Raw genomic sequence first — 230686 nt, 5'->3', positions numbered from 1 at the left:
GCATCTCGCTGTCGGGAAAGGCTTTAAACACCTCCTGCAAATGGAGCTGATGCGTGAGGTTATCTTTGCCTGTCCCTGCACTGTTCAGCAGTCGGTCGTAGAGTTCGCGTCCTTTCTGCGTCAGCGCGACGCCGCGCTGCTCAATCTCACCAAAGCGCGCCGTGTGGGTGCCGTGATGCTCGCCGCTGAACAGCACCGGCTCATCAAGGGCTTTAAAACTGGTCTGGCGCAGCAGGATCGGCACTTCGCGGCGCGGCGGCCCTTCAATCAGGATTTTTGGCTCAATGCCATACTCCGGCATCAGCGCCTGCACCCGGTCAATATCCAGCGTGCGCGGGGTTAAGTGGTTGATATGGCAGCCGGGGAAACAGACCACATCGGCAATTAAGCGATGCTCGTCATGCAGCGCCTGATAGGTTTTTTCATCGACGGTAGCATGGCGGTGCCAGCGAAACGTCTCCAGCGCCTCTTTGACAAACAGCTCTGCCTGCTGAGCAGTAAAGCCGCCGTTCAGTTCATGCACTTCAATAAGTTGCCGACAGGCAGGCGTGAAGATGTCGCGCTTCGCCAGAATCGCTGCCGCCCGGTCGCGTAACGTCTGGTTTTCAATCAACTCCAGGCGTAACAGCGAGGTGAAGATGCGAAATGGATTGCGCGATAGCGCTCCATCGTCAATCGGACGAAAAGCAGTGGAGTGAACCGGCACACCGGCCTGGGAGAGGTCGTAATAGCTGACCGGGAACATCCCCATAATGGCAAACATGCGCCGCAGGGTGGAGAGCTCCTCCGCGCTACCAACGCGGATCGCGCCGTGGCGTTCAACGTTCAGCCTGGCAAGCTCATCGGCGTTCACCAGCTGTTCGTGAAGACGCGGATTGTGCTCCAGTACAGCGAGGTTCACATCAGCCACAAGCTCCAGCAAGGTGCCATATTGCGGGACTTCCTGCTGGTACATGGCCGACATCGCCTGCGAAAATTGTTCCCTGATCTCATCTGCCGTGATGCTGTACGTCATAGTCTTCTCTCTCCACGCTGTTATCTCTGGAGTGTAGAGAAGGCTGCCCGCGCCCGTGCGGGGAAATTTACAAAGTGTGATCGTGGCAAAAAACGCGCGTGTTCCGCTCGCATTCGAACATAACAAAAGATTATGAAACGCGGCGCGAACAAAACCCTGGAAACATGCTGGTTTCGTCACATTGCGGGCAGAATGTGTTTGTAACTCAAAAGGATTGGATGTTAATAATATTTTGCAAACTGGTTATCAAAATTAAATAAATCTGCGAGCCACCTTCGCCACTCGGTTTTAACATTATCTTATGGAAAAAAACGCTCTCTTTTCACAGCGCATCCGACTGCGCCACCTGCATACTTTCGTCGCGGTCGCGCAACAAGGAACATTGGGTCGCGCTGCTGAAACTCTTAACCTGAGCCAGCCTGCTCTCTCAAAGACCTTAAATGAACTTGAACAGCTTACCGGCAAGCGGCTGTTTGAACGCGGACGCATGGGCGCGCAGCTTACCCATGTTGGCGAGCAGTTTTTAAGCCATGCGGTGCGGGTGCTGGACGCGGTCAATATTGCCGGGCAGTCGTTAAGCGATCAGGAAGAGAAAAACTGTGAGTTGATTCGTGTCGGCGCGCTTCCCACCGCCGCGCTGGGTATTTTACCGGCGGTGATTGGCCAGCTGCACAAGCAGCAACCGGATATCACCATTCAGGTGGCGACCGCCAATAATCCAATGCTGCTGGCCGGGCTGAAAACCGGCGAGCTGGATGTCGGTATCGGGCGCATGTCCGATCCGGATCTGATGTGCGGCTTACACTACGAACTGCTGTTCCTGGAGTCGCTTAAACTGGTGGTGCGCCCGCGTCACCCGCTGTTGCAGAGCACCGTCACTCTGAGCCGGGTGCTGGAGTGGCCAGTGGTCGTGCTGCCGCAGGGCACGGTGCCGCGGCAGAACGCCGAAGAACTGCTCGCCAGCCAGAACTGCACCCTGCCGACCGGCTGTATTGAAACCCTTTCAGCCTCTCTTTCACGACAGCTGACCGTTGAATATGACTATGTCTGGTTTGTTCCATCCGGGGCGGTGAAAGACGATCTGCGCCTCGGCTCCCTGGTGGCGCTGCCTATTCCACCGCTGGGCATCGGCGATCCGATTGGCATTATCACCCGCGTCGACGCCCCGCTCTCTCCGGCTGTGCTTACCTTAATCAGCTATATCCGTAAAACGCTGCCCGATTAATGTTTCTCTGCTCTAAATCTGCTGTGAAAGAGGCTTGTTTACCTTTACCTGAAACCAATCTTAAACAAACATTTCAGCACGAGGACGCCAGCGAAAGGCGCTGATAGACTCAAAGGTACTCACGACAGCAAGAGGAAGATCATTGTTATGCAATATGATGAACAGCAGCTTATCAATGGGCTTTTTCAGCGCCTGAAACAGGCTGAACAACAAAACGGCCAGCGCGATGCGCAAGCCGAGCGGCAGATTGCTGAGCTGGTCAAACAGCAGCCAGCGGCACCCTACTATATGGCGCAATCGATGCTGATCCAGGAAGCGGCATTAAAACGTCTGCAGACGCGGGTGCAGGAGCTGGAAAATCAGCTGGCGCAGCAGCAGAGCCAGCAGCCATCCGGCGGCGGGAGCTTCCTCAGCGGTCTGTTTGGCGGCAATAAAAACCAGCCTGCTCAGCCCGCGCAAAACTGGGGCGCGCCACCGGTGCAGCAGCAGCCACCACAATATGCCTCCCCGGCACCCACCGCGTCGCGCGGCAGCGGATTTATGGCGGGCGCATTGCAAACCGCCGCGGGCGTGGCGGGCGGTGTGGTAATCGCCGATATGCTGACCAGTATGTTTCACCACTCACAGCCGCAAGAGATCGTGAATATCATCGAGGAACCCGCGGCTGCCGCAAGCGATGTCACGCAAAATGATGCCTTTAATTCCGATGCATTTAATAACGCTTCCGACACGCACTTTCTCGACAATAGCGATCCTTACCAGGCAGACAGCGTGAGCGATTATCAAAATGATGATTTCGGCAGTGACGATTTCAGTAACGATGACGACAGTTTTATTTAACCCTTAAATCACCTCCTGCGCCGGATAGCACTGTGTTATCCGGCTCTTAAATTTCTGGCGCTGCCCTCAAATAATCATCTTCTACAGCGATTTTTCGCTGCGCCACATCACGATCGTTGATAAGCGGCACGATGTAATAATCCCGAAAAAACCGCTTTTTTAGGGGATTCATGCATTGAATATAACGAGTTTATAATCGCTCCTGGCGGCCTCAAAAGATCTCTAAAACAAATTGTTTCGCGGCGCTGAGTTTGGTCACTCCGATTGGTTTGCGCTCTATTATGACGATATCGGAATTGATGACTGGATGTGGGTTAAAGGTGTTCAGCGTGGAAATTTTCGCCTGCATCCAGGCGTTATCTCAGAAGGTTGTATTACGTTGAAAAACAGCAGTGATTTTGCAACGCTCCGCAAAAGGTTGCTTGAGACTCCGTTGATGGACGTTCCCTGCATGAGATATCTTAAAGCCCGCGGCTCAATTGAGGTTAAAAGTAATGGTTATAACGAAGTTTGTCCGACGGGCCGCTAAAACGGTCTTTTTTATTGTGCTGTTTTGTGTTTTTGCGCGGTTGATTAATTCATCTGCATTTATCAGCCTCGATACCGCTAATGCTTTTGCTGCCTGGCTTCATGGAAGCGCGAGTCAGGAAAATTACGATGATTTATGGTTTTTTACCGATGTCGGTTTGTCATTAATATCAGCCATCATTGCTTATAACATCGTGATGAAAGTTGGTCGCAAGATCGCGGGTCGATCCTCGATTAAAACTGAATATTAATCACCGCGAGCGAACATCCCCTCTCCCTACCAGATCCGGTAGTCTGCGCGAAGTGCATCATATATTGATGCTACGCTACGCAGCACTCACACCAGGTGGGTTCAAAAAAACACCATCATATGCTGAATATGGAGAAGGGAATGTTCGCAAAAACAATTGCTCGATCGCTGGCAGTTGCCGCCTGCTTGTTTGCGCTGTCGGCGTGTGACGATAAAAAAGCAGATGAGCCTCAACAAGCCTCGCAAAGCTCAGCAGAACAAGCTGAGATCACAAAATATAACTCTTATATTGAGGCGGCTAATATGTCCTCCTCCTCATTTGGTGAGCAGCTGGAGCAGTATAAAAAATATATTGCTCCTGCCTTCTCCGGTGAAAAGTCGCGGAGCGATCTCTTCTTCCCCGGTTCTGACACCACCATCCCTCGCGTCAAGGATCTGTTAGATAAAGCCCACGCGATGGAGCCAGCGATGAAAGATCTCGATGACTCGGCCACTCGCTACAGCGAAGCGCTGGGGCAGGCTGAACCCGTTAACCGCGAACTCTATAACTATATCAACTCCAAAACCTATAAAAGCGACAACGGTGACAAAGGCCGCGAATTGCAGCCGAAGTTTATTAGCGCAATGGAGAAAGTGGTTGTTGCGCAGGCAGATTTCTTAAATGCCATTGATAAAAAAGACCGTGAGCGTATTAAAGCCGAATACGAGAAAACGCCGAAAGATACCGCGGCTTATTACCGCATCGGCTCAATCTACTACCTGAAAGAGAGCATGGATGCCGCCAGCGGCTTTATTAATGGCGAAGGGTTAGGCGATAAGAAAGACGCCTTTAAAAAATCCCTCGATCAGTTCAACGACGCACTGACTGCGTATGACGCCAAAATGCGTGAGAGCAACAAAAAAGGGTGTTCAAGCCTGATCTTCACCGCTAACTCCTATCTCTCTACCGGTCGTGATGTCATTAGTCACACCGAAGATGGCACCTACGAAAAAGAGGCGAATGAGCCGAAGCAGTTCCACATGATGCAATCTACGCAGGGAAATGATGTTCGCGATCTGATGCAGCATTACAACAACGTCATCAACGCGATCAATGTCGGCACCTGCTAAGTTACGGCGTGCCTTAACGACAAAATAAAAGAGGCCGGATTATCCGGCCTCTTTTTTTATCTTAACTTTTATCTCAACGTCAGAAGGTTTCCCAGTTATCGCCGCTCGCCAGTGCCGGGCGCTGCGGGGTAAAGGGTTTTGCCGTCGGCGTGGCGCTGCTCTGGCGCTGCGCCTCTGCGCCGTTCAGCCGGAATGCCCCAACCGCCTGCGTCAGACGTGCGGCCTGCTCTTCCAGCGAGGTGGCGGCGGCGGTAGCTTCTTCAACCAGCGAGGCGTTCTGCTGCGTCACATTATCCATTTCGGTGATTGCCTGGCTTACCTGCGTGATGCCTTTGCTCTGCTCATCCGATGCGGCGGCAATCTCCAGCATGATATCGGTCACGCGTTTAACGGCGGTCACGATCTCATCCATCGTTTCCCCGGCGGAAACCACTTCGCCGGAGCCCTGCTCAATCAGGCTGACGGACTCGCTGATCAATGCTTCAATCTCTTTCGCCGCCTGAGCACTGCGGCTTGCCAAAGTACGCACTTCGCTGGCAACGACGGCAAAGCCGCGACCCTGCTCACCAGCACGCGCAGCTTCCACTGCGGCGTTGAGCGCCAGAATATTGGTCTGGAAGGCGATGCTGTTAATCACGGCGGTAATTTCAGAGATTTTGCGTGAACTGGTGGTGATATTACCCATGGTCTGCACGACGCCGGAGACAATCTGACCGCCTTTCGTCGCTTTGCCCGACGCGTCGCGCGCCAGACCGCTGGCGTGATGGGCGTTATCCGCATTCTGTTTCACGGTTGCAGTGAGCTGCTCCATGCTGGCGGCGGTCTCTTCAATCGCTGCCGCTTGCTGCTCGGTACGCGAAGAGAGATCGGTATTACCGGCAGAGATTTCGCTGGTCCCGCGGTAGATCTCTTCAGCACCCTGGCGCACGGTGGCGACGGTGGTAACCAGAGAGTGCTGCATCGCCTGCAGATCGTGGCTCAGACGCCCAATCTCGCTGCGGCCTGTCGGTTCGTCCGGCAGCGTCAGATCGCCGGAGGCGATACGTGAAATACGCTGGGCAGCGCGCTGCAACGGATTAATAACCACACGACGCAGTACGGTAAAGGTGATGATGGTCAGCACCAGCGCAAAAGCAAACGCGGCGGCCATAAAGATCAGGCCAAGCTGCGTGCGGCTGTGGGCTTCCTCTTTCAGGTGCTGCGCGCGTTCGGTGCGGATCTCAATCGCTTTCAACAATACGGCGTTGTAGGCATCATCCAGCTGGCGCGCCTGCTCGCTTTCATGGTTGATAATCGCTTCAAACATGCCGTTTTTGGCATACTTCAGCATCGGCTGCAGCCCGGCAGTGTAGGCGTCGAAACGGGCGGTAAGATCGTTATCCAGCGTCAGGTCAGCCTCGGTTTTCACCGGGCGATCCATATATTGTTTAAAGTTTTCCTGCGACTGTTTAATGCGCTTTTCCGCTTCGGCGATGTTGGTTTTCACATCCTCCATTTCGGCGATACGGCTTGCAGCACCTGCGTGAATCAATTTAATTCGGGCGACGCGAAGGTTGTTGGAGCTGTTAGATAATCCCATGCGCACCTGGATCTCCTGCGTCACATCCTGCTGATCGCGGTCGGCTTGCATCAGGAAGTAGCCCGCTAAACCGGAACTTAAGGCAAATAGCACCAAAATGCCGGAAAGGATAAAGGAAAATAGGGGAACCAGGCGAATATTGTGCATAAAACCAATGCCTTGTGTTTGTTGCATTGCTGCTTTGTTATCCATGGCGTCGACTCTCGTATTAGTCTGCTAAGTACAAAGGAATGATATATAGGCATCGGCAATAATTGGATTTTTCTTATGGTGAAAAGCGCAACGGCGGTCACAGATTCGGAGTTTGGTTGCGCCAGCGGAGGGCCCGCTGGCGCGAAGGGAGATTACTTTTCGCCAAAATGGATCACGGTGCGGATCGATTTGCCTTCATGCATCAGATCGAAAGCTTCGTTAATTTTATCCAGCGGCAGGCGGTGAGTGATGAACGGGTCGAGACGGATTTTGCCCGCCATCGCATCTTCCACCATGCCCGGCAGCTGGCTGCGGCCTTTAACGCCACCAAATGCGGAACCGCGCCATACACGACCGGTGACCAGCTGGAACGGACGAGTGCTGATCTCCTGACCTGCGCCCGCCACACCGATAATGACGCTTTCGCCCCAGCCTTTATGACAGCACTCAAGCGCCGCGCGCATGACATTCACGTTGCCAATACATTCAAAGCTGTAATCAACGCCGCCATCGGTCATTTCCACAATCACTTCCTGAATCGGGCGATCGTGATCTTTCGGGTTGATAAAGTCGGTCGCGCCCATCTCTTTCGCCAGCGCGAATTTATCCGGGTTGGTATCAATTGCCAGGATGCGGCCCGCTTTTGCCTGTACCGCGCCCTGAATGGCTGCAAGCCCGATACCGCCGAGGCCAAAGATGGCAACCGTATCGCCCTCTTTTACTTTCGCCGTGTTATGTACCGCGCCAATGCCGGTGGTAACGCCGCAACCCAGCAGGCAGACCTTATCCAGCGGCGCTGCTTCGTTGACCTTCGCCAGAGAGATCTCTGCACAGACGGTATATTCGCTGAAGGTGCTGGTACCCATGTAGTGATAGATCGGCTCACCGTTATAGGAGAAACGGGTGGTGCCGTCCGGCATCAGCCCTTTACCCTGCGTGGCACGCACGGCCTGGCAGAGGTTGGTTTTGCCCGATTTACAGAATTTGCACTCGCCACACTCGGCGGTGTACAGCGGAATAACATGGTCGCCCGGCTTCAGGCTGGTAACGCCCTCGCCCACTTCCACAACGATACCGCCGCCTTCATGACCGAGCACCGCCGGGAAAACGCCTTCCGGATCGTCACCAGAGAGGGTAAAGGCATCGGTATGGCAAACACCGGTGTGCGTAATGCGTACCAGCACTTCCCCTTTTTTGGGTGGCGCAACGTCGATTTCGACAATCTTGAGGGGTTGGCCTGGCCCGAAGGCTACAGCTGCACGTGATTTCATCTCGCTTTCCTTTTTATGTATACGGTGTTGCTTATTTTAGATAAGAGCGTAGCAGATGGCCGACTTCTGCCATCCGCACTGCGCGTTGATCGGCGGTGGTCTCGCCGGCGACCAGCTCATCTTTCAGGTGAATTTCAACCATTTCGCCCATCAGGCCATTGGCTGCGCCGCGCACGGCGGCGATTTGTTGCAAAATTGCGATGCAGGGTTCGCCGTTTTCCAGCGCCCGCTCCAGCGCGTCAACCTGGCCGCGAATACGCCGCACCCGCGTCAGTACGCGTTTTTTATCTTCAGGTGAATGGGGCATAGAACCTCCTGGATACTATAGGGGGGTATGGTAACGTAGTGGCGATGGTCATGCAAACGACCGTTTAGGGGAGGAAAACGAGTATGGCTGTAAAAGCACCTGGGCGGTAAATGGTGTTAATTATCCTGCTCGTCGCTTGACGCCCTGCGGGATTAATTATGAATTGATAACTCGCTAGCATCACAAAAGATAATAGTTTAAAGGGAGTTTTCGCCTGCCAGCAAAATAACCATATATTAACTCAGGTTATTAATTTCACAGAACACTTTCCCCGTTAGCATGTTTCAGCGCACAACTTAGCGTAAAAATTTTTAAATATTATTCTCGTTTAGCATATTGAACTTAAATTAACGTTTCGCTTAGGTTCTTTCTATATTGTTTGCTAAGATTCTTCCTGGCGAATGAGTAGATATTATGTAAGGAAGATGTATGCGCTGGAATATTACGGATATGTTAGTTTCCCCTGCCACAGGCACGGCATTTGCTTTAGCCAGGACACAGCAGGACAAAGCGGTGATCGTCTGGTACCGGGGCCACTATTTCCTGCGCCCGGGGAATATATTAGTTACTGATTCAAAAGGAATTATCATAGATGGCAGAATGCATGAATTCAAAGTTATCCATACCATGCCCTATTTCCCAACCATCTGGAATACTTTAAAAAATAGTTGCTCATGTCCAGGGAATGATAATATTTCTTTACGCGAATGTGATAAACAAAACGAATGCTTATTTCCGCTGTGCCCCTATGGGATAAAACTTTCCACCTAAGCGCTTTCGCAGCGGATATATTATATTTCACACTGAGAATATATCGATCATTTTATAACCCGGCGAGATAATCCCCACCGGGCATTATTTTAACGTTTTAAAGGTTGTCCTGCCGTTTCACGGGCGCGCATCACCGTGATGAAGGTGATTAACGCAGCCCCCATGACATAGAAGGCGGGTGAAAACTTATCGCCTGTCGACGTGATAAGCCACGCGGAGAACCACGGCGTGATGCCGCCAAAGAAGGCGACGGCAAAGTTATAGGCAATCGACAGGCCGCCGTAGCGCACGTTGGTTGGAAAGAGCTCGGCCATCGCCGCCGTGCAGGCGCCATCAAAAGCCGCGATAAACGCGCCGAGCATAACCATCGCCAGCACCGCTGACAGCACATCGCCATTGGCCATGATCATCATCGCCGGGTAACTCAGCAGAATAAACCCCGCACAACCCGCCAGCATCAGCGGCTTACGGCCGTACTTGTCAGAGAGATAACCCATAAACGGCACCAGCACCGCAACGGAGAAGAGGCCAATGGTGGTGATGGCGTAAGCGTTTAATTTACTGAAATGAAGCTCCGTGGCGAGATAGCTCGGCATAAACGTTTGTAGCGTCCAGTGCCCCACCGCTTTGATCACCACAAACCCGACACAGAAGAGCAGCGCGCGCCAGGCGGTGGTTACCGCTTTGCGCAGCGGTGCGGTTTCAATTTGCCCGCTTTTCATCGCCTCAAGAAACTCCGGCGAATCTTCCAAATGCCTGCGCAGATAGAGCCCAACCCAGCCGAGCGGCCCGGCGATCAGGAAAGGGATGCGCCAGCCCCAGTCGTTCATTGTGCTTTCACCGAGCGCCGCGGTGAGCAGAAACACCAGCCCGGAGCCGACGACGAATGCCATAAAACCAAAGTTGTCGATCCAGCAGGTGAAATAGCCGCGTCTGGCGGTCGGGGCGTACTCTGCCAGATACGTTGTTGCGCCCGAGCTTTCACCGCCTGCGGCAAAGCCCTGCACCAGGCGGGTAATGACCAGCAGTACCGTGGCGGTGATCCCAATCTGGTGATAGGTCGGCAGCAATCCCATCACAAAAGTTGCCCCCGAGGTGAGCAAAATCACCGTCGCCAGCACCTTCTGCCGCCCTTTGCGATCGCCCAGCGAGCCGAAGAATAGCCCACCGAGCGGGCGCATGATAAATCCGGCACCAAACACCGCGAAAGATGAGAGCAGCGCAACGCTGGGGCTGGAGGATTGAAAAAATTGCAGACCGATAATTGCCGCCAGCGTGCCGTAGAGACCGAAATCGAACCACTCCACAAAATGCCCGATGCCGGTGGCAAGCAGAACTTTACGTAGTTTGCGCGATCCGCCGGCCTGCGCATCGGCAGCCACCCGGTCGAGTGATTCCTGTACTGGCTGTGTCATTTGCCTCTCCCGCTCTCGATAGTGTTTCTATAATAGATATACTATCTACACTGCTTGTTCGAATTTCGCCCACAGGCGATGATAGAAAATGTGATTTCTCCCCAGCTTTTTCTTACAAAAATCAGGCGGGATCACAGCATTCTGGGGCAAGTTACGCAAAAACGGGTAAGAAATTTCGCAGGATGTGCAGCCCGGTCACGGATGTCACCGGGCAGAAGACGTTATCGTTCGCGCTTTTTCGGCATCATACGCAGCAGCGTATTGTCCTTGAAGAAGTAATGGTGCAGCAGTGCGGCAGCGGCATGCAGGCCAACAATAAAGTAACCGAGCGTGGCGAGAAGCTCATGGTACTCCTTGAGCGTGTCGACCAGATCGAAATTAGCCTCGGCGGCGTGGGGCATCGGCAGGCCGAAGGCGATCCACGGGCCGCCGCGGTTGTACATCATTAGCAGGCCCAGCAGCGGCAAGGCGATAAACAGCAGATAAATCGCCAGATGCCCGAGGTGCGCCAGCCCGGTCATCATCGCGGAGGGTTTCGGCGTAATAGGCGGTGCCGGATATTTTAGCCGTACCAGTAACCGCGCAACCATCAGCACGAGAACAGAGATACCGCAGGAGACATGGACAATATTGAAATATGGCCGGTAACTGCGCGGCGCAAATCCGCGAAACTCCATGGCGCAGTATGCGCCGACGACCAGCAGCACCACCAACCAGTGGATGGCGATCTGCGGGCCGGAATAGTTGCTACGCATAAGAAACCCCTGAAAGAACGAACCGGCCTTCAACATAACGGGGTTTCCTTAAAAATTCATTAACTTTTCTGTATCACTTTTCAGCCACTTAGCGCGTACGCAGCGCGTGTGGTTTGCGCAGTAAAACCCGACAACGCAATACTGAATAAGTACAAAACATAAGGAGCCTGTGTGGATAATCTGACGCCGCAAACACTACTGAGTTTAATGGAGGACGCCGTCGCGCGCGCCATCACGTTTCCCGTCTGGCCGCAGGGCGAAGCGCCAGGAGCGAAGGTCAGCCCGGTACAATTTCAGCTGGAAACAGAACATACCGGCCCCTCGCCGTTCGATCGCTCGGTGACGGGCGTGCGGGCACCGGAAATCACCGTTTATGCGCCACAGCACCCTAACGGTGTTGGCATTCTGGTCACGCCCGGCGGCTCTTATCGCCGCGTGGTGCTGGATAAAGAGGGCAGCGCCCTCGCCCCTTTCTTTAATGAACGCGGTTATACCCTATTTGTGATGACCTACCGCTTCCCCGGTGATGGCCATGCGGAGGGGGCAGACGCGCCGCTGGCAGATGTGCAGCGGGCAATGCGCCTTATCCGCGCCCAGGCGGAGCGCTGGCAGCTTGATGCCGACAAACTTGGCGTGATGGGCTTTTCCGCTGGCGGCCATGCGGCGGCGAGTCTCGGCACACGTTACAACGATTCGGTCTATACGCCGCTGGATGCTATCGATGAGCAGAGCGCGCGCCCGGCGTTTATGGCGCTGGTCTACCCGGTGATCACTATGCATGCCGATATCGATCATCCGATGTCGCGCCAGCAACTGATTGGCGATACGCCCGATGAGACGCAGATCCGCCGCTACTCCGCCGAGGAGCAGGTCAACAGCCAGACGCCGCCGACCTTTTTACTGCATGCGGTCGACGACCCGGCGGTAAAAGTGGAAAACAGCGTGGTGATGTTCTCCGCACTGCGCCGCCTCGGCGTGCCGGTGGAGATGCATCTGTTTGAGCAGGGAAAACATGGGTTTGGTATTCGCGATGCGCTGGGCTTGCCGGTTGCCGTCTGGCCGGAGTTAATGATGGCGTGGATCGAAACTAAGGTGTGAAAACGCCCCCGCGACTGCGGGGGCAGGCTTATCACGATTGCAGGTAAACCACCTGGGTTTGCAGATATTCATTCAGGCCGTGGCGGCCATCCGCGCCGCCAATGCCGGATTTGCGCCAGCCCGCGTGGAAACCCTGCATCGCTTCAAAGTTCTCGCGGTTGATGTAGGTTTCGCCGAACTTCAGCCCGCGCACCGCTTTCATCGCCTGGTTGAGATCGCGGGTGTAGATCGAAGAAGTGAGGCCATAGTCGCTGTCATTGGCCATCGCCAGCGCTTCATCAAGCGTGTCGAATGCGACTACCGGCAGCACCGGGCCAAAGGTCTCCTCGTGCATAATCGCCATCTCTTGATGTACATCCAGCAGCAGCGTCGGCGGAAAGAAGTAGCCTTTTCCTTCAACTTTTTCGCCGCCAAGGGCAACCCGCGCCCCTTCCGCGACGGCGCGCGCCACCTTCTCCTCCACCCGCTGCAAAGCCGCAGCATTGATAAGCGGCCCCATGGCGATATCGCTGCGTTGCGCCGGATCGCCAAACTGCACCGCTTTCATCGCTTCGCCGAGGCGGTTGACGAAACGGTCATAAATCCCCTTCTGCACATAGACGCGCTCGGCACAGTTACACACCTGCCCGGTGTTGATCACTCTTGAATCAACAATCGCTTTCACCGCCAGCTCAAGGTCGGCATCGTCGAGCACAATCGCTGGTGCTTTACCGCCCAGCTCGAGGCACACTTTGGTGATATTTTTCGCCGCCGCCGCCATGATTTTCTCCCCCGCGCCGACGCTGCCGGTCATGCTGACCATCGCCACTTTCGGGTTACCCGCCAGCTCCTGTCCGACGGTTTCGCCGCGCCCGAGCACCAGGTTGAAGACCCCTTTCGGTAAGCCAACCTGCTCAACGATTTTGGCGAATGCAATAGCGTTACTCGGAGTAAATTCGCTGGGTTTGATGACAATGGTGTTGCCAGTGATAAGCGCAGGAGCCATTTTGCGGGCGATAAGGAAGAACGGGAAGTTCCACGGCAGAATGCCGGTGGTCACGCCCAGCGCGCGCTTGAAGACAAAGATATTCTCGTTCGGGCGGTCGCTTTGCAGGATCTCGCCTTCGTAACGGCGCGCCCACTCGGCCATATAGTCGATGTAATCGGCGGTGAAAGAGACTTCGACATCGGCGAGCTGCTGGATTTTGCCCCCTTCGGCGACAATCAGTGCGCTGATCTCGCTGGCTTTATCACGAATGCCGGCGGCGATTTTTCGCAGCCAGCCGGCACGCTCAATGGCGGGCAGCGATTCCCAGCCGGGCTGTGCCCGCTCGGCGGCCTCGATGGCTTTACGTGCATCTTCGGCGCGTCCGTCTGGAATACGCGCGAGAACCTCTTCCGTTGCCGGGTTGATCACATCAAGCCAGCCTTCGCCCTGCCAGCTGACAAATTGCCCATCAATAAACATCGGGTGTTGTACGGGTGCTGTCATGATCTGCTCCTGTAATGGCATTGTTTTTAAAAAGCTAACGCGTTGTTAAAAATCTATCGCCGCAGCGGGCGATGCCGAGGCTCAGGAGCAACTTTTGTGAGGGAACGCAAAAAAGCGGTGGGAAAAGCGAACAAAAAATTATGCGTTTAAAGGATGGCGCTGCCCGTTTGCGCCACAGCTGACGCAAACGGGCATTGCCCTTACAGCGCGCGCTGGGATAAGGCCTCGGTGAGCTGAGAATCCGCCTGCAGGGTTTGCCAGGCCTGCTCAATCTCCGGCGGGAACTCGATATGCGCCAGGTAATCGCGGCCGTTAGGGCCATACCCGTTCGCGTCATCCCGCAGGCGCGGCACTTCCCCCATCACCAGCGAAAGATAACGCTCAACGGGCCATAATCCGCGTACGCGAGGCTGGAAAGCCAGCCCATCCGGCGTATTGGTCAACCGTGGCGTAAAGCCCGGCCAGCTGAACCAGTGCGGTGCGTTAGTACACTGCTGGCTGGCGCGGGCAAAAGTCGCCATCGTACGCCGCTGCATGGTCGGGTCCTGAACGATCACCGCCGTTTTCGGCGCGATGTGCTGGCTTATCAACATATCGAGGCTGAAACGGGCATTCTCGCCGCTGTTGGTTGATCGGTCTTCAATCAGTAGCTGGCTCTCATCAATTTTCCAGAACTGTCGGGCGATGTCGGCGAGAATAGCCGCTTCGCCGCGCCCGGTGGTGCGAATCACGTTATAGCGTGGATGGCGGGCAATGGCTGAATAGAGGAATGTCGTTGAATGGCCCAAACCGCCGCTAATCAGCAGCGGTGTTTTTTGCGCCGCCGCCAGCCCGCAGGCCGCTTCAATGGTCGGAATAACGGCATTACCCGCCAGGATCACCACATCTGCCCGCACCGGCGACGGTTTGCCGGTGAAGTCATTTTGCGCCAGCCATTCACCGAGCGTATTAACGGCGGCAAGCGTCGGCTCAGGCAGAGCGGGAAATGTTGTTTTAAGCATGGAAACCTCCTTCACATTGCTGTCTCAAGCCTAACCGCACGCCGGAAGCTGAACAGAGGATCTCTCCTAATCGCGGTTTCACCCCCTGCGCACCGCACAAAAAGAATACTTTTCGTGACAACGTCACACATTAAATGACTATTTTTACTCGCTTCCCCTACTGCGATGCAGCGCGTAATCTATATTTTTCTTATGCACTTGCATTGCATTTATGGGCGCACGTAGAATCGTTAGCCCCCTAACTATTCAGTAAGATAATCTTTAGGTCTTCATGCATAACCACACTCGCTCTTTTTCTGTGCCGTCTATCGTTACCCATGAGGTCAAAAAGTAATGTCTGAACCCAAACGCGACCCCTACGCGCCGCGTGAATGGGCCGCTCATGAAAAGCCGATGCTGCTCGGCTCTCCCTCAACGCCCTGGCACAGCACGCCGCGGCGCATCGCCTATGGCATCGTTGGTTTGCTGGTCTCCATGACCGGCGCACTGGGTAATGCGATGGTGACGGCGAACCTGCAAAATTTGCAGGGCACCTTTGCCGCCTGGTCAACGGAGATCGCCTGGCTCCCGGCGGTGTACGTGATGACCAACGTCTCTATCAACCTGCTGCTAGTGAAGTTTCGCCAGCAGTATGGCCTGCGGGCATTTACCGAAGGGTTTCTGGTGCTCTATGTGCTGGTCACCTTTTTCCATCTCTTTATTAACGATCTCAGTTCCGCGCTGTTTGTGCGCGGGGCTCACGGCATGGTGGCCGCCGCGCTCAGCTCGCTTGGGATCTACTACCAAATTCAGGCCTGGCCGGCGAAGCACCGCCTGAAAGCGCTGACCATCGGTATTACCGGTTCGACGCTGGCGATCCCGATTGCCCGCCTCTTCTCTACCGAACTGCTGCAACTCGACGAGTGGCGCGGGCTCTATCTGTTTGAACTGGGGCTGGCGCTCATCTCGCTGGGCTGCGTGATTGCCCTCAAGCTGCCGCCGGGCGACCGTAAAAAGGTGTTTGAGAAGAAGGATTTCATCACCTTCTTTCTGCTGGCTCCCGGTATGGCGCTGCTCTGCGCGGTGCTCTCCCTCGGGCGTCTCGACTGGTGGTTTGAAACCCCATGGCTCGGCTGGGCGCTGGCCGGTGCGCTGGTGTTAATCGTCTCGGCGATTGTGTTTGAGCACAACCGGAAGAACCCGCTGCTCAACACCCGCTGGCTCTCCAGCGGCAGTATTGTGCGCCTCGGCCTGATTATGCTGCTGATCCGCATTGTGCTTGCCGAGCAGAACACCGGGGTTTTTGGCTGGTTGCAGTATGTTGGCCTGCAAAACGAACAGATGACCCGGCTGGCGTGGTCGATTCTGGCCGGGATTATCTGCGGGATTGTCGCCAGCTGCCTGACCATCAAACCGCAGCGCCTCGGCTGGCCTATTCTCACCGCGCTGGCGCTGATGATTGTCGCCTCGCTGATGGATAGCCAGTCAACCAGCCTGACGCGCCCGGATCAGTTGATGATAAGCCAGTTCCTCTTCGGCTTTGCCAGCGCCTTTTTTATCGCCCCTGCGATGCTGGCCGGGATTGGCGGCGTCATTGCCGAACCGCGCAATCTCGTCAGCTTCTCGGTGCTGTTTGGTATGAGCCAGAATATCGGCGGGCTGATGGGCTCGGCGATCCTCGGCACCTTTCAGACGTGGCGCGAAAAGTACCACTCGAGCATGCTGGCGGATCAGCTCACCACTCTTAACCCGCTGGTCAATGAGCGCCTGCAACTCTACAGCCAGATGTACCAGAGCATGATAGGCGATAGCAGCCTGCTCAGCGTGCAGGCGGTAACCCAGTTGCAGACCGCCTCGACGTTACAGGCGACGATACTGGCTTATAACGACACTTATATGCTGACGGCGAGCGTCGCTGCCGCCACGCTGTTATGGATTGCATGGCGTTTGCTGCGCCTGCGTATTACCGCTCGTCTGGCCCTGAAACGGGCCACGGGTAGCAAATAATAATGATGACATTACTGGAGTTCTTACTATGAGCCAGCAGGACGCAGCAGCTAAAGAGCAGGCAAGTACCCGCAGCAATGTGCGCGTGGTGTCCCTTTTTACCGCCGCGGCGATCGTGATCGTCGGCGTGCTGGTGATCCTTTACGCCTGGCAGTTGCCGCCGTTTACGCGCCATACGCAGTCGACGGATAACGCCTATGTGCGCGGGCAGACGACGTTTATCAGCCCGCAGGTCAATGGCTATATCACCGAAGTGCCGGTGCAGGATTTCGTCAATGTGAAAAAGGGCGACCTGATTATGCAGATTGACGACCGCATCTATCGTCAGCGCGTCGATCAGGCAAAGGCAACGCTGGCGATGAAGCGCGCCGCGCTGGAAAACAACCTGCAACAGCGCAAAAGCGCGCAGGCGGTGATCGCGCGTAATGAAGCGGCGCTCGCCAGCGCCAAAGCGCAGAACTTGCAGGCGCAGGCGGATTTAAAACGCGTCAAAGCGCTGACGGCGGACGGTTCCCTCTCTGTTCGCGAGCGCGATGCCGCGCTGGCAACTGCCGCACAGAACAGTGCTAATATCGCCCAGGCGCAGGCAACGCTGGAGATGTCGCGCCAGGATCTGCAAACCACCATCGTCAATCGCGCCTCGCTGCAGGCGGATGTGGAAAATGCCCAGGCGGCGCTGGAGCTGGCGCAAATCGATCTGCAAAACACGCGCATCGTCGCCCCGCGCGACGGCCAGCTTGGGCAGATCAGCGTGCGCCTCGGCGCATATGTCACTGCCGGGACGCATCTTACCTCGCTGGTTCCTGCCCAGCGCTGGGTGATTGCCAACCTCAAAGAGACGCAACTTGCTGATGTGGTTGTCGGCCAGCCGGTCACCTTCAGTGTCGATGCCCTTGATGGCCGCAGCTTTAACGGCCGTGTCGAGAGCATTTCACCGGCCACGGGCGTGGAGTTCAGCGCCATCAGCCCGGACAACGCCACCGGCAACTTTGTCAAAATCGCCCAGCGTATCCCGGTGCGTATTCAGGTGGAGGGCAAAGCCGATGAGATCGCCCGTCTGCGCCCCGGTATGTCCGTGCAGGTGCATATTGATACGCGGGGGGCGCAGCAATGAGGCGCTATCCGACGCTTATCGCGCTCAGCCTGCTGCTGGCGGGCTGCCAGTCGGTTGATGTGGAACGCGCGCAGCCGTCGTTACAGATCCCGGCGGCGTGGCGCAGCGAAAGCGGGCCGCTGAGTAAAGTCGACAGCGTCTGGTGGCGTAACTTTCACGACAACCAGCTCAACCGCTATGTCGATCAGGCCCTGCGTTATAACAGCGATGTGCTGGTCGCCCGCGAGCGGGTTAATGAGTACCAGGCGCGGGTCTATGCCGCCAACGGCGCGCTGTTCCCTGAAGTGGATATCGGTCTATCCGGCACCCGCGCCCGTTCACAATCTGCCGCCACCGGTCAGCCTGTGCACAGCACGCTCTATAAGGGCAATTTAACCGCCAGTTACGACGTCGATATCTGGGGGGCGAGCCGCAGCGCATCGCGGGCGGCAGAAGCCTCGCTGGAGGCGCAAAAAGCGGCGGCTGCGGCGGCCGATTTAACCGTTGCCACCAATGTCGCCTCCGGTTATCTCACCCTGTTATCACTCGACGAGCAGTTGCGCGTCACGCGCTCGACGTTAAAAGCGCGGGAAGATGCCTGGCGGCTCGCCCGGCGTCAGTATGAAACCGGCTATACCTCGCGGCTGGAGCTGATGCAGTCGGATTCGGAACTACGCGCAACGCGGGCGCAAATCCCGCAACTGGAGCACCAGATTAGCCAGCAGGAGAATGCGCTCAGCGTGCTGCTTGGCAGCAACCCGGGGGCAATCCAGCGCGGCGATTTCCAGGCACTGACGCCGCTGTCGCTGCCAGCGCAGTTACCGTCAACGCTGCTTAACCGGCGGCCGGATATCGTGCAGGCCCAGCGCCAGCTGGTTGCCGCCGATGCCGGGCTTGCGGTATCGCAGGCGAAACTGCTGCCCTCGCTCAACCTGACCGCCAGCGGCAGTATGCAGGACGACACCCTGCCCGGCCTGCTCGATAACCCGCTGCGGCTGTGGAACATCGGCGGCAGCATTCTGGCGCCGCTTCTGAACCGCCAGGCGCTGAATGCACAGGTGGATGTCTCCATGTCGCAGCGCAACCAGGCGCTCTATGGCTATGAAAGTACCGTGCGCAATGCGTTCAGAGAGGTGAATGACAGCCTGGATGCCATCACCCGCCTCGGCGAGCAGTTGACAGAACTGGAAGGTCAGCAGCAGGTGGCGGAAGAGACGCTGCGCATTGCACAAAATCGTTACCAGAACGGCTACTCCTCCTACCTGACGGTGCTTGATGCGCAGCGCACGCTCTTTAGCGCGCAGCTCAACGCCGTGCAGGTGAAAAATAATCTGTTACTGGCGCAGGTGGATCTCTATCGCGCGCTGGGTGGAGGCTGGTCCGGTATGCAGTAATTCTCAACAACACCAGGAGTTATGCTATGCAGCAGAAATGGTCCGCGGTAGATGAGTACTTAGCACAACAGCTTCTCCCTGAAGATGAGGTTCTGACGCAGATCCTCGCCAATAACCGGCGCGCCGGGTTACCTGAAATTGATGTTTCGCCAATGCAGGGTCAGTTGCTGGCGCTGCTGGTGCGGATGACGCGCGCTAAACGCATTCTTGAGATCGGCACGCTGGGCGCTTACAGCACGGTATGGATGGCGCGAGAGTTGCCCTCCGATGGTGAATTACTGACGCTGGAGTTCGATGCGTTACATGCCGCGATTGCCAGGGAGAACATCGAATTTGCCGGTTTAACCCGCCAGGTGAAAGTTAAAGAGGGCCCGGCGCTGGAAACGCTGGAATCTCTTGGCGAGCGCCCGCCGTTCGATCTGATCTTTATTGATGCCGATAAACCCAATAACCCGAACTACCTGAAGTGGGCGCTGCACTATTCGCGTCCCGGCACGCTGATTATTGGCGATAACGTGGTGCGCGACGGCGAAGTCACCAACCCCTCCTCCACCGATGACCGGGTGCAGGGGGTGCGCAAATTTATTGAGATGATTGGCGATAACCCGCACCTGACGGCGACGGCAATGCAGACCGTCGGCACCAAAGGATGGGATGGCTTTACGCTAGCATGGGTGAATTCGTAAAAACCGTAGGCCGGATAAGCGTAGCGCCATCCGGCAATCCTGCGCGGATGGCGAGCTATTCCATTTGGTAAGCCGTGGTTAACCGCCGGATGGCGGCTGGCGCCTTATCCGGCCTACAACACCATCGCATGCGGATGAATTCAATACCGTAGGCCGGATAAGCGTAGCGCCATCCGGCAATACTGCGCGGATGGCGAACTGTTCCGTTTACTAAGCCGTGGTGAACTGCCGGATGGCGGCTGGCGCCTTATCCGGCCTACAAACCCATCGCATGCGGATAAATTCGATACGTAGGCCGGATAAGCGTAGCGCCATCCGGCAATACTGCGCGGATGGTGAGCTATTCCGTTTGCTAAGCCGTGGTTAACCGCCGGATGGCGGCTGGCGCCTTATCCGGCCTACAAACCCATCGCGTGTCCGGCCTACAAAGACATTACGCGCTAATCTGCTCCATCGCCTGCAGGATGCGTTTGTCGGAGATGGGGTATGGCGTGCCGAGCTGTTGCGCGAAGAAGCTGACGCGCAACTCCTCGATCATCCAGCGAACCGCCTTCACCTCTTCATCATCACGACGCGCGGGCGGTAGCTTGTTAAGCCACTGCTGCCACGCCTGCTGCACCTGCTCCACTTTCAGCATCTGCGCGCGATCGCGGTGCGGATCGACCGCCAGCTTCTCCAGCCGCTTTTCAATCGCCTGCAGGTAACGCAGCGTATCGCCCAGGCGGCGGAAACCGTTGCCGGTGACGAAACCGCGATAGACCAGCCCGTTCATCTGCGCTTTGATATCCGACAACCCCAGCGCCATGGTCATATCAACCCGCCCTTTCAGACGCTTGTTGATATTGAACACCGCCGTCAGGATCTGCTCGACCTGTTTAGCGATCTCTACCACCGTGTCGTTGAGCTCGGCACGCACTTTCTCATGCAGCGCGGCAAAGCCCTCCTCCGTCCACACCAGGCCACCCGCTTCATCGATCAGTTTATCGATACCGCAGGCGATGCAGTCATCAATCAGCTCCAGCACTTTGCCGTACGGGTTGAAGTAGAGCCCCAGCTTGGCTTTGTTCGGCAGCTTCTCGTGCAGATACTTAATCGGCGACGGAATATTCAGCAGTAGCAGGCGACGAATACCGGCCCACATTGCATTCTGTTGCTCCTGCGGGTTATCGAACAGCTTAATTGCCACGCTGTCGCGCTCATCAACCAGCGCTGGCCAAGCCTTCACTTTGTAGCTGCCGCGCTTCTGCTCGTAGCTTTCCGGCAGCTGACCAAAGCTCCAGATATGCAGCCCGCTCTGTTCGATGCCGTCATCGGCCACCGCCGAGAGCGTCTCCTGCACTTTGCCCTTCAACTGCTCTTTCAGCTCGCTCAGGGAGCGCCCTTCGAGCAGCTTCTTATTCTTATCATCCACCACGCGGAAGGTGATTTTCAGGTGATCGGGCACCTGATCCCAGTGCCAGTCATCGCGGTCGACAGTCACGCCGGTCATGCGGCGCAGCTCGCGCTCCAGCGCGTCGAGCAGCGGCATCTCCAGCGGTGTTACGCGGCCTAAAAACGCTTCGGCATAGTTCGGCGCGGGGACAAAGTTGCGGCGCGTCGGTTTCGGCAACGATTTGATCAGCGCAATCACCAGCTCGCGGCGCAGGCCGGGGATCTGCCACTCAAAGCCGCTCTCCTCCACCTGGTTAAGCAGCGGCAGCGGAATGTGTACCGTCACGCCGTCGGCATCCGCGCCCGGCTCAAACTGATAGCTCAGGCGCAGCTTGAGGTTGCCCTGATGCCAGAAGTTCGGGTAATCAAGCTTGCTGACATTTTCCGCGCCCTCTTTGATCAGCATGCTCTTTTCGAAGTTGAGCAGATCCGGCGCTTCACGGCTCGCCTTCTTCCACCAGCTGTCGAAGTGGCGGGCCGAGATCACCTCATGACTGATGCGCTGATCGTAAAACTCAAACAGCGTCTCATCATCGACCAGAATGTCGCGGCGGCGGGATTTATGCTCCAGCTCTTCCACTTCGGCGCGCAGTTTCAGGTTGTCGCGGAAGAAGGCGTGGCGGGTTTGCCAGTCCCCTTCCACCAGCGCGTGGCGGATAAAGAGCTCGCGACACAGCGCCGGATCGATCTGGCTGTAGTTGACCTTACGCGCGGCAACAATCGGCAGACCGTAAAGCGTCACCTTCTCCATCGCCATCACGGCGCCCTGCGAGCGCTCCCAGTGCGGTTCGCTCCAGGAGCGTTTGATCAGATGCTGCGCAACCGGCTCGACCCACTCGGGATCGATGCGCGCGGCAATGCGCCCCCACAGGCGGCTGGTTTCTACCAGTTCGGCCACCATCGTCCACTTCGGCGGCTTCTTGAACAGACCGGAGCCAGGGAAGATGGAGAAACGGGCGTTACGCGCGCCGGTAAACTCCTGCTTATCGGCGTCTTTCATACCGATATGCGACAGCAGCCCGGTAAGCAACGCGATATGTATTTCGCGATACTCTGCCGGTTCGCTGTTGACCGGGATCCCCAGCTCTTTCACTACCTGGCGCAGCTGGGTGTAGATATCCTGCCATTCGCGCACGCGCAGATAGTTGAGGTAATCGACGCGGCACTGGCGGCGGAACTGGTTCGAGGAGAGCGCTTTCTGCTGCTCGCCGAGGTAGTTCCACAGGTTCACAAAGGCGAGGAAATCGGACTCTTTGTCGTGGAAGCGCTGATGTTTTTCATCCGAGGCCTGTTTCTTATCCATTGGCCGCTCGCGCGGATCCTGAATCGACAGCGCCGAGGTGATGATCATCGCTTCGCGCACGCAGCCATGTTTCTGCGCTTCCAGCACCATACGCGCCAGGCGCGGGTCGACAGGCAGTTGCGACAACTGGCGGCCGAGCGGCGTCAGTTTATAGGCGGTCTGCTGCTCGTCGGTGGCAATCGCGCCCAGCTCTTCCAGCAGGCGAACACCATCCTGAATATTGCGTTTATCCGGCGCTTCAACAAACGGGAAAGCGGCGATATCGCCCAGCCCCAGCGCGGTCATCTGCAAAATGACCGACGCAAGGTTGGTACGCAGGATCTCCGGGTCGGTAAACTCCGGGCGCGAGAGGAAATCATCTTCCGAATAGAGACGAATACAGATCCCTTCCGAGACACGGCCGCAGCGCCCTTTACGCTGGTTGGCAGAGGCCTGCGACACCGGCTCAATCGGCAGACGCTGCACTTTGGTACGGTAGCTGTAGCGGCTGATGCGCGCGGTACCGGGGTCGATCACATATTTAATGCCGGGCACGGTGAGCGAGGTTTCCGCCACGTTGGTTGCCAGCACAATGCGCCGCCCGCTGTGAGGCTGAAAGACGCGGTTCTGTTCGCTGTTAGAGAGGCGCGCATAGAGCGGCAAAACTTCTGTATGGCGCAGATCGCGTTTATTTAACGCCTCTGCCGTATCGCGGATTTCACGCTCGCCGCTCATAAAGATCAGAATGTCGCCGGCGCTTTCACGACCCAGCTCATCCACGGCGTCGAAAATCGCCTGGAGCTGGTCGCGCTCGGTATCATCTGCTTCTTCAACAATCGGGCGATAGCGCACTTCCACCGGATAGGTGCGCCCGGAGACTTCAATAATCGGCGCATTGTTAAAGTGGCGCGAGAAGCGCTCAGGATCGATGGTCGCCGAGGTGATGATGATTTTCAGATCCGGGCGGCGCGGCAGCAGCTCGCGCAGGTACCCGAGCAGAAAATCGATGTTGAGGCTGCGTTCGTGCGCCTCATCGATAATGATGGTGTCGTACTGCATCAGCAGCCGATCCTGCTGAATCTCTGCCAGCAGGATACCGTCGGTCATCAGCTTAACGAGGGTGTTGTCGCTGACATGATCGTTAAAGCGGACTTTATAGCCAACGCAGCCGCCCGGCTCGGTCTTCAGCTCTTCAGCAATACGGTTCGCCACGGAACGCGCAGCAAGACGGCGCGGCTGGGTATGGCCAATCAGCCCTTTGATTCCACGCCCCAGCTCCATACAGATTTTCGGCAGCTGCGTGGTTTTACCGGAGCCGGTTTCACCGGCGACAATCACCACCTGGTTATCGCGTACCGCTTCGAGGATCGCCTGTTTCTTCTGGCTGACCGGCAAGTTTTCCGGGTAGTCGATTACCGGTCGAGACGCTTCGCGCTGCGCCACTTTCGCCGCCGCCTGTGCTGCTTCTTCGGCGATCTGTCGTAACAAGGCCTGGTGAGATTCAGGATTTTTAACTTTCTTGCTGCCCTGCAGACGGCGGGCGAAGCGCTGTTTATCGCGCAACATCAGCGTGTCGAGCTGCGCGTAGAGATCGTTAATAGTCAATTTTTGTTGTTCAGTCATAGATTTATCGGGCAGAGCACTGCCGGGAAACTGGATCAGTTTGCAATGTGCGTAGAATAGCACATCGCAACATCCCTTTTCTTGTTCAAGAAATTCGAACATGGGCTTCGATATATTGCGCTATTCATGATTGTGGATTGTGAATAGAGTGTGACGAATTCACGGGGGCAACCCAGCGTAAATACAACAAAGGAAACAACCCAATGGGTAAAGTATTAGTTCTTAAATCCAGCATTCTGGCAGGGTATTCTCAATCTTCGCAGCTCTCTGATTACTTCGTTGAACAGTGGCGTGCAAAGCACGCTGATGACGAGATCACCGTGCGCGATCTGGCGGCAAACCCGATTCCGGTGCTGGACGGTGAATTAGTTGGCGCGCTGCGCCCGAGCGATGCGCCGCTGACGCCGCGTCAGCAGGAAGCGCTGTCACTCTCTGACGAGCTGATTGCTGAACTGCAGGCGCATGATGTGATTGTGATCAACGCGCCGATGTACAACTTCAACATCCCGACGCAGCTGAAAAACTACTTTGACCTGGTGGCGCGTGCGGGCGTGACGTTCCGTTACACCGAAAAAGGGCCGGAAGGTCTGGTTACCGGTAAACGTGCGGTAATCGTCTCCAGCCGTGGCGGTATTCATAAAGATACCCCGTCAGACGTCGTTGCCCCGTATGTGAAACTGTTCCTCGGCTTTATCGGCATCACCGACGTTAACTTTGTCTTCGCTGAAGGTATCGCCTACGGCCCGGAAGTGGCGGCAAAAGCGCAGGACGACGCGAAAGCGGCTATCGACAGCATCGTTGCCGCGTAAGCTTGCACCCTCTCACCTGCAGGTGAGAGGGTTAGTTTTCCTTTCGTAGCCACTTACCGTTAATGCCGCGCACATACTCACCCGGCTTTGCCCGCGCAACCAGCTTCTGCCCCGCCATATTGGCGACATCATCCACCGGAATATTGTTGCGATCTGCCAACTGCTGATAGCTCTCGGTACGCGCTTTATTGATGCGTTCAACCAGCGCCAGCGTCTCCTGATCCTGACGCAGCGGTGCGAGATAGCCGTTCAGCGTTTCGCCGACGCGGCCCTGGCTGCGCGCCTCATCCAGCGTGAGCGCCTGGGCGATGCCGCTTACCAGGCTTAGCGCGAGCAGTGCTCCTATGACTCGTTTTTTCATCATCGCCTCAGAAGAGATCGCTACGGGATTTCAGCAGGCTCTCCACATCTTTATCGACCTTGATATGGATCTCATGCTCAATTTTGACATTCATGTTGATGGTGATCGGCTCTTTCGGCGCCGCCACTTCAATCCGTGGCGTACAGCCAGCCAGCAGCGTTACTGCCAGCAGGCCTGGCACGATTTTCAGGGTTCTCATCTCTTTTCCTCGCACGACGTGCCCTTTTTGCAGCGCGTATCGGGCAGCGCCGCATGTTGCTCAAGCCATGACTGTAAGTTGTCAGCAAAACGCAGACTGCGCCATAGCGTGAACAGATTTTCCTGATGGGTGTAGTTGAGATTAACACGCCCGCTTTTCCCTTCGGCATAACTGGTGCCGGAGAGTTTCGCGCGCAGGGTTAACTGCCCCAGATTATCGACATCGATCTTCGTCCACGAGCGCGAAATTTCCATATAGCGCAGCCAGTTAATTGCCGCACCCGCTGCCATATGATCGTTGACGATAGCGTCCGCGGTGTTTTTATCGAGCCGCAGCGTCATCGGCCCCGGGTTATGCAGCCAGCCATCTTTGATGATCCAGCGTGGGTTATCGAGCCACAGCGGCAGCGCGCCGTCAACGGGGCCGGAGAGCGCGAACTGCTTCGGATTCACCGCGCTTATCACTTCACTCGCTTCAATATGCTTCAGGCGCAGCAGCGCCGCGTCGTGCTGCGGCAGGCGGAGCTGTTGCAGCGTCACTTTGCCACCCAGCACATCGACGCTGACATCGCTGAGGGTAAGCGGGTACTGCTCGCTGTAGGGCCACGTCCCCTGTAAATCGGCGGTGATATTTTTTGCCGTCACCTGATTGACCACTTCACCGATGCGCAGCGATACCGGGTGGCGCGTGCCCAGTTGCCAGCTGGCATCGCGGTAGCGGAACGGCAACACAAAGTCAACGCCGTGGATCTCGTTATCCGGCGTCCAGACGCTGCCATTTTTCAGCACGCCGTGACCGCCCGCTTCAAACCCCTGATCGGCTGCGGCGGAAAAGGCGACCTGCGCGTAGAGCGAGCCATCGAGCAGATTCATTTTCCACTCCGGCGGCACAAGCGGCTGGAACACGGTCAGGGATTGCTGTGGCCACCACGCCTGGCCGCGCAGGCGCTCGCCGTCCCAGCGACCATTCACCTGCACCGGGCCAATCGCTTCGGCGTTAAGCGCCCCTTTGAACTGGAAGCGTGTCGGCTCTGTGCCATCAACGCTGAAATGCAGGGTTGAGGGCGGTAAAACGCTGCCGCTGCTGAAGGTCGTTTTGCCCGCATCCAGCGTCAGAGCGCCGGTAAAGCGCGGTTTAGCCGCATTACGCAGCCAGCGCACCGGTTTATCCAGCACCAGCCTCGGCTTACTCATCTGCATGGCGCCATACTGCAGCTGATCAAAACCGGTAGAGAGTTCCGTTAAGGTGATGGCCTCGTCGCGCCACTCTCCCCGCCCGGCAACATCCCAGCGGGCGTGCATCGGCGTGAAATGACCATCGCCCCAGTAACGCCAGCGCCACAATCCATTATCCGGCAGGAAATCCTCCGCCCGGCCGTCGAGATGAAGGGTGAAGTCGCCGAGCGCATTCTCATGGGCGCGCAGAATGGCCTGCAACCGCCCGTCGATGCCGCGCTGCGTCAGGCTGACACCCGCCAGCGGCCAGCGCACCTCATCAATATTTAGCGAATCAATAATGCGCCCTCGTGAGCGCAGCAGCGCGCCGGGGCTGAAGGCCAGGTGCGGATCCTCAAGGCTACCGCTGAGGCGGCCGGGGAGCACGGCATAGAAGATCAAATCGCCCTGCTTCGCCTCACCGGTCAACTGCAACGGCATATCGCTGTTGCCAGGGCTGAGGCGTCCCGGCCCGAAGTTGAGCACGGCGTTACCTTTGCCGGCATCGCCTTGAGTTAAGGCATTTAATCGGCCGCTGATGCGCGCATTTTCAAGTCCGGCCTGCCAGTTGTCGATATTCACGCCGACACGTCCGCTTAACGGAAAGCCCTGATAGGGCCAGTTCCAGCGCCCGTCGCTGATGGCGAAGCGCTCTTCGCTCATCTGCCAGGGGAGATCCAGCAGTGGCTCCCCTTCGCCACGCGCCATCACAATCAGTTGCCCCTGGTTATCGCGCCAGTCGAGATCGACATCGAGGATGTGCGGCTGCTGCGGCAGCGTTAAAGTGCTCTCCATATGCCCGTTCACCGGGATGCCCGCAGGATCGTTGGGCAACGTAAATTCACCGCCAAGGGTGAATGGCGGCTGATCGCTAAACAGCTTTAGCGCCATGCGATTGACGTTCAGCTTCTGGCCCTGCAGGCGCGCATTCAGTTCGACGCGTTCACCCTGATAAGTGAGTGCCTGAACCTGCGGCGTCAGTGCTAGCGTGAGTTTGCCCTGCCACGTTTTCCACGGCGACACCGTCAGGCGATCGACGGTTACCCAGCTGTAAGGCAGCAGCGACTGCCACTGCGCCAGCGAACGCGGCGCGCTACTCTCTTCCTCGTTTTTGGCGAGTTTATTCAGGCATGCGGTGTTAATTACCAACGTATCGATATGCAACTGCCAGCGACTGGGATGGGTCAGCCGGGCATTGCGGAGCTCGGCGAGGGTACACTCACCGGCGATATAGCGTAAATCGGGGATATGCAGGGAGCGGAAGGTGATGCGCGGGCTGTCGCTCATGGCGATGCGCGTGTCGGCGGGCAACCAGATGCCGACCAGCGTCGGCACCCACTGCGCCAGCGTCAGTAGCAGCGTGAGCGGCAGCAGTATAAACAGTAGTGCCAGTGCGATGGCGGCCTTGTATTTACCCTTCATGGGCGGCTAATATCCTGATTTTGCATCTAATTGAGGCGAAACGGGCGTCTATTGTGCCACGTCGCGGCGCGATATTGAACGCACACGCCTCGTTAATCATAGACTGGCCGCTGCGTTTACCCCTAATGAGTGTTCAAGCGATGAGCCGCCGATCTCTCTTCGCGGGATAGACATATACTCAATCTGGAAGCATTCACCTCGCCTCTGTCTCTAAACAATATTTGAGCATTTACTTAATAATTTTAAAACGTGATAATAGAGGCAGAAAATCATTGAAGAAAAGTCTTATGAAACTCGCGATATACAGCACAAAACAATACGATAAAAAGTATTTGCAGCAGGTAAACGAGCGCTATGGCTACGATCTTGAATTTTTCGACTTTCTCCTGACGGAAAAGACCGCCAAAACCGCCAATGGCTGCGAAGGTGTCTGTATTTTCGTCAATGATGACGGCAGCCGCCCGGTGCTGGAAGAGCTAAAGAAGCTCGGCGTGAAGTTTATTGCTCTGCGTTGCGCAGGCTTTAACAACGTCGATCTGGACGCGGCAAAAGAGCTGGGGCTGAGCGTCGTGCGCGTACCGGCCTACTCGCCGGAAGCGGTGGCCGAGCATGCTATCGGCATGATGATGACCCTTAACCGTCGCATTCACCGCGCCTATCAACGCACCCGCGATGCCAACTTCTCCCTTGAGGGTCTGACCGGTTTCACGATGTATGGAAAAACGGCTGGCGTGATCGGCACCGGGAAAATTGGCGTTGCCGCGCTGCGTATTCTGAAAGGTTTCGGTATGCGCCTGCTGGCGTTTGATCCCTACCCGAGCGCAGCGGCGCTGGATATGGGCGTCGAGTATGTTGATCTGCAAACGCTCTTTTCGCAGTCAGACGTCATCTCCCTGCACTGCCCGCTGACGCCGGAGAACTTCCACCTGCTCAACCAGACCGCGTTTGAGCAGATGAAAAACGGCGTGATGATCATTAACACCAGCCGCGGCGGGCTGGTGGATTCCCAGGCCGCGATCGAAGCATTAAAGACGCAGAAGATTGGCGCGCTGGGAATGGACGTGTATGAGAACGAGCGCGATCTCTTTTTTGAAGATAAATCCAATGATGTGATTCAGGATGACGTGTTCCGCCGGTTATCCGCCTGCCACAACGTCCTGTTTACCGGTCATCAGGCCTTTTTGACCGCCGAAGCGTTGACCAGTATTTCGGAGACGACGCTGGAAAACTTGCGTCAGTTGCATGAGGGCGAAAGCTGCCCGAACGCGCTGACCTGAGACCCGCTCCCCATCGCCGGGGAGCGTTTTAAGAGTAACCCCGGTGACACGGCTGTTCGACCGGGTACAATTCCCACCGTTTTGATGGAACGAACCCAGAGGAAAAGATGAAAAAATTGATCGCTTTGGTCGCGTTGAGCGCAGTGCTTGCTGGCTGCGTCAGTTCCCGCGCCGTACAGCTGAAACCAGAACAACTGGAAAATCAGCGCTTTGTATTGACTACATTTAATGGCAAAAGTATTGCGCCAGATGAGCCGAAACCCGAGATCCGCTTTGATAAAGATCTGCGCGTATCCGGCAAAATGTGTAACGGTTTTACCGGTCAGGGCAAACTCTCTGAAGGTGCCTTAACCGTGAAACATCTGGCGATGACGATGATGATGTGCCCGGACGCGCAGCGTAACGAACTGGACCACACCATTAATGCGATGCTCGCCGAAGGCGCGCAGGTTGATCTGACGGGGAATCAGCTGACGCTGACCACTGCGACGCAGACCCTGATTTACACCCGCGCCGCGAACGCTCAGTAACTTCCGCAACTGCCGGTGGCAAGCGACTGCTCGCTGCAGCGTTTGCCATTTGGCAGTGCACACATCCCTGTCATTGACCCATCAAGCTGGCGTGCGACGGACATAGAGCCGCCGATCATCGCACAGTTGGCCTGCCCACTATTAGACATCGCCGCTTTTAACCCTGGCGCAACGTGCGCGGCGGTTGCCTGCTGTACAGGTTCACTGCTGCAGGCTGACAATAACAGTGCGGCACACCCGATCCATAATGCTGAACGCATCTCTTCCTCTCCCCCATCAAAAAAGCGAAACCCAAGCATCATAGGCAGCCTGCCGCAATACGTCGAGGGCTGAAACTCATCTTTGTGGCGCGGTGAAACACTTTTTTGCGATTTTTCCTGCTTGATGCGCAACGCAACCGCTCAATTCATTGATTCACGTTATGAGCCAGGACACAAAAGCGAAAATTGTTCAGCGGGGCGTTTGCTAAGATCAAAGCACAACTACAGGACTCGTCGCCGTAAAACGCGTCCCTTCTTTTGAGCAATGTAAGGGTGCCTTATGATCACAATTGACGGTAATGGCGCAGTCGCATCCGTTGCGTACCGCACCAGTGAAGTTATCGCCATCTACCCGATTACCCCCAGTTCAACGATGGCTGAACAGGCAGATGCCTGGGCAGGCAACGGCCTGAAAAATATCTGGGGCGACACGCCGCGCGTGGTAGAGATGCAGTCAGAAGCGGGGGCGATTGCCGCCGTGCACGGGGCATTGCAGACCGGGGCGCTCTCAACGTCGTTTACCTCATCACAGGGTTTACTGCTGATGATCCCGACCCTCTACAAGCTGGCCGGGCAGTTAACTCCCTTTGTGCTGCACGTTGCCGCGCGAACCGTCGCAACCCATGCGCTGTCGATTTTTGGCGACCACTCCGATGTGATGGCGGTGCGCCAGACCGGCTGCGCCCTGCTCTGCGCCAGCAGCGTGCAGGAAGCCCAGGATTTTGCCCTTATCTCCCATATCGCGACGCTGAAAAGCCGCGTGCCATTTATTCACTTCTTTGATGGTTTTCGCACCTCGCACGAGATTAACAAGATCGTGCCGCTCCCGGACGACACCCTGCGCGCGCTGATGCCCGAGCAGGAGATTGACCAGCATCGTGCGCGAGCGCTCAACCCGGAACACCCGGTGATCCGCGGTACCTCGGCGAACCCCGATACCTATTTCCAGTCCCGCGAAGCGACAAACCCGTGGTACAACGCCGTTTACGACCACGTTGAGCAGGCGATGGATGATTTTGCCGCCACCACCGGTCGCCACTACAAACCGTTTGAGTATTATGGCCACCCGCAGGCGGAGCGCGTAATCGTACTGATGGGCTCGGCGATTGGCACCTGCGAAGAGGTGATTGATGAGCTGCTGACGCGCGGCGATAAAGTCGGCGTGCTGAAAGTGCGGCTCTATCGTCCCTTCAGCGCCGCGCACCTGCTGGCGGTGCTGCCGCAAAGCGTGCGCAGCGTGGCGGTGCTGGATCGCACCAAAGAGCCGGGCGCGCAGGCGGAGCCGCTCTATCTTGATGTGATGACCGCGCTGGCGGAAGCCTTTAATTGCGGTGAGCGCGAAACGTTGCCGCGCGTGATTGGCGGCCGCTATGGGTTGTCGTCGAAAGAGTTCGGCCCGGAGTGTGTGTTAGCCGTGTTCAATGAGTTGCGCGCCGAGAAGCCGAAGCCGCGTTTCACCGTCGGCATTTATGATGATGTTACTCACCTCTCCCTGCCGCTGCCGGAGAACACCCTGCCGACGCACGCCAAACTGGAAGCGCTCTTTTATGGGCTTGGCAGCGATGGCAGCGTCTCGGCGACCAAGAACAATATCAAGATCATTGGTAACGCGACGCCGTGGTATGCGCAGGGTTATTTTGTCTATGACTCCAAAAAAGCGGGCGGGCTGACGGTTTCCCATCTCCGCGTCAGCGAAAGGCCGATCAACTCGGCCTATCTGGTGTCGCAGGCCGATTTTGTCGGCTGTCACCAGTTGCAGTTTATCGACAAATACCAGATGGCAGAGCGCCTGAAACCGGGCGGTATTTTCCTGCTTAACACGCCTTACAGCGCAGATGAGGTGTGGTCGCGTCTGCCGCAGGAAGTGCAGGCGGTGCTCAGGCAGAAAAACGCCCGTTTTTATGTCGTTAACGCGGCGAAAATTGCCCGCGAATGTGGTCTGGGCGCGCGTATCAACACCGTGATGCAGATGGCCTTTTTCCATCTCACCGCCATTCTGCCGGGCGACAGCGCATTAACGGCGCTGCAGGGCGCGATTGCCAAAAGCTACAGCAGCAAAGGCCAGGAGCTGGTTGAGCGCAACTGGCAGGCACTGGCGCTGGCGCGCGAATCACTGGCTGAAGTGCCTCTGCAGGAAGTGGACAGCCAAAGCGCGCATCGCCCGCCGGTGGTCTCAGACAGCGCGCCGGACTTTGTTAAAACGGTGACGGCGGCGATGCTGGCCGGGCTTGGCGACGCCCTGCCCGTCTCTGCGCTGCCGCCGGATGGCACCTGGCCGGTGGGCACCACGCGCTGGGAGAAGCGCAATATTGCCGAGGCGATCCCCATCTGGAAAGAGGAGCTGTGCACCCAGTGTAACCACTGCGTGGCCGCCTGCCCGCACTCGGCGATCCGCGCCAAAGTGGTACCGCCGCAGGCGATGGAGGATGCACCGGCAAGCCTGCATTCGCTGGATGTGAAAGCGCGCGATATGCGCGGCCAGAAATATGTTTTGCAAGTGGCACCGGAAGATTGCACCGGCTGTAACCTCTGCGTTGAGGTCTGCCCGGCGAAAGATCGCCAGAACCCGGAGATCAAGGCGATCAATATGATGTCGCGCCTTGAGCATGTCGAAGAGGAGAAAGCGAATTATGACTTCTTCCTCGACCTGCCGGAGATTGACCGCAGCCAGCTGGAGCGCATTGATATTCGTACCTCGCAGCTTATTTCGCCGCTGTTTGAGTACTCGGGTGCCTGCTCCGGCTGTGGCGAAACGCCCTATATCAAGCTACTGACCCAGCTCTATGGCGACCGCATGATGATTGCTAACGCCACCGGCTGCTCCTCGATTTATGGCGGCAACCTGCCCTCAACCCCCTACACCACCGATGCCAACGGGCGCGGGCCGGCGTGGGCCAACTCGCTGTTTGAAGATAACGCTGAGTTCGGGCTTGGCTTCCGCCTGAGCGTTGACCAGCATCGCCAGCGCGTTATGCGCCTGGTGGAGCAGTTTGCGGACGCGCTGCCCGCCGATCTGCTTGCCGACCTGCGTGCCGATGCCACGCCAGAGCTGCGCCGCGATCAGGTAGCGGCCCTGCGCAGTGCGCTGGGTGATGTGGAAGGCACGCAGCAGCTGCTGACCGATGCCGATGCGCTGGTCGAGAAGTCGATCTGGCTGATTGGCGGCGATGGCTGGGCCTACGATATCGGCTTTGGCGGCCTCGATCATGTGATGAGCCTGACCGAGAACGTCAATATTCTGGTGCTTGATACCCAGTGTTACTCCAACACCGGCGGACAGGCCTCGAAGGCGACGCCGCTCGGTGCAGTGACCAAGTTTGGCGAGCATGGTAAGCGCAAAGCGCGCAAAGATCTCGGCGTCAGCATGATGATGTATGGTCATGTCTACGTTGCGCAGATCTCCCTCGGTGCGCAGCTTAACCAGACGGTGAAAGCGATTCAGGAAGCGGAGGCTTACCCCGGCCCGTCGCTGATTATCGCCTACAGCCCCTGCGAAGAGCATGGCTACGATCTGGCGCTGAGCCACGATCAGATGCGCCAGCTGACCGCCACCGGCTTCTGGCCGCTCTATCGTTACGATCCGCGTCGCGAAGCAGAAGGCAAAATCCCACTGGCGCTCGACTCCCGTCCACCGTCGGATGCGCTGGCTGAAACGTTGCTTAATGAGCAGCGCTTCAAACGCCTGAATGCGCAGCAGCCGGAGGTGGCTGAGCAGTTGTGGAAAGATGCAGCGGCAGATCTGCAAAAACGCTACGACTTCCTCGCGCAACTCGCCGGGAAAGCGGAAAAAAGCGCGGCTGAATAACGCGCAAAGCAAATAAAAGCCGCCGGTTGTCGCCCGGCGGCTTTTTTATGTCACTGTTTTGCATGACAACGGGCGGCAAGCTGGCTAATAATCATCACTCAACCCGGCGGCAAGGACATCTTCATGCGTCATCACCCTGTTACATCATCACGAATTGCCTCTGTGGGGTATGACCCGCAAAGCCGCACGCTGGAGATCCGTTTTCACGATAAGCGCACCTATCAATATCACGAGGTGCCCGAGCGCATTTTTACCCTTTTTCTGACCGTCGTGTCGAAAGGCCGTTTTTATGATGGCGTGGTGAAAGGCAAATATAAGGAAAAGCGCATCGCCTGAGCCGCCCTTGCCAGGTGATAAATACCTGCCTTAGGCGTAAATCATTGGTACAATCCCGCCCTAATCGCGTATCTCTGCCTGTGGTCTGCGTACCGCTGGCGCAAAAAAACCGAATTGAGCCTTTTTCATGTCGCAAAATCAAGAAATTAGCAAAAAAGAACAGTACAACCTCAACAAGTTGCAGAAGCGTCTGCGCCGCAACGTCGGCGAGGCGATTGCCGACTTCAATATGATTGAAGAAGGTGACCGGATTATGGTTTGCCTCTCGGGCGGCAAAGATAGCTACACCATGCTGGAGATCTTGCGCAACCTGCAGCAGAGTGCGCCGGTCAACTTCTCGCTGATTGCGGTCAACCTCGATCAGAAGCAGCCCGGTTTCCCGGAGCATATTCTGCCTGAGTACCTTGAAGCGCAGGGCGTGGAGTACAAAATCGTCGAAGAGAACACCTACGGCATCGTGAAAGAGAAGATCCCGGAAGGCAAAACCACCTGCTCGCTCTGTTCACGCCTGCGCCGCGGCATTCTCTATCGCACCGCCACCGAACTGGGCGCGACGAAAATTGCTCTCGGCCACCACCGCGACGATATTCTGCAAACGCTGTTCCTCAATATGTTCTACGGCGGCAAGATGAAAGGCATGCCACCGAAGCTGATGAGCGATGATGGCAAGCACATTGTTATCCGCCCGCTGGCCTACTGCCGCGAGAAAGATATTGAGCGCTTCTCCGAAGCCAAAGGTTTCCCGATTATTCCGTGCAACCTCTGCGGTTCGCAGCCGAACCTGCAGCGCCAGGTGATTGCCGATATGCTGCGTGACTGGGATAAACGCTATCCGGGCCGTATCGAAACCATGTTCAGCGCGATGCAGAATGTGGTGCCGTCGCACCTGAGCGATATCAACCTGTTCGATTTCAAAGGGATCAAACACGGTTCAGAAATGGTCAACGGCGGCGACCTGGCATTCGATCGCGAAGAGATCCCGACGCAGCCAGTTGGCTGGCAGCCGGAAGAGGATGATGCCCAGCTCGATGCGCTACGGCTGAATGTGATTGAAGTGAAGTAAAAAAAAGCCTCTCAGGTCACTCACTGAGAGGCTTTTTTAATGGAACTGGCGTTATTTCAACAAGCGTACGCGGCAGGCTTTGCCTTTGATTTTGCCGTTTTGCAGCTGCTTCCACGCCTGGCGCGCCACGCTCTGTCGCACCGCGACATAGACATGCGCCGGATGGACGGTGATCTTGCCGATATCGGCCCCGTCCAGCCCCATCTCACCCGTTAACGCCCCCAACACATCGCCCGGACGCATTTTGGCTTTCTTACCGCCATCAATGCAGAGCGTCGTCATCTCTGCCGCCAGCGGCGCAATGGCGACATTGGCTGGCGCAGAAAGCCAGTTCAGCTTCAGGTGCAGCATTTCAGAGAGAATATTTGCTCGCTGCGCCTCTTCCGGGGCGCAGAGGCTAATCGCCAGCCCCTGATTCCCGGCGCGCGCGGTGCGACCGATACGGTGAACGTGCACTTCCGGATCCCATGCCAGCTCATAATTGACGACCAGCTCAAGGGATTTGATATCCAGACCACGCGCGGCGACATCGGTCGCTACCAGTACACGGGCGCTGCCGTTAGCAAAACGCACCAGCGTCTGGTCGCGGTCGCGCTGCTCCAGATCGCCATGCAGCGCCAGCGCGTCCTGGCCTGCGGCGTTCAGCGCATCGCACACTTCCTGGCAATCTTTTTTGGTGTTACAGAAGACCACACAGGAGGCCGGGCGGTGAACGCTCAGCAGTTTTTGCAACAGCGGGATTTTGCCGTGACGGGAGACTTCAAAAAATTGCTGCTCGATAGCGGGCAGATCGTCAACGGTATCGATCTCCACCGTTTCCGGGTTGCGCTGCACGCGCCCGCTGATAGCCGCGATGGCCTCCGGCCAGGTGGCGGAAAAGAGCAAGGTCTGGCGCTGTACCGGGGCGAAGCGAATCACCTCATCAATGGCGTCGCTAAAGCCCATATCGAGCATGCGATCGGCTTCATCCATCACCAGCGTTTGCAGGTTCTCCAGCGAGATCGTGCTTTTTTGCAGATGATCCAGCAGGCGGCCAGGCGTGGCGACAATGATATGCGGTGCATGCTGCAATGAATCGCGCTGTGCGCCAAACGGCTGGCCACCGCAGATCGTCAAAATTTTGGTATTCGGCATGGATCGAGCCAGACGGCGCAGTTCACTGGCAACCTGATCCGCCAGCTCGCGCGTCGGGCATAAGATCAGCGACTGGGTCTGAAAACGGCTGCTATCGATATGCTGCAATACGCCAAGACCAAACGCCGCTGTTTTACCGCTGCCGGTTTTTGCCTGCACGCGGACATCTTTTCCGGCCAGAATCAGGGGAAGCGCAGCAGCCTGCACGGGGGTCATGGTGAGGTAGCCCAGTTCGTTAAGGTTATCGATCTGGGCGGCGGGCAGCATATTCAGTGTTGAAAAAGCGGTCAAAATAGAGTCTCGCGATAAAAGGCTTCGGTTCAGCAGGCGCGTATCCTCTCAGATCTGCCCCTTTAACGCGACAATTTAATCGGCTCTTCATTCGGCGGCGGATCCGGCAACGGCTGCGGTTTTGGGATCGGGTCCGGGATTGGCACCGGGTCGTTCGGCACGGGGTCGGGCGGCAGTGAATAGAGCGCGTTACGTAACGTCAGAGTAGCCATGGTGATCTCCACTTCAGCATTGTCGTTACTTTAAAGGTAGAAGCTCATGGCGCAGAGGCAAAAAAAAAGCCGACTGATTAAGTCGGCATCGTACGAATCAATTGTGCTATGCAGTAATTCAAAAAAAGGAAGTAAGACAATATGGAGCGCAACGCCCATCGCTTGACGTTGCATTCACCTGCGACGTGAATATTGCCCTGAATAGGCGCGGCGTTTATTGACCTCGCTCAACTTAAGTGGCGTTTTAATGTTCAATTAATGTTAAAAAAGTTAAATTTTACAGCCATTTACTGCGATGCAGCCACCAGGTAACACCACCGATCAGCAGCGCTAACGCGGCGCAGAAGATGGCGAAACCTAAGTGCCAGCCGCCGCCGGGAATGCCGCCAAGGTTGACGCCAAACAGCCCGGTTAAAAAGGTGCTGGGGAGAAAAACCATCGCCATCAGCGACATGGTATAGGAGCGCCGCGCAAGTGACTCCTGCATCACCTGGGTGATCTCGTCGGTCATCACAGCGGTGCGCGCAATGCAGGCATCAATCTCATCCAGCCCGCGTCCGAGGCGATCGGCGATATCCTGCATGCGGCGGCGCTGATCGTCGCTCATCCACGGCAAACGTTCGCTGGCCAGCCGCGCAAAGACATCACGCTGCGGTGCCATATAGCGACGCATCACAATTAACTGCTTGCGCAGCAGTGCCAGAATGCCGCGCGGTGGCACTTGCTGGTCGAGCAGGTCATCCTCAAGATCGATAATCCGGTCGTGAAGTGATTCAATAAACTCGCTGGCGTGATCGGTGAGCGAATCGCAGACATCCACCAGCCAGCCGCCGCAATCCGTTGGCCCACTGCCCTCCTCCAGTTCGCTGACGACATCATCCAGCGCCAGCACTTTTCGCTGTCGCGTCGAGACGATCATCCGCTCGTCCATATAAACGCGTACAGCAACCAGCTGATCGGGGCGTTCGTCGGTGCTGCCATTAATGCAGCGCAGCGTAATCAGCGTCCCTTCGCCCATGCGGCTCACTCTCGGCCGTAAACTCTCGCCTGCCAGCGCGTTACGCACGCTGTTCGGTAAGACGGGCGTCGTTTCCAGCCACTGCGCGCTCTCCTGGTTGGTGTAATTCAGGTGCACCCAGCAGGGTGTCTGAGCGGTGATCTCATCATCCGCTGCCAGCGATTTGACGCCGCCTTTGCCATCCAGCTGCCACGCGTAAACCGCGTCCGGCACCTGCAGGTCGGCTCCTTTAATGGCTTCCACTCCGCCTCCACATTCAGTCTTTGTTGATGACAGTCTAGCCATGCGTCAACGTTAAGCAATCATGGCGCTGAATTTGCTAACAAATTACGACAGGTTGCCATAAAAAAAGCCCGCACTGCGGGCTTTTTATCCACTAAACGCCATCAAAACGAGTGCCAGTAGTTCTCCTGACCGCCACCGACCGCTGCTGAAAGCGGCGCCCGCTGTTTCTCTGGCTGCGCATCGCGCTGACGCGCAGGCGCTGGCTTTTCATCAGCCAGGCTAAATTTACTGGTGCGCTGCTGTAACTCTTCAACGCGATGTTTCAGTAGATCCGACGAGCCGGCAAGTTCATCAACCACCGATACGTTGCTTTGCGTTACCTGCTCCAGCTCCGCCAGCGCAAGGGTGATTTGCGCAATGCCCTTCTCTTGCTGCAGCGTGGAGACGGCAATCTCATCCATCAATTTGCTGACAATGCTGGCACCGGAGACAATCTCCTGCATGTTCTGCCCGGCTTCGCTCACCACTGTCGCGCCCTGAGTAACGTTATCGGTTGTGACGGCAATCAGCGATTTAATGTTCTTCGCCGCTTCGGCGCTGCGGTGCGCAAGGCTGCGCACTTCACCCGCCACCACCGAGAAACCTTTGCCATGATCGCCAGCGCGCGCCGCTTCCACCGCGGCGTTCAGCGCCAGAATATTGGTCTGGAAAGCGATGCCATCAATAATGGAGATAATTTCGCGCATCTGCTCCGCGCAATCGGTAATGGATTGCATATTCTTCGCCACCTGCCCCATCAACTGGCCGCCGCGTTCAGCGCAGGAAGAGGCATCATTAGCGCGGGTGCTGGCAAGCCGCGTATTATCGGCGTTGTTTTTGGTGCTGGAAGCCATCTCTTCCATGCTGGAGGCGGTCTGCACCAGTGCTGCGGATTGCTCTTCCGTTTTCACCGACAGATCGGCACTGCGTGAAGCGAGCTGGGCGGAAAGCCCGAGCGCATTGTCAGAGGAGAGGCGTATCTCTTTGACCAGCACGGCAATACTGGCGGATAAGCTATTGATACCGGGAATTAAACGGCCGGCACAGTTATTACCAAACTCCGGAATTACAATCGACAGATTACCTGCCGTCACCGCCTCAATACTTCTCTTAACCGTATTAATTGGCGTCACCAGATACTGCGTCAAATATATCCATATTAAGGCCAGCGAAATAATCGAGACGATACTTACCGCAGCAATTAATGGGATATTTTTTGAGAGCACGACCACTATCGCATCAACGATAACAAAAGAGACCAGAAGGTAAAAAAATATAAAGGTACGAACACTGAGATTTCTTAACATGATGAGACTCGCCAGAACACCGGAGAACGGTAGCCTCGTTATAACACTCACAATCCGCTTTGACACGGCTAATTTAGCGCAATGCCAGGTTTGCCTTAAAGCGCCTTAGATTTTACTTAAGTAATATAAAATAGCCTTTTTACAGCAATAACCCCAGCACAAAAAACCATAAACCGCGCAAAAACAGATTGCGGGCATAACAATATATCATATAAAAAGAGTTTAATTAGCGAGATAATTTTGGCGCACTACATATTTAATTTAGCCAGAATAAAGCTTATATAAATAATTAAAGATTTGGTTTTTTATGCCGATATTAATATGTTCAATTCAGACGGCGATTTATTTAATAGCGAAATTAAACAGGCGCTGCTGCTTGTAAACAAGCCAGCATAACGCCTCTTTCGTTTTAAACGTGGTGCGGCAATCAGTGGATGCCAAGCCGCCAGGCAAAGTCGATCTCCTCTTTCAGCTCACTATGGGAGAGCGTAAGCAGATCTTCAAACTCAAGTTTCAGCAGGTTCAGTCTCTTCAGGTATTCAGCCGGGGTGAGCGCGCTTTTGTCGCGACGCAGATATTCGATGGCCAGTTCGGTAGGGTTGAGTGGGTTCGACATAACATCCTCTTGGTTGGTTAAAACATCACCACTATAGCACAATTAGCTGCCTGTTTTTTGACCAAAGTCGGAAAAATCTGCCGTAAACGCCCGCTATACGCGGCCTGCGGGAAAAATGTAAAAAGGAGTTGCATGTTCAAATGATAAAGATTATCTTTCTCATTACTGAATAGTTGAGTAACCCACTCAACTATTCAGTACGACATTGCTCACATTGCTTCCAGTATTTTTTGCCCGCTCTCTGTAGCGGGCTTTTTTTTGCCCTTTGCGCATCTGCGGCTGCGTCTCCTTTTTTCCTCCATTGTGCCTCCACAATGCCTAACTAAAATTTTCGGCATACCTGCCCAGACAGGAAACATTCAGTAATCAACGACTTTCCCCCTTACCTCCCGTGATGTAAGGGGGATTTTTTTATCAGTGCTTAATGATGTAGAGCGTACGGCTGTAGGCCACATCTTCCGGGTTGGTGATCGGGTAGCCCTTCAGCCACGGCTTGATCAACCGCGCGTTGGTGTACTGGTAAATAGGCGCAATCGGCGCTTTGCTGGCGATGATCTGCTCCGCTTCGTTGTAATCCGCATTGCGGGCTTCCGGCGTATTTTCCTGTGTCGCCTGGTTAAACGCTTTGTCATAGGCTGCATCGCTAAAACGCGGAATATTGCTGCTGCTGTTGGAGGTTAACACCGAGAGAAAGGTCGATGGCTCGTTGTAATCCCCGACCCACGAGGCGCGGATAACATCGAAATTGCCGCTGTTACGGCTGTCGATATAGGTTTTCCACTCCTGGTTTTGCAGCTTCACCTCTGCGCCAAGGTTTTTCTTCCACATCGACGCCACCGCAATAGCAATCTTTTGATGGTTCTCAGAGGAGTTATAGAGCAGCGTCAGCTTCAACGGACGCTGCGGACCGTAACCCGCCGCCTGCAGCAGGGTTTTCGCCTGCGCGTTCAACTCCGGCTGGCTCATCTGTTCAAACGGTGACGGCTTCGGCGTAAACCCGGCGGTGACATCCGGAGTAAAGCGCCACGCTGGTTTCTCGCCGCTACCCAACACTTTCTCGGCAATCACGCGGCGATCGATGGTTAAGCTCAACGCCAGGCGCACGCGCGCATCTGCCGTCGGCCCCTTCTGAGTATTAAAAGCGTAGTAATAGGTGCCCAGCTGCGGCGGCGTATAGACCTGGCCCGGGATCTCTTTTTGCAGCTTCTGGTAGAGGTTTTTCGGGAAAGATTCGGTGATATCAACGCCATTCGCCAGGTAGCGTTTGGTGGCGGCAGACTCCTGATTGATCGGCACAAAGGTCACCTTATTGATCACCGTTTTGCCATCATCCCAGTACTGTTTATTGCGCGCCAGCTCCAGCTTTTCATTCACCACGCGGTCAGTCAGCACAAATGCGCCGTTACCGACCAGATTGCCGGGACGCGTCCACTCTGCGCCGCTCTCGACATTCTTTTGCTGCACCGGATAGAGGGCGAAACTGGCCGCAAGGTTCGGGAACCATGGCAGCGGTTTATCAAGCTGCACGCGCAGCGTTTTCGCATCCACCGCACTGACGCCCAGTTTATCGACCGCCATTTTGCCATCGGTGATCGCTTTCGCATTGCTAATGCCCGCTAACGCAGCGAAGCCAGCAAAAGGCGATGTGGTTTGCGGGTTAACCAGCCGCTGCCAGCTGTAGACAAAATCCTGCGCCGTGACCGGCGTGCCGTCGGACCAGCGGGCATCATCACGCAGCGTAAAGGTCCAGATGCGGTTATCGCTGCTCTGCCAGCTTTTCGCCACACCGGGAATGACTTCACCCTTCTCATTCTGATTGACCAGGCCTTCAAACAGATCGCGGATCACCTGAATTTCCGGCAGGCCAACCGCCTTTGCCGGATCGAGCGTTGCCGGCTCATCTTTGAGGTGGCGCACCACGTCTTGTTTTTCCGCAAGCGGGGTTCCCGGCGGCACATCCGCTGCAAACACGCTGACAGATAAGCCGCACAGCGCCAGCGCGCAGCAAAGTTTTGAAAATCGGTATGTCATGAAAGCCCCTTGTGATGTGCCACATCCCGCAAAAAAGATGCGGTAATTATTTGTTTTAGCTCTAAGGAATGCAAATTCATACATCAGGAAAATGATTTGCGTCGCACCGCTTTATATCCAACACTTGGTTTATTCAACGCAGAAACAGGTAAACCTATGCCAGCGACACGTCCGCGCTCTTTACGGGGAAACTTTGCCGACAGCCGTCAGCAGTATGGCGAGTCCCTGCTCGGTGCCCCGCTTTTCTGGTTTCCGGCACCGCTGGCAACGGCGAAAAGCGGGCTGATAATTGCCGGCACGCACGGGGATGAGAATGCCGCCATGGTTGCCCTCTCCTGCGCCATGCGCACGCTCAGGAGCGATTTGCGCCATCATCACGTGGTGCTGGCGGTGAACCCCGATGGCTGTCAGCTCGGTTTACGCGCCAACGCCAACGGCGTCGATCTCAACCGTAACTTTCCGGCGGCAAACTGGAAGGCGGGCGACACCGTCTATCGCTGGAACAGTGCGGCGCCCGAGCGGGATGTGGTGTTGCAGACGGGTGCGGCTCCGGGTTCCGAGCCGGAAACCCGTGCGCTCTGCCAGTTAATTCATCGCCTGCATCCGGCGTGGGTGGTCAGCTTTCACGATCCGCTGGCCTGCGTGGAAGATCCGCGCGAAAGCCCGCTTGGCGAGTGGCTGGCGCAGGCTTTTTCGCTGCCGTTAGTCAAAAGCGTCGGGTATGAGACGCCCGGCTCCTTCGGCAGCTGGTGTGCGGAGATCAACCTGCCCTGCATTACCATGGAGCTGCCGCCGGTCTCTGCCGATGCCGCCAGCGAAGATTATCTCGCGGCAATGACCTCGCTGCTTTGCTGGGATGCCGAAAGGTGAAGCTCACCGGTGGAGAAGCGCAGCGACGGCTCGACATCCACCGCCAGCCAGGTAGGACCATCAAGATCGGCGAAGCGCACACCACTAACCAGCGGTAGCGCCGCCGCAATGGCGCGTGAGGTGCAGATCATGCAGCCGAGCATCAATCCGAAGCCGCGCTCGGCGGCTTCATGGGCCAGCGCCAGCGCTTCGGTCAGCCCGCCGGTTTTATCCAGCTTAATGTTGACCATCTCATAGCGCCCTTGCAGCGCATCAAGGCTTTCACGCGTGTGGCAGCTCTCATCTGCGCAGATCGGTAGCGGGTGGATAAAGTTGATCAGCGCCGCGTCTTCGCCAGCAGGCAGTGGCTGCTCAAGCATCGCCACACCTAAATCAGCCAGCAGCTGGCAGCGCGCTGCGAGCCCTTCGCTGTGCCACGACTCGTTAGCATCGACAATCAGCGTTGCCTCTGGCGCGGCGGCGCGGATGGCGACCAGCCGCTCGCTAATAAGATGATCATCCAGTTTAATCTTCAGCAGCCGGGCGCCGGTTTCGCTCAGTGCCGCCGCGCTGGCTGCCATCTGTTCTGGTGTGCCAATCACCACCGTTTGCGCGGTAATGACGGTTTCCGGCAGGGTTACGCCAGTGTAGTGCGCCAGCGAACGCCCCGCTTTGCGCGCTGCCAGATCCCACAGCGCGCAATCGACGGCATTGCGCGCCGCACCGGGCGGCAGCAGGGTTTGCAGCGCTTCACGGCTGAGGCGGTTTTGCAGCTGCGGCACAATGGTCATGATTTGTGCCATCACTGAGGCCTCGCTCTCGCCGTAGCGCGCGTAAGGGGTACATTCACCAACCGCTTTGATCCCGTCCTCTTCCAGTTCGACCACCACCACTTTCGCTTCACTGCGCGCGCCGCGTGAAATCACAAACGGCGAATGCAGCGGCCAGGTTTCCTCATAAACGTTCACATTTCTCATACATGCTCCTTTGACGGAATGTAAACCAGTATAGATACGAAAATTGGTTTGCCGTGGTCTCGGACGATGGCATAAACTAGCGCCGACGTTAACTATATGTAAACAGGAAGCTATTATGTCGCAACTCGTTCATTTTCAGGGCAACCCGGTTCCCGTTGCTGGCGCTATTCCGCAGGTTGGCGCAAAAGCGCAGCCGTTCACGCTTGTCGCTAAAGATCTTTCCGATGTTGCGCTGAGCCAGTTCGCCGGTAAGCGCAAAGTGCTGAACATTTTCCCGAGCATCGATACCGGTGTTTGCGCCGCTTCCGTGCGCAAATTCAATCAGCTGGCGACAGAGGTGAACAACACCGTTGTACTGTGCATCTCTGCCGATCTGCCGTTTGCCCAGTCCCGCTTCTGCGGTGCGGAAGGCCTGAGCAACGTTATCACCCTCTCCACCCTGCGCGGTGCAGATTTCCTCGACAACTATGGCGTCGGTATCGCCGACGGCGCGCTGAAAGGCCTGGCTGCACGTGCGGTCGTAGTGCTTGATGAGAACGATACGGTCATCTTCAGCGAGCTGGTGAATGAGATCACCAACGAGCCGGATTACACCGCTGCACTGGACGTGCTGAAAGGCTAATCGCGTCTGGAATGAAACAGGCCGGATAAGCGCTTACCGCTATCCGGCCTTTTTTTATCGCTACAACGTTACTCGTCGCTCTTCTTCTGGCTTAAGCCATATTCCCGCAGCTTGTTAGCAATCGCCGTATGCGAAACGCCTAAGCGCTTCGCCAGCTTGCGCGTACTGGGGTAATTTCGATAGAGCTGGGTTAACACTGAACGCTCAAAGCGGCTGGTGATATCATCCAGCGATCCCTCCATCGCATCATCCCCGACCGGCACGGTGGCCGCATCGTAATCCGGCAGCTGGATATCCTGCGCGCGCAGTTCATACCCCTCCAGCTGGGTTAAGGCGCGATAGATAGCGTTTTTCAACTGGCGCACGTTACCCGGCCAGTTATAGCGGCTAAGCAGTTGCGTCAAATCGTGGGCGAGTTTCGGCCGGGGCAGACCCTGTTCATCGGCAAAGCGCGCAACAAACAGTTCGGTCAGCGGCACGATATCCTGCGGGCGATCGCGCAGCGGCGGCAGATTGAGGGTCAGCACGTTCAGGCGATAGTAGAGATCTTCGCGGAACAGCCCCTTCTGCACCAGCTCGACGAGGTTACGCTGCGTGGCGCAGATGACCCGCACATCCACATGCACTTCGTGATCTTCGCCAACGCGACGGAAAGTACCATCATTGAGGAAACGCAGCAGTTTCACCTGCATACGCGGCGACATTTCGCCAATCTCATCCAGCAGCACTGAACCGCCGTTCGCCTGCTCGAAAAAACCCTTTTTGCCTTCCGGCGCATGGCCAAACAGCTCGCTTTCGACAGACTCTTCAGGAATCGAGGCGCAGTTCAGCGCCAGATAGGGTTTTGCCGCGCGCGGGCTGGAAAGATGACAGGCATGCGCCAGCAGATCTTTCCCGGTGCCGGTATCGCCGGTAATCAGCAGCGGCGCGGTGAGGGTTGCCAGCTTGCGCGCCTGCTCAATAACGTGACGCATTTTCGGGCTGACAGCGACAATCTGGCTGAACGCGCTGACATCCTGCTGGGTGATATTTTGCAGCTGGCGGCCCATCCGCGCCGTCGAGCGCAGCATCACTACCGCGCCGGTCAGCACCGCCTCGCCGGTTTCCCCTTCCAGGTGCACCGGCGTGATCTCCATCAGGAAGTTTTGCCCGCCAATCACTACATGTTCGTTATGCGAATGCTGCGGATTGCCCTCCAGCCAGCGCTGGAAGTTGAAACCGGTGATTAATTGAGCCGCATTATGGTTGAGCAGCTTATCCGGCTGTTGCCCAAACAGCTGCGCGCTGGCGGCATTCGCCAGCTCGATTTTGCACTTCATGTCGAGCGACAGCACCGGTTCCGGCAGCGCTTCAAGCAGCGCGCTCATCGCGCGGTGTTCGCGCTCGGAGGGCATCCACAGCACGGTGCGGACGTCGGTGACGCCCTGAATACGGCGGATCTCCGCCATCAGGCTGCTGAAGCTGTTAAAGTCGAGCGCGGCGAAATTGAGGTAGATACGCCCGATGGGATCGATCTCAATGCCGCGCAGATCGATACCGCGCAGCACCAGCAGATCAAGTAATTCGCGTGTCAGACCAAGCCGGTCCTCACAAAAAACTTCAAGACGCATGGGAACCTTCACCCTTATTCATTCACGTAATGAAAGGATGATATGCCACTTAACGGTCGGCAGGAAGATGTCTGTCAACAAATATTGACAGCCTGCGGAAAAAAGCGGCGCGGCGGCGTAAAGATAAGCGCGCAGCGCCTGCTTTCTAACCGGCTGTGCCGGAAGATTTGCCTTTCTGTAGCGTCTCTTTGACCTGAGTGATCAGCTGACGGCGGAAATCGCCCAGCCGGGGTTTGTCACCATCGATCCACGGCAGCGGACGGCAAAGCTCCATCGCTTTAATACCGAGGCGCGCGGTAAGCAGACCGGCACCGATCCCCTGCGCTGCGCGCGCTGAGAGACGCGCGGCAAGATCCTGCGACATCCAGTCCATCCCCACTTCGCGCACCAGTTCGCTGGCTCCGGCAAAAGCCATGTTCAGCAGCACCAGGCGAAAAAGACGCAGGCGGCTGTAATAACCCAGCTCAATACCATTGAGCGCGGCAATGCGGTTAATTAAGCGCAGATTGCGCCAGGCGATAAAGGCCATATCGACCATCGCCAGCGGGCTGACGGCGATCATCAGCGTCGATTCCGCCGCCGAGCGGCTGATTTCACGCCGTGCTTGCGCATCCAGCACTGGCTGCACCAGGTGAGCGTAGAGCGTAACGATTTCGCGGTCGCTCTGGGTTTCATGGATCGCCGCGTACCAGCGCTGCAAGGCGGGATGAGACTTATCCAGCCCCGCCTGCTGCGCCAGCTTTTCGCAAAAGGCGCGCCCTTTGCCGGTGCCGTGGCTCTGCAACAGTTCGCGGGCTTCATCGCGCTCGTGCGCGCGCTGACGTAAACGCCACAGCCGCCGCCACTCGCTGGCAATCGATCCGACACCTGCGCCGACGATCAGCGTCCCCGCCGCGCAGCCGCCAAGGGCTACCCAGTCCTGGGTCTGCCAGGCATTCATCGCCCATTGCACGCCCTGACCAATCACGGTAATGCCTGCCAGCGCCAGCCCGGCGGTGACCATTTTGCGCCATAACGTGCGCTTCGGGCGCAGCGCGGCTTCAACCACCGCTTCCGCCGGCCCCTCTTCGGGCAGCTCCTCAACGGCGACCGGCGCAAACTTCTCGGCAGCGAGAGCGTCAAAGCGCTGCGCCTGTTTAAACTGCTCCTGCGCTGGCGTCTCCAGCGGCCCGGTGAAATCGATACGCGGTTTTAGCGGCTCGGTCATCGCAATTTATCTCCCAGTAAAAATTCCAGCGCGGCATCCAGCCGGATGTGCGGCAACGGCGAATCGACATCCATCATCTGCGGGCGAAACGCCTCGAAATTGAAGCCCTGCTTCTCCCAGAATGCCTGCCCCGGCAAGCGCGGCGGCACTTCGCCGGGATAGAAGGTGAGTGGCGAACCGTCGCTTAATCGGCGACCGCGTAACGCCGGGATCGTCTCGCCGTTAACCTCAATCAGGCCGCTCTGCGTCGCCTGAATGGAAGCCAGACCCATGCAATCCATGCTGATGCCTTCAAAGGCGGCATTTTGCCACGCGTCCTGAATCAGCTGTTGCAGGAGCGACACCATATTGGCGTGCTGATCGACGGTGATGTGGTCCGCCTTGGTGGCAGCAAAGAGCAGCTTATCGATCACCGGAGAAAAGAGGCGGCGAAACAGCGTCCGCTGGCCGTAGTGGAAACTCTGCATCAGTTGAGTAAGCGCGAGGCGCATATCGTTAAAGGCCTGCGGGCCGTTATTGAGCGGTTGCAGGCAGTCAACCAGCACGATCTGGCGGTCAAATTTCAGGAAGTGGTTTTTATAAAAGCCTTTTACTACGTGGTCGCAATAGTACTGATAGCGTTCGCGCAGCATCCCGGCGTTGGTGTGCCTGTCGGCCTGCGCCAGCTTCGCTTCGCCGGTGCCGTCAACATCCGGCCACGGGAAAAACTGTAATGCCGGTGCGCCTGCCATATCGCCCGGCAGCACAAATCGCCCCGGCTGGATAAAGTGCAGCCCTTCGCGCTTGCACTGATGAAGGTACTCAGTCCAGGCAGCGGCGATCTCCGCCAGCCGGTTCTCATCGGCGGGCGCGAGCGGATCGAGCCCGGCGCAGAGCGCGCGCCACTTCTCAGACCATGCCTGACGCTGCCCGGTAAGCAGGCCGGTCATCTGCCGCGACCAGCTCAGGTAATCCTGCGCCAGCATCGGCAGATCGAGCAGCCATTCGCCGGGGTAGTCGACAATTTCCAGATAGAGAGTGGAAGTCTCTTTAAAGTGACGTAACAGCGAATCGCGGGAGCGAAAGCGCAGCGCGAGGCGGATTTCACTCACGCCGCGCGTCGGGGTTGGCCATACCGGCGGCGAGCCGTAAAGCTGGGCCAGCCCTTCATCGTAGGTAAAACGGGGAATACCGAAATCACGCTGGGGAACGCGTTTAACGCCGAGTAAGCGCTCTTCGCGCACCGCGCTGAACAGCGGCAGGCGCGCGCCCGTGTGAATTGAGAGAAGTTGATTAACCAGCGCGGTAATAAACGCGGTTTTACCGCTGCGGCTAAGGCCGGTCACCGCGAGACGGAGATGCTTGTCCATGCCGCGGTTGACCAGCGAGTTGAGTTCGTTTCGTAATCGTTCCATCGCCATGCGTATGCGCCCTTAAATCCAGAAGAGTCCTGCTCACTATGAGATATGGGCGGCGACGCAGTTGTCAACGCTTACGCGTAACAGGCTTGTTATCAAAGCGGCGGGAGAGCTTGTTCGCCGCGCGCTTGAGAAGCGGCTCCAGTGCGAATGCCAGCACCATTTTCAACGGTCGACGGGCAACGGATTTTACCGCCCAGCCCGCCACGCCCGCAGGTCCAACGCGCAGAGCGGTCAGCAACATCAGTTTGCCGACCAGCTTGAGGCCGGGTTTGACATTGCGGTTTAGCTGTTGCCAGTGTCGATTCATATTCACCTCTTAAAGCTGACGAAAACGGCTACGCAGCGAGAACGTATCGGATGTGACATAACGCTCCATCTGGCGCAAACGGCTCTCGCCGGCGGCCAATTGCGCATCTACCGCATCCAGCAACTCGCTGTTGCTGGCGGGCACCTCACCTTCAGTGTAGTTATCCGGCAGCGGATCAAGCGCAAAATAGAGCGCGATATAGGCCACGACGACAAAGAAAAAGAGGCCAAACAGCATCGCCAGCACGGTGACGATACGCACCAGTCTGACCTGGATATCGAGATATTCCGCGATACCGGCGCAGACGCCGCCGAGCTTACCGCGCTGCGGAATACGCCATAATTTTTTATTCAGATTTAGGGTAGCCATCAGCGATCTCTCCAGTTTGGATGTTCTGCATCCAGAATATCTTCCAGCGCCTGAATGCGTTCGCGCATGCGCGTTGCTTCATCCGTCAGCTGCAGCAAACGTTGCTGCTCGTTCTGGTTAAGCGCACCGCGTGAAGCGCGGTTGTTGTAGTGCAGCCATAACCAGACCGGTAAAACAAACAGAATGAATAACGTCAGGGGTATAGCCAGAAAAAGCGTGCTCATGTGTACTCCTTACAGGGATGCCAGCGGCATCTTCTGATGCCGCCGCTCGTTATTATTGGTTGTCCTGTTTCATTCTGGCTTTCAGTTGCGCCAGTTGCTCGCTGATTTCATCATCTGCCTGCAGATCGGCAAACTGCTGATCCAGCGGTTTTTGCTTACCAAAACCGTGGCTTTCCGCTTCGGCTTCCATCTGGTCGATACGACGTTCGAAGGATTCGAAACGTGCCATCGCTTCATCCATTTTGCCGCTGTCGAGCTGACGGCGAACATCGCGCGAGGAGCTTGCCGCCTGGTGACGCAGGGTCAGCGCCTGCTGGCGGGCACGGGTTTCGCTCAGTTTGTTCTCCAGCTCGCCAACTTCTTTCTTCATACGCGCCAGGCTTTCGTCAACCAGCGTCACTTCCTGCTCCAGCGTCTCGATAAGCGTGGTCACTTTCTGTTTTTCGATCAGCGCCGCACGCGCCAGATCCTCTTTCTCTTTACGCAGTGCCAGTTCGGCTTTTTCCTGCCATTCAGCCTGCTGTGCGCTCGCCTGCTCAATACGGCGCGTTAACTGTTTCTTTTCAGCCAGCGCACGTGCAGAGGTGGAGCGCACTTCAACCAGCGTATCTTCCATCTCCTGAATCATCAGGCGGACCAGTTTTTGCGGATCTTCCGCTTTCTCCAGCAGCGAGTTGATGTTGGCGTTCACGATGTCGGCAAAACGAGAAAAAATACCCATAATCTAATCCTCTTGATTTCTGTTATCGGGCTGAGCCCTGCTGCCTGATTAATACAATCTCCGTGCCAACTTTTCATCTGCTTGATTATAAAGGGAATGAATGATTTTACCTTAACCATAACTTAGACTAGAGTGGTTAAAGAGACCAACTTGTGGCGAATTTCATCATGGCAGAACAGAAAGATAACCTTCTTGGCGAAGCCAACAGCTTTATTGAGGTGCTGGAACAGGTTTCCCGCCTTGCACCGATCGATAAACCGGTGCTGATTATCGGCGAGCGCGGCACCGGTAAAGAGCTGATTGCCAACCGCCTGCACTTCCTCTCCTCGCGCTGGCAGGGGCCGTTTATCTCCTTAAACTGCGCGGCGCTGAATGAAAACCTGCTCGACAGCGAACTGTTTGGTCATGAAGCGGGCGCCTTTACCGGCGCGCAGAAGCGCCACCCTGGCCGTTTTGAGCGCGCCGACGGCGGCACGCTGTTTCTGGATGAGCTGGCGACCGCACCAATGCTGGTGCAGGAGAAACTGCTGCGGGTGATTGAGTATGGCGAACTGGAGCGCGTCGGCGGCAGCCAGCCGTTACAGGTTAATGTGCGACTGGTGTGCGCCACCAACGCCGATCTGCCGCAGATGGTGCAGGAAGGAACCTTTCGCGCCGACCTGCTCGACCGGCTGGCGTTTGATGTGGTGCTGTTACCACCGCTGCGCCAACGCCAGAGTGACATCATGCTAATGGCTGACCATTTCGCCATCCAGATGTGCCGCGAACTGCATATGCCGCTCTTTCCCGGCTTTACGGAGCATGCCCGCGACGTGCTGATGAACTATGGCTGGCCGGGAAACATCCGCGAGCTGAAAAACGTGGTGGAACGATCCGTATACCGTCACGGCAGCAGCGACACGCCGCTGGACACCATTATCCTCGACCCTTTCCGCCGCGATGTGAGTGAGAAAGCGCCAGCGCCGAGGCAAGAAAATCGCGCAACTTCGCTGCCAGAGCTGCCGCTGGACCTGCGTCAGTTTCAGCTCGATCAGGAGAAAAGCCTGCTCGAGCAGAGCCTGCATCAGGCAGAATTTAATCAGAAACGGGCGGCAGAGCGGCTTGGTTTAACCTACCACCAGCTACGCGCCCTGCTGAAAAAGCATCAAATACGCTGAAATCGTCGACAATAACAGCAGTTGTCCGCAGACATTTGTACGTAGCCCAGGTAAGTGCGATACACTTTGCCCATTACTTTAAAACCGTTGAAAAAATCATGCGTCTGGTTTTCTCTTCCCTGCTTTTCACCGCACTGCTGGCGACCGGTACGGCTCAGGCTGCGCCCGCGGCCACGTCAGATATCCGCGAAAGCGGCTTTGTCTATTGCGTGAATGGCCAGGTTAATACCTTTAACCCGCAAAAAGCGAGCAGCGGGCTAATTGTCGACACCCTCGCCGCGCAGCTTTATAGCCGCCTGCTGGATGTGGATCCTTATACTTATCGTCTGGTGCCGGAGCTGGCGGAGAGCTGGGAGGTGCTGGATAACGGCGCGACCTACCGTTTTCGCCTGCGCAGCGGCGTCAATTTCCAGCATACCGCGTGGTTTACCCCCACCCGCACGCTGAATGCTGACGACGTGGTCTTTACCTTCCAGCGCATTTTCGATCGCCACCATCCGTGGCATAACGTCAATGGCGACAGCTTCCCCTATTTCGACAGCCTGCAATTCGCCGACTCGGTGGAGAGCGTGCGCAAGCTGGATAACCGTACCGTCGAGTTTCGCCTGAAAAAACCGGATGCCTCCTTCTTATGGCACCTTGCCACCCATTACGCTTCGGTGATGTCGGCAGAGTACGCCGCGCAGTTGCAAAAAATTGACCATCAGGAGCTGATTGACCGCCAGCCGGTCGGCACCGGGCCATTCCAGCTGGATGAGTATCGCGCCGGGCAGTACGTTCGGTTACAACGTCACGAAAAATTCTGGCTCGGCAAACCGCTGATGCAACAGGTGGTGGTCGATCTCGGCTCGGGCGGCACCGGACGTTTATCGAAACTGCTCACCGGCGAGTGCGATGTGCTGGCATGGCCTGCTGCCAGCCAGCTGACCATTTTGCGTGACGACCCGCGGCTGCGTTTAACCCTGCGCCCGGGGATGAACATCGCCTACCTGGCGTTCAATACCAACAAACCACCGCTCAATAACCCGGCGGTGCGCCACGCGTTAGCCCTGTCGATCAATAACCAGCGCCTGATGCAGTCGATTTACTACGGCACGGCGGAGACTGCGGCGTCGATCCTGCCCCGCGCGTCGTGGGCGTACGATAACGATGCCAAAATTACCGAATATGACCCGAAACAGGCCCGCGAGCGCCTGAAAGCGCTGGGGCTGGAGAACCTCACCCTGCAACTGTGGGTGCCAACCAGCTCGCAGCCCTGGAACCCCAGCCCGCTGAAAACCGCCGAGCTGATTCAGGCGGATATGGCGCAGGTCGGCGTGAAAGTGGTGATTGTGCCGGTTGAGGGGCGCTTCCAGGAGGCGCGCCTGATGGACATGAACCACGACTTGACGCTCACCGGCTGGGCGACGGACAGTAACGATCCGGACAGCTTCTTCCGCCCGCTGCTCAGCTGCGCGGCGATTGATTCGCAAACCAACTTTGCCCACTGGTGCCAGCGCGAGTTTGATGAGGTGCTGCAAAAAGCGCTCGCCTCGCAGCAACTGGCGTCGCGCATCGATGAGTATGATGAAGCCCAGCAGATCCTCGCCCGCGAACTGCCGGTGCTGCCGCTCGCCTCCTCCCTGCGCTTGCAGGCATACCGGTACGATATTAAAGGCCTGGTGCTGAGTCCCTTTGGCAGCGCCTCTTTCGCTGGCGTGTCGCGGGATAAAAAAGAGGTGTCGCCGTGATTATTTTTACTTTGCGTCGTTTGCTGCTGCTGCTGGTCACCCTCTTTTTACTGACCTTTGTTGGCTTCAGCCTGAGCTACTTTACCCCCCATGCCCCCTTGCAGGGCGCGACGCTGTGGAATGCGTGGATCTTCTGGTTTAACGGCCTGCTGCACTGGGATTTTGGCGTCTCAAGCATTAACGGACAGCTGATCTCCGAGCAGTTGCAGGAAGTTTTCCCGGCGACCATGGAGCTCTGTATTCTCGCCTTTGGCTCGGCATTGCTGGTCGGTATTCCGGTGGGAATGCTGGCAGGAGTCATGCGTGGTCGCTGGCAGGATAAAGCCATCAGCGCCGTGGCGCTGCTCGGCTTCTCCATTCCGGTCTTCTGGCTGGCGCTGCTGCTCACCCTCTTCTTCTCTCTCAATCTCGGCTGGCTGCCGGTCTCCGGGCGTTTTGACCTGCTGTATGAAGTGAAAACCGTCACTGGTTTTTCGCTGATTGATGCCTGGATTTCTGACTCGCCGTGGCGCGATGAGATGCTGATGAGCGCCCTGCGCCACGTCATCCTGCCGGTGGTGACGCTGGCGGTGGCACCGACCACCGAAGTGATCCGCCTGATGCGTATCAGCACCATTGAGGTCTTTGAGAAAAACTACATTAAAGCGGCGGCGACGCGCGGTTTGTCCCGCTTTACCATTCTGCGCCGCCATGTGCTGCACAACGCCCTGCCGCCGGTGATCCCGCGCCTGGGGCTGCAATTCTCCACCATGCTGACGCTGGCGATGATCACCGAAGTGGTCTTTAGCTGGCCGGGGCTGGGCCGCTGGCTGATCAACGCTATCCGCCAGCAGGATTATGCCGCGATCTCCGCCGGCGTGATGGTTATCGGTTCATTAGTGATTATCGTCAACGTGCTCTCCGATATTCTTGGCGCGCTGGCGAACCCGTTAAAACATAAGGAATGGTATGCCTTACGATAGCGTCTACAGCGAAAAACGTGCGCCCGGCGCGCTGCGTACCGCGTGGCGCCACTTTTATGGCGATCCCACCGCGATGATCGGCCTCTATGGCTGCGGCGCGCTGGCGCTGCTCTGCCTGTTCGGTCACTGGTTCGCCCCTTACGGCATCGACCAGCAGTTTCTTGGCTACCAGCTGCTGCCGCCGTCGTGGTCGCGCTATGGCGATGTGTCCTTTTTCCTCGGCACCGACGATCTCGGCCGCGATGTGTTAAGCCGCCTGCTGAGCGGCGCGGCGCCTACCGTTGGCGGCGCATTTCTCGTCACGCTCGCCGCCACGGTGTGCGGGCTGCTGCTCGGCGTGTTCGCCGGGGCAACGCACGGCCTGCGCTCGGCGGTGCTGAACCATATTCTCGATACCCTGCTTTCGCTGCCAACGCTGCTGCTGGCGATTATTGTCGTCGCCTTTGTCGGCCCGCATCTCTCCCATGCGATGTTTGCCGTCTGGCTGGCGCTTTTGCCGCGCATGGTGCGTTCGGTCTACAGCCTGGTGCATGACGAGCTGGAGAAAGAGTATGTTGTCGCCGCCCGTCTTGATGGCGCGTCGACGATGAATATTTTGTGGTACGCGATTCTGCCGAATATCACTGCCGGTATGGTGACGGAGATTACCCGCGCGCTGTCGATGGCGATCCTTGATATTGCCGCGCTGGGCTTTCTCGATCTCGGCGCGCAGCTCCCCTCCCCGGAGTGGGGCGCGATGCTGGGCGATGCGCTGGAGCTGATTTATGTTGCGCCGTGGACGGTGATGCTGCCGGGCGCGGCGATTATGGTGAGCGTGTTGCTGGTTAACGTGCTGGGTGACGGCATCCGTCGCGCCATCACTGCGGGGGTGGAGTAATGCCGCTTCTTGATATCCGTAACCTGACCATTGAAGTCAAAACCGGCTCTGAATGGGTGAAAGCGGTTGACCGCGTCAGCCTGACCCTTGCCGAGGGTGAGATTCGCGGGCTGGTGGGTGAATCCGGCTCCGGTAAAAGCCTGATTGCGAAAGCGATCTGTGGCGTTACCAAGGATAACTGGCGCGTCACGGCGGACCGTATGCGCTTTGATGATATCGACCTGATGCGCCTCTCGGCGCGCGAGCGGCGCAAGCTGCTGGGCCACAACGTGTCGATGATTTTCCAGGAGCCGCAATCCTGTCTCGATCCCTCCGAGCGCGTCGGCAAGCAGCTGATGCAAAACATCCCGCGCTGGACCTTTAAAGGCAAGTGGTGGCAGCGCATGGGCTGGCGCAAACGCCGGGCGATTGAGCTGCTGCACCGCGTCGGCATTAAAGATCATAAAGATGCGATGCGCAGTTTCCCTTACGAGCTCACGGAAGGCGAATGCCAGAAAGTGATGATCGCCATTGCGCTGGCCAACCAGCCGCGTCTGCTGATTGCCGATGAGCCGACCAACGCCATGGAGCCGACCACCCAGGCGCAGATTTTCCGCCTGCTCGACCGGCTGAACCAGAACAACAACACGACCATCATTTTGATCAGCCACGATTTGCAGATGCTGAGCAAATGGGCCGATCGTATCAATGTGATGTACTGCGGGCAGACGGTTGAGACCGCACCGAGCGAAGATCTGATCGCCACGCCGCATCACCCCTATACCCAGGCGCTGATCCGCGCGATTCCCGATTTTGGCAGCGCGATGCCGCACAAAAGCCGCCTGAATACGCTGCCAGGCGCGATTCCGCTGCTTGAGCAGCTGCCGATTGGCTGCCGCCTCGGGCCGCGCTGCCCCTATGCTCAGCGCAAATGTATTGAAACCCCGCGGCTTGCAGGACCGCGTAATCACCTGTTTGCCTGCCATTTCCCGCTGAATATGGAGAGTGAGTGAGATGGTTGAAACCTTGCTTGAAGTGCGCAACCTGAGCAAAACCTTCCGCTACCGCACCGGCTGGTTCCGCCGCCAGACCGTGGAAGCGGTCAAGCCGCTCAGCTTTACCCTGCGTGAACGGCAGACGCTGGCGATTATTGGCGAGAACGGCTCCGGAAAATCGACGCTGGCGAAAATGCTGGCGGGAATGATTGCCCCTACCGCCGGTGAACTGGTGATTGACGATAAGCCGCTGCATTATGGCGATTACACCTTCCGCAGCCAGCATATCCGCATGATTTTTCAGGATCCGACCACCTCGCTTAACCCGCGCCAGCGCTTGTCGCAGATCCTCGATTTTCCACTGCGCTTGAATACCGATCTCGAGCCGGAAGCGCGGCGTAAGCGCATCCTTGAAACCCTGCGCATGGTCGGCCTGCTGCCGGATCATGTCAGCTATTACCCGCACATGCTGGCACCGGGGCAGAAACAGCGCCTTGGGCTGGCGCGCGCGCTAATCTTGCGCCCGAAAGTGATTATTGCCGATGAAGCGCTGGCCTCGCTCGATATGTCGATGCGTTCGCAGTTAATCAACCTGATGCTGGAATTACAGGAGAAACAGGGTATCTCTTATATCTATGTCACCCAGCATATCGGCATGATGAAACATATCAGCGATCAGGTGCTGGTGATGCATCAGGGGGAAGTGGTGGAGCGCGGCAGCACCGCCGATGTGCTCGCCTCGCCGCTGCACGATCTCACGAAACGCTTAATTGCCGGCCACTTTGGCGAAGCATTAACCGCCGACGCCTGGCGAAAAGACCGCTGAGACAAACCTTTCAGTGGTCGGATTAACGGAGACGGCGACTCATGATAGAATCGCCGCGTTTTAACGACGCTCGCCCCAACAGAGCCGCGAGCGCCACAACAATGAATATAAGGATTAAAGCTATGGGTTTTCTTTCCGGTAAGCGCATTCTGGTGACTGGCGTAGCCAGCAAACTCTCCATCGCATACGGCATCGCGCAGGCTATGCATCGCGAAGGCGCAGAGCTGGCGTTCACCTACCAGAACGACAAGCTGAAAGGCCGTGTTGAAGAGTTTGCCGCCCAGCTGGGTTCCAGCATCGTGCTGGAGTGTGATGTGGCGCAAGATGAGAGCATCGACGCCCTGTTTACTGACCTGGCGAAAGTCTGGCCAAAATTTGACGGCTTCGTGCACTCCATCGGTTTCGCACCGGGCGATCAGCTGGACGGCGACTATGTTAACGCCGTAACCCGTGAAGGCTTCAAAATCGCTCACGACATCAGCTCCTACAGCTTTGTGGCGATGGCTAAAGCCTGCCGCGAAATGCTGAACCCGGGCTCCGCGCTGCTGACTCTCTCCTACCTGGGCGCAGAGCGCGCTATCCCGAACTACAACGTGATGGGTCTGGCGAAAGCCTCTCTGGAAGCGAACGTGCGCTATATGGCGAACGCGATGGGTCCGGAAGGCGTGCGCGTCAACGGCATCTCCGCGGGTCCGATCCGCACCCTGGCGGCTTCCGGTATCAAAGACTTCCGTAAAATGCTGGCACACTGTGAAGCGGTTACCCCGATCCGTCGCACCGTGACCATCGAAGACGTCGGCAACTCCGCGGCGTTCCTCTGCTCTGACCTCTCTGCCGGTATCTCCGGTGAAGTGGTTCACGTCGACGGCGGTTTCAACATCGCTGCGATGAACGAGCTGGAAATCAAATAATTCCCCAATGCCCCTTCTGCCGAAGGGGCGTTTTTTTATGCCTTTCTGATATTTGTTATCACCTAACAATCTTTTATCCCGCCTCCCCCTTACGCCAGGATTAAGCAGCACCACCGATCCGGCAAGCTAAGACCTGACGTCGTCCCCGGATCGCCACTTTGAGACCAAGGAACGACCATGGAACAACGCCGGATTGCAGGCAAAAGCCACTGGTATCATGAGACCCAGTCAAGCGCCAGCCGGGTACACGCGCTACCGTTGGTTCCCGAAGCCGCTACCGTTAATGACCCCTTTCTGCTCGACCTCACTGTGCCGGATGATCTGCATGGCGATGTCGAGGCCATTGCCGCGCCCGCACGCAAACTCTACGCCCTGCTCTTTCCGCAGCGTGTACAGACGACGCGACTGCGCACCTTCAGCGCCTACGATCGGCTCAGCACCGCGCTCACCGTGGCGCAGGTGTTTGGCGTCCAGCGTTTGTGCAACCACTACGCCGCACGGCTCGCTCCTCTGGCGGCACCCGACTCATCGCGCGAGAGCAACTGCCGGCTGGCGCAAATTACGCAATATGCGCGTCAGCTTGCCGCTTCGCCGTCGGTGATTGATACCCGGGCCCGCCAGCAGCTTGAAGAGGTGGGCCTGACGCTGTTCGATATTGTGCTCTTCAATCAGATAGTTGGATTTATCGCCTTCCAGGCGCGGGTGCTCGCCATTTTGCAGGCGCTGCTGGGACAACCGGTGCGCTATATTCCCGGCATGGAGACGCAGCCGCCCGCCGACGCGAGCCTGTTTGCCGATGAAAACGCGGGCTGGCAACCAGCGATTGAGGGGGTTGACCAACGAGTTTCAAACGCCGCGCAGATGGGCTCCCTTGCCCACTGGCAACCCCTGCCCGAGCTGCGCCAGCTTGCGCCGCTACTGGCGCATGAGCATCTGCTGCTTAACGAGCTGGGCGAGATTTGCCAGCAGGTGAACGCCATTACGCCGAATAAAACGCTGGGCTGGCTGGTCGGTGCCTCTACAGCGCGGATCAATGGCAGCACCGGCTGTTTTGCTGAACGGCTGCAGCGCGGCGTTCACGCTGCCGGGCTGCGGGAAGCGCTGCGCCAGGGCGAACCTGCCCTCAGCGCCTTTCTGGCGGATAACGATAAAGAGCGCGCGCTGGTGCAAGCGGTGCAGGTGCTGACCTGCGCGCCGGACAGATTCAGCCCCGCTCAGCTTGCAGCACTCTCAGATGCGGGTTTTAGCCCTCAGGCCGCATTCAGCCTGCTGCTGCGCTGTGCCCTGTGCGGCTGGATCAACCGGCTTAAGATCGCTCTCGGCGAGCCTGCGGCGTAAGGCTATAAACCGGGCGGCGCGCAGGAGATTTTGCTGAAACAGCGCTTGCTGCAACAGGCGGAATCGCGTAAAACTGTCAGCCGCTCTTTTAGCCACGAAAATAGATGATTATGCTCCAGGATAACCCGCTGCTCGCGCAGCTTAAACAGCAGCTCCACTCTCAGACACCGCGTGCAGAAGGTGTTGTTAAAGGCACCGAGAAAGGCTTCGGATTTCTGGAAGTCGATGCTCAAAAAAGCTATTTCATCCCGCCGCCGCAGATGAAAAAAGTGATGCACGGCGATCGGATTGTTGCCGTTATTCACACGGAAAAAGAGCGCGAAAGCGCGGAGCCGGAAACGCTGGTCGAGCCTTTTCTGACCCGTTTCGTGGGCAAAGTGCACAAAAAAGATGACCGCCTGTCGATTGTGCCGGATCATCCTTTACTCAAAGACTCCATCCCCTGTCGCGCCGCGCGCGGCGTGGAGCATGATTTTAAAGAGGGTGACTGGGCGGTCGCCGAGATGCGCCGTCACCCGCTGAAAGGCGATCGCGGCTTCTACGCGGAACTCACGCAATTTATCACCTTCTCTGACGACCACTTCGTGCCGTGGTGGGTAACGCTTGCCCGTCATAACCTCGAAAAAGAGGCGCCGAACGGCGTGGCAACAGAGATGCTGGATGATGGCCTGCAGCGTGTCGATTTGACCGCGCTTGATTTCGTCACCATCGACAGCGCCAGCACCGAAGATATGGATGATGCGCTTTACGCCGAAGAGCTGGCGGATGGCAAGCTGCAGCTGACCGTGGCAATTGCCGATCCTACCGCGTGGATTGCTGAAGGCAGCAAGCTTGATGATGCGGCGAAAATCCGCGCCTTCACCAACTACCTGCCGGGCTTCAACATCCCGATGCTGCCGCGCGAACTCTCTGACGATCTCTGCTCCCTGCGCGCTAACGAAGTGCGTCCGGCGCTGGTCTGCCGCATGACGCTGGACAGCGACGGCACCATTGAAGAGAACATTGAATTCTTCGCCGCCACCATCGAATCAAAAGCCAAACTGGCCTATGACGATGTCTCTGACTGGCTGGAAAACCGCGGCGAGTGGCAGCCTGTTAATGACGCCATCGCCTCGCAGATCCGTCTGCTGAAACGCGCCTGCGATTTGCGCGGCCAGTGGCGTCAGACCCATGCGCTGGTGTTTAAAGACCGTCCGGATTACCGCTTTGTGCTGGGCGAAAAAGGCGAAGTGCTGGATATCGTTGCCGAGCCGCGCCGCATTGCCAACCGCATCGTTGAAGAGTCGATGATTGCCGCCAACATCTGCGCCGCGCGCGTGCTGCGCGACAAGCTGGGCTTTGGTATCTACAACGTCCATTTAGGTTTTGACCCGGCGAACAGCGAGCAGCTGGTGGCGATGCTGAAAACCCACGGTGTTGAAGTGAAGGCTGAAGAAGTGCTGACGCTGGAAGGCTTCTGCAAACTGCGCCGTGAACTCGACGCGCAGCCTTCCGGCTTCCTCGACAGTCGCATTCGTCGCTTCCAGTCTTTCGCTGAAATCAGCATCAATCCAGGCCCGCACTTTGGCCTGGGGCTGGACGCTTACGCGACCTGGACCTCACCGATCCGTAAGTATGGCGATATGGTCAACCACCGCCTGCTGAAAGCGATCATCAAAGGTGAAACGCCGGTGCGTCCGCAGGATGAGACCACCGTGCAGATGGCGGAACGCCGTCGCCTGAACCGTATGGCCGAGCGCGATGTCGGCGACTGGCTCTATGCCCGTTTCCTGCAAAACAAAGCCGGCACCGACACCCGCTTCGCGGCAGAGATTATCGATGTCAGCCGCGGCGGCATGCGCGTTCGCCTGGTGGATAACGGCGCGGTCGCCTTTATCCCGGCTCCGTTCATTCATGCCGTGCGTGATGAGCTGGTGTGCAGCCAGGAGAGCGGCACCGTGCAGATCAAAGGCGAAGTGGTGTTCAAAGTGACGGATGTCATTGATGTCACCATCGCCGAAGTTCGGATGGAAACCCGCAGCGTGATCGCCCGTCCGGTGATGTAACGCTTCTACGCTCCTTCCCGTTCGGGAGGGAGCGCTTTTCTGGCAATATATCGCGCATTTTTAAGCACTTTCCCTCCCACAAATAGCGAAAACCGACCACACTTCTCATCATGCAGCGGTTTGTTTACCGCCCACATTTGCGTGCGGCAGCCGTCTCTGCTTTTCCACACCAGGTAACGCTTTACTCAACACTCCTATAAAAACAATACGTTAACGGAGAACCGTCCTGTCATTAATGGCGGTTGTCGGTCATCAACAGGTGCCCGTCCTGTGGCGGGTAGGTTGGGAGAACGCATGAGAGAGACGCAGGAACAGAGCGTGCTGTTTCGCTATCTGGGTTCACACAGTCCTTACTGGCGGCTTACGGCTGACAGCAATGCCCTGCATTTCGCCCCTGAAGAGCATGCCGATACGACGCAGGTGGTCGCGCTGACCGATGAGCAGGCGGCACAGATCCGCGCGATGACGGTGATCACCTCCAGCCTGACCATGCCCCTCACCCTGTTTGGCGAAGAGGTGACGGTTCACCTTGTCGGGCGCAAAATTACCCGAAACGCCTGGGCGGGTAGCGCATCGGCATGGGACGATACCCAGGCTGTCGCTCGCGATCTGGTGCAGGGTCTCTCCTTTGCAGAGCAGGTGGTGTCGGAAGCCAATTCAGTGATTGTGATCCTCGACCGGCTGGGCAACATACAGCGTTTTAACCGCCTGAGCGAAGAGTATACCGGCCTGAAAGAGCACGAGGTGATTGGGCAGAACGTCTTTAAGCTGTTTATGAGCCGCAGTGAAGCGGCGGCCTCAAAGCGCAATATCACCCAGTTTTTCCGCGATGGATCTTCTTATGAAGTGGAGCGCTGGGTAAAGACGCGCAAAGGCCAGCGGCTGTTTATCTTCCGCAATAAGTTTGTGCACAGCGGCAGCGGCAAAAATGAGGTTTACCTTATCTGCTCCGGTACCGACATTACCGAGGAGCGCCACGCCCAGGAGCGGCTGCGGGTGCTGGCGAATACCGATACCGTTACCGGTTTACCCAATCGCAACGCTATTCAGGATCGCATCAGCGATGCGATTGCCGCACGCGGCAATACTCAGGTCGGCGTGGTCTATCTCGATCTCGATAACTTTAAAAAAGTGAACGATGCCTACGGGCATATGTTTGGCGACCAGCTGCTGCAGGCCGTTGCGCTGGCCATATTAGGCTGTCTTGATGAGGGCCAGGTGCTGGCGCGTCTTGGCGGCGATGAGTTTATCGTGCTGGCGACGAATACCTCGCAAATGGCACTGGAAGCGATGGCCTCGCGAATCTTGTGTCGACTGCGCGCGCCGTTCCGCATCGGGCTGATTGAGATCTACTCCGGCTGCTCGATTGGTATCGCCCTCGCCCCTGAACATGGCAACGATCGCGAAAATCTGATCCGCAATGCCGATACTGCGATGTATACCGCCAAAGAGAACGGTCGGGGCAAGTTTTGCGTGTTTTGTGCCGAGATGAACCAGCGGGTATTTGAGTACCTTTGGCTCGATACCAACCTGCGCAAGGCACTGGATAAAGAGCAACTGGTGATTCACTACCAGCCGAAAGTGAACCGGAATGGCGAAGTGCGCAGCCTCGAAGCGCTGGTGCGCTGGCAGTCGCCCGAGCGCGGGCTGATCCCACCGCTCGATTTTATCTCCTACGCCGAAGAGTCCGGCCTGATTGTGCCGCTCGGCCGCTGGGTAATGCTGGATGTGGTACGGCAAGTGGCGCAATGGCGCGACCAGGGGATTAACCTGCGCGTGGCGGTGAATGTCTCTGCCCGACAGCTGGCCGATCAGACCATCTTTAGCGATCTGAAACGAGCGCTCAGCGAGCTTCATTTTGCTGACTGCCCGATTGATGTTGAATTGACCGAAAGCTGCATTATCGAAAACGAAGCGCTGGCGCTCTCGGTGATCCAGCAGTTCAGCGCGTTGGGATCGCAGGTGCATCTGGATGACTTTGGAACCGGCTACTCCTCCCTCTCGCAGCTGGCACGCTTTCCCCTTAACGCTATCAAACTCGACCAAAGCTTCGTGCGCGATATTCATCAACAACCGATTTCGCAATCGCTGGTGCGCGCGATTGTCGCGGTGGCGGCAGCGCTTAATCTACAGGTGATTGCTGAAGGGGTGGAGAGTGCGCAGGAGGATGCGTTTTTGACCGACAACGGCGTCCATGAGCGGCAGGGGTTTCTGTTCGCCAGACCGATGCCCGCTGCCGCGTTTGAACGTTGGTTTACACGCTACCAGCCACGCAAGGCGCGTTAACCGGCTTTACTGAGCGCAACCGCCGTATGGCGGTTTTGCAACAGCACCAGGCGCTCCATATAGGCGATATCTTTCGCTTGCAGGCAGAAGGCGGCATCTACCCAATCTTCCGTGATATCCATTAGCTCACTGCGTGGCAGTTGCAGCACGCGCTGGCGCGCCCTGAGCATGGCACGCACGCCATTCAGGCGCGGTTGCAGCGTATCGATAAAGGTACGCACGGCCATAAAGCCTTGCCCCTCTTCAAACGCGATATCGACCAGCCCTTTTGGCGCATACCACTCCGCCGAATGGGACTCCCCTTTGTAGATAAGCTCTTCAGCCAGTTTCATCCCCGCACGGCGGGCGACTAAAGAGTAGGCCCCCATGCCGGGAAAGAGGTTAAAGGCGATCTCCGGGAAACCGAGACGCGCATCGCGTTGCGCCAGCACAAAATGGTGCGCCAGCGCGGCTTCAAACCCACCGCCGAGCGCGCTGCCTTCGATCATCGCCAGCGAAATTGCGCCGGTGTCAAAACCGCGTGAAGCGGCATGCACACAGTCAACGCAGGCGCGGGCATAAGCGCGCAACGCTTCTCGCCGCCCGTTTTTGATGCACTCGACAAAAAAATGCAGATCGCCGCCGGTATTGAACATACCGGGAACCAGCGATCCGGTGACCCAGAAGTCGACGGCAAATCCGCTCTGCCTGACCAGCCAGGAGAGGTTCATGATCTCCTCAATCAGTTGGTGGTTGAAGCAGGGTCGCGGCCTGGCGCGCAGCATCATCCACACGGTGCGCCGCTCCTCTTCGTAAAAACCTGAGAGTTGCGTGAAACGTTGTTCATCGGTAAAGAGTTTGCAGGTCGGTTGATTACTTATCGTCATTGCGTATTCCTCCAGATAGTGCGCGTTGCGCGCCTGAAAAGACTACGTCACGCGCTGAACCGACCACGGGCGGAGGGATGAATATATACTTCATGCAGAGAAGCCGTTGAGATGTGGTTTTTTCCCTTCTCTTTTTAAACGCTTTTCTGCATCATTGAATTTATTCGTTTTTCGATATGAAGGTGAAGGTATGGCAGAGATCGATGTAAAACAGCTGGCCGCCCGGATCGATACCGTGCTTGATATTCTGGTGGCCGGAGATTATCAGTCCGCTATCCGTAATCTGGAAATTCTGAAGACGGAGCTGCGGGATCTCGATAACAGCGACCAGCCCCCACACTCAGGCACGCAGAAAACGCCCTGGGAAATTTAAGTAATCTCTTTTCGCCATGACGCGGCAGCCGGGAATGCCACCGCAGTCGTGGCGATTTACATTCGCGCGAAAGATAAAAAGTGTGGCTATGAATTCCCGACAACAACTTATTTTGCAAACGGTCATCGACAAAGGTCAGATGAGCGTCGCCGATCTTGCTCGTATGACCGGCGTTTCTGAAGTGACGATTCGCCAGGATCTGAATACGCTGGAAAAGCAGAGCTATTTACGTCGCACCCACGGGTTTGCCGTGCCGCTCGACAGCGAAGACGTCGAAACGCGCATGCTGACTAATTATGCCGTTAAGCGCGAGCTGGCTGACTTTGCCGCCTCGCTGGTCAGCGCCGGTGAAACGGTGTTTATTGAGAACGGCAGCAGCAACGCCCTACTCGCCCGCAAACTCGGCGAGCAGCGGGACATCACCATCATTACTGTCAGCAGCTATATTGCGCATCTGCTGAAATCGGCGCAGTGCGAAGTGATTCTGCTCGGCGGCATTTACCAGAAAAAGAGCGAAAGCATGGTGGGACCGCTGACGCGCCAGTACATTTCCCAGGTGCATTTCAGCAAAGCCTTTATCGGCATTGATGGCTGGCAGCCGGAAACGGGCTTTACCGGGCGCGACATGATGCGCACCGATGTGGTGAACGCGGTGCTGGAAAAAGGCAGCGAGGCGATTGTGCTGACGGACAGCTCAAAATTCGGCGTCGTACACCCCTACACGCTTGGCCCGGTTGACCGCTTTCAGCGGGTGATCACAGATGACGCCATTTCCGCCGAGGCACAGCGCCAGCTTCAAGCGGCGGGGTTAATTATCGATATTGTTCAAACTCCATCCAACGCCTGATCCCTTTGCCCGTGAAAACGGGCTATCCCTCTCTTTTCTGAGACGATTCTGAGTATTTTATTAAGAGTTTTTACCTGGTTTGTTGCGTGCCGCTGCGTAAAATTATTATCAGCGATATAACAGGGAGTAATTATCACTCAGGTGATTGCATTACCCCTGCGCAGCAAGGTTTCACGGAAGATCTTTGAGATTATTTCTAAGACTATACTTAGAGAGCCTCTGGTTCCGTGAATCGATTATTCAGGAGAAAGTATGATGATGTTAACAAGTAAAAAAATGGCCGCGGCAGTACTGGCAGTTACCCTGGCAATGTCTCTGAGTGCTTGTGGTCACTGGGATAAACGTTCTCGTAACACCGCGATTGGCGCGGGTGCGGGTGCGCTTGGTGGTGCTGTATTAACAGACGGCAGCACGCTCGGCACGCTGGGCGGCGCGGCAGTCGGCGGTATTATTGGCCATCAGGTCGGTAAATAATTAGTCGGTACTACGGCAAATAAATATCAAGAAATCTACTTTCTTTCAGGTCTGATTTAAAAAATAGGTAAATAAAAGGCCGCGTTATTCACGCGGCCTTTCTTTTTTTAGCCTCCGGCAAGTTTTACTTTCATGCCTTTTGCTTCCAGCAGTGTTTTAAGCAGATCGCGTTTATCACCCTGAATCTCAATAACACCCTCTTTCACCGCCCCGCCACAGCCGCATTTTTTCTTCAGCTCGGCCGCCAGTTTGCTGAGCGACTCGTCATCAAGATCGATGCCGGTGATTAAACAGACGCCTTTGCCTTTACGTCCGCTGGTCTGGCGCTGGATGCGCACAATGCCATCGCCTTTTGGGCGCTCTACGGCTGCTTTCTCTTCATCAATGCGCCCGGTTTCGGTGGAGTAGACCAGACGGCTGTTGTTATCGCTCATGCTCTCCCCTTGCCTAACGAGGCGTTGATTACTTTCAGGGTTTGCGCCGGATCGGCAGATTGCGTAACCGGGCGGCCAATCACCATGTAATCGACGCCTGCCTGCAACGCCTGCTCGGGTGTCATAATCCGGCGCTGATCGCCTGCGTCGCTGCCCTGCGGGCGAATTCCCGGCGTGACCAGTTTAAATGCCTGACCAAGCTCGCTTTTGAAACGCACCGCTTCCTGCGCCGAGCAGACGACGCCATCAAGCCCGCACTGCTGAGTGAGACGCGCCAGGCGTTCGGCATGCTCCGCAGGGGTGGCGGTAATGCCGATATCCTGCAAATCGCTCGCTTCCATGCTGGTTAACACGGTAACCGCAATCAGCAGCGGTGCATCTGCGCCAAATGGCAGCAGCGCCTCTTTGGCTGCGGTCATCATGCGCGCGCCGCCCGAGGCGTGGACGTTGACCATCCAGACGCCAAGATCGGCCGCCGCTTTTACCGCATGCGCGGTGGTATTAGGGATGTCGTGAAATTTCAGGTCGAGGAAGATATCGAAACCGCGCTGCTGCAACTCGCGCACGAATTGTGGCCCGAAGAGCGTGAACATCTCTTTGCCCACTTTCAGTCGGCAATCGCGCGGATCGATGCGGTCTACAAAAGCCAGGGCGCTGTCGCGGTTGGCGTAATCGAGGGCGACAACGACCGGAGAGTCGGTAACCGCGCGGGAAGTCGATAAAGCAGTGGACGTCATGATCAGACCTTCTGAAATGAGGGCACCCGCTCAGGCGCAAAATGGATAAACGGGCAGCATTCTACCTGCGCCGCGAGCGAAATGACAGTTCCCCTTACCTGCAAAGCGCTGACCGCACAGGAGTTGATGAAACCGTCTGAAAAAAACTCGAAAGTATGTTGTAACTAAAGAAGGTGTTTTTAAAAAAATTACTGTCCGTCGAGACCGCGAATTGGTTTAACCGTCGACCAGGCGCGGCAGGATGGGCAGTGCCAGTACATGGTATAGGCCGTAAAACCGCATTTATGGCAGCGATAGCGCGGCTTGCTGCGTACCTGCTCGCCGACCATCTCGCGCAGTACCATCAGACTCTCTTTCGCGCGCCCCTCTTCCGCTTCGTTGAGGTGGTAGTCCATCAGTTTATGGAAAACACGCATAGTCGGATGACGCTGTAGCTGGCGCGTGACGTATCCCTGCGCGGCATCTGCCCCCTCACGACGCTCAACGATCTCTGCCAGCATCAGCTCGGCAGCGGCACCGGTATTCTCTTCGACGCAACGCTGCAGGAAAGCGGCCCACTCGTCGGTTTTACCCAACTGCAGATAGCAGGTTTGCAGCATCTCCAGCGTTTCGCTGACCAGGTCTTTATCCTGATCGATCACCTTCAGCAGGCTATCTACCGCTTTCGCGTAATCGCCGCTGGCCATAAAGACGCGCCCCATCATAATGGATACACGCGCGCTGTCGCGATCGGCTGCTGCGCCCTTCTTCAGCAGCGCCATGGCGCGATCCATATCTTCATTACCCATCTGCTGCAGCGCGAGCTCGCAGTAGAAGTGGGCGATTTCACCGCGCTGCTTATCTTTACCGAGCTTCACAAGGCGTTCAGCGACGTCGATCGCTTTCTGCCATTCGCTGGTCGCCTGGTAGATCTGCAGCAGCTGTTGCAGCGCGCTGACGCGAAAATCGGTCTCATCCACCAGTTGGTTAAACATATCTTCGGCGCGATCGTACATCCCGGCCGCCATATAATCGCGGCCAAGCTGCTGCACCGCTAACAGGCGCTGATCGTAAGAGAGGGAGGCGCTCTCCATCAGGGTTTGATGGATGCGGATAGCGCGGTCAACTTCGCCGCGCGAACGGAACAGATTCCCGAGAGTAAGGTGCGCCTCAACCGTGCCGGTATCCTCTTTCAGCATATCGAGAAAGAGGTCTACCGCTTTATCCTGCTGATTGCTCAGTAAAAGGTTAACCCCGGCAACGTATTCACGCGACAGCCGGTTAGCCTCATCCTGTTTAGTTTGTTGAGCATTTCTGCGCCCCATGTACCAGCCATAGGCCGCTGCGACAGGCAACAACAGAAACAGCAACTCCAGCATAGAATATTATTCCTTCACCGCCGGCGTGCCGGGCGTAACCGGAACATCCGCGGCGGGAGTAAGCTGCTGTTCGAGGCGTTTGATTTTACGTTCGGCACGGGCGAGAGAAACACGCACGCGTAACCAGAAGAGACCGCAAATCAGCCAGCCGATAGCGAAGCCGGTAGCAAACAGCACGGCCAGCAGCGTAGAGATGCGATATTCACCCTGTGCAAGGAGATAATTAAACGTGACTTGCTGATCGTTTTGCGCACCAAGCGTAATCGACACGACAAAAATCGCTAACACCAGTAGAAAAATGAGTAAATATTTCACATTACATCCCGTTATGTGGTTCGTGCGATGAATTTATGTGCAACTGACTGCCACAAGCCTTATAAACTACCATTTTAGCGCCCGCCGCGAAATGGGGATGCATAATGTTAATTTCTGATTTGCGGCCAAAATGATGGAAATCAAGTCTCGCTGTCACGCTCGACGATCTCCGGCACCTCTTCCGCTGGCGGCGTGAGCGGCCCGCAGATGCGCTGCGCCAGCCATGTCGCCAGCGTCACCAGAATCCAGGATATAAGCGTCGCGACCGCTAAATCGCGCGGCCAGTGCATGCCGAGCAACAGACGGCTGCCCATCACACTCGTCGCCCAGGCGAGCAGAATCACGATAGTCCATGTCCTTCTGCGCGGCCACAGCAGCCCGACGCCAAGCAACGCCCAGCTTGCCGCGAACATGGTATGCCCGGACGGAAAGGCAAAGCCGGTCTCTTTTTGCCAGTGGTGGCGTAAAAAAGCGGGAATATCATGCTGGCTGGCGAGCTGCTCTTTTACCAGCGCGCCGCGCTCTTTGCGCTTCAGGCTGTAGAAGTGATCGGTTGGGACGGCGTGCTCTTTTTCCAGCCATAAGACGAAGGGACGTGGCTCCTGCACCTGCCCTTTGACGAAGGATTTCACCCCCTGCCCGGCCACAATCGCGCAGCCGAGGATGACAAAAAGCATCAATGCGGCTTTAAGGCGAAAACGTAAGCACCACAGGAACCAGGCACAAAGTACAACGTGGGTGATGATGCCCCAGGGCTGCGTCACCGTTTCGGTCATCCAGAAGAGCACACGCAGCCACCAGTGGTTTTGCCCGGGCTCCCAGTGCCAGCCGGAGATCCAGACCGCCAGCGGCATAATTAATAAAATCGCCGCACCGGCGGTTGTTCGCTTAGCAATAGACAGCATCTCATCTCCTTGTGCGTAAGTGACACAATCATAACCGAAAAATGACAGTTTCGCTGAAACGGCGCATTTGTGCGTTTATGCGGTATTCACCGCGCAGATGTAGGCGTCGTCAGGCAGCTTGTGGCAAAATGGCGCGACTCAGAAAACTTACAGGTTAACGGTGCGCGCGGCGCCCAAATAATCCGGAGATTCACATGCAACTTAAACGTGTGGCAGAAGCCAAACTGCCAACCCCATGGGGCGACTTCCTGATGGTGGGTTTTGAAGAACTGGCAACCGGACAGGATCATGTGGCCCTGGTCTATGGTGATATTTCCGGGCAGTTGCCCGTTCTCGCACGTGTGCACTCCGAGTGTTTGACCGGCGATGCGTTGTTCAGCCTGCGCTGCGACTGCGGCTTCCAGCTTGAAGCGGCGCTGAATCACATTGCCGAAGAGGGCCGCGGTGTCCTGCTCTATCATCGCCAGGAGGGCCGTAACATCGGCTTGCTGAATAAGATCCGCGCCTATGCGTTGCAGGATCAGGGCTATGACACCGTCGAAGCCAACCATCAGCTTGGCTTTGCCGCCGACGAGCGTGACTTCACCCTCTGCGCCGATATGTTCAAACTGCTGGCGGTAGATGAAGTGCGTCTGCTGACCAATAACCCGAAGAAAGTGGAGATCCTGACCGAAGCCGGGATCAATATCGTCGAGCGCGTGCCGCTAATTGTGGGGCGCAATCCGGAGAACGAGCACTATCTCGATACGAAAGCGGAAAAGATGGGACATCTGCTGAAGTAATAAAAAAAGGCCTGCAGAAGCAGGCCTTTTTGTTTAGTTGAGCATATTGCGGATCACATAGTGCAGGATGCCGTCGTTACGGTAGTAGGTAAGCTCTGTCGAGGTATCAATACGGCAACGACACGGAATCACCTCTTGCGTGCCATCGGCGTGCGTTAAAGTCACCGGCAGTTCGCCACCCGGTTTGATATTTTGCAGATCGGCAATATCGAGCCGCTCCTCCCCGGTCAGGCCCAGCGTCTTACGTGTGACGCCCTGCGGGAACTCCAGCGGCAGGATCCCCATGCCAATCAGGTTCGAGCGGTGAATACGTTCGAAGGATTCGGCAATCACCACACGAATGCCAAGCAGACGCGGACCTTTCGCAGCCCAGTCACGGCTTGAGCCGGAGCCATACTCTTTCCCGGCGATCACCGCCAGCGGCGTGCCCTCTTGCTGATAACGCATCGCCGCATCATAGATGGAGATCACTTCACTGCCCGGCAGATGGCGCGTCATTCCGCCCTCAACGCCCGGGACCATCTCATTGCGAATGCGGATATTGGCAAAGGTGCCGCGCATCATCACTTCATGGTTACCGCGACGTGAACCGTAGGAGTTAAAATCGCCCCGCTCCACGCCATGGCTTTGCAGATAGCGCCCCGCCGGGCTGTCCGCTTTAATACTCCCCGCCGGTGAGATATGGTCAGTAGTCACAGAATCGCCCAGCATCGCGAGGATGCGTGCACCGTGGATATCCTCAACCGGTTTCGGCTCGGCTAGCATCTCGTCAAAGAAGGGCGAGAGACGGATATAGGTGGAATCATCCTGCCAGCTGTAGGTGTCGGAGCGTTCAACCTCGATCGATTTCCACTCGTCGGTGCCTTCAAACACCTCTGCATACTCTTTGCGGAACATATCGGTTGATACCTGCGCAACCGCGCGCGCAATCTCGGCGCTCGATGGCCAGATATCTTTCAGGTAGACCGGATCGCCTTTGCGATCGACCCCAAGCGGATCGGTGGCAAGGTTGATATTCATATTCCCGGCCAGCGCATAGGCGACAACCAGCGGCGGCGAAGCCAGCCAGTTGGTTTTCACCAGCGGGTGAATACGGCCTTCAAAGTTACGGTTACCCGACAGCACCGCGCCAACGGTCAAATCGCCTTCGCGAATCGCCTGCTCGATAGGTTCCGGCAGCGGGCCGGAGTTACCGATACAGGTTGTGCAGCCGTAGCCGACAAGGTTAAAGCCCAATTCATCGAGGTATGGCGTCAAACGCGCCTGCGCGAGATAGTCGGAGACCACTTTCGATCCCGGTGCCAGCGAGGCTTTCACCCACGGCTGACGTTTCAGCCCGAGTGTGACCGCGTTCTTCGCCAGCAGGCCGGCAGCCATCAATACGCTGGGGTTAGAGGTGTTGGTACAGGAGGTGATCGCTGCAATAACTACCGCACCATCCGGCAGCTCATACTGATGGCCTTTGTGAACATAGCCGACCGGTTTGCGATCTTTCTGCGCGGTGTTGAGTTCCAGCTCGGTGCTGGCGGCGAAGGCTTTCGGCACTTCATTAAGGGTTACGCGATCCTGCGGACGCTTCGGTCCGGCGATGCTCGCCTCGACCTCGCCCATATCGAGCGCCAGCGTGCTGGTGAAAACCGGCTCATCGCCCGGATTACGCCACATTCCCTGCGCTTTCGCATAGGCTTCGACCAGTGCGACCTGCTCTTCGCTACGCCCGCTCAACTGCATGTAGCCGAGCGTGACGCTGTCAATCGGGAAGAAGCCGCAGGTTGCGCCATATTCTGGTGCCATATTGGCGATGGTTGCGCGGTCGGCCAGCGGCAGCGAGTCCAGCCCGTCGCCGTAAAATTCGACAAACTTCCCGACCACGCCATGTTTACGCAACATTTGCGTCACGGTCAGCACGAGATCCGTCGCGGTAATGCCCTCACCCAACTTGCCGGTGAGTTTAAAACCAACCACATCGGGAATCAGCATTGATACGGGTTGACCGAGCATAGCGGCTTCGGCCTCAATCCCGCCCACGCCCCAGCCCAGCACGCCGAGCCCATTGATCATGGTGGTGTGCGAGTCGGTACCTACCAGCGTGTCCGGATAGGCGATCCACTCTTTATCCTGCAACTCGCTCCAGACCGCTTTGCCCAGATACTCCAGGTTGACCTGGTGGCAAATACCGGTGCCCGGTGGCACAACGCTGAAGCGGCTAAAGGCTTGCTGGCCCCAGCGTAAGAAGGCATAACGCTCGTGGTTGCGCTCCATCTCCAGGCGGACGTTCTCTTCAAACGCGTCGTCATCACCGAAGTGGTCCACGGTGACGGAGTGGTCAATTACCAGATCGACCGGTGAGAGCGGGTTCACTTTGGCGGTATCGCCGCCGAGGCGTTTAACCGCTTCGCGCATGGCGGCGAGGTCAACAACGGCCGGGACGCCGGTAAAATCCTGCATCAACACCCTGGCCGGACGATAGGCGATCTCCCGGTCGGCATGGGCATTTTTAAGCCAGCCGGCCAGCGCCTGGATATCCTCTTCGGTGACGGATTCACCATCCTGCCAGCGCAGCAGGTTCTCAAGTAACACTTTCAGGGACTTGGGTAAGCGCGAAATATCCCCAAGTTGTTTCGCAGCCAGCGGCAAGCTGTAGTAGTGGTACGTTTTGTTCTCTGCCTGCAACGTGTCCTTACTGGCTTCGCGTAGGGTCGACGACATGTGCTCCTCCTTTATTACAGGGATAGCTTTACCCTGATGCTTATCAGGGTCTGTATTAAAGATAACACAAACATATCGTAACGTTTTGATAACACCCTAAATTGCTACAAAAGGGAAAATCTAACGGGCGGGGATAAGGTGCGGATAATAAAAAACCCCGCCGATGCGAGGTTTTTCAATTCGTTACTGCAGGGCCAGCCAGACCAGCTCACCCCAGATGAGGGCGGAAACCGAGAACGCTGTAAGCCATGACCAATATTTCATACCAAGGTTATTAATCATAAAAATTTACCTCGTGAATCTATTCATCGAAACTGAGTTTTTACTCAATTCATTTATGCTGCGTATTAATTAAAGAGTACAAAAGAGCACGTCAATGAATAGCGGGTTAATTCCCCACATTGATCTTGCTGGTATATTTATTGTTTTTTAATGTCGTCTTCAGCAAAGGCGTCAATAAACGCTTTCTGCTGCGGCGTCAGCTTCCAGGACGCCGGGAGAACGGTCACCGCTTTGTTTTTTGCTTTTGGTGGCGTGTCACGAAGCTGACACACTCGCTTAACGGGTTCGTATCGACCTGCTATCGCCATTTTACCCCCAAAATTTCCAGACCAGTAACGCAACCACTGCCCAGAACAAGGCAGAGCCAAGAAATACCGCTAGCCAGGCTTTACGCTTCAGCTCAGGGTCCCTTTGCGGCTCTTCACTTCCTGTTGGCATTGCTAACCTCGTACAATCGACATCGCTTATCATTCTGTGCACCAACAATCGGTATTAGTAATCATGGGATGAGACAAATCCTAAAAGAACTTTAGCGGAAAATCCAGTGAATTTACTCACCATTTCCAAAGAAATATTAAATCTTTTGACAACAAAGAAATAATTGAAGTAATGAATTTGCAGAGTTGCTATTTAGTTTCTATGTTTGTCGCAAAATAGAGACAGTGCGGATTTGAAATGTGACGTCAATCACTCTGCGGAGGGATTTTATCAGAGTTGATGATAATTCTAATTTAGGTTTAGGCGGCATTATGGGTATCTTTTCGGGTGATAAGATACCCGTCGGTATTATTTCTGCGGCAGCTTAATATCTTTAAACATCGCTTCGATATCGTCATTCGATCGCAACGCTACGGCGGCATCGACCACATCGCGCGTTAAATGCGGCGCAAAGCGTTGAATAAAATCATACATATAGCTTCGCAGGAAGGTGCTGCGACGGAAGCCTATCTTGGTTGTGCTGTGGCTAAAGACGCCATCGGCATCGAGTTTCACCAGATCCGGGTCCGAGACGGGATCAACCGCCATGCTGGCAATCACCCCTACCCCTAAACCGAGGCGGACATAGGTTTTAATCACGTCGGCATCTGTCGCGGTAAAGACGATACGCGGCGTTAACCCGGCGCGATTAAAGGCGGTATCGAGCTCTGAGCGGCCAGTGAAACCAAATGTATAGGTAACCAGCGGATACTGCGCCAGCTCTTCAATCGACACGGACTGCTTCGCCGCCAGCGGATGATCCGGCGTCACCACAATCGAGCGGTTCCAGTGGTAGCACGGCAGCATCACCAGGTCGTCATAGAGATGCAGCGCCTCGGTGGCGATGGCAAAGTCAGCATTGCCTTTGGAGACCGCCTCAGCGATTTGCGTGGGCGATCCCTGATGCATATGCAACGAGACGCGCGGATAGCGCTCAATAAAGCCTTTAATCACATTTGGCAGCGCATAGCGCGCCTGGGTATGGGTGGTCGCGACGTAGAGTGAGCCCTTATCAGGCCAGGTGTGTTCCCCAGCCACCGATTTAATGGCCTCAACTTTGGACAACACTTCCCGTGCGATGCGGATAATCTCCTGCCCGGCTGGCGTCACCTGCGTAAGATGCTTTCCGCTACGGGCGAAGATTTGAATACCGAGTTCATCCTCAAGCATCCGCACCTGTTTGCTGATGCCAGGCTGGGAGGTATAGAGGCCTTCGGCCGTAGAGGAGACGTTGAGGTTGTGGTTGACCACCTCAACAATATAGCGAAGCTGCTGTAGTTTCATGACAGACCATCCGAATGAGGCAAGCGATGAGCGCTTAAGACGATTTGATAATAAAAAAGAGAAAAACTATAACCACTATATCATTTATAGCTTCTGTGTATAGCGAGGAACTAAGAATAATAATAGATAATAAAAAGGGCCGGATTATCCGGCCCTTCTCGATAGGTGCTTGATAGCGATTACTTTTTCGCTTCAGTCCATTTGTTGTCGATATAGAAAGCGGACCAGCCGGTGGCTTTACCCTCTTTCTCAGAGGCGACGTACTGCTGCTTGGTTTTACGGCTAAAACGCACGATGGTTTTATTGCCGTTCGGATCTTCCTGCGGCGCATCGGCGAGATAGCGCAGCTTCTCCGGCAGGCGATCGCGGAAGCGATAGAGCTCTTCCACCAGCGGCGCACGGGTCTCGCGCGATTTCGGGAAGGTGTTGGCCGCGAGGAAGACACCTGCCGCACCGTCACGCAGCACGAAATAGGCGTCTGATTTCTCGCACTGCAGCTCAGGCAGCGGCACCGGATCTTCTTTCGGCGGCGCGACTTCACCATTGCGCAGGATCTTACGCGTATTTTTGCAATCGTCGTTGGTACAGGCCATGTATTTGCCGAAACGTCCCATCTTCAGGTGCATTTCAGAACCACACTTTTCACACTCAACGATCGGACCATCATAGCCCTTGATGCGGAACTCGCCCTCTTCAATCTCGTAGCCGTCGCAGGTCGGGTTATTACCGCAGACATGCAGCTTGCGCTTCGGATCGATCAGGTAGCTGTCCATCGCCGTGCCGCACTTCTGGCAGCGACGTTTGGCACGCAGCGCGTTGGTTTCGGCGTCGTCGCCTTCCAGCACGTTGAGCACTTCATTTTCCGGGATCAGGTTGATGGTGGTTTTACAGCGCTCTTTCGGCGGCAGTGCATAACCCGAACAGCCCAGGAAGACGCCGGTGCTGGCGGTACGAATACCCATCTTGCGCCCGCAGGTCGGGCAGTCGATGCTGGTCAGCACCATCTGGTTCGGGCGCATGCCGCCCTCTTCCGGATCCTGTTCAGCCTGCTCCAGCTGACGTGAGAAATCGCCAAAGAAGCTGTCCAGCACACTGCGCCATTCAGCTTCGTGATTGGCGACGCGGTCGAGGCTATCTTCCATCTGCGCGGTGAAGTCGTAGTTCATCAACTCGCGGAAGTTCTCTTCCAGACGATCGGTGACGATTTCACCCATTTTTTCCGCGTAGAAGCGGCGGTTTTCAACGCGTACATAGCCGCGATCCTGAATGGTCGAGATGATCGAGGCATAGGTAGACGGACGGCCGATACCGCGTTTTTCCAGCTCTTTCACCAGTGACGCTTCGCTGAAGCGCGCAGGTGGTTTAGTAAAGTGCTGGGCTGGTGTCAGTTCAACCAGCGTCAGCTCATCACCTTTATTGACCGCCGGCAGGGTGCGATCTTCATCGCCCTTACGCAGCGCAGGCATCACTTTCGTCCAGCCGTCGAAACGCAGGATACGTCCGCGCGCTTTCAGGCGGAAATCGCCCGCGCCGACGGTGAGCGTGGTGGAGTCATATTTCGCCGGTGTCATCTGACAGGCAACGAACTGGCGCCAGATCAGCTGATAGAGCTTCTGCGCGTCCGCTTCCATATCTTTTAACGATTCAGCCAGTACACTCACATCGGAAGGACGAATCGCTTCGTGCGCCTCCTGCGAGTTCTCTTTGCTGGCGTACTGGTTGGCGTTTTCTGGCAGGTATTTATTACCAAAATTATCGCCGATATAGCTGCGCACCATGCTGACCGCGTCCTGGCTCAGGTTGGTGGAGTCGGTACGCATATAGGTGATGTAACCCGCTTCATACAAGCGCTGGGCCATCATCATGGTTTTCTTCACGCCGTAGCCAAGACGCGTACTGGCGGCCTGTTGCAGCGTAGAGGTGATAAACGGCGCGCCAGGCTTGCTGCTGGTCGGCTTATCTTCGCGATCGATAACGGTATAGCGCGCTTTTTCCAGCAGGCTGACCGCCGCCATTGTCTGCTCACGGTTAACCGGACGGAAGGCTTTATCGCCTTCGTGGGTCACCTGCAGCGGCAGAGTATCGCCGCCTGGCGTGGTCGTTGCGGCGTCAATTTCCCAGAACTCTTCCGGGACAAACGCTTTGATTTCGCGTTCGCGCTCTACCACCAGGCGGACGGCGACGGACTGTACACGACCGGCGGACAAACCACGCGCGATCTTTTTCCACAGCAGCGGCGAGACCATATAACCCACTACGCGGTCCATAAAGCGGCGCGCCTGTTGGGCATTCACACGGTCGATATTCAGTTCGCCAGGCGTTTCGAAGGCCTGACGAATCGCATTCTTGGTAATTTCGTTAAACACGACACGGCTGTAGCGTGTCTCATCGCCACCGATCACTTCCCGCAGGTGCCATGCAATGGCTTCCCCTTCGCGGTCAAGGTCGGTTGCGAGATAGATGTGGTCAGCTTTTTCAGCGAGGGATTTCAGCTCGGAAACCACCTTCTCTTTACCGGGCAGCACTTCATAATGCGCGTCCCAGTTGTGCCACGGGTCAATGCCCATGCGGTTTACAAGCGCGCCCCGCTCATCCTTTTTAGGCTTTTTAGCCGGCTTGGTGGCGGTGGAGTCGGCGCTCTTTTTAGGTGCTGAGCCGCTGGTCGGCAAATCACGGATATGCCCTACGCTGGATTTCACCACGTAGTCATTGCCGAGATATTTATTGATCGTTTTGGCTTTTGCCGGGGACTCAACGATAACGAGAGCTTTACCCATATTCACCTTTACCTATTGTATTCTTCCGGAAATGCGTCGCATGTTGCGTCACATCCACTGATAAACAGTCACTATTGCGGCGGAGCCAGGGGATATCAACCCTTTGACGTTGCCGGTCACGCGAATAGAGGCATTCAGGTGACTGAGATTTCAGGCTTTTTCATATCAGCGTGGTATAGCAAGACGATAATCCGGTCGAATGTCAAGCAATTCTGTTGCCAGATTGACGAAAGGGTCACACTGTACCTGATAAAATTTGTTAAGCAACTTTATTAGCATGCAAAAACGCATCGCGCCAGGTTAACGAGACCGTAAGCCCCTCACAAAACAAGGGAAAATTTGCCCCTCATCGCGGCTAGCAGTAAACTCCGACAAAAAATGAGGAGAATGAAAATGAGCGAGACATCTCAGCCTATCGATCGTCAGTCCCTGCTTGAGCTGGCAAATCAGCTAATTCGCGATCATGACGACACGCTGGCGGGCATTGAAGCCACCGGTGTGACGCAGCGCAACGGCGTGCTGGTGTTCAGCGGAGAGTACTACCTGGATGAGCAAGGGTTGCCAACGGGGAAAAGTACGGCGGTATTCAATATGTTCAAATATTTAGCCCATGAACTTTCTGAAAAGTACCACCTGATCGATTAAAGAAGAACGCGAGGCCTGAGCCTCGCGTTTTTGTTTACATCATCGGTTTTTGCCCGCGCTGCCACCAGCGCATCAACAGATGATCTACGCTTTCTGTTGCGCTACCGGTAAAGCGCTCCAGCAACTTTTTGCGCTGCTGGTAACGCACGCCAATCGCTTCATGCTCCTGAATCAGCCCCAGTAACAGCTCATCGCTGGTGCCGACCTCATCCACCAGCCCTTTCTCCAGCGCCTGGCTACCGTACCAGTGCTCGCCGGTCGCCACCTGCTCGATATCAAGCTGCGGCCGCATCTGGCTGACAAACTCTTTGAAGAGATCGTGCGTCTCATTAAGGTTCTCACGAAACTTCTGCCGTCCCTCTTCCGTATTCTCACCCAGCAGCGTCAACGTGCGCTTATACTGCCCGGCGGTGTGCAGTTCGATATCAATATCTTTGCTTTTCAGGAAACGGTTGAAGTTGGGAACCTGCGCCACCACGCCAATGGAGCCAATGATGGAGAACGGCGCGGCGACAATTTTATCCGCCACGCAGGCCATCATATACCCGCCGCTAGCGGCGACTTTATCCACGGCAACGGTGAGTGGGATCTGCTTATCACGCAGGCGTTGCAGCTGGGAAGCCGCCAGACCGTATCCGTGAACCACGCCGCCCGGGCTTTCAAGACGCAGCAGCACCTGATCGTTCGGCGTTGCGACGCTCAGCACGGCAGTTACCTCTTCACGCAGGCCGTGCACTTCGCCGGCATCCATGCTGCCTTTAAAGTCGAGCACATAAACGCGCGGTTTAACCGGATCTTTTGACACGCCCGCCTTCGCCTGTGCTTTTGCCGCCTTCGCATCTGCCTTCAGCTTTTTCTTCTGCGCTTTATGCCACTGCTTCTGCTGGTGAGCATCCATCAGGCCAACGGACATCTCCTCCTGCATCTCTTTATAGTGCTCGTTAAAGCGGGTGATCTTCAGCTCGCCGCGCTGACGTTTGCGCTGGCGCAAATTGATGATAAGCGTCATAACGATCGCCACCGCAACCACCACGGTGGCGACTTTGGCTAAAAACAGACCATATTCAGAGAGTAATTCCATGCATACCACCTCGGTGACTTCACTCAATAATCGGCTCAGTGTACATGAGCGCTGCGGGCGCGTCTCGCGCCAGGCGTGCGCCCGCGTCGCCATGTTGCTGAATTTTTTAGCACTCCTTAAGGTAAAGGGTGTGTAACTCTCCCCTTCACCGATTGAAATAGCCGGACGTTTAAGGCATAAAGCCAACACGTGAAGGTGATTACAGGCTGCGGCCTGAGGAGACAGAGTGCACTATCAGCCCAAACGTGACCTGCTAAACGGTCGCATCATTCTTGTCACCGGTGCCAGCGACGGTATTGGAAAAGAGGCGGCGTTAACCTACGCCCGCCACGGCGCCAGGCTGATTCTGCTGGGTCGTAATGAAGAGAAACTGCGCCACGTCGCGCAGCAGGTGAAAGACGAGGGCCAGGCCGCACAGTGGTTTATCCTCGATATGGCAACCTGCACCCCCGAAGCGTGCCAACAGCTCGCCAGCGATATCGCCACCTCCACACCCCATCTGGATGGCGTGCTGCATAACGCTGGCCTGCTCGGCGATATCTGCCCGATGAGCGAGCAGGATCCGGGTGTCTGGAACGAAGTGATGCAGGTTAACGTAAATGCGACGTTCTACCTTACCCAGGCACTGCTTCCTTTATTACTCAAATCAGATTGCGGCTCGCTGGTCTTTACCTCCTCCAGCGTCGGTCGCCAGGGACGTGCCAACTGGGGCGCCTATGCGACCTCGAAATTTGCCACCGAAGGGATGATGCAGGTGCTGGCGGAAGAGTACCAGAACCGGCTGCGCGTCAACTGCATCAACCCCGGAGGAACACGCACCAGTATGCGCGCCAGCGCTTTCCCGACGGAAGATCCGCAGAAGCTTAAAACCCCTGCCGACATCATGCCGCTCTACTTGTGGCTGATGGGCGATGACAGCCGCCGCAAAACCGGCATGACGTTTGATGCGCAACCCGGGCGCAAACCGGGGATCGCCCAATGAGTGATGAACGTTATCAGCAGCGTCAGCAGAAGGTAAAAGAGCGCGTTGACGCACGGGTTGCCGCCGCCCAGGATGAGCGTGGAATTGTGATTGTCTTCACCGGCAACGGCAAAGGCAAAACCACGGCGGCCTTCGGCACCGCCACGCGCGCCGTCGGGCATGGCAAAAAGGTGGGCGTAATTCAGTTTATCAAGGGCACCTGGCCAAACGGTGAGCGTAACCTGCTCGAACCGCTGGGCGTCGAATTTCAGGTGATGGCCACCGGCTTTACCTGGGACACACAAAACCGCGAAAGCGATACCGCCGCCTGCCTTGAAGCATGGCAGCACGCCGAGCGAATGCTGGCCGACCCGGCGCTGGATATGGTGCTGCTGGATGAGTTGACCTACATGGCGGCGTACGACTATTTGCCGCTGGAAAAGGTGTTAACCGCCCTGCAAAACCGGCCGCCGATGCAGACGGTGATTATTACCGGACGCGGCTGCCATCGCGATATTCTCGAGGCGGCGGATACGGTGAGTGAGTTAAGACCGGTGAAGCATGCGTTTGAGGCGGGAATAAAAGCGCAGATCGGCATCGATTATTAGCGATAAAAAAAGGGGCTTGCGCCCCTTTTTCATTAATCGTTTTTAGTGCGTCCGCCACCCGGGCGGCGATTACCACCGGCAGGCTTACCGCCAGTCGGCTGAGCGTGGCGCTTCACGGCGCGACGGATCTGATTCGCTTTCATGCGACGGCGATCTTTCTCCACCGCGACTTTTGATTGCGTCTCAGCATCCAGCCCGACCAGCTCGCGCAGGTAGTTGGTCTGCGCCAGATCCAGCTCGGTCCAGCCGCCGCGCGGCAGCCCTTTCGGCAACGGAATATCGCCGTAGCGTACGCGGATAAGACGGCTTACCTGCACACCGACCGCTTCCCACAGGCGACGCACTTCGCGGTTGCGCCCTTCGGTCAGCGTAACGTTGTACCACTGGTTAATACCTTCACCGCCGCTGAACTTGATGGTCTTAAACGCTGCCGGACCATCCTCCAGCTGCACACCGCGCGACAAATCGCGCAGCTTCGCGTCATCCACTTCGCCAAACACGCGCACGGCGTATTCGCGCTCGACTTCGCGGCTCGGGTGCATCAGGCGGTTCGCCAGCTCACCGTCGGTGGTGAAAAGCAGCAGACCGCAGGTGTTGACGTCCAGACGACCGACGGCAATCCAGCGCGCACCGCGCAGTTTCGGCAGACGATCAAACACCGTCGGGCGCCCTTCCGGATCGTTACGGGTGCAGAGCTCGCCTTCCGGTTTGTAATAAGCCAGCACGCGGCAGATCTGTTCGACGGACTCTTTCACCGAAATGAGGTGACCATCGATACGGATTTTCAGCCCCGGCGTGACCTCGACGCGGTCGCCCAGCGTGGCGATTTTGCCATCAACGCTGACGCGGCCTGCCTGGATAATAGTTTCGATTTCACGGCGGGAGCCGTGGCCGGCCCGCGCCAGCACTTTCTGTAGTTTCTCGCTCATCGAGCATCCTTTATGTCGCCTTCACAGGCGTCGAATAGGGTCATCAGCCCGGCTTAAGCCGCGTCTGAAATGGCCGCGTAGTATAGCGACTTGCGCCGCTATAAGAAAGGCCTAACGTCACCGACGCCTTCACGGATCACCACCGGCGCAGCGTCGGTCAGATCGACCACCGTCGTCGGCTGCTGGCCGAGATAGCCGCCGTGAATTACCAGATCCACCAGCTTCTCCAGGCGATCTTTAATTTCATCGGGATCCGACTCGGTAAACTCGCTACCCGGCAGCATCAGTGACGTCGAGAGCATCGGCTCATTGAGCGTCTCCAGCAGCGCCAGCGCAATCGGGTTCGACGGCACGCGCAGGCCGATGGTTTTACGCTTCTCCTGCAACAGACGACGTGGCACCTCTTTCGTCCCTTTCAGGATGAAGGTGTAGTTGCCCGGGGTGTTGTTTTTGATCAGGCGAAACGCCACGTTATCGACGAACGCGTAGGTGGAGAGTTCGGAAAGATCGCGGCACATCAGCGTAAAGTTGTGGCCGTCTGGCAGGTGACGGATGCGGCAAATACGCTCCATCGCCCCTTTATCTTCAAGCTTGCAGCCCAGCGCGTAGCCGGAATCGGTGGGATAGACGATAACGCCGCCTTTGCGCACGATATCGACGGCCTGGTTGATTAAACGCGGCTGCGGATTTTCTGGATGAATATAAAAAAACTGACTCATACAACCCTCTCTGTGTTGTTCTGCGGCTGCTCCCATGCCGACCAGACGCCATCGACGCCCGCCGGAAGCCAAAGTTTGCGTCCCAGTTCGATCCAGGGACAGGGCTGATGGAAATCAGACCCCTGCGACCCTAACAGACCGAACTGACGGGCATACTCCGCCAGCTGGGTTCGCTCATTGGGAGCCTGCTGGCATTGGGCAACTTCCATCGCCTCACCGCCGCATTGAGCAAAATGCGCCAGCAGTCTTTTAAGCCATTTGGCAGAAAGATTATAACGCCCCGGATGGGCCATTACCGCCGTTCCACCAGAATGATGAATCACATCAATGGCTTGTTCTATTGTACACCACTGAGGCGGAACGTAACCCGTTTTGCCACGGGCGAGATACTTTTTGAAAACATCGGCCATATTGCCCGCTTTGCCCTGCTCGACCAGGAAGCGCGCGAAATGGCCGCGCGTCACATTCGCCCCCTGCGCCAGGCGCATCGCCCCTTCCAGCGCGCCGGGAATATGCGCTTTCTCCAGTCGCTCAGCGATAAGCTTTGCGCGCTCAGTGCGGCGCTGTGATTGCTGCTCAAGAAAATCACGCATTGCCGGGTGGTCAATATCAATATTCAGCCCAACAATGTGGATCTCGTGGTTTTCCCAAAGCGTTGAGATCTCCACCCCGCTAATTAAATTGAGATCCAGCCCGGCGCGGGCGATCTCAGCGCGGGCGGCAGGAATGGCGTCCGTGGTGTCGTGATCGGTGATCGCCAGCGTACCGATGCGCATTTCAACCGCGCGGTGCACCAGCGCCTCGGGAGAAAGCAGGCCATCAGAGGCGAGCGTGTGGCTGTGAAGATCGTAAATAATGGCGTAATTCGTGTCGCTCAAAGCGGCTCCGCTAATTCATCAAACTGCAATTTGTGACCTATCATAACGGGTAGCACACATTTTCTGAATTCATGGTTGACTTTCTTTTCATGAACCAGTTAACTAGTACGCAAGTTCACTCGACAACGGTATCGCAAAAATGAATGCACATCTCTTTAACAATCGCTGGTGGCGCACTCCCTGTTAAGGGCTTTGTGATCACGTGCGCATTCAGCATACCGATACCAGGCCCGCTTTTTTCAGCGGGCTTTTTTTTGAACAAATTAATGAGAGCGATGCAGATGCAAAAACTAGCACTCGACCTTCTGACCACCCAGGCGCGTTACCATAACAACCCGACGGCGCTGTTCCACCAGCTGTGCGACGCCCGTCCTGCAACACTGCTGCTTGAATCTGCCGATATCGACAGCAAAGACGATCTCAAAAGCCTGCTGCTGGTCGACAGCGCGCTGCGCATTACCGCCTTAGGTGACACCGTCACCTTAACCGCACTGACCGCTAACGGTGCCGCCCTGCTGACACTGCTCGATAATGTGCTGCCTTCAGGTGTCGAAAACCACGTGCTGGAAAACGGTCGCGAACTGCGCTTCCCGGCGGTCAGCCAGTTGCTGGATGAAGATGCCCGTCTCTGCTCGCTCTCGGTGTTTGATGCGTTTCGTCTGCTACAAGGGCTGGTTGAACTGCCGGCTGATGAGCGGGAAGCGATGTTTTTCGGTGGCCTGTTTGCCTATGACCTGGTCGCGGGTTTTGAAGATCTGCCGGAGCTGAAGCACGACCGCAACTGCCCGGACTACTGCTTCTATCTCGCTGAAACCTTACTGGTGATCGACCACCAGAAAAAAGAGACGCGCATTCAGGCGAGCCTCTTCACCCCGTCTGCGAATGAAAAAGATCGCCTGCTGCAACGCGTTGAGACGCTGCGCCAGCAACTGGATGCGCCGGTCACGCCGCTGCCGGTGGAAAACGTTGAACATATGCAGTGCGACTGCAACCAGAGCGATGACGCGTACGGTGATGTGGTGCGCAAAATGCAAAAAGCGATTCGCGCCGGTGAAATTTTCCAGGTCGTACCGTCGCGCCGCTTCACCTTGCCCTGCCCGTCGCCGCTCGCCGCGTATGAAGTGCTGAAAAAGAGCAACCCCAGCCCCTACATGTTCTTTATGCAGGATGCGGATTTCACGCTGTTCGGCGCCTCGCCGGAGAGCTCGCTGAAGTATGACGCCAGCAACCGCCAGATTGAGATCTACCCGATTGCCGGGACGCGCCCGCGCGGGCGTCGTGCCGATGGTTCACTGGATCGCGATCTCGACAGCCGCATTGAGCTTGAAATGCGTACCGACCACAAAGAGCTCTCTGAACACTTGATGCTGGTTGACCTGGCGCGTAACGACCTGGCACGTATCTGTACGCCAGGCAGCCGTTACGTGGCGGATCTGACGAAAGTCGATCGTTACTCCTATGTGATGCACCTGGTCTCCCGCGTGGTGGGCGAACTGCGTCACGATCTCGATGTGCTGCACGCCTATCGCGCCTGCATGAATATGGGCACCCTCAGCGGCGCGCCGAAAGTACGCGCTATGCAGCTGATTGCCGAAGCCGAAGGCACGCGCCGCGGCAGCTACGGCGGTGCGGTGGGTTACTTCACCGCCCACGGCGATCTTGATACCTGCATCGTCATCCGCTCCGCGTGGGTTGAGGATGGTATTGCCACCGTTCAGGCCGGCGCAGGCGTAGTGCTGGATTCCGTTCCGCAGTCTGAAGCCGATGAAACCCGTAACAAAGCCCGCGCGGTTCTGCGCGCTATTGCCACCGCCCACCACGCACAGGAGATTTTCTGATGGCTGACATTCTGCTGCTCGATAATATCGACTCCTTTACTTACAACCTGGCGGATCAGCTGCGCGCAAGCGGACACAACGTGGTGATTTACCGTAACCATGTTCCGGCCCAAACCTTAATTGACCGCCTGGCGACTATGCAAAACCCGGTGCTGATGCTCTCACCTGGCCCGGGCGCCCCTTCTGAAGCGGGCTGCATGCCGGAACTGCTGACGCGTATGCGCGGCAAGCTGCCGATTATCGGCATCTGCCTCGGTCACCAGGCGATTGTCGAAGCTTATGGCGGTTATGTCGGCCAGGCCGGTGAGATCCTGCATGGTAAAGCCTCCAGCATTGAACATGACAGCCAGGCGATGTTCGCAGGCCTCAGCAACCCGCTGCCAGTTGCCCGCTACCACTCGCTGGTTGGCAGTAATATTCCGGCCGGGCTCACCATCAATGCCCATTTCGGTGGCATGGTGATGGCGGTGCGTCATGACGCCGATCGCGTTTGCGGCTTCCAGTTCCACCCTGAATCGATTCTCACTACCCAGGGCGCGCGCCTGCTGGAGCAGACGCTGGCATGGGCGTTGCAGAAGCTGGAGCAGGCAAACACGCTGCAACCGATCCTTGAAAAGCTCTATCAGGCTGAGACGCTGAGCCAGCAGGAGAGCCACCAGCTCTTCTCCGCAGTAGTACGCGGTGAGCTGAAGCCGGAGCAACTGGCGGCGGCGCTGGTCAGTATGAAGATCCGTGGCGAGCAGCCGCAGGAGATTGCCGGTGCGGCGACTGCTCTGTTGGAAAACGCCGCGCCCTTCCCGCGCCCGGAATATGCCTTTGCCGATATCGTTGGCACCGGCGGCGATGGCAGCAACAGTATCAATATTTCCACTGCCAGCGCCTTTGTCGCTGCCGCCTGCGGCCTGAAGGTGGCCAAGCACGGCAACCGCAGTGTCTCAAGCCGCTCAGGCTCGTCGGATCTTCTGGCGGCGTTTGGCATCAATCTGGATATGAATGCGGATAAATCCCGCACGGCGCTTGATGAGCTTGGCGTCTGCTTCCTTTTCGCACCGAAGTACCACACCGGGTTTCGCCACGCGATGCCGGTTCGCCAGCAGCTAAAAACCCGCACGCTGTTTAACGTGCTCGGGCCGCTGATTAACCCGGCGCACCCGCCGCTGGCGTTGATCGGCGTCTACAGCGCCGAGCTGGTGCTGCCGATTGCTGAAACCCTGCGCGTGCTCGGTTATCAGCGTGCGGCGGTGGTACACAGCGGCGGAATGGATGAGGTGTCGCTGCATGCGCCGACGGTGGTTGCCGAACTGCACGACGGGGAGATCAGGAGCTATCAGCTAACGGCGGCTGATTTTGGCCTGACCGCCTACCATCAGCAGGCGCTGGCGGGCGGCACGCCGGAAGAAAACCGTGACATTCTGACCCGCTTATTACAAGGTAAAGGCGAGCCTGCTCACGAGGCTGCCGTCGCCGCCAACGTCGCCATGTTGATGCGGCTGCACGGTAAAGAAGATCTGAAGGCTAACGCGCAACAGGTACTGGACGTCCTGCACAGCGGGGCCGCTTACGACAAAGTCACCGCACTTGCGGCAAGAGGGTAAACAATGCAGACCGTTTTAGCGAAAATCGTCGCCGACAAAGCTGTATGGGTTGCGGCGCGCAAGGAGCAACAACCGCTGGCCTCTTTTCAGAACGAGGTGCAGCCGAGCACACGCCACTTCTATGATGCACTGCGTGGAACACATACCGTGTTTATCCTCGAGTGCAAAAAAGCGTCGCCCTCGAAAGGGGTGATCCGCGCAGATTTCGACCCGGCGCGCATTGCGGATATCTATCAGCATCACGCCTCGGCAATCTCGGTGCTGACCGATGAGAAATATTTCCAGGGTAGCTTCGACTTCCTGCGTATCGTCAGCGAAATCGCGCCGCAGCCGGTGCTGTGCAAAGACTTTATTATTGATGCCTATCAGATTTACCTGGCGCGCTACTACCATGCCGACGCCTGCCTGTTAATGCTCTCGGTACTGGATGATGAGCAGTACCGCACGCTTTCCGCCGTGGCGCACAGCCTCAATATGGGCGTGCTGACAGAAGTGAGTAATGAAGAGGAGCTGGAGCGCGCCATCGCGCTGGGCGCCAAAGTTGTCGGCATTAATAACCGCGACCTGCGCGACCTCTCAATCGATCTCAACCGCACCCGCGAGCTGGCCCCGCGTCTTGGCGCTGGCGTAACAGTAATCAGCGAGTCCGGCATCAACACCTATGCGCAGGTGCGTGAACTGAGCCACTTTGCCAACGGTTTCCTGATTGGCTCCGCGCTGATGTCTCACGACGATCTGGATGCGGCGGTAAAACGCGTCCTGCTGGGTGAAAACAAAGTGTGCGGCTTAACCCGCGCCGAAGATGCACAGGCGGCGTATGACGCCGGAGCGCTTTATGGCGGGCTGATTTTTGTTGCCGCCTCGCCGCGCGCGGTAAACGTTGAGCAGGCAGAAAAAGTGATGCAGGGCGCGCCCCTGAGTTATGTTGGCGTGTTCCGTAATGCTCCAGCCGACGACGTTGTGGCGACCGCAGCTAAACTTAAGCTGAGTGCTGTTCAGCTGCACGGCGATGAAGATCAGGCCTACATCTCCGCCCTGCGCGCGCAGCTTGGCGAGCAGACGCAAATCTGGAAAGCCCTTAGCGTTACCACCACACTGCCGCCGCGCAACCTTGAGCACGTCGATAAATATGTGCTGGATAATGGCCAGGGCGGCACGGGCAAAAGTTTTGACTGGTCACTGCTGACCGGCGAAACGCTCGACAATGTGCTGCTGGCGGGCGGCCTGGGCGCAGATAACTGCGTACAGGCGGCGAAAGCTGGCTGTGCCGGATTAGATTTCAATTCTGGCGTAGAGTCGGAACCGGGTATTAAAGACGCCAGCAAACTGGCCTCGGTATTCCGTACGCTGCGTGCATATTAAGGAAGCAAGATGACGACACTACTGAACCCCTATTTTGGTGAATTTGGCGGCATGTACGTTCCGCAAATTCTGATGCCCGCGCTGCGCCAGCTGGAAGAGGCGTTTGTCAGCGCGCAGAGCGATGCTGCGTTCCAGCAGCAGTTTAATGACCTGCTGAAAAACTACGCCGGTCGCCCGACGGCGCTGACAAAATGTCAGAACCTGACCGCCGGCACCCGCACCACCCTTTATCTTAAGCGTGAAGATCTGCTCCACGGCGGCGCGCATAAAACCAACCAGGTGCTCGGCCAGGCGCTGCTCGCGAAACGGATGGGCAAAACCGAAATCATCGCCGAAACCGGCGCGGGACAGCATGGCGTGGCGTCTGCGCTTGCCAGCGCCCTGCTCGGTCTGAAGTGCCGCATCTATATGGGCGCAAAAGATGTGGAGCGCCAGTCGCCGAACGTCTTCCGTATGCGACTGATGGGCGCGGAAGTGATCCCGGTGCACAGCGGTTCAGCCACCCTGAAGGATGCCTGTAACGAAGCGCTGCGCGACTGGTCCGGCAGCTACGAAACCGCGCACTATATGCTCGGCACCGCAGCCGGCCCGCACCCCTTCCCGACCATTGTGCGCGAGTTCCAGCGCATGATCGGCGAAGAGACCAAAGCGCAGATCCTTGAAAGAGAGGGACGCCTGCCGGATGCGGTGATCGCCTGCGTTGGCGGCGGCTCTAACGCCATCGGTATGTTTGCCGACTTTATCGAAGAGAGCGCCGTCGGCCTGATTGGCGTGGAACCGGCGGGTCACGGCATTGAGTCTGGCGAACATGGCGCACCGCTGAAACATGGCCGCGTCGGCATCTACTTCGGCATGAAATCGCCGATGATGCAGACGGAAGATGGGCAGATTGAGGAGTCCTACTCCATCTCCGCCGGGCTCGATTTCCCGTCAGTGGGGCCACAGCACGCCCATCTCAACAGCACCGGTCGCGCTGAGTATGTCTCGATTACCGATGATGAAGCGCTGGAGGCGTTTAAAACCCTCTGTCGCCATGAAGGCATTATCCCGGCACTGGAGTCCTCCCATGCGCTGGCCCATGCGCTGAAGATGATGCGCGAGAACCCTGAGAAGGAGCAGCTGCTGGTGGTTAACCTCTCCGGGCGCGGCGACAAAGATATCTTCACCGTCCATGACATTCTGAAAGCGCGAGGCGAAATCTGATGGAACGCTATGACAACCTCTTCAAGCAGCTCAACGCGCGCCGGGAAGGTGCCTTTGTCCCGTTTGTCACCCTTGGCGATCCGGAGCCGGGCCTGTCGCTGCAAATTATCGATGCGCTGATCGAAGGCGGCGCGGATGCGCTGGAGCTGGGCATCCCCTTCTCCGATCCGCTGGCCGATGGCCCGACCATTCAGAGCGCCACGCTGCGCGCCTTCGCCGCGGGCGTTACGGTTGGTCACTGTTTTGAAATGCTGGCGGCGATCCGCCAGAAGCATCCGACCATTCCGATTGGCCTGTTGATGTATGCCAACCTGGTCTTTAGCCGCGGCGTTGATGAGTTTTACGCCCAGTGTGCCAGTGTTGGTGTCGATTCGGTGCTGGTCGCCGACGTGCCGATTGAGGAGTCCGCCCCGTTCCGCCAGGCGGCGATGCGCCATAATATCGCGCCTATCTTTATCTGCCCGCCGAATGCCGATGACGATCTGCTGCGCCAGATTGCCTCTTACGGTCGCGGGTACACCTATCTGCTGTCGCGCGCCGGCGTGACCGGTGCGGAGAACCGCGCGGCGCTGCCGCTGCATCATCTGGTAGAGAAACTGACGGAGTATCATGCGGCGCCTGCGCTACAGGGCTTTGGCATCTCGGCACCGGATCAGGTGGCTTCCGCAATTGAAGCCGGTGCCGCAGGGGCAATTTCCGGATCGGCAATTGTGAAGATTATCGAGAGCAATCTGGATAACCCGACCACGATGCTGGCCGAGCTGAAAGGGTTTGTGCAGCGCCTGAAAGCCGCCACGCTGGCGAACTAAGGGCGTAAAAAACGGAAACGGGTCTGCAAAGGCCTGTTTCCGTTATTACCATCAGAAGCGGTAACCAGCAGAGAACATAAACACCCACGGATCGAGACGGGTATGGACGTTCTGCTGTACGCCGTTGTGTTTGAAGCGCACATCGGTATCGATATCCATCCACCACACCGACATGTTGATCAGCCAGTCGCGGTTAATCAGATAATCCACGCCCGCCTGTCCCGCTACGCCCCACGAATCCTTCAGACTCAAATCAGAGAGCCCTGCCTCTTTGCCGGTGGAGTTAAATTTCTCATCGAAAAAGGTGGTGTAGTTGATACCGGCGCCAAGGTACGGGCGCACTTTGCTCTGGGCATCAAAGAAGTACCACTGTGCCATCAGTGAAGGCGGCAGATGACTTACCGTAGCCAGATCGCCGGTCGGCGCGGTACCAACGTGGTGACGAAACGGCGTTGCGGCCAGCAGTTCAATACCGACGTTGTCGGTCGCCATCCATGTCATGGTCAGGCCAAGCTGCGTATTGTTATCGACGTTGAAACTGCCCAGCGCGCCCAAAACGTTATCTGAACCTTCCGTTGGACGGACGGTGGCCGAACCGGCCCGGATGAAAAACTCGCCTGCGTCGTGCGCGTATGCTACCCCGGAAAGGGTGCTCAGGATCAGTGCTGCCACGGCTAACTTCTTCATATCCACTCCATGTTTGAGGTTTTATCGCCGCGCACTATACCTGGTATTAGGTAGGATGTGATCCAATGCAGATCACACTTAACCCTGTAATTTAACATTCATTGATCTGGGTTAATTTTTGCGTTTCGTTACACTCCTTAACTTTTGTTGTTGCATCAATTTTTGCCTTATGAAGGCAAAAAAATATTCTTTTCGCCCCCTCTTGTGCGCCCGATTGGGCAGCGATAATTTATCTGCCTGACTTTTCCTGTTGATGCGTCGTTAAGTGCAGGTGCGCTATGAGTGATCTCAACCCGTGCATGTCGTGCGGAGCCTGTTGTGCGTATTTTCGTGTCTCTTTCTACTGGGCTGAAGCGGATGATGCTGGCGGCCCGGTTCCGGTTCAGTTAACTGAACCCCTCACCCCATTTTTGCGCTGTATGAGCGGGACCAACCAAAAACAGAGCCGCTGTACGGCACTGGTCGGCACGCCGGGCGAAAACGCCACTTGCAGTATTTATGCGCAACGCCCCTCGCCGTGCCGTGAATTTCAGATGTCAGGTGAAGCGGGCCAGGTAAATGAAGCCTGCGATCGGGCGCGGGCGCGCTACGGTTTAGCGCCCCTTTACAAAGATATGCTTTTCCATACAAGCCGTGATGCTGCCACTGAGGGCCTATTCGGGGTACAATCGCCCGTCAATTAATATCGCCATACTCAAGGAGAGTGCATGTCTATCACGGCGAAATCCGTTTACCGTGACACGGGGGATTTTCTTCGTTACCAGTTCATTACAATCTTACTGATTGTGCTGTCGTGTACCGTTATCACCGCAGTCATCGGGCACGTCCTTTCACCCAGTGAAGAGCAGTTCTCCAGCGTAATGGATGCTGACAACCTGGCGGAAACAAATAACCCATTCGAGCTGGTGCAGAGTATGACGCTGGAACAGCAAAAGATGCTGTTACACACCTCGGCTGCGGCAACGGTTGCCGGATTGACGGGGTATGCACTGCTGATAGGCGCGCTGGTTGTGCTGATGCAGAGGGTGACAGCCCGGCAGCCTGTCAGCGCGTTAAGTGCAATGGGTGCCAGCGTGCCGACGGCACCGAAGCTCTTTTTACTGCTTCTGCTGACCATTTTTATCGTGCAACTCGGCATGCTGTTCCTTTACGTCCCGGGCATATTTCTGGCTATTTTCCTCGCCCTTGCGCCGATTCTGCTGGTGCATGAGAAAATGGGCGTCTTTGCCTCGATGCGTAGCAGTATGCGCTTTAGCCGGGCAAATATGCGTTTCGTCGCTCCGCCGGTAGTAGCCTGGCTTCTGACGAAATTTCTGATGCTGAGATATGGTCACCATCTCATCGCGTTTTCGCCCGAAGGCGGCGCGATAATTGCCAATGCGCTGAGTAATCTCTTCTCGGCAGTGCTACTGATTTATCTTTTCCGCCTCTATATGCTGATGCGCAAATAATTACCCCGGCCACCCGTCCGGGTGGCCCTTTTGATGGAATCGTAGAATGAAGCAGTTTCTTGATTTTCTTCCGCTGGCGCTCTTTTTTGTGGTCTACAAGATGTACGACATTTTCACCGCCACAAAGGTGCTGATTGTCGCCTCGGCCATCGTGCTGATTTACTGCTGGATCCGCTATCGCAAGGTAGAAAAAGTTGCGCTGATTACCTTTGTGCTGGTCGCCGTGTTTGGCGGGCTGACAATTAAATTCCATGACGTGGAATTTATTAAGTGGAAAGTGACGGTGATCTACGGTCTGTTTGCCACAGCGCTGCTCTTCAGCCAGTGGGTGATGAAGAAGACGCTGATCCAGCGCATGCTGGGCAAAGAGCTGACGCTGCCGGACGCCGTCTGGTCGAAGCTCAATATCGCCTGGGCACTCTTCTTTATCGTCTGCGGGCTGGCGAATATCTATATCGCGTTCTGGCTGCCGTTCGACGTGTGGGTCAATTTCAAGGTCTTTGGCCTGACGATCCTCACCCTGCTGTTCACCGTGCTGAGCGGCGTCTATATCTACCGGCACATGCCGGCGCAGGATGAGAAATCCTGATGCTGAAAGCCAGGCGCAATGCCTGGCTTTTTTCTTTCCGAACCTCCCATATTCGTAGTAGCATCCCGCCGGAAATCCCTCATCACAGAAGAGATAATAATGGCAACGCCTTCAACTGCGCCTCAGGGCGAACTTGTACTACGCACACTCGCCATGCCCGCCGATACCAACGCTAACGGCGATATTTTTGGCGGCTGGTTGATGTCGCAAATGGATATGGGCGGCGCCATTCAGGCAAAAGAGATCGCCCACGGGCGCGTGGTGACCGTGCGGGTAGACGGCATGACCTTCCTGCGCCCGGTCGCGGTTGGCGATGTGGTCTGCTGCTACGCCCGCTGCGTCAAACGTGGCAACACGTCAATTACGATTAACGTCGAAGTGTGGGTGAAAAAAGTGATGTCTGAACCGATTGGTCAGCGCTATAAAGCCACCGAAGCGCTGTTTATCTATGTCGCGGTGGACAATGAGGGCAAACCGCGCCCGCTGCCCGCACAGCCATAAAAAAAGCCTCCGCAAGGAGGCTTTTCTCTTATTCCATCGAGGTGCTGCCGTCGAGGCGGAAGACCACGTTGACGATCAGCCCCGAGCCGGGCTTACCGGCTTCATAGCGCCATTTGCGCATTGCGGCTTTCACTTCGCGCTCAAACATATTCGCTGGCTGCGCCGAGAGGATCTGCACGTTCTCTACGCGGCCATCCGCCGTCACGTCAAATTTCACTCTTACACGCCCTTCAATGCGCAGCGCCTGCGCACGCGGTGGATATTGCGGCTGGTTGCGGCTTAATGCGCGCGGGCCTGCCGGAACCGACGGTGCCGGTTTTGTCGCGGTGGAAGTCGTGGTGCTTGCCGCCGGACGTGACGGAGCGCTGTTCTCAAACGGATTTGCCTGCTGCGGCTCAACCGGCTTGCTTTCACGCTTAGGCTGCTCCACTTTTTTCACCGGCTTCGGTTTAGGCTTCGGCTTGGGTTTAGGCTTTGGCTTCTCAATCACCACCGGCGCCTCTTTAGGCGGCTCGGGGATCGGCTCTGGCTCGACGACCGGTTCGGGTTCCGGCTCAACAACCGGCTGCGGCGGTGCCGGGGCGGGAGCAGGCTCCAGCTCCGCAGGCGAGACCATAGTGACAGAGATAGGCTGCGCGGGTGCGGGCAGTTCAACAACCTGATGTACCGAGGTATAAAGCAGACCCGCCACAACAGCACCGTGAATGGCGACGGAGAGCAGCGTCGGCCAGGGAAAGCGGCGAGGTAAATCCAGGGTCATTGAAGTCATAATCATGTCAGTTAAAAAACCAGGGCTCGATTTTAAATGCAAATAGCAATCATATTCAACAAGCCAGCCTGGTGCAGATCAAATTTATCGCTGCTACGGGTAAAAAAGCCCCTTTAATTGGCAGGGTTGCCTGCCCGTTGCAATCTTTGCATTGCAGTCACTGCACCTTTCACTTACGTTATGCCTTTCTGAAAAGACAGGAGCTTGCTCTGTGCTATACGTTATTTTTGCTGAAGATATTGCCGATTCTCTGGAAAAACGCCTCTCCGTACGTCCGGCCCACCTCGCACGCCTACAACTGCTGCGCGATGAAGGCCGTCTGTTAACCGCAGGCCCACTGCCGGCAGTCGACAGTAACGATCCTGGTGTTGCGGGGTTTAGCGGCTCAACGGTGATTGCTGAGTTTGAATCGCTGGAAGCGGCGAAATCCTGGGCGGAAGCCGATCCCTACGTGGCGGCGGGCGTCTATCAGACTGTGACGGTTAAACCGTACAAGAAAGTTTTTTAAGTCAGTACGGGGCAATGCAGGTCATTGCCCCGCATGGCTTCAGCGCTTGCTTAGCGCTAAGCGGGTAGCAAAAAGCAGGAATACGATACCCGTGCAGCGATCCATCCAGCGGATCACACGCGGCTTGCGCAGGATGTTTGCCAGTGGCCGGGTCGCCGAAATCAGTGCCGTTGACCAGCATGTGCCAATCAGCACATGAATCATCACCAGGCCAAATGTCCAGGCAATAAGCGGTTGCCCGTGAGGGATAAACTGCGGCAGAAACGAAACGTAAAAAATCCCTATCTTCGGATTAAGTACATTGCCGAACATCCCTTTGATAAACCAGTTCTGCGAAGGGTTCTCAACGCTATTGATACCGGTCAATGCCCCGCGCGGACGCAGCAGCATCGTTAACCCCAACCAGCATAAGTACGCGGCACCGCAATATTTGAGCACGTTGTACGCCAGTTCCGAAACGGCAATTAGCGCCCCAAGTCCGAATGCCACCATTGCGCCCCAGATCAGGCAGCCGGCATTAATTCCCATCTGCGCCTGAAAAGCCTGTTTCCGCCCTTCTACCGTGGCTGTGCGCAAGATCAACGCGGTATCAAGACCCGGCGTGAGCGTTAAGAGCGTCGCGGCAAAGGTAAACGCCATAAGGCTGTCGGTCACTGACATCATCTCTCTCCTGAAACTAAGGGGCTAAAAACGACCGCGGGCACCTTTTCGGTGCCCGGGATTCAGATATCGTAGATGGCAAACAGCAGCACATTACGATGGCGATTAACGCCGCATTTCCTGATGCTGTGGATTCGCATATTACGGCGGGACTGCGCTTCCAGCCAGCGCGCTTTCCGGCGGCCAACCTGACGCAGCATACGCCAGCGCCCCACTTCCGTTCGACTACGCTTCATTGTTACAACTCTATACAAAATAGAAGCCGCCATTATAGTCTGTCGCCTCTTTCAGGCCAGCGCTTTTCGGCGTTTTTATTTGCCAGATGAATTCGTATGCGTAAACTCAACCAATACAGATTGTAAAAGGATTTTTGTCGATGTCCGCGTTTTACACCGTGATGAGTTGGCTCATTGTTGTTGGTTACTGGTTGCTTATTGCTGGTGTTACGCTGCGTATTCTGATGAAGCGCCGGGCGGTCACGTCGGCCATGGCATGGCTGCTTGTCATCTATATCCTGCCGCTGGTGGGCATTATCGCTTACCTTTCGCTTGGCGAGCTACATCTTGGTAAACGGCGCGCGGAGCGTGCGCGCGCCATGTGGCCCTCAACCGCCAAATGGCTCAGCGATCTTAAACACTTCAACCATATCTTCGCCACTGAGAACAGCAGCGTTGCCTCCTCGCTGTTTAAGCTGTGCGAGCGCCGCCAGGGTATCGCCGGGGTCAAAGGTAATCAGTTGCAGCTGCTGACTACCTCGGATGATGTGATGCAGGCGCTGATCCGCGATATCCAGCTCGCCCGCCACAATATCGAGATGGTTTTCTATATCTGGCAGCCCGGCGGTATGGCCGACCAGGTAGCAGAGTCGCTGATGGCGGCAGCGCGCCGCGGCGTGCACTGCCGTCTGCTGCTGGACTCGGCAGGCAGCGTCACCTTCTTCCGCAGCCCGTGGGCGGGAATGATGCGCAATGCGGGCATTGATGTCGTTGAAGCGCTGAAGGTCAATCTGATGCGTGTCTTCCTGCGCCGCATGGACTTGCGCCAGCACCGGAAAATCGTACTGATCGATAACTATATTGCCTATACCGGCAGCATGAATATGGTCGATCCGCGCTACTTTAAACAGGACTCCGGCGTCGGTCAGTGGGTCGACCTGATGGCGCGCATGGAGGGCCCTATCGCCACGGCGATGGGCATCGTCTACTCCTGCGACTGGGAGATTGAGACCGGCAAGCGCATTCTGCCGCCGCCGCCCGATGCCAATATCATGCCGTTTGAAGAGGCCAGCGGGCACACTATTCACACCATTGCATCGGGGCCTGGCTTCCCTGAGGATTTGATCCACCAGGCGCTGCTGACGGCGGTATATGCGTCACGTGAATATTTAATCATGACCACCCCCTACTTTGTCCCGAGTGACGATCTGCTGCATGCGATTTGTACCGCCGCGCAGCGCGGGGTGGATGTGAGCATTATTCTGCCGCGCAAAAATGATTCCGTGCTGGTCGGCTGGGCCAGCCGCGCATTCTTTACCGAGCTGCTGGCTGCCGGGGTGAAGATCTACCAGTTTGAAGGCGGATTGCTGCATACCAAGAGTGTGCTGGTCGACGGCGAGCTGAGCCTGGTCGGCACGGTGAACCTCGATATGCGCAGCCTGTGGCTCAACTTTGAGATCACGCTGGTGATTGACGACGCGGGATTTGGCGGCGATCTGGCGGCGGTGCAGGATGATTACATCTCCCGCTCGCGCTTGCTGGATGCGCGCTTGTGGGTAAAACGGCCCTTCTGGCACCGCATTGCTGAACGACTGTTTTACTTCTTTAGTCCGTTGCTGTAAAACGTGCCCAACAGACGTGATGAGGTAACTTATGGAAATGGACCTGAATAACCGCCTGACGGAAGATGAAACGCTTGAGCAAGCGTATGACATCTTCCTGGAACTGGCGGCGGACAACCTGGATCCGGCGGACATCATTCTTTTCAACCTGCAGTTTGAAGAGCGTGGCGGTGCAGAACTGTTCGATCCCGGCGAGGACTGGCAGGAGCATGTGGATTACGATTTAAACCCGGATTTCTTTGCTGAGGTGGTCATTGGCCTGGCGGAGACGGACGGCGGTGAGCTGAATGATGTCTTTGCGCGCGTGCTGCTGTGCCGCGAGAAAGACCATAAGCTGTGCCATATTCTCTGGCGCGAATAAGCGCTGAAAAGAAAAAGGGCTGACAAGTTGTCAGCCCTTTTTTTATGCCTCGCTTAAAGCGGGTCGACCTTCAGGCAGGAGACCGCGTGGCGGAAGCTGCCCTCCAGCACCGGACGGGTTTTCGCACACTCCGGCCCGGCAATCGGGCAACGGGTGCGGAAGACGCAGCCCGATGGCGGGTTGATCGGCGATGGCAGATCCCCCTCCAGCAGCTGAATGGTTTTGTTCTTCTCGACATCCGGATCGGGCACCGGCACCGCTGACATCAGCGCTTTGGTGTAGGGGTGCAGCGGATTCTGGTACACCTCATCATAGGTGCCCAGCTCTACCGCATGGCCCAGGTACATCACCAGCACGCGGTCGGAGATGTGCTTAACCACCGCCAGATCGTGGGCAATAAAGATCAGCGACAGCCCCATTTCACGCTGTAACTGCTGCAGCAGGTTGACCACCTGAGCCTGAATCGACACGTCGAGCGCGGAGACCGGCTCATCGCAGATAATCAGTTTCGGTTCAAGGATCAGCGCGCGTGCGATGCCGATACGCTGGCATTGACCGCCGGAAAACTCATGGGGATAGCGGTTGATCAGGTTAGGCAGCAGGCCGACCTTCATCATCATCGCTTTGACGCGGTCTTTCACTTCCTGACGCGGCATCTTCGGATGGTAGGTGCGCAGCGGCTCGGCGATGATTTCACCGATAGTCATACGCGGGTTCAGCGAGGCCAGCGGATCCTGGAAAATCATCTGGATATCGCTGCGCACGGCGCGCCACTCATCCGGCTTCATGCCGAGCAGATCGCGTCCGAGCCAGGCCACTTTTCCGTCGGTCGCTTTCACCAGGCCAATAATCGCGCGCGCGAAGGTTGATTTGCCGCAGCCGGATTCACCGACCACACCAAGGGTTTCGCCTTCATAGAGGCGCAGCGTGACGCCATCGACCGCTTTCAGGGTTTTCGGCGGCTGCCAGAACCACTGTCTGCCATCTTTAATATCGAAATGCACCTTCAGATCGGCGATTTCGAGCAGCACTTTTCTCTCTTCGGTTACGGCGTTCATACTAACTCCTCCACCGGCTTAAAGCAGGCGCGCAGACGGCCCGGCGCGAACTCATCCAGCGGCGGCGCGTTATTACAGATCTCCATCGCGTGCGGACAGCGCGGCTGGAACGGGCAGCCTTTCGGCAGACGCAGCAGGTTTGGCGGGTTGCCCGGAATGGTCAACATCGCTTCGCCATCGGCATCCAGACGCGGCACCGCATGCAGCAGGCCGATAGAGTACGGGTGCGACGGCTGATAGAAGACATCGCGCGCTTTGCCATACTCCATGGTTCGACCGGCATACATCACCAGCACTTTATCGCAGATGCCTGCCACCACGCCGAGGTCATGGGTGATCATGATAATCGCGGTATTGAATTCGCGCTTCAGCTCATTGAGCAGCGTCATAATCTGCGCCTGCACGGTAACGTCGAGCGCGGTTGTGGGTTCGTCGGCAATCAGCAGCTTTGGCCTGCACATCAGCGCCATGGCGATCATCACGCGCTGGCGCATCCCGCCGGAGAACTCGTGCGGGTACATGCGCATGCGCTTACGCGCTTCCGGCATTTTGACCGCGTCGAGCATTTTTACTGACTCTTCAAAGGCTTCGGCTTTGTTCATGCCTTTGTGCAGCATCAACACTTCCATCAACTGTTCGCCGACGCGCATGTAAGGGTTCAGCGAGGTCATCGGGTCCTGGAAAATCATCGAGATCTGCTCGGCGCGCAGCTTGTTCAGCGCATGTTCCGGCAGGTTCAGGATCTCTTTGCCGTTGAACAGCGCCGAGCCACCAATACGCCCGTTGGAAGCCAGCAGCCCCATCAGCGCAAATGCGGTCTGGGATTTACCGGAGCCCGATTCGCCCACGATGCCCAGCGTCTCGCCGGCGCGCAGGGAGAAGTTCAGGTCGTTGACCGCGGTGACATCGCCATCCGGCGTGCCAAAGGTCACACGGAGATCTTTCACATCCAGCAGGAGGTCCGTTTGCTGCCGCGTCGTTGACGCTACTACGGTTTCAGTCATGCTCATAACGGCACTCCTTAACGATCTTTCGGGTCGAGGGCATCACGCAGGCCATCGCCGATAAAGTTGAAACAGAACAGGGTGATCACAAGGAAACCCGCCGGGAAGAGCAGCAACCATGGAGAAACCTCCATTGAGTTTGCGCCATCGCTTAACAGCGCGCCCCAGCTGCTGAGCGGCTCCTGCGTACCGAGGCCGAGGAAGCTCAGGAAGGATTCGAACAGGATCATGCTCGGCACCAGCAGCGAGGCATACACCACCACCACGCCGAGCACGTTCGGCACGATATGGCGCATCACGATATTGGCGGTAGAGACCCCGCCCACCTGCGCCGCTTCGATAAACTCTTTACGCTTCAGGCTCAGGGTCTGGCCGCGCACAATACGCGCCATATCCAGCCAGGAGACCATGCCGATAGCCACAAAGATCAGCAGGATGTTCTGCCCGAAAAAGGTGACCAGCAGGATAACGAAGAACATAAACGGGAAGGAGTTGAGGATCTCCAGCAGACGCATCATCACAGAGTCGGTTTTGCCGCCCAGGTAGCCAGAGAGCGAACCGTAGAGCGTACCGAGAACTACCGCCACCAGCGCCGCGGCGATGCCGACCATCAGCGAGATACGCCCGCCGATAGCCACACGCACCAGCAGATCGCGCCCGGAGGAGTCGGTGCCGAAATAGTGCCCTGACTCCATATCCGGCGCGTTAGACATCATCGCCCAGTCGGTATCAAAGTAGCTGAACTGCGACAGCATCGGCGCCAGCGTCACGAACAGCGCAATCAGCACCAGTACAAACAGGCTAGCGACCGCTGCGCGGTTGTGCATAAAGCGACGACGCGCATCCTGCCAAAGGCTACGCCCTTCGACTTCGAGTTTCTCACTGAAGTTTTCCAGCGCCTCGCTGTTTTTCTTACTTAACATCATGGCGAACTCCAGTATCAATAACGAATTTTCGGATCGATGATGGCGTAGAGCACATCAACAATCGCGTTGAAGGTGATGGTCAGCGCGCCGACCAGAATCGTCAGGCTCAGCACCAGCGAGTAGTCGCGGTTAAGCGCGCCGTTTACGAACAGCTGGCCGATGCCCGGCAAGCCATAAATCGTTTCGATAACCATGGAGCCAGTAATGATGCCGACAAAAGCCGGGCCCATATAGGAGAGCACGGGCAGCAGCGCCGGTTTCAGCGCGTGACGGAAGATGATCCGGCGCATCGGCAGCCCTTTCGCGCGCGCGGTGCGGATGAAGTTGGAGTGCAGCACTTCAATCATCGAACCACGGGTGATACGCGCGATGCTGGCGATATAGGCGAGCGAGAGCGCGACCATCGGCAGGATCATAAATTTAGGTGCCCCGCCATTCCAGCCGCCGGCCGGTAGCCACTGGAGCACAATGGCAAATATCATCACTAACAGAGGAGCGACAACGAAGCTGGGTATCACTACCCCGGTCATGGCTAATCCCATTACCGTGTAGTCCCATTTGGTGTTCTGGTTTAACGCGGCGATAACGCCTGCCGTCACGCCGAACACAATCGCGAGGATAAACGCCGCGGCGCCCAATTTGGCGGAAACCGGGAAGCTCGCCGCCACCAGGTCATTCACGGTGTAATCTTTGTATTTAAACGACGGACCAAAATCCAGATGCGCCAGCTGTTTCAGGTAGCTGAAATACTGGGTGGTGATGGGATCGTTTAAATGGTATTTCGCCTCGATATTGGCCATTACTTCCGGCGCAAGCGCACGTTCACCGGTAAAAGGACTTCCCGGCGCAAGACGCATCATAAAGAACGAAATCGTAATCAGAATAAAGAGTGTTGGAATCGCTTCAAGAAAGCGACGCAGGATAAATTTCAACATTGCCCGTACCTTCTGGCCTGTGCCTTTTACACATTCTCTTTCAGACGACCCAGGTGCCGTCTGCGACCGATGTGTGTTCTGGTGCGATAAAAATAAGACACTGTGAGGCAGGTTCCCCTGCCCCACTCATTGCCATTAATGCTTGATAATATACAAGTTTTTCACGTAGATATTATCTAACGGGTCTTTACCGGTGTAGCCACCCACCCACGGTTTCACCAGACGGGCGTTCACGTAGTAGTAAACCGGAACGATGGCGGAGTCTTTATCAAGCTGCTGTTCAGCTTTCGAGTAAAGCTCAGCGCGCTGCGCTTCGTCGGTCACTTTCAGCGTGTCGCCAATCAGCTTGTCAAACGCCGGGCTCTTATAGTGCGCGGTGTTATTCGAGCTATCTGAAAGCATGGTGTTCAGGAAGGAGGTCGGCTCGTTGTAATCCGCGCACCAGCCGGCACGTGCTACATCAAAGGTGCCCTGATGACGCGTATCGAGGAAGGTTTTCCACTCCTGGTTCTCCAGCTTGACGTTAGCACCGAGGTTTTTCTTCCAGATCGAGGCAACGGCAATCGCCAGTTTTTTATGCAGATCGGAGGTGTTATATAGCAGGCTGAAGGTCAGCGGTTTGTCGGCTGTGTAACCCGCTTCGGCAAGCAGTTTTTTCGCTTCGGCGTTACGCTGCTCCTGGGTCATTTTGAACCAGGCCGGTTCGGTCAGTTTTGCACCGTCGGTATATGGCGGGGTGTAGCTGTAAGCAGGCAGGTCGCCCTGGTTTTTCACTTTATTAACGATGATATCGCGGTCCAGCGCCAGTTTAAGGGCGGTACGCACGCGAACGTCAGTGAATGGCGCTTTCTGGTTGTTGATCTCGTAGTAATAAGTACAGAGGTACGGATCGACGTGAACTTCTTTCGGGATCTCTTTTTTCAGTTTCTGGAACAGTTCAATCGGCATGTTGTTATAGGTCATGTCGATTTCGCCGCTGCGGTAGCGGTTAACGTCCGTCACTTCTGCAGAGATTGGCAGGTAGGTTACCTGGGTAATAACGGTTTTGTCGTTGTCCCAGTAATTGGTGTTGCGCTCAAGAACGATACGTTCGTTGACCACCCAATCTTTCAGCTTATAAGCGCCGTTGGTGACAATATTTGCAGGCTGGGTCCACTTATCGCCAAATTTTTCAATCGCGGCTTTTGGCACAGCGGAAACGGACGGGTGAACCAGCAGTTTATAGAAATAGGGAACCGGCTCGCTCAGCGTGACTTCGAAGGTATTATCATCGATCGCTTTTACGCCCAGTTCGCTGGTCGGTTTTTTGCCGGCGATAACATCATCGATATTGGCGATGTGGCCATATTGCAGATAGCTGGCGTACGGAGAAGCCGTTTTCGGATCTGCCAGGCGCTGCCAGCTATAGACGAAGTCATGGGCGGTAACCGGGGTGCCGTCTGACCATTTGGCGTTTTTACGCAGATGGAATGTCCAGACTTTAAAATCTTTGTTTTCCCACTTTTCAGCAACACCGGCAGTCGGGTGGCCTTCAACATCGGAAATAAGCAGACCTTCAAACAGGTCACGGCTAACGTTTGATTCCGGAACACCCTCGATTTTATGCGGATCGAGAGATTGCACTTCAGCACCGTTATTGCGCACCAGCGTCTGTTTTTCCGCTAGTTGAACGCCGGCCGGTACGTCGGCCGCGAAGGCGGCGTTACCGGAAATTAGCGCTGCTAAAATACCCGCTGCAACTACGCTTTTCTTTGTGATGATGGACATTGTGTTGTGACTCCAATCATTATAATTACCGACATTTATGCCAGCTGTATCATCCCCTGTTCGGGGGCCTGAATAGCGCAGGAGCTTTTGGCGCTTTCAGACATCTTTTTTTTTACTTCTGCTATCACCGACTTTTTTATTACGGATCGCTCGAACGGCAATCTCGCGTCGATTCATTAACGCGCCTCCCCTGTCGAGACGCGTTGTATTCATGCTATTTATTTTCTAATTGAAAACGATTCTCAACAAATCGCTTTACGCTGTAAATTATGAGGCTGATAAAGACATTCGCCGGAAAATAACAAATGCCCGAGACCGCCGCCAATACATTTTGCAAATTTGTTAACCATTTCTCTTTTACGGCGTAGCGACAGCCGCAGCGAGATGACGACTGCGTCTCCCTGTTGGTTTTTTCTTATTAATTATCAATCAGATAAAGAAGTATCACCGCCTTGTGATACTTGTTGGCTGCCTTCGCAGAGATTTGCACAAAAAATCAACAATTGACTACTTTTTAGCACATTACTCTGCGAGGAGATTGAAAGTACTAATATCATTTCGATAATGACTCGGCAAGCCCAATAGTATGATGTGAGAGAAATAACAGAGTTAATTGCTCAAAATGCAGACATCAATGATTCATGGAACTTATAATTCTATGATAGAAAACAGCTTTTCTGATTATTGTAATTTGTTATGCCTGCCGCCCTTCTGCTGATTCTTCATATCTTTTGCTAATTATGCGAGCAGGCTTACATTCGAAAGCGCGATGTTATCGCGCCCCGAAAAAATAAAACCTATATAAATGAAAGAATGAATCAATTCAGCAGACCGGGGAAAAGCGACTTCGCGCCGGCGACAATAAACTCAATGCCTAACGCCATCAGCAGGAGCCCCATAATACGCGTAATGACGTTAATGCCGGTTTGCCTGAGCAGGCGAACCAGCTAGGGCGCAATGCGGAACAGTCCCCATGAGCAGAGCGCAAACAGTGCAATCGCCAGTGAGAAGCCAATCAGGTGTGCAAGCGTGTGATAACGCGTCCCCCAAACGATCGTGGAGCTGATTGCGCCCGGCCCTGCCATTAAGGGCAATGCCAGAGGCACTACGCCCACGCTTTCACGGATAGCGGTTTCTGATTTCTCCTGCTTATTCTGCTTATCCTCCCCCAGCTTGCCGCTGATCATCGACATTGCGATGGTAACCACCAGAATCCCGCCGGCAATGCGGAAAGAGTCAATTGAGATACCAAACAGCTGCAGGATGGTGTCGCCCAGGAAGAGTGACGTCCAGAGAATGATAGCGACCGAGACGTTCGCCGTAAGATTGGTTTTGTTACGGGCATCGGCCATTTGATAACTGGTCATACTGATAAAAACCGGGATGATGCCAACCGGGTTCACCAGCGCAAAAAGACCGACGAAAAATTTAAAATAGAGAGGAATATCAAACCCAAAGTGATCCACAGCAAGCTCCGCGTTATCGCCAGTACCTTAGAAACAATAGCGTGACAGGATAATCCATGCAGAAGATACGCGATTTTTTTGTGGAGTCCACCAGTTCATTCGCTAATAACCCTGATAAAACAGTGTGTTATTGAGTTAAGGCAAATGTGAAAAATCCGAGCCTTGTTTTGCGAATAAACGTTAACAATTGATACAACTCGCCAATAATGGCCAAGCTGAAAGGTGTCAGCTTAGTGAAAACTTGATATGGATCACGCATTAATTACTCAGAAGTGGGTAATCTTGATGCCACGAATAGAGAGCAGAAATGTCAATAATTGCTCCCGGTTCGTTAAGGCTCTTTTAGTAAACCAGCGGTATTTATGCTGTGTAACTTATTGACTTACATAGCTTTACACAACCTGTTTCGACGCTGTCTATACTGACAGTTTGCGCAGATGGTTTACTAAAAGAGTTTAAACATTATCAGGAGAGCATTATGGCTGTTACTAATGTCGCTGAACTGAACGCACTCGTTGAACGTGTGAAGAAAGCCCAGCGTGAATATGCCAACTTTACTCAAGAGCAAGTAGATAAAATCTTCCGCGCCGCCGCCCTGGCTGCCGCAGATGCTCGAATCCCCCTCGCGAAAATGGCCGTAGCTGAATCCGGCATGGGTATCGTCGAAGATAAAGTGATTAAAAACCACTTTGCTTCTGAGTATATCTATAACGCGTACAAAGATGAGAAAACCTGCGGCGTATTATCGGAAGATGATACCTTCGGCACGATCACTATCGCTGAGCCTATCGGCATTATCTGCGGTATCGTACCGACCACTAACCCCACCTCTACTGCAATCTTTAAATCACTGATTAGCCTGAAAACCCGTAACGCAATCATCTTCTCTCCGCACCCACGTGCAAAAGATGCCACCAACAAAGCAGCGGACATCGTGCTGCAGGCGGCCATCGCGGCAGGTGCGCCGAAAGACCTTATCGGCTGGATTGATCAGCCTTCCGTCGAACTCTCCAATGCGTTAATGCATCACCCGGATATCAACCTGATCCTCGCGACCGGCGGTCCGGGCATGGTGAAAGCCGCTTATAGCTCCGGTAAACCGGCTATCGGCGTGGGTGCAGGTAACACCCCGGTTGTTATTGACGAAACCGCCGATATCAAACGTGCCGTCGCGTCAGTGCTGATGTCAAAAACCTTCGACAACGGCGTAATCTGTGCTTCTGAACAGTCTGTTGTGGTTGTTGACTCCGTGTATGACGCCGTGCGTGAGCGTTTCGCCAGCCACGGTGGCTATATGCTGCAGGGCCAGGAGCTGAAAGCGGTTCAGGACATCATTCTGAAAAACGGCGCGCTCAACGCGGCTATCGTTGGCCAACCGGCGCACAAAATTGCTGAACTGGCGGGCTTTAGCGTACCGGCAAGCACCAAAATCCTCATCGGTGAAGTCACCGTGGTGGATGAGAGCGAGCCGTTTGCACATGAAAAACTCTCTCCGACCCTGGCAATGTATCGCGCGAAAGATTTCGACGATGCGGTGGTGAAAGCGGAGAAACTGGTCGCCATGGGCGGTATCGGGCACACCTCCTGCCTCTACACCGACCAGGACAACCAGCCTGAGCGTGTGGCGCACTTCGGCCAGATGATGAAAACCGCGCGTATCCTTATCAACACCCCGGCTTCCCAGGGTGGTATCGGTGATCTCTACAACTTCAAACTTGCGCCTTCCCTGACCCTGGGTTGTGGTTCATGGGGTGGTAACTCCATCTCAGAAAACGTTGGTCCTAAGCACCTGATCAACAAGAAAACCGTTGCTAAGCGAGCTGAGAACATGTTGTGGCATAAACTTCCGAAATCAATCTACTTCCGCCGTGGCTCTCTGCCAATCGCGCTGGATGAAGTGATTACTGATGGTCACAAACGCGCGATGATCGTGACCGACCGTTTCCTCTTCAACAACGGCTATGCTGACCAGATCACCTCCGTGCTGAAAGCTGCGGGTGTGGAAACCGAAGTGTTCTTCGAGGTGGAAGCGGATCCGACGCTGACCGTGGTGCGTAAAGGCGCTGAGCTGGCGAACTCCTTTAAACCGGACGTGATTATCGCCCTCGGCGGCGGCTCCCCGATGGATGCGGCGAAAATCATGTGGGTGATGTACGAACATCCGGAAACCCACTTCGAAGAGCTGGCGCTGCGCTTTATGGATATCCGTAAACGTATCTACAAGTTCCCGAAAATGGGCGTCAAAGCGAAGATGATCGCCGTGACCACCACCTCCGGTACCGGTTCTGAAGTGACGCCGTTTGCGGTGGTTACCGATGATGCTACCGGCCAGAAATATCCGCTGGCGGATTACGCCCTCACCCCGGATATGGCGGTTGTCGATGCCAACCTGGTGATGGATATGCCGAAATCCCTCTGCGCCTTTGGTGGTCTGGATGCGGTAACCCACGCGCTGGAAGCGTACGTCTCGGTTCTGGCTTCTGAGTTCTCCGACGGTCAGGCGCTGCAGGCACTTAAACTGCTGAAAGAGAACCTGCCGGCTTCTTATAACGAAGGTTCTAAAAACCCGGTTGCCCGCGAGCGTGTCCACAGTGCCGCAACTATCGCCGGTATTGCGTTCGCTAACGCCTTCCTCGGTGTGTGTCACTCCATGGCGCACAAACTGGGCTCGCAGTTCCATATCCCGCACGGCCTGGCTAACGCCCTGTTGATCAGCAACGTTATCCGCTACAACGCGAATGACAACCCGACCAAACAGACCGCGTTCAGCCAGTATGACCGTCCGCAGGCGCGCCGCCGTTACGCAGAGATTGCCGATCACCTGGGTCTCTCTGCACCGGGCGACCGTACCGCTGCGAAAATTGAGAAACTGCTGGCCTGGCTGGAGAGCCTGAAAGCGGAGCTGGGTATTCCGAAGTCGATTCGTGAAGCTGGCGTACAGGAAGCGGACTTCCTGGCCAACGTCGACAAACTCTCTGAAGATGCGTTTGACGACCAGTGCACCGGCGCCAACCCACGTTACCCGCTGATCGCAGAGTTGAAGCAGATCCTGCTGGATACCTTCTACGGCCGCGAATATAAAGAGGGTGAAGCCGCTCCTGCACAAAAAGTGGAAGCCGCCCCGGTTAAAGCTGACAAAAAAGCGAAGAAACCCGCTTAATGGTATAGCGTCATAAAAAAACCCGCTTCGGCGGGTTTTTTATTTTCTGCTTACCAGAAGGTATTTACTGAGCTACTGACAGTGCAATCACTCCCCTCTTACCCGCGCCTGTATTGTTGCAAGCGAGCCCTCTGACAGCGCTTCCTTATAATGTTTACGGCAAACGGAGACATAGCGCTCATTGCCGCCAATAACCACCTGCTCGCCTTCATTATAAGGACGCCCTTCGTGGTCAAGTCGCAGCACCATGCTTGCCTTGCGTCCGCAAAAACAGACGGTTTTAAGCTCAACTAATTTATCTGACCACGCCAGCAAATACTGGCTCCCGCCGAAGAGTTCGCCGCGGAAATCAGTTCTCAGCCCATAACAGAGCACGGGAATATCAAGCTCATCCACCACTTCTGACAGGGCGTATACCTGCTCTCGCGTCAAGAACTGGCATTCGTCCACCAGCACACAGTGCACGGCTTCTTGCTGGTGTTGAGCTTTAATGTCGTCAAACAGCGAGGTGTGCTGATTAAACAGACGTGCGGGCGAGGATAAACCAATCCGGGAAGTGACTTTCCCTGCACCAAAGCGGTTATCAATTTCTGCGGTATAAACTACCGTTCTCATGCCTCGCTCTTGATAATTGTACGAGGACTGTAGTAATGCCGTCGATTTCCCTGCATTCATTGCTGAATAGTAGAAATAAAGCTGTGCCATTGCGCGCAAAACCCTAATCAAAGTGTGATGATCCTGCGGCGAATTGTATCATGTTTTAACGGCCGGACCTGAGCAACCGATGTAGGTTAGGTTAATCCTGTAGACAGATTTACGCATAAATGCGCACTTTCCGATCGCAGCGGTTGTAGCTGCAAAAGAAACAGCCATAACAAATTCAGGAGGTTAGCATACTGTTCTTATGCGATGATTCTCATCATATCATTCAGAAATTATTAATATTTTACTAAAGTAACCGCATTTAGCTCGGTAATAAACGCGGTTGTTATTTATCCATTATGGCTATTTCTCCCAAAGGAATAATCAAAAAATATCGCTTCACCTTTGCATATGAACGAAGCTGGACTGCACGCTTATACCTGTCTGGCAGTGTGGTTGTTGATTAAAAATTTAAGATAGCGGTATTTAGAAAAGACTTAAATAAAGGGCTATTTTGAATTCCTTACATTCGCGGCTATTGCACTGCTGAATTTAACGCTCTATTATTAGCCCAACAAACCACCCCAATATAAGTTTGAGATTACTACAATGAGCGAAGCCCTTAAAATTCTGAACAACATCCGTACTCTGCGCGCACAGGCAAGAGAATGCACGCTGGAAACACTGGAAGAGATGCTGGAAAAATTAGAAGTTGTGGTTAATGAGCGTCGTGAAGAAGAGAACGCTGCCGCAGCTGAAGTTGAAGAGCGTACCCGTAAACTGCAGCAGTATCGTGAAATGTTAATTGCTGATGGTATTGACCCGAATGAATTGCTGAACAGCATGGCTGCGGCTAAAACGGGTACCAAAGCAAAACGCGCTGCGCGTCCGGCTAAATATAGCTACGTAGATGAAAATGGCGAAACGAAAACCTGGACCGGCCAGGGTCGTACTCCAGCAGTAATCAAAAAAGCTATCGATGAACAAGGTAAAAAGCTGGAAGATTTCCTTCTCGCGTAAGTGAGTAAAATCTTATCTGCTTTTAATATCCCGCCGCTGGCGGGATTTTTTTTATCCGTTCTACACAATTTCTTCACAAATAGCCCAGACAATGACGTCGTTTGTTTTCGTCATGGGCAGCGCTCAAAAACCCGCCACTTTTATTACCAGCATTATACGCTTTTTCTTATGCCCCCTTTTCACAGCGGGCTGCTGATAAACACGCAATAAAAAAGGCCGACGATAATCAGTGCTGAGCACGATTAACGTCGACCTTATTTACGGTCTGCGCTGGGGGTTATGCTTTAGCAGCGCCTACCGTTTCGTTCAGCCAGGCTTTAAACTCTTCGCCCAGTGATTTATGGCGAATGCCATATTCTACAAAGGCGCGCATATAGCCGAGTTTATTACCACAGTCATGGCTTTTGCCTTTCATGTGATAGGCTTCAACGGTCTCTTTTTCGATCAGCATATCGATAGCATCGGTAAGCTGGATCTCATCACCGGCTCCCGGAGGCGTTTTCGCCAGCAGCGGCCAAATCTCAGCGCTCAGGACATAACGGCCTACAACTGCCAGGTTTGACGGTGCGACGTTCGCTTTCGGTTTCTCAACCACGCCAACCATCGGCACGCTATCGCCCGGGTTCAGCGTAGCGCCTTTGCAGTCCACTACGCCGTAAGCGGTAACGTCATCTACCGGCTCAACCATGATCTGGCTGGCACCGGATTCGTCGAAGCGTTTGATCATCTCAGCAAGGTTATCCTGCGACAGATCGGACTCGAACTCATCAAGGATAACGTCTGGCAGGATCACGGCGACCGGCTCGTTGCCGACAACCGGATGCGCGCACATAACGGCATGACCCAGCCCCTTCGCCAGACCCTGACGCACCTGCATGATGGTCACGTGCGGCGGGCAAATAGATTGCACTTCTTCGAGAAGCTGACGTTTAACGCGCTTCTCCAGCATGGCTTCAAGCTCAAAGCTGGTATCGAAGTGGTTTTCAATAGAGTTTTTAGATGAATGTGTTACCAGAACGATTTCAGTAATACCCGCGGCAATGCACTCATTGACCACATACTGAATTAATGGCTTATCAACCAGCGGCAACATTTCTTTCGGAATTGCCTTCGTAGCTGGTAGCATCCTCGTTCCCAACCCCGCGACCGGGATTACTGCTTTAGTCACTTTCGAATTTATTGCAGCCATTGAAATCTCCTGGACTGTCCATGATTTGAACAGGTTCATGAATTAACTCGCGTCTGAGTATATCAGTACCAACCCAATGACCAGGTCTGAAAAGGACGCGCTAACAACTAATTAGGATTAATACGAAGAAACTGCGGCGATATTAGCACCCGTTTTTATAAGACGGGTAAATCTATCTGAGCTTCGCCACGCGATCGCTCATTCCGCGTTCAACATTAAGCGTAACCGCCCGCCTGCACCCCAGACCTGGCATTGCCACGCTTCGCTGCGCTGGCTTACCTGATTGAGATAGGTATTCCCAAGCGTACCGAGAGGAACACCACTGCTGATTTGAATTTGATGCTCCCCGGTATTTAACGTCGCGTTTAAACCGGCCGAGACTAATAACAAATTCTTAAGCTCACTGTGGTAATACCCCACCAGTAACGGGAACTGCCCCGGCAAATTTGCCTGGTGCAACAGTTGGTTTACCTGCTTAAGTAAAGCACCCATTTCAGGTAAGCGCTGGCGCTGATGTGACAATTGTTCCTGAAGTAAGCCATTAAATAATGCGCGCAGCAGCAGCGCGGCCAGCACGCCATTATTGCCGGCGCGGGTAACATCAAGACAATAGAAGGCGAGATCGTGTCCGGAAAGCGGTGCAATATCCAGCACCAGCCCGGGGCTTTCTGCCGAAACAAGCTGGCGATAATTTACGCGGCAGCCGGAAATGACCTGCTGAACAGGCGGCTGAAGCTCTTTTAATAAATTGGCTGCGGCCTGCGGGTTATCCACCAGCGCATCCCAATCCTGGAATAAACGTTCCTCCTCCTCGACCCGGGAATTAAACATATTTGGGTAGATGCAGGCGAAGATAGTTTCCCGCAGACGATTGAAATCTTTAACGGGCTTCAGCACGACATCCTGCACGCCAAGACGCAGCGCTTTTGCAATGTCGGCCATATTTTCGGTAGCGGAAATCACCAGCACCGGCGTCTGCATGCCCTGGTTGCGCAGCGCTTCAACCAGCGCGAGACCATTCATACGCGGCATGGCCAGGTCGCAAATAATTAAATCGGGTTGATTGCCAGCCATCTGCTCCAGCGCATCTACCCCGTCTCCGGCCAGCAACGTCGTTGCGCCAAGAGATTGCAACCATGAATCCAGCAGCGATCGGAAAACGAGTTCGTCTTCCACTATCAATATCTGTTTCCCGACCAACGGCTGCGTCATCTCATCTCCCCTGCCTGACAGTAGATCAATAGTGGCATGCTTCGCCGACACTCGCCTGTCAGAATTTGCTGAAGTCTTATAAAAATTATGTTCACGCTAAAGTCCGCACCAGCGGAAGTAACTCGTCCATGCTCTTTTCTACCGCTAACTGCCCGGCGGCAATCGCCGCATCAGCACGATGAAAATCGAGAGTGGATATTTGCGGACAAATGGGTTGCAACAAAATATCCGGCGGATCGCCCGCCATACGGTTGCGCTTGAGGCGGTTTTCCAGCACCTGGATCGAAGTGGTCATGATCTCCATCGCGGTCGGCGTCACCGGGCGTTTCGGCGTGGAGCGGCTTAGCCGCTCGCGCAGGCGCTGATGCCAGTGCAGTGCTTCGCCGCTGCCTTTTTCCATCTCGCTATCGGCGGGCGTTACGGAGAGCAAATCCTGCTGCATCAAATGGGCGTCGTGCTGCAGGTCGACGGCAATAACGATGTCAGCGCCCAGCGCACGGGTTAATGAGATCGGCACCGGGTTAACCACCGCGCCATCGACCAGCCAGTAGCCATTATGCGCAACGGGCGACATCAAACCGGGAATACTGCACGAGGCGCGCACAGCACGGTGCAGATCGCCCTCGGTAAACCATAACTCACGCCCGGTGCTGAGATTGGTTGCGACCGCGCCAAAACGCTTTTCGCAGTGGCTAAAGTCGTCAAAAGGAAGGAGCTGGCGGTATTGATTGAACACGCGTTCACCGCGCAGCAAACCGCCGCGGCGCCAGGAGAGATCCATAAGCCGCAGTACGTCCCAGTAGCGGAAAGAGCGCACCCAATTCTCCAGCAGAGACAAACGTCCACAGGAGTATGCCGCGCCAACTAATGACCCGATTGAGCATCCCGCCACGACATCAATAGTAATGCCGGCGCGTTCTAACGCATTAATGACGCCGATATGCGACCAACCTCTGGCTGCGCCAGAACCCAGCGCCAGACCGATTTTTACCGTTCTCATTCCGCGTGCTTCACTTCCCCCGGCTTACTGTAGCCACAACGCGGCGGCTCAGTTAACATATTGCCACCCTGGCGCGTGCTGCGCCGTTATTATTGTTTCAGGAATGCTGTTTTGTCTCAAACATGTCCTTGCGGTAGCGCTCAGGAGTATAGCGTATGTTGCCAGCCTTATCTGTCTGGTCATCACACGGCGCCGGATCCCTCTCACCTGATGCGTTCTCGCTATACCGCTTTTGTCCTACATCAAACGGATTATCTGGTGAAAACCTGGCATCCCTCCTGCGCGGCACACACCTTTCGGGAACAGATTGAGGCCGGTTTCGCCGCCACAACCTGGCTCGGACTGACGCTATTTGAGCACGCTTACGGTCACGATGACAATGAAGGTTATGTCAGTTTTGTTGCTCGCTTTCGCGAGAATGACAAAAATGGCGCAATTATTGAACGTTCCCGTTTTTTAAAGGAAAACGGCGAATGGTACTACATTGACGGTACGCGCCCACAGTTTGGTCGTAACGATCCCTGCCCCTGCGGGTCAGGTAAAAAATTTAAAAAGTGCTGCGGGCAATAAGCCCGGCATCACCCTTAACAAACACACTCAACAGGATTTACCCGGCAATGCACTCTTTACAACGTAAAATTCTGCGCACCATCTGCCCCGATCAGAAGGGCCTTATCGCTCGCATTACTAACATTTGTTATAAGCACGAGCTGAACATTGTTCAGAATAATGAATTTGTCGACCACCGTACCGGCCGCTTCTTTATGCGTACCGAGCTTGAGGGCATTTTTAACGATGCCACGCTGCTGGCCGATCTCGACAGCGCGCTGCCGGAAGGCTCTGTTCGCGAGCTGAACGCGGCGGGTCGTCGCCGTGTAGTGATTCTGGTGACCAAAGAGGCGCACTGCCTGGGCGATCTGCTGATGAAAGCCAACTATGGCGGCCTGGATGTGGAGATTGCAGCGGTCATTGGCAACCATGAAACGCTGCGCCCGCTGGTTGAACGCTTCGACATTCCTTTCGAGCTGGTCAGCCATGAAGGTTTAACGCGCGAAGCGCATGACAACCTGATGGTGAAAGCGATTGAAGCCCATCAGCCTGATTACGTGGTGCTGGCGAAGTATATGCGCGTCCTGACGCCGGACTTTGTTTCGCGCTTCCCGAATAAGATCATCAATATTCATCACTCCTTCCTGCCGGCGTTTATCGGCGCACGCCCTTATCACCAGGCTTACGAGCGCGGCGTGAAAATTATTGGTGCTACGGCGCACTACGTGAATGACAACCTGGATGAAGGCCCGATCATCATGCAGGACGTGATTCATGTCGATCACACCTATACTGCTGAAGATATGATGCGCGCCGGTCGCGACGTGGAGAAGAATGTGCTCAGCCGCGCGCTCTATCAGGTGCTGGCCCAGCGCGTCTTTGTTTACGGCAACCGGACGATCATTCTTTAAGCACTTACTCTTGAGGTTGCCTGGCTTTACAGCGTTACGGGTAAAAAGCAGGCAACCGATTCATTTTTCACGATTGAATGCTTTACAGAGACGCGTCATTTGGTATGATGCGCCGCGCTTCCCGAGAAGGAAGCGGCCAGTAAAATGTAGTGACCCCGTGGTGGGGTTCCCGAGCGGCCAAAGGGAGCAGACTGTAAATCTGCCGTCATCGACTTCGAAGGTTCGAATCCTTCCCCCACCACCATCTACGTCCTGCATCACAATTTGAATTACCCCGTGGTGGGGTTCCCGAGCGATCATAAGGGAGCTGACTGCAAATCTGCCGTCACCGACTTAGAAGGTTCGACTCGAGCACCAGCGAGAGAACGTTGCCAACGGCAACGGCCCGAAGGGTGAGGAGCGCAGCTCCGAATAATCCTTCCTCTGCAACACCGCAACAATGTAGTAACCCCGTGGTGGGGTTCCCGAGCGGCCAAAGGGAGCAGACTGTAAATCTGCCGTCACAGACTTCGAAGGTTCGAATCCTTCCCCCACCACCATCTCTCTGATACTCCCCACTTTTATACGCGTTCTGTTCACTCATATTCTCCATTTGGGGAAGGATGAGAAGCTTCGACTAGGGTTCGACTCGAGCATCGCGAGAGAGCGTTGCCGCAGGCAACGACCCGAAGGGCGAGGAGCGCAGCGACGAGTAATCCTTCCCCCACCACCATCTCTTAAATAAAATCCCCACTCTTATGCATGTTCTGTTCACTCATATTCTCCATTCGGGGAAGGCTGAGAAGCTTCGACTAAGGTTCGACTCGAGCATCGCGAGAGAGCGTTGCCGCAGGCAACGACCCGAAGGGCGAGGCGCGCAGCGACGAGTAATCCTTCCCCCCTGCTTATTCCGCTACCCTTCTTTTATATTTACCAGTTCTGCAACCGCTCTATTGCCCGATGGCGCTTTGCTTATCGGGCCTACAAACCAGCGCCCAATGTTGAATCGTGCAACATGCCATTGCCCGATGGCGCTTCGCTTATCGGGCCTACAAAACCAGCGCCCAGTGTTGAATCGTGCAACATGCCATTGCCCGATGGCGCTTCGCTTATCGGGCCTACGAAATCAGCGCCCAATGTTGAATCGTGCATCATGGCATTGCCCGATGGCGCTTCGCTTATCAGGCCTACACACCAGCGCCCAGTGTTGAATCGTGCAACATGCCCGGTTCTGCATGTGCCAACCCGTAGGCCGGATAAGGCGCAGCCGCCATCCGGCACGCAAACCGCACCGCGCCGAAAACAAAAAACCCTGCCGAAGCAGGGTTTATCATCGTCCATCCAGCGTAATCAGCGACGGGCGCGGACAATCTGGTATTTACGCGTTAAATACTCCACCGGCGCGCTCCAGATATGCACCAGGCGTGAGAACGGGAAGAGCACAAACAACGTCATGCCGAGCACCAGATGCACGCGGTAAATAAAGGCAACGCCATCGAGATGCGCGGAGGCACCGGTATGGAAGGTCACCACTGACTGCGCCCAGGCCACCAGCTTCATCATTTCGCTGCCGTCCATATGCTGCGCGGAGAACGGAATGGTCAGCAAACCGAGCGTACACTGCACCATCAGCAGGGTCATGATCAGAATATCTGCCGCCGTCGACGTGGCACGAATACGCGGGTTAAAGAGACGGCGTTTCAGCAGCATCAGACCGCCGACCAGGCACAGCACGCCGCTGGCACCGCCGCCGATCATCGCCATCTTCTGCTTCACTTCAATCGGCAGGAAGGATTCGTACATCCAGTGCGGCGTCAGCATGCCAAGAAAGTGACCGGCAAAAATCCCGAGGATGCCTAAATGAAACAGGTTGGATGCAATGTTCATCCCTTTACGGTCGAGCATCTGGCTCGAACCCGCACGCCAGCTGTACTGCCCATAGTCATACCGTAGCCAGCTGCCAATCAGGAAGATTGCGCCCGCCATATAGGGATAGATGTCAAAGAAGAACATATTAAGGAAGTGCATTAGCGCTCTCCTCCTGTTGAGATATTCAGATATTGCGGCGCTACGGCACCGGCAAAACGACGCTGGTGCGCAGTAATGTCAGAATCGCCACAGCCCTGTTCAGCAAAGAACTTCACCTGCTCCTCTTCCCATACCGCGTCCAGCGCCTGCGGCGTATCGTCGCGCGCTTCGCCGGCAATTTTTTCCGCCACCTGCGCGTTATCCACCTCGGTTTTCGTCAGCGTTAACAGCGCATCAAACAGCGAGGCGTAGTGACTTTCACGCTGCTGTAAGCGCGCCTGCAACAGCGCCAGGATCGGCGCGATATCCTGTAAACCGCCAATCGCTTCAGCGGCTGGTAACTGCGCCAGATACTCCAGGTAGAGCGGCAGATGGTCTGGCAGCTCGCGGCTGTCGAGCTGCAGCCCGTGGCGCTCATACTGCGCCAGCAGGTCCACCATCGCCTGGCCACGATCGCGCGATTCACCGTGCACATGTTCAAACAGCAGCAGCGAGGTGGCGCGACCACGATCGAACAGCTCGCTGTAAGTAGCCTGGGCATCGAGCAGATCCTGCGAAGTCAGGTCGCGTAAAAAGATACCAACCTGCTGGGCATCCGCTTTTGACAGATTGTCGCCAGAGGCCAGCGCATCAAACAGCTCCTGCTGATGCTGCCACAGGGCAGCATCCGGGTACTCAAGCAGGCGGGAGATAACCAGCAGTTCAATCATGCGTGCGGCTCCGTTTTCACTGTCACATTCACCGCATCGATACGGCGGCTGTTGAACAGGTTGAATTTGTTATCCGAACCATGACACCCGTCGCCGAAGCTAAAGCCACACCCGCTCTTCTCCGGGAAGGCTTCACGCGCCAGTTCACGATGGCTGGACGGCACCACAAAACGGTCTTCATAGTTAGCGATGGCGAGATAGCGGTACATCTCCTGCGCCTGCGCTTCCGTCAGACCCACCTCTTCCAGCGCACGGGTATCAATCACGCCGTCGACGGTTTCAGCACGTTTGAAGTGACGCATCGCCAGCATACGTTTCAGCGCCAGCAGCACCGGCTGGGTATCACCGGCGGTCAGCAGGTTCGCCAGGTACTGCACCGGAATACGCAGGCTCTCGACGTCCGGCAGAATGCCGTTGCTACCCAGTTCACCCGCATCGGCAGCGGACTGAATCGGTGACAGAGGCGGCACATACCAGACCATCGGCAGCGTGCGGTATTCCGGGTGCAGCGGCAGCGCCAGCTTCCAGTCCATCGCCATTTTGTAGACCGGCGATTTCTGCGCCGCGTCGATTACGCTCTGCGGTACGCCATCTTCCAGCGCCTGAGCGATCACCGCCGGATCGTGCGGATCGAGGAAGACATCCAGCTGACGCTGATAGAGGTCTTTCTCATTTTCGGTGCTGGCCGCGTTCTCAATCGCATCCGCGTCATACAGCAGTACGCCGAGGTAACGAATACGCCCTACGCAGGTTTCAGAGCAGACCGTCGGCATGCCCGCTTCGATACGCGGGTAGCAGAAGATGCACTTCTCAGACTTGCCGCTCTTCCAGTTGAAGTAGATTTTTTTGTACGGGCAGCCGGTAACGCACATGCGCCAGCCGCGGCATTTATCCTGATCGATCAGCACAATGCCATCTTCTTCACGTTTATAGATGGCACCGCTCGGGCAGGTAGCGACACAGGCCGGGTTCAGGCAGTGCTCGCACAGGCGCGGCAGATACATCATGAAGGTGTTTTCGAACTGGCCGTACATCGCCTTCTGCATATTTTCGAAGTTCTGATCGCGGCTCAGCTTCTCAAACTCGCCGCCGAGATCGTCTTCCCAGTTCGGGCCGGCGCTGATTTTGTTCATGCGCTGGCCGGTGATCAGCGAGCGCGGACGCGCAATCGGCTGATGCTTGCTTTCCGGCGCGTTATGCAGGTTCTGATAGTCAAAATCAAACGGCTCGTAGTAGTCATCGATGCCCGGCAGTCGCGGGTTAGCGAAGATTTTCCCCAGCAGCATCGCGCGGCCACCCATGCGCGGCTGCAGCTTGCCGTTGATTTTACGGATCCAGCCACCCTTCCACTTCTCCTGGTTTTCCCAGTCGGTCGGGAAACCGGTGCCCGGTTTGGTTTCGACGTTGTTAAACCACGCGTACTCCATCCCTTCGCGGCTGGTCCAGACGTTTTTACAGGTGACTGAACAGGTATGACAGCCGATGCACTTATCGAGATTCAGCACCATGCCGACTTGTGAACGAATTTTCATTTTGCGCTCTCCTGTACCTGGTCATTGCCTTCGCCATCCAACCAGTTAATGTTTTTCATCTTACGTACCACCACAAACTCATCGCGGTTGGAGCCGACCGTGCCGTAATAGTTAAAGCCGTACGCCAGCTGTGCGTAGCCGCCGATCATGTGCGTCGGTTTCGGCGTAATACGCGTGACCGAGTTGTGAATGCCGCCGCGCTGGCCGGTGATCTCCGAACCTGGCAGGTTCACAATGCGCTCCTGGGCGTGGTACATCATCGTCATACCGGACGGTACGCGCTGGCTGACCACCGCACGGGCGGTGAGTGCGCCGTTGCTGTTAAAGACTTCGATCCAGTCGTTATCGGCAATGCCCATCTCTTTGGCGTCGGTTTCACTCAGCCAGACAATCGGGCCGCCGCGACCGAGCGTCAGCATCAGCAAGTTGTCGCTATAAGTGGAGTGGATCCCCCACTTCTGGTGCGGCGTCAGGAAGTTGAGCGCTTTTTCCGGGTAGCCGTTGCCTTTCACGCCCAGCATCTCTTTTACCGAACGGGTGTTGATCGGCGGACGGTAGACCAGCAGGCTTTCGCCAAAGTCGCGCATCCACTGGTGATCCTGATAGAGCTGCTGACGACCAGAAAGCGTACGCCACGGAATCAGCTCATGAACGTTGGTATAACCGGCGTTGTAAGAGACATGCTCATCTTCCAGGCCAGACCAGGTCGGGCTGGAGATAATTTTGCGCGGCTGTGCCTGAATATCGCGGAAGCGGATCTTCTCATCTTCTTTATTCAGCGCCAGATGCGTATGGTCGCGACCGGTAAATTCACTCAGCGCCGCCCAGGCTTTCACCGCTACGTTGCCGTTGGTTTCCGGGGCTAGGGTGAGGATCATCTCTGCTGCATCAATGGCGCTATTAAGCATCGGCTGGCCTTTCGCCGGGCCATCCGCTTTCACGTAGTTAAGCTTGCGCAGCAGATCCATTTCGCTCTGGGTATTCCACGCGATACCTTTGCCGCCGTTACCGATTTTCTCCATCAGCGGGCCGATAGAGGTAAAGCGCTCGTAGGTTGCCGGATAATCGCGTTCCACCGGAATAATGTGCGGTGCAGTTTTACCCGGAATAAGATCGCACTCGCCTTTTTTCCAGTCCTTCACGCCCAGCGGCTGTGCCAGCTCGGCGGCGGAGTCATGCTGGATCGGCAGCGTTACCACATCGGTCTCTTTGCCTAAATGGCCCACGCAGAGCGCAGAGAAAGATTTGGCGATGCCTTTATAGATTTCCCAGTCGCTTTTCGATTCCCACGCCGGGTCGACGGCGGCAGAGAGCGGATGAATAAACGGATGCATATCCGAGGTATTCATGTCGTCTTTCTCATACCAGGTGGCGGTCGGCAGCACGATGTCAGAGTAGAGACAGGTGCTGGAGAGACGGAAGTCGAGGGTCACCACCAGGTCGAGTTTACCGTCGAGGCCGTTATCCTGCCACTCCACCTCTTCCGGTTTCACGCCGCCCTGTTTGCCCAGATCCTGGCCCTGGATACCGTGCTCGGTGCCGAGCAGATATTTCAGCATGTACTCATGCCCTTTCCCGGAGGAGCCAAGCAGGTTGGAGCGCCAGATAAAGAGGTTACGCGGATGGTTTTTACCGTTTTCCGGCTGTTCGGCGGCAAAGCGCAGCGAACCCTCTTTCAGAGACTTAACGGTGTAATCCACCGCTGACATCCCGGCTTTTTCCGCTTCGGCGGCAATACGCAGTGGGTTAGTACCCAACTGCGGCGCAGAAGGCAGCCAGCCCATACGCTCGGCGCGGACGTTAAAATCAATCAGATGACCGCTGTAGCGGGATTTGTCCGCCATCGGCGAGAGGAACTCTTGCGCCGTCACCGTTTCATAACGCCACTGGCTGGAGTGGTTATAGAAGTAGGAGGTGCTGTTCATATGGCGCGCCGGACGCTGCCAGTCGAGGGCAAAGGCCAGCGGCTGCCAGCCGGTCTGCGGACGCAGTTTTTCCTGGCCGACATAGTGCGCCCAGCCGCCGCCGCTCTGACCAACGCAGCCGCAGAAGACCAGCATGTTAATCAGCCCGCGATAGTTCATATCGAGGTGATACCAGTGGTTCATCCCGGCACCGACGATGATCATCGAACGACCGTGGGTTTTATCAGCGTTCTCGGCAAACTCGCGGGCAACGCGAATAATCTGCGCCTGCGGTACACCGGTCACTTTCTCTGCCCAGGCCGGCGTATAGGCTTTGATTTCGTCATAACGGCTGGCGCAGTTTTCATCACCCAGGCCGCGATCCAGACCGTAGTTGGCCATGTTCAGGTCATAAACGGTGGTTACCAGCGCGCTGCTGCCATCCGCCAGTTGCAGACGTTTGACTGGCAGTTTATGCAGCAGGATGTTATCCAGCGTGACACCCTGGAAGTGCTCGGTGTTGTCACCGCCAAAATAGGGGAAGCCAACCTGTGCAACGTCATCGTGTTTGCCCAGCAGGCTGAGGGTCAGCTCAACGTCCGCGCCGTTGCCGCCATCGCGCTGCTCAAGGTTCCACTTCCCTTTTTCGCCCCAGCGGAAACCAATCGAGCCGTTCGGCGCGATCATATTGCCTTCGCTATCCAGCGCGACGGTTTTCCACTCCGGATTGTTCTGCTGGCCCAGTGCATCCACCAGATCGGCGGCGCGCAGCATGCGGCCAGCGGCGTAGTAGCCATCACGCTCTTCCAGCATCACCAGCATCGGCATGTCGGTGTAGCGACGGACATAATCGGTAAAGTACTGGCTCGGCTTATCGAGGTGGAATTCACGCAGCATCACGTGACCCATCGCCAGTGCCATTGCCGCATCGGTGCCCTGCTTCGGCGCCAGCCACAAATCGCACAGCTTAGCGATTTCCGCGTAGTCCGGAGTGATGGCGACGGTTTTGGTCCCTTTGTAGCGAACTTCGGTAAAGAAGTGCGCATCCGGGGTACGGGTCTGCGGCACGTTAGAGCCCCAGGCGAGGATATAGCTGGAGTTGTACCAGTCGGCCGATTCCGGCACGTCGGTCTGCTCGCCCCAGGTCTGCGGTGAAGCAGGCGGCAAGTCGCAGTACCAGTCGTAGAAGCTCAGGCAGGTGCCGCCAATCAGCGACAGATAGCGTGCGCCGGAGGCGTAAGAGACCATCGACATCGCCGGGATCGGCGAGAAGCCTGCCACGCGGTCCGGGCCGTAGGTTTTCACGGTGTAGACGTTAGAGGCGGCAATCAGTTCATTCACCTCCTGCCAGGAGGAGCGCACAAAGCCACCGCGTCCGCGCGCCTGCTTAAAGCTCTTCGCTTTATCAGCGTCTTCAATAATAGAAGCCCAGGCATTCACCGGATCGCTGTGCTGCGCTTTCGCTTCACGCCAGAGTTTGATCAGGCGCTTACGCATCAGGGGGTATTTCAGGCGGTTGGCGCTGTAAAGATACCAGGAGTAGCTCGCCCCACGCGGACAGCCGCGTGGTTCGTGGTTCGGCATATCAGGACGGGTACGCGGGTAGTCCGTTTGCTGGGTTTCCCAGGTGACCAGGCCATTCTTGACGAAAATCTGCCAGCTGCACGAGCCGGTGCAGTTTACGCCATGGGTAGAGCGCACGATTTTGTCGTGCTGCCAGCGGCTGCGGTATCCATCCTCCCAGTCCCGGTTGGTGTTTACGAGCTGGCCGTGCCCATCGGCAAAGGTTTCGCCTTTCTGTTTAAAGTAGCGAAACCGGTCCAGGAATTTACTCATCGGGGGTTCTCCTGTTGGAGCCTGTACGGCTCTCTGGCTAAATCGACATTGCTGCATTTGCCGCGAAGGTAACCCCCGCAAAGACAAAGAGAATTGATGATGATCAAGCCGCCATAGCGCGCCATTTATGCGCCAGCAACGGAGTACTCCCAAAGAGTTATCGATGATTTTTACGTAACTAGTTGATTCACATAAATATATTATATTTAGTTACTGAATTATTCAGATTTATCCCGGTATCCAGGTATTAAGGGGTAGACGCCGCTGCGATGCGATAGCGGTCACAGTGCTGGCCGAAGCAGGCGCAGTATGGCCATAAGTATGTTGTAACTATATAGAGGGCAAAAAAATGCGCGACCGAAGCCGCGCAATGATAATCAACACACTACCTTTATTATTGTTTTTTACGCCCGTATATCGCCCAGGTGATTACCACACAGGCGATATAGAACACGAGAAACACTTTCATCGCGCCCGCCGGTGAGCCGGTCAGCGCCAGTGAGGTACCAAACGCTTTCGGGATAAAGAAGCCGCCAATCGCGCCAATCGCCGAGATAAAGCCCAGTGCGGCCGCCGTTTCCGTCGCGGCTTCACGCATCGCGTCGCTCTCGCTACCACCCGCTTTCTTCACCCGCTCCATGGTCATCTTACGGAAGATAACGGAGATCATCTGGAAGGTGGAGCCGCTGCCCAGCCCGGCAGTGAGGAACAGCACCAGGAAGACGCAGAAGAAGGCAGTGAAGTTGCCGCCCTCGCCGTTCGAGGGCAGCGTCAGGAACAGCAAGGCGCTGAAGATCGCCATCACCACAAAGTTAACCAGCGTCACGCGCGTTCCGCCAAGACGGTCGGAAATCGCGCCGCCTGCGGAACGTGCCAGTGCACCAACCAGCGGCCCGAAGAAGGCAAAGTGCAGGATCTGCACCTCCGGGAACTGGGTTTTTGACAGCATCGCAAAGCCGGCAGAGAAGCCGATAAACGAGCCGAAGGTCGCCAGGTAGAGGAAACTCATGATCCACAGATGCGAGCGCTTAAGCACCGGCAATTGCGCGCTGAGGGAGGCTTTCGAGGTCGCCAGTTCGTTCATCCCGAACCACGCCGCGAGGGTAAACACCGCCAGGAACGGTACCCAGATCCACGCTGCGTTTTGCAGGTAGAGCATGGTGCCATCAGGCTGGGTTACGCCACCGCCGCCAAAGGCAGCAAAGATGGAGAAGGAGACCGCCAGCGGCGCAATCAGCTGCATCACGCTGACGCCAAGGTTGCCGAAGCCGCCATTGATGCCAAGCGCCCCGCCCTGCTTCTCTTTCGGGAAGAAGAAGCTGATGTTCGCCATGCTGGAGGCAAAGTTCGCCCCGGCAAAACCGCACAGCAGGGAGATAATGATAAATGTGCTGAATGGTGTGGAGGTATCCTGCACCGCAAAACCGAGCCAGACGCAGGGAATAATCAGAATGCCGGTGCTGAATGCCGTCCAGCGACGACCGCCAAACACCGGTACCATAAAGGAGTACGGTACGCGCAGCAGCGCGCCGGAGACCGACGGTAGCGCCGTCAGCATAAACAGCTGGTCTGTGGTGAACTGAAAGCCCACTTTGGGTAGATTCACCGCCACTGCGCTAAACAGCATCCAGACGCAGAACGCTAAAAGCAGGCAGGGCACGGAGATCCACAGATTGCGGCTGGCAATCTGCTGCCCCTGCTGCTGCCAAAATGCCGGATCTTCGGGACGCCACTCGGTAATAACCCGTGATGACGAACGCGAATCCGGAACGGATGTTTGATGCATAGACACCTCTGATGTGCAGTTTGATGCCTGCCACATTAATTTCTGTGGCGCGCGTTAAGTTGATATAAATCAAAGGAAAAGCTGGCGTAATAAAGCGCAAAAAAACATCATGCTCATTTATGAGTAGCATTTACCTTCAAAAAAGGTGTGGTTTTTCACAGCGCTGACCGCTGCCGGGTCGTTTGCCCCTCCGAATGTCACCCCGCTGGCAATAAAGGAGTAACTCTTTGTGGGTATGGGTATACTCCAGGCGATAGCTGACAATAACGCCACCCGCACCTTTCGCGGCCAAGGAGTCTCATTTCCCCATGCTTAAACGCCTCTTTTCACCGATGTCGCTGGTCAGCCAACTGGCCGTACTGATGCTGCTATCCACGCTGATTGGCGTGACCGGTATGGCGGTCTCCGGCTGGCTGGTGCAGGGCGTTCAGGGCAGCGCGCACGCCATCAACAAAGCGGGCTCGCTGCGTATGCAGAGCTACCGGCTGATGTCGGCCATCCCGCTGCAGGAAGATGAGCAATATCTGTTAGATGAGATGGAGCACACCGCTTTCAGCCCGGAACTGGCGCTGGCGGCGAAACGCGATGGCCAGCAGGCACAGCTTGCTGATTTGCAAACCTACTGGCACAACGTGGTGATCCCGGCGATCAAAGATGCCCGGCAGCCGGCGCAGGTCGCGGAGATCATCGCCGTCTTCGTTGGGCGCATCGATAAACTGGTCTCCGCTTTCGACAGCAATACCGAGCACCGCATCGCCGAAGTGGTGGTGCTGCACCGGGTGATGGCGATCCTGATGGGCTTGCTGATCCTGATTGCGCTCGTGTGGCTGCGGGCGCGTCTGCTCCGTCCGTGGCAGCAGCTGCTGCATATGGCGCGCGCCGTCAGCCAGCGTGATTTTACCCAGCGCGCCCATATCAGCGGCGGCAACGAGATGGCAACGCTTGGCGAGGCGCTGAACAATATGTCTGCGGAGCTGGGCGAAAGTTACGCGGTGCTTGAGCGGCGCGTACAGGAGAAAACCGCCGGGCTTGAGCAGAAAAACGAAATCCTCTCCTTCTTATGGCAGGCCAACCACCGCCTGCACTCACGCATTCCGATGTGCGAGCGCCTGTCGCCGGTGCTCAACGGCTTACAGAATCTGACCCTGCTGCACGATATTGAACTGCGTGTTTACGACCTGGAAGATGAAGAAAACCACCAGGAGTTTACCTGCCAGTCGACGGCCAGCTGCGATATCAAAGGCTGCCACCTCTGCCCGCGCGACGGCAAGCTGATTGAATCGACCGGCATTGGCTCGACGCTCAAATGGCGGCTGGCGGATGCTCATATGCAGTACGGCCTGCTGCTGGCGAAGCTGCCGCCGGGCCGCCATTTAAGCCACGATCAGCAGCAGCTTGTTGATACTCTGGTTGAACAGCTTACCGCCACGCTGGCGCTGGATCGCCATCAGGATCGTCAGCAGCAATTAATGGTGATGGAGGAGCGCGCGACCATTGCCCGCGAACTGCATGACTCCATCGCCCAGTCCCTCTCCTGTATGAAGATGCAGGTCAGCTGTTTGCAGATGCAGGGCGACGAGATCCCCGAGAACAGCCGCCAGTTGCTGAGCCAGATCCGCAACGAACTCAATACCTCATGGGCGCAGCTGCGCGAGCTGCTGACCACTTTCCGCTTACAGCTCACCGAGCCGGGTTTGCGCCCGGCGCTGGAGTCCAGCTGCCAGGAGTACAGCGCCCATTTTGGCTTCGACGTGCGGCTTGATTACCAGCTTCCACCGCGCGTTGTCCCGGCGCATCAGGCCATTCATCTGTTGCAGATCGCCCGCGAGGCGCTGAGCAACGCGTTAAAACACTCCGGCGCAACCGCGGTCAGCGTCGCCGTGCAGCAACAGGAAAACCGGGTGGTATTGCGCATCAGCGATAACGGGTGCGGGATCCCGGACAATGCGGAACGGACCAACCACTACGGATTAATTATTATGCGTGACCGCGCGCAAAGCCTGCGCGGCGACTGCCAGGTGCGTCCCGGAGCCTCCGGGGGGACTGACGTTGTCGTGACGTTTATACCCGAAACGTTTCTCTCATCCATGCAAGGAGATAACCATGAGTAATCAGGATCCGGCAACTATCCTGCTGATCGACGACCATCCGATGCTGCGTACCGGTGTGAAGCAGTTAATTAGCATGGCCCGCGACATCTCCGTCGTTGGCGAGGCCAGCAACGGCGAGCAAGGCATTGAACTGGCGGAGTCGCTGGACCCGGACCTGATCCTGCTCGATCTCAATATGCCGGGCATGAACGGGCTGGAAACCCTCGACAAGCTGCGGGAGAAAACCCTCTCCGGGCGGATTGTGGTGTTCAGCGTCTCTAATCATGAAGAGGATGTGGTCACCGCTCTGAAGCGCGGCGCCGATGGCTACCTGCTGAAAGATATGGAACCGGAAGATTTGCTGAAGGCGTTGCAGCAGGCGGCGGCTGGGGAAATGGTGCTGAGCGAAGCGCTGACCCCGGTGCTGGCGGCCAGCCTGCGCGCTAACCGCGCGACCACCGATCGCGATATCTCCCAGTTAACGCCGCGCGAGCGCGATATCCTGAAACTGATCGCCCAGGGGCTGCCAAACAAGATGATTGCCCGCCGCCTGGATATCACCGAGAGCACGGTGAAAGTGCACGTCAAACATATGCTGAAAAAGATGAAGCTTAAATCCCGCGTCGAAGCGGCGGTCTGGGTACACCAGGAGCGGGTTTTCTGATCACGGCGCGGCTGGCAGCGACCAGTCCGTACCGCCTTCCGTTGCCGGTGGGATCACCGGCTCGGTCAGTTTCAGCACAATGGTGTTGGACTCCACTTTCTGCCCCTTCTCATCCTCCACCAGCACCGACAGCGTCCAGCTGTTGCTCGCCCCTTCGCTGCTGTCCCAGCGCGGCATAATCAACGTCCAGCCATCGCCGCTGCGCGCATTCACCGGCGGCGTCAGGCTCAGCGCCTGGGTATCACCCTGCCAGGTCAGGCTGCGAATACCGTGCGTACTGTGAATTTGCAGCTTAAGCGCCACCGTTTCCCCCGGCTGTAGATCCCAGGGCGGCGTTGCCAGGAAGACGGAGAGGGTTTTGCGCTGGCGATACTCAAACACCGGCAGATTGTTGCGCGTCGGGCTATCGTAGCGGCTACCGCGCAGGGAGCGGCTAACAGCAACTTCAGAGGGAGAGAGTTGCTTATGCAGCGGCACGCCAAAGCGGTAGTTGAGTTTTAATCCCAGATCGTTCTGGCTTACCCCGCTCTCCCCCTGTCGATGCTCAGCGGTGATGGTCACCAGCGGCACCGGGGTGTAGTTCACCCCCAGCTTGACGGCAACCGGGTTATGATAGCCGGTGCCGCTGTCAAACAGATCAACATTGTCGCCAAAGTACTGCTCAACGCTGACGCTGGTGTTGACGTACTGGTAGAACGGTAGCCGCGCCTGTGCGGTGACATCATAGCCGCGCGCCATGCGCTGCTGCTGCGTCGCCGTGTCATAGCGCCAGTGGCTCACCGGCTGGTAGTAGTTGGCCGACAGACGCAGGTATTCGCCCCACGCTTCCGCTCCAAACCCGGCGCGGCCAGTATTCTCTTCCAGTTGCGTGTCGTAAAAAGTGTTGTAGCCAAGCAGCCAGTCGCCTGCAACCCAGCGCTGTCCGAGACCCACGTTCCCGGTTAGCCCGCTATCCTGCTGCGTAAGGCCCAGCTGGCTCCAGCTCAGATAGCGGTTATTGTCCTGTAACGGTACAAACCAGTCGCCGTGGCTACCGTTAAACTGCCCTTCGTTATCCACTTTCAGATCGACAGTGGCATTGCCCCACGGCGAAAGCCAGGACTCCACCTGATGATTGACCTCGCCGCTCACCACATCGCGCAACTGCCCAAAGGCGAACTGGCGCGCCTGCTGACCGGCGCTGAGATCGCTATCGGTCATGCTCGCTTCACCAAACGCTTTCGCCACCTCGGCAAAGTGTTTCTCCTGCGCATCCGTCTCCGGTGCCATGCTGAGATCCGGCAGGCCGTCGCCATTGTTATCGAACGGGTTTTCCGCCTGCTGCACATATTTGCTCTGCAGCGCATGGGCATCGCCTCCCGCCACTAAAAAGGCAAGAAGGGAGAGAAGTGGAGAGGTAAAGGAGCAGCGCATCACGACGTTAACGGGGTTCCTGGGCTAAATTTGTGAAGTAAGTCACTTAGTCTAGCGGTTTTAGCTGGCGATTACAGCCGCTGGCGATATATCAGGAAAATCCCTAATCGACGCGCCTCGCTGCGGCTACAGTTAATGCATCCTTGTCACGAGAGACGCGTCATGAAAACAAAAATAACTCTGCTCTGCGGCTGGATGCTGCTCTGCGGCGCGCAGGCCAGCGCCACTCCCTTCTTCACGCTACAATCCCCGGCCTTTGCCGATAACGCGATGATGGAGAAAAAATTCGCCGGTAACGCCAGCAACAACCCCAACTGCACCGGCGAAAACCTCTCTCCGGCGCTGGTGTGGAGTAACGCCCCGACCAACACGCAGAGTTTTGCGCTGATCGTGCACGACCCGGAGGGCGCACGCGGGCTGGGCGTGACGCATCTGGTGGCTTATAACATCGCGCCCTCCAGCGCGGGCTTTGCGCAAAACGCGCTGCGCGATGGCAAAGGCTTTACCGGCGGGAAAAACACGCCCGGCAATTTCCGCTGGCATGGCCCCTGCCCACCGCCGGGCAGCGGCGCGCATCACTACACTTTCACCCTTATTGCCACCTCGCTGCCACCGACCTTAGAGGAGGGGCTGACCCGCGAGGAGCTTTTCAGCAAGCTTAAGGGCAACACCCTTGCCGCCGCCGGGCTGATTGGCCGCTTCGGGCAGTGATTTTACCTTTGCGCCGCCCGCGCGGCGCAGTAGCATAGCCCTTTTCGCTACGGTTAATCGAAGGAGTGACAATGCAAAACGTTGTGATCATCGCCAATGGTGCGGCCTACGGAAGTGAATCGCTGTTTAACAGCCTGCGGCTGGGAATTGCGCTGCGCGAACAGGAGGAGCCTGTCGCGCTGAAGCTGTTTTTAATGTCCGATGCGGTGACCGCCGGGCTGCGCGGCCAGAAGCCCGCCGAGGGGTATAACATTCAGCAGATGCTGGAGATCCTTACCGCCCAGGGCGTGCCGGTGAAGCTGTGCAAGACCTGTGCCGACGGACGCGGCGTCAGCGCCCTGCCGCTGGTTGAAGGCGTGGAGATCGGTACCCTTGTCGAGCTGGCGCAGTGGACGCTGGCGGCAGACAAAGTATTAACTTTCTAATGGAACGGCGAGTTTAATACAATTTTCTTATGGATGGCTTTGCGTCATCAAGTTTGCCTGCTGTGTTGCCGATAGCCACTTAAGACAAACACAGCAGGTACAATAAAAATGTTCACATCGATCAAGGCCCGGATTATGGCGGCGACGGCAGGTTGTCTTACTGTCGCCTTGCTGCTTAACACCATCATCAACTACCAGGTTACACGCCAGCACAACCAGCAAACCCAGCAGGATATTCTCTCCAGTACCCGCGACAGCCATGGCATTGCCATTGCCGACTGGGTCGCCAGCAAAACCGCAATGATTGCCTCCCTGCAAAGCGTGGCGTTAACGGACGATCCGGTACCGGTATTTGCCCAAATTGCCCGCGCCGGCGGGTTTATCAACGTCTACGTTGGCTACGCCAGCAAAACCGCCAAGTTCTCCGATCCCGGCGGCGTCCCAGCGGATTACGATCCGACCATTCGCCCGTGGTATCAGCAGGCGGTGAAAGCCGATGCGCCGGTGGTTACCGCCCCCTATGTTGATGCCAGCACCGGGCAACTGGTAGTGACCTTTGCCGTGCCGGTAAAAGAGAACGGCACGCTGAAGGGCGTGGTCGCCGGGGATGTTTCGATGACTAGCGTGGTGGCTAACGTGCGCGGCATCAGCCCGACGCCGCACAGCAGCGGTATGCTGCTTGCCAGCGATGGCGCAGTGATTGCCGCTGCCGACGAAAAGCTGACGATGAAACCCTTCTCTGATGCTATTCACGGCGTCTCCTTTGCTGAACTGAGCAGCGGAAAAACCGTCGCTGGCGAGTATGCAGGGGATGAGAAGTCGCTGTTAGCCAGCCGGGTGAAAGGAACCGACTGGCTGCTGGTGGTCGCCCTCGATGGGGATGACGCCACCGCCGGTCTGCGCGCGCAGTTAAAAGCCTCCGCCGTGTCGCTGATTGTGCTGGTGATTATTGCCGGGGCATTGATGCAGTGGATGGTCGCAGCGCTGCTTAAACGCCTGGTGGTGATCCGCGATGCGATGAATGCCATCAGCAGCGGCACCAACGACCTCTCCCAGCGCCTGCCGGAGAGCGGTAACGATGAGGTGGCGCAGATCGCCCACGCCTTTAACGCCTTTAGCGACAAGCTGGCGGTGGTGATGGTGAAACTGCGCGACTCCACCCACTCGGTGCAGCTGGCGGCGCAGGAGATTGCCGCCGGGAACCAGGATCTCTCCGGGCGCACGGAGCAGGCGGCCTCCAGCCTGCGTGAAACCGCCAGCGCCGTAGAGCAGATCACCGCGTCGGTCGCGCAATCCACCGATGCCGCAGCACAAGCGAATACCCAGGCGCATGTCGCATCAGAAGCCGCTTCGCGCGGCGGTCAGGTGGTGACGCAGGCCATTAACACCATGCAGTCCATTGAAGTCGCCTCGGCGAAAATTGGCGATATTACCAGCGTTATTGATGCCATCGCCTTCCAGACCAATATCCTCGCGCTTAACGCCTCGGTGGAAGCGGCGCGCGCCGGTGAACAGGGTCGTGGCTTTGCGGTGGTCGCGGGGGAAGTACGCAATCTCGCCAGCCGCAGCGCGCAGGCGGCAAAGGAGATTAAAACGCTGATTGACTCCACCACCGACAGCGTTGCCACCGGCTCGCGCTATGTGCGGCTGGCGGGCGACAGCATGACGGATATCGTCACCAGCATCGACAGCGTATCGGTGATCATGCGCGAGATCACCGTCGCCACCAGCGAGCAGATGAAAGGCATTCAGGAGATCAATCATGCGGTGATAAATCTGGATCGTATGGTGCAGCAAAACGCCGAACTGGTCGTCGAATCAACCGCCGCTGCCGGGGCGCTGCGCGCGCAAGCGGGTGAACTTGCCGACACTGCCGGACATTTCCGCATTTAATCTTTTACCGGCGCGTGAAGACCACGGTTTCGCGCGCCGGATCTCCCCCCTCGCCGCAGATTGTTATTTTTGTTTAATCCTTACGTCATTTGTTGATCAAAATCAGCATCTGGCTAACGGTCGTTTGGTGTGATGCACGGAGTGTTTTGTGAACAACATCACGCAGGGATGGCGTTATTCAAATGACGGGGTTAAAAAATGGCGGTAGTTAAAGCAAGTTTGAAACTGTTTGGCGGGGATACGGTAGTGGTTCGCTGTTCTGAAAATTGCCATATCCATCTGATGTGTGAGAAGAGCCGCAGGCCGAATGCGCAGGCGGATATTCTGAGTGTCCAGAATCGCGCCAGCGCCTATCTTTCGGTGCCATACAGCGGCATCTGGAGCGTGCTGATCGACAGCCACAGCCAGTCGCTGGAGCACTCGATCAGCTATGTTGCGGCGTAAACGTCATCCTTAGCAGGCAAAACCAGGCACCATTTCCGGGCCTGGTTTGTCCCCCTCCAGCAGCATACGCACTCTTCCCACCAGTTCATTCAGGCAGTCATCGTGCATGCCGAGCTTAATCAGCTCCTGTTCAAGGGAGAAGAGATACTGAGCATTGGTGCCAAGCGGTCCGCTGGCGGCAGCGATCAGCGGCGCGATGGTCTGCGCGCGGGTATCTGACTCATAGAGCGGGTGGCGCGGATCCATAATAAACACCAGCGCATTGACCACGCGGCCATCGTCGAGCGAAAGTTTGCACCAGCTCGGCAGATAGCAGCCGGTGATCATCTCCCGTTTCCACAGCAGCGTCAGGTCGTCGTGCAGGCTCTCCTCCGACAGCCGGTAAGCCACGCCGGTGGTGCGCCCGCCCTCTTTCAGTGCAAGCATGCGCCCTGGCTGACACGCGGTACCGCGCCCGGCAGTCAGGCGCAAACAGAAGGCGCGATGCCAGCCGACCAGCGTTCCCGGGCAGGATTCATCGAACTCCATCGCCGGGTTCCACATCAGCGAACCGTAGCCAAAAATCCACACCGGGCCATCATCCGGCCGACAGGCCAGCGTCGCCGCCAGCGAGGACGCCCGCTGCTCAGCCGACCACAACAACGACTCTTCTATGTCGCCAAACGCCGTTTTGCAATCGGCCGTTCGCAAGAAATCACGCGTTAACATCTTTTACCTCCGCCACTGCCTGCGTCCTTGCGACTGCTTTACTGCTGCCTTCCCGACATACGCCGTCGTTTCAACGCAGCGCCATATGACGATATGCAATTCACGCGCCGCATGCAACAGCATCAATCCATCGAATAAAGCTATAAATGGCGAAGGTGGCGCTGCTACGCGCTATTTCTTCTTATGCCACTTGTCGTCATCCCCCTTCTCATACTCATTTTTGACCGCCGCCCAGGCGACGCGGTGCGCCGTCTCCTCCCGGCTGGCATCGCCGCGGCGGTCATCTTTATCTTTGTATTGATCCCAGGCGCTGTTAAACGCCTCTTTATAGATCTCCTGCGCGTGGGCAGGAAGCACATGTTGCACGCTGTCTGGCAGCTCAGATTTTGCTTTATAGGGCACTTTTCTGCTCCTTGTTGGGCTAAAAGGTTAAGTCTGGTCGACAACCCGCCTCAGCGCCAGGCATGAAGGATAAATGACTTTTTAATTTAACTATCGTTATGTTTATATTTCATTATTTCCAGAAAAGAGCAATTTTCGTGGCTTTGCAATAGAAAAAATTTTACTGCGGTAAAAATAGGTAAAAATGACCACGTAAATGCGACTTTTTTGCTATTTTAATCACCTTGCGTTCTTTATCTATACTTCAACAATACTGCCCTCTGAGGAGAATCATAATGACAACAACCCACGAGGCGGTTAAAACCCGCCACAAGGAGACCACGCTCATTTTCCCGGTGCTGGCGCTGGCCGTGCTGCTCTTCTGGGGAAGCTCGCAGTCACTGCCGGCGATAGTCGGAATCAATGTGCTGGCGCTGGTCGGGATTTTAGCCAGTGCCTTTAGCGTGGTGCGCCACGCTGACGTTCTTGCCCATCGTCTGGGCGAACCTTTCGGCTCGTTAATTCTGAGCCTCTCCGTCGTTATCCTCGAAGTGAGCCTCATCTCGGCGCTGATGGCGACCGGCGATGCCGCGCCGACGCTGATGCGCGATACGCTCTACTCCATCATTATGATTGTCACCGGCGGGCTGGTGGGTTTCTCGCTGCTGCTGGGCGGGCGTAAATTTGCCACGCAGTACGTCAATCTGTTTGGCATCAAGCAGTATCTGATCGCCCTCTTTCCGCTGGCGATTATCGTGCTGGTCTTCCCGATGGCGCTGCCGGAAGCGAACTTCACCACCGGCCAGGCGCTGCTGGTGGCGCTTATCTCGGCGGCGATGTATGGCGTGTTTCTGCTGATCCAGACCAAAACCCATCAGAGCCTGTTTGTCTATGAGCATGAAGATGACGGCGACGATCCGCACCACGGTAAGCCGTCGGCGCACGGCAATTTCTGGCACACCGCGTGGCTGATTGTGCATCTGATTGCGGTGATTGCGGTGACCAAGATGAACGCGCAGCCGCTGGAAGCGCTGCTGACGGAAGTGAACGCTCCGGTGGCCTTTACCGGCTTCCTCGTTGCGCTGCTGATCCTCTCGCCGGAAGGGCTGGGGGCGTTAAAAGCGGTGCTGAACAATCAGGTACAGCGCGCGATGAATCTCTTCTTCGGTTCGGTGCTGGCAACCATCTCGCTGACCGTACCGGTGGTCACGCTGATTGCCTGGTTTACCGGCAATGATCTGGTGTTCGGCCTCGATGCGCCGGAGATGATTGTGATGGTGGCATCACTGATGCTGTGCCAGATCTCCTTCTCGACCGGGCGCACCAATGTGCTTAACGGCGCGGCGCATCTGGCGCTGTTTGCCGCCTACCTGATGACCATCTTTGCCTGAGTTATTCGGATACAAAAAACCCCGCTTTCGCGGGGTTTTTCTTTTACGCTTCGGTGTTGAGCTCGTCGAAGTTCTTCACCAGATCGTCAATCGCTTTAATCTGCTGCAGGAACGGCTCCAGCTTCGCCAGCGGCAGCGCCGACGGGCCGTCGCACTTGGCGTTATCCGGGTCCGGATGCGCTTCAATAAACAGACCGGCAAGACCGGTTGCCATGCCCGCGCGGGCCAGCTCGGCGACCTGACCACGACGGCCGCCGGACGCGGCGCCAAACGGGTCGCGGCACTGCAGCGCGTGGGTCACATCAAAGATCACCGGCGAGTTGTTGGAGACTTTTTTCATCACGCTGAAGCCGAGCATGTCGACCACCAGGTTGTCATAACCGAAGTTCGCGCCGCGATCGCAGAGGATAACTTTGTCGTTACCGCCCTCGATAAATTTGTCGACGATATTGCCCATCTGGCCCGGGCTTACGAACTGCGGTTTTTTGACGTTAATCACCGCGCCGGTTTTCGCCATCGCTTCCACCAGATCGGTCTGGCGGGCAAGGAAGGCCGGAAGCTGGATCACATCCACCACTTCGGAGACCGGCTGCGCCTGGCTTGCTTCGTGCACGTCGGTGATCAGTTTGACGCCGAAGGTCTGCTTCAGCTCCTGGAAAATCTTCATCCCCTCTTCCAGACCAGGCCCACGGTAGGACTTGATGGAAGAGCGGTTGGCTTTATCGAAAGAGGCTTTGAACACGTACGGGATGCCCAGCTTCTGGGTCACGGTGACGTAGTGCTCACAAATGCGCATGGCTAAATCGCGGGATTCAAGCACGTTCATGCCGCCGAACAGCACGAACGGCAGGTCGTTCGCCACGTTGATGTCGCCAATGCTGACCACTTTTTGTTTCATAAAATCGCCTTATCGAGTGTGAATGCTTAATGCAGGGTAATCTGTTTATGGGAAATCGTGTTGATCTGCGCGCGGATCATTTCGCTGATTGGATCCTCCGGGCACTGCTCGACAAAATAGCTTAAGTCATGCAGCGCCACGTGGTCGCAGTCCAGCTGCGCATAAATCAGCCCGCGATCGCGGATCTCATACGGATCTTCCGGATTGAACTGCAGTAACGCTTCGCTGGCGCGCAGGGCCAGCTCCATCTGCTGCTCTTCCATCAACGCCGACTTCAGGGTATCCAGCAGTTTGCGGATCACTTCAGCGTTGTCTGCCTCATCAAGGTCTTCGTTAAACAGCTCGGCCACCGGGCTGATATTGCCCTTCAGCCAAACTTCGAGCGTATGTTCGTCCAGCGTGTCGCCATTAAACGGGTTAATCAGCCACATTTCGCCATCCAGCCACTCACCGCGCAGAATCAGCTGCGTCGGGAAAATAACCGGAGTCAGCGGAATATTGAGCCGCCCGGCGACCCACAGCAAAATCGCCCCCAGCGACACGGCGCTGCCCTGGCGGTTCTGCAACACTTTATCCAGCCACAGCGCATCGGAGAGACGGTAGACGCCGCGGGTATCTTTGAAGCCCCATTCGCCGTAAAACAGCGCGAGGAGCTCCTCCAGTTGATGCTCCTGAGGCTTTGCCTGACTGATCTCTTCACGGGCAAGCGCGAGCAGATGCTCCAGTTCGTCTTGTACGTATTGTGAAGGAAAATCATCGCGTATCAGCTCGGAAACAAGGATCATCCCGTCGCATAATGGCGCTTTGTTAAATTCGAAATCAGCTAACGACCTCATGTCTTACCCCAGTATCGGTACTTTTGTGGCGGCGAGTTTAATGATGATGTACAGCACCACCAGCCCCAGCATAAAGGCGATAAAACCTGCCTGCTGGCCGCGCGGACGATGTCGCCCGAGCGCAATAAAACCCAAAACGATATAGATGATAACGCCAAACAGCTTTTCAGTCAGCCATGCGCCTTTAACAGTAAAAGGCAAATAGCCGGTCAGAGCTATCAACCCCACGCCGCTGAGCAGCAAAACGCTATCGACAATATGCGGTAACACCCGCACCCAACGCGCCTGAAAGCGGGGATTGTTGCTCCAGCGCCACCAGTAACGCAGGGTGAACAGGCTAATGGTCAGCGCCACCGACGTCAAATGTAACGTAATCAGGATGTTAAAGAGGCACATTCCCTGTTGCTCCCGTTACGGCCGCCGTCCCAGCGTCAGGCGTTCGTTATCACCATAATCCCGGCAGGTTTCCACCTGCTGCCAGCCGTAGCGGGCAAAAATCTCGCGCACCGCCGCACCCTGCTGCCAGCCATGCTCAAGCAACAGCCAGCCCTGTGGCAGTAAGTAGCGCGGTGCCTCTTTAATCAGCGTGTGCAGATCCGCAAGGCCATTATCCGCCGCCACCAATGCGCTGAGCGGTTCAAAGCGCACATCGCCCTGCGCCAGATGGGGATCCTGCGCATCGATATAGGGGGGGTTGCTGACGATAAGCGAAAATTGCTCCCCCTCAAGGGCGCTAAACCAGCGGCTCTGCACAATCTCGATATTGCGGATGCCAAGATGATCGGCGTTACGCTGCGCCAGCGCGACCGCGTCAGGGATGAGATCGACGGCGGTGACCTGGCAATCTGGCCGCTCGCTGGCCAGCGCCAGCGCAATTGCGCCGGTGCCGGTACCCAAATCAAGGATGCGGCACGGCGCGGCGGGAAGCCGGGCGAGCGCCTGCTCGACCAGACACTCGGTATCAGGGCGCGGGATCAGCGTCGCGGGCGAAACAAACAGCGGCAGCGACCAGAACTCGCGCTCACCAATCAGATGCGCCACCGGCTCGCCGCGCACGCGCCGGGCCAGTAACCCAGCAAGCTGCTCCTGCTGCTCGTCCGTAAGAGGCGTTTCACCGAAGGCGAGAATAAAGGTGCGCGCTTTGCCGGTGACAAAGCCGAGCAGGATCTCGGCATCGCGCCGCGGGCTTTCACTCGCCTGCAGCTGGCTGACTGCCTCGCGCAACCACTGTTGGTACTCCATCAATCCTGCTCGGAGAGCGCCGCCAGCTGGTCGGCCTGGTACTCCTGCACGATCGGTTCGATCAGCGCATCAAGCTTGCCTTCCATTACCTCATCCAGACGGTAGAGCGTCAGGTTGATGCGGTGATCGGTGACACGACCCTGCGGGAAGTTATAGGTGCGGTTGCGGTCGCTGCGATCGCCGCTGCCAAGCAGGTTACGGCGCGTGGAGGCCTCTGTCTGCTGGCGTTTTGCCACTTCAGCCGCGCGAATGCGCGCGCCGAGCACCGAAAGCGCTTTGGCTTTGTTTTTGTGCTGCGAACGCTCATCCTGGCACTCGACCACAATGCCGGTCGGCAAGTGGGTAATGCGGATCGCCGAGTCGGTGGTGTTAACGTGCTGACCGCCCGCGCCGGAGGAGCGGAAGGTGTCGATACGCAGATCCGCCGGGTTGATATCCGGCAGTTCCGCTTCCGGCAGCTCCGGCATCACCGCAACGGTACAGGCGGAGGTGTGAATGCGCCCCTGCGATTCGGTGGCCGGAACGCGCTGCACGCGGTGCCCGCCCGATTCAAACTTCAGACGGCCATAGACGCCGTCGCCGCTGATTTTGGCAATAACCTCTTTATAGCCGCCATGCTCGCCTTCGTTGGCGCTCATGATTTCAACGCGCCAGCGGCGGGCCTCGGCATAACGGCTGTACATGCGGAACAGATCGCCGGCAAACAGCGCGGCTTCATCCCCGCCGGTACCGGCGCGGACTTCGACAAACGCGTTGCGCTCATCATCGGGATCTTGCGGCAACAGCAGCACCTGTAAATGCTGCTCAAGCTGCTCGCTTTTCTCTTTCGCGTCGCGTAACTCCTCCTGCGCCATTTCGCGCATTTCGGGGTCCTCGAGCATCATCTGCGCGGTCTCGATATCGTCCTGCGTCTGTCGCCAGTCGGTAAAACAGCGGGAAACGTCGCTCAGCTGCGCATATTCGCGCGACAGGGCGCGAAAGCGATCCTGATCGGCGATGGTTTGCTCGTCGCCCAGCAGCGCCTGAACTTCTTCATGGCGTTCATGCAGGGCTTCCAGTTTGGCAACGATAGAAGGCTTCATAGGCGTAAAGGCACCTTTTAGTAATTATCAGGAGTGTGGTGTGCTAATCCAGCCCGAGGCTGTTGCGCAGAATATGCAGGCGATCGTCATCCCCGTCACGGGCGGCCTGCTGAAGAGATTTGGTTGGGGCGTGGATCAAACGGTTGGTCAGCTTCCACGCCAGGTCCTGCATAATGGTCTGCGGATCGCCGCCCTGCTCCAGCGCAGCGAGCGCTTTTGCCGTCAGCTCATCGCGAACCTGTTCTGACTGGCTGCGATAGTCGCGAATCGTCTCGCTGGCACTTTGCGCGCGCAGCCAGGCCATAAACTCGCTGGTCTCCTGGGCGACGATAGTTTCCGCCTGCACCGCCGCGGCTTTGCGCTGCGCCAGGTTGTGCTGAATGATGCTTTGCAGATCGTCGACGCTGTAGAGATAGGCGTTGGCAATTTCACCCACTTCCGGCTCAACGTCGCGCGGAACGGCGATATCCACCAGCAGCATCGGCTTATTGCGGCGCGCCTTCATTGCCCGCTCGACCATCCCTTTGCCAATAATCGGCAGCGGGCTGGCGGTCGAACTGATGACGATATCGGCATCTTTCAGGCGCTCATCTATCTCGCTCAGGCCGATCACTTCCGCCCCGACCTCAGTCGCCAGCAGCTCCGCGCGCTCGCGGGTGCGGTTGGCGATGATCATATTTTGTACTTTGTGCTCGCGCAGATGGCGCGCCACCAGTTCAATGGTCTCGCCCGCGCCGACCAGCAGCACGGTAACCGTCGACAGGGACTCAAAGATCTGCCGCGCCAGGGTACAGGCAGCAAAAGCGACCGACACGGCGCTGGCGCCGATATCGGTTTCCGTGCGCACGCGCTTGGCAACAGAGAAGGATTTCTGGAACATGCGCTCCAGCTCGCTGGCATTCCCGTGTCCGCGATGGGAGTCGGCATAGGCTTTTTTCACCTGGCCGAGGATCTGCGGCTCGCCGAGCACCAGCGAATCAAGCCCGCTCGCCACGCGCATTAAATGGCTGACGGCGTCGTTATCTTCGTGCCAGTAGAGGCTCTGACGAACCTCATCTTCACGTAAATGGTGATAATCGCAGAGCCAGCGCACCAGCGCTTCCTGTAAGTTCTCCCGCTCTTCGACGCTCAGATAGAGCTCGGTGCGGTTACAGGTTGAGAGCACCACGCCCCCCTGCACCATCGGCTGCGCCAACAGGCTTTCCAGCGCCTGATCAAGCGTTTCCGGCGAAAACGCAATACGTTCTCGCAACGCAACAGGTGCTGTTTTATGGTTGATGCCGAGTGCTAAAAGGGTCATGGGCGCGGGAATAGTACCAACGTTGATAAGGTTAGACTGCACGCATCATACAGGATGAGCCCAGTCAATAAAAGGGAGACTATCCTTTCGGAGTAATTGGTCTTTTTATGATTTAAGACAACGTGAACGTAGACGCTCTTTCTGTGCGGCGCTAGCATTAAGCTTCTGTCTGTAAACTGTTACAAGGATTTGTCATCGTTATGATTCTGTCGGATTTCCGCCTCATTCGCCTGCTACCGCTGGCAAGCCTCGTGCTCACCGCCTGTACCCTGACCGCGCCGAAAGGGCCGGGAAAAAGCCCCGATGCGCCGCAGTGGCGTCAGCATCAGCAGCAGGTGCGCGATTTACACCAGTATCAGACGCGCGGCGCGTTTGCCTATCTCTCGGATGAGCAAAAAGTCTATGCCCGCTTCTTCTGGCAGCAAACCGGCCAGGATCGCTACCGTTTACTGCTCACCAACCCGCTGGGCAGCACCGAGCTTGAGCTGAAGGCGCAGCCGGGCAACGTTGAGCTGGTGGATAATAAAGGTAAGCACTACACCGCCGACGACGCAGAAGAGATGATTGGTAAGCTGACCGGCATGCCGATTCCGCTTAACAGCCTGCGCCAGTGGATCCTCGGCCTGCCGGGCGATGCCACCGATTACAAACTCGACGACCAGTATCGCCTGAGCCAGGTCAACTACAGCCAGGACGGCAAGAGCTGGAAAGTGGTATATGGCGGTTATGACAGCAAAACCCAGCCAGCCCTGCCTTCCAATATGGAGCTGAGCGACGGCAAGCAGCGCATCAAGTTAAAGATGGATAACTGGATCGTTAAATGATGACCTGGCCTGCTCCGGCAAAACTTAACCTCTTTTTATACATCACCGGCCAGCGTGAGGATGGTTACCACACGCTGCAAACGCTGTTTCAGTTTCTCGATTATGGCGACACGTTGACCATCGAGCCGCGCCGGGACGGCAAAATCTGCCTGCTGACGCCGGTCGACGGCGTGCCGGATGAGGAGAATCTGATCGTGCGCGCGGCGCGTTTGCTAATGAAGCGCGCCGCCGCGACCGAACGGCTGGCCCCAGGCTGTGGTGCGGACATCGCCATAGAAAAACGTCTGCCGATGGGCGGCGGGCTTGGCGGCGGCTCGTCGAATGCGGCAACGGTGCTGGTGGCGCTTAACCATCTCTGGCAGTGCGGGCTGAGCGTCGATGAGCTGGCGCAGCTGGGCTTAACGCTTGGTGCCGATGTGCCGGTGTTTGTGCGTGGCCATGCGGCGTTTGCTGAAGGGGTCGGTGAGCTGCTTACGCCGGTCGATCCGCCGGAAAAATGGTACCTGGTTGCCCACCCGGGCGTCAGCATTCCGACGCCGCTTATCTTTGGCGATCCGGCGCTCCCGCGCAATACGCCCGTCAGGTCAATCAATACGTTACTGAATTGTGAATTCGGCAACGATTGCGAGGTTATCGCAAGAAAACGTTTTCGTGAGGTTGATGCGGCGCTTTCCTGGCTGTTAGAATACGCGCCGTCGCGCCTGACTGGCACAGGAGCCTGTGTCTTTGCCGAATTTGACACCGAATCCTCCGCTCGTCAGGTGCTTGAGCAAGCCCCGGAATGGCTGAACGGTTTTGTCGCGCGAGGCGTTAACCTCTCGCCGCTAGCACAAACCATCGCCGGGCAAGCTGAGTCACGGTGACAACGTCACTTGTTCCAGACGTTGCATCGCGCTCTTTAATACACCGCATGGATAGTTTTTCGCCCTGACCGCACATTTTGGCGTATCCTATCCACCACTGGACGCATGCCTGAGGTTCTTCTCGTGCCTGATATGAAGCTTTTTGCTGGTAACGCCACCCCGGAACTAGCACAACGTATTGCCAACCGCCTGTACACTTCTCTCGGCGACGCCGCCGTAGGTCGCTTTAGCGACGGCGAAGTCAGCGTACAAATCAATGAAAACGTACGCGGTGGTGATATTTTCATCATCCAGTCCACTTGTGCTCCTACTAACGACAACCTGATGGAATTGGTTGTGATGGTCGATGCCCTGCGCCGTGCTTCCGCAGGCCGTATCACCGCCGTTATCCCCTACTTTGGTTACGCCCGTCAGGATCGCCGCGTCCGCTCCGCTCGCGTACCGATTACCGCAAAAGTCGTTGCCGATTTCCTCTCAAGCGTTGGCGTTGACCGCGTCCTCACCGTAGACCTGCATGCTGAACAGATTCAGGGCTTCTTTGATGTACCGGTTGATAACGTGTTCGGCAGCCCGATTCTGCTCGAAGATATGCTGCAGCTGAACCTCGACAACCCGATTGTGGTTTCACCGGATATCGGCGGCGTGGTTCGCGCACGCGCCATTGCCAAACTGCTGAACGATACCGACATGGCGATCATCGATAAGCGCCGCCCGCGTGCCAACGTCTCGCAGGTGATGCACATCATCGGCGACGTGGCGAACCGCGACTGCGTGCTGGTTGACGATATGATCGACACCGGCGGTACGCTGTGCAAAGCAGCAGAAGCCCTGAAAGAGCGCGGCGCCAAACGCGTCTTCGCTTACGCCACGCACCCGATTTTCTCCGGTAATGCGGTGAATAACCTGCGCAACTCCGTGATTGACGAAGTGGTGGTCTGCGACACCATTCCGCTGAGCGAAGAGATTAAAGCGCTGCCGAACGTACGTACGCTGACGCTCTCTGGCATGCTGGCCGAAGCTATCCGTCGTATCAGCAATGAAGAGTCGATCTCTGCGATGTTCGAACATTAATCGATGCTTCATATCAAACCCGCTTCGGCGGGTTTTTTTAACCCTCTTTTTTATTTGTATGATTTATTAATTAGTTAGACTACGCTTCGCAAAAGAGTGACTCCTGTGAAAACGTTACTTTCTCCCCATATCATGCCTTTCCGCGCGCTGATTGATGCCTGCTGGAAAGAAAAATATACCGCCGCCCGCTTTACCCGCGATCTGATCGCCGGGGTCACGGTGGGCATTATCGCCATTCCGCTGGCGATGGCGCTGGCGATTGGCAGCGGCGTTGCGCCGCAATACGGTTTATACACCGCTGCCGTCGCGGGCATTGTGATTGCCCTGAGCGGCGGGTCGCGCTACAGCGTCTCCGGCCCGACAGCGGCGTTTGTGGTGATCCTCTACCCGGTTTCGCAACAGTTTGGCCTCGGTGGCCTGCTGGTGGCGACGCTGATGTCCGGGGTCTTCCTGATCCTTTTCGGTCTGGCGCGTTTTGGACGCCTGATTGAGTACATCCCGCTCTCCGTGACCCTCGGGTTTACCTCCGGGATCGGCATTACCATCGGCACCATGCAGATCAAAGATTTTCTCGGTCTGCAAATGGCCCATGTGCCGGAGCATTACCTGCAAAAAGTGGGCGCACTGGTGATGGCGCTGCCAACCATTAACCCGGGCGATGCCGCTATCGGCGTGGTGACGCTCGGCACGCTGATCCTCTGGCCGCGCCTGCGTTTGCGCGTGCCGGGGCATCTGCCGGCGCTGCTGGCCGGTTGTGCGGTGATGGGAGTGGTCAACCTGCTCGGCGGCCATGTCGCCACCATTGGTTCGCAGTTTCACTATCTGCTGGCTGACGGCAGCCAGGGCAACGGCATTCCGCAACTGCTGCCGCAACTGGTGCTGCCATGGGATCTGCCTGGCTCAACCTTTACCTTAAGCTGGGACTCCCTGCGCGCCCTGCTACCGGCGGCGTTTTCCATGGCGATGCTCGGCGCGATTGAGTCTCTGCTCTGCGCGGTAGTGCTCGACGGCATGACCGGCACCAAGCACAAAGCCAACAGTGAGCTGATTGGTCAGGGGCTGGGCAATATTGTCGCGCCCTTCTTTGGCGGTATTACGGCTACCGCAGCGATTGCCCGCTCGGCGGCAAACGTACGCGCCGGTGCCACCTCACCCATTTCAGCGGTGATCCACTCCCTGCTGGTGATTATGGCGCTGCTGGTGCTGGCTCCCCTGCTCTCCTGGCTGCCGCTCTCGGCGATGGCCGCGCTGCTGCTGATGGTGGCGTGGAATATGAGCGAAGCGCATAAGGTGGTCGATCTGCTGCGCCGCGCGCCAGCCGATGACATTGTGGTGATGCTGATCTGCATGTCGCTGACGGTGCTGTTCGATATGGTGATTGCCATCAGCGTCGGGATTGTCCTCGCCTCGCTGCTGTTTATGCGCCGCATCGCGCGCATGACGCGTCTTGCAGCGGTGAATGTCAGCGTACCGGATGATGTGCTGGTGCTGAGAGTGATCGGCCCGCTCTTTTTCGCGGCGGCAGAGGGGCTGTTCAGCGATCTGGAGACGCGTATCGCCGGAAAACGCATCGTGGTGCTGAAGTGGGACGCGGTTCCGGTGCTCGACGCCGGTGGGCTTGATGCCTTCCGCCGTTTCGTCAGCCGCCTGCCGGAGGGCACAGAGCTTCGCGTCAGCAACCTGGAGTTTCAGCCGCTGCGCACCTTTGCCCGCGCCGGTATTCAACCGATCCCCGGCAGGCTGGCCTTCTTCCCGAACCGCGACGCGGCGTTAGCCGATCTCTGATCCCGGCGCGCCGTAACGGGCGCGCATCATCACTTCAATTGCCCGCCGGAGCCACTGCAGCACCGCGGGCGTCATCCACGTCCCCTTCATCAGGTGCGGCTCCTGCTCCATCGCCGTGCGAAACTTCTGCTGCGTCTGCGGATCGCGCCCGGCATAGGACTGAAACAGCTCCAGCCAGTTTGTCGCCAGCGCCTGCGCCTCATCGCTGTGTGGATCAAGCGCGCGGCGGCTGGCATCGTGCAGTTTTGCCACCAGCGCAGGCCACTCCATCATGCGGTCGAAGTAGTGCGCGCGGGTAAAGGCCATCTCCTGCGGCGTTAAGTAGCGCTGCCAGATAGCCAGCTTGCTCTCGGCAAAACTGCGGGTGATGTACTCTGTCATCGCAGGGGTAATGCCGGTCTGCTCGCGCATCTGCGGTTCGGCGCTGTGCATCTCATTAAGCCGCGTTAAAAACTCCGGCTTGTTGGCCGTATCCTGCTCAAGGCGCGTCATCCAGCGGGTTGCCAGATCCATCGCCTGCGTATCATCCGCTGCCACGTTATTGTCCATAAGTGTTTGCGCTTCGCTAACCAGCGTCGCCCAGACGCGGTCACGTGCTTCATCCCGGGCGGCAAACGGTAATTCGTCTAACTCCTGCGGCGTAAACCAACGATCGTACATTTTCATCAACTCCAGTGTCTGTAGCCAGGACTCGAGGTCGGGCTCCGCGCCGCGGGCAAGACCATCCCGGAGATCGAGAAGGCGATCGCGCAGTGTCACGATATCGCGCACCTGCCTGTCGAGCCGGGAAATCTGGTCATTTAACAGTTCAGCCAGCGGGCGCGTTTCCCGCGCCAGGTAGTCGCCAATTGCCGCCAGTTCCATCCCCGATTTTGCCAGCGCCTGAATCATCTGCAGGCGCTTCACATCCGCGAGGTTATAGAGCCGGTAACCGGCGGCGCTTCGGGCAGAAGGCAGCAGCAGGCCAATATGCTCATAATGATGAAGGGTGCGAACGCTAATGCCTGCGCGCCGCGCCAGCTCACCTACCTGAATTAACATAACTGCTCCTTTCGTGCTCCACAGACGCCACTTTCGCGCCTCACGTTACGTGAGGGTCAAGCAAAAGACCAAAAAAAACGGCTCCCGCAGGAGCCGTTATCGAAATCAGTGCTGGTTAGCCGTGGTTTTGCCGGTCGCGACGGCAGCGTTTGTCATAGTGACGCACCCACCAGTATTTGTCGCACACCTCTTCATGGCCGCTGACGCGTGCGCCTGCCAGCCAGAGCACCGCGCCAAGGAAGATGCTGAGCACCGCGCCGTGGGCGAAAAACTGTGGCAGGTTAATCTGCGGAAGCTGGTTGAGAACCGAATACCCGACGCCGACAACCATCACAATTAACCCCAACCCCATGAGCGCATTGCCGAGTAACGACGCGTTTCTACGTTTCATGTGTCACCTCCGAACAGTGGGTTGGATGGGATATCCCCAATCCTTGTGTGCAAAGTATAGACAGCGTACTTTTTAGCGGTTGCGGGCAGGATCACAATTACACATATCCGCCTAACATAAATTTACACATAACCCCATGAACTCGTTGAAATTCGAATGGTTGAGGTGAGTAATCATTCCCCTTCACGGCTCATAAGATGTGAGAATTTTGTCATCGCGCGCCGCTCGACGTAAACTACGCGCCGGACATTGACCTGGTCAGGAAGAGAAAGTGACGATTAAACTGATTGTCGGGCTGGCAAACCCCGGCGCGGAGTATGCCGCGACACGCCATAACGCTGGCGCATGGTATGTGGATTTACTGGCGGAGCGCGCGCGCGCGCCATTACGCGACGAGCCGAAGTTCTTTGGTTTCACCTCGCGCATTCAGCTGGCGGGCGAAGATGTGCGCCTGCTGGTGCCCACGACATTTATGAACCTGAGCGGTAAAGCCGTGGCGGCGATGGCGACCTTTTACCGTATCAATCCCGACGAGATCCTCGTGGCGCACGACGAACTCGATCTGCCGCCCGGGGTGGCAAAATTTAAGCTTGGCGGCGGCCACGGTGGGCATAACGGCCTGAAAGATATCATCAGCAAACTGGGCAATAACCCCAATTTTCACCGCTTACGCATCGGAATTGGTCATCCGGGCGATAAAAACAAGGTTGTCGGTTTTGTGCTGGGTAAACCGCCGGTGTCAGAACAGACGCTGATCGACGATGCGGTAGACGAAGCGGCGCGTTGTACCGAAGTGTGGCTGAAAGAGGGGCTAACCAAAGCCACCAATCGCCTGCACGCTTTTAAAGCGCAGTAAGCGCGCCCAGCGCCTTTTTTGCCGCGCATAACATTGGTTATGTGTATACTAGGCGCAGTTTTTCACTTTTCGACAATCCGTTTTTAATAACGGGTTGATTATCAAGAGATTAAGGTAATTACATCATGGGATTCAAATGCGGTATCGTTGGTCTGCCTAACGTAGGTAAATCCACCCTGTTCAACGCGCTCACCAAAGCGGGTATCGAAGCGGCGAACTTCCCCTTCTGTACCATTGAGCCGAACACCGGTGTCGTACCGATGCCCGATCCGCGTCTCGATAAGCTGGCGGAAATTGTTAAACCGCAGCGCGTCCTGCCGACCACCATGGAGTTCGTTGATATCGCCGGTCTGGTAAAAGGCGCGTCCAAAGGTGAAGGCCTGGGCAACCAGTTCCTGACCAACATCCGCGAAACCGAAGCCATCGGCCACGTGGTGCGCTGCTTCGAGAATGACAATATTATTCACGTTAACAACAAGGTCGATCCGGCTGACGATATTGACGTTATCAACACCGAGCTGGCGCTGGCGGATCTGGATACCTGCGAACGCGCAATCCATCGCGTTCAGAAGAAAGCCAAAGGCGGCGACAAAGATGCAAAAGCTGAGCTGTCTGCACTGGAAAAATGCCTGCCGCAGCTGGAAAACGCCGGTATGCTGCGCTCGCTGGATCTCTCTGCTGAAGAGAAAGCGGCTATTCGCTACCTGAGCTTCCTGACCCTGAAACCGACCATGTACATTGCTAACGTCAATGAAGATGGCTTCGAGAACAACCCGTACCTCGACACCGTGCGCGACATCGCCGCGAAAGAGGGTTCCGTGGTGGTTGCCGTTTGCGCCGCCGTTGAGTCTGACATCGCCGAGCTGGAAGATGCTGACCGCGATGAGTTTATGGCTGAGTTGGGTCTGGAAGAGCCGGGCCTGAACCGCGTCATCCGCGCTGGTTATGAACTGCTGAACCTGCAAACCTACTTCACCGCTGGCGTGAAAGAGGTACGCGCATGGACCATTCCTGTCGGCGCAACCGCTCCGCAGGCGGCCGGTAAAATCCACACCGACTTTGAGAAAGGCTTTATCCGCGCCCAGACCATCGCCTATGAAGATTTCATCGCTTATAAAGGCGAGCAAGGCGCGAAAGAAGCGGGCAAGATGCGTTCAGAAGGGAAAGAGTACATCGTTAAAGATGGCGATGTGATGAACTTCCTGTTCAACGTCTAAATATGATGTGTTGTCTTATGGGGTTTTGCTGAATCTCATACGCATCACCAAAACGATAAAATCCACGCAACTGCGTGGATTTTTGTTTTTATCGGTATGCTCCCTATCAGAGAGATCATCATCTTGATAACGGACTGTGGACCATCCCAGCAACGCGCATGAAAGCTGGTAGGGAAAATATTATTCCCATCCCAGGCCCTCAACATGCTCAAAACATTACAAGGATTAACCAGGCATGGCAGCACCTTTTTCCGGGAAGGGAAAATCCACCAGGTCCAATAACATCGCACTCTCTTCGTCAGCTACTGAAAAGAATGGGCTGGAGTGGAACTTATAGCCCTCATGCAAGCCGAACCACAGAAAGTACCCGTTTAGACGAGAGGGGCTATCGACCTGATGCTATTGAGGCCAAACTTGCGCACACTGATACCAATAATGTTCGTCGCACATATAACCATGCAACCTATCTTGATGAGCGTAAAGTGATGATTCGGGAATGGGAGGATATGTTGGACAAATGGGTAGCAGGATCCGAGTAGAACTTAATGCACTTAGTGAACCACAAGATAGAACTCATTCCTCAAGATCCACTTTGTGCCAGGAGCGGACGTTGTTAAGCCCGCCTTCACCTCTCGCTGCCTCATTTTCAAAGCTGATGCTGCGCGGCACCCGAATATTGCAAAAAATGGATTGCCAACATTTCAGATGTAACCAGCCTTGTCAAAAAGAGAAAAGGGTACATAGATACTGGGGACATACATTTAGCAATTTCGCTTCTCCCTCAAGAACGGTCTTATAAAATTCAAGCCGGAAACCGGCTTAAATAAAAATTTATTTTCTAATCTAAAACACCGTAAGACTTTCCAACCTGTACTGCTTTACTATTTATTTCAGGAATGGGATTTCTTGACAATGCTTTTAATTTCTCAACAGCGTATTTAGAACCTATTTTCGCTAACGCGTATATACAGTTCCATGCCAACATGTAATTATCATCCTCTCTGTCATCAGCCAAATAATCATATTCAGATAAAGCACAGTTATATAGGGCATTTACTGCATCATCGCTTTTAGCCTTTATTTCAACTAAAGCCCGCACAACATCATCATGTTTATAATGAAAATCATCACCCAAAAGATGTATCAAGATATCTTCATGTTTGCTTGTAAACCCAAAATGAAAGCCAATATATAAAGCGTATTCGACTTCTTTCAGGTCTTTAGAAAAGTGCGCATTTTTTAAAATGTCATCTATAAAATCCTCAACACTCCCCTGAGCACATGGAAAGATTTTTAGAAATTCTTCATCTGTTATTTTTCCAGTTCTAAGTGGCTTATTATTAACCACGGAAAGCACTAAGTTCTTTTGCTCTGAATTCATTATTGCCTCAACACATTAAAAGAATCGATACCATCGTTAAAGATTTTTAAAGCAGCGCCCCCTTCCCTTCCAGGACCAATATTTATCTGGTCATCATCGCCTTTAAATCAAGCATTTTCAACCCCCAACCTTTTGATTTTACTGGGCTTGGTATATCAGGATGTGTTACAGCAGCCAGATCAGAATTATCTCTAATGCCAATACCTTCTAACTGTGCTCGCGTACCTGGTTTTAGATTGAATTGTACCAATATCCCGTCATAGTCTTCTGAAAATTCACGGGTTGGAGATATTGTTGTTTCGGTTGTAGCAGGCATACGTCCTGTTTTTTGTAAAACAGCAAAATCTTCTTTTGACATGATCCTGTAAAAAACATTCTCATGCGGTGGCTTATAACATGCAACTAACCCCAACGGATCCACCCACACCATCGGATCACCCACATAGCTGTAGGTATTAATCCCGCCAAACGAGCGAGACCACATCGCCGCACGCGTTGTACTTATACTGCCAGGTGGCACCGTCCGACAGCACTTCCTTCAGCGGGAACGTGAAAACAGGGTGCCAGGTGGTGAACGTGCTGTTGCCGAGCGGGTCGCGCACTTCCGTCAGGTTGCCGTGCTCGTCGTAACCGTATTCCCAGCGACTGCCTAAGAAATTAAATTATTTAATATAAACCTTTTGTTTATCAATAAATAACAAACCCACGCAATTGGCGCATAGATTAATAATGAAAAAACTTCTCAAATAAAAAAATTTAACAGCAAGCAATTACGAGCGAATGTGATAATACACTTCGCTTCCTTGAATGTGATATCTCATAATATCTTGCCTTTATACAAACCTCATTTAATCATACGCATCTCCAAAGCTTTTCTTTTTCCAGTAAATATCTTTACCACCTGTGTTATACAACTCCGACAATAACTCAGAGAAACTAAGCGCTATAACTGTACAGCTTCCGACTACCCCATGAACCTCGTAATTACTATCATAACAACGGCCATTTCTCTCAAGAGATAAATCTATAGATAAATAATCATTGTTATCCGTTTTTGCTATCAGATACCATGTGGAAGATATATCATATTCACACAACTCACCTACAATCTTCATGTTTGAATTTAAAATTTCATCATTAGATAGAATGGTAAATGTGATCAGAGAATTATCGTTGCAAAAAAGTTTAACTCCATTACATTTTTGATGAAAGTAAATCACATCTTCAGGGTATTTTAATTTATTATTAGGGAGTGATGGCAGATCCCCTTTGGGTGGAGTCACTTCACACCTTTTATCTTTCTTAATCAAATTAAGTAGGTTATCTATTTTATCCATACTCTTCACCTTAAAATATCACAGGCTCAAAAGACCCATCATGTAAATATTGGTTTACTGCTCGATAATATGCATCTCTACTTGCCGCAGGAACATGTGTGGCATCAAAAATTTTTTCTGAAAGATCTTTCATTTCTCTATTGCTAACTGTTGTCCAGTCAACCTTCCCACCGACGGGTTTACCTGTTCTTTGTCTTAACCAATCACGATAGGCTACTTTTGTCGCAGCATGATTCTCTACAGATAAAGCAATCGTTGGAGAATTACCAGGTCGATAAGGAACAATATCAAACTCTTTTATCTTTCCACAACTCAACCCCAACGGATCCACCCACACCAGCGGGTCACCCGCATAGCTGTAGGTATTAATCCCGCCCGCTAACCCTATCGGGTCCATCTGGGTGTAACGCCCGGCGACCGGGTCGTAGTAGCGGAACAGGTTGTAGTGCAGGCCGCTTTCGCGGTCGAGATACTGCCCTTGGAAACGCAGGTTCTGCGGCACCTGCCACTGCGGTACGCTGAGTTCGAGCTCCGTTTTTCCCAGGTGCTGAACTGCCAGCGCCAGAGGGTCTGGCCGTCAGCGTCCGTTACCCGATCCGGCAGGCCGTTCAGTTCGGTGTGGTACCAGAAAATTTCGCAGTCGTCGAAGACGCTGTCGACGCGGGCCAGCGGCTCGTAGCTGTCCATGACTTTCAGGCTCATGGCCAGTTGCTCATGCTATTGTTGCTGCAGCTTCTGGCTAACCTGCACCAGGATTTCCGGGTGCGCCAGCAGATAATCAGCCGCTATTTTTTCAATCCGGGCTCCCTGCTTTGGCGCTTTTTAAGGGATATTTAAGACTGAGCGGTCAGAAGCACGGTCATAATGTCCGCTTTGAGCGAGAAGCGAACATGCCTTCCTTGCAGTGTAAAAAATTATCTGGTAACAAGGTGGCATTGGTGTATCAGTGGTCGGTAAAGTTAGGCGCAGCCCCATGTGGAATAATAAAGAATTACACTTTGAGAATTAATGATGTAATTACTGACTGCATCAAGCTTAAATTAAGTGGAACTGCAACAGATAACGTTATTCAATGCTTCGGTGGCAATATGCTGAAGAAAGAAAAGCCAGTTTTGGCAATTGAAGTTTCGAGCAAAGTAGCTGGGAAAAAGCGGCAGAGGAAGCGAACCAGACGCGTAACCTTCTGATGAAGTTCATCAGCTACCGAAGCACACCTGTAGGCAAAGCACTGGCGCAAAAAATGAAGGCACAGGGCAAGATGCTCAATGAGTTTGATAGCCTATAAAACAAAGGCGTTGTACGGCGACAAAGTTAACTTTAATAATCTTTCTGTTTCACAGAAAAACGCGGTTTACAGCGCCGTGGTGCAATCGGCTGGCAAATCCAACCTCGAAGTAAATATCAAAATGCAGCGTTTGTCAGGTGCCGGACGTGGATTGATATTCCTTTCTCTTGCTGTAGCTGTCTACCAGATCTATTAAGCTGAAGACAGAGTTCTTGAAACTCAACGGCAACTTGCCCTCAGTAGCGCCGGGATTGCAGGTGCGTGGGGTGGAGGAGCGCTGGCGGGACTGATGTGTGGTCCTGGCGCACCTGTTTGCGAGGTTATTGGTGCTTTTGTTGGCGGTGCGATTGCCACATGGGAAATCAGCGGATTCTGGGAGTAACTATGTTTAAGCTACTGGACAACGTTACACTTCAACTCAGGGAAGAACCTACACTGACATCAATGGGAAAATATGAAGTCCTGATTGCTGGAAAAGGTACGGGCATTATGGTTCCTGTACAGGTAATAGAAGCTGCTGTTCAGATTGATGATAAACGGCTGCTGTTATTTCTTACCGATGACGTTCCCTATGAAGAAGCGCTTAAAATCGCACTGCTCGACCTGAAAGAGGGCGTGGAAGAGATACTGACGTTAGGTGACGCATACCTGACAGGATCGTTTACGGACCTGAACATACAACCTAACGCAGTTGAATTCAGCTTTATTGGCGATACAACATGGCGGGTTGAAATACCAGCGATGCCCTTTATGAAACTCCCTTTCATCGGCGATCCACGGGGCGTTTCGCGTCCACCAGTATTGAAGCATTACATCAAAATCACCGCCAGTCCCGCACCTGCACGCTTCGACGGGAGCCGCTAATTATGAGTGAATTATGGCCTTACAAGCACCTAATCCGTCTGCTGGCGCTGATTTTCATACTTTCGCCACGATAGTCATAGCGGATTGTCGTGGATATGTCGCTATGTCCTACCAGCTGGCGTACGGCGTTAATATCCACACCCTGCTCTAACAAGCGCGTGATGAGAGTCCAACGCATATCGTGCGGATTAAAACGCGCTATGCCAAAGTTCTGCTGTAACTGTTCCAGGATGCCGGTTAAACCGGTCGTTATCAGCGGCTTGCTGGTAACCTTGCCGTTGCGCTGAATACGGTTAAACAATATATCCCCGGCCTCTTTCGCGCAACTGGCTTTAATCCATGCGCCGATGGCTTAATCTACCGCTGCCGCAACTTGTATCACCCGGTATTAACGCCCCTTCCCTTGTCTCACTGTGAGAATGACATTGTCATAGTCCCGGCGTTCAAGGCTGACAAATTCCCCAGCCCGCAAACCTACACTGCAAAGGGTCATGACTGGCTATATCACGACAGCAACGGATACGTCGTGGATGCCGTTTAGCGACCTGAACGAGTGCACGAACCTCCTCCCGGCTGAGTGCCCTCTCCTCATGCGGTGTAGCTCCATTGACATGCTTGACTGCCCTTTTAGCGACACTACTATTTTAACTAAATGTGCAACACTGATCTTATGCGTTCAACGTTCATAGCGGGAAATGAGGTTTCGCTGATCTTATAAGCTTCACACAAACGATAAAATCCACGCAACTGCGTGGATTTTTGTTTTTGCAGTTTCTCCCATCTCAGCCAGCCTTACCGCAACACCATGCATGTGTTCGCGGACCTCTGCTCCACCGACAGATTCAGTTTCCAGGGTGCGCTCAATACGCGCGATCTCCTGTAGCCGGGCTGCTTGTGTAGGATCTACGACCGCAGCGGCGCTGGTCGACGCGGCAGTACGTGAACGCAGGGCAATATCCTCATGCCCAGGTGTAGGTGTGCGCCCGTGACTTCTGTTTATCTCCATTATTCTCACTCCGCCAGGTTGTGCCGGTTATCAGCAACCGGTCAGTTGATGACTTGCGAAATGAGCAGCTCACCCCGCAACGATAGGGTTGAGTGGTGCGCGAGCGGGCCCGGTTTCAACTTTGCGGAGATTTCTTAATGTTTTGTGATGCAGTTAATAAAAAACAGCCAGATGCACTCTGCCATCAGCAACGGGCTTTGCGGCGTCTTGTCGATGAACATTAAAATTACCAGCTAATATCCAGGGTTATCGACGATGAGGCTGGCCCTGGTTGCGCTTTGGGATCGGGACATAAAACCCAGGTAATGGGAATGGTGGAGGTGCCATTATTACTTACTTTTGATGAAAGAAGTGCCGACGTCCCATCGAAAAATAAAGAGGAGCTTTGATCAACACACCCTGAGCTATTAATTCCCTCGTCGCCAATAAACCCGCGAATGTCTGCTACTTTTTGCCCACCACTGTTATTTACCATGGTCAGCGTCGTCTTTGATGAATTCGTTCGCGTTGAGGAAACCCTGTACATAACATTTAATAAAGAATTTTGCATTGGTGAGTTACAGCTCACTGAAGCATTGCTTTGCACTTTCTTCACTGAACTATTGCTAATATCCCCAAAAGATATGGCCGCTGGTATATTAAGCGTACACTTTGTCGGATTAACATTTAAAACGCTACCGGAAATGGACAGTTCTGAATATATCAAAGCAGAGGTCGAATCCATTTTTGAAAAATATAAAGAGGGCAGCGTAACGGTGGATTCGGGGGTACCGGGAACGACATAAATCCCAAATCTCAGCGTCCCATTAGCCTGGCGTACATCCGTCATATTCCAGTAACCGTTGAAGTAAAGATCACCAAAACACCACGAACCTCCGTTCGGGGCGGGTTGATCGTAAGAATAGCCAGCGGCGTTAAAATTGACCACGCGGGTCCTCAAAATATCACGACCAACCCGCGAGGTAGATGTTATTTGCGACGAGTACATAACCAGGTAAACACCATCAGCAATTCGCAGGCCATTATATGCACCAATTTGCACAGTAGATAATGATGATTCGCACTGATCGGGATAACCCTGCGTACTCTTTATCCCCCAGTGCGCTGGAATACTTTTAGATTGATACGCCCAATAATCGAGATTTTTGTTAGCGCCAGTTTTTATAGAGATCTTCTCTGTTGAAATGGGATTCCAGCCATCAATGACTTCAAAATTAGCCTGCGCTTTAAATAAAAACAAAAATGTAAGAACCAAAGACCAAAAGAGTGTCTTAACATAAGGACTGCTAGTTTTAAAAAATGTAGATAGCGTATTCTGCATGAAATATACCTTCAACGAATTAAGGATGAACTTAATCACCCTGGCGAGGGTTTCGTAAATATTTAACTAGCGCTATATCGATTTTACATTATCGACAATCGCCATTCACATGAATGACTGGCATTTGCTCAGAGGGTTGATGATCCTTCAGGTTAAAACTGACTTTGCACTGTTTATCGCTGTTTTTTCCCCAGACAAGCTTTAGCTCGCCTGACTCAGGAAGACCGGTAAGATAGACCTGACCACTGTCACCCACGATCCCTGTGGTCTCATCCTGTGCATTGCTGCCAATGAGTGATGCAGTGGCACCGAACGGCACAAAGCCCAAGGCTCCAGCGCGTGTTAGCGTCATCAATGCCTGATGACCAACACGCGTGGCAAACTTAGCTTTCACTACCGCTCCGTTGGTGGGATAAACCTTCAGTTGGTTCTGTGGAAGGTCGACATTATCAGGTAGTGTGCCCGGATCGAGACCAACACTATTACTTGCATAATCATTGAGATATGGCATTACCGCATAACCGTTCCAGTCTGTTACACCACCACCATTTGAGAGATGCACGCCAGCGGCACCCGGTGCACTCACTAACGCCACTGAACTGCCTAATGTTCTGGATAGCGTCAGCCCTTCTGCATGCGCAATCATGCCACCGCTCATATTCATATTTATTGAACGCATATCTTTGGAGTATCCATAGCCAGCGGTGACACTGCCTTTACTCCCCTGATACCCCACATTGAGGTTACTACTCCTGACCTGTTGCTGGTTTCCCCAACTCTGCATCAGGCTATAGGAGAGCCTGCCATCACTGCGACTGCCGTTAATTCCTGCCTGATTCTGCGTCTGGCCGCGTTTATCGTGTATCGTCTGTGCACTGGCATAGGTATTCTGCAGGGCAGATGAATAACCGAAAATAGTGAATGGCACACTCAGGTTAACGGAAATTTGGCGGTTTTCAGGCCAGTTCCCCTTACCTTTCAACCGATCTATCGTGTAGTTAATCCCATAACTTATCCCCGCCAGATTGCCGGTATAACCGGCTGACAGACCATTTAGGGTTTTCGTGGTACCCCAATAATCGTCACGATTTGCACGCAGGCTTAATGAGCCGTAGTTGCCCATCTGCTGGGAGATCTGCGTCTGGAAACTGCTACGGCGATGGTGAGATCCTGAGAGCGAATCCTCATCACGCCCCTCATAACCAGTGCCATTATATTCACTGAAGGTATAAAAATTTCTGGTTGAATAACGCAGTGCCGTCAAATCTAGCGAGGTACCCGTAGAGAGCATGCTTTTAGAATAACGTAACCGCCACGAGCCGCCATTGGCGTCATTTTCATGTGCAAATTTTGCTCGGGATAGTGTGCCATCGGCAGAAATAGCGCCCATGTAACCGAGTGAGATACCGGTGCCCAGAGTCAATGCCGTATAAAACTCAGAGGCCAGGCCCCCACCATATAGCGTGACGTTTTTGGGTAAACCGTAAATCAGGGTAGCCATGATGAAATCTGACTGACGAGAATGACGCGCAGTAGCACCATCGTACTTCCCGACACTCACTTCGTACTTAAAGCCGCCGGGACGCAACATAACGGGCAGAGATGAGTAAGGCACAACGAAGCCATGTTGGCTTCCATCCGCTTCTGTCACGGTAACATCAAGATCCCCCGCCATATTGGCCTGATAGATATCCTTGATGTCAAACGGACCCGGTGCCACGTACGTTTCATAAATAACATACCCATTCTGCCGCACGGTTATGCGGGCATTACTACTGGCAACCCCACTGATTTGCGGGGAAAACCCCCGTAATCGTGCGGGCATCATTTGGTCACTGGAACGCAACTGGATACCGCGAAACGGAACCCCATCCAACACGTCACTACCCGTGCTCGACTCCCCCATCAACAAGCTGGAACGCCACTGCCGAATATCACGGGCCAGATAGGTGTTTGAAAATCGCGTTATATCACTGTGAATTGACTGCCCGTATTTGCCACCATCGTAATCAGTATGGCTGTGCGTAATAGTGCTCCGCAAACGCCAGGGCCCTGCGTTAGCCCCTGCACGAACGGTAGCAAAAAGGTTGTTAGAAGCCCGTTTCTCGTCATTAATTGTCTGGTCATTACGTCCCGCACTAAGACTATAATTTGCCAGTAATGCCGGAATACCATCGTCCCATAACTCAGGCTGAATACGACTCTCTTGTCCCGGTTGCATTGCAATTTGCGGAATACTGATATCGAGCCGCAGGCTGGCTAAATTAAATTTCACCGAGGAGTGCGGAATGATGGCGGGCAAGTCCATAATGGGCTGATCTTCCGGCATATCTTTCAGTAATGGCAGGTGCTTTACATCAACACCCAACTCATTGAGTAATTCAGGGGTTAGCTCCGGCACAATGCTGCCGCTACTATTTTTTTTGAAGGCCAGTTCGCGAGAAAAGGAGTCCCGCTGGTTGATAAAAATATTGACCAGATAATCGCCTTCAGCATAACCGCCGCTAGAGGAGAAAGCGGAAAGATCGACATCCGAATTGCCCGTACCGAGCGAAAGAAGTTCCGGATCGAAATAATCTGCAGCCCAGCCAGATTGTGAACCGAGAAGAATACAAAGATAAAGCTTTTCAGGACGGAGAGGGATTAATCCTTTAGTTGATTTAGTTGGCATTATCAGGCTTTCCATCATTCATTCAATATGTTCACTTCCCTTTAAAAATAAAAGGCGAGAATTTACTTAATTAAAGAGAGTGGTGCTGGAGTGGAGTCAGCTCGTTATTTTCATCAATGACCTGCCATTCCACTGTTCCCGTGGCTCCCTCAGGTAGCAAATAACTTTGCTCACCTTTCGGCGGAACTAATCGGCGCAAATCTTCAGCCGACACTTTTTTTCCGCCCACTATTAGTTGGCTAAAATTCAGGTAGAAAGGCGTAGGATTATTAACTATCAGCGTCTTACCTTTTCTACTTAACCGGACTTGAGAAAGGAGTTTGCTTACTCCTCCTTCAGGAAGCCCCTCTGGTCGATAAAACAATTTTATATTGTTCACAACCGCGACGGCCATTTGACCGCCGGTCTGGATGGTTTTATCTGACATTGAAGGTATACCTTTCACCGAAAGATAAAAAACGGACTCTCTGTCTTTTGGCAATGAGGCCTCAGTAAGCCGGATGCGAACAGTGAAGTGTTCACCTGGATTAACCCGCTTAAGCGGTGGCGTAACCAGAAGAGGAATTCTATGTCTACTTGCATCAGTACTCGGCATGCCCGTAGCGTTATCCAGGGGTCTTATCCAGGACTGCATGAGGTAGGCAAGCTCTGTATTGTTGGTTAATGACCATGTCACTCCTTTTTTTTCAGATGCGTTATAAACAATACGAAACTGGTTTATCGTGATGCCAGATAAATCAGCGGCATAGACCTGACAGGCCAGAAAGCTGAAAAAAGTAAAAATAAGCACAGGGCGCTTCACAAACCTATTCATGCCTTACTTCCACGCTTAATCTCAGCCTTATAGGTTTTACTATTGCCGCCATAATCATTAATCAGCATCCACTCAGCCTGGCGAACCGATGATGGCGTTGCATATTCAACCTGGGAAAACGGAGGCACCATCGACACACCCTGGCGCACGTTGACTTCCAAACGATCGAATTTCAGCCGGGAAAATGTGAGGTGGTACGGCGTCGGATTTATCACCGCCACACGGCCATTTTGATACTCGAAGTTCAGGCGCCCTTCTGCTTCTTCTGGTGTTACTGGCAGCCCGGCAGGACGGTAAAAAAGCTTGATGGTATTCTGCAAGCCGACCGATAGCCGGGCGGTCATACCTTGATCCGCTGCGTCTGTAAGTGAACGCATAGCCGGAACGGCAATTGCCGTAAAATAGAAGACCGACTCACGATCTGACGGCAGCGATGCGCCCGGCTTGAGCATAATACGCAGACTACTTTTGCTGTCTCCCTCCAGACGAAATAAAGGCGGAGTGGTCAGAAAGGGTGCTGGCGTGCGCTCATTTAAAGAGCTGATCACCCCTGACTGGACCAGAAAAGGTTTCTCCCCATGATTCCGCATGGTCACACTCTGCGCTTTATCAGATGACAGAAAAATAATCCTTGTACGGCTAAGGCTAATTCCATCGGAAGCGATGGATACACTCATATTTATTGTTAGCAAAACAACGACCATCAGCAGACGCTGAATGACTATTTTCATTAAGTTCATCTATTTTCCTTACTGATAGACAAAATTAAATGTGAGAGTGGCCGACAGCGTGCCCGATCTGGTAAGAGAATCATCACATTCACCACAGGAAATAGAGACATTGAAAGGAACTACCACGCTGGCGCCATCGGGATTTGTTGTATCCAGAGGTACGGGCAGAAATGTTCTTTCTGATGAGAGTTGGGTGCCGGATGATGTTTTCACGCGAAAACCATAATTAGCAGCCCTGGTGCTGGCTGGCTGCATAAAAAGAAACTCGCCTGAATTCGTAATACCATTTCCCGTAATCAGCAATCCAGGTTTGTTTACTGGACCAACAAATCCTTGGCACTGTGATAGGGTGACATCCAGCGGTATGGGATTAGCATTACTGATGCCTTTTTTAATATCGCTTGCGACAACATCACCAAAATCCAGTAATGCCGGAGCGGATACCTTGCAAGTGGCCGCGATAAATGTCGCAGTAAACTCGATATTAGCAGCACGCGAAGAGCAATAACTCATGGAAACCAGAAGAGTAAACATCGCCCGCACAATTATTTTGCGCCCTGAATTCATACAGTTTTTTTTCACGATCTCTATCCTGTAATATCAGGGAAACACAAAAGCAAAAGTGATTTTTGCGTTTACGGTACCGGCTGTCAGCATGGGATCCCCTGCGCTTCTCACCAGGCCAACACTAAAACGCTGAACTGAATCACCATTATCAGCGTCGAGTTGAATAACCATTCCCGGAGTAACCGTGCCGTCTGCACCATAAAACGAAGCAATATCACTCAGTACTCCTTTTTTGAGCAAAAAGCCCGCATATTGAGAGGTTGAATTTGCGCTGCGGAACACATTCGGATCCGCAAGACCCGCAGAATCGCCTGTAATTTTAAGTGATGGCGAAAGCCCCGCTGTATATTTACAACTCAGATTAATATTAAGCGGCTGTATTTCTGCAGCTCCGGTTGCAAAGTCCCCGACATTTTTCTTTTCGAAAACAATATTCGAGGTCGTTACTGCCACCTCACATGTAGGTTCGACAATATTAGCTTTTATTATTGTATCAGCTGCAAACGCTGCGTTTGAAAATGTTGCACCACTGCATACAAAGAACATCAAATAAAATAAAGCATTATTTAACCGTCCCATGGAATGTTTCTTTGCCTCCATAATCATTAATGGCTATCCATTCCGCTTTAACGGGCAGGCCTGTAAACGCATAGTTGTTTGATGAGTAAGGCGCTACCATGCTTGTCCCTGAAATAACATCCAGCTTTATAGGCTTTCCGTTTATAAAAAGTTTCCTGAGAGATATGTAATACGGCGTTGGGTTATAAACTTTAACTCCCTTTAAATCTCTCGAAATCTGCAATTTGCTCATTGCTTCTTTTTGTGTAAGAGATAACCCTGCAGGACGATAAAAGAGCCTCACGGTATTGCCTGTTGCAACCTGTAATGCTCCACCTATCTGCCCATCCCGATTATCTCCTCCTGCTTTACCTGCAGGGATAGCCATGACATTGAGGTAAAAGACGGATTCACGGTCGCGCGGCAAATCACTCCTTTTTTTAACTATTCTTACGGCATTTCCTCCGCCTGGCTCCACACGAAACAGGGCCGGCGTGGCAATAAATGATTTGCTTGATGTTCCTGCGGCAGGACTATCTGAAATGCCGACATTAATAAGCCAGGGTTGATTGCTCGATCTATTATTAATGTCGACACTTTCACTGCTATTAGATTCATGAAAAATAATTCTGGATGCTCCAATACTGATACGCCCGAGTGCGGGTTGTAAAGATGACAAGCCCAGTGCAAAGAGTAGAGTTAATTTATGACAAAGCTTCATATTGGCGCCTGAGAGTGAATATGGAAAAGAGAAAATGGAGTAAACCCTCTTTTCCATAGATTTATTAGTAATTGATGTAGGAGATTTTGATCGGTGCGTAGTATGCGCCCGGCTGAACCGCTGAACTATCTAAAACAGCCATACCGACGTTCATGGTGTAATACAAATTACCGTCTTCATCTGCCTGCACGGGAATGTTAGAACCATTTTCGATCTGAGTGATGCCATCATCTTTCGTGAGCATGAAACCTGCGGGCTGACTAACGTGACTGACGAACACATTGTTATCAGCACCAACAACACCGCTAACCTGCAGGGCACCTTCTTCATCCTCAGCGCAGTTTTTCAGAGTGACCAAAAGTGGCTCACTGCCCACCTGTTTTTTCGCGGTTGTAAATTGCGTCCTACCAAAAGAGCCCACGTTGAGAGTTGCTGCGCCATTGTTTGCGATGACTTCACAGGTCGTATCAGTGATGGTGCCCTTCAGGACCACATCAGCCTGAGTTGCCGCCTGAACATTACCCCCAATGGCGATAATCAGCGCAAAAGGAGCCGAAGCGATATTTTTTTTCATTACTGTATCCAGAATAATATAGCTTTATACGTTAAGAATTTGCTCACCACCCACTCCCGGGTGATAAAACCTATATTACTATTGATACGAACATCTCAATACCAGACGATGAGATCACAAAAGAAGGCATTGTCCTACAGCTGTAATCCTGATACTTAAAAATATGCCTGCCAATGAAATAAAATAGCTATTATGGTATGAAAACCGCATTACACACTTTAATTTATATAAACACATCAGAAAAGTTATGATATTTTTTGCGTAGAGACTGGAATTTCAGCCATCTATATTTAATCAGGAATAAGACGGTACTTATGTCCACTATACTTTCTTTCGAAGAAAGTGCTATAATATTTTTTTCGCAACCGTTAACCAAAAATTACCGAAAAAATAAAAGCCCAGCGTTATGGCTATTTTTCCAAATTTGTAAATTACTTACTTGAATAGTATGTTGACTGCAGATTTATCTACAAGGTAAATGCACGTAAAAAGAACCCACCGTTTAAACAGTCTATAATAAACACATAAAAACCACGCAGGAAATCCAATGAAAACGATGAAGAAAGGAACCGCTGTCATTGTGGATGATCATCCCCTCGCTGTGCTGGCGATACGCGCACTGCTTGAGGGCAATGGTATTACAATACTCGCAGAGCAAGCAGATGGTCATATGGGGCTCAAAGCAATCAATCAGTTAAACCCTGAGATCGCGATAATTGATCTTGATCTTCCGATTCGTAGCGGGATCGAGCTTATTGAAGACCTTCGTCAAAACGGCTCAAGCTGTATCATCATCATCGTCTCCGCTAAAAACGATTTGTTTTATGGGAAAAGATGCGCAGATGCCGGCGCGAACGCCTTTGTCAGTAAGAAAAAGGATCTTGTTAATATCATCAAAGCTATTGAGGCCGCGTGGAATGGTTACTCATATTTCCCTTTCTCTCTGAATAAGCATATAGGTTCACACTCTTCAGAAGCAGCAAAACTAGAATCATTATCGACGCAAGAAGTTAATGTTATGCGTTATCTGTTAAAGGGAATGGATATCTCTTTAATTAGTATGGAGATGGGTATTAGTAATAAAACTGTCAGTACTTACAAGAGCAGGCTTATGGATAAGCTCGGCTGCTCCACACTTATTGAACTCTACGATTTCGCGAACAGAAATAAGTTGGGGTGATGTTATGCTGAAGACAATTTTACTGTTTATAATACTCAGCTTCACAGTAAGAGTGGCTCACGCTGACACCCTTAAGTTAGCGGGAAGCCATGATTATAAAATCAATCAATTTAAGTTAAATAACAACCAAAAACTTTGGCTGACTAAAAAACAGAATATCACCATAGGCGTTTATTTACCACTAACAACACCGTTATCAATAACTTCTGCAAATAATGAGTTTAGTGGCGTAGATGCAGAGTATCTGACACTACTTAAGAACACTTTGAATAGAGACCTGACAATCACATCCTTCAAAGATGTTGAACAAGCTTATACAGCCCTCTCTTCAGGGGAAATTGATCTGCTGATCGACAAAACACCATCAGGATATGTTCCCGATAACCCGGTGATATTATCACACCCATTTCTCTATTCTTATCCTGTACTTATCACCAGGCGGGATAAAATGATGAACTATCCAGCCCGCGATGAAAAAGTTCACGTTGCCATTGCTAATAACTATCCTGGTGAAGAATTCATTAAAACTGTTTATAAAAATGCGATAATTGATCGGTATCAATCCGCTGAGGAAGCTTTATTATCCGTAGCAAATGGCATCTCCGATCTATTTATTGGTGATAAATTAGAAGCAGACTATTACCTGTCCAATGAGTTTTATCATGAACTTAACCAGGTTAAGGCCTGGGGGAGTGAAGAGATAGCGCACTCATTTGTTATAAATAAAAACAACCCCATACTTGCAGAAATAATCAACAACCTGATCTTTGCTATTCCGTCAAAAATGCAAAATGAGATGATCGAGCCGTGGATTGACGCTGAAAGTCTCCCGCTATTTGACGGTCCCCTACAGCTCACGCAGCAGGAGAAATTATGGCTGGAGAGCCATAAAGAGATACGTGTAATTATCAGCCCATACAATTTTCCGTATAGTATGACTGACTCAAACGGCGATCTCAGAGGGATCGCCGGAGATCTATTAGAGATAATAAAAATAAAAACCGGAATTAATATTATCCCTGTCTATTCTTACTCCAATACAGATGCCCGTAAAATTGTGAGATCCGGTAAGTGGGACCTCCTTCCTGCGGCAACATACAGCCCTGAGAGAGAAAAAACTATCCTGTTTTCACGTCCATTTTTATCTACTCCCTTTGTCATCGTGTTAAAAAAAGGCGAGGAAATGAACAGAGACCTTTCCAAAAAAATGACGGTCGCTATTCCTGCATATAATGTAATACAGAGTTTCGTTAAAGATAGATACCATAATATAACTATAAAAGAAGCCGCTAACTCCAGTGATGCGATCAGAATGCTGCAAAACGGAGATGTTGATGCGGCAATTTCCACAAAATTGACCGCCAGATATTTTTACGAACACTACGAGTCAAACGATCTCACTTATTATCCAGTACAGGAGGCACCTGCTGCTGAAATTGCATTTGCAATGCCTGCAGACCATTATATTTTGCGGGGAATAATCGACAAAGCACTTCTCAATATTTCTCAGAGACAGATCAGGCAACTGGCTAACCAATGGACAGATGCGCCTAATCCAAACGTCAGCACCTGGAATATTTATAAAGATGAGTTTTATCAATTATTGATTTTTTCAACCATCTTAATCCTAAGCTCACTCTTGTGGGGAGGGTATTTATTACGTGAAGCTAAACGTCGCAAAATCTCAGAGAGTAATTTAAAAGACCAACTAAAGTTCAGCTCAACGTTGACCTCTTCGGTTCCGTACCCACTCTATATCATCACTCTCGATGGCGAAGTTATAAACAGCAACCCGGCATTCAAATCATTCTTTTCTTCTTTAGAAATGTTCAAACCAGGTGCTAAATTAACTAAGGTAACGCACCCTTTATTTCAGATGTATCGCTCTATGCGTTCCGTGATGATGAAACAAAACCCTCAAAATAATGTAGTCACCATTACGTCAAAAATTAGTAACGGAACAGAATTCAGGGACATCGTCCACTGGTTCACAACATTTAGTACAATCGATAAAGCCACCCCTCTGCTGATATGCGGCTGGAGCGATGTAACAGAGCACTATATGCTGATGGATGCCCTGAGAAGGGAGTCAGATAATGCCGTTTTAGCCAAACAAGCAAAAGGCGAGTTTCTTGCCAGAATGAGCCATGAGCTCAGAACGCCAGTAAGCGCAATTGTAGGTTTCCTTGAACTTATACAAATAGACCACCCGAAAGAAGAGAATGTTGAGTTGGCGTTTATGACTGGGAAAAACCTGCTTAATTTGATCGGCGAGGTGCTTGACTTAGAAAAAATAGAAAGTGGTAACTATGCTATTACAGAGGAGTGGATGGACATTTCTGTACTGCTGTCAAATATAATCAGTATGTTTAAGCCACTAGCTTTTCAGAAGGGACTGAATGTAATCCTGCGCACTGACATTCCTAACGGGACTAGTATATGGTCGGATCCGCAGGCAATTCACCAAATACTGTCGAACCTCATCGGTAACGCGATAAAATTCACAAAGCAAGGTGTCATTATTCTGGAAGCCAGCATTCTGTCAAAAAGACCTCAACAAAACTTGCTCATTATGAATGTGGTAGATGCGGGAGAAGGCATACCAAAAGAGGAGCAAGATAAACTTTTCAAATTATTCAGTCAGACATCTTCTGCAAAAGATACCACTGGCTCCGGGCTTGGCCTGTTTATCTGTAAAGAGATTGTGCAAATTTTAAAGGGGCAGATATACCTTTCAAATTCAGGCCGACATGGTTTAAAATTCACTGTTGAGATCCCAGTTAAAACAAGCTTTAAAAAAGGCCTACCCGCTGAATTACCATTTCATACAGCAGTAGCGCAGGAGCGCAAAGATCTTACTATTCTGGTAGCGGATGATAATCCCACAAACCGCGTGCTGATAACAAAACAGCTAACCACCCTTGGATATGCGTCAGATAGTGTTGCTGATGGCTGGCAAGCGCTTCAGGCGCTTCAGAAAAAGCGATATGACCTGCTGATAACAGACCTAAACATGCCGGTGCTTGATGGTGTTGAGCTTACGAAGAATATTCGCAATGCTGATAACGAGATTGTGATATGGGGCTTAACAGCAAATGCGCGTATGGATGAAAAAGAACAGTGCCTGCAGTCGGGGATGAATTTACTCTTATTTAAGCCATTGAAGATCGATGAGCTTGCATCACTTCTTCATAAAGTGACACCCCACAATACTGACAATAATTCAGGCCCACTCCTTGATATAGATTTGCTTACCTCATTGGCAATGGGTTCAGCTGATACCATGGTGATGCTACTTGAACACAGCAGGAGTGAATGTCAGAAAGATATCACCGCGATATTTGCAGCCGCAGACATAATGGACAGGCCGACAATCAAAAAACTGGTTCACCGTATTAATGGTACAGTACAAATCATGGGTGTCACTGAAATTATGTCACTATGCGAAGCCCTTGAAGAAAGTATATTTGAGAATCACTCCGATGAAGTCATCATGACTAACATTACAAATCTTACTGATAGATTATCTGTATTGATCGCAGAGATTGAAACAACTTTATCAAATCGAAGCTTATTCAATAGCATTGATTAAAAACAGTGTTGTTATCTGCAGCGCACCTTTTCATATTATTTACAGGTGCGCTGCTTATCTCAGCGACGTATAAATCATCACTCATCTTTGACTTTTGCATCAAGATCCAACTTAGCCACCAGTCGTTTCATTCTCAGATACTCTTTTTCTTCCTGAGACAGTCCTTTTGTTAGCAGATACACAACAATTTTGCTTGTTAAAGTCGACTTTATTTTCTGCTTTTTATTTAAGTACGCCCTCACCTTTGCAAAGAGTAAAAAATTCAACAGTGCGCGTTTTTTCATACGCATTCTTTTAATTTAGTCCCTTTATGCAAGCCAAAACTATAATAACAAATATGTTTATTATTTATACCAAACCCCACTATCTCTTTAGATGACAAGAAACGTCGCGAAAATAGTATTTCAGATCTGTTAATAATTGCGTTAGTCTTTTTTCACCTATACTCAACGCTTTTGCACTGTGATTGATCTCATACTCTAACCTTTCAATAAGAGAATAAATCCCACCGCTATAATTGATTACAGCATTCTCTACCAGGATCAGTCTTCTAAATTCGCTGGAATCATAATTTATAATTCGGTTAAAACTGACTTTATAATCCTCTCCAGCATCACCTACGAAATAATCATCATCGTTCATATTTTCCTTTTATCACTCATTAATATATTTTAAGGTTTTTACTCTACCTCTCTCCATAATGAAATGAAATGGGATTAATATCCTGCGCGTGTAGCATATTGATTACATTCGTAGTCATTCTGGTCATTTTAGGTGCTGGAACGCTCTTACGATCACCTTGATGCCAACGGATTGAAACCATGGAAACACCTGGTGCGAAGCATGTCTGTCGAGCTTGCAACGCCGCCTTCCGCTGAGACTATCGTTGTGCTAAATGCGCCATCCGGCGAGCATCGGTTTGGTATATGTAACCGTAAGCTCACAGGCCGTGCAGTGATAAGTGAGCCATCCGGTCATTACCTACAGTGCGGCGCATCCATTGCTATCCCGTTATCTCCGGTAGCGATAAAAACCCTGGGCGTTGATAACGATGTGACGACTATCGAGGATGCTGAGATTGCAGGTTGTCCGCTGACAGACAAAGATGAGATCTCTGTGCGAAGCGCGACGTTGACGACCCGACGGGTGTGATGCCTTGGTGCTTCCCTTTTATGAGTAGAAAGGTGTGACACAAGCACTAAAACAGGCCCGCAGTTGCTGGCCTGTTCTCCTGAATCTGCTCACATCTTGTTAATCACGAAGCCAGGGGGTGACTGTCAGCCCGGTAAGCAGCCCTTCGGGGCTAAGCAGGCGGGTCACGGTTTGCCCCCACGCTTCGGTGTGATTTTCTACTAACAGGCGGTAACCCATATCGCGCATTTTGCGGGTCGCTGACTCAAGATCCCTGACCTCATACTCAATCCACCCCTGCGGTATCGGCAGGTCGGCTGGCCACTGGTCTGCACCAAAACAAGATAGTGCCGCCTGTGAAAGCGACCAGACGGCAAAGTGCATCACCCCTTTTAGCGCCCCCTCTTCTGAGGATAAATAGTCGCTATTGCCCGCCATAGGCTTGAGCGGCAGCCCGAGCGCCTGTTGATAAAAGCCAGCGCTTACCGCTGGATGTTGTGAGAGGGGGCCAAACCCTGCGACAAACAGCACGTCCAGATCGGATATAGCGTGCAACATACTGACTCCTTCAGATGGTTTTGATGTTAAAACAGCCTCAGCGCTCTGCATTGAGCGATCCCTGCGGCTTCGCCACGACCGGCTTGAAGTTGGTGGCGATGAAAATCATTACCACGACGCCCGCGCTCATCACCAGCCACGCGCTCTTCAGTGAGACACTGCTGTCACGAACGATACCGGCAAGCAAAGGCATCAGCGCGGCAATCATATAACCTCCACCCTGCACTCGCGACAGTAACGTCCCCGCCTCAGCGGGCGTGCGGGCGTGATCGAAGGTCACAATCAGCGAGAGCGGGAACAGCGCGCCGATACCCACGCCAAGCAGCAGGGTCGAGATAACCGGCATCGAGCCGGGAGCAAAGATAAGAGACATCAGCCCCGCCAGCAGCAGCAACAGCACTGCAATCAGCGGCACCCGGCGATCGGGGAATTTATGAATCAACGCTGAAACCGCAAAACCGGCGACCACTTCGGTTAATGTCAGCCAGGCCAGCATATATCCACTGCTGCGCGCGCTCCACCCTGCCTGAATATAGAGCGGCGGCAGCCAGGCTAATACCAGCGTGTAGGCACCCGTCCCGATACCAAAAAAGAGTAATAACAGTGTGCTGCGTGAGGGGGAGAGCGCCACCTTTTCATACACCGCGTTTTCGCCGTGAAGATGCCTGGCGACCGTCATCCAGAGCAGCAGGGCAACAAGTGCGACTACCCCCGGCATGGCAAGCGTAGGCTTGAGTTCAAGCCATGAAAACAGGGGCTCAGCGCTGGCGGCAGCCATCGCGGCACCCGCCATAATCCCGGTGCTGAACAGCGACATCACCGTGCTGGCCGATTGCGCATACGCCTTTTTAATCAGCGCGGGCATCAATGCCTGAATCATGCCGATACTCGCTCCGCCGACTAACGCGGTGCCCATCAGGCCGCTCATCGAGGTGCTCACTCCGCGCAGCAAACAGGCCAGCAGCAGGATGAACAGGGCTGCCATGATCCCGCGCACTGCCCCGGGTCTGGCTAAAAGCCAGGGACCACATAAGGCAGCCAGCCCCATCATCACAACTGGCAGAGTGGTAAGCAGGCTGAATTGCGTGGCCGATAGCCCTGCTTCGCGCTGCAATACGCTAAAAAGCGGTCCTGTGGAAGCCAGAATCGGGCGCAGATTCAGCCCGACAATAAACGCGATAATCGCGAAGATAAACGGCGAAGGGGTAATCTGTTTCACAAGGGTTCCTTTAAGAAGTTAGCAACCCGGACAAAACGTCGCGAGCATTTATCTTAACGTTAAGATAAAATAGCGACCGGTGTAAGAGGCAGTGCACAACACGATAAATTTGCCTGTCACGGGGGGATATATGCAGGACCATGTGGATTTTGTCGTCGGCCAGTGGGGCAAGGCCATGCCTGAGCTGGATGCCTCATCGATGGAAGTTTTTGGTCGCATGCTGCGGCTGCTAAAACATCTGGCAAAAGTACGGGCACAGGCGATGGCACCGTTCGGCTTTCGCGAGGGTGAGTTTGATGTGCTCGCCACCCTGCGTCGTGCAGGTGAGCCCTACTCACTTTCGCCAACACAGCTCTATAAATCGCTGCTGATCACCTCCGGCGCAATGACTAACCGCCTCAATCATCTCGAACAACAGGGGCTTATAGCGCGCATCAGCGATCCTGATGATAAGCGCAGCACACTGGTCAGCCTGACGCCGCATGGGCGAAGCCTTATCGAGCAGGCGCTGGTGGTGCATACCGCAACGCAAAACAGGCTGCTGGAGAATCTTTCTCTCGCTCAACGTGAACAGCTTGGTTCCCTGCTCAGGCAAGTGCTGCTCACCTTCCCTGCAGAAGAGATAGCGACAGATACGCAATAACCGACAGTACGTTTTTGATTTTTACGGTGCTTTTTAGCATTATCGATTCAGGCCGCTATCCGGGTGATCGCACCTTTTATTAAGGGAAATTATGTCCTTACCTCCGCTGTATGCCCTGCGCGCGTTCGAAGCTGCGGCACGATTTAACTCATTCAGTAAAGCAGCGGCGCTATTGAATATCACGCCGGGTGCCGTCAGCCGACATGTCCGCACTCTTGAGCTCTGGTTCGAATGTGAGCTTTTCATCAGGCAGGGCCCACGGGTGGAGGTAAGTGAAGCCGGTCGCGTTCTGGCCGGGCAACTTAATGAAAGTTTTAACAGCATTGAATGGGCCTGCCGCGCCTTCAAAAGCGCCAGCCATCTTCTGCGCCTTAAAGCCCCCAGCACGCTTACCATCCGCTGGCTGCTTGACGTGCTGAAGAGCTTTCATGAGAACCATGGGAAATTCAAAGTTGATATCGCCAGCGTCTGGATGGACATCGACAGCGTTGATTTTATGCGCGAGCCGTACGATTGCGCCATTCTGCTTGGCAATGGCTATTTTGGCGACGCTACAGAGAGCAGGCTGCTTTTCCAGGAGTGGCTCATTCCGGTCTGTCACCCCTCGATGGTCGAATCCGTGCGGCAGAAGCTCGTACCGGGCGATCTTATCCATCCCTCACCGGACAGACGAGACTGGCGACGGTGGTTAAAAAGAACCGGCTTTTCCCCGGGGCTGGATATGAGTTTCGGCAAAGTCTTCGACACCCTTGAACAGGGGTGCATCGCCGCCATCAACGGCCATGGCGTTGCGGTATCCGACCTCAGCCTTACTGCAGAAGCACTTAACAGCGGGCTTCTCGCTCTTCCTTTTAAGGAAGCGGTTGCAACAGGAGATGGCTACTACCTTGTCTGGCCGAAAAACTCGTGCAGATACCAGAGTGTTGAGCGCCTTCTGCACTGGTTAAGTGCGCACACCCCTCTGTTGCCGCCACTGGAGATCGCCTATCTCGATAGCGAGAAAGAGTGACCTCAATGACACCATTAACAGCGTGATGATAGTCCCCGTTAACCTTTCCTGAAGGAAAAAATAGGTATGTTGAAGATCCTTGGTAAAAAGTCATCCATCAATGTGCGTAAGGTGCTCTGGACATGCGAAGAGGCCGGTATCGACTATCTGCTGGAAGAGTACGGAAGCGGCTTTGCCTCAACGGAGACGGCGGCGTTCAGAGCCATGAACCCCAACGCGCTGGTGCCGGTGGTGATTGATGAAGGGTTCATATTATGGGAGTCGAATTCGATTTGTCGCTACCTGGCGCGCAAAGCCGGACGAGACGATCTGCTGCCCGGCGAGGCGCAGGCCGCCGCCCGCGTTGAGCAGTGGATGGACTGGCAGGCGACGGAGTTCAACAACGCCTGGCGCTACGCCTTCCCTGCCCTTGCCCGCAAAAACCCCGCCTATAACGACGAAAATGCTATCGCCCGGGGGATTATCGAGTGGAATCGCTGCATTGAAATCGTTGAACAGCAGCTTGAACGCACCGGCGCATGGGCGGCGGGCGAAAGCTTTAGCCTGGCGGATATCGTACTCGGCCTCTCGGTAAACCGCTGGAAGATGACGCCGCTGCCCCATCCGGAGGTACCGGCGATCGATGCATGGTTCGCAAGGCTGAATAATCGCCCGGCCTTTTTGCGCCATGGCAATAACGGTATGGTTTAACTCCGCCGATCTTCGTCTCTTCATAAACCGTGTCGAGACGAAGATAAGCGCCCCACGACTGACACATAAAAAAGGATGCCTGGAATGAGTAGTCATAAAGCGGATAAGGTCCATCTCTGGATTGGCAGCAATCACGATTCAGAGGAGCAATATCACAGCTATTTCGCACTGGATTACTCCACTGAAGGCGATTTTGACGATCCCGCCTATAAGGTCTGCCCGTTTTGTCGCTATCTCGGTATCAAATGGTACGACGAGGATTTCATTGGCATTATCCCAAGAGAAGATGAGGATGTTGCGCTTGACGAGATTCTTCAGGAGGCGGCTGTTGATGAGGATGAAATCAGCAAAGTAAAAGCCATCTGCTCGGCTTCGGGCATTGAAAAAGCGAACGCTATTTTGTGGTATTCAAGCGGCGATCGTCCCCTGTCACCGGCAACCGGCAGCGACTTCAAAGGATTAAAATACATTGGCTGTTTTCTGGGTGATTAAGTTATTTCTCTAATTCATATCGCCCGGAAATTATCTCTACCTGCCGGAATAACCTGTAACCACGGTATACCCGGCGGGTAGTAAATAAGTGAGCAAATAACACGCGGCAGAAATAGTGCGGCAGCCGGGGCGCTATGGGTGGTTTATCAGTAAAGGATATTAGCCATCTTTTTATATCTCTCCGGCAGCGCGCTATTAAGGTTGAGCACGTTATCGAGGATGTAAAGCGCGGGCACACCCTTTGCGCGCTCGGCCTCAATTATCGCCGTGCGTAACACCGTCACGGCAGAGGTCACGGAGTGAAAATAGGCTTCAGACTCCGGGGTCTGCAACTCCCCTGAAACAGCGTAACGCACCTGCGGCCAGCGGGATAAATCGAGCAGCGGAAAGTTGTTCTCCTCATTATCCACATTCGCCATCAGCAACGCCTCGGCTTTGGTGGGATCGCTGTGGGCTGCGGCAAGAATATGCAGGCGCAGTATTAATGCCGATACCGTTTCAACGCGGCTATTTTCCGCTGAAAGCTTGCTAATAAGATCGTGTAAATGCGCGCCGTTTAGCGGTTTACGCTGCGCCCGGCCAGCAGCGTTATTTTTCTGCTCTGAAAAAAGATCCACCAGCTGCAATAAAAGATCCAACGTCACCTGCGCCCCCTTCATTCTCATTTTTGCGTGTCATTAAAAGTGTGTGCCCGGGAGATAACGGGGCTGAGATGAGGGTATTTCACTGCGGGTCTGTTTATAAAACGATAAATAGTGACGGTTAGTGTGAGTTTTACTCACACTTAAAAGTGACAACGACGCGATACTGCCCGTGCTTAAAGAGCCCACGCGGCCGTGGACTCTTTAACGTCTGTTACGCCAGCGGCCAGGCCCCGGCTTCTGTCACGCGTGCCGAACCGCTCCACGCAAACAGCGCGAGCGCGCGCTTATCAGCCTCAGGATAGATGCGGCTGCTGAGGCACACCTCTCCATCATTAACAAACACCTCAACTGACGAGCTGTCGAAGAAGAGGCGCAGTTCCAGCGACGCGTTGATATCAACCGGCACGCTGCGCATACCGCATAGCCCATACTGCGGATAGTGACGCGCCAGCACCAGGCGCTGCATTTGCGCATCAACATAAACGCGCAGCCCCTCGCCGAGGCTGACGCCATACTGCTCCGCGCTGCTGTCAGCGCACTCCCAGCGCAGAAGCACCTCCAGCGCCTCACCGTTCTCCGGCAGCGTGATTTGCTGATCCTCAAGCAGCGTAACCGGCCACGGCCTCCACGCGCCGCGCAGGGTTTCCACCTCTCTTGCCGGACGCATCTGCACGCGGTTGTCGGCGCTCAGGCTCACTTCGCGCGGCAGCGACAGCATCCCGGCCCAGCCATCCTGCTGCTCCGGCAGCGGCGATTCCCACATATCCAGCCAGCCAATAACAATCCGCCGCCCATCAGGCGTCAGCAGGCTTTGCGGGGCATAGAAGTCATGGCCGTGATCCAGCTGGATAAACTCGCTTTCGCGCACAAAAGGCTGGCCCGGCTGCCACTGGCCGAGAATATAGCCGCTCTGGAAGAGATTACGGTTGTTGTAGCCCTGCGCCGCGATGCCTTGCGGCGAGAACATCAGTACCCGTTTGTCGCCGAGGGTGAAGAAGTCCGGGCACTCCCACATAAAGCCGAGCGCTTTTTCCGCCTCATCCAGCACGCCAGCGTCCTGCCACTCGCGCAGATCGCCGGAGCGGTAAAGACGAACATGGCCCGTTTCGCCGTCGCGTGCGCCGACGACCATGTACCACTCATCCCCTTCCCGCCACACTTTCGGATCGCGAAAGTGGTGCAGCCCGGGCGGCGTATCCAGCACCATTCCATGACGTTCAAAATGGATGCCGTCGCGGCTGGTGGCCAGGCACTGCACCTGATAGAGGTTCGCCTCATCCGTGGCATCGCCGTGAAATTTATGCCCGGTGTAGATCAGCGCCAGCGTGTCGCCATCGACCACCGCCGAGCCGGAAAAGCAGCCATCTCTGTCTGCGGGGCCTTCAGGCGCCAGCGCCACCGGCAGATGCTCCCAGCGCAGCAGATCTTTACTGCGCGCATGCCCCCAGTGCATCGGCCCCCACTGTGTTGAATAGGGGTGATGCTGATAAAAGGCGTGGTACCAGCCATCGAACCACACCAGCCCGTTCGGGTCGTTCATCCAGCCTGCGCGCGCCGCGAGGTGGTAGCGCGGATACCAGCGCAGGTTCAGGGTGTCTCGTTTAGCCAGCAGCGCCTGTTCAGCGCCGGCAAGTGAATAGTTCATAGTCGCTACTCTTTTCGGTTAAATGGCGGAGGGTTGCGGCATCAGCGGGTCAGAAGATGACTTACCGGAACGCAACAGGAAGATAGAGATAAAGGTGGTGGCGAAGACCAGCAGCCCCATGATCAGATAGGACTGGGCAAAGCCATACTTCTCATAGCTGTAGCCCGCCAGCGGCGACAGCACCGAGGCGATCACCGAGCTGGTACAGGCGAAGCCCACCAGGTAGAGCGTTGAGGAGAGGCGTTTATCGAAGTGCAGGCTGTTGTACTTAAAGATCGCCACCAGCAGGATCGGCAACTCGACCGCGTGCAGCAGTTTGGTGATGGAGATAAGTAGCGGCCCCTCCACCAGCCCGGAGGCGACCATGCGCATTGCCATCACCATGCCCGCGAAAATCAGGCCGTTCTTTGCGCCAATCCTGTTCACCAGCCACGGCGCGCAGAACATGCCCGCCGCTTCAAGAAACACCTGGAACGAATTGAGGTAGCCATACATGGCGTTGCCTTCCTGCAACGTCGGGAACTGCGACGAGAAATAGACCGGGAACTGCTGGTCGTAGACGCCATAAATACAGGTACCAATCACAAACAGCACCAGCGCCCAGAAACGCGGCAGCGTCAGTAAACCCAGCGCATCGGCGAGTGTTACTTTCCCGCCGCTCACCGCCTCCTGCATCGCGTGCGGCGCAGAGGAGACTTTTAAGCGCGCCAGCAGCACAAAGAAGACCAGCCCGGATACGCTTGCCACCGCGAAGTTGAGTTTCGGGTTGATATTAAACAGCAGACCGGCAAAAAAGGTCGCTACCGCCCAGCCGAGAGATCCCCACATCCGTGCTTTACCAAACTCAAACTGGCTCTGGCGAGCGACGCGCTCGGTATAGGACTCCAGCACCCCGATGCCGCCGTTAAAGGTTAAGCCGATATAGATGCCACCAAACACGCTGCCGAGCAGGATGTTGATCTGTAACAGATAGCCAAACAGTAAGAAGGCCGGGCCGGAGAGCGCCAGCATGGCGGTCAGATACCAGAGCAGGTTTTTGCGCAGGCCCAGCTTGTCCTGAATAAAGCCATAACAGATCTGCGCAAACAGCGCGGAGACGGAGAGCACGGCATAGATGATCCCGGTATCCCCCGCTTTCAGCCCCACCTCCTGATGAAGCCAGATGGAGAGCAGCGAGCCGGAAGCGGACCAGGTGACGAAAAAGAAGAACAGTAAGGCACTGAGCAGTGGGTAGCTGTGAGCGTGATGGGTTTTCATCATGACAGTCTCATATTGGAGTTATGCAACGATGATAACGTTAACATCCAGTATCACTCCTGCAGTTCTGCTGAGATTCATGATGTTAATCACAAGAGTTAACGTTAACATAACAGGAGTGAGAGGGAGATCAAACTCTGCGCCTGTGACGACACCGTAAATACGTTACGATAGCGCCCTCTCTGGCCGCAGTGATTGCGCGAGTAAGCCCGCATGGAGTAACAGATATGGCCTCTCTGAAGGATGTAGCAAAGCTGGCGAATGTTTCGCTGATGACGGTCTCGCGCGCACTCAATAGCCCGCAACGCCTCAAGCCGGAGACGCTGGCGCGGGTGCAGGCGGCGATTGAGCAGACCAATTATGTCCCGGATCTCTCAGCGAAAAAGATCCGCGGTGCGCACGCCTCGCCGAAAACCATCGGCGTGCTGGCGCTGGATACCGTCACCACGCCCTTCTCGGTGGAAATTACCTTATCGATTGAAGAGACCGCACGCGCGCACGGCTGGAACAGCTTCGTAATGAATATGTTCACCGACGACAACCCGGATGCGATTGTTGATCTGCTGCTCTCCCACCGGCCGGACGGCATTATCTACACCACCATGGGGCTGCGCCAGGTGCCGCTGCCCGCCAAGCTGCTTACCCTGCCCTGCGTGCTCGCCAACTGCGAAAGCCTGCACCATCCGGTCGCCAGCTATATTCCCGACGATGAGCAGGGCCAGTACAGCGCGGTAAAAGCCCTGCTGGAAGCGGGTTATCGCCAGCCCCTTTGTCTGCATCTGCCCGAACCGCTACTCGCCACCGCCCGTCGGCGTAAAGGGCTGGAGCGCGCCTGCCGTGAAGCCGGGGTTAACCCGGACGGCCTGACTCATCTCTATATGGCGCAGGGTGACGAGCATTACCGTGATATTCCGGCGCAGGTGCTGGCGCATATCCACGCGCAAAAGCCGCAGTTCGATTCGGTGATCTGCGGCAACGACCGCATTGCGTTTATGGTCTATCAAACGTTACTCGCGCAGGGGCTGCACATTCCGCAGGATGTGGCAGTGGTTGGCTACGACAATATGGTGGGCATCGGCGAGCTGTTCCTGCCCTCCCTTGCAACGGTGCAGCTCCCGCATTATGAGATCGGGCGCCTGAGCGCCCTGCATATTATTAACGGTAATGAACATAGGCAGACCACGCGGGTTGCCAGCCCGTTTTTGCTGCGTGATTCCATGCTGGAACGGCGTTAACCCACTGCCCTCTTCTCTTCATGCGGATCGGGGCGGTTAATGCGATACCAGATGGCATACATCGCTGGCAGGAACACCAGCGTGATAATGGTACCCCCGAGTGTTCCACCGATCAGCGTGTAGGCCAGGGTTCCCCAGAAGACCGAATGCGTCAGCGGGATAAAGGCAAGGATCGCCGCCAGCGCCGTGAGCAGCACCGGCCTTGCACGCTGTACCGTCGCTTCAATCACCGCGTCAAACGGTGCCAGCCCCTCCCGCTCGTTGTGGTGAATTTGCCCAATCAGAATCAGCGTGTTACGCATTAAAATCCCGGACAAGGCAATCAGCCCCACCAGCGCATTGATACCAAAGGGTTGATGGAAGAGCAGCAGCGTCGGTACCACGCCGACTAGCCCCAGCGGCGCGGTCATAAACACCATCACCATCGCAGAGAGTGAACGTACCTGCAAAATGATGATCAGCAGCGTCATGGCGATCATAATCGGAAAGAGCGGTGCCATCGCTTTGGTGGCTTTGCCGGACTCCTCAATCGAGCCCGCCTGTTCAATCTGATACCCGTCCGGCAGCGCGGCAATCACTGGCTGCAGTTGCTGCATCATGGCGGTGGAGACATCCGGCGGCTGCAGGGATTCAGCAATATCACCCCGCACGGTAATGGTCGGCACCCGATCGCGGCGGCGCAGCAGCGGCTCTTCCATGCGCACCTCAGCCTCCCCGACCTGCGACAGCGGAATGCGCTGACCGGCCGAGCCGACCAGCGTGAAACCGGCGATCTTACCCGGATCAAGCCGAATATCCCCGGCCGCACGGCCAATGACCTCCACGGCACGGATATTCTCCCGCACCGAAGTAATCGGCACGCCGGTAAGCAGAAACTGAAGCTGGCGGGCCGCGGCGCTGGAGGTCAGCCCCACCGCTTGCAGGCGATCCTGATCAAGCGTGAAGTGTAGCGTCGGCACCCGTGCGCCCCAGTCCGTATTAACCGTTCTCATCATCGGGCTGGCCTGCATCACCGTTTTCACTTTATCGGCAATGTCACGTAATACCTGGGGATCCGGTCCCATCACGCGAAAGGCCACCGGATAGGGTGAATAGGGTCCAAACACTAGTTGGGTGACTCGAACGCGCGCCTCCGGCGCCAGACCATCCGCCACGGCGTGACGAAGCCGAAACTTAAGCGCTTCGCGCGCCTGTTGGCTGCCGGTGCGAACCACAATTTTGGCAAACGAAGGATCGGGCAGCTCCGGCGCCATCGCCAGATAAAAGCGCGGTGAGCCCTGGCCAATATAGGAAGTGACAATTTCCGCCTCTTTCTGCTGCCTGAGCCACGCCTCGATTTTCGCCGTTGTGGCGCTGGTTTGCGCAATGGAAGTGGCGTAAGGCATCTGCACTTCCACCAGCACTTCCGGGCGATCGGAGGTGGGGAAAAACTGTTTCTTCACCAGCCCCATCCCCAGAATGGCAACGGTAAACAGTACAACCACCGAGCCTGCCACCAGCCATTTCGCAGCAATCACACGAGCCAGCAGCCCACGGAACTGGTTATAGCGACGGGTGTTGTAGATCGCCGCATGCCCCCCTTCAATCGGTTTTATCGCGGGCAACATTTTGACGCCCAGGTAGGGCGTAAAGACCACCGCCACCACCCACGAGGCAATCAATGCAATGCCGACGATCCAGAACATATTGCTGGTATATTCCCCGGCGGTGGAGTGGGCAAAACCGTTGGGCATAAAGCCGATAGCCGTTACCAGCGTGCCCGCCAGCATGGGCGCGGCGGTATGGCTCCAGGCATAGGCGGAAGCCTTGATGCGGTCGTAGCCCTCCTCCATTTTCACCACCATCATCTCGATGGCGATAATGGCGTCATCTACCAGCAAACCGAGGGCCAGAATCAGCGAGCCGAGCGTAATGCGATCGAAGTTCTTGCCCGTCGCTTCCATGATCACAAAGACAACGGCCAGCGTCAGCGGCACCGCGGCGGCCACCACGACGCCTACGCGCCAGCCCATGCTAAGGAAGCAGACCACCATCACCACCAGCAGCGCCACAAAGAACTTGATCATGAACTCATCCACGGCGGAGCTGATGTTCGCTGACTGATCGGTTACTTTGGTCAATGACATTCCAAGCGGCATCCCGGCATTAATGCTGGCGGCTTCTTTATCAAGCGCCTCGCCCAGCGCCAGGCCGTTCCAGCCCTCGCGCATGACCACACCCAGCAGCAGCGCGGGTTCCCCCTGATTGCGCACCAGAAAGGTTGCCGGATCCTCATAACCGCGTTCAACCGTGGCGACATCGGCAAGCTTCAGCGTTCGTCCCTGCGCCACCAGCGGCGTTTGCCGGATTTTCTCCAGCGTATCAAACGCGCCGTCGAGGCGAATAAAGACCTGCGGCCCGCGGGTATCGATGGAGCCAGCCGGCGTCAGCACATTCTGGTCGTTGAGCGCGGCGAAAATCTCCTGCGCGGAGATGCCCAGCGTCGCCAGCCGGTCATGAGAGAAGGAGATAAAGATGCGTTCCGCCTGCTCGCCAATGATATTGACCTTTTTGATGCCGGGAACGTGGAGCAACCGCTGGCGCAGCGACTCGGCATCCCGCACCAGCAGGCGCTGCGGCTCGCCTTTGGCCTTCAGCGCAAACAGCGCAAACGTGACATCCGAGAACTCATCATTGACCAGCGGGCCGATTACCCCGGCAGGCAGGTTTTTAGCTTCATCGCCCACTTTTTTACGCGCCTGGTAGAACTCCTCCTGAACCAGGGAAGGTGGCGTACTGTCCTGAAGGGAGAGCATGGTGAAAGCAAGACCGGGACGCGTATAGGTCTCAGTCCGGTCATACCATTGCAACTCCTGCAGCCGTTTTTCCAGCGGTTCCGCTACCTGATCCTGCATCTCCTGCGCTGTCGCACCGGGCCAGGCAGAGATAATGGTCATCTGCTTGACGGTAAACGGCGGATCCTCGGCCCGCCCCAGTTTTAAGAAGGAGACACTCCCGGCGATAGTAATGAGGATAATCAGAAACAGCGTAATAGCGCGCTCGCGCACGGCAATCGCGGAGAGGTTAAAACTGCCGCCGCTCATGGGCGACTCCCTGCGATTTCGCTGTCGCTCTGCTTCGCCTGTCGCACCGCCTCACCCTCATGCAGCAAATGCGCACCCAGCGCGACCACAGGCTCGCCGGGTTGCAAATTTCCCATCACCCGTGCGGCATCATCGGTGATATTCACCACCTCTACCGGCTGCCAGCTCACCCGGGCGGGTTTGCCTGACACTTCCCAGACACCCGGCCCTTTTCCCGCGTCATAAACGGCAGCCAGCGGCACCTGCAGTAACGGCTTGGCTGACAAACCTTCGGTAATGTTGAGCGTGACGGTGGCTCCAAGCGGTGCGCTTGCCAGCGCGCCCTGCAGCACATACCTTGCCTCGAAGGTGCGCGTCAGCGGATCCGCCGCATCCGACAGCAGTCGCAACGTCGCCGGGACAGCCTGACCAGCACGCCCATACAGCGTGGCCTGCGCCCGGCTGCCGAGCGACGGGCGTAGGGTTTCCGGGAGCTGGACAATCGCTTCACGCTGCCCGGAACGGGCCAGCCTGACCACCGCCTGCCCGGCGCTGACCACCTGGCCCGGCTCCGCCAGCGTCGCCATCACCACCCCATCGCCATCCGCCAGCAGCACGGCATAATGCATCGCATTTTGCGCCACGCTGGCCTGCGCCTGCGCCGCTTTCAGATCGGCCCGCGCCGTCTCTGCGGCCGCTTTGACCTGATCGTAGGCAGAGGCCGACACCGCGCCCGTGGTAACCAGGCTGCGGTAGCGCGCTTCATCACTCGCCGCCTGTCTGACCCTGGCCTGAGCTGCACTTACCGCCTGGGCAGCGCTGACCGCCTGCAGGCTTAAGTCGGCGGGGTCGAGACGCATTAACGGCTGGCCGCGCGTGACCGTCTGGCCGGTATCGACAAGGCGCTCAAGAACTTTGCCCGGCACACGAAAACCAAGGTCGCTTTGAATTCTCGCCACGACGGTACCCGTAAACGCGCGGGCGTTATCGACCGCACTCATGACAGGGGCAGTTCTCACCAGCGGCGGCTGGGTTCGGGGATCGTCGCTGTTGCCATTGTCACCGCAGGCGACAATCGCCAGCGGCAAGAGGCAAATAGCTAAGGTGGCAGGATTGAGCCTGAGCATGGGTTCCCTTAAACAATGAAGAGGAGTGGAACCGCATTTTTAAACTAGTGACCAATTTTGTCAATAGTCACAACTCAAGGCGCAAGGCTTCTCAGGATCAGCGAAGAGAGGAAAACAGCGGCAGCCGGTGCCGTCTCCAGGTTGTACTGCAACTGAACGGGGCTGATATAGGGACGCATCACCAGGTAGATGGCATCCGCGGCTTCATCAAGAGGTGTTTTACGCTCAAACTCTCCTGCCTCGCGTCCCGCTTTGACGATCTGCTCAATGAGCTGGCGCAGACGCTGCTCGTGCGCCTGCGCGGAGGGCCATTTGTCACGCGCGGCAACGGCAGCAATGTCATACAGTTTGCGATCGTGAAAGAAGAGATCGCTGCCTGCTTGCACCACGGCGTTGAACAGCCGGCGAAGTTGTTCCGACACGCTCGGCGCATCCGCAATAGCGGCGTTGATGATATCCATCATCATCGCCAGGCGGTTCGCGCATATCACTTCACCTATCGCCTGCTTGGAATCGAAAAATTTATAGATATAGGCTTTGGAAAAACCGATCGCTTTCGCGAGATCGGAAACGGTGGTTTTTTCGTAACCAAAGTGGCCGAAGTGCTCGGTGGCTGCCTCAACAACCTGATCGCGAACCGAGTGATCCGACGGGCCGCGTACTGCATTGATGTTCATCTCTTTTGGCATTTTTTTCCGCTCACCTTATTTCACCCTGACCAACAAAATGTGACCAAAATACAATTAAGTCACGATTTCTTTCGGCACAACGGCGATCTCTTTTCCGTTAGAGTGGAGTACTCTCGCCCGGCAGCGTGCTGCCACCAGCCTGAGCTCACAATTTGATGCTCGATTATAATCGTTACGGTTGCGCATAAGAAACCGCACCCGACTCAGGCTTTGCATCTTACTGGCATATAACAGGATAAATCACATTCAGGGCCACTATGTTTAAACCGCTGCATAACGTCACTCTGCATCTGATTCACCCGGCAACCACCTCGAGGCCTGCCGCCCATGAGGTGGTGATTGATGGTCGCGCAACCGGCTTTACAGTGCCTGCGCAGTGGATTGAAGCGGCTATCGGGGTAGATGAATCCCGGCTGTTACTGCTTCTTACCGATGATGTCCCGTTTGAAGAGGCGCTGCTGATTGTCTTAATCGATCGTCAGCAGGGCGTGAAGGAGATCCTGACGCTCGGCGGGGCGTATACCACCGGTAGCTTTGAAGATTTAACACTGTTTGCGCAGGCGGTTGAATTCAGCTTTATTGGCGATACCACATGGCGGGTTGAAATCGCCGAGCGACCCTTTTTCAGGTTTCCCTTTGTCGGCGATCCGCGCGGCATCTGGCGGCCGATTGCGCGTAAACACTACATTCTTGTCTCCGCCGATCCACCACCAGCATGTATGGATGGCAGTCGCTAACGGGTGGGAGCCTTTACGTATTGTCATATAAAACATTGCAAACCTATACCAGGAGCAACAATGCCTCTTTCATATGGAAAACCAGCAGCAAAAAATGCCATCTTGCCACTGCTGACGACCTTTAACTTTAGCGCGCCCGAAGAGTATCTGGATTTTCTGCAACAGAAAAACGGACTGGTAGTAAAGAGCCCCGACTACTGCAACCTGACATACCCCGGGGTTGATCAAGGTGAAGTGGCATTTTCAGCGCTGTTTGGCATTAATACGCGCAATAAGTACTACGACCTGAAGTACAACAACGATGAGTTTCTGGAGGAGCTCGACTTTCTGTCGGACACGTTGTTGATTGGCGACGATCCAGGCGGTAACTACTTCGTGTTGATGAATGGAGCGGGTCGGGAAGGCGTTTACTACTGGGACAGAACGCATCTGCATGCCGAAGATGATATTCAGCAGTTTGATATTGCAGAGCAGCAGGATAGCGGCAACCTCTACAAAGTGGCCGCTGATTTCACAACCTTCTACCAGATGGTCCTCCAGAATGCCTGCACGCAGGGCGAAATCTGCTTTGACGATCTCTGAACTCCATCCTGGACTCAATCAGCGCGCGGGCAACAAGCCTGCCTGCGCGCGAAAAGCGTTACCCCAGCCGGCCGTGATTCAGCCGTGTGAGAGGTTCATTAACGTCAAACAGTTTGACGGTGATGTTGGTGGCGCCAAACTGTTTTAACCGCTCCATATGTTTATCCATATAGCGCTGCGCATTCGCTTCGCTGTCGAAGAGATAGATCCCTCCCGCTTCCTGAGCGAGCGCATTCTCGGTCCACACTTTCCATAAAAAGCCCGGCTCCTGATTGATTGATTCGGCAAGTTCCACCAGCTGCTGCGACATCTCATCGCCAAATGGGCCGTTAAAATCGAAGTTAATCTGCACTAATTTTTTGGCCATACTATCCTCCGTGATGGCATGTTAATAAGCCTGTCGACACTATTTCATCGATAGTGAAATAGCAAAAAAAAATCCACGCCGGAGCGTGGATTTTGTGTCAGAGCAGGTGATGCCAGTACGGTTAAATATCGTCCGTTGTATGGTGTACAACGATTTCCAGGGTGTGGCGTACAATATCGCTTTTCACCACATCCTCTGTGGTCTCGATCATCTTGATCAACTCCAGGATCAAGGCCTTGTGGGTAATACGTTCACCGGCTGCCATAACACCACGAATCGCCGCGCCCAGTACCACAGACTCCTCTGCAAGCGTCTCGCCGCCGCTGCGAAAATACTCAGCAAGCGAGAGATCAGGCAAATTTTCATATTCGTGTGAATCCAGCAAAACCTGGCTCATCGTTTACCCCGTTTTTTAGTGATAATAACCGTGTCTGTTAATGTTTTTTCGAACTGCCGGCGGTGTTGTCGCCAAACAGCTGGAAAACGTTATCCCTGCTCTGCTCATCCCACTCATCGCGATCGCTTCCTTTGTCGCGCTTCAATGAGGCAAAATTATTGTTGCTGATTTCAGCAATAATCCGCCCCAGCATCTGCCGCCGCTGAACGTCCTGCTCGCTGGTCTCCATCGACCGCAGCCGGTTTATCAGCGCACGTGTGCTGATGGGTGAGTTATCTTTCAGAAGTGACAACACTGCCACTCCGATAAGTTCATCTGTAAGTTGCTCTATTTCACTACTATTCATAACTGCATCTCGGGTTGCCGCTACTTGCCGAACTGCAATTGCGGCATGAAGCCAATTCTCCCTTGGGGACGATTAACTTTTCTGCACGCGCATGAAGCGCTTCATCACCCCGCGAGAATTGACTCAAAAGCCAAAAGTATTGCCGTTGGTCAAACTCTGTTAGCGATCGAAAAGCAGGCCAATCAGCGTGTGATAGTGGCTCTCCTCTTCCGGACCAGAAGCCTGTTCCAGACGGCTCAGCAATTTAGTACAAATTGCCTTGCGGTTCAGGTTGCGTCCTTCGCTCAGGATTTCAACAGCGATCTGTCCCAGCGTCTGCTGCTGAGTCGGGAGTGATGCCTTGTTGAAATAGCGGGTAATGGCATTAGCTGTGTTCGGAAAATAACCGTTCTGCTGCATATGTCACTCCTCAAATAATCCATTAACTTGTTAAAGTAACGTTAAAGTTATACAAAAAACGGCGTTTTGTACATAGTAATTGTACAAGTTTGTTAGCCATCTAATGAATATTTCACAATCTTTATATTTATCAGGTGATTATAACCAGCAAAATTTTTACGCGGTTGACCAAGCTTGTACAAGCTGAAAAGCCGCGTGTACAAGGGGCACAAACAGCATAATTCTCTGCTAAATCAAAGAAGACGAGGCAGATTGCATCTGGTAGTGTGAGCGCTCATTCATCCCTTTCGGAACGCTTATGCTCACCACCCTTATTTACCGCAGCCATTTTCGCGACAACGTATCGTTTTCGATGCTTGAAGGGATGGTTGAAGCAGCCAATCAAAAAAACAGCCAGGCCAATGTCACCGGCATTCTGCTGTTTAATGGCACCCACTTCTTCCAGCTGCTTGAAGGGCCGGAAGAGACGCTGGATCCGATTTACGACGCCATCTGCAATGATGAGCGCCACTTTAACGTTGTGGAGCTGCTGCGCGACTACGCGCCGTCACGACGCTTTGGTAAAGCCGGGATGGAGCTGTTTGATCTGCGCGCCTACGACCGTGAAGAGGTGCTGCAAACGGTGCTGGATAAAGGCACCTCGAAATACCAGCTTATTTATGACGACCGCGCGCTGCAGTTCTTCCAGACCTTTGTCGAAGAGGGCGAGAAAGAGAACTACTTTGAGATCCCGGTCGGTGACGAGTGGGAGTTCGTGCCCGACGGTAGCGCCGTCACCCTGCCCGCGTCCGTTGCCGCCACCAGCACCGACTGCCGCTTTGCCTTTCAGCCGCTGATCGATCCCTTCGCCCGCAAAGTGGTAGCGATTGAAGCCCTGCTGCGTACCCCTTCTGGCGATGCACCGCAGGCCTACTTTGAGGGCCTGACGGGCGATGCGCTCTATAAAGCCGATCTTGAGAGTAAGAAAGTGGCATTCGCGATGGCCACCGCGCTGGATATCGGCGCGCAGACCCTTTCGGTCAACTTGCTGCCGATGACGCTGGTTGAAGTGCCCGGCGCGGTCGAGTTTATCCTGCGCGAGATTGAGGCTAACGGCCTGGTGCCGGAACAGATTATCGTTGAGTTCACCGAGAGCGAAATCATCTCGCGCCTGGAAGAGTTCACCAAAGCGGTGAAGTTACTGAAAGGTGCCGGGATCCGCGTGGCAATTGACCACTTTGGTGCCGGTTTTGCGGGCCTGCTGCTGCTGGCGCAGTTCCAGCCGGACCGCATCAAAATTAACCGCGATCTGATTCAGGATGTGCATAAGAGCGGCTCACGCCAGGCGATTGTGCAGGCGATCATCAAATGTTGTACATCCCTTGAAATTCAGATCTCCGCCGTCGGTGTCGAGAAAGCTGAAGAGTGGATGTGGCTGGAGTCGGCGGGTATCTCCCAGTTCCAGGGCTATCTCTTCGCGCGCCCGGATATCAACGGTATTCCAGCGGTCTGCTGGCCAGAAAAACAGGACGATGCTTAATCGCTCCTTAAGTAAAGCTGTACAAAGTGCTTGTACAGCCTGCAAGGCTTAACTAGGCTTTGCGGGTGTATATCGGGGTTACGAGGAAGTCATGGCGTTTTACAGTATTGGCGAAGTGGCTGAACGGTGCGGAATTAACCCCGTCACACTTCGCGCATGGCAACGTCGTTACGGTTTGCTAAAGCCCCAGCGCAGCGAGGGCGGCCATCGTCAGTTTGATGAGGCGGACATTCTGCGCATTGAGGCGATCAAGCGCTTTATCGAAAGCGGCGTCTCGGTCAGTAAAGTAAAAGCCTTACTGGATGAGTCGCCCGCCGCCGATGAGCAAGGCTGGGCGAAGGTGCAGGACGATCTGCTGGCAACCCTGCGCCAGGTCAACCCGGCCAGGCTGCGCGCCATGGTGCTGGATATGGGGCGTAAATACAGCGTCGATCAATTTATCGATGAGGTGATTATGCCGGTGCGCCTGCTGCTGGCGCGGGATCAGAACACCGCGCGGGTGATCTTAAGCCTGCTTGACGGCGTGCTGATCGACTTTGCCGTCACCCAGCTGGCGCTTAGTCGCCCGCAGGGAAGCAGGGAGGCGCTGTTTATCGCCTGGAACAATGACGATCGTACGCGCCTGTGGCTGGAAGCCTGGCGGCTATCGCAGCAGGGCTGGGCGCTGGATGTGCTCGCCGACCCACTTGACTCACCGCACCCGGAGTTTTTCCCGGGAAAGCAGCTGGTGGTCTGGACGGGCAAAGCGCTGACCCAGCGCCAGTCGCAGCAGTTTACCCACTGGCAGGAGCAGGGCTTCGCCCTCACCTTTCACGGCCCGCAGTAAACCGCAGCCTTACGGCTGCCAGGTTTGCTGATTCCCGGACATCTTTTTATCCAAATAGAACGCGGCGCTGATCAGCGCCAGATGCGTCAACGCCTGCGGGAAGTTGCCGAGCGGGAAGCCGCGCTCATCAAACTCCTCGGCGTACAGCCCAAGATGGTTGGCGTAGTGCAGCAGTTTCTCAAACTCAATGCGCGCCTCATCGACAAAATCTGCCCGCGCCAGGCACTCGACGTACCAGAAGGAGCATGGCGCAAAATAGCCCTCCTCTCCCTGCAATGAATCCGCCGGGGTCTCCTCCTGCAAATAACGCCGCACCATGCCATCGCGCATTAACTTTGTGCGGATAGCGTCGAGCGTTGCCAGCCAGTCCGGATCTTTGGCACCGATAAAGCGAAACAGCGGCATCAGCAGCATCGAGCCATCGACATCGCTGCCGTTGCGCGTTGAAGTAAAGTGGCCGAGCTTCTCATTCCAGAAGTTATGCCAGATATCGTCGCGGATCTTCTGCCGCGTCGCCTCCCAGCGGGCAAATGGCATTGAGAGCGACCGCTTGGCACCCAGCCGCAGCGCGCGGTCGAGCGCCACCCAGCACATCAGGCGCGAGTAGAGAAAGTTTTCCGGCTCGCCGCGCATCTCCCAGATACCAGCATCGGGTGAATCCCAGATTTCGCAGACATAATCCACCAGCCGCATAACATGCCCCCACGCGCGGTGGGAGATGTTGTCGCCATATTTGGTCGTCAGATAGACGGCATCCATCAGTTCGCCGTAGATATCGAGTTGCAGCTGTTTATAGGCTTCGTTGCCTTTGCGCACCGGCCGGGAGTTGAGATAGCCAGCAAGGTGCGGCAGCTCCTCTTCGGTGAGATCCGTTCCACTGTCGAGGCGGTACATCACCTGCAACTTTTTCGGGTCGAACTTACTGTTCTCCATGCAGCTGCCGATCCACGCGCCGAAGGCCTTTGCCTCCTCGACATAACCTAAGCGGATCAAAGCATAGCAGCTGAACGAGGCGTCGCGCAGCCAGGTGGCGCGGTAATCCCAGTTACGCTCACCGCCGGGCAGCTCCGGCAGGCCAAAGGTCGCCGCTGCGGCAATCGAGCCGTAGCGCTGAGAGGTGAGCAGCTTCAGCACCAGCGAAGAGCGGGTTACCGCTTCGCGCCAGCGGCCGCTGTATTTGCTCTGCGCCACCCAGTTTTGCCAGTAGGCAAGTGTGCGCTGGCGCAGCGCCGCCACCTGTTTTAGCGCCGCATGTTTCACTTTGCTGTCGCCGAGCACAAATGTCGCCGTTTCGCCCTCGCGCAGGTTGAACTCCCCTTCGATGAGCCCTTTTTTCACCTGCAACGTTTCGGATGAGGCCAGCGTCAGCGCCGCGCCTTTCTTGCCCTTAAAGTGATAAACCCGTTTATCCTCCTTCACCTCCGGCACGTCGCTGGCGTAATTGAAGCGCGGCGAGCAGTGCAGCTTGATCGTCGCCTCGCCATACACAAGGGTGATTTGCCGCACGATCAGCGGGTTGGCTTCGTCATCCTCATTGATGGCGATAAAGTCCGTCAGCTCCACCATCGTCTCATTCGAGAGCCAGCGGGTTTGCAGCACGTTGGTATCCGGCAAATAGTGCTGAATGGCGCGCCAGCCCTCGCCCAACGGCGCAACGGAGAAGTAGCCGCCCCGTTTAGCATCGAGCAGCGAGCTAAAAACGGAGGGGCTGTCGAGATTGGGCCAGCAGAGAAAATCAATCGCCCCTTCAACGGTCACCAGCGCGCAGGTCCGCAGGTTGCCGATAATGCCGTGCTTATCAATCACGGCGGTGGTCTGAGTGTCGGTTTTCATTCGGATCCTTATGCGTGCGGTTACGCTTTAAGCGTAGGTGACGCAAAGGGTTCCCGCATCTGTGCCAGGCTTAACAGGAACTCACTTCACTGACGCGGAGAAACGCATGACGCAATACGCCTCACTTCCCGATGATCAACTACAGCTAATCGACCGCTACTGGCGCGCGGCCAACTACCTCTCTGTCGGGCAGATCTACCTGATGGATAACCCGCTGCTGCGCGAGCCGCTCAAGCCTGAACATATCAAACCGCGCCTGCTTGGCCACTGGGGCACCACGCCGGGGCTGAACTTTATCTATGCCCATCTCAACCGCGCCATTCGCCAGCACGATCTCGATATGATCTACATCTGCGGCCCCGGACACGGCGGGCCGGGCATGGTGGCGAACACCTGGCTTGAGGGGAGCTACAGCGAAATCTATCCGCAGGTGAGCCAGGACGCGCAGGGGATGAAGACCCTCTTTCGCCAGTTCTCCTTTCCCGGCGGCATTCCAAGCCACGCCGCACCGGAAACGCCGGGATCGATCAACGAAGGCGGCGAGCTGGGGTACTCCCTCTCCCACGCTTTTGGCGCGGTGTTTGATAACCCGTCGCTGATTGCCGCCTGCGTGATTGGCGACGGCGAAGCGGAGACCGGCCCACTGGCGTCGAGCTGGTTCGGTATTAAATTCCTCAACGCCGCACGCGATGGCGCGGTGCTGCCGATCCTCCATCTCAATGGCTATAAAATTGCTAACCCGACCATTCTCGGGCGCAGCAGCGACGAAGATCTGCTGCATCTGTTTCGTGGCTATGGCTACGAGCCGCTTATTGTCAGCGGTCATGAGCCGGAGAAGATGCACCGCCAGATGGCGCAGACGCTGGAGCAGGCGCTGGAACGTATTCGCTACTACCAGCAGCAGGCGCGCAGCGGTGAAGCCGCTGAAACCTTACCGCGCTGGCCGATGATTATTATGCGCAGCCCGAAAGGGTGGACCGGGCCGCAAACGGTGGATGGTAAAAAAGTTGAAGACTTCTGGCGCGCGCACCAGGTGCCGGTCTCCTCCTGCCGGGAAGATGACGGCCACCGGCAGATCCTCGAAGAGTGGATGCGCAGCTATCAGCCTGACGATCTGTTTGATGAGCAGGGGCGGCTGCGCCCGGAGCTAGCCGCGCTGGCACCGGAGGGTGACAAACGTATGGGCGCTACCCCGTGGGCCAACGGCGGCCGTCTGCGCCGCGAGCTGAACACGCCAGCGATTGCCGATTACGCCGTTGATGTCACCTCGCCCGGCGAGACGCAGGCAGAATCGACCGCCGCGCTCGGGGCTTATCTGGCTGGCATCTTCCAGCGCAACCGCGATAACTTCCGCCTGTTTGGCCCGGACGAGACCGCCTCGAACCGTTTAAGCAAAGTGTTTGATGTCACCAGCCGCACCTGGCAGGAGCCGGTCAAACCCTACGATGAGCAGCTTGCCGCCGATGGGCGGGTGATGGAGATCCTCAGCGAACATCAGTGCCAGGGCTGGCTTGAGGGCTATCTGCTCACCGGGCGTCACGGCCTGTTTAACTGCTATGAAGCCTTTATCCATATTGTCGATTCCATGTTTAACCAGCACGCCAAGTGGCTGAAGGTGACACGCAAACTGCCTTGGCGTGAGCCGATCTCATCCCTTAACTACCTGCTCTCGTCTCACGTCTGGCGTCAGGATCACAACGGTTACAGCCACCAGGACCCCGGTTTTATTGACCACGTGGTGAATAAGAAAGCCGATATTGTGCGCGTCTATCTGCCGCCCGATGCCAACACCCTGCTCTGCGTGGCGGATCACTGCCTGAAGACCTGGGATCGCATTAACGTGATTGTCGCCGGTAAGCAGCCTGCGCCGCAGTGGCTCAACCTTGAAGCGGCGCAGCAACACTGCGCGGCGGGTATGGGCATCTGGCACTGGGCGGGCACGGTGGCCGAGGGTGAAGAACCGGATGTGGTGATGGCCTGCGCCGGTGATGTGCCAACGATGGAGACGCTGGCGGCGGTCGATCTGCTGCGCGACTACTTCCCGGATCTGCGCATTCAAGTGGTGAACGTTGTCGATTTGATGGCGCTGCAAACGGCAGAGCAGCATCCGCACGGCCTGAGCGACGAGGCATTTGACGCCATCTTTACAGCGGATAAACCGGTGATTTTCGCCTTCCACGGCTACCCGAGCCTGATCCATCGCCTCACCTACCCGCGCAATAACCATGGCAACTTCCACGTGCGCGGGTTTATGGAGGAAGGCACCACCACCACACCGTTCGATATGACCGTGATGAATGAGCTGGACCGCTTCCACCTGGCGCAAGAGGCGATTGTGCGCACCCCCTCCCTGCAAGGCAAAGCGGACGCCGTGCTGGATGAGCTGGCGGAGAAGATCGCCGAGCATCACCGCTACGTGCGCGAACACGGGGAAGATTTACCCGAAGTCCGCGGCTGGAAATGGCCCTCCGCGCAGGGCGACGGCGGCGCACCCGAGTAACCTCTGCAACCGCCCTTGCCGGATAAGCGTTTACGCGCCATCCGGCGATGGTGTTGCATATGGCTTTGGTGGCATTGTTCCGTTCACCAGGCGTTCGGGAGTTTCATTAACCCCTTATGCGGTGAACGGGACAAGGGAAGCGGCCGCGCTCCCCTTGTCAATCCCCGCGGCCCCGCGAGGAAATCGGTGCTGCGCACTGCGCTCACCTCCCGCATGCCTGACTGCGGCCGGCTCGACTCGACATCCTGTCTCGGTTCGCCTCTGTCCGCCATCCATGGCGTCCAGACCTTGTCATTCACGCTTCGGTTCGCCGATTTCAGCGGGGACACAACCCCTCGCTGTCATATTGCGGATATAAAGCAGTACCGGTTTCGCTGAAAGCCCGTTTTTGTAGGCCGGATAAGGCGTAGCCGCCATCCGGCAGTGGTGTGGTGGTGATGGCGCGTAAACGTTTATCCGGCCTACGCCCCCGCCAGCAAGGCGCTTTACCCCACATCACTCTCCAGCCGCTGCCGATGCCGCAACCCCGGAAACCACCTCATCCACAGCGCCACCACAATCAGCGTCCCTACCCCGCCAATCGCCGCGGCGGGCACTGCCCCCAGCCATGCGGCGAGCATTCCGGACTCAAACTCCCCAAGCTGGTTGGAGGTATTGATAAAAATCGAGTTCACCGCATTCACCCGCCCGCGCATCTCGTCTGGCGTATCAAGCTGCACCAGCGAGCCACGGATCACCATGCTGATCATGTCAAACCCGCCGAGCGCAAACAGCGCCAGCAGTGAGAGCCACATCCAGCTTGAGAAGGCAAACACCAGCGTCGCCACGCCAAAGCCCGCGACCGACATAAACATAATAATGCCGACACGGCGCGTCAGCGCTCGGTGGCTTAGCCAGAAGCCAACCAGCAGCGCACCCACTGCCGGAGCACTGCGCAGAAGCCCCAGCCCGAGGGGGCCGGTATGCAGCACATCATGGGCGAAAATCGGCAGCAGCGCCGTCGCACCGCCGAGCAGTACGGCGAAGAGATCGAGGGAGATCACCCCCAGCACATCCGGCCGGTTACGAATAAAGCGCACCCCGGCAAAGAGGGAGGAGAGCGTCGCGGGCGTGCGTTTTGGCTGCGCCTGCTCATAGCTCAGGGTGATCACCAGCAGCAGCGAGAGCAGATAGAGCGCCGCCGTGACGCTGTAAACCACATCCGCGCCCGCAGCGTAGAGAAAGCCGCCCAGCGCCGGGCCAACGATCTGCGCCGCCTGGCCGGAGACCGCATTCGCCGCCGTGGCGCGTGGCAGAATCGACGCCGGAACCAACGCCGGTAGCATTGAGATCATCGACGGTGACTCGACGGTTTTCGCGCAGGAGATAACAAAAATCAGCGCCAGGATGACGCCAACGCTGGCATCGCCCTGCCAGGTGAGCCAGGCGAGCGCCACAATCGCTACCCACTCGCACACCTGCGACAGCAGCACCACGCGACGGCGGTCAAACTGATCGGCGATATGCCCGGCGGGCAGCGCCAGCGTCAGCGAGGGAATAAACTGTACCAGGCCAATCATCCCCAGCCAGAAGGCGCTCTGCGTCTGGGAGTAGATCTGCCAGCCGACAATAATCGACAACATCTGAAAGCCAAAGCTGGAGCTGGTGCGCGCCAGCCAGAAGGCGACAAAAGATCGGTGCTGCAATAAACGGCCATCGCTGGCGGATAACAGGGGTGCCATAACATCTCTCTATGGGTAGTAATTAGTGTCCGGCCGACGGCGCGCCGGGCGCACCGCTACGCACAAACGGCGGGCGGGCAAACCAGATAACAATCATCAGTGCTAAAAAGAGCCAGCCCAGCAGCCAGAAGTAGTCGATGGTCGACAGCATATAGGCCTGCTGCTCGAGGGTTTTATCCACCGCCGCCAGGTGCTGCTGGGTCGCGCCACCCATCTTATGCAGATAGTCTGTCGCCGCCGGGTTCCACTGCGAGACACTTTCGCTGAGGGTAGCATGGTGGTAAATCTCCCGCCGTGACCAGATCCAGGTAGTAAGCGACGAGGCAAACGAGCCGCCCAGCACGCGGAAAAAGGTCGCCAGACCAGAGCCTTCCGCCACCGCCTGGCCGTGCAGGTTAGAGAGCACAATGGTGGTGATGGGCATAAAGAAGAAGGCCACGCCAATGCCCATAAACATCTGCACTTCGGCAATGGTGCGGAAATCGACCTCGGTATTGAACTGCGCGCGCAGCAGACAGGAGGCGCCCATGGTCAGAAACGACAGCGTTGCCAGAATACGCAGGTCAACTTTATGGGCGTAGCGCCCAATAAACGGCGTCAGCAACAGCGGTAGAAAGCCCATCGGTGCCGCCGCCAGCCCGGCCCAGATCGCCGTGTAGCCCATCTGGGTTTGCAGCCACTGCGGCAAAATAATGTTGATGGCGAAAAAGGCCGCGTAGCCGAGAGTCAGCGTGGCGGTGCCGATGGCGAAGTTGCGATCCTTAAACAGCCTCAGGTTAACAATCGGGTGCTGCTCGCCAAGCTCCCACATCACAAACGACACCAGCGCAATCGCCGAGAGCACTGACATGATGATAATTTCGTTCGAGGCGAACCAGTCGAGATCGTTACCCTTATCGAGCACCACTTGTAGCAGACCCACACCGAGCACCAGCAGCGCAATGCCAATGTAATCAATCGGCGAGGTGGTAGTGGTCTCTTCCCGCTCGCGCAGCTGCATCCAGACGACAATCGCCGCGAAGATCCCAATAGGCACGTTGATGTAGAAGATCCACGGCCAGGCGTAGTTATCGGTGATCCAGCCGCCGGTAATCGGGCCGACAATCGGTGCCACCACCGTCACCATGGAGAGCAGCGCCAGCGCCATGCTGCGTTTGCTGGTGGGAAAAATGACCAGCAGCAGCGTCTGACACATCGGAAACATCGGCCCGGCGAAGAAGCCCTGCAGCGCGCGAAAGACGATCAGCTCCGTCATGCTGTGGGCAAAGCCGCACAGAAATGAGGAGAGGGTAAAGAGCGCCACTGAGCCAACAAATAGCCGCAGCTGACCAAAGCGGCGGGTAAACCAGCCGGTGAGCGGCAGCGCAATGGCGTTACAGACCGCAAACGAGGTGATGACCCAGGTGCCCTGATCGGCGCTGACGCCGAGATTGCCCGCAATGGTCGGCAGCGCCACGTTGGCGATGGTGGTGTCCAGCACCTGCATAAAGGTCGCCAGCGACAGCGCAATCGTCGCCAGCAGCAGGCTGGGCGGCGTAAATGCCGATTTATCTTGCATCGCGTCTCTCTTAGCGGGCGGCTACCGGCTGGCTATTATCGTGAAGGATCTTCGCCACCAGCGCGTCGGCCTTATCCAGCGCATTCTGGTAGACGTCTGTTGCGAAACGCGGCTGCGCGACGCTCTGCTGCGGCAGCAGGTGCCCTTCGGTATCGCGAATATCGACGCGGGCGGCCATCGACAAGCCGACGCGCAGCGGATGTTTCTGCATATCATGGGGGTCGAGGGTAATGCGCACCGGCAGACGCTGGACAATCTTGATCCAGTTGCCGCTTGCATTCTGCGCCGGCAGCAGGGAGAAGGCGCTACCGGTGCCAATACCAAGGCTCTCAATCGTGCCGTGATACTCCACGTCATCGCCATAGAGATCGGCAGTGAGTGTAACTTTCTGCCCGAGGCGCATGGTGCTCATCTGGCTCTCTTTGAAGTTGGCATCTACCCACACCTGATCGAGCGGCACAATCGACAGCAGCGTAGTGCCGGAATCGACGCGCATACCAAGCTGCACCGCGCGCTTTGCCACATAGCCGCTCACCGGCGCAACAATGGTGCTGCGGGCGTTATCGAGAAAGCGCTGACGCAGGGTGGCGATGGCGCTTTTGATCTCCGGATGGCTGTCGATAACGGTGTCGTCAACCATTGCCAGATTGGTGTTGAGCGCCTGCTGCGCGGCAATCAGGTCGCTTTTCGCACTGGTGACGTTGTCACGATAATGGGCTAAATCCTCAGCGGTAACCGCGCCGGTGGCGAAAATCCTCTGCCGACGCGCGTAGTCACTCTGCGCCGTTTGCAGCGCCACTTTTTTCGCCGCCACCTGCGCACGGTAGTTATCCGCGGTGCTGTAAAGCCCACGCACCTGGCGCACGGTGCTGGCAAGGTTAGCCTGCGCCTGTTGCAGCGCAATCTCGGTATCGGCCGGGTCGAGCAGCACCAGCGGCTGCCCTTTTTGTACAAAGTCGCCCTCATCGACGGCGACCTGGGTGACGGTACCGCCAATCTGCGGCGTCAGGGTCACCTGGTTGGCGCTGACATAGGCGTCATCGGTGGTTTCGTAATAGCGGGCATAGAGCAGATACCAGGCCAGGCAGCCGGCGGCGATAACCACCAGCAGCACAAACAGAATGGCGAAGTTGCGCTTACGTTTACTCGGCGCGCGTGCAGGTTGAGCTGCTGAATCGGTCATCTTGATCACCTTTCAGGAAAACTTAGCGATAGGGTTGGGTTGCGCCATCAGGCAGCATTTTGATCAGCAGCGTCACCAGTTGTTGCGCTTCATCATCGGTGAGACGCTCGGTGAGTGAGGTGAGGATCGACGCCAGCGCCTCATTCTGGAAGCGATCGCAAATCCCCCGCCCCTTCTCCGTCAGGCCGAGGATCACCTGGCGTTTATCGTCGGGGTTGGTGGTGCGCACCACCAGGTCGCGCTTTACCATCCGCTCAAGCATGCGGCTCATAGCGCCCGCGTCCATCAGCAGGTTTTTGCTCACTTCAACCGGGCTGGTGAAGCCTTTATAGATGCTGATCAGCACCTTGAACTGCGCGGCGGTGATATCCGCAGGCGAAAAGTAGTGGCTGATAAGCTGGTCTTTGAACTGGTTTGCCAGGTGGATCAGCAAGCCGAGGTGCAGCGTCGGGTTAGGGTTATCCGCAGAATTTGTCATGATATTTGCCTGATCAATAATTACAAATGAAATTACTGACCAGGCAGATAAGTGTCAATGGATTGTCAAGATAAACGCACGTTTTGTCAGTTTCCAATCACCGTACCCGCGCCCCGTAGGCCCGATAAGCGCAGCACCATCGGGCAACCCCACAGTGCCGGATGGCGGCTTACGCCTTATCCGGCCTACAAAACCCTATGCATCGGTGCTCCGTAGGCCGGATAAGCGGTACGCGCCATCGGGCAATGTTTCAGCGACACCGATTTTTTTTATCTGCGATATGACAGCGATGGGGGTTGTGTCCCCGCTGAAATCGGCGAACCGAAGCGGGAATGACAAGGTCTGGACGCCATGGATGGCGGACAGAGGCGAACCGAGACATGGACGAGTTCCAGAATGGAACGAGTAAGTCGAGTCGAGCCGGCCGCAGTCAGGCACGCGGGAGGTGAGCGCAGTGCGTAGCACCGATTTCCTCGCGGGGCCGCGGGGATTGACAAGGGGAGCGCGGCCGCTCCCTTTGTCCCGTTCACCGCACAGATGATTTATGAAGAGCCCGTCCCCGTGGTGAACGGAACCCTTCCACCAATGCCACATACCAGGCCCATTGCCGGATGGCGGCTTTCGCCTTATCCGGCCTACAAAAGCGAATCGCATCGGCACATGCGCTGAATCCACTGCTTCACTATATGAAGCACTTTTCCGCCACAATCTTTGATAAGCCTCACGCAACACAACACGCCGCTCGCCTGCCAGCCTGCGATGCCCAACACTGCCTGCACGATAACAACAACGCAGATACCCTACTCACTACGGGAGGCTCAATGGAGCACACCACCTCACAGCCCTACGACGGCACAGAGCAGAAAGTGCCCGCCCGCCGCACCGCGAAAATCATGCTTTCAGCGGGCGTCGGGCACTTTATCGAATGGTTCGACTTCGGCCTTTACGGCACGCTGGCGGCGATCATCGCCAGCAACTTCTTTGTCAGCGACGATCCGGCGATCGGCCTGCTGAAATCCTTCGCCGTCTTCGGCTCCGGCTTCTTAATGCGCCCCCTCGGCGGCCTCTTCTTCGGCTCAATGGGCGACCGCCAGGGGCGGCGCAAAGTGCTGGTGACGGTGATCGTTATCACCTCCATCTCCACCTTTGTGATGGGCATTTTGCCCACCTTCCAGCAGGCCGGGATCATCGCGCCAATCCTGCTGGTACTCACCCGCCTGGTGCAGGGCTTCGCCGCCGGGGGCGAAAGTTCCGGGGTGATTACCTATCTCGCGGAAAGTGCGCCGCCGCACCGCCGTGCGACGCTCACCTGCTGGAGCGAAAACTTCAGCTTTATGGCCTTTGTCTGCGGCTCCGGGCTGGTGCTGCTGCTCACCCATACCCTCGGCGAAGCAACGATGAACGACTGGGGCTGGCGTATTCCCTTCCTGCTTGCCGCCCCGCTTGGCCTCGGTGGGCTCTATATGCGCCGCAATATGGAAGACTCTGCCGAGTTCCATAAGCTGAAAGCCAGCGGCAAAATCGAAGCCTCACCGCTGCGGAAAACCCTCTCCACCTCAATGACCGCCCTGCTGTTTTGTACCGGCTTTGTGGTGGTGAAAGCGGTGAGCAGCTGGGTGCTGCAATCCTTTATGCCGGGTTATCTCTCCACCCACCTGCACTACAGCCGCACCGACTCCTACCTCATCACCACCCTCGGGCTGCTGAGTGTGGCGATCTGTATGCCACTCACCGGCTATCTCTCAGATCGCTGGGGCCGACGCCCGCTAATGTTAATGGGCTGTGGTGGCTTCATTCTGTTCACCTGGCCGGCGATGCTGCTGATGAGCCAGGGGTCGGTCGGCGCCTCGATTGCCGCTATGAGCCTGCTCGGCGTGTTTGTCGCCATGTTTAACGGCGGCTGCGGCGCAGCGATGGTTGAGCTGTTCCCGACCGCCATCCGCTACGGCAGCATCGCCATTGCCTACAACCTCACGGTTGCCGTATTTGGCGGCGTGACGCCGTTCGCCTCGGCGGGGCTTATCACCCTGACCGGCGACCCGCTCTCCCCGGCGTGGTACGTAATGGGCACTGCGCTTATCTCTTTTATTGTCGTGTGGATCGCCAAAGAGACCGCCGGCAAAGTTCTCGATTAACCTGACCTGGAGTTGTCATGAAGATCAGCCGTATCGACTGTTTTCCGCTCAAAATCACCACGCCGCAGGCCTATCTCGGCGGCGAGGTCAAGGCGAGCGACAGTGATTACTACTACCGCCCGGAGTACCGCTGCGTCTATTCACGCAAGATGGAGACCTGTCTGGTCAAAATCACCACCGACAGCGGCCACGTCGGCTGGGGCGAAGCCCTCGCCCCCGTCGTGCCGCAGGTGATCGCCGAGCTAATTACGCAGCTCTTTGCGCCGCTGTTAACCGGCCAGTCGCCCTTTGCCAGCCAGGTATTGAATGCGCGGATGTATGACGCCATGCGCGATCGCGGCCATATCACCGGGTATCACATTGACGCGCTGGCGGCGGTGGATATCGCGCTGTGGGATCTGAAAGGCCAGATCCTCAACCAGCCGGTTTACCAGCTGCTCGGCGGCGCGTTTCGCGAGCAGATCCCCTGCTATGTCTCCGGCCTGCCGGAGCCGGATCTTCCGGCGCGCTGCGCGCTGGCGTTGCGCTGGCAGCAGAAAGGCTTCAACGCCATCAAGCTGGCGCTCGGCTACGGCGTGCAGCAGGACATTGAGAATGTGCGCGCCATTCGTGACGCTCTCGGCCCGCACGCCAGCCTCTTTCTTGATGCCCACTGGAACTACAGCGTGGCGCAGGCGGCAGAGCTGGCCAACGCGCTGCATCCTCTCGGCGTCGGCTTTCTTGAAGCGCCGCTGCTGCCGGAGGATATCGCCGGGCACCGCGAATTGCGGGCAAAAAGCCCGCTGCCGATTGCGCTGGGCGAAACCGAACGCACCCGTTACCAGTTCAAGCCGTTTATTGAACAGCGGGCGATGGACATTGTGCAGCCGGACGTCGGGCGCACCGGCATTACCGAGCTGATGCATATCGCCTCCCTTGCGCAGACCTGGAATTTGCAGGTCGCGCCGCACCTGAGCGTCGGCCTCGGGCCCTGCATTGCCGCGTCGATCCACGTCGCCGCCGCGCTGCCGAATCTCTTTATGCTCGAGTATCAGCCGCCGGTGTTTGAGCTTGCCAACCAGTTGCTCGATACGCCGCTGGTGTGCGAAGCGGGTCACTACACGCTGCCGCAGGGCGCGGGTCTGGGAATTGCAATCAATGAAGCGCGGGTGCGCGAATCAGTAATGGGGGTCACATGTTAAAGGGTAATGTGCCAATTCTGGCGACGGCGTTTGATGAGCATGGTGCGGTGGACTTTGGCTCCATCGAGAAGTTAGTGAAATTTCTGCTGGCCCAGGGGATCGACGGGCTGGCGCTGTTTGGCAATGCGTCGGAAGGTTATGCGCTAACGACCGGGGAAAAAGAGGCGCTGTTTGCCTGTGTGAAACGTCTGACCGGCGCGTTGCCCCTTATTGCTGCCGCAGGTGGTGCCTCGGCGGTGGTGGCGATTGAAGATATTCAGCGCGTGCAGCGCTGGGGGGCGCAGGTGGCGATGGTCAATCCGCCGTCGGTTGTAAAACCCGGCCCGCAGGAGATCTACAACTTCTGGCGCGATATCTGCTCCGCCTGTGACATTGACATCATGGTGCAGGATGCGCCGCTGATGACCGGGGTGAACATCCCGGTGTCGACGCTGGTGAAGCTGTGCGAAGATTTCCCCTCCATCAAATACATCAAGGTGGAGCAACCGCCGACCACGCTGAAGATCAGCGCGCTTAAGCAGGCGCTCGGCGATCGCGTCGGGCTGTTTGGCGGCCTGAATGGCGGTTTTCTCTATGAGGAGCTGCGCCGGGGCATTATCGGCACCATGCCCGCCTGCGAATTCCCGGAGGTGATTAATGCCATCCTGCACGCCTGGCAGCACGACAAACAGGAAGCACAGGCGATTTTCTACCGCTACCTCCCCTTCCTGCGCTACGGCGTGCAGCCGGGGCTGGGTGTCGCCATCCACAAAACCGTGCTGCACCAGGCGGGCATTTTCGCCACCGATGTGGTGCGTGAACCGGCCAAAGGGCTCGATGAGGCAACGCGTGACGAACTGCGCGATTTGACCCGTGCCCTGCCGCTGGCGGTGCTGGAGGCGAGCCGATGAACTACATCGCGGTGGACTGGGGCAGCAGCAATTTCCGCGCACTCAGCGTGCGTAACGGCGAGGTGTTTCGCAGCGTTGAGGCCGAATGCGGCGTGGGCAAATGCGCGCGCGAGGCGCTGCCGGATATTCTGCGCGAACAGCTGCTGCGCCTCGAAGAGGGCTGGGATGAGACGCTGCCGGTGCTGTTATGCGGCATGGTCGGCAGCAATATCGGCCTCGCGGACGCGGGCTATCTGGCGCTGCCGCTCAGTTTTGCCCAGTTAACGGCAAAAGGTCGCGCGCTGCCGGGCATTTTGCCCAACCCTGTTACGCTGCGTCCTGGTATTTGCGACCGGCGGGTGATGGAGATCTGCCGCGGGGAGGAGATGCAGCTTGCCGGTGCGCTGACCCTGACCACCAGCCAGACTTTCGCCGCCGTTGGCACCCACAGCAAATGGCTGACGGTCAACCGTGCGCGGCAGCAGGTGGAGAGCCTGCGCACCCTGATGACCGGCGAGCTGTGGAACCTGGTGCTCAACCACTCGATTGTCGGCAAAGGGCTGCCAGCGCAGTCGGCATCCGACGAGGCGTTTCTGCGCGGCGTGACCACTGCCCAACACGTTGAGTCCGGCGAGACGACGCTGGTGAGCGAGCTGTTTCGCTGTCGCGGGCACTATATTCTCGGCGATCTTGACCCGGCCGCAGCGGGCGCATGGCTGTCGGGTTTACTTATCGCCCATGAGATCCTGCAGGGCCACCCGCGCCATGAGGCGGTCTGCTTTATTGGCAGCCGCGCGTTGCTGCCGCGCTATGCCCTCGCCTGCGAGGCGCTCGATCTCCCCTTCACCACCCTTGAGGCGGAGCAGGCGCTGATCGCCGGGCTGAATGAGGTATTCCGTGATGAAGCCTGAGCAGATTGTCGCCATCCTGCGCGGGATCGAACCCGCCGGGTGCATCGAACAGGTGGCTTGCCTGCGCGATCACGGCATTACTACCATTGAGATCACTACTAACTCGCCGCAGTGGGAGAGCAGCATTACGCGGGTAGCCTCGGTGTTTGGCGACACCATCACGCTCGGCGCAGGCACCGTGCTGACCGCCCAGCAGGTGACGGCGTGCCGCGCGGCCGGGGCGCAGTTTATCCTGACGCCAAACCTGGACGCCCGCGTGGTTGAGGCAGCGCAGCAGCAGGGGCTGCGCGTCTGCGCCGGGGTGTTCAGCAGCAGTGAAATTTTTCGCGCCTGCGAACTGGGGGTGGATGTGCTGAAGATCTTCCCTGCTTCAGCGCTGCCGCTCAACTTTCCGCAGATGATCAAAGGCCCGCTCTCGAAGGCCGTGCCCTTCTCTGCCGTCGGTGGGGTCGATGTCACTAATGCGGCCGCTTATCTCGCCCACTACGACAGCGTTGGAATTGGCTCATCGCTCTATAAACCGGGGCAGACGGCGGCGGTGACTGCGCAGCGCTGCCAGCAGTTATTACACCGGGGGGAGTGATTCGCCGCTGATCTTGCGCGCGGCGGAGATGAGAAACTGGCGCAGGGTGTCGATATTGACCTTGTCGCCGCCAATATTGGAGAGCGCAATTGCCGCCTGCATGCCCGGAATGATGCAGGCCAGCCGGTAATCCCCCGGCGCCCACGCCTTGCCAAACACCTGGTGCTGGCGCGCCTGCTCAATATCCTGCTGCAAAAGATGGTAATCGTGGATGCCGATACGATTGATGATCTCCTCATCGCTGAGGGTGGCGAGCAGCTTGATGCCTATCACCGAATCGCGCACCGGCCAGGATTCATAATTGCCAATCGCGCGGGCGATGCTTTTGCCGCCGCGCGTATGCAGCAGGTAAACCACCTGGTTGCCGCTGAGCACGCCAATCACAATCGAGACGTTATGGCTGCCCGTCTCCTCGAGCATCTCCAGCGCGGCGGTATAAAAAGCGGAGTGATGGATCGCGCTGGCGGAGAGGCGGTGGATGCCCATACCGAGGCGATATTTGCGCTTCTCATCCTGTTGCACCATCTCTAATGCCAGCAAGGTTTGCATCAGCCGCGTCACTTTCGCCGAGTCCAGCGCCAGCTCGCGCCCAATCTCACGAATGCCAAACGCGCGGTTGCCGGTCGCCAGTAAATTCAGACAGCGAAACGCGTCAAATACCGTACTGTTTAATTTGGTCATTCTTATATTCTCTGCCGCTTCGCTTATTTGCGCTGCTCAAGCATAACCTGCTTTGAGATTGTTCTCAAACTCGGCGTAATAAGGGTTTTTTCGCTGCCTAATTTGACTAAAGAGCAGTTCCAGCTAGTTTTATTTGTGGGTGCGAAAAAACTTCGCTTAATAATGAGATGAGTTTTTAGATCATAGGGAAATTATTATTAGCTGATGACTTGCACATATTTAAATTAACGACTAAGCGAATCATTCCCGGTTCGTTATTCGAAACAATCATCACTGCAAAAATATTTTCTGTGCTACAGCGAAACGCTGGCACACAATTCCCCTTACGCGAAAACGACGAAGAGAAGGATTACATTATGACACCTCAAGAAAACTATCATGACTGGTTACGTGATGCCCACGCGATGGAAAAACAGGCTGAGTCGATGCTGAAGTCCATGAGCGAGCGTATCGATAACTACCCGGATCTGCGTTCCCGCATTGCCCAGCATTTAACCGAAACGCAGGGCCAGATCCAATTACTTGAAGAAGTTATGGATCGCAATAATATTAATCGTTCGGTAATGAAAGATGCCACCAGCAAAATGGCCGCGATGGGTCAGGCTTTCGGCGGAATGTTTGCACCGGATGAAGTCGTTAAAGGTTCCATCAGCAGCTATGTCTTCGAGCAATTTGAGATTGCCTGTTACACCTCCCTTATCACCGCAGCAGAAAAAGCCGGCGATGTCGCCAGCGTAGATATTTTCAAACGCATTCTTGCCGAAGAAGTGGCGATGGCTGAATGGGCGCTCAATCATATTCCGGACGTTACCGCACAATTCCTGCTTCGCAGCGATGCGGATGGCGTAGAAGCGAAAAAATAATTATTAGAATTCAGGAGGCAAGCAATGTTTCGTCACGTAAAACAACTGCAATATACGGTTCGCGTTAGCGAGCCAAACCCGGGTCTCGCCAATCTGCTGCTTGAGCAGTTTGGCGGACCGCAGGGCGAACTGGCCGCGGCGTGCCGCTACTTCACTCAGGGTCTGGGTGATGACGATGCCGGGCGTAAAGAGATGCTGATGGATATCGCGACCGAAGAACTCAGCCACCTCGAAATTATCGGCTCGCTGGTCGGTATGCTGAACAAAGGCGCGAAAGGCGCGCTGGCGGAAGGCACCGAGAGCGAAGCGGAACTCTATCGTTCCCTGACGCAGAGCGGTAACGACAGCCATGTCACCTCCCTGCTCTACGGCGGTGGCCCGGCGCTAACCAACTCTGCGGGTAAACCGTGGACGGCATCCTATATCGACACCATCGGCGAAGTTACGGCCGATCTGCGCTCTAACATTGCCGCCGAAGCGCGGGCAAAAATCATCTATGAGCGCCTGATCAACCTCACCGACGATCCGGGTGTAAAAGATGCGCTCGGCTTCCTGATGACCCGTGAAGTGGCGCATATGATGTCGTTTGAAAAAGCGCTCTACTCAATTCGCAACAACTTCCCGCCGGGCAAACTGCCGCCGATTGAGCAGTACAGCAACGTCTACTACAACATGTCGGAAGGCGACGATCCGCGCGGCAGCTGGAACAGCGACGAGAACTTTGAGTATGTTGCCAATCCGCAGCCGGCCGTTGATGGCGGTGATGGTCTGATCACGGTGCAACTGACGCCGGAACAGCTGGCGATGGTGAAAGCGATGAGCGACCGCACCATGTCTGACCCGTCCGTTGAACCGATTACCGGTTTTGAACTGGGAACCGGTGAACCGAAGTCGAAAAAGTAATTCCGCTTACGGTTAACAAACACACCCCCTGCGGGGTGTGTTTTTTTATGCCCGGCCCTGCTGCAATGCACGCAGCTCAAGCGCATCGTGGCTGCAAAAGAGCGTCAGATCCGCTTTATGGGCGCAGGAGAGTTCACGCAGGCGCTGCTGGTTGACGCGGCGCGCCTGATTGTCCATTCCCATCATCCACTGATAAAAACGCAGCCCCGGCGTGCAGTGGCGTTCAGGACGCCCCATCTCTTCACGATAGAACCACGCATCCCCGCCGTGCAGCAGCCACCCTTCCGGTCGCTGGATCGCCACGCCCGCATGTCCCGGCGTATGCCCGGCAAGGGGGACCAGCAGGATCTCCGGCGGCAGGCCATGCAGCGCCGTTACCGCCTCGAAACCAAACCACCTTTCGCCCTGCGGCGCGTAACCATGCCAGCCGGAGCGCGCGCTCCACTGCCCTGGCCGGTAACGCTCACGCTGAAGCCAGCTGTGGCGCTGCCGGGCGGTGTCGATCTCCTGCTGCATCAGGTGTACCTGCGCATGGGGGAAATCGGTCAGGCCTCCGGCATGGTCAAAGTCGAGATGGGTCAGCACTATATGGCGGACATCTTCCGCCTTAAAGCCGAGCGCCTGAATGCGCGACAGCGCGGTCAGCTCCTCGCGGCGCTGGATGTTATTCATCAGGCGAAAGAAGCCCGACAGACGGCGCTGTGGGGCTTGCATATCTTCGCGGCCAAAACCGGTATCGACCAGCACCAGCCCGTCGCGTTCGGTCTCGATCAGCAGACAGTGGCAGACCAGGTGCGCATGCAGCCCTTTGCTGAAGCCGTCATACAGCGCGCCGCCAAGCGGGCACATGCACCCACAGTTAAGGTGATGGACGATCATCGTGACCTCCCGAAAAGTCAGTGAGAATGGGCTGCGCCTGCAGAGACCGGGACGACGCGAAGCTGTACCGCCTTCCCCTGCTCCCAGGCATCTGCCCCTTTGGCGACAGGGTTGGCCGGAAGGTCGGCGCGCTCGGCTTTAATCGCTTCGGTATTGATATCGAAGCGGCGATCGCGGTCTACCAGCAGCGCCGGGTTGAGCTGCCCGTCGGCGGTAAAGCCCATCATCAGCGCCGGGGTGCCAAGCGGCAGGGTTTTATCGCGATCCGTGTGCCAGGTATGGAAGGTTTTGCCGTAGGTGTTGACGATTTTGCTCATCAGCGCCTTATCCGCCACCGCAGGCAGGCCCGGCGCGACCAGGCTGCCGGATTTCACCTCATAGCGATGGCTGTGCCAGAGCTTTTTCTCCTCCGCTGGCAGGGTTTTGAACAGCCGCTCGCTGATGATGTACTCCACGCCCATCAGGCGCGCATCGCGGGTATTGCCGTCGTAGATCACCGCCTGCATCACATCCTCATTTAACACGGTGACATAGTGGTGCGCCTCCATCTGCCCCTTCTGGTTACCGCTGTAGAAGTGGAAACCGTCGAGATAGGTGCTGATGGCGTCAATTGGCGGGCGGGACTGCATCACCGCCGCGCCGCTCTCCAGCGTCTGTAATTTACCCGAGGTTTTTTCACCGGGGATCGGCGTCTGCGGCGGGGTGTTATTGGCGTTGCATCCGGCAAGAGCGAGGGGAAGTACGAGGTACAGGGCCAGCCTTTTCATTGTCTCTCCTTTGATCATGATCTGGAGTTATGAGGGTAGCCCATTGCGGCTATTCAGCCAGTGAAAACGGCAAATCAGATCGGCGCAAACGCAGCGGTGGCGCGGGCTGCACGATATATCCCCATCCATAACCGGGGAGTGTGCCGCTAAGCGGTCTGATTTCTAAGAAAGGTATTAACTATCAAATCCGTAGATTCATCCAAGTACCTTTAACTATGGCGGCGAGATATCGTAACGGCATACGTAAGCCAATGGAGCCAGTTATGAGCACGTCAGACGAGACTAACCGCGATGCCGGAATGGGCAAATGCCCGTTTCATCATGAAGCCAGCAAGCCGGAAACGAAAAGCAGCGGACCTACCACCAACCGTGACTGGTGGCCGAACCAACTGCGTGTCGATCTGTTAAATCAGCACTCCAGCCGCTCGAACCCGCTGGGCGAGCAGTTCAACTACCGCGAAGCCTTTAAACAACTCGATTACAGCGCCCTGAAAGCCGATATTCGCGGCGTGCTCACCGACTCCCAGGAGTGGTGGCCCGCAGACTGGGGCAGCTACATTGGTCTCTTTATTCGTATGGCCTGGCACAGCGCCGGCACCTACCGCACCGTTGACGGACGCGGCGGCTCTGGCCGTGGTCAGCAGCGTTTCGCCCCGCTCAACTCCTGGCCTGATAACGTTAGCCTCGACAAAGCCCGCCGCCTGCTGTGGCCGGTGAAACAGAAGTATGGGCAGCAGATCTCCTGGGCCGATTTGATGATCCTCGCCGGTAACGTTGCGCTGGAGAACTCCGGCTTCCGTACCTTTGGTTTTGGCGCAGGCCGCGAAGATGTCTGGGAACCGGATATGGACGTGGACTGGGGCAGCGAGAAGGAGTGGCTGACCCACCGCCACCCGGAAAGCCTGGCGCAGGCCGCCATTGGTGCGACCGAGATGGGGCTGATTTACGTTAACCCGGAAGGGCCAAACGCCAGCGGGGAGCCGATCTCTGCCGCCGCCGCGATCCGCGCGACCTTTGGCAATATGGGGATGAATGACGAAGAGACCGTGGCGCTGATCGCAGGTGGTCATACGCTGGGCAAAACCCACGGTGCGGCCCATGCACCGGATTATGTCGGTGCTGACCCGGAAACCGCGCCGCTGGAAGCGCAAGGGCTTGGCTGGAGCAGCAGTTATGGTAGCGGCGTTGGCGCAGATGCCATCACCTCCGGGCTGGAAGTGGCGTGGACGCAAACCCCGACGCAGTGGAGCCACTACTTCTTCGAGAACCTGTTCAAATATGAGTGGGTGCAGACCCGCAGCCCGGGCGGCGCAATCCAGTTTGAAGCGGTCGATGCCGATGCAGTCATCCCGGATCCGTTCGACCCGGAGAAGAAACGCAAACCGACAATGCTGGTGACTGACCTGACCCTGCGTTTTGACCCAGATTTCGAGAAAATTTCCCGCCGCTTCCTTAACGATCCGCAGGCGTTTAACGAAGCGTTTGCCCGCGCGTGGTTCAAACTGACCCACCGCGATATGGGGCCGAAATCACGCTACATTGGCCCGGAAGTGCCGAAAGAAGATCTGATCTGGCAGGATCCGCTGCCGACGGCAGTGCATCAGCCAAACGGTGCTGATATTGCCAGCCTGAAAGCGGCGATTGCCGAATCTGGCCTGTCGGTGAGTGAGCTGGTCTCTGTCGCCTGGGCGTCAGCCTCCACCTTCCGCGGTGGCGACAAACGCGGCGGCGCTAACGGCGCGCGTCTGGCGCTGGCCCCGCAGAACGGCTGGGAAGTGAATGCCATTGCGGCGAAAGCGCTGCCTGCCCTGCAAAGCATTCAGCAGACCTCCGGCAAAGCGTCGCTGGCGGATGTAATTGTGCTGGCAGGTGTGGTCGGGGTGGAAAAAGCGGCAGCAGCTGCCGGGGTGCAGATCACCGTTCCCTTCACGCCGGGCCGCGTGGATGCGCGTCAGGATCAGACCGACGTTGACTCCTTTGCTTTAATGGAGCCGCTGGCCGATGGTTTCCGCAACTATCGCCGCGTCTGGGATGGCGTCAGCACCGAAACGCTGCTGGTGGATAAAGCCCAGCAGCTGACCTTGACCGCGCCGGAGATGACCGCGCTGGTTGGCGGCCTGCGTGCGCTGGGTGCCAACTATGATGGCAGCAAACACGGCGTCTTTACTGACAACGTGGGCGTACTGAATACCGACTTCTTCGTCAATCTGCTCGATATGCGCACCGTCTGGCAGGCGAGCGACGACAAAGGCGAACTGTTTGACGGCCGCGATCGTCGCAGCGGTGAGGTGAAGTTTACCGCCACCCGCGCCGACCTGGTGTTTGGCTCCAACTCGGTGCTGCGCGCCCTGGCGGAAGTCTATGCCAGCGCCGACGGCAAAGAGAAGTTTGTCACCGACTTCGTCGCCGCCTGGACGAAAGTGATGAATCTGGATCGCTTCGACCTGCTGTAAGCTCGCGTCAACGTACACGCCTGCGCCGCCTGAAAAGGGGCGCAGGCTTTTTTATGGCAAAAAAACCCCGGCAGTTTGCCGGGAAAAGTGTGTGATAACGAGTTAAGTGCGGCGGCAAAGCAGCCGCCAAAAATTCGGGTAACAACAGATCAAGCCGCAGGCTTTCCGGCAGGCTTGCGGTCATTAAAAGGGATGATTGTCACGCCGGTGTGACAGTTGCGTGGCATTTTAGCCCGAGGTGTGGGAGGTCTCCTGCTCCAGCGTCAGCACAAAATGGCGATCGTGGCGTTCGATTTTCGCCCCGCTCAAACCATAGTTGGTGGTTAACATAAAAAAGGTATCGGCATCGACATCAAATGCCAGCTCGACCTGCTGATATTTGCCCGATGTCGCCATCTGATACGCCTGTTTCAGGTTGTACGCTTTTGCTCTGGACATAAAGCCCTCTCCGCGTAGTGCCGTTGTAGAAACCATCGCCCCTATTCTTATAGACCGCTTTTGCCAGACTAGCCGCCAATTTTTCCACTAAATAACCGAAATCCCCACGTGTTGTAGAGCAGCGTCACCGGCACCAACAGGCCATAACTGATCAGCAGGAATGTTTGCGTGGCAGGCGGTGCCGCCGCCTGGCTGAGAGTAAGATGTGGCGGCACGATCCACGGAAAGAGCGTGAAGGCAAGCAGGCAAAACGCCACGCTGACCATCACCAGCACGCCGAGCAACGGCAAAAAATCACGCCCTTTGCGCAGGCCAACAATAAACAGCGCCATACCTGCAAGCGCCACGGCAAGAGAGGGCCCCCATAAGAACGGGTTGAGCAGATGCTGCCGCCAGCTCTCCTGTAACTGCGCGCACCACACCAGCAGGCCTGCAATCATCACCAGGCCAATCAGCGCCAGCCACGGCAACACGCGTCGCGCCCATGTGCGCAGTTCACCGGTCATGCGCCACACCAGCCAGCCCGCGCCGAGCCACGCATAGCCCAGCGCCAGCGCCACGCCGCAGTAAAGGGGAAAGGGCCGCAGCCAGGCGAACGCGCTGCCGGTAAACTGCTGCCCGTCGGTAGCGATCCCCTGTATCAGCGAACCGACCACCACGCCCTGCGCCAGCGCAGTGAGGAGCGAGCCGCTAACGAGCATCGCGTCGAAAAGCCGTGGCGCATGGGGGCGAAACTCAATCGCCATGCCGCGCACCACCAGCGCCAGCATCATCACGAACAGCGGAATATAGAGCGCGCTCAGCACAATGGCGTAGGCCAGCGGAAAGAGGCCGAGCAGGCCGCCCGCCGCCAGCACCAGCCAGGTTTCATTCCCGTCCCACACCGGCAGCAGCGAGAGGTTAATATCCTGCCGCGACTGTGGGCTGCGCTGAAAACCGGTGAGGATCCCGGCTCCCAGATCGGTGCCATCGAGGAGTACGTAGATCAGCAGACTGCCCGCCAGCGCGACGGCTGAAAGCGTTTCAAGCCAGGGAAAACCAAGGATCGTTAACATACTACTGCTCCCCCTTGCCGCTACGCTGCGCCACTTCCGGTGCCGCGCCCGGCTCATCCTCAGTGGGCAGGTGCGACATCAGTTTGAGTAAAAACCACAGGCCGAGGGCGAAGACCAGTAAATAGACCAGCACGGTGGCGATAAGCGACCCGAGCACCAGTTGCCCGCTGACCGGCGAGACGCTATCCACGGTGCGCAACACGCCGTACACGCTCCACGGCTGGCGTCCGGTCTCCGTGACCCACCAGCCTGCGAGCATCGCCACAAAGCCCGCGGGGGCCATCAGCACCATCACACGGTGTAGCCAGCGTGCCTGCCACAACCTGCCGCGCAGGCGCACCACCAGCCCCGCAATGCCGGTTGCCACCATCAGCAGACCGAGGCCAACCATCAGGCGAAAGGCCCAGAACACCCCCGGCACCCACGGCAGATCCGCCGCCGGATACTGGTTCAACGTATGGATGCGCCCCTGCAAATTGTGCCGCAGATAGAGCGAGCCAATATTGGGGATGGCGACTTCGTAATGGTTACGCCGCGCCTGCATATCCGGCAGCGCAAAGAGGCGCAGCGGTTCACCTTCGCCCGCAGGCGGCGGATCCCACGCCCCCTCCATTGCCGCCAGTTTGATCGGTTGATGATCGCGGGTGTTCTCGCCATGCAGATCGCCCAGCACCACCTGCAAAGGTGCCAGCAGCATCAGCATCCACATTGCCAGCGAGAACATTTTGCGCGCAGGCAGGGCACGGGCGTCGCGCAGCAGATGCCATGCACCGCAGGCCGCCACCAGGCAGGCGGTGCCGAGCAGCGCCGCCACCGTCATATGCGCCAGCCGCCACGGAAAGGAGGGATTAAAAATGGCCGCCCACCAGTCGACGGGCAGAAAACGCCCGTCGGCTGCCAGCGTGTAACCGTCCGGCGTCTGCATCCATGAGTTGGCCGCAAGGATCCAGAAAGCGCTGAACAGCGTACCGGTGGCGACAATGGTGGTAGCCATAAAGTGCACCCACGGGCGCACCCGGCCCATGCCGAAGAGCATCACCCCCATAAACCCTGCCTCGAGGAAGAAGGCGACGAGGATCTCCATATACATCATCGGCCCGAGTATTGCCCCGGCGCGGCTGGAGAGTGCGCTCCAGTTGGTGCCGAAAACAAACTCCATCACCACGCCGGTGACCACGCCGACCGCCACATTGAGGGCGAAGATCTTGCTCCAGTAGCGCCAGAGCGAGAGCCACACTGGCTGCCTGCGCCACAGCCACATCCCTTCCAGAAACATCAGAAACAGCGCGAGGCCGAGGGTAAAAGCCGCCAGCACAATATGAAAGCCGATGGTGAAGGCAAACTGGCTGCGCGCCAGCAGCAGAGCGAACTCCTGGCTCATTACGCGTCGCTGGGTTTGCCGGTGAAGGCGGAGATCGGTTTATCCACCGGCTCCTCCATGCGCCGCGAAAAAGCTTTCAGCCCCTGTAATAGCGGCTGCACGGCGCCCCACAACTCATCGTCCTGCAACATCTTCCATACGCCGTGCACCCCCGGCGCTTTATGCTGCTCCTGCGACGGCGGCTGGCTGAAGGCCTCTGCCATGTCGCGCAGGCCAAAGGCCAGCTTGTACATCTTGTCCGGCGAGACGCTGGAGAGCGCCATCAGCAGCACCGAGATATTTTGCAGGGCGTTGAGCGTCCCTTCGCGCTGCAGGCCCTTTACCAACACTTCGGCGATTTCGTTATTGGCGCCAACCACATCGTTGGCGAGGCGCAGCACGCCATGTTTATGCAGCGTCTGAAGTAGACGCTCCAGCTCTTCATGGGCGTCGGGGCCGATTTTGGCCGGCTCCGGCTGATAATCAATTGCTTTAGCCATTAAAATTTCTCCGGGTGGGGTTCGCTTGCGGGGGGCTGGCGGTAGTCGTCGCGCTGCCACTTCTCTTCGACAGGCACCTTATCAATCGGCGTGCGGCTGCCATGGCGGAAATTGTGTTTCGGTAGCGGGTCCGGCAGCGGCGGGCGATCGAGCAGCGTCATGCGCACCGCCAGCTCCTTATAGGCCGGGGTGTTGACCTGCGGATCGTGGTGCTCGCCGGTAAGGATATTGACGCCCTCTTTGCCGTGATGAATAGGGATAAAGAGTTCGTTGCCCGCCACGCGATCGGTGATCACCACCGGCACGTCGATCTCGCCGCGTCGGGAGGTGAGTTTCACCCAGCTTCCCTCCTGCAACCCGCGCGCAGCGGCAAGGGTCGGGCTGACCTCCACAAACCCGTTTGGCGACAGGCTGGTGGTGCGCCCGCCCTGCCCGCTCTGGTTGGTCGACTGGAAATGCTCCAGCATGCGGCCATTGTTAAGATGCAGATCGTATTCCTCATCGGCACGCTCTTCCGGCGCACTCCAGCTTAGCGGGTAGAGATTGGCGCGCCCATCCGGCGTGTTAAAGCGCTCGGTATAGAGCAGCGGCGTGCTGCTGCCATCCGCCTTCACCGGCCAGATTTGCGACTTCCACCCTTCGAGGCGCTGATAGCTGACGCCCGCGAAGCTCTGCGCAATGCTCGCGGCCTCATGCATAATCTCCTGCGGATGTTGATACCCCCAGTCATAGCCCATACGCGCGGCGAGCTGGGTGAGGATCTGCCAGTCCGGGCGGCTGTCGCCGAGTGGCGGCATCACCGGATAAAAACGCTGGATGCGCCGCTCGGTATTGACGAAGCTGCCCTCTTTTTCCACGCTCGGGCAGCCGGGCAGCACCACGTCGGCAAACTGCGCGGTGCGGCTGAGAAAGAGATCCTGCACCACCAGGAAGTCGAGGTCAGTGAAGCCTTCATGCACACTGTGGGCATCGGCATCCGCAAAGGCGGTATCTTCGCCGATCACATACATGGCGCGGATCTGCTTTTCGCGCGCCATCTTCACCATCATAAAGTTGTCCTCCCCCACCTCCAGCGAGAGCCGTTCCGCTGGCACGCCCCAGGCGTTTGCCCACTTGGCGCGCACGGCGGGATCGCTGACGGACTCATAGCCGGGGTAGAAGTTTTTCAGGCAGCCGAAATCGCTCGCCCCCTGCACATTATTATGTCCGCGCATCGGATAGCCGCCAGTGCCCGGCCGCCCATAGTTGCCCGTCACCAGTAACAGGTTGGAGAGCGCGGTGCTGGCGTCTGCGCCATGGCTGTGCTGCGTGATGCCCATCGCCCACATAATGCAGACACGCCCGGCCTTGCCGATCATCTCGGCGGCACGGGTGAGGAGCTCGGGCGATAAGCCGGTCTGTTCGGCGGCAAAATCAAGTGTGAACGGGGCAAGGGACTGGCGATACTCCTCCACCTTATTGACTCTACTGGCGAGAAACGCCTCATCGGCATAGCCGTTATCAAACATGTAGCGCGACATGGCGCTGGCCCAGGCGAGATCGCTTCCGGGCTGAATGCGCAGATGTAGATCAGCGCGCCCGGCCATTTCGTGACGGCGCGGATCGACCACCAGCCACTGCTGCCCATGATGCTTTTTCGCTGCTTTCAGACGTGAGGCGATCACCGGATGGTTTTCGGCGGTGTTGCTGCCAACAATGATCACCAGATCGGCCTTGATAAGATCCTCGATGGTACCGGCATCGCCGCCGTAGCCAACGGTGCGGAACAGCCCTTCGGTCGCCGGGTTCTGGCAGTAGCGGGAGGAGTTATCAACGCTGTTGGTGCCAATAATCGCGCGGGCAATTTTCTGCGTCAGGTAGGCCTCTTCATTGCTGCCTTTGCTGGAGCCGATAAAACCGATGCTCTCTGCGCCAGCGTTATCGCGGATCGAGAGCAGGCGTGTCGCCACCAGATCGAGCGCCTCATCCCAGCTTGCCGGGCGGAAGCGCCCGTTTTCGCGGATCAGCGGTGTGGTGATGCGCTCCGGGCTGTTGATAAAGTCCCAGGCAAATTTACCCTTCACGCAGGTGGAGATGCTGTTAACCGGCGCTTCGACGCTCGGCTGCACCTTTAACAGGTGGCGATCGCGGGTCCACATCTCAAAGGAGCAGCCAACACCGCAGTAGGTGCAGACGGTTTTGGTGCGTTTGATCTCCTGCTGGCGCAGGTGGGTATCAATCACCGAAACGCCGGAGATAATCTCCGCCCCGGTGGAGTTCTCGAGGGTTTTGATGATGTCGATCAGCGGGCGCTTTAGCGACTGGCGCATCGAAGTGAACGGCCCGGCGTCGGGCTGCATGCTCTTCTCCATTAGCGCATTGCAGGGGCAGACCGTGACGCAGTGCCCACAGCTGACACAGCTGGAACCGGCAATCTGCGTGCCGCCGTCCCACAACACGCGCGGGTGCTCCATGGTGTAATCGATGCTCAGGGTCTCATTCACTTCAACATTCTGGCAGGCATCCACACAGCGGCCGCAGAGAATGCACTGATCGGGATCGTAGGTATAAAAGGGGTTGGAGTGATCTTTGACATAGGGTTTGCGCTCAAAGGCATAGCGCTGAATCGGGATATGCATATCCACCACGGTGTTATGCAGTGTGCAGTCGCCAGTGTTGTGTTCGCAGACGGTGCAGTAGAGTTCATGTTTTGCCAGCAGCCGATCCATCCCCTCTTCGCGCGCCGCGCGGGCGGGCTCGTTCGCTGAAGTAATCACCATGCCTTCGCGGCTACGCAGCGTACAGCCGCGCACCAGTTCTCCTTCCGATTCCACCCAGCAGACATCGCAGGTTTGCAGCGGATCGAGCGCCGGGTGGTAACAGACGTGGGGCAGTTTCACATTACAGTGTTCAAGGAAGGGGATCAGCGGCATGTCCGCCGGGCCAATAAGGGGCTTACCATCATAAATGACGGTACATTTTTGCAGGCTCATGTTACTTCCTCACCAATAAAGGGCTGTACGTCCACTCCCGGTGCAATCGGCCACGCGTTGCAGCGCGCCTCGTCGCCCCTGTTCGGGTGGCGTATCGGTTATTAAGGTTTAAACGTAGACCCTGCCGCCCCGCTGAGCCAAACGGCCACGATATATTTATTCGTAAGCCTAAGATTTCTCTCAAAACCATAAGCAAAAATGATATATCTCACCCTTTCGAACGTAAATTTTTGTCAAAAAAAGCGCAGCGCAAGAATGTTTTGTGACAATCAACGTCGATAGTTTCGTGGGTTATTATTCGGATTGAGCTTTACTTTTCGCTAAGTCACTTATTTTAAAGATGCCTTTCAGATGACCGTTTGGTCTAATTAAAATATATCCTCTTAAACGATATTATATTTTTGTTAATTCCCGCCTTCCCCCTGCCGTTTGACTATTCCACAAGCGGGTCTAAATTTAATGACGAACGCCGGCGACACTGCTCACAAATAAAGTGTCGTTACACTGAAACAACGAAACAGGAGAAATATTATGGCTGAACATCGTGGTGGCTCAGGTAATTTCGCCGAGAATCGTGAAAAGGCATCAGAAGCAGGCCGCAAAGGCGGTCAACAGAGCGGCGGTAATTTCAAAAACGATCCGCAGCGCGCTTCCGAAGCAGGTAAAAAAGGCGGCCAGAATAGCCACAGCGGCGGCCGTAAATCCGGCAATAACTAATATTGCTGTGACGGAATAATTACTGCTTTGAAATTAAAGATTAATAACTGGCGAGCCAGCGATGGCTCGCTATTTTTAACGCTATTATTGGGTGGATATTATGCAGATTAATACGCTTAACGACCTTTTTATTCATGGTTTATCCGACATTTACAGCGCTGAGAAGCAGCTGGCGCGCGCACTGACCAAAATGGCGCGCGAAGCCTCTAACGCTGAGCTGGTGCAGGCATTTAAACAGCACCTGGAAGAGACCCATGGTCAGATTGAACGTATCGATATGCTGCTGGAAGCAGAAGCTAACGTGAAACTGAAACGTATGAAATGTCATGCGATGGAAGGTCTGGTTGAAGAAGCGAACGAAGTGATCGAAGCGAGCGAAAAAGGCACCCTGCGCGATGCGGGCCTGATTGCCGCAGCGCAAAAAGTAGAGCACTACGAAATTGCCTCTTACGGCACGCTCTGCACGCTGGCAAAACAGCTGGGCTATAAGAAAGCCGCTGAGCTGCTGGCGCAAACGCTGGAAGAGGAGAAAAATACCGATAATCTCCTGACTAAAATCGCCACCAGCAAAATTAACCAGAAAGCAGAAGTGGAATAATTTTCCGCTTCGTTGTGGCTGATAACTGCTTTAAATGACAGTGAATTAATCTGCGGTCAATTTAAAGGCGTTATCAGCCAAAAGAGTATGCGAACACCAAGGTAAACGGTACGGCAAAAGTCAGGCAGGGCGAACTCTTGTTATTGCACGATAAATTAACGGCGATAACCTGAGCGGTCATTAACATAAGAATGACCTAATCCCTTGATTTAGCACTTTGATTAGCCGTACTAAACTATTTCAGGATGCACGGTGTGTTACAGCGGCATCCCTCTTTTACTGGCGTGGTCTTTACGATCACCACTCCTGGAACATATTGCGGCAATGTCGGCACCTCGATTCGCAATCAGACAGGCTGTCGTCACCGATGAGGAACAAGATATGCAACAGAACCTGAAACGTGTAAGGAATGTCCGTGTTAATTCGCGCACCAGCGCCGATCTCGGCTGGCAGGTGCAGGATGAGTTTGAACGTACTCGCCTGGAAAAACCCTTCGTACCGGTACAGGTGGCCGCCAGTAATGAAGACGCAATGCTACGCGCACACCGTGAACCGAAGCTCGATCCGCTCCAGCAATACCTCGTCGCAAGGATGGCAAATCGCCAGCAGGTGCAGGAGCTGGCTGAACAACATGAGTAACAGAGGGTAAAGACCCTCCCGCTACGTGCCTTGCCTGACTTGCCCGGCCTTTATACGCCGGGCATTTTTATCTCCGCTGGTTGACTTATTTTGTTATCAGCGTACTTTTCAGGACATGAAAACCTTCCTGATTATTGTGCCCGATGGCGGCATGCTGTTTGAATCCGCCGGTATTGCCGACATTCTGATGCAGGCCAATCGCCTGCACCCGGACGGCACCGGTGAACCCCGTTACACCCTGCGTATTGCCACTACCCAACCTCACCCGGTGATCCATGGTCAGTCTGGTTTAAACCTGTTAGCCGACCATCGGCTGCCGGAGATCGATCCGCGCAAGCCCTGGGACACTATTATGATCACCGGTCGCGGTAACGACGAAGAGGAAGGCACGGCGGTGGTGGACTGGCTGCGTCTTGCCGCCCCCCACGCGCGCCGCGTGGTCTCCATCTGCGGCGGCGCGATGCTGCTGGCGCAGGCGGGTCTGCTTGATGGTCGCCGGGCGACAACACACTGGCGGCTGCTGGAGACGATGCAGCGTTGCTATCCCACTATTACGGTTGAGAGCGGCCCGCTCTATATTCAGGATGGCCCGGTCTGGACCTCCGGCGGCGTCAGCTCCGGGTTCGATCTCACCCTTGCGCTGGTGGAGGAGGATTACGGATTTACCCTCGCCCGCGATGTGGCGCAGGATCTGGTGATGTATCTGCGCCGCCCCGGCGGGCAACTCCAGTTCAGCCGCTACCATCTGCAACAGGCCGAAAACAGTGGGCCAATCAGCACGCTGCAAAGCTGGATATTGCAAAACCTCGCAGCGGATTTAAGCGTGGAGGCGCTGGCCGAACAGGTGGCAATGAGCCCGCGCAATTTTACCCGCGTCTTTACCCGCGAAACCGGCATCTCCCCGGCGCGTTATGTTGCCGAAGCGCGCCTTGCCGCCGCGCGCGACAGGCTTGAGCAGAGCCGCGACACGCTGGATCGCATCGCCCTGCAAACCGGCTTTGGCAGCAGCATCAACCTGCGCCGCACCTTTGAACGCCAGTTGCACCTCACCCCCGGCGAATATCGCCAGCGCTTCCACCGCCGCACTTTGGCGTAAAGTGATCCTTTTTTGTCATTTACGCCAAAAGATGCCAGGCCTACAGTGAATGCAGACCCCGATTGGAAGGAGAGCATCATGGTTAAGGTTGGCATTAATGGTTTTGGCCGAATCGGCCGCAACGTGTTGCGCGCAGCACTCGGCAATGCCGACGTTGAGATTGTGGCGATCAACGATCTCACCGACAGTAAAACCCTCGCGCACCTGCTGAAGTACGACTCCCTCTCAGGCACCCTGCCGGTGCCGGTTGAGGCGGGCGAAGGCGAACTGCGGGTTGATGGCAAAACGATCCGCGTGTTTAGCGAGCGCGATCCGGCAGCGATCCCATGGCGCGAGGTGGGCGCAGAGATAGTAATCGAAGCGACCGGCTTTTTTACCGACCGTGAGAAAGCGGCGGTACATATCAGCAGCGGCGGCGCAAAGCGGGTGATTATCTCCGCGCCGGGTAAAAACGACGATTTAACCATTGTGCTGGGCGTAAACGACGGGCAGTACGACCCGCTTAAACACCATGTGGTGAGCAACGGTAGCTGCACCACGAACGGTCTGGCTCCCGCCGCCCAGGTGCTGCATCAGCACTTTGGCATTGAGCATGGCCTGATGAACACCACCCATGCTTACACCAACAGCCAGGCGCTGCACGACCAGCCGGAGAAAGATCTGCGCGGTGCGCGTGCGGCGGCGCTCTCAATTGTCCCCTACTCCAGCGGCGCGGCAAAAGCGCTGGGCAAAGTGATCCCGGAACTCGAAGGTCGCCTGACCGGATATTCGTTACGCGTGCCGGTGCCGGTGGTGTCGATTGTTGACCTGACCGTCACCCTGAAGCGCGATGTAACGGCAGATGAAGTGAATAACGCCTTCCGCGAAGCTGCCGCCGCCGGGCCATTGCAAGGGATCCTCGGTTACAGCGATGAGCCGCTGGTATCCAGTGATTATCAGGGCGATGCGCGTTCATCGATTATCGACGGGCTCTCAACGCTGGTGATTGGCGGCAATATGGTGAAAATCCTCGCCTGGTACGATAACGAGTGGGGATTCTCCAACCGGCTGGTTGAGCTGGCGGCGCTGATGGCGAAACGCGGGTTGTAAGCGGATTGCCGGATGGCGGTTACGTAAACGGAGCCACTGAAACCGCGTAGGCCGGATAAGCGTGTAACGCGCCATCCGGCATTATCTCCGCCGCACCACTGCCGGATGGCGGCTACGCCTTATCCGGCCTACAAAATCGCGCCTACAGCGACACCTTCATTGCATTTACCTGCGGTCTCGCAGCGACGGTGTTGACCCCCGCTGAAATCGGCGAACCGAAGCGTGAATGACAAGGTCTGGACGCCATGGATGGCGGACAGAGGCGAACCGAGACAGGATGTCGAGTCGAGCCGGCCGCAGTCAGGCACGCGGGAGGTGAGCGCAGTGCGAAGCACCGATTTCCTCGCGGGGCCGCGGGGATTGACAAGGGGAGCGCGGCCGCTTCCCTTGTCCCGTTCACCGCATAAGAGATCAATGAAACTCCCCAATGCCTGGTGAACGGAACCCTTCCACCAAAGCCACATACCAACCCCATCGCCGGATGGCGGCTTCGTTGCTGTAGGCCGTATAAGCGTTTACGCGCCATCCGGCAATTTTTACATCGCCATATCCACCACAATACGGCCGGTGATTTTCCCGGCGCGCATGCGATCGAAAATGTCGTTGATGTTCTCCAGCGGCTCCACGGCGATCTCAGCATGCACCTTGTTGCGTCCGGCGAAATCGAGCGCCTCCTGCAGATCTTTACGCGTACCGACAATCGACCCGCGCACCGTAATGCCATCCAGCACCATATTAAAAATCGACAGATCGAACGTCCCCGGCGGCAAACCGTTCAGCACCATGGTGCCGCCACGACGCATCATAGTGGTGGCTTGTGCGAAGGCCTTCGGCGACACCGCCGTGACCAGCACACCGTGCGCGCCGCCGAACTCCTCGTGAAAACGCGTGCCGGGATCCTCGTTAAGGGCATTTACCACCACTGACGCCCCAAGACGGCGGGCAAACGCCAGTTTCTCATCATCAATATCGACCGCGGCGACATTCATCCCCATCGCCACCGCATACTGAATGGCTAAATGCCCCAGCCCGCCAATCCCGGAGATCACCACCCACTGCCCGGCGGAGGCTTGGGTCATCTTCAGCCCTTTATAGACCGTCACCCCGGCGCAGAGAATCGGCGCGATTTCGTTGAAACCGACATTATCCGGCAGGATGCCGACGTAGTTAGCATCCGCCAGGCAATATTCGGCAAAGCTGCCGTTAACCGAGTAACCGGAGTTCTGCTGGCCATGGCACAGCGTCTCCCAGCCGCCGAGGCAGTGCTCGCAATGCCCGCAGGCCGAGTAGAGCCACGGCACGCCGACGCGATCGCCCTCTTTGATATGCGTAACACCCGCGCCGACGGCAACCACATGGCCAACGCCCTCATGGCCCGGAATAAACGGCGGGTTGGGTTTTACCGGCCAGTCACCTTCTGCGGCGTGCAGATCCGTATGGCACACGCCGGTGGCAGCGATTTTGACCAAAATTTTGCCCGGTGCCACGGCAGGCACCATCACCTCTTCAATCACCAACGGTTGACCAAACGCCTTCACGACGGCGGCCTTCATGCTTTTCAGTTGCATTCTTTCACCCTCATGCTGATGGATAATCAATAGAGACCCAGCGGGGAACCGCTGTAGCTGACCAGCAGGTTTTTGATCTGCTGATAGTGGCTGAGCGCCAGTTTGTGGGTTTCACGCCCCACGCCCGAGTTTTTGTAACCACCGAACGCCGCATGCGCCGGGTAGAGGTGGTAGCAGTTGGTCCAGACACGACCCGCTTTGATCGCACGCCCCATACGCCACGCGCGGTTGATATCCAGCGTCCACAGCCCGGCACCGAGTCCATATTCTGTATCGTTGGCAATTTGCAGCGCTTCCGCCTCATCTTTAAAGGTGGTGATACCGATGACAGGCCCGAAGATCTCCTCCTGGAAGCAGCGCATTTTGTTGTGGCCTTTGATCAGCGTCGGCTGAATGTAGTAACCCTTCTCCAGCTTATCGCCATGCTCAAGGTGCGCGCCGCCAGCGATAATTTCGCCGCCCTCTTCACGGGCGATGTTGATATAGGAGAGGATTTTGTCGTACTGCTCCTGGGATGCCTGCGCGCCAATCATGGTGTCGGTGTCGAACGGGTCGCCTTTACGGATGTTCTCCATGCGGGCAATCACTTTCTCAACAAACTGCGGGTAGATGGACTCCTGTACCAGCACGCGCGACGGGCAGGTGCAGACTTCGCCCTGGTTAAAGAAGCCAAGCACCACGCCCTCGATCGCTTTATCGATATACTCGGCGTCGCCATTCAGCACATCTTCAAAGTAAATATTGGGGGATTTACCGCCCAGCTCGACGGTGCTGGGGATGATATTTTCAGCCGCGCACGCCAGGATGTGGCGGCCAATCGGCGTTGAGCCGGTAAAGGCAATCTTCTCGATGCGCTTGCTGCGCGCCAGCGGTTCGCCCGCTTCCATACCGAAACCGTGCACCACGTTCAGCACCCCTTTCGGCAGCAGATCGCCAATCACTTCCATCAGCACGCAGATGCCCAGCGGCGTCTGCTCAGCAGGTTTCAGCACCACGCAGTTACCGGCGGCCAGCGCCGGAGCCAGCTTCCAGGCCGCCATCAGGATCGGGAAGTTCCACGGAATAATCTGCCCGACCACGCCGAGCGGTTCATAGATATGGTACGCAACGGTATTGCTGTCGATCTCTGCCGCCGTCCCCTCCTGCGCGCGGACGCAGCCGGCAAAGTAGCGGAAGTGATCGACAGCGAGAGGAATATCGGCGCCCAGCGTTTCGCGAATCGGTTTGCCGTTGTCCCAGGTTTCCGTTAACGCCAGCAGCTCAAGGTTGGCTTCGATGCGATCGGCAATTTTCAGCAGCACATTGGCACGATCCTGCACGCTGGTTTTGCCCCAGCTCTCGGCGGCGGCATGGGCGGCATCGAGCGCTTTTTCAATATCTTCCGCCCCGGAGCGCGGGAACTCGGCAATCACCTCTCCGGTCACCGGCGAGGTATTCGTAAACCAGCGGCCCTCAATCGGATCGACAAATTCGCCGCCAATATAGTTGCCATAACGCGGCTTATAAGAGACTTTCGCGCCATCAAGGCCAGGGTGCAGATATTTCATAAGGTGTTCCTCGTTATTATCGGTACAGAAGAGGCGTCTCACTCTGTGGTGGACAGAAGCATATAAGCAGTTCTTATGCCAACTCCTGAAACGACCGGAAAAAACGAAAAATAACCATTAAAATCAACGTATAATAGATTTCTCACCGTCAGGTCAAAAAGTGCGGTAACAAAAAAGCGTGATGGCGATTACGGGAAGTGTGTTGCACGTCGCTACATACGCGACACTCATGTGATACACAATTGCAACATTTCAATTATCGGAGAGTAACATGCCATCACGCGCCCGATCGTTGTCCCCCGCCCCGCAAGAGGTCAGCCTGCCATATCAACTGGAAGATTCCTGGCAGCGCAGCTCACGTTATGGATTAACCCGGGATGATGACGTGCAGCCCTGGGTGGCCTCCTCTCTGCTCAATGACGCCCGCGCGGAGAATGGCTGGGTGAACCACCTGGTCGCCCCGCTGCTGGCGCGTCTGCGTCCGCAACTCTCCAGCCATCCGTCGATTCTGGTGTTGTCCGATGCCACCGGCCTGGTGCTGGAGACCTACGGGAACAGCGACTTTCTGCATAAAGCGCAGCGCTTTGCCCTCTCGCCGGGCCATTTGTGGGGCGAACACGCGCGCGGCACCAATGCCATCGGCACGGCGCTGGCATTACAGCGCCACTGCGAAGTCTCCGGCGGCGAACACTTTCTCAGCCGTAACGCCGGGCTATTCTGCTCCGCCGCACCGGTGTTCCGCCCCGATGGGCAGATTGCTGGCGTGCTGGATCTCTCCACCCCGGCGCAGACCCCGCGCCGCGATGCGTCGGCGTTGATCCGCCGCGCGGTGTGCCAGATTGAACATAGCTGGGCCAGCAGCGCGCTCGGCGCTAATCGCTGGTTGTTAAGCCTGCATCACGATCGGGCGGTGCTCGGCAGCGCCCAGGAGCTGCTGCTTATTTTTGAAGAGAACACCCTGCTCGGCGCGAACCGGCTGGCGATGGAGGAGTTTTCCCTTACCGCCAACCACTTTGGCGCGATGGAGATCGACACCCTCTTCCCCGGTTTCAGTGCAAAAGCCGGTGAGTGCGCCCTCGAATCGAGCCACGCGCGCCACTACTTTGCCCGCCAGACGCTGCCCGCCCGGCGCTACAGCGCGCCGCGCAGCGTTTATCAGCCGGATCACATGGCGCGTGAAAAAGAGAAAGCGCTGCGCATCGTTAATGCCGGTATCGCCCTGTGTATTACGGGTGAAACGGGCTGCGGCAAAGAGCATCTGGCACGTGAGCTTTTTCAGCGCAGCCAGTGGCACGAGGGGAAATTTGTTGCCATCAACTGCGCGGCGCTGCCGGAGCCTTTGATTGAGTCTGAACTCTTCGGCTATGTCCCCGGCGCGTTTACCGGTGCGAACCCGAAAGGCTATATCGGTAAATGCCGCGAAGCCGATGGCGGCGTGTTGTTCCTGGATGAGATTGGCGATATGCCGCTGGCGCTGCAAACCCGCTTGCTGCGGGTGCTACAGGAGAAGCGCGTGACGCCGCTCGGTGCCAACAGCAGCGTGGAGGTAAACTTCACGCTGATTTGCGCCACCCACCAGGATCTCGCCGCACGGGTGCAAACGGGAAGCTTTCGCGAGGATCTGCTCTATCGCATTCAGGAGTTTCACCTGCCGATCCCGCCGCTGCGCGCATGGCCGCACCTGCCGGGCTTTATTCAAAAGTTGTGGCATGAGCTGGGCGCTGCCCGCCGCGGGCTGACATTAAGCGATGAGGTGCTGAACGCGCTGGCGCAGCGACCGTGGCCTGGCAATGTGCGCCAGTTGCTGAGCCAGCTGCGTGTGCTGATGGCGCTGGCGGAAGATGGCGATCGCATTACGCTTAGCGATCTGCCGGGTGAGCCGGTAACTGCCGTAAACGCGGCTACCGCGCCGCAGGCCGATGCCCGGCAGGCAATTGCCGAAGCGCAGGGCAACATGAGCCTGGCGGCGAAAAAGCTGGGCATTTCGCGCAGCACGCTTTACCGGCGGCTGGAGAAGGAGCAGCCAGGCCGCTAAGCGGCAGCCCGGCTTCCCTGACAGGCGCTACCCGGCAACGGTGGCGTTGATCCAGTCCGCATTGTAGCTGACGCGCGTGAACTGCTGCGCCGGCAGAATGAGATCCCGCGAGACAATGCCGACAACGTAGCGGCTGCCATTGTAATCAGCAAACAGCGGGCCGCCCGAATCGCCCCCGGCGGTGGCGTAACCGGCACAAATGTGCATCTGCGGATCGAAATAAGTCGGCGGATAGAACTGCGGGACATCGATACACTGGTTATCCGCCAGTACGCTCAACTGCCCTTTATAGAGCACGTTCGGTTTGAGTCCATTTTCATTCACGCCAAAGCCCACGCCGGTCAGTGGAATATCCGTCAGCGCTGCGGGCGGCTCATCGCCCGGGTTATTTCCGGCCAGCAGCGCAAAATCGGTGCTGGTGGTTTCACGGGCCAGTTTAATTAAGGCGATATCGTATTTTGCCGATCCCTCCATTGTAGAAATATCGTATGAAGGGTGCACAACAATTTTCTCAACCGGCACACTCTCTTTTATTTTTAACGGCTGATAACTCTCCGCGCCAATTAAAATATTGTCATGGGTTAAATCAAATGTGGTGGTGCAGTGGGCGGCGGTTAATATCCAGCGGGAATTAACCAGTACGCCACCGCAGCGGTGCCCGGCGAGCGTTGAGTCAGTATTGATGGTGATAAACTCAGGAAATTCGCCGGGTTGCGCCGGTGTGCCGTTGACGATCCTGACCATGCGGTCACTGGCTGAAGCCATATTTACGCTGGCAAATGGTAAAAGCGCGGCGACAACGCAAAGCGCCGTTTTAATTTTTGGGTTCACTCTGTTCTCTCCGAAATAGGGCCGACACGCACGCAGGGCAGCACTAATCGCCGCCTTTTTTGAAATAGCGTGATTCTGTTAACCGGGCCATAGTGATGATTTAAAACCGCGTGAAATATATAAAGCGCGGCGCGGGAAGTAAACAGAGACACTTTTCCTGTTGTTGCGATTATTCTCACCCCTCACTTCGCACAAGGCGTACGAAATGATTTAACGCCGTATCATCGCGGCTGTGCCATTAATGAAAACTATCCAAGCATAGCAAAACAGGTTATCTCTGCATTGATATCTGGCGATAAAAAGCGCGGGCGGGTAAGATGGCCCTTCACCGTTAAGCAATTGATTATTCAGATAAATGATAAAAAGGAAATCATAAGTTATATGGATACTTCAACTTACTCGCTCACCAATGGTATCGCCCTTACCCTGCGCACGCCTGCTGCGGCAGGCCCCCATCCCACCGTCGTGTTATGTCACGGCTTCTGTGGCATCCAGCCGATCCTGCTGCCTGCTTTCGCCGAGTCCTTCACCAGGGCCGGTTTTGCTACGGTCACCTTCGATTATCGCGGCTTTGGCGACAGCGAAGGGGAGCGTGGACGGCTGGTGCCTGCTATGCAGATTGAGGATATTCTTTCGGTCGTAGCGTGGGTCGGTGAGCAGCCCGCGCTGGATGCCGGGCGCATCGGAGTGTGGGGCACGTCATTTGGCGGCTGCCACGTCTTCGCCGCTGCCGCGCAGGATGCGCGTATAAAATGCGTGGTCAGCCAGCTGGCGTTTGCCGACGGTGAGGCGATCGTCACCGGGCATATGAATGAGGGCGAAAAGCGCGCCTTTATCGACACGCTGGATAAGATGGCGCAGAAGCAGCAGGCGACCGGCAAAGAGATGATGGTGGCGATCACTCGCGTGCTTTCCGATGCGGAATCGAAAGCGTTCTTTGAGGAGAACCGCACCCGCTTTCCGCAGATGGATATCAAAATCCCCTTTCTGACCGTTCGCGAAACGGTGAATTATCACCCCGCCGAGTGGGCCGCAAAGGTGACCTGTCCAACGCTGGTGGTGATTGCGGCTGAAGATAGCGTTAACCCGCCTGCACAAGGCCGGGCGCTGTTTGAGGCAGTGGCAGCAGCAGAGAAAGCGCTGCACGAAGAGACCGGCGCGCGCCATTACGATATCTATAGTGGGGAGGCGTTTGAGCGTGTCAGCAAGGTACAAACCGCATGGTTTGCCCGCCATCTGTAGGGCATAAAAAAAGGCGCACCGCGGTGCGCCTCTCTTATTTACAGCGCCATATCATGCTGTGGCGCGTTTTCGCTCTTCGGCGCGGCTGGCGTTGCAGCCTGCGCGTCTTTCATGTCGATAACCGGCGGCTTGGTCAGCTCCAGCGCGGCGGCGGTGTCATCCCACACCTGCTGCGTCAGTGCAACGTTGCCGTTCAGATGCTGACCAAAGCTCGGTACAACCTCTTTGATCTTGCTCTGCCACTCCGGCGAGTTGAACTGCTCCGGGAACATCTTCTTGATGACGTTCAGGGCAATCGGCGCTGCGGTAGAGGCACCCGGCGATGCGCCTAACAGCGCAGAGAGGGTTTTCGGCTGATCGACCACCACTTCGGTGCCCAGCTTCAGCACGCCGCCTTTATCTTCATCTTTCTTGATGATCTGTACGCGCTGACCGGCCTGGATCAGTTTCCAGTCCTCTTTACGCGCCTGCGGGTAGTACTCTTTCAGCGCTTCAAAGCGGTCGTCATCACTCAGCATCACCTGACCCATCAGGTATTTCACCAGGTCAAAGTTATCCAGACCTACATGGGTCATCGGCATAAAGTTGCTGGTGGTGGTGGTGCTCAGCAGATCAAAGAAGGAGCCGTTTTTCAGGAATTTGGTCGAGAAGGTCGCGAATGGCCCGAACAGCACCACACGTTTACCGTCAATGACGCGCGCATCAATATGCGGAACCGACATCGGCGGTGCGCCCACGGAAGCCTGACCATACACTTTCTGACGGTGAATGTTAGTAACAGCCGGGTTTTCGGTCATCAGGAAGGAGCCGCCTACCGGGAAGCCCGCATAGTTGTCCGCTTCCGGAATACCGGTTTTTTGCAGCAGCTTCAGCGCGCCGCCACCGGCACCGATAAAGACATATTTCGCATCAATGGTGTGCTCATCGCCGCTTTTCACATCTTTGATCGTCACATGCCAGGAGTTGTCGGCATTACGTTTGAAATCGGTGACTTCAGACGAAGTTTGCAGCGAGAAGTTTTTGCTCTTTTTCAGGCTACCGATCAGCTGGCGGGTAATTTCGCCATAGTTCACATCGGTACCGACCGGCGTCCAGGTCGCGGCCACTTTTTGCTGCGGATCGCGCCCTTCCATCACCAGCGGTGCCCACTGCTTAATTTGCTGGTGATCGGTGGAGAATTTCATTCCCTGGAATAACGTGGTTTGCTGCAGCGCGGCATAACGTTTTGCCAGATAATCCACATTATCGCCCCAGACAAAACTCATGTGCGGCGTGGAATTAATAAAGGAGTGCGGGTTGGTTAAAATACCGCGCTTCACCTGGGTGGACCAGAACTGGCGGGAAATCATAAATTGTTCATTAATTTCCAGCGCCTTGGTGACATCAATGGAGCCGTCTTCACGCTGTGGCGTGTAGTTCAGTTCCATATTTGCCGAGTGACCGGTACCGGCATTATTCCAGCCGTTAGAGGACTCAAGCGCAACGCCGTCGAGCTTCTCAACCATCACCTGTTTCCACTCCGGTTGCAGGGTCTGCAGCCAGGTGCCCAGGGAGGCGCTCATGATACCGCCGCCAATCAGCAGGAAGTCGGTTTTTTGGTTCTCTTCCGCCCATGCACTGGTCGCAGAGCTGACGAGCATCGCGACGGCGCTGAAGGCAATAATTGTTTTTTTCATTGCAGGCATAATTATTCGGTTAGGTAACAACAAGTGATTCGTGGTGACGCATATTAACGTATTTTTACGTTAATTTAAAATATCATTCACAAAATAGAATAATTTTGTTTTTATTTGCTGCCTGCTTTTTTTAATTAAAAAAAGTAGTGGCGCACTCTGTGTGGACTTATTTTGGCGGGAATTTATCTTAAGGGGAGAAATAAAATTTAGCGTATTTCAATTAAATGGAAAATAAATAACGGCCGCACGCAGCGGCCGAATAGCGATTATCAGGCATCGACTCTTTCACTTTCCGCACCGGCGATCGCCAGACGCAAATGGCGATGGTTCTCTGCCAGCAGAACCTGCGCCCGTGAGGCACTTACGCCGGTCAGCAGCATTAAAATAGCGGCGCGACACTCATTATTCGCCTGCGCCAGCGCGCGTTTCGCCTCTTCACGCGAACAGCCGCTCGCCGCCATCACTACGGCGATCTGCCGCTCGGCCCAGTGCAGATTCACCGGTGCCACGTCGACGCGCAGGTTGCCGTAAACGCGCCCACCACGAATGGCCAGCCCGGTAGAAAACATGTTGAGGATCTGCTGCTGTGCCAGCTGCGCTTTTGGCTCGCCAAAACCGCTTACCGCTTCGGCTCCCGTATCGGGCGCAATGACAATATCGGCATACTGCGCCGCTTCGCACGCCTGCGCGCGGGTGATCAACACCACGTATGCCCCAAGCGCCCTCGCCTGCTGCAGCGCCCCGTTTGCCCACGGTGTTTTGCCGCTTAACGACAGCACCACCAGCATATCGCGCGCCGTTAGCCCCAGCGCCCTGAGATCGTTACCGCCGCAGGCGTAGTCCCCCGCTGCGCGATCCTGCTGCGCTTTCCCCGCCCGTGGGCCACCGGCCATTAACGCCAGCAGCCCGTGCTGGCTATCCGGCGCGAACGCCTCGACGGTTTGGACTGCCGCCCGCCCCGAGGCACCCGCCCCGGCAAGCACCACTCTTGCGCCCCGGTTAAGCGTCGCGCTGGCGTTATCAACCAACCGGGCGATCGCCGGGAGACAGGCGGTAACCGCCTGCGTGACCTCTTCACTCTCCTGATGGATAAGCGTCAGCATATCCAGCGTGGCGAGGCGGTCGATATCGCCCGTGCGGCTATTACGACGCGCCTCCATTGAACCGTTTGGCTTACTGCTCATACCCTGCTCCTTGTTAAAGGTTCCCCACACACTATAAGGGTATTTGCGCTTCCTGCTTGCGAGTGGGGTCACGCTTCCCGGCGCGACTATTTTTCCTCATTTATCACACGGCTTTATGAATTGCCGCCCATCGGCGATAATAACTTTTCTCAGATAAATGATTCGGGTTCGGCATGACTCAAATAGCGCCCACGGCGACCTCCCCGCGCAAACGGCCAATGAAGTTCGGCACCATGGTTACACTTATGGTGTGCAGCGTGACGGGTTCCGTGCTGCTGCTGGCCTGCGCCCTCTGGTTCTGGCAGATAAGTAACGCCACGCGCGACGGCGTGAAAGCAACCGGGTTCGCGGTGGCGCGTACCCTTGCCAATGCGCCGGAAATCAGGCGCGGGCTGCTCCTGCCACCCAATAGCAATGTTATTCAGCCTCTTGCGCAGGCGGTGGCGGCGCGAAACGATCTGCTCTATGCGGTGGTGACTAATATGCAGGGCATTCGCTACGCGCACCCGAATGCCAGCATGATCGGGCAGAACTTTATTGGCGAGGATCTGCAGCCTGCGTTAAAGGGCCACGAGAATGCCGCAGTGAACCGTGGCGTACTGGCCCCGGCGCTGCGCGTTTTTACCCCGGTTTTTGATGAGCGCCACCAGCAGATTGGTGTCGTGGTGGTCGGCATTTCGTTAAGCGAGGTCGACGAGCAGGTAAGCCGTAGCCGCCAGGCGGCGATGTGGATCTTAATATTCAGCGCACTGGTGGGCTTTGTTGGCGTCTGGCAAGTGGTGCGTGTGTTAAAGCGCATTCTGCTTGGCCTTGAGCCATATGAGATTTCAGCCCAGTTTAAACAGCGCCA

General features: G+C 55.8%; 213 protein-coding genes, 2 tRNA genes, 3 other RNA genes, 6 pseudogenes and 1 other annotated feature (2 of these 225 running past the window's edge). Of the genes and pseudogenes, 103 read left to right on the top strand and 121 right to left on the bottom strand.

The genetic code is table 11. The annotated features are described in order from the left end of the window. Positions 1–1015, bottom strand: partial view of a 2-oxoadipate dioxygenase/decarboxylase HglS gene (hglS, locus tag ABIC80_RS05575; protein ID WP_429175898.1) — the 5' portion only. It extends 329 nt beyond the left edge of the window; the window shows 1015 of its 1344 coding nt (coding positions 1–1015); it begins with the start codon at positions 1013–1015; its stop codon lies beyond the left edge, outside the window. A gap of 301 nt (positions 1016–1316) precedes the next feature. Between hglS and ABIC80_RS05570 the strand changes: the two genes are divergently transcribed. The 5 genes from ABIC80_RS05570 to ABIC80_RS05550 all read left to right on the top strand — a co-directional run bounded on the left by ABIC80_RS05570 (position 1317) and on the right by ABIC80_RS05550 (position 4968). Then, a complete protein-coding gene (locus ABIC80_RS05570) occupies positions 1317–2240 on the top strand; it encodes a LysR substrate-binding domain-containing protein (RefSeq protein ID WP_042713059.1) in 924 nt (307 codons plus the stop codon). 147 nt (positions 2241–2387) lie between these two features. After that, complete coding sequence (locus ABIC80_RS05565) at positions 2388–3080, top strand: DUF2076 domain-containing protein (protein WP_429175896.1); 693 nt, start codon at positions 2388–2390, stop codon at positions 3078–3080. A gap of 232 nt (positions 3081–3312) precedes the next feature. Next, the gene (locus ABIC80_RS05560) at positions 3313–3609 is read left to right on the top strand and encodes a tlde1 domain-containing protein (RefSeq protein WP_429175893.1); all 297 of its coding nucleotides are present in this window, start codon (positions 3313–3315) and stop codon (positions 3607–3609) included. Then, positions 3575–3859: a hypothetical protein gene (locus ABIC80_RS05555; RefSeq protein ID WP_429175891.1), complete on the top strand. Its 285-nt coding sequence runs from the start codon at positions 3575–3577 to the stop codon at positions 3857–3859. Before ABIC80_RS05560 ends, ABIC80_RS05555 begins: the two co-directional genes overlap by 35 nt. A gap of 140 nt (positions 3860–3999) precedes the next feature. After that, positions 4000–4968 (top strand): YiiG family protein, encoded by a 969-nt coding sequence (locus tag ABIC80_RS05550; RefSeq protein ID WP_263754620.1) that lies wholly within the window; start codon positions 4000–4002, stop codon positions 4966–4968. 79 nt (positions 4969–5047) lie between these two features. Here ABIC80_RS05550 and ABIC80_RS05545 read toward each other — a convergent pair whose 3' ends face one another. The 3 genes from ABIC80_RS05545 to ABIC80_RS05535 all read right to left on the bottom strand — a co-directional run bounded on the left by ABIC80_RS05545 (position 5048) and on the right by ABIC80_RS05535 (position 8317). After that, complete coding sequence (locus ABIC80_RS05545) at positions 5048–6739, bottom strand: methyl-accepting chemotaxis protein (protein WP_094419943.1); 1692 nt, start codon at positions 6737–6739, stop codon at positions 5048–5050. 152 nt (positions 6740–6891) lie between these two features. Then, complete coding sequence (locus ABIC80_RS05540) at positions 6892–8010, bottom strand: S-(hydroxymethyl)glutathione dehydrogenase/class III alcohol dehydrogenase (RefSeq protein WP_200133581.1); 1119 nt, start codon at positions 8008–8010, stop codon at positions 6892–6894. Between the two features lie 31 nt (positions 8011–8041). Then, on the bottom strand, positions 8042–8317 hold the full coding sequence (locus ABIC80_RS05535; protein WP_023478742.1) for a metal/formaldehyde-sensitive transcriptional repressor: 276 nt from the start codon (positions 8315–8317) through the stop codon (positions 8042–8044). A gap of 429 nt (positions 8318–8746) precedes the next feature. On the opposite strand from ABIC80_RS05535, the gene ABIC80_RS05530 reads away from it, so the two are divergent. Continuing rightward, positions 8747–9088 carry an anti-adapter protein iraM gene (locus ABIC80_RS05530; protein ID WP_148285608.1) on the top strand — a complete coding sequence of 114 codons (342 nt, stop codon included), beginning with the start codon at positions 8747–8749 and terminating at the stop codon, positions 9086–9088. An 89-nt stretch (positions 9089–9177) separates the two neighbouring features. On the opposite strand, the gene ABIC80_RS05525 is transcribed toward ABIC80_RS05530, so the two are convergent. Then, complete coding sequence (locus ABIC80_RS05525; protein WP_076769880.1) at positions 9178–10503, bottom strand: MFS transporter; 1326 nt, start codon at positions 10501–10503, stop codon at positions 9178–9180. Between the two features lie 221 nt (positions 10504–10724). Continuing rightward, positions 10725–11258 carry a cytochrome b561 gene (cybB, locus tag ABIC80_RS05520; RefSeq protein WP_429175889.1) on the bottom strand — a complete coding sequence of 178 codons (534 nt, stop codon included), beginning with the start codon at positions 11256–11258 and terminating at the stop codon, positions 10725–10727. 171 nt (positions 11259–11429) lie between these two features. Here cybB and ABIC80_RS05515 point away from each other — a divergent pair, with 171 nt between their 5' ends. Then, positions 11430–12356, top strand: a complete 927-nt coding sequence (locus ABIC80_RS05515) for an alpha/beta hydrolase (RefSeq protein WP_429175887.1) — start codon at positions 11430–11432, stop codon at positions 12354–12356. A gap of 31 nt (positions 12357–12387) precedes the next feature. Here the strand turns inward: ABIC80_RS05515 and aldA are convergent, their stop codons facing one another. Both aldA and ABIC80_RS05505 read right to left on the bottom strand, forming a co-directional pair. Then, positions 12388–13827: an aldehyde dehydrogenase gene (gene aldA, locus ABIC80_RS05510; protein ID WP_429175885.1), complete on the bottom strand. Its 1440-nt coding sequence runs from the start codon at positions 13825–13827 to the stop codon at positions 12388–12390. Positions 13828–14027: 200 nt separating this feature from the next. Next, a complete protein-coding gene (locus tag ABIC80_RS05505; protein WP_429175883.1) occupies positions 14028–14828 on the bottom strand; it encodes a YdcF family protein in 801 nt (266 codons plus the stop codon). Positions 14829–15161: 333 nt separating this feature from the next. On the opposite strand from ABIC80_RS05505, the gene ABIC80_RS05500 reads away from it, so the two are divergent. Genes ABIC80_RS05500 through ABIC80_RS05485 form a run of 4 tightly spaced genes read left to right on the top strand, consistent with a single transcriptional unit; the run spans position 15162 to position 19987 of the window. Next, the gene (locus ABIC80_RS05500) at positions 15162–16814 is read left to right on the top strand and encodes an MFS transporter (protein WP_429175880.1); all 1653 of its coding nucleotides are present in this window, start codon (positions 15162–15164) and stop codon (positions 16812–16814) included. A 28-nt stretch (positions 16815–16842) separates the two neighbouring features. Then, complete coding sequence (locus ABIC80_RS05495; protein ID WP_429175877.1) at positions 16843–17928, top strand: HlyD family secretion protein; 1086 nt, start codon at positions 16843–16845, stop codon at positions 17926–17928. Then, on the top strand, positions 17925–19301 hold the full coding sequence (locus tag ABIC80_RS05490; RefSeq protein WP_263754614.1) for an efflux transporter outer membrane subunit: 1377 nt from the start codon (positions 17925–17927) through the stop codon (positions 19299–19301). The genes ABIC80_RS05495 and ABIC80_RS05490 overlap by 4 nt, the downstream gene beginning before the upstream one ends. 26 nt (positions 19302–19327) lie before the next feature. After that, positions 19328–19987, top strand: coding sequence for an O-methyltransferase (locus tag ABIC80_RS05485; RefSeq protein WP_094419950.1), 660 nt, complete (start codon positions 19328–19330; stop codon positions 19985–19987). Between the two features lie 433 nt (positions 19988–20420). On the opposite strand, the gene hrpA is transcribed toward ABIC80_RS05485, so the two are convergent. After that, positions 20421–24323, bottom strand: a complete 3903-nt coding sequence (hrpA, locus tag ABIC80_RS05480; protein WP_429175874.1) for an ATP-dependent RNA helicase HrpA — start codon at positions 24321–24323, stop codon at positions 20421–20423. A 203-nt stretch (positions 24324–24526) separates the two neighbouring features. Here hrpA and azoR point away from each other — a divergent pair, with 203 nt between their 5' ends. After that, entirely contained in the window at positions 24527–25132 is a 606-nt protein-coding gene (gene azoR / locus ABIC80_RS05475; RefSeq protein WP_429175873.1) for an FMN-dependent NADH-azoreductase, read from the top strand. 31 nt (positions 25133–25163) lie between these two features. On the opposite strand, the gene ABIC80_RS05470 is transcribed toward azoR, so the two are convergent. Genes ABIC80_RS05470 through ABIC80_RS05460 form a run of 3 tightly spaced genes read right to left on the bottom strand, consistent with a single transcriptional unit; the run spans position 25164 to position 28328 of the window. Next, positions 25164–25493 (bottom strand): YdbL family protein, encoded by a 330-nt coding sequence (locus ABIC80_RS05470; protein ID WP_429176484.1) that lies wholly within the window; start codon positions 25491–25493, stop codon positions 25164–25166. Between the two features lie 7 nt (positions 25494–25500). Next, positions 25501–25692: a YnbE family lipoprotein gene (locus ABIC80_RS05465; protein WP_054803764.1), complete on the bottom strand. Its 192-nt coding sequence runs from the start codon at positions 25690–25692 to the stop codon at positions 25501–25503. After that, positions 25689–28328: a YdbH family protein gene (locus ABIC80_RS05460; RefSeq protein WP_429175871.1), complete on the bottom strand. Its 2640-nt coding sequence runs from the start codon at positions 28326–28328 to the stop codon at positions 25689–25691. Before ABIC80_RS05460 ends, ABIC80_RS05465 begins: the two co-directional genes overlap by 4 nt. A gap of 287 nt (positions 28329–28615) precedes the next feature. Here ABIC80_RS05460 and ABIC80_RS05455 point away from each other — a divergent pair, with 287 nt between their 5' ends. Continuing rightward, positions 28616–29605, top strand: a complete 990-nt coding sequence (locus tag ABIC80_RS05455; protein ID WP_023478880.1) for a 2-hydroxyacid dehydrogenase — start codon at positions 28616–28618, stop codon at positions 29603–29605. A 107-nt stretch (positions 29606–29712) separates the two neighbouring features. Beyond that, positions 29713–30135: a heat shock protein HslJ gene (gene hslJ, locus ABIC80_RS05450; protein ID WP_094419954.1), complete on the top strand. Its 423-nt coding sequence runs from the start codon at positions 29713–29715 to the stop codon at positions 30133–30135. Here the strand turns inward: hslJ and ABIC80_RS05445 are convergent. Then, positions 30129–30395, bottom strand: coding sequence for a putative hemolysin (locus ABIC80_RS05445; RefSeq protein ID WP_023478601.1), 267 nt, complete (start codon positions 30393–30395; stop codon positions 30129–30131). The two genes, hslJ and ABIC80_RS05445, sit on opposite strands and share 7 nt — an antisense overlap. Before the next feature lie 280 nt (positions 30396–30675). Between ABIC80_RS05445 and nifJ the strand changes: the two genes are divergently transcribed. The 3 genes from nifJ (at position 30676) to ttcA (ending at position 35599) form a co-directional block, all read left to right on the top strand. Next, on the top strand, positions 30676–34200 hold the full coding sequence (gene nifJ, locus ABIC80_RS05440) for a pyruvate:ferredoxin (flavodoxin) oxidoreductase (RefSeq protein WP_429175870.1): 3525 nt from the start codon (positions 30676–30678) through the stop codon (positions 34198–34200). Between the two features lie 123 nt (positions 34201–34323). Next, complete coding sequence (locus tag ABIC80_RS05435) at positions 34324–34536, top strand: KTSC domain-containing protein (protein WP_094419956.1); 213 nt, start codon at positions 34324–34326, stop codon at positions 34534–34536. A 127-nt stretch (positions 34537–34663) separates the two neighbouring features. Next, entirely contained in the window at positions 34664–35599 is a 936-nt protein-coding gene (gene ttcA, locus ABIC80_RS05430; protein WP_429175869.1) for a tRNA 2-thiocytidine(32) synthetase TtcA, read from the top strand. Positions 35600–35650: 51 nt separating this feature from the next. Here the strand turns inward: ttcA and dbpA are convergent, their stop codons facing one another. From dbpA to ABIC80_RS05400, 6 genes are all read right to left on the bottom strand, one after another. Next, positions 35651–37024, bottom strand: a complete 1374-nt coding sequence (gene dbpA, locus ABIC80_RS05425) for an ATP-dependent RNA helicase DbpA (RefSeq protein WP_429175868.1) — start codon at positions 37022–37024, stop codon at positions 35651–35653. 62 nt (positions 37025–37086) lie between these two features. Continuing rightward, on the bottom strand, positions 37087–37236 hold the full coding sequence (locus ABIC80_RS05420; protein ID WP_346438771.1) for a hypothetical protein: 150 nt from the start codon (positions 37234–37236) through the stop codon (positions 37087–37089). 277 nt (positions 37237–37513) lie between these two features. Continuing rightward, positions 37514–38497, bottom strand: a complete 984-nt coding sequence (gene zntB / locus ABIC80_RS05415) for a zinc transporter ZntB (RefSeq protein ID WP_023478760.1) — start codon at positions 38495–38497, stop codon at positions 37514–37516. Between the two features lie 143 nt (positions 38498–38640). Continuing rightward, entirely contained in the window at positions 38641–39825 is a 1185-nt protein-coding gene (locus tag ABIC80_RS05410) for a methyl-accepting chemotaxis protein (RefSeq protein WP_429175866.1), read from the bottom strand. 427 nt (positions 39826–40252) lie between these two features. Beyond that, entirely contained in the window at positions 40253–40441 is a 189-nt protein-coding gene (locus ABIC80_RS05405) for a YdiH family protein (protein WP_023478583.1), read from the bottom strand. A gap of 414 nt (positions 40442–40855) precedes the next feature. Continuing rightward, positions 40856–42472, bottom strand: a complete 1617-nt coding sequence (locus ABIC80_RS05400; RefSeq protein WP_312278550.1) for a peptide ABC transporter substrate-binding protein — start codon at positions 42470–42472, stop codon at positions 40856–40858. Between the two features lie 156 nt (positions 42473–42628). On the opposite strand from ABIC80_RS05400, the gene mpaA reads away from it, so the two are divergent. Next, entirely contained in the window at positions 42629–43342 is a 714-nt protein-coding gene (gene mpaA / locus ABIC80_RS05395) for a murein tripeptide amidase MpaA (RefSeq protein ID WP_429175864.1), read from the top strand. On the opposite strand, the gene ycjG is transcribed toward mpaA, so the two are convergent. After that, complete coding sequence (gene ycjG / locus ABIC80_RS05390) at positions 43294–44298, bottom strand: L-Ala-D/L-Glu epimerase (RefSeq protein WP_076769919.1); 1005 nt, start codon at positions 44296–44298, stop codon at positions 43294–43296. The genes mpaA and ycjG overlap by 49 nt on opposite strands. A 115-nt stretch (positions 44299–44413) precedes the next feature. Between ycjG and tpx the strand changes: the two genes are divergently transcribed. Continuing rightward, complete coding sequence (tpx, locus tag ABIC80_RS05385; protein WP_023478815.1) at positions 44414–44920, top strand: thiol peroxidase; 507 nt, start codon at positions 44414–44416, stop codon at positions 44918–44920. A gap of 68 nt (positions 44921–44988) precedes the next feature. Here tpx and tyrR read toward each other — a convergent pair whose 3' ends face one another. From tyrR to pspA, 7 genes are all read right to left on the bottom strand, one after another. Next, positions 44989–46530, bottom strand: a complete 1542-nt coding sequence (tyrR, locus tag ABIC80_RS05380) for a transcriptional regulator TyrR (RefSeq protein WP_139966282.1) — start codon at positions 46528–46530, stop codon at positions 44989–44991. 145 nt (positions 46531–46675) lie between these two features. Beyond that, positions 46676–47737, bottom strand: a complete 1062-nt coding sequence (locus tag ABIC80_RS05375; protein WP_429175862.1) for a TIGR01620 family protein — start codon at positions 47735–47737, stop codon at positions 46676–46678. Further along, positions 47734–49131 carry a YcjX family protein gene (locus tag ABIC80_RS05370; protein WP_429176482.1) on the bottom strand — a complete coding sequence of 466 codons (1398 nt, stop codon included), beginning with the start codon at positions 49129–49131 and terminating at the stop codon, positions 47734–47736. Before ABIC80_RS05370 ends, ABIC80_RS05375 begins: the two co-directional genes overlap by 4 nt. A 70-nt stretch (positions 49132–49201) precedes the next feature. After that, positions 49202–49444, bottom strand: a complete 243-nt coding sequence (gene pspD / locus ABIC80_RS05365; protein ID WP_429175861.1) for a phage shock protein PspD — start codon at positions 49442–49444, stop codon at positions 49202–49204. A gap of 9 nt (positions 49445–49453) precedes the next feature. Then, entirely contained in the window at positions 49454–49813 is a 360-nt protein-coding gene (pspC, locus tag ABIC80_RS05360; RefSeq protein WP_094419804.1) for an envelope stress response membrane protein PspC, read from the bottom strand. Continuing rightward, entirely contained in the window at positions 49813–50037 is a 225-nt protein-coding gene (gene pspB / locus ABIC80_RS05355; RefSeq protein WP_023478697.1) for an envelope stress response membrane protein PspB, read from the bottom strand. Before pspB ends, pspC begins: the two co-directional genes overlap by 1 nt. Positions 50038–50089: 52 nt before the next feature. Further along, the gene (gene pspA / locus ABIC80_RS05350; RefSeq protein ID WP_042714795.1) at positions 50090–50758 is read right to left on the bottom strand and encodes a phage shock protein PspA; all 669 of its coding nucleotides are present in this window, start codon (positions 50756–50758) and stop codon (positions 50090–50092) included. 152 nt (positions 50759–50910) lie between these two features. Between pspA and pspF the strand changes: the two genes are divergently transcribed. From pspF to pdeR, 10 genes are all read left to right on the top strand, one after another. Continuing rightward, positions 50911–51915 carry a phage shock protein operon transcriptional activator gene (gene pspF / locus ABIC80_RS05345; protein ID WP_429175859.1) on the top strand — a complete coding sequence of 335 codons (1005 nt, stop codon included), beginning with the start codon at positions 50911–50913 and terminating at the stop codon, positions 51913–51915. A gap of 98 nt (positions 51916–52013) precedes the next feature. Beyond that, entirely contained in the window at positions 52014–53645 is a 1632-nt protein-coding gene (sapA, locus tag ABIC80_RS05340; protein ID WP_094419802.1) for an ABC transporter substrate-binding protein SapA, read from the top strand. Continuing rightward, a complete protein-coding gene (gene sapB / locus ABIC80_RS05335; RefSeq protein ID WP_054803435.1) occupies positions 53642–54607 on the top strand; it encodes a putrescine export ABC transporter permease SapB in 966 nt (321 codons plus the stop codon). The genes sapA and sapB overlap by 4 nt, the downstream gene beginning before the upstream one ends. Continuing rightward, complete coding sequence (gene sapC, locus ABIC80_RS05330; protein ID WP_023478710.1) at positions 54594–55484, top strand: putrescine export ABC transporter permease SapC; 891 nt, start codon at positions 54594–54596, stop codon at positions 55482–55484. The genes sapB and sapC overlap by 14 nt, the downstream gene beginning before the upstream one ends. Further along, positions 55484–56476: a putrescine export ABC transporter ATP-binding protein SapD gene (gene sapD, locus ABIC80_RS05325; RefSeq protein WP_094419800.1), complete on the top strand. Its 993-nt coding sequence runs from the start codon at positions 55484–55486 to the stop codon at positions 56474–56476. Before sapC ends, sapD begins: the two co-directional genes overlap by 1 nt. 1 nt (position 56477) lies before the next feature. Further along, complete coding sequence (sapF, locus tag ABIC80_RS05320) at positions 56478–57284, top strand: peptide ABC transporter ATP-binding protein SapF (RefSeq protein WP_023478701.1); 807 nt, start codon at positions 56478–56480, stop codon at positions 57282–57284. A gap of 122 nt (positions 57285–57406) precedes the next feature. After that, on the top strand, positions 57407–58195 hold the full coding sequence (gene fabI / locus ABIC80_RS05315; RefSeq protein WP_023478625.1) for an enoyl-ACP reductase FabI: 789 nt from the start codon (positions 57407–57409) through the stop codon (positions 58193–58195). 177 nt (positions 58196–58372) lie between these two features. Then, the gene (locus ABIC80_RS05310) at positions 58373–59533 is read left to right on the top strand and encodes a CMD domain-containing protein (RefSeq protein ID WP_429175858.1); all 1161 of its coding nucleotides are present in this window, start codon (positions 58373–58375) and stop codon (positions 59531–59533) included. Positions 59534–59643: 110 nt separating this feature from the next. Further along, positions 59644–61578: an exoribonuclease II gene (locus ABIC80_RS05305; protein WP_200580246.1), complete on the top strand. Its 1935-nt coding sequence runs from the start codon at positions 59644–59646 to the stop codon at positions 61576–61578. Between the two features lie 294 nt (positions 61579–61872). Then, the gene (pdeR, locus tag ABIC80_RS05300; RefSeq protein WP_429175856.1) at positions 61873–63864 is read left to right on the top strand and encodes a cyclic di-GMP phosphodiesterase; all 1992 of its coding nucleotides are present in this window, start codon (positions 61873–61875) and stop codon (positions 63862–63864) included. On the opposite strand, the gene ABIC80_RS05295 is transcribed toward pdeR, so the two are convergent. Next, a complete protein-coding gene (locus ABIC80_RS05295) occupies positions 63861–64730 on the bottom strand; it encodes a crotonase/enoyl-CoA hydratase family protein (protein ID WP_094419797.1) in 870 nt (289 codons plus the stop codon). The genes pdeR and ABIC80_RS05295 overlap by 4 nt on opposite strands. Positions 64731–64920: 190 nt before the next feature. Between ABIC80_RS05295 and ABIC80_RS05290 the strand changes: the two genes are divergently transcribed. The 3 genes from ABIC80_RS05290 to osmB all read left to right on the top strand — a co-directional run bounded on the left by ABIC80_RS05290 (position 64921) and on the right by osmB (position 66424). Then, entirely contained in the window at positions 64921–65103 is a 183-nt protein-coding gene (locus tag ABIC80_RS05290) for a hypothetical protein (protein ID WP_042715404.1), read from the top strand. Positions 65104–65191: 88 nt separating this feature from the next. Further along, positions 65192–65950 (top strand): DNA-binding transcriptional regulator YciT, encoded by a 759-nt coding sequence (locus ABIC80_RS05285; RefSeq protein WP_200133608.1) that lies wholly within the window; start codon positions 65192–65194, stop codon positions 65948–65950. A 255-nt stretch (positions 65951–66205) separates the two neighbouring features. Beyond that, complete coding sequence (gene osmB, locus ABIC80_RS05280) at positions 66206–66424, top strand: osmotically-inducible lipoprotein OsmB (RefSeq protein WP_034812242.1); 219 nt, start codon at positions 66206–66208, stop codon at positions 66422–66424. A 107-nt stretch (positions 66425–66531) separates the two neighbouring features. Here the strand turns inward: osmB and yciH are convergent, their stop codons facing one another. The 5 genes from yciH to pgpB form a co-directional block, all read right to left on the bottom strand. Beyond that, a complete protein-coding gene (gene yciH / locus ABIC80_RS05275; RefSeq protein WP_429175854.1) occupies positions 66532–66858 on the bottom strand; it encodes a stress response translation initiation inhibitor YciH in 327 nt (108 codons plus the stop codon). Beyond that, positions 66855–67595: an orotidine-5'-phosphate decarboxylase gene (gene pyrF / locus ABIC80_RS05270; protein WP_305208324.1), complete on the bottom strand. Its 741-nt coding sequence runs from the start codon at positions 67593–67595 to the stop codon at positions 66855–66857. Before pyrF ends, yciH begins: the two co-directional genes overlap by 4 nt. 188 nt (positions 67596–67783) lie before the next feature. Further along, positions 67784–68953, bottom strand: a complete 1170-nt coding sequence (gene lapB, locus ABIC80_RS05265; RefSeq protein ID WP_094419792.1) for a lipopolysaccharide assembly protein LapB — start codon at positions 68951–68953, stop codon at positions 67784–67786. A gap of 6 nt (positions 68954–68959) precedes the next feature. Then, positions 68960–69268 carry a LapA family protein gene (locus ABIC80_RS05260; RefSeq protein WP_094419791.1) on the bottom strand — a complete coding sequence of 103 codons (309 nt, stop codon included), beginning with the start codon at positions 69266–69268 and terminating at the stop codon, positions 68960–68962. Between the two features lie 140 nt (positions 69269–69408). After that, positions 69409–70173 carry a phosphatidylglycerophosphatase B gene (gene pgpB / locus ABIC80_RS05255; protein ID WP_242388202.1) on the bottom strand — a complete coding sequence of 255 codons (765 nt, stop codon included), beginning with the start codon at positions 70171–70173 and terminating at the stop codon, positions 69409–69411. A gap of 194 nt (positions 70174–70367) precedes the next feature. Here pgpB and ribA point away from each other — a divergent pair, with 194 nt between their 5' ends. Then, the gene (gene ribA / locus ABIC80_RS05250; protein ID WP_023478838.1) at positions 70368–70955 is read left to right on the top strand and encodes a GTP cyclohydrolase II; all 588 of its coding nucleotides are present in this window, start codon (positions 70368–70370) and stop codon (positions 70953–70955) included. 33 nt (positions 70956–70988) lie between these two features. Here the strand turns inward: ribA and acnA are convergent, their stop codons facing one another. The 5 genes from acnA to topA all read right to left on the bottom strand — a co-directional run bounded on the left by acnA (position 70989) and on the right by topA (position 78484). After that, positions 70989–73664, bottom strand: coding sequence for an aconitate hydratase AcnA (acnA, locus tag ABIC80_RS05245; RefSeq protein WP_429175853.1), 2676 nt, complete (start codon positions 73662–73664; stop codon positions 70989–70991). 183 nt (positions 73665–73847) lie between these two features. Further along, positions 73848–73946, bottom strand: a complete 99-nt coding sequence (ymiC, locus tag ABIC80_RS05240; RefSeq protein ID WP_225975715.1) for a small membrane protein YmiC — start codon at positions 73944–73946, stop codon at positions 73848–73850. Between the two features lie 309 nt (positions 73947–74255). Continuing rightward, a complete protein-coding gene (locus ABIC80_RS05235; RefSeq protein ID WP_076769923.1) occupies positions 74256–74417 on the bottom strand; it encodes a YmiA family putative membrane protein in 162 nt (53 codons plus the stop codon). 315 nt (positions 74418–74732) lie between these two features. Continuing rightward, positions 74733–75707, bottom strand: a complete 975-nt coding sequence (gene cysB / locus ABIC80_RS05230) for an HTH-type transcriptional regulator CysB (protein WP_023478728.1) — start codon at positions 75705–75707, stop codon at positions 74733–74735. A 179-nt stretch (positions 75708–75886) separates the two neighbouring features. Further along, positions 75887–78484 carry a type I DNA topoisomerase gene (gene topA / locus ABIC80_RS05225; protein ID WP_429175852.1) on the bottom strand — a complete coding sequence of 866 codons (2598 nt, stop codon included), beginning with the start codon at positions 78482–78484 and terminating at the stop codon, positions 75887–75889. Positions 78485–78877: 393 nt separating this feature from the next. On the opposite strand from topA, the gene ABIC80_RS05220 reads away from it, so the two are divergent. After that, a complete protein-coding gene (locus tag ABIC80_RS05220) occupies positions 78878–79129 on the top strand; it encodes a YciN family protein (protein ID WP_023478774.1) in 252 nt (83 codons plus the stop codon). A 34-nt stretch (positions 79130–79163) separates the two neighbouring features. Here ABIC80_RS05220 and sohB read toward each other — a convergent pair whose 3' ends face one another. Then, positions 79164–80210: a protease SohB gene (gene sohB / locus ABIC80_RS05215; RefSeq protein WP_200133616.1), complete on the bottom strand. Its 1047-nt coding sequence runs from the start codon at positions 80208–80210 to the stop codon at positions 79164–79166. A 226-nt stretch (positions 80211–80436) separates the two neighbouring features. Between sohB and ABIC80_RS05210 the strand changes: the two genes are divergently transcribed. Continuing rightward, positions 80437–81192: a YciK family oxidoreductase gene (locus tag ABIC80_RS05210; protein WP_429175850.1), complete on the top strand. Its 756-nt coding sequence runs from the start codon at positions 80437–80439 to the stop codon at positions 81190–81192. After that, positions 81189–81779, top strand: coding sequence for a cob(I)yrinic acid a,c-diamide adenosyltransferase (gene cobO / locus ABIC80_RS05205; RefSeq protein WP_429175848.1), 591 nt, complete (start codon positions 81189–81191; stop codon positions 81777–81779). Before ABIC80_RS05210 ends, cobO begins: the two co-directional genes overlap by 4 nt. 32 nt (positions 81780–81811) lie before the next feature. Here the strand turns inward: cobO and rluB are convergent, their stop codons facing one another. The 3 genes from rluB to rnm all read right to left on the bottom strand — a co-directional run bounded on the left by rluB (position 81812) and on the right by rnm (position 84305). Further along, the gene (gene rluB, locus ABIC80_RS05200) at positions 81812–82708 is read right to left on the bottom strand and encodes a 23S rRNA pseudouridine(2605) synthase RluB (protein WP_054803447.1); all 897 of its coding nucleotides are present in this window, start codon (positions 82706–82708) and stop codon (positions 81812–81814) included. Between the two features lie 98 nt (positions 82709–82806). Continuing rightward, positions 82807–83427 (bottom strand): L-threonylcarbamoyladenylate synthase, encoded by a 621-nt coding sequence (locus tag ABIC80_RS05195; RefSeq protein ID WP_429175846.1) that lies wholly within the window; start codon positions 83425–83427, stop codon positions 82807–82809. Further along, a complete protein-coding gene (rnm, locus tag ABIC80_RS05190) occupies positions 83424–84305 on the bottom strand; it encodes an RNase RNM (RefSeq protein ID WP_094419784.1) in 882 nt (293 codons plus the stop codon). Before rnm ends, ABIC80_RS05195 begins: the two co-directional genes overlap by 4 nt. Before the next feature lie 160 nt (positions 84306–84465). Beyond that, positions 84466–84561, top strand: a sequence feature (Trp leader region). A 19-nt stretch (positions 84562–84580) separates the two neighbouring features. Here rnm and ABIC80_RS05185 point away from each other — a divergent pair. Genes ABIC80_RS05185 through trpA form a run of 5 tightly spaced genes read left to right on the top strand, consistent with a single transcriptional unit; the run spans position 84581 to position 91112 of the window. Beyond that, on the top strand, positions 84581–86143 hold the full coding sequence (locus ABIC80_RS05185; protein ID WP_429175845.1) for an anthranilate synthase component 1: 1563 nt from the start codon (positions 84581–84583) through the stop codon (positions 86141–86143). After that, on the top strand, positions 86143–87738 hold the full coding sequence (gene trpD / locus ABIC80_RS05180; protein WP_429175843.1) for a bifunctional anthranilate synthase glutamate amidotransferase component TrpG/anthranilate phosphoribosyltransferase TrpD: 1596 nt from the start codon (positions 86143–86145) through the stop codon (positions 87736–87738). Before ABIC80_RS05185 ends, trpD begins: the two co-directional genes overlap by 1 nt. Before the next feature lie 3 nt (positions 87739–87741). Beyond that, the gene (gene trpCF, locus ABIC80_RS05175) at positions 87742–89100 is read left to right on the top strand and encodes a bifunctional indole-3-glycerol-phosphate synthase TrpC/phosphoribosylanthranilate isomerase TrpF (protein WP_429175842.1); all 1359 of its coding nucleotides are present in this window, start codon (positions 87742–87744) and stop codon (positions 89098–89100) included. A 9-nt stretch (positions 89101–89109) separates the two neighbouring features. Then, the gene (trpB, locus tag ABIC80_RS05170) at positions 89110–90303 is read left to right on the top strand and encodes a tryptophan synthase subunit beta (protein ID WP_023478707.1); all 1194 of its coding nucleotides are present in this window, start codon (positions 89110–89112) and stop codon (positions 90301–90303) included. Next, the gene (gene trpA / locus ABIC80_RS05165) at positions 90303–91112 is read left to right on the top strand and encodes a tryptophan synthase subunit alpha (protein ID WP_429175840.1); all 810 of its coding nucleotides are present in this window, start codon (positions 90303–90305) and stop codon (positions 91110–91112) included. The genes trpB and trpA overlap by 1 nt, the downstream gene beginning before the upstream one ends. 51 nt (positions 91113–91163) lie before the next feature. On the opposite strand, the gene ompW is transcribed toward trpA, so the two are convergent. Then, a complete protein-coding gene (gene ompW / locus ABIC80_RS05160) occupies positions 91164–91799 on the bottom strand; it encodes an outer membrane protein OmpW (protein ID WP_429175839.1) in 636 nt (211 codons plus the stop codon). A 278-nt stretch (positions 91800–92077) separates the two neighbouring features. On the opposite strand from ompW, the gene ABIC80_RS05155 reads away from it, so the two are divergent. From ABIC80_RS05155 to yciA, 4 genes are all read left to right on the top strand, one after another. Continuing rightward, on the top strand, positions 92078–92482 hold the full coding sequence (locus ABIC80_RS05155) for a YkgJ family cysteine cluster protein (RefSeq protein WP_042711854.1): 405 nt from the start codon (positions 92078–92080) through the stop codon (positions 92480–92482). 24 nt (positions 92483–92506) lie between these two features. After that, complete coding sequence (locus ABIC80_RS05150) at positions 92507–93250, top strand: YciC family protein (RefSeq protein ID WP_200133624.1); 744 nt, start codon at positions 92507–92509, stop codon at positions 93248–93250. A gap of 46 nt (positions 93251–93296) precedes the next feature. Beyond that, a complete protein-coding gene (locus ABIC80_RS05145) occupies positions 93297–93839 on the top strand; it encodes a septation protein A (RefSeq protein WP_023478762.1) in 543 nt (180 codons plus the stop codon). Between the two features lie 99 nt (positions 93840–93938). Continuing rightward, positions 93939–94340: an acyl-CoA thioester hydrolase YciA gene (gene yciA / locus ABIC80_RS05140; protein ID WP_429175837.1), complete on the top strand. Its 402-nt coding sequence runs from the start codon at positions 93939–93941 to the stop codon at positions 94338–94340. A gap of 28 nt (positions 94341–94368) precedes the next feature. Here yciA and tonB read toward each other — a convergent pair whose 3' ends face one another. Next, complete coding sequence (gene tonB, locus ABIC80_RS05135) at positions 94369–95100, bottom strand: TonB system transport protein TonB (RefSeq protein ID WP_167552481.1); 732 nt, start codon at positions 95098–95100, stop codon at positions 94369–94371. A 220-nt stretch (positions 95101–95320) separates the two neighbouring features. On the opposite strand from tonB, the gene ABIC80_RS05130 reads away from it, so the two are divergent. Beyond that, a complete protein-coding gene (locus ABIC80_RS05130) occupies positions 95321–95617 on the top strand; it encodes a YciI family protein (protein ID WP_023478925.1) in 297 nt (98 codons plus the stop codon). 39 nt (positions 95618–95656) lie between these two features. Here ABIC80_RS05130 and ABIC80_RS05125 read toward each other — a convergent pair whose 3' ends face one another. Next, entirely contained in the window at positions 95657–96277 is a 621-nt protein-coding gene (locus tag ABIC80_RS05125) for a LysE family translocator (RefSeq protein WP_429176479.1), read from the bottom strand. A gap of 62 nt (positions 96278–96339) precedes the next feature. Further along, positions 96340–96513 carry a YciY family protein gene (locus ABIC80_RS05120; protein WP_023478828.1) on the bottom strand — a complete coding sequence of 58 codons (174 nt, stop codon included), beginning with the start codon at positions 96511–96513 and terminating at the stop codon, positions 96340–96342. A gap of 140 nt (positions 96514–96653) precedes the next feature. Here ABIC80_RS05120 and cls point away from each other — a divergent pair, with 140 nt between their 5' ends. Further along, complete coding sequence (gene cls / locus ABIC80_RS05115; protein WP_094419775.1) at positions 96654–98114, top strand: cardiolipin synthase; 1461 nt, start codon at positions 96654–96656, stop codon at positions 98112–98114. Between the two features lie 31 nt (positions 98115–98145). Beyond that, positions 98146–98475, top strand: coding sequence for an HI1450 family dsDNA-mimic protein (locus tag ABIC80_RS05110; protein ID WP_042713297.1), 330 nt, complete (start codon positions 98146–98148; stop codon positions 98473–98475). 53 nt (positions 98476–98528) lie between these two features. Here the strand turns inward: ABIC80_RS05110 and oppF are convergent, their stop codons facing one another. The 6 genes and pseudogenes from oppF to ABIC80_RS05080 all read right to left on the bottom strand — a co-directional run bounded on the left by oppF (position 98529) and on the right by ABIC80_RS05080 (position 105631). Further along, positions 98529–99533, bottom strand: coding sequence for a murein tripeptide/oligopeptide ABC transporter ATP-binding protein OppF (oppF, locus tag ABIC80_RS05105; RefSeq protein WP_023478603.1), 1005 nt, complete (start codon positions 99531–99533; stop codon positions 98529–98531). Further along, entirely contained in the window at positions 99530–100543 is a 1014-nt protein-coding gene (locus ABIC80_RS05100; protein WP_200133625.1) for an ABC transporter ATP-binding protein, read from the bottom strand. Before ABIC80_RS05100 ends, oppF begins: the two co-directional genes overlap by 4 nt. Before the next feature lie 11 nt (positions 100544–100554). Then, the gene (gene oppC / locus ABIC80_RS05095) at positions 100555–101463 is read right to left on the bottom strand and encodes an oligopeptide ABC transporter permease OppC (RefSeq protein WP_023478831.1); all 909 of its coding nucleotides are present in this window, start codon (positions 101461–101463) and stop codon (positions 100555–100557) included. 14 nt (positions 101464–101477) lie between these two features. Next, entirely contained in the window at positions 101478–102398 is a 921-nt protein-coding gene (gene oppB, locus ABIC80_RS05090) for an oligopeptide ABC transporter permease OppB (protein ID WP_054803454.1), read from the bottom strand. 135 nt (positions 102399–102533) lie between these two features. Continuing rightward, the gene (gene oppA / locus ABIC80_RS05085) at positions 102534–104165 is read right to left on the bottom strand and encodes an oligopeptide ABC transporter substrate-binding protein OppA (protein WP_263754572.1); all 1632 of its coding nucleotides are present in this window, start codon (positions 104163–104165) and stop codon (positions 102534–102536) included. 818 nt (positions 104166–104983) lie between these two features. Continuing rightward, positions 104984–105631 (bottom strand): annotated as a pseudogene (locus tag ABIC80_RS05080) (YchE family NAAT transporter). A 478-nt stretch (positions 105632–106109) separates the two neighbouring features. On the opposite strand from ABIC80_RS05080, the gene adhE reads away from it, so the two are divergent. Continuing rightward, positions 106110–108791, top strand: a complete 2682-nt coding sequence (gene adhE, locus ABIC80_RS05075; protein WP_305208312.1) for a bifunctional acetaldehyde-CoA/alcohol dehydrogenase — start codon at positions 106110–106112, stop codon at positions 108789–108791. 87 nt (positions 108792–108878) lie between these two features. Here the strand turns inward: adhE and tdk are convergent, their stop codons facing one another. Continuing rightward, complete coding sequence (gene tdk / locus ABIC80_RS05070; protein WP_094419770.1) at positions 108879–109496, bottom strand: thymidine kinase; 618 nt, start codon at positions 109494–109496, stop codon at positions 108879–108881. Between the two features lie 546 nt (positions 109497–110042). Between tdk and hns the strand changes: the two genes are divergently transcribed. Continuing rightward, positions 110043–110453 (top strand): histone-like nucleoid-structuring protein H-NS, encoded by a 411-nt coding sequence (gene hns / locus ABIC80_RS05065; protein ID WP_023478663.1) that lies wholly within the window; start codon positions 110043–110045, stop codon positions 110451–110453. A 277-nt stretch (positions 110454–110730) separates the two neighbouring features. Here hns and galU read toward each other — a convergent pair whose 3' ends face one another. The 3 genes from galU to rssA form a co-directional block, all read right to left on the bottom strand. After that, positions 110731–111642, bottom strand: coding sequence for a UTP--glucose-1-phosphate uridylyltransferase GalU (gene galU, locus ABIC80_RS05060; RefSeq protein WP_094419769.1), 912 nt, complete (start codon positions 111640–111642; stop codon positions 110731–110733). Between the two features lie 198 nt (positions 111643–111840). After that, positions 111841–112854 (bottom strand): two-component system response regulator RssB, encoded by a 1014-nt coding sequence (gene rssB / locus ABIC80_RS05055; protein ID WP_054803457.1) that lies wholly within the window; start codon positions 112852–112854, stop codon positions 111841–111843. 91 nt (positions 112855–112945) lie between these two features. Then, complete coding sequence (gene rssA, locus ABIC80_RS05050) at positions 112946–113854, bottom strand: patatin-like phospholipase RssA (RefSeq protein WP_429175835.1); 909 nt, start codon at positions 113852–113854, stop codon at positions 112946–112948. A gap of 111 nt (positions 113855–113965) precedes the next feature. Here rssA and ABIC80_RS05045 point away from each other — a divergent pair, with 111 nt between their 5' ends. The 7 genes from ABIC80_RS05045 to ABIC80_RS05015 all read left to right on the top strand — a co-directional run bounded on the left by ABIC80_RS05045 (position 113966) and on the right by ABIC80_RS05015 (position 116201). Next, positions 113966–114424 (top strand): YchJ family protein, encoded by a 459-nt coding sequence (locus tag ABIC80_RS05045; RefSeq protein WP_429175833.1) that lies wholly within the window; start codon positions 113966–113968, stop codon positions 114422–114424. A gap of 47 nt (positions 114425–114471) precedes the next feature. Then, entirely contained in the window at positions 114472–115314 is an 843-nt protein-coding gene (gene purU / locus ABIC80_RS05040; protein ID WP_023478636.1) for a formyltetrahydrofolate deformylase, read from the top strand. A 159-nt stretch (positions 115315–115473) separates the two neighbouring features. Beyond that, positions 115474–115558, top strand: a tRNA-Tyr gene (locus ABIC80_RS05035). Between the two features lie 43 nt (positions 115559–115601). Then, a non-coding RNA gene (locus tag ABIC80_RS05030) (RtT sRNA) lies at positions 115602–115746 on the top strand. A 22-nt stretch (positions 115747–115768) separates the two neighbouring features. Beyond that, positions 115769–115853: transfer RNA gene (locus ABIC80_RS05025), tRNA-Tyr, on the top strand. A gap of 42 nt (positions 115854–115895) precedes the next feature. Beyond that, a non-coding RNA gene (locus ABIC80_RS05020) (RtT sRNA) lies at positions 115896–116026 on the top strand. Positions 116027–116070: 44 nt separating this feature from the next. Beyond that, positions 116071–116201, top strand: a non-coding RNA gene (locus tag ABIC80_RS05015) — RtT sRNA. 442 nt (positions 116202–116643) lie between these two features. On the opposite strand, the gene narI is transcribed toward ABIC80_RS05015, so the two are convergent. From narI to ABIC80_RS04990, 5 genes are all read right to left on the bottom strand, one after another. Further along, positions 116644–117321 carry a respiratory nitrate reductase subunit gamma gene (gene narI / locus ABIC80_RS05010; protein ID WP_094419766.1) on the bottom strand — a complete coding sequence of 226 codons (678 nt, stop codon included), beginning with the start codon at positions 117319–117321 and terminating at the stop codon, positions 116644–116646. After that, on the bottom strand, positions 117321–118031 hold the full coding sequence (gene narJ, locus ABIC80_RS05005; protein WP_367165526.1) for a nitrate reductase molybdenum cofactor assembly chaperone: 711 nt from the start codon (positions 118029–118031) through the stop codon (positions 117321–117323). The genes narI and narJ overlap by 1 nt, the downstream gene beginning before the upstream one ends. Then, positions 118028–119563, bottom strand: coding sequence for a nitrate reductase subunit beta (gene narH, locus ABIC80_RS05000; protein WP_429175830.1), 1536 nt, complete (start codon positions 119561–119563; stop codon positions 118028–118030). The genes narJ and narH overlap by 4 nt, the downstream gene beginning before the upstream one ends. Beyond that, positions 119560–123303, bottom strand: a complete 3744-nt coding sequence (locus ABIC80_RS04995) for a nitrate reductase subunit alpha (protein ID WP_023478715.1) — start codon at positions 123301–123303, stop codon at positions 119560–119562. The genes narH and ABIC80_RS04995 overlap by 4 nt, the downstream gene beginning before the upstream one ends. 394 nt (positions 123304–123697) lie before the next feature. Further along, positions 123698–125089, bottom strand: coding sequence for a NarK family nitrate/nitrite MFS transporter (locus ABIC80_RS04990; RefSeq protein WP_200580766.1), 1392 nt, complete (start codon positions 125087–125089; stop codon positions 123698–123700). A 308-nt stretch (positions 125090–125397) separates the two neighbouring features. On the opposite strand from ABIC80_RS04990, the gene narX reads away from it, so the two are divergent. Together narX and narL are read left to right on the top strand one after the other, a co-directional pair. Further along, positions 125398–127200, top strand: coding sequence for a nitrate/nitrite two-component system sensor histidine kinase NarX (gene narX, locus ABIC80_RS04985; RefSeq protein WP_429175827.1), 1803 nt, complete (start codon positions 125398–125400; stop codon positions 127198–127200). After that, the gene (gene narL, locus ABIC80_RS04980; protein ID WP_429175824.1) at positions 127193–127843 is read left to right on the top strand and encodes a two-component system response regulator NarL; all 651 of its coding nucleotides are present in this window, start codon (positions 127193–127195) and stop codon (positions 127841–127843) included. Before narX ends, narL begins: the two co-directional genes overlap by 8 nt. On the opposite strand, the gene ABIC80_RS04975 is transcribed toward narL, so the two are convergent. Beyond that, a complete protein-coding gene (locus ABIC80_RS04975; protein ID WP_200580770.1) occupies positions 127844–129256 on the bottom strand; it encodes a YchO/YchP family invasin in 1413 nt (470 codons plus the stop codon). Between the two features lie 195 nt (positions 129257–129451). Here ABIC80_RS04975 and ABIC80_RS04970 point away from each other — a divergent pair, with 195 nt between their 5' ends. The 4 genes from ABIC80_RS04970 (at position 129452) to ABIC80_RS04955 (ending at position 132729) form a co-directional block, all read left to right on the top strand. Further along, entirely contained in the window at positions 129452–129967 is a 516-nt protein-coding gene (locus ABIC80_RS04970; protein ID WP_429176478.1) for a YbhB/YbcL family Raf kinase inhibitor-like protein, read from the top strand. Between the two features lie 71 nt (positions 129968–130038). Continuing rightward, complete coding sequence (locus tag ABIC80_RS04965) at positions 130039–130392, top strand: DsrE/DsrF/TusD sulfur relay family protein (RefSeq protein ID WP_429175821.1); 354 nt, start codon at positions 130039–130041, stop codon at positions 130390–130392. A gap of 108 nt (positions 130393–130500) precedes the next feature. Beyond that, positions 130501–132285: a methyl-accepting chemotaxis protein gene (locus ABIC80_RS04960; protein ID WP_263754564.1), complete on the top strand. Its 1785-nt coding sequence runs from the start codon at positions 130501–130503 to the stop codon at positions 132283–132285. Between the two features lie 198 nt (positions 132286–132483). After that, entirely contained in the window at positions 132484–132729 is a 246-nt protein-coding gene (locus ABIC80_RS04955; protein ID WP_023478761.1) for a DUF1883 domain-containing protein, read from the top strand. A 9-nt stretch (positions 132730–132738) separates the two neighbouring features. Here ABIC80_RS04955 and ABIC80_RS04950 read toward each other — a convergent pair whose 3' ends face one another. Then, entirely contained in the window at positions 132739–133437 is a 699-nt protein-coding gene (locus tag ABIC80_RS04950; RefSeq protein ID WP_094419757.1) for a gamma-glutamylcyclotransferase, read from the bottom strand. 171 nt (positions 133438–133608) lie between these two features. Beyond that, positions 133609–133839 (bottom strand): putative cation transport regulator ChaB, encoded by a 231-nt coding sequence (chaB, locus tag ABIC80_RS04945; RefSeq protein WP_023478915.1) that lies wholly within the window; start codon positions 133837–133839, stop codon positions 133609–133611. Positions 133840–134114: 275 nt separating this feature from the next. On the opposite strand from chaB, the gene chaA reads away from it, so the two are divergent. Beyond that, positions 134115–135209 carry a sodium-potassium/proton antiporter ChaA gene (chaA, locus tag ABIC80_RS04940; RefSeq protein WP_054803465.1) on the top strand — a complete coding sequence of 365 codons (1095 nt, stop codon included), beginning with the start codon at positions 134115–134117 and terminating at the stop codon, positions 135207–135209. Positions 135210–135252: 43 nt separating this feature from the next. Here the strand turns inward: chaA and kdsA are convergent, their stop codons facing one another. From kdsA to hemA, 6 genes are read right to left on the bottom strand one after another with little or no spacing between them, the layout of a single operon-like run. After that, positions 135253–136107, bottom strand: a complete 855-nt coding sequence (gene kdsA, locus ABIC80_RS04935; RefSeq protein WP_076769943.1) for a 3-deoxy-8-phosphooctulonate synthase — start codon at positions 136105–136107, stop codon at positions 135253–135255. A gap of 26 nt (positions 136108–136133) precedes the next feature. Continuing rightward, positions 136134–136943, bottom strand: a complete 810-nt coding sequence (sirB1, locus tag ABIC80_RS04930; RefSeq protein WP_023478892.1) for an invasion regulator SirB1 — start codon at positions 136941–136943, stop codon at positions 136134–136136. Between the two features lie 3 nt (positions 136944–136946). Next, the gene (gene sirB2, locus ABIC80_RS04925) at positions 136947–137339 is read right to left on the bottom strand and encodes an invasion regulator SirB2 (protein ID WP_023478628.1); all 393 of its coding nucleotides are present in this window, start codon (positions 137337–137339) and stop codon (positions 136947–136949) included. 15 nt (positions 137340–137354) lie between these two features. Next, positions 137355–138185, bottom strand: coding sequence for a peptide chain release factor N(5)-glutamine methyltransferase (gene prmC, locus ABIC80_RS04920; RefSeq protein ID WP_429175818.1), 831 nt, complete (start codon positions 138183–138185; stop codon positions 137355–137357). Beyond that, positions 138185–139267: a peptide chain release factor 1 gene (gene prfA, locus ABIC80_RS04915; protein WP_429175816.1), complete on the bottom strand. Its 1083-nt coding sequence runs from the start codon at positions 139265–139267 to the stop codon at positions 138185–138187. The genes prmC and prfA overlap by 1 nt, the downstream gene beginning before the upstream one ends. Before the next feature lie 43 nt (positions 139268–139310). Then, positions 139311–140567 (bottom strand): glutamyl-tRNA reductase, encoded by a 1257-nt coding sequence (gene hemA / locus ABIC80_RS04910; RefSeq protein ID WP_094419753.1) that lies wholly within the window; start codon positions 140565–140567, stop codon positions 139311–139313. Positions 140568–140767: 200 nt separating this feature from the next. Between hemA and lolB the strand changes: the two genes are divergently transcribed. The 4 genes from lolB (at position 140768) to dauA (ending at position 145110) form a co-directional block, all read left to right on the top strand. Continuing rightward, positions 140768–141391 (top strand): lipoprotein insertase outer membrane protein LolB, encoded by a 624-nt coding sequence (gene lolB, locus ABIC80_RS04905; RefSeq protein WP_023478783.1) that lies wholly within the window; start codon positions 140768–140770, stop codon positions 141389–141391. Then, on the top strand, positions 141388–142254 hold the full coding sequence (gene ispE / locus ABIC80_RS04900; RefSeq protein WP_429175813.1) for a 4-(cytidine 5'-diphospho)-2-C-methyl-D-erythritol kinase: 867 nt from the start codon (positions 141388–141390) through the stop codon (positions 142252–142254). The genes lolB and ispE overlap by 4 nt, the downstream gene beginning before the upstream one ends. Positions 142255–142377: 123 nt before the next feature. Continuing rightward, the gene (gene prs, locus ABIC80_RS04895) at positions 142378–143325 is read left to right on the top strand and encodes a ribose-phosphate diphosphokinase (RefSeq protein WP_007371855.1); all 948 of its coding nucleotides are present in this window, start codon (positions 142378–142380) and stop codon (positions 143323–143325) included. 132 nt (positions 143326–143457) lie between these two features. Further along, positions 143458–145110 (top strand): C4-dicarboxylic acid transporter DauA, encoded by a 1653-nt coding sequence (gene dauA / locus ABIC80_RS04890; protein ID WP_288876789.1) that lies wholly within the window; start codon positions 143458–143460, stop codon positions 145108–145110. On the opposite strand, the gene ABIC80_RS04885 is transcribed toward dauA, so the two are convergent. Beyond that, on the bottom strand, positions 145096–146151 hold the full coding sequence (locus ABIC80_RS04885; protein WP_429175810.1) for a MerR family transcriptional regulator: 1056 nt from the start codon (positions 146149–146151) through the stop codon (positions 145096–145098). The two genes, dauA and ABIC80_RS04885, sit on opposite strands and share 15 nt — an antisense overlap. Before the next feature lie 115 nt (positions 146152–146266). Then, positions 146267–146542, bottom strand: a complete 276-nt coding sequence (gene ychH / locus ABIC80_RS04880) for a stress-induced protein YchH (protein WP_042711688.1) — start codon at positions 146540–146542, stop codon at positions 146267–146269. Between the two features lie 271 nt (positions 146543–146813). Between ychH and pth the strand changes: the two genes are divergently transcribed. The 4 genes and pseudogenes from pth to ABIC80_RS04860 form a co-directional block, all read left to right on the top strand. Then, positions 146814–147398 carry an aminoacyl-tRNA hydrolase gene (pth, locus tag ABIC80_RS04875; protein WP_023478596.1) on the top strand — a complete coding sequence of 195 codons (585 nt, stop codon included), beginning with the start codon at positions 146814–146816 and terminating at the stop codon, positions 147396–147398. A gap of 125 nt (positions 147399–147523) precedes the next feature. Further along, positions 147524–148615, top strand: coding sequence for a redox-regulated ATPase YchF (gene ychF, locus ABIC80_RS04870; protein ID WP_429175808.1), 1092 nt, complete (start codon positions 147524–147526; stop codon positions 148613–148615). Between the two features lie 74 nt (positions 148616–148689). Further along, positions 148690–149154: a tyrosine-type recombinase/integrase gene (locus tag ABIC80_RS04865; protein WP_429175806.1), complete on the top strand. Its 465-nt coding sequence runs from the start codon at positions 148690–148692 to the stop codon at positions 149152–149154. A 141-nt stretch (positions 149155–149295) separates the two neighbouring features. Next, positions 149296–149442, top strand: a pseudogene (locus tag ABIC80_RS04860) (hypothetical protein); the annotation flags it as partial. An 11-nt stretch (positions 149443–149453) separates the two neighbouring features. Here ABIC80_RS04860 and ABIC80_RS04855 read toward each other — a convergent pair. The 7 genes and pseudogenes from ABIC80_RS04855 to ABIC80_RS04825 form a co-directional block, all read right to left on the bottom strand. After that, the gene (locus ABIC80_RS04855; protein ID WP_429175804.1) at positions 149454–149996 is read right to left on the bottom strand and encodes a HEAT repeat domain-containing protein; all 543 of its coding nucleotides are present in this window, start codon (positions 149994–149996) and stop codon (positions 149454–149456) included. Between the two features lie 82 nt (positions 149997–150078). Next, positions 150079–150354 (bottom strand): hypothetical protein, encoded by a 276-nt coding sequence (locus ABIC80_RS04850; protein WP_232045444.1) that lies wholly within the window; start codon positions 150352–150354, stop codon positions 150079–150081. Positions 150355–150466: 112 nt separating this feature from the next. After that, positions 150467–150646, bottom strand: a pseudogene (locus ABIC80_RS04845) (RHS repeat domain-containing protein); the annotation flags it as partial. 198 nt (positions 150647–150844) lie between these two features. Then, on the bottom strand, positions 150845–151333 hold the full coding sequence (locus tag ABIC80_RS04840; RefSeq protein ID WP_429175801.1) for an SMI1/KNR4 family protein: 489 nt from the start codon (positions 151331–151333) through the stop codon (positions 150845–150847). Between the two features lie 10 nt (positions 151334–151343). After that, a complete protein-coding gene (locus ABIC80_RS04835) occupies positions 151344–151670 on the bottom strand; it encodes a hypothetical protein (protein ID WP_429176477.1) in 327 nt (108 codons plus the stop codon). Next, positions 151644–152014, bottom strand: a pseudogene (locus tag ABIC80_RS04830) (RHS repeat-associated core domain-containing protein); the annotation flags it as partial. The pseudogene ABIC80_RS04830 and the gene ABIC80_RS04835, both read right to left, overlap by 27 nt. Before the next feature lie 42 nt (positions 152015–152056). Further along, positions 152057–152149: pseudogene (locus ABIC80_RS04825) on the bottom strand (DsbA family protein); the annotation flags it as partial. Between ABIC80_RS04825 and ABIC80_RS04820 the strand changes: the two are divergent. From ABIC80_RS04820 to ABIC80_RS04810, 3 genes are all read left to right on the top strand, one after another. Beyond that, positions 152146–152520, top strand: a complete 375-nt coding sequence (locus tag ABIC80_RS04820) for a hypothetical protein (protein ID WP_429175798.1) — start codon at positions 152146–152148, stop codon at positions 152518–152520. The pseudogene ABIC80_RS04825 and the gene ABIC80_RS04820 sit on opposite strands and share 4 nt — an antisense overlap. A 78-nt stretch (positions 152521–152598) precedes the next feature. Next, positions 152599–152814: a hypothetical protein gene (locus ABIC80_RS04815; protein ID WP_429175796.1), complete on the top strand. Its 216-nt coding sequence runs from the start codon at positions 152599–152601 to the stop codon at positions 152812–152814. 188 nt (positions 152815–153002) lie between these two features. Then, entirely contained in the window at positions 153003–153482 is a 480-nt protein-coding gene (locus tag ABIC80_RS04810; RefSeq protein WP_429175794.1) for a hypothetical protein, read from the top strand. Between the two features lie 19 nt (positions 153483–153501). On the opposite strand, the pseudogene ABIC80_RS04805 reads toward ABIC80_RS04810, so the two are convergent. The 10 genes and pseudogenes from ABIC80_RS04805 to ABIC80_RS04760 form a co-directional block, all read right to left on the bottom strand. Continuing rightward, positions 153502–154108, bottom strand: a pseudogene (locus ABIC80_RS04805) (tyrosine-type recombinase/integrase); the annotation flags it as partial. Positions 154109–154203: 95 nt separating this feature from the next. Continuing rightward, positions 154204–154488 carry a hypothetical protein gene (locus ABIC80_RS04800; protein WP_429175791.1) on the bottom strand — a complete coding sequence of 95 codons (285 nt, stop codon included), beginning with the start codon at positions 154486–154488 and terminating at the stop codon, positions 154204–154206. 226 nt (positions 154489–154714) lie between these two features. Further along, positions 154715–155809, bottom strand: a complete 1095-nt coding sequence (locus ABIC80_RS04795) for a hypothetical protein (RefSeq protein WP_429175789.1) — start codon at positions 155807–155809, stop codon at positions 154715–154717. 88 nt (positions 155810–155897) lie between these two features. After that, positions 155898–158480, bottom strand: a complete 2583-nt coding sequence (locus ABIC80_RS04790) for a fimbria/pilus outer membrane usher protein (protein WP_429175786.1) — start codon at positions 158478–158480, stop codon at positions 155898–155900. A 70-nt stretch (positions 158481–158550) separates the two neighbouring features. After that, entirely contained in the window at positions 158551–159294 is a 744-nt protein-coding gene (locus ABIC80_RS04785; RefSeq protein WP_429175784.1) for a fimbrial biogenesis chaperone, read from the bottom strand. After that, positions 159291–160034, bottom strand: coding sequence for a fimbrial biogenesis chaperone (locus ABIC80_RS04780; protein WP_429175781.1), 744 nt, complete (start codon positions 160032–160034; stop codon positions 159291–159293). Before ABIC80_RS04780 ends, ABIC80_RS04785 begins: the two co-directional genes overlap by 4 nt. A 9-nt stretch (positions 160035–160043) precedes the next feature. After that, positions 160044–160607, bottom strand: a complete 564-nt coding sequence (locus ABIC80_RS04775) for a fimbrial protein (protein ID WP_429175780.1) — start codon at positions 160605–160607, stop codon at positions 160044–160046. Positions 160608–160625: 18 nt separating this feature from the next. Then, positions 160626–161198, bottom strand: a complete 573-nt coding sequence (locus ABIC80_RS04770) for a fimbrial protein (RefSeq protein ID WP_429175777.1) — start codon at positions 161196–161198, stop codon at positions 160626–160628. Beyond that, on the bottom strand, positions 161155–161871 hold the full coding sequence (locus ABIC80_RS04765; RefSeq protein ID WP_429175774.1) for a fimbrial biogenesis chaperone: 717 nt from the start codon (positions 161869–161871) through the stop codon (positions 161155–161157). Before ABIC80_RS04765 ends, ABIC80_RS04770 begins: the two co-directional genes overlap by 44 nt. A gap of 64 nt (positions 161872–161935) precedes the next feature. Further along, complete coding sequence (locus tag ABIC80_RS04760) at positions 161936–162445, bottom strand: fimbrial protein (RefSeq protein WP_312278490.1); 510 nt, start codon at positions 162443–162445, stop codon at positions 161936–161938. 556 nt (positions 162446–163001) lie between these two features. On the opposite strand from ABIC80_RS04760, the gene evgA reads away from it, so the two are divergent. Together evgA and ABIC80_RS04750 are read left to right on the top strand one after the other, a co-directional pair. Then, on the top strand, positions 163002–163625 hold the full coding sequence (evgA, locus tag ABIC80_RS04755) for an acid-sensing system DNA-binding response regulator EvgA (RefSeq protein ID WP_305208395.1): 624 nt from the start codon (positions 163002–163004) through the stop codon (positions 163623–163625). Positions 163626–163629: 4 nt separating this feature from the next. Beyond that, positions 163630–167217 carry a response regulator gene (locus ABIC80_RS04750; RefSeq protein WP_429175771.1) on the top strand — a complete coding sequence of 1196 codons (3588 nt, stop codon included), beginning with the start codon at positions 163630–163632 and terminating at the stop codon, positions 167215–167217. Between the two features lie 77 nt (positions 167218–167294). Here the strand turns inward: ABIC80_RS04750 and ABIC80_RS04745 are convergent, their stop codons facing one another. From ABIC80_RS04745 to ABIC80_RS04730, 4 genes are all read right to left on the bottom strand, one after another. After that, complete coding sequence (locus tag ABIC80_RS04745; protein WP_312278488.1) at positions 167295–167501, bottom strand: hypothetical protein; 207 nt, start codon at positions 167499–167501, stop codon at positions 167295–167297. A 79-nt stretch (positions 167502–167580) separates the two neighbouring features. Next, on the bottom strand, positions 167581–167859 hold the full coding sequence (locus ABIC80_RS04740) for a hypothetical protein (protein ID WP_312605367.1): 279 nt from the start codon (positions 167857–167859) through the stop codon (positions 167581–167583). A gap of 609 nt (positions 167860–168468) precedes the next feature. After that, positions 168469–168906 carry a VOC family protein gene (locus ABIC80_RS04735; protein ID WP_429175768.1) on the bottom strand — a complete coding sequence of 146 codons (438 nt, stop codon included), beginning with the start codon at positions 168904–168906 and terminating at the stop codon, positions 168469–168471. A gap of 37 nt (positions 168907–168943) precedes the next feature. Then, positions 168944–170125 carry an MFS transporter gene (locus ABIC80_RS04730; RefSeq protein ID WP_429175765.1) on the bottom strand — a complete coding sequence of 394 codons (1182 nt, stop codon included), beginning with the start codon at positions 170123–170125 and terminating at the stop codon, positions 168944–168946. A gap of 130 nt (positions 170126–170255) precedes the next feature. Between ABIC80_RS04730 and ABIC80_RS04725 the strand changes: the two genes are divergently transcribed. From ABIC80_RS04725 to ABIC80_RS04710, 4 genes are all read left to right on the top strand, one after another. After that, positions 170256–170768, top strand: a complete 513-nt coding sequence (locus ABIC80_RS04725; protein ID WP_305208270.1) for a MarR family winged helix-turn-helix transcriptional regulator — start codon at positions 170256–170258, stop codon at positions 170766–170768. Between the two features lie 91 nt (positions 170769–170859). After that, positions 170860–171777, top strand: a complete 918-nt coding sequence (locus ABIC80_RS04720; protein ID WP_042711748.1) for a LysR substrate-binding domain-containing protein — start codon at positions 170860–170862, stop codon at positions 171775–171777. Between the two features lie 66 nt (positions 171778–171843). Further along, complete coding sequence (locus ABIC80_RS04715; RefSeq protein ID WP_429175763.1) at positions 171844–172467, top strand: glutathione S-transferase family protein; 624 nt, start codon at positions 171844–171846, stop codon at positions 172465–172467. 84 nt (positions 172468–172551) lie between these two features. Further along, positions 172552–172959, top strand: a complete 408-nt coding sequence (locus ABIC80_RS04710) for an immunity 22 family protein (RefSeq protein ID WP_429175761.1) — start codon at positions 172552–172554, stop codon at positions 172957–172959. Positions 172960–173105: 146 nt separating this feature from the next. Here ABIC80_RS04710 and ABIC80_RS04705 read toward each other — a convergent pair whose 3' ends face one another. The 3 genes from ABIC80_RS04705 to ABIC80_RS04695 all read right to left on the bottom strand — a co-directional run bounded on the left by ABIC80_RS04705 (position 173106) and on the right by ABIC80_RS04695 (position 176508). Next, positions 173106–173603 carry a hypothetical protein gene (locus ABIC80_RS04705; protein ID WP_429175758.1) on the bottom strand — a complete coding sequence of 166 codons (498 nt, stop codon included), beginning with the start codon at positions 173601–173603 and terminating at the stop codon, positions 173106–173108. Between the two features lie 211 nt (positions 173604–173814). Next, entirely contained in the window at positions 173815–175248 is a 1434-nt protein-coding gene (locus ABIC80_RS04700; RefSeq protein WP_429175755.1) for a glycoside hydrolase family 32 protein, read from the bottom strand. A gap of 18 nt (positions 175249–175266) precedes the next feature. Continuing rightward, on the bottom strand, positions 175267–176508 hold the full coding sequence (locus ABIC80_RS04695) for an MFS transporter (protein WP_200580729.1): 1242 nt from the start codon (positions 176506–176508) through the stop codon (positions 175267–175269). Positions 176509–176732: 224 nt separating this feature from the next. On the opposite strand from ABIC80_RS04695, the gene ABIC80_RS04690 reads away from it, so the two are divergent. Beyond that, positions 176733–177740 carry a LacI family DNA-binding transcriptional regulator gene (locus tag ABIC80_RS04690; RefSeq protein ID WP_429175752.1) on the top strand — a complete coding sequence of 336 codons (1008 nt, stop codon included), beginning with the start codon at positions 176733–176735 and terminating at the stop codon, positions 177738–177740. On the opposite strand, the gene ABIC80_RS04685 is transcribed toward ABIC80_RS04690, so the two are convergent. The 3 genes from ABIC80_RS04685 to ABIC80_RS04675 all read right to left on the bottom strand — a co-directional run bounded on the left by ABIC80_RS04685 (position 177737) and on the right by ABIC80_RS04675 (position 182618). After that, the gene (locus tag ABIC80_RS04685) at positions 177737–180823 is read right to left on the bottom strand and encodes an efflux RND transporter permease subunit (protein WP_429175750.1); all 3087 of its coding nucleotides are present in this window, start codon (positions 180821–180823) and stop codon (positions 177737–177739) included. The two genes, ABIC80_RS04690 and ABIC80_RS04685, sit on opposite strands and share 4 nt — an antisense overlap. Beyond that, positions 180820–181929, bottom strand: a complete 1110-nt coding sequence (locus tag ABIC80_RS04680; protein WP_429175748.1) for an efflux RND transporter periplasmic adaptor subunit — start codon at positions 181927–181929, stop codon at positions 180820–180822. Before ABIC80_RS04680 ends, ABIC80_RS04685 begins: the two co-directional genes overlap by 4 nt. Positions 181930–182003: 74 nt before the next feature. After that, on the bottom strand, positions 182004–182618 hold the full coding sequence (locus tag ABIC80_RS04675) for a TetR/AcrR family transcriptional regulator (RefSeq protein ID WP_429175745.1): 615 nt from the start codon (positions 182616–182618) through the stop codon (positions 182004–182006). A 257-nt stretch (positions 182619–182875) separates the two neighbouring features. Here ABIC80_RS04675 and ABIC80_RS04670 point away from each other — a divergent pair, with 257 nt between their 5' ends. Further along, positions 182876–183355 carry a hypothetical protein gene (locus tag ABIC80_RS04670; RefSeq protein WP_429175743.1) on the top strand — a complete coding sequence of 160 codons (480 nt, stop codon included), beginning with the start codon at positions 182876–182878 and terminating at the stop codon, positions 183353–183355. A 60-nt stretch (positions 183356–183415) separates the two neighbouring features. After that, complete coding sequence (locus ABIC80_RS04665; RefSeq protein ID WP_429175741.1) at positions 183416–183937, top strand: SMI1/KNR4 family protein; 522 nt, start codon at positions 183416–183418, stop codon at positions 183935–183937. Between the two features lie 58 nt (positions 183938–183995). On the opposite strand, the gene ABIC80_RS04660 is transcribed toward ABIC80_RS04665, so the two are convergent. From ABIC80_RS04660 to ycgZ, 4 genes are all read right to left on the bottom strand, one after another. Next, a complete protein-coding gene (locus ABIC80_RS04660; protein ID WP_429175739.1) occupies positions 183996–184304 on the bottom strand; it encodes a monooxygenase in 309 nt (102 codons plus the stop codon). Positions 184305–184425: 121 nt separating this feature from the next. Next, positions 184426–184701 carry a biofilm development regulator YmgB/AriR family protein gene (locus ABIC80_RS04655; RefSeq protein ID WP_023478767.1) on the bottom strand — a complete coding sequence of 92 codons (276 nt, stop codon included), beginning with the start codon at positions 184699–184701 and terminating at the stop codon, positions 184426–184428. Between the two features lie 37 nt (positions 184702–184738). Then, positions 184739–184996, bottom strand: a complete 258-nt coding sequence (locus ABIC80_RS04650; RefSeq protein ID WP_225975713.1) for a hypothetical protein — start codon at positions 184994–184996, stop codon at positions 184739–184741. Between the two features lie 210 nt (positions 184997–185206). Next, the gene (ycgZ, locus tag ABIC80_RS04645) at positions 185207–185446 is read right to left on the bottom strand and encodes a regulatory protein YcgZ (protein WP_023478790.1); all 240 of its coding nucleotides are present in this window, start codon (positions 185444–185446) and stop codon (positions 185207–185209) included. A gap of 298 nt (positions 185447–185744) precedes the next feature. Here ycgZ and ABIC80_RS04640 point away from each other — a divergent pair, with 298 nt between their 5' ends. Next, entirely contained in the window at positions 185745–186965 is a 1221-nt protein-coding gene (locus ABIC80_RS04640; protein WP_263754530.1) for a diguanylate phosphodiesterase, read from the top strand. 91 nt (positions 186966–187056) lie between these two features. Further along, complete coding sequence (locus ABIC80_RS04635) at positions 187057–187791, top strand: MerR family transcriptional regulator (RefSeq protein ID WP_263754529.1); 735 nt, start codon at positions 187057–187059, stop codon at positions 187789–187791. Between the two features lie 9 nt (positions 187792–187800). Here ABIC80_RS04635 and ABIC80_RS04630 read toward each other — a convergent pair whose 3' ends face one another. Beyond that, a complete protein-coding gene (locus ABIC80_RS04630; protein ID WP_312278474.1) occupies positions 187801–189624 on the bottom strand; it encodes a glycoside hydrolase family 15 protein in 1824 nt (607 codons plus the stop codon). Between the two features lie 106 nt (positions 189625–189730). On the opposite strand from ABIC80_RS04630, the gene ABIC80_RS04625 reads away from it, so the two are divergent. Next, positions 189731–192124, top strand: coding sequence for a phosphoketolase family protein (locus ABIC80_RS04625; RefSeq protein WP_429175738.1), 2394 nt, complete (start codon positions 189731–189733; stop codon positions 192122–192124). Between the two features lie 485 nt (positions 192125–192609). Here the strand turns inward: ABIC80_RS04625 and ABIC80_RS04620 are convergent, their stop codons facing one another. From ABIC80_RS04620 to ABIC80_RS04605, 4 genes are read right to left on the bottom strand one after another with little or no spacing between them, the layout of a single operon-like run. After that, entirely contained in the window at positions 192610–193845 is a 1236-nt protein-coding gene (locus ABIC80_RS04620; protein WP_023479268.1) for an MFS transporter, read from the bottom strand. A gap of 22 nt (positions 193846–193867) precedes the next feature. Further along, on the bottom strand, positions 193868–195403 hold the full coding sequence (locus ABIC80_RS04615) for a DHA2 family efflux MFS transporter permease subunit (protein ID WP_094419709.1): 1536 nt from the start codon (positions 195401–195403) through the stop codon (positions 193868–193870). Positions 195404–195413: 10 nt separating this feature from the next. Next, positions 195414–196586: an efflux RND transporter periplasmic adaptor subunit gene (locus ABIC80_RS04610; RefSeq protein ID WP_429175735.1), complete on the bottom strand. Its 1173-nt coding sequence runs from the start codon at positions 196584–196586 to the stop codon at positions 195414–195416. 22 nt (positions 196587–196608) lie between these two features. Next, the gene (locus ABIC80_RS04605) at positions 196609–197064 is read right to left on the bottom strand and encodes a MarR family transcriptional regulator (RefSeq protein ID WP_094419707.1); all 456 of its coding nucleotides are present in this window, start codon (positions 197062–197064) and stop codon (positions 196609–196611) included. 821 nt (positions 197065–197885) lie between these two features. Here ABIC80_RS04605 and ABIC80_RS04600 point away from each other — a divergent pair. The 5 genes from ABIC80_RS04600 to ABIC80_RS04580 are packed head-to-tail and all read left to right on the top strand — an operon-like array spanning position 197886 to position 202743. Next, positions 197886–199199: an MFS transporter gene (locus ABIC80_RS04600; protein ID WP_076769971.1), complete on the top strand. Its 1314-nt coding sequence runs from the start codon at positions 197886–197888 to the stop codon at positions 199197–199199. A 17-nt stretch (positions 199200–199216) separates the two neighbouring features. After that, the gene (locus ABIC80_RS04595) at positions 199217–200380 is read left to right on the top strand and encodes a mandelate racemase/muconate lactonizing enzyme family protein (RefSeq protein ID WP_429175732.1); all 1164 of its coding nucleotides are present in this window, start codon (positions 199217–199219) and stop codon (positions 200378–200380) included. Continuing rightward, complete coding sequence (locus ABIC80_RS04590) at positions 200374–201270, top strand: dihydrodipicolinate synthase family protein (RefSeq protein WP_429175729.1); 897 nt, start codon at positions 200374–200376, stop codon at positions 201268–201270. Before ABIC80_RS04595 ends, ABIC80_RS04590 begins: the two co-directional genes overlap by 7 nt. Continuing rightward, a complete protein-coding gene (locus tag ABIC80_RS04585) occupies positions 201267–202160 on the top strand; it encodes a 2-dehydro-3-deoxygalactonokinase (protein ID WP_200135727.1) in 894 nt (297 codons plus the stop codon). Before ABIC80_RS04590 ends, ABIC80_RS04585 begins: the two co-directional genes overlap by 4 nt. After that, on the top strand, positions 202150–202743 hold the full coding sequence (locus tag ABIC80_RS04580) for a bifunctional 4-hydroxy-2-oxoglutarate aldolase/2-dehydro-3-deoxy-phosphogluconate aldolase (RefSeq protein WP_200581482.1): 594 nt from the start codon (positions 202150–202152) through the stop codon (positions 202741–202743). Before ABIC80_RS04585 ends, ABIC80_RS04580 begins: the two co-directional genes overlap by 11 nt. Here the strand turns inward: ABIC80_RS04580 and ABIC80_RS04575 are convergent. After that, entirely contained in the window at positions 202726–203424 is a 699-nt protein-coding gene (locus ABIC80_RS04575; RefSeq protein ID WP_429175727.1) for a helix-turn-helix domain-containing protein, read from the bottom strand. The two genes, ABIC80_RS04580 and ABIC80_RS04575, sit on opposite strands and share 18 nt — an antisense overlap. Before the next feature lie 356 nt (positions 203425–203780). On the opposite strand from ABIC80_RS04575, the gene ABIC80_RS04570 reads away from it, so the two are divergent. After that, positions 203781–204287 carry a ferritin-like domain-containing protein gene (locus ABIC80_RS04570; protein WP_023479263.1) on the top strand — a complete coding sequence of 169 codons (507 nt, stop codon included), beginning with the start codon at positions 203781–203783 and terminating at the stop codon, positions 204285–204287. 24 nt (positions 204288–204311) lie between these two features. Next, positions 204312–205190, top strand: coding sequence for a manganese catalase family protein (locus ABIC80_RS04565; protein WP_023479276.1), 879 nt, complete (start codon positions 204312–204314; stop codon positions 205188–205190). 45 nt (positions 205191–205235) lie between these two features. Here ABIC80_RS04565 and ABIC80_RS04560 read toward each other — a convergent pair whose 3' ends face one another. Continuing rightward, entirely contained in the window at positions 205236–206069 is an 834-nt protein-coding gene (locus tag ABIC80_RS04560; protein WP_429175724.1) for an MBL fold metallo-hydrolase, read from the bottom strand. 17 nt (positions 206070–206086) lie between these two features. Then, the gene (locus tag ABIC80_RS04555; RefSeq protein ID WP_076769975.1) at positions 206087–206836 is read right to left on the bottom strand and encodes an OBAP family protein; all 750 of its coding nucleotides are present in this window, start codon (positions 206834–206836) and stop codon (positions 206087–206089) included. Positions 206837–207099: 263 nt separating this feature from the next. On the opposite strand from ABIC80_RS04555, the gene katG reads away from it, so the two are divergent. Further along, positions 207100–209289 (top strand): catalase/peroxidase HPI, encoded by a 2190-nt coding sequence (gene katG / locus ABIC80_RS04550; protein WP_429175723.1) that lies wholly within the window; start codon positions 207100–207102, stop codon positions 209287–209289. 228 nt (positions 209290–209517) lie between these two features. Here katG and ABIC80_RS04545 read toward each other — a convergent pair whose 3' ends face one another. The 5 genes from ABIC80_RS04545 to fdhF form a co-directional block, all read right to left on the bottom strand. Then, on the bottom strand, positions 209518–209727 hold the full coding sequence (locus ABIC80_RS04545) for a hypothetical protein (RefSeq protein WP_034812560.1): 210 nt from the start codon (positions 209725–209727) through the stop codon (positions 209518–209520). Between the two features lie 68 nt (positions 209728–209795). Further along, the gene (locus tag ABIC80_RS04540; RefSeq protein ID WP_429175721.1) at positions 209796–210782 is read right to left on the bottom strand and encodes a cytochrome d ubiquinol oxidase subunit II; all 987 of its coding nucleotides are present in this window, start codon (positions 210780–210782) and stop codon (positions 209796–209798) included. Between the two features lies 1 nt (position 210783). Then, positions 210784–212163 (bottom strand): cytochrome ubiquinol oxidase subunit I, encoded by a 1380-nt coding sequence (locus ABIC80_RS04535; RefSeq protein ID WP_429175719.1) that lies wholly within the window; start codon positions 212161–212163, stop codon positions 210784–210786. Beyond that, positions 212163–212642: a DUF1641 domain-containing protein gene (locus ABIC80_RS04530; RefSeq protein WP_042713783.1), complete on the bottom strand. Its 480-nt coding sequence runs from the start codon at positions 212640–212642 to the stop codon at positions 212163–212165. The genes ABIC80_RS04535 and ABIC80_RS04530 overlap by 1 nt, the downstream gene beginning before the upstream one ends. Continuing rightward, positions 212642–215614 (bottom strand): formate dehydrogenase subunit alpha, encoded by a 2973-nt coding sequence (gene fdhF / locus ABIC80_RS04525; RefSeq protein ID WP_429175717.1) that lies wholly within the window; start codon positions 215612–215614, stop codon positions 212642–212644. The genes ABIC80_RS04530 and fdhF overlap by 1 nt, the downstream gene beginning before the upstream one ends. 531 nt (positions 215615–216145) lie before the next feature. Here fdhF and ABIC80_RS04520 point away from each other — a divergent pair. The 5 genes from ABIC80_RS04520 (at position 216146) to gap (ending at position 219753) form a co-directional block, all read left to right on the top strand. Continuing rightward, entirely contained in the window at positions 216146–216331 is a 186-nt protein-coding gene (locus ABIC80_RS04520; RefSeq protein ID WP_034812569.1) for a general stress protein, read from the top strand. A gap of 100 nt (positions 216332–216431) precedes the next feature. Beyond that, positions 216432–216929: a ferritin-like domain-containing protein gene (locus ABIC80_RS04515; protein WP_034812573.1), complete on the top strand. Its 498-nt coding sequence runs from the start codon at positions 216432–216434 to the stop codon at positions 216927–216929. Positions 216930–217310: 381 nt separating this feature from the next. After that, the gene (locus ABIC80_RS04510) at positions 217311–217568 is read left to right on the top strand and encodes a hypothetical protein (RefSeq protein ID WP_200135720.1); all 258 of its coding nucleotides are present in this window, start codon (positions 217311–217313) and stop codon (positions 217566–217568) included. A gap of 115 nt (positions 217569–217683) precedes the next feature. Next, a complete protein-coding gene (locus ABIC80_RS04505; RefSeq protein WP_200135719.1) occupies positions 217684–218664 on the top strand; it encodes a GlxA family transcriptional regulator in 981 nt (326 codons plus the stop codon). Positions 218665–218742: 78 nt separating this feature from the next. Further along, positions 218743–219753, top strand: a complete 1011-nt coding sequence (gene gap, locus ABIC80_RS04500) for a type I glyceraldehyde-3-phosphate dehydrogenase (RefSeq protein ID WP_429175715.1) — start codon at positions 218743–218745, stop codon at positions 219751–219753. A gap of 536 nt (positions 219754–220289) precedes the next feature. Here gap and adhP read toward each other — a convergent pair. Then, positions 220290–221321 carry an alcohol dehydrogenase AdhP gene (gene adhP / locus ABIC80_RS04495; RefSeq protein WP_429175712.1) on the bottom strand — a complete coding sequence of 344 codons (1032 nt, stop codon included), beginning with the start codon at positions 221319–221321 and terminating at the stop codon, positions 220290–220292. A gap of 26 nt (positions 221322–221347) precedes the next feature. Beyond that, the gene (gene exaC, locus ABIC80_RS04490) at positions 221348–222868 is read right to left on the bottom strand and encodes an acetaldehyde dehydrogenase ExaC (RefSeq protein WP_263754513.1); all 1521 of its coding nucleotides are present in this window, start codon (positions 222866–222868) and stop codon (positions 221348–221350) included. 271 nt (positions 222869–223139) lie between these two features. Between exaC and ABIC80_RS04485 the strand changes: the two genes are divergently transcribed. Continuing rightward, entirely contained in the window at positions 223140–224903 is a 1764-nt protein-coding gene (locus ABIC80_RS04485; protein ID WP_429175709.1) for a sigma-54-dependent Fis family transcriptional regulator, read from the top strand. A 27-nt stretch (positions 224904–224930) separates the two neighbouring features. Here the strand turns inward: ABIC80_RS04485 and ABIC80_RS04480 are convergent, their stop codons facing one another. Then, positions 224931–225668 (bottom strand): S1 family peptidase, encoded by a 738-nt coding sequence (locus tag ABIC80_RS04480; protein WP_429175706.1) that lies wholly within the window; start codon positions 225666–225668, stop codon positions 224931–224933. A 447-nt stretch (positions 225669–226115) separates the two neighbouring features. On the opposite strand from ABIC80_RS04480, the gene uilS reads away from it, so the two are divergent. Beyond that, complete coding sequence (gene uilS / locus ABIC80_RS04475) at positions 226116–226976, top strand: UilS family quorum-quenching N-acyl-homoserine lactonase (RefSeq protein ID WP_429175703.1); 861 nt, start codon at positions 226116–226118, stop codon at positions 226974–226976. Between the two features lie 38 nt (positions 226977–227014). Here uilS and mqo read toward each other — a convergent pair whose 3' ends face one another. Further along, positions 227015–228661 (bottom strand): malate dehydrogenase (quinone), encoded by a 1647-nt coding sequence (gene mqo / locus ABIC80_RS04470; RefSeq protein ID WP_076769981.1) that lies wholly within the window; start codon positions 228659–228661, stop codon positions 227015–227017. Between the two features lie 260 nt (positions 228662–228921). After that, positions 228922–229836, bottom strand: coding sequence for an N-acetylmuramic acid 6-phosphate etherase (locus ABIC80_RS04465; protein WP_429175700.1), 915 nt, complete (start codon positions 229834–229836; stop codon positions 228922–228924). A 173-nt stretch (positions 229837–230009) separates the two neighbouring features. Between ABIC80_RS04465 and ABIC80_RS04460 the strand changes: the two genes are divergently transcribed. Next, positions 230010–230686 carry the 5' end (the start) of a sensor histidine kinase gene (locus tag ABIC80_RS04460; protein WP_200580136.1) on the top strand. 940 nt of this gene lie beyond the right edge of the window, so the window shows 677 of its 1617 coding nt (coding positions 1–677); it begins with the start codon at positions 230010–230012; its stop codon lies beyond the right edge, outside the window.

Source organism: Kosakonia sp. 1610, from assembly GCF_050435845.1.
Classification (GTDB): domain Bacteria; phylum Pseudomonadota; class Gammaproteobacteria; order Enterobacterales; family Enterobacteriaceae; genus Kosakonia; species Kosakonia cowanii.
Note: the sequence above shows the minus strand (reverse complement) of the source record. Positions and strands in the feature narration are given on the sequence as shown.

Bases quoted from the DNA above. Each gene is read 5' to 3' on its own strand.
- ABIC80_RS05570 (WP_042713059.1), top strand. From the start codon at position 1,317: ATGGAAAAAAACGCTCTCTTTTCACAGCGCATCCGACTGCGCCACCTG.
- ABIC80_RS05565 (WP_429175896.1), top strand. From the start codon at position 2,388: ATGCAATATGATGAACAGCAGCTTATCAATGGGCTTTTTCAGCGCCTG.
- ABIC80_RS05555 (WP_429175891.1), top strand. From the start codon at position 3,575: ATGGTTATAACGAAGTTTGTCCGACGGGCCGCTAAAACGGTCTTTTTT.
- ABIC80_RS05550 (WP_263754620.1), top strand. From the start codon at position 4,000: ATGTTCGCAAAAACAATTGCTCGATCGCTGGCAGTTGCCGCCTGCTTG.
- ABIC80_RS05545 (WP_094419943.1), bottom strand. From the start codon at position 6,739: ATGGATAACAAAGCAGCAATGCAACAAACACAAGGCATTGGTTTTATG.
- ABIC80_RS05540 (WP_200133581.1), bottom strand. From the start codon at position 8,010: ATGAAATCACGTGCAGCTGTAGCCTTCGGGCCAGGCCAACCCCTCAAG.
- ABIC80_RS05535 (WP_023478742.1), bottom strand. From the start codon at position 8,317: ATGCCCCATTCACCTGAAGATAAAAAACGCGTACTGACGCGGGTGCGG.
- ABIC80_RS05530 (WP_148285608.1), top strand. From the start codon at position 8,747: ATGCGCTGGAATATTACGGATATGTTAGTTTCCCCTGCCACAGGCACG.
- ABIC80_RS05525 (WP_076769880.1), bottom strand. From the start codon at position 10,503: ATGACACAGCCAGTACAGGAATCACTCGACCGGGTGGCTGCCGATGCG.
- cybB (WP_429175889.1), bottom strand. From the start codon at position 11,258: ATGCGTAGCAACTATTCCGGCCCGCAGATCGCCATCCACTGGTTGGTG.
- aldA (WP_429175885.1), bottom strand. From the start codon at position 13,827: ATGACAGCACCCGTACAACACCCGATGTTTATTGATGGGCAATTTGTC.
- ABIC80_RS05505 (WP_429175883.1), bottom strand. From the start codon at position 14,828: ATGCTTAAAACAACATTTCCCGCTCTGCCTGAGCCGACGCTTGCCGCC.
- ABIC80_RS05500 (WP_429175880.1), top strand. From the start codon at position 15,162: ATGTCTGAACCCAAACGCGACCCCTACGCGCCGCGTGAATGGGCCGCT.
- ABIC80_RS05495 (WP_429175877.1), top strand. From the start codon at position 16,843: ATGAGCCAGCAGGACGCAGCAGCTAAAGAGCAGGCAAGTACCCGCAGC.
- ABIC80_RS05490 (WP_263754614.1), top strand. From the start codon at position 17,925: ATGAGGCGCTATCCGACGCTTATCGCGCTCAGCCTGCTGCTGGCGGGC.
- ABIC80_RS05485 (WP_094419950.1), top strand. From the start codon at position 19,328: ATGCAGCAGAAATGGTCCGCGGTAGATGAGTACTTAGCACAACAGCTT.
- hrpA (WP_429175874.1), bottom strand. From the start codon at position 24,323: ATGACTGAACAACAAAAATTGACTATTAACGATCTCTACGCGCAGCTC.
- azoR (WP_429175873.1), top strand. From the start codon at position 24,527: ATGGGTAAAGTATTAGTTCTTAAATCCAGCATTCTGGCAGGGTATTCT.
- ABIC80_RS05470 (WP_429176484.1), bottom strand. From the start codon at position 25,493: ATGAAAAAACGAGTCATAGGAGCACTGCTCGCGCTAAGCCTGGTAAGC.
- ABIC80_RS05465 (WP_054803764.1), bottom strand. From the start codon at position 25,692: ATGAGAACCCTGAAAATCGTGCCAGGCCTGCTGGCAGTAACGCTGCTG.
- ABIC80_RS05460 (WP_429175871.1), bottom strand. From the start codon at position 28,328: ATGAAGGGTAAATACAAGGCCGCCATCGCACTGGCACTACTGTTTATA.
- ABIC80_RS05455 (WP_023478880.1), top strand. From the start codon at position 28,616: ATGAAACTCGCGATATACAGCACAAAACAATACGATAAAAAGTATTTG.
- hslJ (WP_094419954.1), top strand. From the start codon at position 29,713: ATGAAAAAATTGATCGCTTTGGTCGCGTTGAGCGCAGTGCTTGCTGGC.
- ABIC80_RS05445 (WP_023478601.1), bottom strand. From the start codon at position 30,395: ATGCGTTCAGCATTATGGATCGGGTGTGCCGCACTGTTATTGTCAGCC.
- nifJ (WP_429175870.1), top strand. From the start codon at position 30,676: ATGATCACAATTGACGGTAATGGCGCAGTCGCATCCGTTGCGTACCGC.
- ABIC80_RS05435 (WP_094419956.1), top strand. From the start codon at position 34,324: ATGCGTCATCACCCTGTTACATCATCACGAATTGCCTCTGTGGGGTAT.
- ttcA (WP_429175869.1), top strand. From the start codon at position 34,664: ATGTCGCAAAATCAAGAAATTAGCAAAAAAGAACAGTACAACCTCAAC.
- ABIC80_RS05420 (WP_346438771.1), bottom strand. From the start codon at position 37,236: ATGGCTACTCTGACGTTACGTAACGCGCTCTATTCACTGCCGCCCGAC.
- ABIC80_RS05410 (WP_429175866.1), bottom strand. From the start codon at position 39,825: ATGTTAAGAAATCTCAGTGTTCGTACCTTTATATTTTTTTACCTTCTG.
- ABIC80_RS05405 (WP_023478583.1), bottom strand. From the start codon at position 40,441: ATGTCGAACCCACTCAACCCTACCGAACTGGCCATCGAATATCTGCGT.
- ABIC80_RS05400 (WP_312278550.1), bottom strand. From the start codon at position 42,472: ATGACATACCGATTTTCAAAACTTTGCTGCGCGCTGGCGCTGTGCGGC.
- mpaA (WP_429175864.1), top strand. From the start codon at position 42,629: ATGCCAGCGACACGTCCGCGCTCTTTACGGGGAAACTTTGCCGACAGC.
- ycjG (WP_076769919.1), bottom strand. From the start codon at position 44,298: ATGAGAAATGTGAACGTTTATGAGGAAACCTGGCCGCTGCATTCGCCG.
- tpx (WP_023478815.1), top strand. From the start codon at position 44,414: ATGTCGCAACTCGTTCATTTTCAGGGCAACCCGGTTCCCGTTGCTGGC.
- tyrR (WP_139966282.1), bottom strand. From the start codon at position 46,530: ATGCGTCTTGAAGTTTTTTGTGAGGACCGGCTTGGTCTGACACGCGAA.
- ABIC80_RS05375 (WP_429175862.1), bottom strand. From the start codon at position 47,737: ATGACCGAGCCGCTAAAACCGCGTATCGATTTCACCGGGCCGCTGGAG.
- ABIC80_RS05370 (WP_429176482.1), bottom strand. From the start codon at position 49,131: ATGGAACGATTACGAAACGAACTCAACTCGCTGGTCAACCGCGGCATG.
- pspD (WP_429175861.1), bottom strand. From the start codon at position 49,444: ATGAATCGACACTGGCAACAGCTAAACCGCAATGTCAAACCCGGCCTC.
- pspC (WP_094419804.1), bottom strand. From the start codon at position 49,813: ATGGCTACCCTAAATCTGAATAAAAAATTATGGCGTATTCCGCAGCGC.
- pspB (WP_023478697.1), bottom strand. From the start codon at position 50,037: ATGAGCACGCTTTTTCTGGCTATACCCCTGACGTTATTCATTCTGTTT.
- pspA (WP_042714795.1), bottom strand. From the start codon at position 50,758: ATGGGTATTTTTTCTCGTTTTGCCGACATCGTGAACGCCAACATCAAC.
- sapA (WP_094419802.1), top strand. From the start codon at position 52,014: ATGCGTCTGGTTTTCTCTTCCCTGCTTTTCACCGCACTGCTGGCGACC.
- sapC (WP_023478710.1), top strand. From the start codon at position 54,594: ATGCCTTACGATAGCGTCTACAGCGAAAAACGTGCGCCCGGCGCGCTG.
- sapD (WP_094419800.1), top strand. From the start codon at position 55,484: ATGCCGCTTCTTGATATCCGTAACCTGACCATTGAAGTCAAAACCGGC.
- sapF (WP_023478701.1), top strand. From the start codon at position 56,478: ATGGTTGAAACCTTGCTTGAAGTGCGCAACCTGAGCAAAACCTTCCGC.
- fabI (WP_023478625.1), top strand. From the start codon at position 57,407: ATGGGTTTTCTTTCCGGTAAGCGCATTCTGGTGACTGGCGTAGCCAGC.
- ABIC80_RS05310 (WP_429175858.1), top strand. From the start codon at position 58,373: ATGGAACAACGCCGGATTGCAGGCAAAAGCCACTGGTATCATGAGACC.
- ABIC80_RS05305 (WP_200580246.1), top strand. From the start codon at position 59,644: ATGCTCCAGGATAACCCGCTGCTCGCGCAGCTTAAACAGCAGCTCCAC.
- pdeR (WP_429175856.1), top strand. From the start codon at position 61,873: ATGAGAGAGACGCAGGAACAGAGCGTGCTGTTTCGCTATCTGGGTTCA.
- ABIC80_RS05295 (WP_094419797.1), bottom strand. From the start codon at position 64,730: ATGACGATAAGTAATCAACCGACCTGCAAACTCTTTACCGATGAACAA.
- ABIC80_RS05290 (WP_042715404.1), top strand. From the start codon at position 64,921: ATGGCAGAGATCGATGTAAAACAGCTGGCCGCCCGGATCGATACCGTG.
- ABIC80_RS05285 (WP_200133608.1), top strand. From the start codon at position 65,192: ATGAATTCCCGACAACAACTTATTTTGCAAACGGTCATCGACAAAGGT.
- osmB (WP_034812242.1), top strand. From the start codon at position 66,206: ATGATGTTAACAAGTAAAAAAATGGCCGCGGCAGTACTGGCAGTTACC.
- yciH (WP_429175854.1), bottom strand. From the start codon at position 66,858: ATGAGCGATAACAACAGCCGTCTGGTCTACTCCACCGAAACCGGGCGC.
- pyrF (WP_305208324.1), bottom strand. From the start codon at position 67,595: ATGACGTCCACTGCTTTATCGACTTCCCGCGCGGTTACCGACTCTCCG.
- lapB (WP_094419792.1), bottom strand. From the start codon at position 68,953: ATGCTGGAGTTGCTGTTTCTGTTGTTGCCTGTCGCAGCGGCCTATGGC.
- pgpB (WP_242388202.1), bottom strand. From the start codon at position 70,173: ATGCTGTCTATTGCTAAGCGAACAACCGCCGGTGCGGCGATTTTATTA.
- ribA (WP_023478838.1), top strand. From the start codon at position 70,368: ATGCAACTTAAACGTGTGGCAGAAGCCAAACTGCCAACCCCATGGGGC.
- acnA (WP_429175853.1), bottom strand. From the start codon at position 73,664: ATGTCGTCGACCCTACGCGAAGCCAGTAAGGACACGTTGCAGGCAGAG.
- ymiC (WP_225975715.1), bottom strand. From the start codon at position 73,946: ATGATTAATAACCTTGGTATGAAATATTGGTCATGGCTTACAGCGTTC.
- ABIC80_RS05235 (WP_076769923.1), bottom strand. From the start codon at position 74,417: ATGATAAGCGATGTCGATTGTACGAGGTTAGCAATGCCAACAGGAAGT.
- cysB (WP_023478728.1), bottom strand. From the start codon at position 75,707: ATGAAACTACAGCAGCTTCGCTATATTGTTGAGGTGGTCAACCACAAC.
- topA (WP_429175852.1), bottom strand. From the start codon at position 78,484: ATGGGTAAAGCTCTCGTTATCGTTGAGTCCCCGGCAAAAGCCAAAACG.
- ABIC80_RS05220 (WP_023478774.1), top strand. From the start codon at position 78,878: ATGAGCGAGACATCTCAGCCTATCGATCGTCAGTCCCTGCTTGAGCTG.
- sohB (WP_200133616.1), bottom strand. From the start codon at position 80,210: ATGGAATTACTCTCTGAATATGGTCTGTTTTTAGCCAAAGTCGCCACC.
- cobO (WP_429175848.1), top strand. From the start codon at position 81,189: ATGAGTGATGAACGTTATCAGCAGCGTCAGCAGAAGGTAAAAGAGCGC.
- rluB (WP_054803447.1), bottom strand. From the start codon at position 82,708: ATGAGCGAGAAACTACAGAAAGTGCTGGCGCGGGCCGGCCACGGCTCC.
- ABIC80_RS05195 (WP_429175846.1), bottom strand. From the start codon at position 83,427: ATGAGTCAGTTTTTTTATATTCATCCAGAAAATCCGCAGCCGCGTTTA.
- ABIC80_RS05185 (WP_429175845.1), top strand. From the start codon at position 84,581: ATGCAGATGCAAAAACTAGCACTCGACCTTCTGACCACCCAGGCGCGT.
- trpD (WP_429175843.1), top strand. From the start codon at position 86,143: ATGGCTGACATTCTGCTGCTCGATAATATCGACTCCTTTACTTACAAC.
- trpCF (WP_429175842.1), top strand. From the start codon at position 87,742: ATGCAGACCGTTTTAGCGAAAATCGTCGCCGACAAAGCTGTATGGGTT.
- trpB (WP_023478707.1), top strand. From the start codon at position 89,110: ATGACGACACTACTGAACCCCTATTTTGGTGAATTTGGCGGCATGTAC.
- trpA (WP_429175840.1), top strand. From the start codon at position 90,303: ATGGAACGCTATGACAACCTCTTCAAGCAGCTCAACGCGCGCCGGGAA.
- ompW (WP_429175839.1), bottom strand. From the start codon at position 91,799: ATGAAGAAGTTAGCCGTGGCAGCACTGATCCTGAGCACCCTTTCCGGG.
- ABIC80_RS05155 (WP_042711854.1), top strand. From the start codon at position 92,078: ATGAGTGATCTCAACCCGTGCATGTCGTGCGGAGCCTGTTGTGCGTAT.
- ABIC80_RS05150 (WP_200133624.1), top strand. From the start codon at position 92,507: ATGTCTATCACGGCGAAATCCGTTTACCGTGACACGGGGGATTTTCTT.
- ABIC80_RS05145 (WP_023478762.1), top strand. From the start codon at position 93,297: ATGAAGCAGTTTCTTGATTTTCTTCCGCTGGCGCTCTTTTTTGTGGTC.
- yciA (WP_429175837.1), top strand. From the start codon at position 93,939: ATGGCAACGCCTTCAACTGCGCCTCAGGGCGAACTTGTACTACGCACA.
- tonB (WP_167552481.1), bottom strand. From the start codon at position 95,100: ATGACCCTGGATTTACCTCGCCGCTTTCCCTGGCCGACGCTGCTCTCC.
- ABIC80_RS05125 (WP_429176479.1), bottom strand. From the start codon at position 96,277: ATGTCAGTGACCGACAGCCTTATGGCGTTTACCTTTGCCGCGACGCTC.
- ABIC80_RS05120 (WP_023478828.1), bottom strand. From the start codon at position 96,513: ATGAAGCGTAGTCGAACGGAAGTGGGGCGCTGGCGTATGCTGCGTCAG.
- cls (WP_094419775.1), top strand. From the start codon at position 96,654: ATGTCCGCGTTTTACACCGTGATGAGTTGGCTCATTGTTGTTGGTTAC.
- ABIC80_RS05110 (WP_042713297.1), top strand. From the start codon at position 98,146: ATGGAAATGGACCTGAATAACCGCCTGACGGAAGATGAAACGCTTGAG.
- oppF (WP_023478603.1), bottom strand. From the start codon at position 99,533: ATGAACGCCGTAACCGAAGAGAGAAAAGTGCTGCTCGAAATCGCCGAT.
- ABIC80_RS05100 (WP_200133625.1), bottom strand. From the start codon at position 100,543: ATGAGCATGACTGAAACCGTAGTAGCGTCAACGACGCGGCAGCAAACG.
- oppC (WP_023478831.1), bottom strand. From the start codon at position 101,463: ATGATGTTAAGTAAGAAAAACAGCGAGGCGCTGGAAAACTTCAGTGAG.
- oppB (WP_054803454.1), bottom strand. From the start codon at position 102,398: ATGTTGAAATTTATCCTGCGTCGCTTTCTTGAAGCGATTCCAACACTC.
- oppA (WP_263754572.1), bottom strand. From the start codon at position 104,165: ATGTCCATCATCACAAAGAAAAGCGTAGTTGCAGCGGGTATTTTAGCA.
- adhE (WP_305208312.1), top strand. From the start codon at position 106,110: ATGGCTGTTACTAATGTCGCTGAACTGAACGCACTCGTTGAACGTGTG.
- tdk (WP_094419770.1), bottom strand. From the start codon at position 109,496: ATGGCACAGCTTTATTTCTACTATTCAGCAATGAATGCAGGGAAATCG.
- hns (WP_023478663.1), top strand. From the start codon at position 110,043: ATGAGCGAAGCCCTTAAAATTCTGAACAACATCCGTACTCTGCGCGCA.
- galU (WP_094419769.1), bottom strand. From the start codon at position 111,642: ATGGCTGCAATAAATTCGAAAGTGACTAAAGCAGTAATCCCGGTCGCG.
- rssB (WP_054803457.1), bottom strand. From the start codon at position 112,854: ATGACGCAGCCGTTGGTCGGGAAACAGATATTGATAGTGGAAGACGAA.
- rssA (WP_429175835.1), bottom strand. From the start codon at position 113,854: ATGAGAACGGTAAAAATCGGTCTGGCGCTGGGTTCTGGCGCAGCCAGA.
- purU (WP_023478636.1), top strand. From the start codon at position 114,472: ATGCACTCTTTACAACGTAAAATTCTGCGCACCATCTGCCCCGATCAG.
- narI (WP_094419766.1), bottom strand. From the start codon at position 117,321: ATGCACTTCCTTAATATGTTCTTCTTTGACATCTATCCCTATATGGCG.
- narJ (WP_367165526.1), bottom strand. From the start codon at position 118,031: ATGATTGAACTGCTGGTTATCTCCCGCCTGCTTGAGTACCCGGATGCT.
- narH (WP_429175830.1), bottom strand. From the start codon at position 119,563: ATGAAAATTCGTTCACAAGTCGGCATGGTGCTGAATCTCGATAAGTGC.
- ABIC80_RS04995 (WP_023478715.1), bottom strand. From the start codon at position 123,303: ATGAGTAAATTCCTGGACCGGTTTCGCTACTTTAAACAGAAAGGCGAA.
- ABIC80_RS04990 (WP_200580766.1), bottom strand. From the start codon at position 125,089: ATGCATCAAACATCCGTTCCGGATTCGCGTTCGTCATCACGGGTTATT.
- narX (WP_429175827.1), top strand. From the start codon at position 125,398: ATGCTTAAACGCCTCTTTTCACCGATGTCGCTGGTCAGCCAACTGGCC.
- narL (WP_429175824.1), top strand. From the start codon at position 127,193: ATGAGTAATCAGGATCCGGCAACTATCCTGCTGATCGACGACCATCCG.
- ABIC80_RS04975 (WP_200580770.1), bottom strand. From the start codon at position 129,256: ATGCGCTGCTCCTTTACCTCTCCACTTCTCTCCCTTCTTGCCTTTTTA.
- ABIC80_RS04970 (WP_429176478.1), top strand. From the start codon at position 129,452: ATGCTGCTCTGCGGCGCGCAGGCCAGCGCCACTCCCTTCTTCACGCTA.
- ABIC80_RS04965 (WP_429175821.1), top strand. From the start codon at position 130,039: ATGCAAAACGTTGTGATCATCGCCAATGGTGCGGCCTACGGAAGTGAA.
- ABIC80_RS04960 (WP_263754564.1), top strand. From the start codon at position 130,501: ATGTTCACATCGATCAAGGCCCGGATTATGGCGGCGACGGCAGGTTGT.
- ABIC80_RS04955 (WP_023478761.1), top strand. From the start codon at position 132,484: ATGGCGGTAGTTAAAGCAAGTTTGAAACTGTTTGGCGGGGATACGGTA.
- ABIC80_RS04950 (WP_094419757.1), bottom strand. From the start codon at position 133,437: ATGTTAACGCGTGATTTCTTGCGAACGGCCGATTGCAAAACGGCGTTT.
- chaA (WP_054803465.1), top strand. From the start codon at position 134,115: ATGACAACAACCCACGAGGCGGTTAAAACCCGCCACAAGGAGACCACG.
- kdsA (WP_076769943.1), bottom strand. From the start codon at position 136,107: ATGAAACAAAAAGTGGTCAGCATTGGCGACATCAACGTGGCGAACGAC.
- sirB1 (WP_023478892.1), bottom strand. From the start codon at position 136,943: ATGAGGTCGTTAGCTGATTTCGAATTTAACAAAGCGCCATTATGCGAC.
- sirB2 (WP_023478628.1), bottom strand. From the start codon at position 137,339: ATGTGCCTCTTTAACATCCTGATTACGTTACATTTGACGTCGGTGGCG.
- prmC (WP_429175818.1), bottom strand. From the start codon at position 138,185: ATGGAGTACCAACAGTGGTTGCGCGAGGCAGTCAGCCAGCTGCAGGCG.
- prfA (WP_429175816.1), bottom strand. From the start codon at position 139,267: ATGAAGCCTTCTATCGTTGCCAAACTGGAAGCCCTGCATGAACGCCAT.
- hemA (WP_094419753.1), bottom strand. From the start codon at position 140,567: ATGACCCTTTTAGCACTCGGCATCAACCATAAAACAGCACCTGTTGCG.
- lolB (WP_023478783.1), top strand. From the start codon at position 140,768: ATGATTCTGTCGGATTTCCGCCTCATTCGCCTGCTACCGCTGGCAAGC.
- ispE (WP_429175813.1), top strand. From the start codon at position 141,388: ATGATGACCTGGCCTGCTCCGGCAAAACTTAACCTCTTTTTATACATC.
- dauA (WP_288876789.1), top strand. From the start codon at position 143,458: ATGCCTTTCCGCGCGCTGATTGATGCCTGCTGGAAAGAAAAATATACC.
- ABIC80_RS04885 (WP_429175810.1), bottom strand. From the start codon at position 146,151: ATGTTAATTCAGGTAGGTGAGCTGGCGCGGCGCGCAGGCATTAGCGTT.
- ychH (WP_042711688.1), bottom strand. From the start codon at position 146,542: ATGAAACGTAGAAACGCGTCGTTACTCGGCAATGCGCTCATGGGGTTG.
- ychF (WP_429175808.1), top strand. From the start codon at position 147,524: ATGGGATTCAAATGCGGTATCGTTGGTCTGCCTAACGTAGGTAAATCC.
- ABIC80_RS04855 (WP_429175804.1), bottom strand. From the start codon at position 149,996: ATGAATTCAGAGCAAAAGAACTTAGTGCTTTCCGTGGTTAATAATAAG.
- ABIC80_RS04850 (WP_232045444.1), bottom strand. From the start codon at position 150,354: ATGTCAAAAGAAGATTTTGCTGTTTTACAAAAAACAGGACGTATGCCT.
- ABIC80_RS04840 (WP_429175801.1), bottom strand. From the start codon at position 151,333: ATGGATAAAATAGATAACCTACTTAATTTGATTAAGAAAGATAAAAGG.
- ABIC80_RS04815 (WP_429175796.1), top strand. From the start codon at position 152,599: ATGAGTTTGATAGCCTATAAAACAAAGGCGTTGTACGGCGACAAAGTT.
- ABIC80_RS04810 (WP_429175794.1), top strand. From the start codon at position 153,003: ATGTTTAAGCTACTGGACAACGTTACACTTCAACTCAGGGAAGAACCT.
- ABIC80_RS04800 (WP_429175791.1), bottom strand. From the start codon at position 154,488: ATGGAGATAAACAGAAGTCACGGGCGCACACCTACACCTGGGCATGAG.
- ABIC80_RS04795 (WP_429175789.1), bottom strand. From the start codon at position 155,809: ATGCAGAATACGCTATCTACATTTTTTAAAACTAGCAGTCCTTATGTT.
- ABIC80_RS04790 (WP_429175786.1), bottom strand. From the start codon at position 158,480: ATGCCAACTAAATCAACTAAAGGATTAATCCCTCTCCGTCCTGAAAAG.
- ABIC80_RS04785 (WP_429175784.1), bottom strand. From the start codon at position 159,294: ATGAATAGGTTTGTGAAGCGCCCTGTGCTTATTTTTACTTTTTTCAGC.
- ABIC80_RS04780 (WP_429175781.1), bottom strand. From the start codon at position 160,034: ATGAACTTAATGAAAATAGTCATTCAGCGTCTGCTGATGGTCGTTGTT.
- ABIC80_RS04770 (WP_429175777.1), bottom strand. From the start codon at position 161,198: ATGATTATGGAGGCAAAGAAACATTCCATGGGACGGTTAAATAATGCT.
- ABIC80_RS04765 (WP_429175774.1), bottom strand. From the start codon at position 161,871: ATGAAGCTTTGTCATAAATTAACTCTACTCTTTGCACTGGGCTTGTCA.
- ABIC80_RS04760 (WP_312278490.1), bottom strand. From the start codon at position 162,445: ATGAAAAAAAATATCGCTTCGGCTCCTTTTGCGCTGATTATCGCCATT.
- evgA (WP_305208395.1), top strand. From the start codon at position 163,002: ATGAAGAAAGGAACCGCTGTCATTGTGGATGATCATCCCCTCGCTGTG.
- ABIC80_RS04750 (WP_429175771.1), top strand. From the start codon at position 163,630: ATGCTGAAGACAATTTTACTGTTTATAATACTCAGCTTCACAGTAAGA.
- ABIC80_RS04745 (WP_312278488.1), bottom strand. From the start codon at position 167,501: ATGAAAAAACGCGCACTGTTGAATTTTTTACTCTTTGCAAAGGTGAGG.
- ABIC80_RS04740 (WP_312605367.1), bottom strand. From the start codon at position 167,859: ATGAACGATGATGATTATTTCGTAGGTGATGCTGGAGAGGATTATAAA.
- ABIC80_RS04735 (WP_429175768.1), bottom strand. From the start codon at position 168,906: ATGTTGCACGCTATATCCGATCTGGACGTGCTGTTTGTCGCAGGGTTT.
- ABIC80_RS04725 (WP_305208270.1), top strand. From the start codon at position 170,256: ATGCAGGACCATGTGGATTTTGTCGTCGGCCAGTGGGGCAAGGCCATG.
- ABIC80_RS04720 (WP_042711748.1), top strand. From the start codon at position 170,860: ATGTCCTTACCTCCGCTGTATGCCCTGCGCGCGTTCGAAGCTGCGGCA.
- ABIC80_RS04715 (WP_429175763.1), top strand. From the start codon at position 171,844: ATGTTGAAGATCCTTGGTAAAAAGTCATCCATCAATGTGCGTAAGGTG.
- ABIC80_RS04710 (WP_429175761.1), top strand. From the start codon at position 172,552: ATGAGTAGTCATAAAGCGGATAAGGTCCATCTCTGGATTGGCAGCAAT.
- ABIC80_RS04700 (WP_429175755.1), bottom strand. From the start codon at position 175,248: ATGAACTATTCACTTGCCGGCGCTGAACAGGCGCTGCTGGCTAAACGA.
- ABIC80_RS04695 (WP_200580729.1), bottom strand. From the start codon at position 176,508: ATGATGAAAACCCATCACGCTCACAGCTACCCACTGCTCAGTGCCTTA.
- ABIC80_RS04690 (WP_429175752.1), top strand. From the start codon at position 176,733: ATGGCCTCTCTGAAGGATGTAGCAAAGCTGGCGAATGTTTCGCTGATG.
- ABIC80_RS04685 (WP_429175750.1), bottom strand. From the start codon at position 180,823: ATGAGCGGCGGCAGTTTTAACCTCTCCGCGATTGCCGTGCGCGAGCGC.
- ABIC80_RS04680 (WP_429175748.1), bottom strand. From the start codon at position 181,929: ATGCTCAGGCTCAATCCTGCCACCTTAGCTATTTGCCTCTTGCCGCTG.
- ABIC80_RS04675 (WP_429175745.1), bottom strand. From the start codon at position 182,618: ATGCCAAAAGAGATGAACATCAATGCAGTACGCGGCCCGTCGGATCAC.
- ABIC80_RS04670 (WP_429175743.1), top strand. From the start codon at position 182,876: ATGTTTAAACCGCTGCATAACGTCACTCTGCATCTGATTCACCCGGCA.
- ABIC80_RS04665 (WP_429175741.1), top strand. From the start codon at position 183,416: ATGCCTCTTTCATATGGAAAACCAGCAGCAAAAAATGCCATCTTGCCA.
- ABIC80_RS04660 (WP_429175739.1), bottom strand. From the start codon at position 184,304: ATGGCCAAAAAATTAGTGCAGATTAACTTCGATTTTAACGGCCCATTT.
- ABIC80_RS04655 (WP_023478767.1), bottom strand. From the start codon at position 184,701: ATGAGCCAGGTTTTGCTGGATTCACACGAATATGAAAATTTGCCTGAT.
- ycgZ (WP_023478790.1), bottom strand. From the start codon at position 185,446: ATGCAGCAGAACGGTTATTTTCCGAACACAGCTAATGCCATTACCCGC.
- ABIC80_RS04640 (WP_263754530.1), top strand. From the start codon at position 185,745: ATGCTCACCACCCTTATTTACCGCAGCCATTTTCGCGACAACGTATCG.
- ABIC80_RS04635 (WP_263754529.1), top strand. From the start codon at position 187,057: ATGGCGTTTTACAGTATTGGCGAAGTGGCTGAACGGTGCGGAATTAAC.
- ABIC80_RS04630 (WP_312278474.1), bottom strand. From the start codon at position 189,624: ATGAAAACCGACACTCAGACCACCGCCGTGATTGATAAGCACGGCATT.
- ABIC80_RS04625 (WP_429175738.1), top strand. From the start codon at position 189,731: ATGACGCAATACGCCTCACTTCCCGATGATCAACTACAGCTAATCGAC.
- ABIC80_RS04620 (WP_023479268.1), bottom strand. From the start codon at position 193,845: ATGGCACCCCTGTTATCCGCCAGCGATGGCCGTTTATTGCAGCACCGA.
- ABIC80_RS04615 (WP_094419709.1), bottom strand. From the start codon at position 195,403: ATGCAAGATAAATCGGCATTTACGCCGCCCAGCCTGCTGCTGGCGACG.
- ABIC80_RS04610 (WP_429175735.1), bottom strand. From the start codon at position 196,586: ATGACCGATTCAGCAGCTCAACCTGCACGCGCGCCGAGTAAACGTAAG.
- ABIC80_RS04605 (WP_094419707.1), bottom strand. From the start codon at position 197,064: ATGACAAATTCTGCGGATAACCCTAACCCGACGCTGCACCTCGGCTTG.
- ABIC80_RS04600 (WP_076769971.1), top strand. From the start codon at position 197,886: ATGGAGCACACCACCTCACAGCCCTACGACGGCACAGAGCAGAAAGTG.
- ABIC80_RS04595 (WP_429175732.1), top strand. From the start codon at position 199,217: ATGAAGATCAGCCGTATCGACTGTTTTCCGCTCAAAATCACCACGCCG.
- ABIC80_RS04590 (WP_429175729.1), top strand. From the start codon at position 200,374: ATGTTAAAGGGTAATGTGCCAATTCTGGCGACGGCGTTTGATGAGCAT.
- ABIC80_RS04585 (WP_200135727.1), top strand. From the start codon at position 201,267: ATGAACTACATCGCGGTGGACTGGGGCAGCAGCAATTTCCGCGCACTC.
- ABIC80_RS04580 (WP_200581482.1), top strand. From the start codon at position 202,150: ATGAAGCCTGAGCAGATTGTCGCCATCCTGCGCGGGATCGAACCCGCC.
- ABIC80_RS04575 (WP_429175727.1), bottom strand. From the start codon at position 203,424: ATGACCAAATTAAACAGTACGGTATTTGACGCGTTTCGCTGTCTGAAT.
- ABIC80_RS04570 (WP_023479263.1), top strand. From the start codon at position 203,781: ATGACACCTCAAGAAAACTATCATGACTGGTTACGTGATGCCCACGCG.
- ABIC80_RS04565 (WP_023479276.1), top strand. From the start codon at position 204,312: ATGTTTCGTCACGTAAAACAACTGCAATATACGGTTCGCGTTAGCGAG.
- ABIC80_RS04560 (WP_429175724.1), bottom strand. From the start codon at position 206,069: ATGATCGTCCATCACCTTAACTGTGGGTGCATGTGCCCGCTTGGCGGC.
- ABIC80_RS04555 (WP_076769975.1), bottom strand. From the start codon at position 206,836: ATGAAAAGGCTGGCCCTGTACCTCGTACTTCCCCTCGCTCTTGCCGGA.
- katG (WP_429175723.1), top strand. From the start codon at position 207,100: ATGAGCACGTCAGACGAGACTAACCGCGATGCCGGAATGGGCAAATGC.
- ABIC80_RS04545 (WP_034812560.1), bottom strand. From the start codon at position 209,727: ATGTCCAGAGCAAAAGCGTACAACCTGAAACAGGCGTATCAGATGGCG.
- ABIC80_RS04540 (WP_429175721.1), bottom strand. From the start codon at position 210,782: ATGTTAACGATCCTTGGTTTTCCCTGGCTTGAAACGCTTTCAGCCGTC.
- ABIC80_RS04535 (WP_429175719.1), bottom strand. From the start codon at position 212,163: ATGAGCCAGGAGTTCGCTCTGCTGCTGGCGCGCAGCCAGTTTGCCTTC.
- ABIC80_RS04530 (WP_042713783.1), bottom strand. From the start codon at position 212,642: ATGGCTAAAGCAATTGATTATCAGCCGGAGCCGGCCAAAATCGGCCCC.
- fdhF (WP_429175717.1), bottom strand. From the start codon at position 215,614: ATGAGCCTGCAAAAATGTACCGTCATTTATGATGGTAAGCCCCTTATT.
- ABIC80_RS04520 (WP_034812569.1), top strand. From the start codon at position 216,146: ATGGCTGAACATCGTGGTGGCTCAGGTAATTTCGCCGAGAATCGTGAA.
- ABIC80_RS04515 (WP_034812573.1), top strand. From the start codon at position 216,432: ATGCAGATTAATACGCTTAACGACCTTTTTATTCATGGTTTATCCGAC.
- ABIC80_RS04510 (WP_200135720.1), top strand. From the start codon at position 217,311: ATGCAACAGAACCTGAAACGTGTAAGGAATGTCCGTGTTAATTCGCGC.
- ABIC80_RS04505 (WP_200135719.1), top strand. From the start codon at position 217,684: ATGAAAACCTTCCTGATTATTGTGCCCGATGGCGGCATGCTGTTTGAA.
- gap (WP_429175715.1), top strand. From the start codon at position 218,743: ATGGTTAAGGTTGGCATTAATGGTTTTGGCCGAATCGGCCGCAACGTG.
- adhP (WP_429175712.1), bottom strand. From the start codon at position 221,321: ATGCAACTGAAAAGCATGAAGGCCGCCGTCGTGAAGGCGTTTGGTCAA.
- exaC (WP_263754513.1), bottom strand. From the start codon at position 222,868: ATGAAATATCTGCACCCTGGCCTTGATGGCGCGAAAGTCTCTTATAAG.
- ABIC80_RS04485 (WP_429175709.1), top strand. From the start codon at position 223,140: ATGCCATCACGCGCCCGATCGTTGTCCCCCGCCCCGCAAGAGGTCAGC.
- ABIC80_RS04480 (WP_429175706.1), bottom strand. From the start codon at position 225,668: ATGGCTTCAGCCAGTGACCGCATGGTCAGGATCGTCAACGGCACACCG.
- uilS (WP_429175703.1), top strand. From the start codon at position 226,116: ATGGATACTTCAACTTACTCGCTCACCAATGGTATCGCCCTTACCCTG.
- mqo (WP_076769981.1), bottom strand. From the start codon at position 228,661: ATGCCTGCAATGAAAAAAACAATTATTGCCTTCAGCGCCGTCGCGATG.
- ABIC80_RS04465 (WP_429175700.1), bottom strand. From the start codon at position 229,836: ATGAGCAGTAAGCCAAACGGTTCAATGGAGGCGCGTCGTAATAGCCGC.